Annotated in this window: 161 protein-coding genes and 1 riboswitch; of the genes, 84 read left to right on the top strand and 77 right to left on the bottom strand. The window is 70.6% G+C overall.

Annotated features, from left to right (window positions below; all coding sequences use genetic code 11):
• The coding region (locus ACFWBN_RS13755; RefSeq protein WP_385175609.1) for an RICIN domain-containing protein at window positions 1-320 on the bottom strand (320 nt) is incomplete at its 3' end.
• A 295-nt stretch (window positions 321-615) separates the two neighbouring features.
• On the opposite strand from ACFWBN_RS13755, the gene ACFWBN_RS13750 reads away from it, so the two are divergent.
• From ACFWBN_RS13750 to ACFWBN_RS13690, 13 genes are all read left to right on the top strand, one after another.
• Window positions 616-2,166 (top strand): sigma-70 family RNA polymerase sigma factor, encoded by a 1,551-nt coding sequence (locus ACFWBN_RS13750; protein WP_385175606.1) that lies wholly within the window; start codon window positions 616-618, stop codon window positions 2,164-2,166.
• A gap of 607 nt (window positions 2,167-2,773) precedes the next feature.
• Complete coding sequence (locus ACFWBN_RS13745) at window positions 2,774-5,146, top strand: non-reducing end alpha-L-arabinofuranosidase family hydrolase (RefSeq protein ID WP_385175603.1); 2,373 nt, start codon at window positions 2,774-2,776, stop codon at window positions 5,144-5,146.
• 274 nt (window positions 5,147-5,420) lie between these two features.
• Window positions 5,421-6,332 (top strand): MerR family transcriptional regulator, encoded by a 912-nt coding sequence (locus tag ACFWBN_RS13740; RefSeq protein WP_385175600.1) that lies wholly within the window; start codon window positions 5,421-5,423, stop codon window positions 6,330-6,332.
• A 119-nt stretch (window positions 6,333-6,451) separates the two neighbouring features.
• Window positions 6,452-7,027 carry a hypothetical protein gene (locus ACFWBN_RS13735; RefSeq protein ID WP_385175597.1) on the top strand — a complete coding sequence of 192 codons (576 nt, stop codon included), beginning with the start codon at window positions 6,452-6,454 and terminating at the stop codon, window positions 7,025-7,027.
• Window positions 7,028-7,247: 220 nt separating this feature from the next.
• A complete protein-coding gene (locus tag ACFWBN_RS13730) occupies window positions 7,248-7,913 on the top strand; it encodes a response regulator (RefSeq protein ID WP_385175594.1) in 666 nt (221 codons plus the stop codon).
• On the top strand, window positions 7,910-9,031 hold the full coding sequence (locus ACFWBN_RS13725; RefSeq protein WP_385175591.1) for a sensor histidine kinase: 1,122 nt from the start codon (window positions 7,910-7,912) through the stop codon (window positions 9,029-9,031). The genes ACFWBN_RS13730 and ACFWBN_RS13725 overlap by 4 nt, the downstream gene beginning before the upstream one ends.
• A 164-nt stretch (window positions 9,032-9,195) precedes the next feature.
• Window positions 9,196-10,434: a cation:proton antiporter gene (locus ACFWBN_RS13720; RefSeq protein WP_385175588.1), complete on the top strand. Its 1,239-nt coding sequence runs from the start codon at window positions 9,196-9,198 to the stop codon at window positions 10,432-10,434.
• 258 nt (window positions 10,435-10,692) lie between these two features.
• Complete coding sequence (locus ACFWBN_RS13715) at window positions 10,693-11,271, top strand: SigE family RNA polymerase sigma factor (protein ID WP_385175585.1); 579 nt, start codon at window positions 10,693-10,695, stop codon at window positions 11,269-11,271.
• Between the two features lie 279 nt (window positions 11,272-11,550).
• Entirely contained in the window at window positions 11,551-11,709 is a 159-nt protein-coding gene (locus ACFWBN_RS13710; protein ID WP_385175581.1) for a hypothetical protein, read from the top strand.
• A 241-nt stretch (window positions 11,710-11,950) separates the two neighbouring features.
• Window positions 11,951-12,526 carry a TerD family protein gene (locus ACFWBN_RS13705; protein WP_385175578.1) on the top strand — a complete coding sequence of 192 codons (576 nt, stop codon included), beginning with the start codon at window positions 11,951-11,953 and terminating at the stop codon, window positions 12,524-12,526.
• A gap of 129 nt (window positions 12,527-12,655) precedes the next feature.
• On the top strand, window positions 12,656-13,237 hold the full coding sequence (locus ACFWBN_RS13700) for a TerD family protein (RefSeq protein WP_385175575.1): 582 nt from the start codon (window positions 12,656-12,658) through the stop codon (window positions 13,235-13,237).
• Between the two features lie 202 nt (window positions 13,238-13,439).
• Window positions 13,440-14,672 carry a DUF418 domain-containing protein gene (locus ACFWBN_RS13695; RefSeq protein WP_385175572.1) on the top strand — a complete coding sequence of 411 codons (1,233 nt, stop codon included), beginning with the start codon at window positions 13,440-13,442 and terminating at the stop codon, window positions 14,670-14,672.
• A gap of 434 nt (window positions 14,673-15,106) precedes the next feature.
• Window positions 15,107-16,894, top strand: a complete 1,788-nt coding sequence (locus ACFWBN_RS13690; RefSeq protein ID WP_385175569.1) for an ABC transporter ATP-binding protein — start codon at window positions 15,107-15,109, stop codon at window positions 16,892-16,894.
• Between the two features lie 132 nt (window positions 16,895-17,026).
• Here ACFWBN_RS13690 and ACFWBN_RS13685 read toward each other — a convergent pair whose 3' ends face one another.
• The 9 genes from ACFWBN_RS13685 to ACFWBN_RS13645 form a co-directional block, all read right to left on the bottom strand.
• Entirely contained in the window at window positions 17,027-18,514 is a 1,488-nt protein-coding gene (locus tag ACFWBN_RS13685) for a non-reducing end alpha-L-arabinofuranosidase family hydrolase (protein WP_385175566.1), read from the bottom strand.
• Complete coding sequence (locus ACFWBN_RS13680) at window positions 18,514-19,209, bottom strand: cupin domain-containing protein (protein WP_385175628.1); 696 nt, start codon at window positions 19,207-19,209, stop codon at window positions 18,514-18,516. The genes ACFWBN_RS13685 and ACFWBN_RS13680 overlap by 1 nt, the downstream gene beginning before the upstream one ends.
• Window positions 19,206-20,066: a PmoA family protein gene (locus tag ACFWBN_RS13675; RefSeq protein WP_385175563.1), complete on the bottom strand. Its 861-nt coding sequence runs from the start codon at window positions 20,064-20,066 to the stop codon at window positions 19,206-19,208. Before ACFWBN_RS13675 ends, ACFWBN_RS13680 begins: the two co-directional genes overlap by 4 nt.
• Entirely contained in the window at window positions 20,063-21,109 is a 1,047-nt protein-coding gene (locus tag ACFWBN_RS13670) for a Gfo/Idh/MocA family protein (RefSeq protein ID WP_385175560.1), read from the bottom strand. Before ACFWBN_RS13670 ends, ACFWBN_RS13675 begins: the two co-directional genes overlap by 4 nt.
• Window positions 21,106-22,146 (bottom strand): endo-1,4-beta-xylanase, encoded by a 1,041-nt coding sequence (locus ACFWBN_RS13665; RefSeq protein ID WP_385175557.1) that lies wholly within the window; start codon window positions 22,144-22,146, stop codon window positions 21,106-21,108. Before ACFWBN_RS13665 ends, ACFWBN_RS13670 begins: the two co-directional genes overlap by 4 nt.
• A 30-nt stretch (window positions 22,147-22,176) precedes the next feature.
• On the bottom strand, window positions 22,177-23,496 hold the full coding sequence (locus tag ACFWBN_RS13660; protein ID WP_385175554.1) for a glycoside hydrolase: 1,320 nt from the start codon (window positions 23,494-23,496) through the stop codon (window positions 22,177-22,179).
• 90 nt (window positions 23,497-23,586) lie between these two features.
• Window positions 23,587-24,417 (bottom strand): carbohydrate ABC transporter permease, encoded by an 831-nt coding sequence (locus ACFWBN_RS13655; protein WP_385175551.1) that lies wholly within the window; start codon window positions 24,415-24,417, stop codon window positions 23,587-23,589.
• The gene (locus tag ACFWBN_RS13650; RefSeq protein ID WP_385175548.1) at window positions 24,414-25,403 is read right to left on the bottom strand and encodes a carbohydrate ABC transporter permease; all 990 of its coding nucleotides are present in this window, start codon (window positions 25,401-25,403) and stop codon (window positions 24,414-24,416) included. The genes ACFWBN_RS13655 and ACFWBN_RS13650 overlap by 4 nt, the downstream gene beginning before the upstream one ends.
• Window positions 25,396-26,688 (bottom strand): extracellular solute-binding protein, encoded by a 1,293-nt coding sequence (locus ACFWBN_RS13645; RefSeq protein WP_385175545.1) that lies wholly within the window; start codon window positions 26,686-26,688, stop codon window positions 25,396-25,398. The genes ACFWBN_RS13650 and ACFWBN_RS13645 overlap by 8 nt, the downstream gene beginning before the upstream one ends.
• A 230-nt stretch (window positions 26,689-26,918) precedes the next feature.
• Between ACFWBN_RS13645 and ACFWBN_RS13640 the strand changes: the two genes are divergently transcribed.
• From ACFWBN_RS13640 to ACFWBN_RS13595, 10 genes are all read left to right on the top strand, one after another.
• On the top strand, window positions 26,919-27,932 hold the full coding sequence (locus tag ACFWBN_RS13640) for a LacI family DNA-binding transcriptional regulator (RefSeq protein WP_385175541.1): 1,014 nt from the start codon (window positions 26,919-26,921) through the stop codon (window positions 27,930-27,932).
• A gap of 235 nt (window positions 27,933-28,167) precedes the next feature.
• A complete protein-coding gene (locus ACFWBN_RS13635) occupies window positions 28,168-30,387 on the top strand; it encodes a glycoside hydrolase family 3 N-terminal domain-containing protein (protein ID WP_385175538.1) in 2,220 nt (739 codons plus the stop codon).
• On the top strand, window positions 30,384-31,844 hold the full coding sequence (locus tag ACFWBN_RS13630; protein WP_385175535.1) for a glycoside hydrolase family 43 protein: 1,461 nt from the start codon (window positions 30,384-30,386) through the stop codon (window positions 31,842-31,844). Before ACFWBN_RS13635 ends, ACFWBN_RS13630 begins: the two co-directional genes overlap by 4 nt.
• Window positions 31,845-32,105: 261 nt before the next feature.
• Window positions 32,106-32,798 (top strand): glycoside hydrolase family 6 protein, encoded by a 693-nt coding sequence (locus tag ACFWBN_RS13625; protein WP_385175531.1) that lies wholly within the window; start codon window positions 32,106-32,108, stop codon window positions 32,796-32,798.
• 556 nt (window positions 32,799-33,354) lie between these two features.
• Window positions 33,355-34,797, top strand: a complete 1,443-nt coding sequence (locus ACFWBN_RS13620) for an endo-1,4-beta-xylanase (RefSeq protein ID WP_385175528.1) — start codon at window positions 33,355-33,357, stop codon at window positions 34,795-34,797.
• A 1,567-nt stretch (window positions 34,798-36,364) separates the two neighbouring features.
• On the top strand, window positions 36,365-37,201 hold the full coding sequence (locus ACFWBN_RS13615) for a class I SAM-dependent methyltransferase (RefSeq protein WP_385175525.1): 837 nt from the start codon (window positions 36,365-36,367) through the stop codon (window positions 37,199-37,201).
• Between the two features lie 300 nt (window positions 37,202-37,501).
• Window positions 37,502-38,755, top strand: a complete 1,254-nt coding sequence (locus ACFWBN_RS13610) for a molybdopterin-dependent oxidoreductase (protein ID WP_385175625.1) — start codon at window positions 37,502-37,504, stop codon at window positions 38,753-38,755.
• Window positions 38,752-39,267, top strand: a complete 516-nt coding sequence (locus ACFWBN_RS13605; protein ID WP_385175523.1) for a hypothetical protein — start codon at window positions 38,752-38,754, stop codon at window positions 39,265-39,267. Before ACFWBN_RS13610 ends, ACFWBN_RS13605 begins: the two co-directional genes overlap by 4 nt.
• A gap of 184 nt (window positions 39,268-39,451) precedes the next feature.
• Window positions 39,452-39,862, top strand: coding sequence for a nuclear transport factor 2 family protein (locus tag ACFWBN_RS13600; protein ID WP_385175520.1), 411 nt, complete (start codon window positions 39,452-39,454; stop codon window positions 39,860-39,862).
• Between the two features lie 125 nt (window positions 39,863-39,987).
• Complete coding sequence (locus tag ACFWBN_RS13595; protein WP_385175517.1) at window positions 39,988-41,052, top strand: NAD-dependent epimerase/dehydratase family protein; 1,065 nt, start codon at window positions 39,988-39,990, stop codon at window positions 41,050-41,052.
• Between the two features lie 41 nt (window positions 41,053-41,093).
• Here ACFWBN_RS13595 and ACFWBN_RS13590 read toward each other — a convergent pair whose 3' ends face one another.
• Window positions 41,094-42,203 carry a sensor histidine kinase gene (locus ACFWBN_RS13590; protein ID WP_385175514.1) on the bottom strand — a complete coding sequence of 370 codons (1,110 nt, stop codon included), beginning with the start codon at window positions 42,201-42,203 and terminating at the stop codon, window positions 41,094-41,096.
• On the bottom strand, window positions 42,196-42,990 hold the full coding sequence (locus ACFWBN_RS13585; protein WP_385175511.1) for a response regulator transcription factor: 795 nt from the start codon (window positions 42,988-42,990) through the stop codon (window positions 42,196-42,198). The genes ACFWBN_RS13590 and ACFWBN_RS13585 overlap by 8 nt, the downstream gene beginning before the upstream one ends.
• Window positions 42,991-43,113: 123 nt before the next feature.
• On the opposite strand from ACFWBN_RS13585, the gene ACFWBN_RS13580 reads away from it, so the two are divergent.
• Genes ACFWBN_RS13580 through ACFWBN_RS13570 form a run of 3 tightly spaced genes read left to right on the top strand, consistent with a single transcriptional unit; the run spans window position 43,114 to window position 45,103 of the window.
• Complete coding sequence (locus tag ACFWBN_RS13580) at window positions 43,114-43,830, top strand: glycosyltransferase family 2 protein (RefSeq protein ID WP_385175507.1); 717 nt, start codon at window positions 43,114-43,116, stop codon at window positions 43,828-43,830.
• Window positions 43,827-44,447, top strand: coding sequence for a DUF2064 domain-containing protein (locus ACFWBN_RS13575; protein ID WP_385175504.1), 621 nt, complete (start codon window positions 43,827-43,829; stop codon window positions 44,445-44,447). The genes ACFWBN_RS13580 and ACFWBN_RS13575 overlap by 4 nt, the downstream gene beginning before the upstream one ends.
• A complete protein-coding gene (locus ACFWBN_RS13570) occupies window positions 44,444-45,103 on the top strand; it encodes a class I SAM-dependent methyltransferase (protein WP_385175501.1) in 660 nt (219 codons plus the stop codon). Before ACFWBN_RS13575 ends, ACFWBN_RS13570 begins: the two co-directional genes overlap by 4 nt.
• 713 nt (window positions 45,104-45,816) lie before the next feature.
• On the opposite strand, the gene ACFWBN_RS13565 is transcribed toward ACFWBN_RS13570, so the two are convergent.
• Complete coding sequence (locus ACFWBN_RS13565) at window positions 45,817-46,230, bottom strand: hypothetical protein (protein ID WP_385175498.1); 414 nt, start codon at window positions 46,228-46,230, stop codon at window positions 45,817-45,819.
• A complete protein-coding gene (locus tag ACFWBN_RS13560) occupies window positions 46,230-47,372 on the bottom strand; it encodes a molybdopterin-dependent oxidoreductase (protein ID WP_385175495.1) in 1,143 nt (380 codons plus the stop codon). Before ACFWBN_RS13560 ends, ACFWBN_RS13565 begins: the two co-directional genes overlap by 1 nt.
• 114 nt (window positions 47,373-47,486) lie before the next feature.
• Here ACFWBN_RS13560 and ACFWBN_RS13555 point away from each other — a divergent pair, with 114 nt between their 5' ends.
• Window positions 47,487-48,926, top strand: a complete 1,440-nt coding sequence (locus ACFWBN_RS13555) for a glycosyltransferase 87 family protein (RefSeq protein ID WP_385175492.1) — start codon at window positions 47,487-47,489, stop codon at window positions 48,924-48,926.
• Window positions 48,927-49,002: 76 nt separating this feature from the next.
• Here the strand turns inward: ACFWBN_RS13555 and ACFWBN_RS13550 are convergent, their stop codons facing one another.
• Together ACFWBN_RS13550 and ACFWBN_RS13545 are read right to left on the bottom strand one after the other, a co-directional pair.
• Entirely contained in the window at window positions 49,003-49,956 is a 954-nt protein-coding gene (locus ACFWBN_RS13550) for a sigma-70 family RNA polymerase sigma factor (protein WP_385175489.1), read from the bottom strand.
• Window positions 49,957-49,975: 19 nt separating this feature from the next.
• A complete protein-coding gene (locus ACFWBN_RS13545; protein ID WP_385175486.1) occupies window positions 49,976-51,175 on the bottom strand; it encodes an NAD(P)/FAD-dependent oxidoreductase in 1,200 nt (399 codons plus the stop codon).
• A gap of 326 nt (window positions 51,176-51,501) precedes the next feature.
• On the opposite strand from ACFWBN_RS13545, the gene ACFWBN_RS13540 reads away from it, so the two are divergent.
• Window positions 51,502-51,675 (top strand): hypothetical protein, encoded by a 174-nt coding sequence (locus ACFWBN_RS13540; RefSeq protein WP_385175483.1) that lies wholly within the window; start codon window positions 51,502-51,504, stop codon window positions 51,673-51,675.
• A 622-nt stretch (window positions 51,676-52,297) separates the two neighbouring features.
• On the opposite strand, the gene ACFWBN_RS13535 is transcribed toward ACFWBN_RS13540, so the two are convergent.
• Window positions 52,298-53,437 carry a helix-turn-helix domain-containing protein gene (locus ACFWBN_RS13535; RefSeq protein WP_385175480.1) on the bottom strand — a complete coding sequence of 380 codons (1,140 nt, stop codon included), beginning with the start codon at window positions 53,435-53,437 and terminating at the stop codon, window positions 52,298-52,300.
• Window positions 53,438-53,523: 86 nt separating this feature from the next.
• Between ACFWBN_RS13535 and ACFWBN_RS13530 the strand changes: the two genes are divergently transcribed.
• The 3 genes from ACFWBN_RS13530 (at window position 53,524) to ACFWBN_RS13520 (ending at window position 57,110) form a co-directional block, all read left to right on the top strand.
• Complete coding sequence (locus ACFWBN_RS13530) at window positions 53,524-54,579, top strand: ferredoxin reductase (protein ID WP_385175477.1); 1,056 nt, start codon at window positions 53,524-53,526, stop codon at window positions 54,577-54,579.
• A 7-nt stretch (window positions 54,580-54,586) separates the two neighbouring features.
• Entirely contained in the window at window positions 54,587-55,705 is a 1,119-nt protein-coding gene (locus tag ACFWBN_RS13525; RefSeq protein WP_385175474.1) for a fatty acid desaturase family protein, read from the top strand.
• A 76-nt stretch (window positions 55,706-55,781) separates the two neighbouring features.
• Window positions 55,782-55,996: riboswitch (cobalamin riboswitch) on the bottom strand.
• A 169-nt stretch (window positions 55,997-56,165) separates the two neighbouring features.
• The gene (locus tag ACFWBN_RS13520; RefSeq protein ID WP_385175471.1) at window positions 56,166-57,110 is read left to right on the top strand and encodes a 5'-nucleotidase; all 945 of its coding nucleotides are present in this window, start codon (window positions 56,166-56,168) and stop codon (window positions 57,108-57,110) included.
• 837 nt (window positions 57,111-57,947) lie between these two features.
• Here ACFWBN_RS13520 and ACFWBN_RS13515 read toward each other — a convergent pair.
• Together ACFWBN_RS13515 and ACFWBN_RS13510 are read right to left on the bottom strand one after the other, a co-directional pair.
• Window positions 57,948-59,447, bottom strand: coding sequence for a DHA2 family efflux MFS transporter permease subunit (locus ACFWBN_RS13515; RefSeq protein ID WP_385175468.1), 1,500 nt, complete (start codon window positions 59,445-59,447; stop codon window positions 57,948-57,950).
• A gap of 839 nt (window positions 59,448-60,286) precedes the next feature.
• Entirely contained in the window at window positions 60,287-61,090 is an 804-nt protein-coding gene (locus tag ACFWBN_RS13510; RefSeq protein ID WP_385175466.1) for a DUF5685 family protein, read from the bottom strand.
• A 526-nt stretch (window positions 61,091-61,616) separates the two neighbouring features.
• Between ACFWBN_RS13510 and ACFWBN_RS13505 the strand changes: the two genes are divergently transcribed.
• From ACFWBN_RS13505 to ACFWBN_RS13460, 10 genes are all read left to right on the top strand, one after another.
• Window positions 61,617-62,033 (top strand): hypothetical protein, encoded by a 417-nt coding sequence (locus ACFWBN_RS13505; RefSeq protein ID WP_385175462.1) that lies wholly within the window; start codon window positions 61,617-61,619, stop codon window positions 62,031-62,033.
• 9 nt (window positions 62,034-62,042) lie between these two features.
• Window positions 62,043-64,082 carry a hypothetical protein gene (locus ACFWBN_RS13500; protein WP_385175459.1) on the top strand — a complete coding sequence of 680 codons (2,040 nt, stop codon included), beginning with the start codon at window positions 62,043-62,045 and terminating at the stop codon, window positions 64,080-64,082.
• 657 nt (window positions 64,083-64,739) lie between these two features.
• Complete coding sequence (ectA, locus tag ACFWBN_RS13495) at window positions 64,740-65,282, top strand: diaminobutyrate acetyltransferase (protein ID WP_385175456.1); 543 nt, start codon at window positions 64,740-64,742, stop codon at window positions 65,280-65,282.
• Between the two features lie 100 nt (window positions 65,283-65,382).
• Window positions 65,383-66,651: a diaminobutyrate--2-oxoglutarate transaminase gene (ectB, locus tag ACFWBN_RS13490; protein WP_385175453.1), complete on the top strand. Its 1,269-nt coding sequence runs from the start codon at window positions 65,383-65,385 to the stop codon at window positions 66,649-66,651.
• Window positions 66,652-66,686: 35 nt separating this feature from the next.
• Entirely contained in the window at window positions 66,687-67,094 is a 408-nt protein-coding gene (locus tag ACFWBN_RS13485; protein WP_385175451.1) for an ectoine synthase, read from the top strand.
• A gap of 38 nt (window positions 67,095-67,132) precedes the next feature.
• Complete coding sequence (gene thpD / locus ACFWBN_RS13480) at window positions 67,133-68,035, top strand: ectoine hydroxylase (RefSeq protein ID WP_385175448.1); 903 nt, start codon at window positions 67,133-67,135, stop codon at window positions 68,033-68,035.
• A gap of 205 nt (window positions 68,036-68,240) precedes the next feature.
• Window positions 68,241-69,491 carry a tetratricopeptide repeat protein gene (locus ACFWBN_RS13475; protein WP_385175445.1) on the top strand — a complete coding sequence of 417 codons (1,251 nt, stop codon included), beginning with the start codon at window positions 68,241-68,243 and terminating at the stop codon, window positions 69,489-69,491.
• Window positions 69,488-70,546 carry a tetratricopeptide repeat protein gene (locus ACFWBN_RS13470; RefSeq protein ID WP_385175442.1) on the top strand — a complete coding sequence of 353 codons (1,059 nt, stop codon included), beginning with the start codon at window positions 69,488-69,490 and terminating at the stop codon, window positions 70,544-70,546. Before ACFWBN_RS13475 ends, ACFWBN_RS13470 begins: the two co-directional genes overlap by 4 nt.
• Window positions 70,546-71,616 (top strand): tetratricopeptide repeat protein, encoded by a 1,071-nt coding sequence (locus tag ACFWBN_RS13465; RefSeq protein ID WP_385175439.1) that lies wholly within the window; start codon window positions 70,546-70,548, stop codon window positions 71,614-71,616. Before ACFWBN_RS13470 ends, ACFWBN_RS13465 begins: the two co-directional genes overlap by 1 nt.
• A gap of 142 nt (window positions 71,617-71,758) precedes the next feature.
• Entirely contained in the window at window positions 71,759-72,166 is a 408-nt protein-coding gene (locus tag ACFWBN_RS13460) for an FKBP-type peptidyl-prolyl cis-trans isomerase (RefSeq protein WP_385175436.1), read from the top strand.
• A gap of 34 nt (window positions 72,167-72,200) precedes the next feature.
• Here the strand turns inward: ACFWBN_RS13460 and ACFWBN_RS13455 are convergent, their stop codons facing one another.
• Together ACFWBN_RS13455 and ACFWBN_RS13450 are read right to left on the bottom strand one after the other, a co-directional pair.
• Window positions 72,201-73,457 carry an acyltransferase gene (locus ACFWBN_RS13455; RefSeq protein ID WP_385175433.1) on the bottom strand — a complete coding sequence of 419 codons (1,257 nt, stop codon included), beginning with the start codon at window positions 73,455-73,457 and terminating at the stop codon, window positions 72,201-72,203.
• Window positions 73,458-73,459: 2 nt separating this feature from the next.
• Window positions 73,460-75,547, bottom strand: a complete 2,088-nt coding sequence (locus ACFWBN_RS13450) for a bifunctional polysaccharide deacetylase/glycosyltransferase family 2 protein (protein WP_385175622.1) — start codon at window positions 75,545-75,547, stop codon at window positions 73,460-73,462.
• Between the two features lie 877 nt (window positions 75,548-76,424).
• Here ACFWBN_RS13450 and ACFWBN_RS13445 point away from each other — a divergent pair.
• On the top strand, window positions 76,425-77,369 hold the full coding sequence (locus tag ACFWBN_RS13445; RefSeq protein ID WP_385175431.1) for a glycoside hydrolase family 16 protein: 945 nt from the start codon (window positions 76,425-76,427) through the stop codon (window positions 77,367-77,369).
• Window positions 77,370-77,502: 133 nt separating this feature from the next.
• Here the strand turns inward: ACFWBN_RS13445 and ACFWBN_RS13440 are convergent, their stop codons facing one another.
• From ACFWBN_RS13440 to ACFWBN_RS13425, 4 genes are all read right to left on the bottom strand, one after another.
• Window positions 77,503-78,474 carry an aldo/keto reductase gene (locus ACFWBN_RS13440; RefSeq protein WP_385175427.1) on the bottom strand — a complete coding sequence of 324 codons (972 nt, stop codon included), beginning with the start codon at window positions 78,472-78,474 and terminating at the stop codon, window positions 77,503-77,505.
• A 53-nt stretch (window positions 78,475-78,527) separates the two neighbouring features.
• On the bottom strand, window positions 78,528-79,382 hold the full coding sequence (locus ACFWBN_RS13435; RefSeq protein WP_385175424.1) for an SDR family oxidoreductase: 855 nt from the start codon (window positions 79,380-79,382) through the stop codon (window positions 78,528-78,530).
• 57 nt (window positions 79,383-79,439) lie between these two features.
• Window positions 79,440-80,516 (bottom strand): ParB N-terminal domain-containing protein, encoded by a 1,077-nt coding sequence (locus ACFWBN_RS13430; protein WP_385175421.1) that lies wholly within the window; start codon window positions 80,514-80,516, stop codon window positions 79,440-79,442.
• Between the two features lie 319 nt (window positions 80,517-80,835).
• Window positions 80,836-81,201 (bottom strand): YybH family protein, encoded by a 366-nt coding sequence (locus tag ACFWBN_RS13425; RefSeq protein ID WP_385175418.1) that lies wholly within the window; start codon window positions 81,199-81,201, stop codon window positions 80,836-80,838.
• Window positions 81,202-81,304: 103 nt separating this feature from the next.
• On the opposite strand from ACFWBN_RS13425, the gene ACFWBN_RS13420 reads away from it, so the two are divergent.
• Window positions 81,305-82,228 carry a LysR family transcriptional regulator gene (locus ACFWBN_RS13420; RefSeq protein ID WP_385175415.1) on the top strand — a complete coding sequence of 308 codons (924 nt, stop codon included), beginning with the start codon at window positions 81,305-81,307 and terminating at the stop codon, window positions 82,226-82,228.
• A 71-nt stretch (window positions 82,229-82,299) separates the two neighbouring features.
• Here ACFWBN_RS13420 and ACFWBN_RS13415 read toward each other — a convergent pair whose 3' ends face one another.
• The 8 genes from ACFWBN_RS13415 to ACFWBN_RS13380 form a co-directional block, all read right to left on the bottom strand.
• Entirely contained in the window at window positions 82,300-83,835 is a 1,536-nt protein-coding gene (locus ACFWBN_RS13415) for an MFS transporter (RefSeq protein ID WP_385175412.1), read from the bottom strand.
• Between the two features lie 53 nt (window positions 83,836-83,888).
• Window positions 83,889-85,310, bottom strand: a complete 1,422-nt coding sequence (locus ACFWBN_RS13410) for an FAD-binding oxidoreductase (RefSeq protein ID WP_385175409.1) — start codon at window positions 85,308-85,310, stop codon at window positions 83,889-83,891.
• A gap of 178 nt (window positions 85,311-85,488) precedes the next feature.
• Window positions 85,489-86,073, bottom strand: coding sequence for a 4'-phosphopantetheinyl transferase superfamily protein (locus ACFWBN_RS13405; protein ID WP_385175406.1), 585 nt, complete (start codon window positions 86,071-86,073; stop codon window positions 85,489-85,491).
• Window positions 86,066-86,917 (bottom strand): alpha/beta fold hydrolase, encoded by an 852-nt coding sequence (locus ACFWBN_RS13400; RefSeq protein WP_385175403.1) that lies wholly within the window; start codon window positions 86,915-86,917, stop codon window positions 86,066-86,068. The genes ACFWBN_RS13405 and ACFWBN_RS13400 overlap by 8 nt, the downstream gene beginning before the upstream one ends.
• Window positions 86,918-86,937: 20 nt before the next feature.
• Window positions 86,938-87,777: a hypothetical protein gene (locus ACFWBN_RS13395; RefSeq protein ID WP_385175399.1), complete on the bottom strand. Its 840-nt coding sequence runs from the start codon at window positions 87,775-87,777 to the stop codon at window positions 86,938-86,940.
• Window positions 87,777-88,019, bottom strand: a complete 243-nt coding sequence (locus ACFWBN_RS13390) for an acyl carrier protein (protein ID WP_385175396.1) — start codon at window positions 88,017-88,019, stop codon at window positions 87,777-87,779. Before ACFWBN_RS13390 ends, ACFWBN_RS13395 begins: the two co-directional genes overlap by 1 nt.
• Window positions 88,016-88,894 (bottom strand): diiron oxygenase, encoded by an 879-nt coding sequence (locus tag ACFWBN_RS13385; protein WP_385175393.1) that lies wholly within the window; start codon window positions 88,892-88,894, stop codon window positions 88,016-88,018. Before ACFWBN_RS13385 ends, ACFWBN_RS13390 begins: the two co-directional genes overlap by 4 nt.
• 53 nt (window positions 88,895-88,947) lie before the next feature.
• On the bottom strand, window positions 88,948-89,646 hold the full coding sequence (locus ACFWBN_RS13380) for a class I SAM-dependent methyltransferase (protein ID WP_385175390.1): 699 nt from the start codon (window positions 89,644-89,646) through the stop codon (window positions 88,948-88,950).
• Between the two features lie 316 nt (window positions 89,647-89,962).
• Here ACFWBN_RS13380 and ACFWBN_RS13375 point away from each other — a divergent pair, with 316 nt between their 5' ends.
• The 12 genes from ACFWBN_RS13375 (at window position 89,963) to ACFWBN_RS13320 (ending at window position 101,332) form a co-directional block, all read left to right on the top strand.
• Window positions 89,963-91,174, top strand: a complete 1,212-nt coding sequence (locus ACFWBN_RS13375) for an acyl-CoA dehydrogenase family protein (protein WP_385175387.1) — start codon at window positions 89,963-89,965, stop codon at window positions 91,172-91,174.
• Between the two features lie 89 nt (window positions 91,175-91,263).
• On the top strand, window positions 91,264-91,725 hold the full coding sequence (locus tag ACFWBN_RS13370; RefSeq protein WP_385175384.1) for a PhzA/PhzB family protein: 462 nt from the start codon (window positions 91,264-91,266) through the stop codon (window positions 91,723-91,725).
• A gap of 65 nt (window positions 91,726-91,790) precedes the next feature.
• Complete coding sequence (locus ACFWBN_RS13365) at window positions 91,791-92,963, top strand: 3-deoxy-7-phosphoheptulonate synthase (RefSeq protein ID WP_385175381.1); 1,173 nt, start codon at window positions 91,791-91,793, stop codon at window positions 92,961-92,963.
• Window positions 92,964-93,006: 43 nt separating this feature from the next.
• On the top strand, window positions 93,007-93,630 hold the full coding sequence (locus tag ACFWBN_RS13360; protein WP_385175378.1) for an isochorismatase family protein: 624 nt from the start codon (window positions 93,007-93,009) through the stop codon (window positions 93,628-93,630).
• Window positions 93,627-95,522 carry an anthranilate synthase family protein gene (locus tag ACFWBN_RS13355; protein ID WP_385175374.1) on the top strand — a complete coding sequence of 632 codons (1,896 nt, stop codon included), beginning with the start codon at window positions 93,627-93,629 and terminating at the stop codon, window positions 95,520-95,522. Before ACFWBN_RS13360 ends, ACFWBN_RS13355 begins: the two co-directional genes overlap by 4 nt.
• Complete coding sequence (locus ACFWBN_RS13350; protein ID WP_385175371.1) at window positions 95,519-95,854, top strand: hypothetical protein; 336 nt, start codon at window positions 95,519-95,521, stop codon at window positions 95,852-95,854. The genes ACFWBN_RS13355 and ACFWBN_RS13350 overlap by 4 nt, the downstream gene beginning before the upstream one ends.
• Window positions 95,855-95,886: 32 nt before the next feature.
• Window positions 95,887-96,741: a PhzF family phenazine biosynthesis protein gene (locus tag ACFWBN_RS13345; RefSeq protein WP_385175368.1), complete on the top strand. Its 855-nt coding sequence runs from the start codon at window positions 95,887-95,889 to the stop codon at window positions 96,739-96,741.
• 10 nt (window positions 96,742-96,751) lie between these two features.
• Window positions 96,752-97,390: a phenazine biosynthesis FMN-dependent oxidase PhzG gene (phzG, locus tag ACFWBN_RS13340; protein WP_385175366.1), complete on the top strand. Its 639-nt coding sequence runs from the start codon at window positions 96,752-96,754 to the stop codon at window positions 97,388-97,390.
• 70 nt (window positions 97,391-97,460) lie between these two features.
• Window positions 97,461-97,883, top strand: coding sequence for a VOC family protein (locus ACFWBN_RS13335; protein WP_385175363.1), 423 nt, complete (start codon window positions 97,461-97,463; stop codon window positions 97,881-97,883).
• A gap of 49 nt (window positions 97,884-97,932) precedes the next feature.
• Window positions 97,933-99,033 (top strand): phenazine antibiotic biosynthesis protein, encoded by a 1,101-nt coding sequence (locus tag ACFWBN_RS13330; RefSeq protein WP_385175360.1) that lies wholly within the window; start codon window positions 97,933-97,935, stop codon window positions 99,031-99,033.
• The gene (locus tag ACFWBN_RS13325) at window positions 99,033-100,424 is read left to right on the top strand and encodes an aldehyde dehydrogenase family protein (protein ID WP_385175357.1); all 1,392 of its coding nucleotides are present in this window, start codon (window positions 99,033-99,035) and stop codon (window positions 100,422-100,424) included. Before ACFWBN_RS13330 ends, ACFWBN_RS13325 begins: the two co-directional genes overlap by 1 nt.
• Before the next feature lie 83 nt (window positions 100,425-100,507).
• Window positions 100,508-101,332 (top strand): class I SAM-dependent methyltransferase, encoded by an 825-nt coding sequence (locus ACFWBN_RS13320; RefSeq protein WP_385175354.1) that lies wholly within the window; start codon window positions 100,508-100,510, stop codon window positions 101,330-101,332.
• 92 nt (window positions 101,333-101,424) lie between these two features.
• Here the strand turns inward: ACFWBN_RS13320 and ACFWBN_RS13315 are convergent, their stop codons facing one another.
• Window positions 101,425-102,186: a maleylpyruvate isomerase family mycothiol-dependent enzyme gene (locus ACFWBN_RS13315; protein WP_385175351.1), complete on the bottom strand. Its 762-nt coding sequence runs from the start codon at window positions 102,184-102,186 to the stop codon at window positions 101,425-101,427.
• Window positions 102,187-102,861: 675 nt separating this feature from the next.
• Between ACFWBN_RS13315 and ACFWBN_RS13310 the strand changes: the two genes are divergently transcribed.
• A complete protein-coding gene (locus ACFWBN_RS13310) occupies window positions 102,862-103,080 on the top strand; it encodes an ANTAR domain-containing protein (RefSeq protein ID WP_385175348.1) in 219 nt (72 codons plus the stop codon).
• A 15-nt stretch (window positions 103,081-103,095) separates the two neighbouring features.
• Here the strand turns inward: ACFWBN_RS13310 and ACFWBN_RS13305 are convergent, their stop codons facing one another.
• Both ACFWBN_RS13305 and ACFWBN_RS13300 read right to left on the bottom strand, forming a co-directional pair.
• Window positions 103,096-104,706, bottom strand: coding sequence for an alpha/beta fold hydrolase (locus ACFWBN_RS13305; RefSeq protein ID WP_385175345.1), 1,611 nt, complete (start codon window positions 104,704-104,706; stop codon window positions 103,096-103,098).
• Window positions 104,707-105,074: 368 nt separating this feature from the next.
• Window positions 105,075-105,227 (bottom strand): hypothetical protein, encoded by a 153-nt coding sequence (locus ACFWBN_RS13300; RefSeq protein WP_385175342.1) that lies wholly within the window; start codon window positions 105,225-105,227, stop codon window positions 105,075-105,077.
• Between ACFWBN_RS13300 and ACFWBN_RS13295 the strand changes: the two genes are divergently transcribed.
• Window positions 105,226-106,140 carry a DUF4436 family protein gene (locus ACFWBN_RS13295; RefSeq protein ID WP_385175339.1) on the top strand — a complete coding sequence of 305 codons (915 nt, stop codon included), beginning with the start codon at window positions 105,226-105,228 and terminating at the stop codon, window positions 106,138-106,140. The two genes, ACFWBN_RS13300 and ACFWBN_RS13295, sit on opposite strands and share 2 nt — an antisense overlap.
• A gap of 135 nt (window positions 106,141-106,275) precedes the next feature.
• On the opposite strand, the gene ACFWBN_RS13290 is transcribed toward ACFWBN_RS13295, so the two are convergent.
• Entirely contained in the window at window positions 106,276-107,430 is a 1,155-nt protein-coding gene (locus tag ACFWBN_RS13290) for an agmatine/peptidylarginine deiminase (protein ID WP_385175336.1), read from the bottom strand.
• A gap of 157 nt (window positions 107,431-107,587) precedes the next feature.
• Here ACFWBN_RS13290 and ACFWBN_RS13285 point away from each other — a divergent pair, with 157 nt between their 5' ends.
• Entirely contained in the window at window positions 107,588-108,223 is a 636-nt protein-coding gene (locus ACFWBN_RS13285; RefSeq protein ID WP_385175333.1) for a TetR/AcrR family transcriptional regulator, read from the top strand.
• A 6-nt stretch (window positions 108,224-108,229) separates the two neighbouring features.
• On the opposite strand, the gene ACFWBN_RS13280 is transcribed toward ACFWBN_RS13285, so the two are convergent.
• The 11 genes from ACFWBN_RS13280 to ACFWBN_RS13230 form a co-directional block, all read right to left on the bottom strand.
• Window positions 108,230-109,036, bottom strand: a complete 807-nt coding sequence (locus ACFWBN_RS13280) for an ABC transporter ATP-binding protein (protein ID WP_385175331.1) — start codon at window positions 109,034-109,036, stop codon at window positions 108,230-108,232.
• Window positions 109,020-110,006, bottom strand: coding sequence for an ABC transporter ATP-binding protein (locus tag ACFWBN_RS13275; protein ID WP_385175328.1), 987 nt, complete (start codon window positions 110,004-110,006; stop codon window positions 109,020-109,022). The genes ACFWBN_RS13280 and ACFWBN_RS13275 overlap by 17 nt, the downstream gene beginning before the upstream one ends.
• Window positions 110,006-110,863, bottom strand: a complete 858-nt coding sequence (locus ACFWBN_RS13270) for an ABC transporter permease (protein WP_385175325.1) — start codon at window positions 110,861-110,863, stop codon at window positions 110,006-110,008. Before ACFWBN_RS13270 ends, ACFWBN_RS13275 begins: the two co-directional genes overlap by 1 nt.
• Window positions 110,860-111,819 carry an ABC transporter permease gene (locus tag ACFWBN_RS13265; RefSeq protein WP_385175322.1) on the bottom strand — a complete coding sequence of 320 codons (960 nt, stop codon included), beginning with the start codon at window positions 111,817-111,819 and terminating at the stop codon, window positions 110,860-110,862. Before ACFWBN_RS13265 ends, ACFWBN_RS13270 begins: the two co-directional genes overlap by 4 nt.
• Window positions 111,816-113,486 (bottom strand): ABC transporter substrate-binding protein, encoded by a 1,671-nt coding sequence (locus ACFWBN_RS13260; protein ID WP_385175319.1) that lies wholly within the window; start codon window positions 113,484-113,486, stop codon window positions 111,816-111,818. Before ACFWBN_RS13260 ends, ACFWBN_RS13265 begins: the two co-directional genes overlap by 4 nt.
• 92 nt (window positions 113,487-113,578) lie before the next feature.
• Window positions 113,579-114,619, bottom strand: a complete 1,041-nt coding sequence (locus ACFWBN_RS13255) for an agmatine/peptidylarginine deiminase (RefSeq protein ID WP_385175316.1) — start codon at window positions 114,617-114,619, stop codon at window positions 113,579-113,581.
• A 104-nt stretch (window positions 114,620-114,723) separates the two neighbouring features.
• Complete coding sequence (locus tag ACFWBN_RS13250; protein WP_385175313.1) at window positions 114,724-116,472, bottom strand: urease subunit alpha; 1,749 nt, start codon at window positions 116,470-116,472, stop codon at window positions 114,724-114,726.
• Window positions 116,469-117,173 (bottom strand): urease subunit gamma, encoded by a 705-nt coding sequence (gene ureA / locus ACFWBN_RS13245; RefSeq protein ID WP_385175311.1) that lies wholly within the window; start codon window positions 117,171-117,173, stop codon window positions 116,469-116,471. The genes ACFWBN_RS13250 and ureA overlap by 4 nt, the downstream gene beginning before the upstream one ends.
• 401 nt (window positions 117,174-117,574) lie before the next feature.
• The gene (locus ACFWBN_RS13240) at window positions 117,575-118,156 is read right to left on the bottom strand and encodes a TetR/AcrR family transcriptional regulator (RefSeq protein WP_385175308.1); all 582 of its coding nucleotides are present in this window, start codon (window positions 118,154-118,156) and stop codon (window positions 117,575-117,577) included.
• Window positions 118,157-118,281: 125 nt separating this feature from the next.
• Window positions 118,282-119,442 carry an agmatine deiminase family protein gene (locus ACFWBN_RS13235; RefSeq protein ID WP_385175305.1) on the bottom strand — a complete coding sequence of 387 codons (1,161 nt, stop codon included), beginning with the start codon at window positions 119,440-119,442 and terminating at the stop codon, window positions 118,282-118,284.
• 122 nt (window positions 119,443-119,564) lie between these two features.
• Window positions 119,565-121,208: a serine/threonine-protein kinase gene (locus tag ACFWBN_RS13230; protein WP_385175302.1), complete on the bottom strand. Its 1,644-nt coding sequence runs from the start codon at window positions 121,206-121,208 to the stop codon at window positions 119,565-119,567.
• A gap of 110 nt (window positions 121,209-121,318) precedes the next feature.
• Between ACFWBN_RS13230 and ACFWBN_RS13225 the strand changes: the two genes are divergently transcribed.
• A complete protein-coding gene (locus ACFWBN_RS13225) occupies window positions 121,319-121,921 on the top strand; it encodes a TetR/AcrR family transcriptional regulator (RefSeq protein ID WP_385175299.1) in 603 nt (200 codons plus the stop codon).
• 178 nt (window positions 121,922-122,099) lie between these two features.
• On the top strand, window positions 122,100-123,263 hold the full coding sequence (locus tag ACFWBN_RS13220) for an agmatine deiminase family protein (RefSeq protein ID WP_385175296.1): 1,164 nt from the start codon (window positions 122,100-122,102) through the stop codon (window positions 123,261-123,263).
• Window positions 123,264-123,317: 54 nt separating this feature from the next.
• Here ACFWBN_RS13220 and ACFWBN_RS13215 read toward each other — a convergent pair whose 3' ends face one another.
• A complete protein-coding gene (locus ACFWBN_RS13215; protein WP_385175293.1) occupies window positions 123,318-123,785 on the bottom strand; it encodes a hypothetical protein in 468 nt (155 codons plus the stop codon).
• A gap of 255 nt (window positions 123,786-124,040) precedes the next feature.
• On the opposite strand from ACFWBN_RS13215, the gene ACFWBN_RS13210 reads away from it, so the two are divergent.
• The 3 genes from ACFWBN_RS13210 to ACFWBN_RS13200 are packed head-to-tail and all read left to right on the top strand — an operon-like array spanning window position 124,041 to window position 128,043.
• Window positions 124,041-125,831: a phosphotransferase gene (locus ACFWBN_RS13210; RefSeq protein ID WP_385175290.1), complete on the top strand. Its 1,791-nt coding sequence runs from the start codon at window positions 124,041-124,043 to the stop codon at window positions 125,829-125,831.
• A gap of 35 nt (window positions 125,832-125,866) precedes the next feature.
• Window positions 125,867-127,060 (top strand): hypothetical protein, encoded by a 1,194-nt coding sequence (locus ACFWBN_RS13205; protein WP_385175287.1) that lies wholly within the window; start codon window positions 125,867-125,869, stop codon window positions 127,058-127,060.
• Entirely contained in the window at window positions 127,057-128,043 is a 987-nt protein-coding gene (locus ACFWBN_RS13200) for a hypothetical protein (protein WP_385175284.1), read from the top strand. The genes ACFWBN_RS13205 and ACFWBN_RS13200 overlap by 4 nt, the downstream gene beginning before the upstream one ends.
• Here the strand turns inward: ACFWBN_RS13200 and ACFWBN_RS13195 are convergent, their stop codons facing one another.
• From ACFWBN_RS13195 to ACFWBN_RS13180, 4 genes are all read right to left on the bottom strand, one after another.
• On the bottom strand, window positions 128,044-128,625 hold the full coding sequence (locus ACFWBN_RS13195) for a DM13 domain-containing protein (protein WP_385175281.1): 582 nt from the start codon (window positions 128,623-128,625) through the stop codon (window positions 128,044-128,046).
• A 310-nt stretch (window positions 128,626-128,935) separates the two neighbouring features.
• Window positions 128,936-129,367 carry a hypothetical protein gene (locus tag ACFWBN_RS13190; protein WP_385175279.1) on the bottom strand — a complete coding sequence of 144 codons (432 nt, stop codon included), beginning with the start codon at window positions 129,365-129,367 and terminating at the stop codon, window positions 128,936-128,938.
• Between the two features lie 51 nt (window positions 129,368-129,418).
• A complete protein-coding gene (locus ACFWBN_RS13185; protein WP_385175276.1) occupies window positions 129,419-133,435 on the bottom strand; it encodes a trypsin-like peptidase domain-containing protein in 4,017 nt (1,338 codons plus the stop codon).
• 69 nt (window positions 133,436-133,504) lie between these two features.
• A complete protein-coding gene (locus ACFWBN_RS13180) occupies window positions 133,505-133,840 on the bottom strand; it encodes a trypco2 family protein (RefSeq protein ID WP_385175273.1) in 336 nt (111 codons plus the stop codon).
• A gap of 209 nt (window positions 133,841-134,049) precedes the next feature.
• Between ACFWBN_RS13180 and ACFWBN_RS13175 the strand changes: the two genes are divergently transcribed.
• The 5 genes from ACFWBN_RS13175 (at window position 134,050) to ACFWBN_RS13155 (ending at window position 138,080) form a co-directional block, all read left to right on the top strand.
• Complete coding sequence (locus ACFWBN_RS13175) at window positions 134,050-134,469, top strand: nuclear transport factor 2 family protein (RefSeq protein ID WP_385175619.1); 420 nt, start codon at window positions 134,050-134,052, stop codon at window positions 134,467-134,469.
• A complete protein-coding gene (locus tag ACFWBN_RS13170) occupies window positions 134,466-135,314 on the top strand; it encodes an NmrA family NAD(P)-binding protein (RefSeq protein WP_385175270.1) in 849 nt (282 codons plus the stop codon). The genes ACFWBN_RS13175 and ACFWBN_RS13170 overlap by 4 nt, the downstream gene beginning before the upstream one ends.
• Before the next feature lie 133 nt (window positions 135,315-135,447).
• Entirely contained in the window at window positions 135,448-136,053 is a 606-nt protein-coding gene (locus ACFWBN_RS13165) for a TetR/AcrR family transcriptional regulator (RefSeq protein ID WP_385175267.1), read from the top strand.
• 183 nt (window positions 136,054-136,236) lie between these two features.
• The gene (locus ACFWBN_RS13160) at window positions 136,237-136,953 is read left to right on the top strand and encodes a response regulator transcription factor (RefSeq protein ID WP_385175264.1); all 717 of its coding nucleotides are present in this window, start codon (window positions 136,237-136,239) and stop codon (window positions 136,951-136,953) included.
• 5 nt (window positions 136,954-136,958) lie between these two features.
• Window positions 136,959-138,080, top strand: a complete 1,122-nt coding sequence (locus ACFWBN_RS13155; protein ID WP_385175616.1) for a sensor histidine kinase — start codon at window positions 136,959-136,961, stop codon at window positions 138,078-138,080.
• 40 nt (window positions 138,081-138,120) lie between these two features.
• On the opposite strand, the gene ACFWBN_RS13150 is transcribed toward ACFWBN_RS13155, so the two are convergent.
• The gene (locus tag ACFWBN_RS13150; protein WP_385175612.1) at window positions 138,121-138,567 is read right to left on the bottom strand and encodes a hypothetical protein; all 447 of its coding nucleotides are present in this window, start codon (window positions 138,565-138,567) and stop codon (window positions 138,121-138,123) included.
• 200 nt (window positions 138,568-138,767) lie between these two features.
• Between ACFWBN_RS13150 and ACFWBN_RS13145 the strand changes: the two genes are divergently transcribed.
• Window positions 138,768-139,259: a DUF1269 domain-containing protein gene (locus tag ACFWBN_RS13145; protein ID WP_385175261.1), complete on the top strand. Its 492-nt coding sequence runs from the start codon at window positions 138,768-138,770 to the stop codon at window positions 139,257-139,259.
• 123 nt (window positions 139,260-139,382) lie between these two features.
• On the opposite strand, the gene ACFWBN_RS13140 is transcribed toward ACFWBN_RS13145, so the two are convergent.
• On the bottom strand, window positions 139,383-141,683 hold the full coding sequence (locus ACFWBN_RS13140) for a DUF6777 domain-containing protein (protein ID WP_385175259.1): 2,301 nt from the start codon (window positions 141,681-141,683) through the stop codon (window positions 139,383-139,385).
• A 628-nt stretch (window positions 141,684-142,311) separates the two neighbouring features.
• Between ACFWBN_RS13140 and ACFWBN_RS13135 the strand changes: the two genes are divergently transcribed.
• The 5 genes from ACFWBN_RS13135 to ACFWBN_RS13115 all read left to right on the top strand — a co-directional run bounded on the left by ACFWBN_RS13135 (window position 142,312) and on the right by ACFWBN_RS13115 (window position 151,108).
• A complete protein-coding gene (locus tag ACFWBN_RS13135) occupies window positions 142,312-144,450 on the top strand; it encodes a DUF4139 domain-containing protein (RefSeq protein ID WP_385175257.1) in 2,139 nt (712 codons plus the stop codon).
• An 8-nt stretch (window positions 144,451-144,458) separates the two neighbouring features.
• Window positions 144,459-146,021: a mucoidy inhibitor MuiA family protein gene (locus tag ACFWBN_RS13130; protein WP_385175254.1), complete on the top strand. Its 1,563-nt coding sequence runs from the start codon at window positions 144,459-144,461 to the stop codon at window positions 146,019-146,021.
• An 89-nt stretch (window positions 146,022-146,110) separates the two neighbouring features.
• The gene (locus ACFWBN_RS13125) at window positions 146,111-147,190 is read left to right on the top strand and encodes an LLM class flavin-dependent oxidoreductase (protein WP_385175251.1); all 1,080 of its coding nucleotides are present in this window, start codon (window positions 146,111-146,113) and stop codon (window positions 147,188-147,190) included.
• A 255-nt stretch (window positions 147,191-147,445) separates the two neighbouring features.
• On the top strand, window positions 147,446-149,635 hold the full coding sequence (katG, locus tag ACFWBN_RS13120) for a catalase/peroxidase HPI (RefSeq protein ID WP_385175248.1): 2,190 nt from the start codon (window positions 147,446-147,448) through the stop codon (window positions 149,633-149,635).
• A 129-nt stretch (window positions 149,636-149,764) separates the two neighbouring features.
• Window positions 149,765-151,108, top strand: coding sequence for a flavin-containing monooxygenase (locus ACFWBN_RS13115; protein ID WP_385175245.1), 1,344 nt, complete (start codon window positions 149,765-149,767; stop codon window positions 151,106-151,108).
• Window positions 151,109-151,124: 16 nt separating this feature from the next.
• On the opposite strand, the gene ACFWBN_RS13110 is transcribed toward ACFWBN_RS13115, so the two are convergent.
• The 11 genes from ACFWBN_RS13110 to ACFWBN_RS13060 form a co-directional block, all read right to left on the bottom strand.
• Window positions 151,125-152,333, bottom strand: a complete 1,209-nt coding sequence (locus ACFWBN_RS13110; RefSeq protein WP_385175242.1) for a DMATS family aromatic prenyltransferase — start codon at window positions 152,331-152,333, stop codon at window positions 151,125-151,127.
• A gap of 220 nt (window positions 152,334-152,553) precedes the next feature.
• On the bottom strand, window positions 152,554-153,903 hold the full coding sequence (locus ACFWBN_RS13105; protein ID WP_385175239.1) for a cytochrome P450: 1,350 nt from the start codon (window positions 153,901-153,903) through the stop codon (window positions 152,554-152,556).
• 8 nt (window positions 153,904-153,911) lie between these two features.
• Entirely contained in the window at window positions 153,912-154,505 is a 594-nt protein-coding gene (locus tag ACFWBN_RS13100; RefSeq protein ID WP_385175236.1) for an ATP/GTP-binding protein, read from the bottom strand.
• Window positions 154,480-154,857: a DUF742 domain-containing protein gene (locus ACFWBN_RS13095; RefSeq protein ID WP_385175233.1), complete on the bottom strand. Its 378-nt coding sequence runs from the start codon at window positions 154,855-154,857 to the stop codon at window positions 154,480-154,482. The genes ACFWBN_RS13100 and ACFWBN_RS13095 overlap by 26 nt, the downstream gene beginning before the upstream one ends.
• Complete coding sequence (locus tag ACFWBN_RS13090; protein WP_385175230.1) at window positions 154,854-155,255, bottom strand: roadblock/LC7 domain-containing protein; 402 nt, start codon at window positions 155,253-155,255, stop codon at window positions 154,854-154,856. The genes ACFWBN_RS13095 and ACFWBN_RS13090 overlap by 4 nt, the downstream gene beginning before the upstream one ends.
• Window positions 155,252-156,466 carry an ATP-binding protein gene (locus ACFWBN_RS13085; protein ID WP_385175227.1) on the bottom strand — a complete coding sequence of 405 codons (1,215 nt, stop codon included), beginning with the start codon at window positions 156,464-156,466 and terminating at the stop codon, window positions 155,252-155,254. Before ACFWBN_RS13085 ends, ACFWBN_RS13090 begins: the two co-directional genes overlap by 4 nt.
• A 474-nt stretch (window positions 156,467-156,940) precedes the next feature.
• Window positions 156,941-157,453 (bottom strand): SRPBCC family protein, encoded by a 513-nt coding sequence (locus ACFWBN_RS13080; protein WP_385175224.1) that lies wholly within the window; start codon window positions 157,451-157,453, stop codon window positions 156,941-156,943.
• Window positions 157,454-157,532: 79 nt separating this feature from the next.
• Window positions 157,533-159,950, bottom strand: coding sequence for a SpoIIE family protein phosphatase (locus ACFWBN_RS13075; RefSeq protein ID WP_385175221.1), 2,418 nt, complete (start codon window positions 159,948-159,950; stop codon window positions 157,533-157,535).
• Window positions 159,951-159,994: 44 nt separating this feature from the next.
• Window positions 159,995-161,107, bottom strand: coding sequence for a YbdK family carboxylate-amine ligase (locus tag ACFWBN_RS13070; protein ID WP_385175218.1), 1,113 nt, complete (start codon window positions 161,105-161,107; stop codon window positions 159,995-159,997).
• 46 nt (window positions 161,108-161,153) lie between these two features.
• Window positions 161,154-161,669, bottom strand: a complete 516-nt coding sequence (locus ACFWBN_RS13065; RefSeq protein ID WP_385175214.1) for a hemerythrin domain-containing protein — start codon at window positions 161,667-161,669, stop codon at window positions 161,154-161,156.
• Window positions 161,670-161,794: 125 nt separating this feature from the next.
• Window positions 161,795-161,950 (bottom strand): DUF6131 family protein, encoded by a 156-nt coding sequence (locus ACFWBN_RS13060; protein WP_385175211.1) that lies wholly within the window; start codon window positions 161,948-161,950, stop codon window positions 161,795-161,797.
• A 288-nt stretch (window positions 161,951-162,238) separates the two neighbouring features.
• Here ACFWBN_RS13060 and ACFWBN_RS13055 point away from each other — a divergent pair, with 288 nt between their 5' ends.
• From ACFWBN_RS13055 to ACFWBN_RS13035, 5 genes are all read left to right on the top strand, one after another.
• Window positions 162,239-164,497 (top strand): MMPL family transporter, encoded by a 2,259-nt coding sequence (locus ACFWBN_RS13055; RefSeq protein WP_385175208.1) that lies wholly within the window; start codon window positions 162,239-162,241, stop codon window positions 164,495-164,497.
• A gap of 79 nt (window positions 164,498-164,576) precedes the next feature.
• Window positions 164,577-169,328, top strand: coding sequence for a type I polyketide synthase (locus tag ACFWBN_RS13050; protein ID WP_385175205.1), 4,752 nt, complete (start codon window positions 164,577-164,579; stop codon window positions 169,326-169,328).
• On the top strand, window positions 169,325-169,999 hold the full coding sequence (locus tag ACFWBN_RS13045; protein WP_385175202.1) for a 4'-phosphopantetheinyl transferase family protein: 675 nt from the start codon (window positions 169,325-169,327) through the stop codon (window positions 169,997-169,999). The genes ACFWBN_RS13050 and ACFWBN_RS13045 overlap by 4 nt, the downstream gene beginning before the upstream one ends.
• 128 nt (window positions 170,000-170,127) lie before the next feature.
• Window positions 170,128-171,768 (top strand): SpoIIE family protein phosphatase, encoded by a 1,641-nt coding sequence (locus ACFWBN_RS13040; protein ID WP_385175199.1) that lies wholly within the window; start codon window positions 170,128-170,130, stop codon window positions 171,766-171,768.
• Window positions 171,769-171,973: 205 nt separating this feature from the next.
• Complete coding sequence (locus tag ACFWBN_RS13035; RefSeq protein ID WP_385175196.1) at window positions 171,974-172,204, top strand: response regulator transcription factor; 231 nt, start codon at window positions 171,974-171,976, stop codon at window positions 172,202-172,204.
• Between the two features lie 74 nt (window positions 172,205-172,278).
• Here ACFWBN_RS13035 and ACFWBN_RS13030 read toward each other — a convergent pair whose 3' ends face one another.
• The 4 genes from ACFWBN_RS13030 to ACFWBN_RS13015 form a co-directional block, all read right to left on the bottom strand.
• Window positions 172,279-173,256, bottom strand: a complete 978-nt coding sequence (locus tag ACFWBN_RS13030) for a serine/threonine-protein kinase (RefSeq protein WP_385175192.1) — start codon at window positions 173,254-173,256, stop codon at window positions 172,279-172,281.
• Window positions 173,257-173,473: 217 nt separating this feature from the next.
• A complete protein-coding gene (locus tag ACFWBN_RS13025; protein WP_385175189.1) occupies window positions 173,474-174,073 on the bottom strand; it encodes a hypothetical protein in 600 nt (199 codons plus the stop codon).
• Window positions 174,074-174,189: 116 nt separating this feature from the next.
• The gene (locus ACFWBN_RS13020; protein WP_385175186.1) at window positions 174,190-174,666 is read right to left on the bottom strand and encodes a hypothetical protein; all 477 of its coding nucleotides are present in this window, start codon (window positions 174,664-174,666) and stop codon (window positions 174,190-174,192) included.
• 104 nt (window positions 174,667-174,770) lie between these two features.
• Window positions 174,771-175,358, bottom strand: coding sequence for a hypothetical protein (locus tag ACFWBN_RS13015; RefSeq protein ID WP_385175183.1), 588 nt, complete (start codon window positions 175,356-175,358; stop codon window positions 174,771-174,773).
• Between the two features lie 349 nt (window positions 175,359-175,707).
• Here ACFWBN_RS13015 and ACFWBN_RS13010 point away from each other — a divergent pair, with 349 nt between their 5' ends.
• The 4 genes from ACFWBN_RS13010 (at window position 175,708) to ACFWBN_RS12995 (ending at window position 178,954) form a co-directional block, all read left to right on the top strand.
• Entirely contained in the window at window positions 175,708-176,433 is a 726-nt protein-coding gene (locus ACFWBN_RS13010; protein ID WP_385175180.1) for a TetR-like C-terminal domain-containing protein, read from the top strand.
• A 43-nt stretch (window positions 176,434-176,476) separates the two neighbouring features.
• On the top strand, window positions 176,477-177,628 hold the full coding sequence (locus ACFWBN_RS13005; RefSeq protein ID WP_385175176.1) for an MAB_1171c family putative transporter: 1,152 nt from the start codon (window positions 176,477-176,479) through the stop codon (window positions 177,626-177,628).
• 298 nt (window positions 177,629-177,926) lie between these two features.
• Entirely contained in the window at window positions 177,927-178,379 is a 453-nt protein-coding gene (locus ACFWBN_RS13000) for a helix-turn-helix domain-containing protein (RefSeq protein ID WP_385175172.1), read from the top strand.
• Window positions 178,376-178,954 carry an ImmA/IrrE family metallo-endopeptidase gene (locus ACFWBN_RS12995; protein WP_385175169.1) on the top strand — a complete coding sequence of 193 codons (579 nt, stop codon included), beginning with the start codon at window positions 178,376-178,378 and terminating at the stop codon, window positions 178,952-178,954. Before ACFWBN_RS13000 ends, ACFWBN_RS12995 begins: the two co-directional genes overlap by 4 nt.
• A 10-nt stretch (window positions 178,955-178,964) precedes the next feature.
• Here ACFWBN_RS12995 and ACFWBN_RS12990 read toward each other — a convergent pair whose 3' ends face one another.
• Window positions 178,965-182,357: an aminotransferase class I/II-fold pyridoxal phosphate-dependent enzyme gene (locus tag ACFWBN_RS12990; RefSeq protein ID WP_385175164.1), complete on the bottom strand. Its 3,393-nt coding sequence runs from the start codon at window positions 182,355-182,357 to the stop codon at window positions 178,965-178,967.
• Window positions 182,354-183,295 (bottom strand): NAD-dependent epimerase/dehydratase family protein, encoded by a 942-nt coding sequence (locus ACFWBN_RS12985; protein ID WP_385175160.1) that lies wholly within the window; start codon window positions 183,293-183,295, stop codon window positions 182,354-182,356. The genes ACFWBN_RS12990 and ACFWBN_RS12985 overlap by 4 nt, the downstream gene beginning before the upstream one ends.
• A gap of 161 nt (window positions 183,296-183,456) precedes the next feature.
• Here ACFWBN_RS12985 and ACFWBN_RS12980 point away from each other — a divergent pair, with 161 nt between their 5' ends.
• Window positions 183,457-183,783 carry a hypothetical protein gene (locus tag ACFWBN_RS12980; protein WP_385175157.1) on the top strand — a complete coding sequence of 109 codons (327 nt, stop codon included), beginning with the start codon at window positions 183,457-183,459 and terminating at the stop codon, window positions 183,781-183,783.
• Between the two features lie 32 nt (window positions 183,784-183,815).
• On the opposite strand, the gene ACFWBN_RS12975 is transcribed toward ACFWBN_RS12980, so the two are convergent.
• The 5 genes from ACFWBN_RS12975 to ACFWBN_RS12955 are packed head-to-tail and all read right to left on the bottom strand — an operon-like array spanning window position 183,816 to window position 189,286.
• Entirely contained in the window at window positions 183,816-184,631 is an 816-nt protein-coding gene (locus ACFWBN_RS12975; protein ID WP_385175154.1) for an enoyl-CoA hydratase, read from the bottom strand.
• Window positions 184,628-185,560, bottom strand: a complete 933-nt coding sequence (mmsB, locus tag ACFWBN_RS12970) for a 3-hydroxyisobutyrate dehydrogenase (protein ID WP_385175151.1) — start codon at window positions 185,558-185,560, stop codon at window positions 184,628-184,630. Before mmsB ends, ACFWBN_RS12975 begins: the two co-directional genes overlap by 4 nt.
• The gene (locus tag ACFWBN_RS12965; protein ID WP_385175148.1) at window positions 185,557-186,636 is read right to left on the bottom strand and encodes an enoyl-CoA hydratase/isomerase family protein; all 1,080 of its coding nucleotides are present in this window, start codon (window positions 186,634-186,636) and stop codon (window positions 185,557-185,559) included. The genes mmsB and ACFWBN_RS12965 overlap by 4 nt, the downstream gene beginning before the upstream one ends.
• The gene (locus ACFWBN_RS12960; protein WP_385175145.1) at window positions 186,633-187,781 is read right to left on the bottom strand and encodes an acyl-CoA dehydrogenase family protein; all 1,149 of its coding nucleotides are present in this window, start codon (window positions 187,779-187,781) and stop codon (window positions 186,633-186,635) included. Before ACFWBN_RS12960 ends, ACFWBN_RS12965 begins: the two co-directional genes overlap by 4 nt.
• A 5-nt stretch (window positions 187,782-187,786) precedes the next feature.
• Entirely contained in the window at window positions 187,787-189,286 is a 1,500-nt protein-coding gene (locus ACFWBN_RS12955; protein ID WP_385175142.1) for a CoA-acylating methylmalonate-semialdehyde dehydrogenase, read from the bottom strand.
• Window positions 189,287-189,499 lie beyond the last annotated feature (213 nt).

Here is a 189,499-nt window from a genome sequence, read left to right as displayed (position 1 = left end):
CCGCTGTTGCGGTTCACCAACTCGTAGTATCCATCCCCGGTGGACCTCAGCCTCCACTGCTGGTTGGCGGTGTTCTGGTCGGTCCACTGCTGGATGCGGGTGCCGTCGGCGGTGGAGAAGGCGTTGACGTCCAGCGCCTTGCCGCTGCGTACGGAAACCAGCCGGTAGTAGGCATCGCCGTCGACCGTAGCGGCCTGCGAGTCCTCCTGCACGAACAGGAGATACGGCACGAGGACGGCGGGCGCACCGAGCAGCAGACCGGTCGCGGTCCAGCGACGGCGGTGACGCCCGCGGCGTCCGCCGTTCGTGGGGTTCTTCATGGGGGGGTGTTCTCCTTGCATGCCACCGGAGGAAAGGTGGATACGGCTGCCGGACGGCCGGATCCGACTCCTTGTGGTCACAGGCCCCGCAAAGGGTTGCCTTGAGCCGGGAAACTTTTACAGGTCACCTCGAGGTGCGGGTAGGCGTTGATCAGTGGCCGGGTTTGACGCCTGGTGCTGCGGCTCGAACACGGACGTCAACCCCGGCCCAGGGCACAGGCTTTGCCCGCATACCCTTGCCGACGTCAAGGTGTTGCGCCGTGCGCGGCGGATCGCTCCCCTGAGGGAGGCGGGAATGGGTCTCATGGATACGGATCACACGGGGCTGGTTGTCGCGGCGCAGGCCGGTGACGATCGGGCGCGCGAGGAACTGATCGCCGCGTACCTGCCGTTGCTCTACAACATCGTCCGGCGAGCGCTGAACGGCCAGGCCGACGTCGACGACGTCGTCCAGGAAACCCTGCTGCGCGTGGTGCGCGACCTGCCTGCCCTGCGTGCGCCGGAGAGCTTCCGGTCCTGGCTGGTGTCGATCACGCTCCGCCAGATCAATACCCACTGGCACCGACAACGCGCCTTCGCCGGCCGGACAACGGCCATCGACGAGGCACTCCGGATACCGGACGCCGGCGCCGAACTTGAGGACATGACGATCCTGCGTCTGCATGTGTCGGACGAGCGCCGTCAGGTCGTCGAAGCCGGCCGGTGGCTCGACCCGGACCATCGGGTGCTGCTGTCGCTGTGGTGGCAGGAATGCGCCGGATTGCTGAGCCGTGACGACATCGCCGCCGCGACGGGGCTCACTGTCGCCCACGTCGGAGTGCGCCTGCAACGCATGCGCGAGCAGCTGGACCTGAGCCGGACGATCGTCGCCGCGCTGGAGGCCCACCCGCGGTGTCCGCAGTTGGGTGAGACCGTCGTCGGCTGGGACGGTCTCCGTACATCGGTGTGGCGGAAGCGAATCGCACGGCACACCCGCGACTGCCAGGTCTGCATGGCGACGACGACCAAACGGGTCCCTGCTGAACTCCTGCTCCTCAGCCTCGCGCCTCTGGCCGTCCCGGCCGGACTCGTCGCCGCGCTGGCCGCCAAGGGCCTGCTGTCGGGTACGGCCGCGAGCGCCGCCGGGCTGGCCACGGCACCCGTCGCCGTCGGCACGGCGACGGGTGGAGGCAGTCTGCACAGCTCGCTGATCGCCAAACTCCATGCGGTGACCGCTCATCCGCTGGTGGGCCTCGCCACCGGCGCGGTGCTCATCGCCGGGACCGCCACCTACGCGACCTGGCCCGAACCGGCGCATCGGGCGCCCGCCGTCATCGCCGCTCCCACGGCCGGCAACCCCACACCGATCCCGTCGAGCACCACGACGTCGGCCGAACCGTCCCCGGTGAATCCGTCCGCCGACGCAGGCACTGTGCCGCTGGGCGCACAAACACTGGAGTCCGTGGACGAACCCGCCCTGTACCTGGCGTATGCCGGCGACTTCGCGACGCTCGGCCGGGTCTCCGCGTCCAGCAGCCCGCAGACACGGCAGCGGGTCACGTTCACCGTCCTCCGGGGGCTGGCCGACGCACGGTGCGTCACCTTCCGCGCCGCCGACGGCCGCTATCTGCGCCATCGTGAACTTCGGCTTCGGCTGAGCACCGACGACGGCAGCCAACTGTTCCGTGAAGACGCCACTTTCTGTCCCCGCGCCGGGTCGGTCGCCGGGTCGGTGACCCTGCACGCGCACAACTATCCCGGATCGGTCATCCGCCACCGCGACAGTGGCATCTGGCTCGACGGCTCTGACGGCACACGGGCCTTCGCCGACCAGGCTTCCTTCATCGTGCGCAGGGGCCTCGGCTGAGAACCGCTCCCTGAGCATTCTGGACCGAGTCGCGCAGTGACGGCCGGTGACCCTGCACCGCGACCTCGCACCACGCCGTTCTCAGCCCGGCAGTGAGCCGATTGCTGCGCCGGATCCCGCTTCGAGCCGCGTTCGTCGACGGCTTCCTCGCCGTGACCTGCCTGAAGTCTGATCGTCGCAACCCCCACCCGTGCCGCTCCTGGAACCGTCACTGGTGATCAGGGTGGCGCGCCCTTTCCACAAGGGCGACCAGACTGCGAGGCCTGGCATAACGCTTTTTTCCTGCGAGATGCATCACTGAGAAATCGTCGGGGCGGCGCGACTTTTTTGTTACGCGACCACGAATTCGAAGGCCTCCACTTTGTGGGGTGTCCTTCCCGCCGTTCACCACGCGTGCCGGCGTTACAGGTTCCCCCACTTCCCCTTCGATGTATCTCCTGAAGAGAGCGCCTCCCATGACCCGACACACCCACGAACACCGGGCGACCGGTACGCAGGAACGGCGCCACGTCCTGCACCGCACCCACCCCGCGGCGGACCATGCCGTACCGGCCGATGCGCACACGATCACAGCGCCGAGGGCGACCCGCGATCCCCGAGGAGAATCATGAAGGGCCTGCACCGGCTCGGCCGGCGCCGCCGGACACTGACGATAGGACTGTCGGCCGCGGCGCTGCTGGCCAGTGTCGTGACGCTTCTCCCCGAGTCTGCCGGAGCGGCGAGCCTGGGTACGCAGGCGACCCCCTCGGGCCGGTACTTCGGCACAGCTGTGGCCGCCGGCAGGCTCGGCGACCAGCGGTACGCCGCGATCTCGGACCGGGAGTTCAACATGATCACCCCGGAGAACGAGATGAAGTGGGACGCCATCGAACCGTCCCGCGGCACATTCACCTTCGGCCCCGCCGATCAGATCGTCAACCGTGCCGCGGCACACGGCCAGCGCCTGCGCGGCCACACCGCGGTCTGGCACTCGCAGCTCCCGTCCTGGGTCAGCTCCATCGGCGACGCGAACACGCTGCGCAGCGTGATGAACAACCACATCACCACCTTGATGACCCACTACAAAGGCAAGGTCTACGCCTGGGACGTGGTCAACGAGGCGTTCGCCGACGGCTCCACCCAGCACCGCAGCTCGGTGTTCCAGAACGTGCTGGGCAACGGCTTCATCGAGGAAGCGTTCCGCACCGCCCGGGCGGCCGACTCCTCGGCCAAGCTCTGCTACAACGACTACAACATCGAGAACTGGTCGGACCCCAAGACCCAGGGCGTCTACAGCATGGTCAAGGACTTCAAGTCCCGCGGCGTGCCGATCGACTGCGTCGGGTTCCAGAGCCACTTCGGCACCGGCGGCCCTCCGTCCAGCTTCCAGACCACCTTGTCCAACTTCGCCGCCCTGGGTGTTGACGTCCAGATCACCGAGCTGGACATCGCCCAGGCGTCGCCCACCCATTACGCCAACACGGTCAGGGCCTGCCTGTCCGTGGCCCGGTGCACCGGCATCACGGTATGGGGCATCCGTGACAGCGATTCCTGGCGCAGCGGCGAAAGCCCCCTGCTGTTCGACAACAACGGCAACCCCAAGGCCGCCCACACCGCCGTCGTGAACGCCCTCAAGGCCGCCTCCGCTACCACCGGCGGGACCAGTACCGGGGCGATCAAGGGCGTCGCGTCCGGTCGCTGTATCGACATCAACGGTTCCACCACCGTCAACGGAACCCAGGCGCAGCTGTGGGACTGCCACGGACGAACCAACCAGCGCTGGACCTACACCTCCGGCAAGCAGCTGATGATCTACGGCAACAAGTGCCTGGACGCCAGGGCCAAGGGCACCAGCAACGGCACCGCGGTGGTCATCGAGGACTGCAACGGCGGCGCCGGCCAGCAGTGGAACATCAACACCAACGGCACGATCGCCGGCGTCCAGTCCGGGCTGTGCCTCGACGCCGTCGGCGCGGCCACCGCCAACCGCACCAAGATCCAGCTGCACTCCTGCTGGTCCGGCGGCAACCAGAAGTGGACCGGCCTGTCCGGGACACCGGCCCCGACAACGCCTGCGCCGACGGGCGGCACGTGTGCTCTTCCGTCGACGTACCGGTGGACTTCGACGGGTGCGCTGGCGCAGCCGGCGAACGGGTGGGCCTCGCTGAAGGACTTCACCAACGTGACGTACAACGGCAAGCACCTGGTCTACGGGTCGAACTTCTCGGGATCTTCGTACGGCTCCATGATGTTCGGTCCCTTCACGAACTGGTCGGACATGGCGTCGGCCGGCCAGTCCGGCATGAGCCAGGCTGCGGTGGCGCCCACCCTGTTCTACTTCGCGCCCAAGAAGATCTGGGTGCTGGCGTACCAGTGGGGCGCATGGCCCTTCATCTACCGCACGTCGAGCGACCCCGCCAACCCCAACGGCTGGTCCGCGCCGCAGGCGCTGTTCACCGGAAGCATCCCCCGCACCGACTCCCCCACCGGCCCGATCGACCAGACCCTGATCGCTGACGACCAGAACATGTATCTGTTCTTCGCCGGTGACAACGGCAAGATCTACCGGGCGAGCATGCCGATCGGAGACTTCCCGGGCAACTTCGGCTCCTCGTACACGACGGTCATGAGCGACACGCCGGACAACCTGTTCGAGGCGCCGCAGGTCTACAAGGTCAAGGGCCAGAACCAGTACCTCATGATCGTTGAGGCGAGGGGCGCGAACGGGCGCTACTTCCGCTCGTTCACGGCCTCCAGCCTGAGCGGTGCGTGGACCCCGCAGGCCGCCGGCGAAAGCGACCCCTTCGCGGGCAAGGCCAACAGCGGTGCCACCTGGACCAACGACATCAGCCACGGTGACCTGGTCCGCGAGAACCCCGACCAGACCATGACCGTCGACCCCTGCAACCTGCAGTTCCTCTACCAGGGCAAGTCCCCCACCGCCGACGGCCCCTACGACCAACTGCCGTACCGGCCAGCTGTCCTCACCCTGCAGCGCTGACCTGCCCGATCCACGTGATCGTGATGCGGAGCGGCCTGCCTGCGCGGAGACGAGCGGTTTACGGCACGGGCAACTCCACCTGCTGACCGATCCTCACCGCCTCGAGGAACCCCAGCCGTGCGTCGGCTGGGGTTCCTCTCTTCTGTGCACTTTCATCGTGCGTACGGGCCGAAGCACCACGAAAGCGGCGGAAGCCCCTCGACGTCGAGATCCACCGGCTCGCGCGCCCGGGGCGCTTGAGTCTCCAGCGGCTGGAAGGTCCAGGATCTGGCCCATGGAAGACGAATGCCCCAACATGCTCACCATCGGCCGGCTCGCACACCGCACCGGCCTTCCGGTGCGCACCCTGCGCTTCTGGTCGGACCAGGGAGCGGTGCCGCCCGCGGCCCGCTCCGCGAGCGGCTACCGGCTGTACGACGCCGGGTCCGTGGCTCGCGTCGAGCTGGTACGCACCTTGCGGGAGCTGGGCCTCGGGCTCGACGACGTGTGCCGCGTCCTGAGCGGCCGCACCACGGTCGCCAAGGTCGCCGAGGCGCACGTGGCCGCGCTCGACGCGCAGATTCGCTCCCTCAAGGTGAGCCGGGCCGTCCTGTCCACCGTTTCGAAACGTGGTTCGACCGCTGAGGAGACAGCACTGATGAACCGGCTGGCACGGCTTTCCGCCGCCGAACGCAAACAGATCATCGACCAGTTCAAGGAGGAGGTGTTCGGCTGTCTCGACGTCGATCCGCGCCTGCGTGACCGCATGCGCGCCTTCAGCATCGAACTGCCCGATGACCCCACACCCGAGCAGGTCGACGCCTGGATCGAACTGGCCGAGCTGGTGCGCGACCCCGGCTTCCGCACCCGGATGCGCACCATGCTGGAGCTGAGCACCCCGGTCCCCGGGCGGAGTCGTGCCCCCGGGGCGTCAATCTGGTGGGCCAGGCAGGTCGTGCAGACCGTCGCGGAGGCCAGAGAACGCGGCATCGCCCCTGAGGGACCGGCAGCGGCCGAAGTGCTGTCCGAGCTGTTCGGCGACGCCGATCGGGCCGCCGTGCTGTTGTGCCTGGAGGCCGGGATCGAGGCAGGGGCGGAGCGGTACCGCAGGCTCGTCGCCCGCGTGCGCGGTCAGCATTCGTCTCCCGACGCGACCGAGGAGCTGGAGTGGCTGGCGCGAGCCCTGCGTGCCGTGGATCAAGCCTGACCGGCCGTACTGCCCCTGCCCCGCACGGGTTGAGGCGAAGTGACCACCGGTTCGATGCGCGCCGCCGCGTTCTCCTGCAAGGGCTACGCGTTCGACGCGCTGGACGGAGGTGCGTCCCGGTGAGATGGCTGACGCTGTACGTGCGCTCGCGTCAGGTACCCGCGTCACTCGCCGCGGTGGTGATCAGCACGGTGGTGGTGTGGGCACTTGCCCGGGACGGCAGCGGGGGGCCCGGTGATCCGCGGATACCCGCGCTCGTGATCGTCGCGGGGGCGACGGCGGCCTCGATCGGGCTCGGCGGGCAAGACGTCGCGCTGGACCGGACGGCCGCGATCCGCTGGGTACCGCGAAGAGCGGCACACGTACTGTTCTTCGGCGCGGTCGTCGGCACGGTGCTGCTGACCGTGCAGACCACGGGCGAGTCCATGGCCACTACCGCGTTCGTCGTCCGGGACAGCGCGGGCCTGATGGGACTGGTCGCCCTCGGCGCGGCGCTCTCGGGCGGCCAGTACGCCTGGACGCTGCCGTTCGCCTGGCTCGCGTTCTCGTTCTTCGCCCCGCCCCCGACGAGTGCGCCGATGCAGGTGGCGACCTGGATGCTGCTGCCACCCAGCACGGCAGCGGGCACCTGGACGGCCCTGGTTCTCACGGTCGCCGGCACCACGGCCTACGCCGTCGCGGGACCGAGACGGTAACCGGGCCGGGCCGTTGCGGTGACCATGTCTCACGTTCCCGCCCCAGGCCGGAAATTTGCCGGTCGGCGCCGTATCGGACACGTACCGACGCCTCCGCCGACCGGCGGGAACGGACCCCCCGACCGGCTGGAACCGGGCTCGCGACCTCGCCGGGGATGGCGAGGGACCTTAGGGTCGGTCGGGTACGACGGGGATCGATTGACGACGGGGTGCGACGCACGTGATTCGGGTAGTGGTGGTGGATGACGAGGCGCTGGTCCGATCCGGTTTCGGCCTCATCCTGGGCGCGGCGGACGACATCGAGGTCGTCGCCACGGCGTCGGGCGGGGATGCCCTCGACACCGTGCGGGAGCATGGTCCGGATGTCGTCCTCCTCGATATCCGGATGCCGGACGTGGACGGCCTCACGGTTCTGGCTCAGCTGCGCGCCCTGCCCGCTCCCCCTGTTGTGGCGATGCTCACCACCTTCGACACCGACGAGTACGTCCTCACGGCCCTCCACTCGGGCGCGGCCGGTTTCCTCCTCAAGGACACCGAACCGGATCAACTTCCCCAGCTGGTCAGGACGTTGGCCGCCGGTGGAGTGGTGATGTCCTCCAAGGCCTCCCGGAGCCTGCTGCGCACGCATCCTGCTGCCGGGCTTGCGGCCGTGGACGAGGAGGCGGCCCGCGTGGAGCGGCTGTCCGACCGGGAGCGGGACGTGCTCGTGCTGCTGGCGGAAGGTTTGTCCAACGCCGATATCGGAATCCGTCTTCACCTGGGCACCGGCACGGTCAAGGACCACGTCAGTGCCATCCTCACCAAACTGCGGGTGGCCGGCCGGGTCCAGGCGGCGCTGCTCGCCCAGCGGGCCGGGCTGCTGGATGCCGGTCGGGAAGGCCGGTGAGCGCCGCGGCTGAGGGGAAACGGCTGTGGAACCGGGTACCGCCACCTGCGCGGGATGCCGCTCTGGTCGCCCTCGCCGCGCTGGACGCATGGCTCAGTTTCTGGGACGGCACCCCGCTCGGCCTCGCACTCGCCGCGATCGCCTGCGGCGCCCTGGCCGTGCGCCGGCGGTTCCCGCTGGCCGCCTTCCTGCTCACCCTGCCGGCCACCCTGGTCCAGGACATCCTGGTCGCCCCGGTCGCCGCCCTGTACACCCTTGCCGAACGCTCGCGTGACCGTCGTCTGCTCGCCGTATGCGCCTTCTTGTCCGCGGCCGCCATGGCGGTGGCGATGCAGTCTGACCCAGAGAACAGCCGGGCATGGACGCTGATCTACTTGCTGTACAACCTGGCCACGGCCATCGCTCCGGTCCTGCTGGGCCAGCTGGTCCAGGCACGCAGGGACTTGGCACGGCGCCTGGTGGAGATCGAGGAGGCGCGGGAGCACGAACGCGAGCTGCACGCACAGGCCGTCCTGGCCCGGGAACGCGCCCAGCTGGCCCGCGAGATGCACGATGTCGTCTCCCACCAGGTCAGCCTGATCGCGATTCAGGCCGGAGCCATGCAAGTGGCGGCCAAGGACGCTGACAGCAGGGAAGCGGCACGCACCATCCGCTCCCTGAGCGTGGATACGCTCGACGAGCTGCGCACCATGGTCACGCTGCTGCGCGCCTCCGGCGGAGCCACGACGGAACTCACCCCGCAGCCCACCCTCGCCGACCTGCGCAGACTGGTGGCGTCCAGCGGCATCGAAGCGGAGCTCACGGGCGATCTCCCAGCCTCTGTGGGCACGCCCGCCCAGCGCGCTCTGTACCGCACGGTGCAGGAAGCACTGACCAACGTCCGCAAACACGCCCCCGGAGCCATGGCGACCGTCGAGCTGTGGCACGACGGCGACGCCGTCGGCGTGACGGTCACCAACAGCGCGCCGTCCCGCACCTCCCTGCCCCTGCCCGGCGCACACCTGGGCCTGCTGGGCCTCAAGGAGCGCGCCGACATCCTGCACGGCACCTTCGAGTCCGGCCCGACCAACGAGGGCGGCTACCGGGTGCGGATGCGCATCCCGTCCCGCGCGGACTGACCCGCGCAGCCCACCGCGCACGGGGAAGTCCGGTCCATCGGCAGTGGGTAATCCCGCCGGTCGGTGCACGTTCCGCGTGCGTGCGAGCGCCGACATGCACGGGCGGCCGGCTCCTTCTTCGCCCCATAACTCGTCACGTTCTGTGCCCCGAATCAGGAATCCAATTGCTCTTCACCGTGATCGTGATTACTGCTGCGGCCGCCGGGTGGTCGCTCGTGGCCGGATGGCTGGAGCTGCGGCACATCAGGGCCCCTCTGGTGCTGGTCCTCGCGGGGATCATCACCGGACTGTTCACCCAGAACGAGATCGCCGCCACCTTGAACTCCGAGGTCGCCCAGCACGTGGCCGAGGTCATCCTGGCGGTCCTGCTATTCGTCGATGCGACCGAGCTGCCGGGCGGGCGACTGTTCGGCAAGGATCCCGGCGCGGCCGCCCGGGCACTGCTGGTGGCGCTGCCCCTGAGTCTGGCCGCGATGGTCCTGCTGGGCTCGCTGCTGCTGCCCGCGCTGCCTGCGCTGCTCCTCCTGCTGATCGCGTGCGTCATCGTTCCGACCGACTTCGCCCCGGCCGAGACCCTGGTACGCGACACGCGCATCGCCGCACGGGTGCGCAACGTCCTCAACGTGGAGAGCGGTTACAACGACGGGATCGTGTCGCCCATCTTCCTGTTCGCTCTGATCCTGGCCGGTGCCACCGCACAGGCCCACACCCCCATGCAGGCACTGGGCACGGCCGTTCCGTCCGCGGCGAAGGCACTCATCGTCGGCATCATGCTGGGGCCACTGCTGGCGTGGTTGATGAACTCGGCCGACCGCATGCACCGGATGACCGAACAATCACGCCGGATCCTCGTGCTCCTCGCACCCCTGCTCGCCTACACCGTGACCGTGGCGGCCGGCGGCAACGGCTTCGTGGCCTCGTTCGTCTGCGGCATCGCCTTCCGTTACGTCCGACAGGCCCCGACCCGGCGAGGGGGTGCCCAGGCCCCCGACGCCTCGGACTTCCGGCTGATCGAGGACACCAACTCGATCATGCCCATGTGCATGTGGTTCTTCTTCGGAAACGCCGTGGTGCTCGCACTGGGCGAGGGCGTCCACTGGCCCACCGTCGCGCTCTGCGCCGCCGCACTCACCGTCGTCCGCATCGTTCCGATCCTGCTCGCCTTCCTCGGCTCGGACTTCACCTGGCGCGAACGGCTCATGGTGGGAGCCCTCGGACCACGCGGCACCACCTCGATCGTGTTCGGGCTGATCGCCTTCAACACCCTCCCCGACGGGCCCTACGCGGACACCGTCCTGTACGCGACGACACTCACCGTGCTCGGCAGCGTTCTGCTCCACGGCGTCGGCTCTACCACCATCGCCCGCCTTCTCACTCGGCCCCCCTGCTCCGTCGGCCCCTGAGACCACGACCCCGGAGCGGACCGCGTCATGAACCCGCGCCGGGGCTGAGACTGGGGGCCCGGCCCCTTTGACCTCCACATGGCGGGGCGCGCTCCGCCAGGTGGAGGATGGGCTCCGGACGCCCGGCGGATACCCCCACGACCTGCCCTTGAACGAGGTTTGCAAGGCAGGGCACGACCACGCCGCCCTGCCTCCGGCGGCCGCTCTCCCTCCACTTGTGCGGGCGCACGCCGGCCCCGGAACGAGGAGGACGCGGAAGTGTTCAGCGGCAACAAGGCTCTTCGCTTCGAGGAGTACGTACGGCTCAGGCAGGACGCGCTGCTGCGCACGGCCCGCCGCCTGGTTCCTGACCCCGTGGACGCCCAGGACCTGCTCCAGACCGCCCTCACGCAGACCTTCGTCCGATGGGACCAGATCGCCGACAAGAATCTCGCGGACGCCTACCTGCGCCGGGTGATGATCAATACCCGGACGGAGTGGTGGCGGGCCCGCAAGTTCGAGGAAGTGCTCACCGCACACGATCCCGACACCAGCGTCCAGGACGACACGGACCGGTACACCGACCGCGCCCTGCTCCTCGACGTCCTCGGCATACTGACCCCCCGGCAGCGCAGCATCGTCGTACTGCGCCACTGGGTAGAGCTGAGCACCGAGGAGACCGCGCAACTGCTCGGTCTTGCGACGGGCACGGTCAAGAGCACCCTGCACCGGGCGCTGATCCAGCTCCGGAAAGAGCTGGAGGAGCGCGAGCGGGACTTCCACGCCGGAGGCGGTGCCCGCCCGCCGGAGCGCGGAATCGCGTGGCCCCGCCACAAACCGCTGTCCGCTGCGGCATGACCTCCGCCACCCATCACACCGTGGCCGACCCCCGGTCCTTGGGCCCCGGCCTGCTGACGCGGGCCCGCCAGGTGACGGGTGGCGCACCCGCCGGTCGGCGGGGAGAACCGGACACCTGTGGGATACCGCCCACCCAGGGCGGCACGTGAGTCTGGAGTTCCGCAAGAGGAGAGATTCCCGGACGACCAGCCCCTACCAGGGCGGTCTGGACCGTCCGGCGGACGCCATCCCCGACACCTGGCCGGCGCGTCGGCCGAGCGCAGAAGCATGGAGCCCCCGATGTCGATCACCACCCGCACCCTGCTCGCCGGTGCTGCCGCCGCGGCCATCGCCGTCCTCGTCGCCGTCCTTGCGATGACGAGCGACAGCGCCCGGTCCTACATCCACGACTACGCCCGCATCCAGCTCCGCGTCGCGGTCGGTGTGCCCCTCCCCTGATCCCCTCCGTCCGGCCCCGGCGCCTTCGTCCTCGACCGCGAACATCCCCCGTCGCAAGGACCGCCGCGCCACCGACGGCGGCGAGTCGGACACCGCCGAGCGGACCCCTTCCGCGTCCGCCGCGTGAAGCCCCGGGCGCGGTGACGCACCTGGCGGCGCCCGCCCCCGCAGATGTGCCCACCGGCACCGGCCCGCACCGTCGGGCCGGGCCGGATCCCACCAAGAGCAAGGAGAGAGCCCCATGGGTGTTTCGCTGTCCAAAGGCGGCAACGTATCGCTGAGCAAGGAGGCCCCGGGCCTGACCGCGGTGCTGATCGGCCTCGGCTGGGACGTGCGCACCACGGCCGGCGCCGATTTCGACATCGACGCGAGCGCGTTGCTGTGCGACGAGAGCGGCAAAGTACCCTCCAACTCGCACTTCGTCTTCTACAACAACCTCAAGAGCCCGGACGGTTCGGTCGAGCACACCGGCGACAACCTCACCGGTGAGGGCGAGGGAGACGACGAGGTCGTCAAGGTGAACCTCACGGCCGTTCCGGCCGACGTGGTGAAGATCGTCTTCCCGGTCTCCATCCACGATGCCACCGCACGTTCGCAGAACTTCGGCCAGGTGCGGCAGGCATACATCCGGGTGGTGAACGAGAACGGCGGGGCCGAGCTCGCCCGATACGACCTGAGCGAAGACGCCGCCACCGAGACCGCCATGGTCTTCGGCGAGCTGTACCGCAACGGCGCGGAGTGGAAGTTCCGCGCCGTCGGCCAGGGCTACGCCTCCGGCCTGACCGGCATCGCCCAGGACTTCGGCGTCAGTCTCTGACACCGGAGCAACCCAGCCCCCGCCGCCCGCGCCGTTCACGCAGAATCCCCCCTCCGCGTGCGGGCGGCGGGCCCCACCGGGCCGCCGCACTCGCCCGGCCCCAGCCCCCCATCAATCCCGGGAGCCTTCATGTCCGTAAACCTCGCTAAAGGCCAGACGATCAGCCTGGCCAAGTCCGACGCGACCCCCCTCATCCGGGTACGCATGGGCCTGGGCTGGCAGGCAGCCCAGCGCAAGAGGTTCCTCGGAAAACTGATCGGGCCCAAGGAGATCGACCTCGACGCCTCCGCACTGCTGTACTCGGGCCGGGAGGTGCTGGAGGTCGTCTACTTCAATTACCTGGACAGCGCCTACGGTGCGGTGAGTCACTCAGGCGACAACCGCACCGGCGGCGACGGCCCGGGGGACGACGAAGCCATCACCGTCGACTTCACACGGGTCCCCCCGGAGGTCGATCAGATCGTCTTCACCGTGAACTCCTTCACCGGGGCGACCTTCGACGAGGTCGGACACGCCTACTGCCGTTTGGTGGACGACACCACGGGCGGCGAACTCGCCCGCTACACCCTGTCCGGCGGGGGCTCCCACACCGCCCAGATCATGGCCAAGGTCGTCCGCCTGCCCGAGGGCTGGCAGCTGGCAGCCATCGGCGAACCCGCCGCCGGGGAAACCTTCCAGGCGCTCCTGCCCGCCATCGACCGGTACCTGTGACCGTGCGATAGACGGGCTGGAGGGCTGAGGGCAGGCGGGGTGATGCGCACGCCTTGCGCATCACCCCGCCGACCGTCCGATCCTGCCGGACCGGTCGAGGCACGGCCCCGCCGGTCGGCGGGGTGGTCACCGCCGACCGGCGGTGCCGTTACCGAAGCCTGCCGGATGGCCCGACTCCTGGCATCACCGCGAGATTCTCCCTATGACACAGATACAGCCGCCCCAGGAGACGTCGCCTCCTGAGCCTCGAACCTCGCCCGAGCCCGCCGTGCCGGCCCCGGGCAGTCCCTCGCTGGAACGCCTCGTCGGGGTGGACCTGGCCCGCGCTTTGGCGGTGTTCGGCATGTACGTCGTCCACATCGGCCCCCCGCTGTCGGCCACGGACGGCGTCGCCAGCTGGGTCCGGTACCTGGCCGACGGTCACTCATCGGTCCTGTTCGCCACCCTCGCCGGGTTCTCGCTGATACTGATCGCCGGCCGTCGGGAGCCGAAAACCGGTCTGGCCGGCCGGCAGGCGAAAGCGCGGATCGCGATCCGCGCCGTGGTCCTGCTGGCGCTGGGCACCGCCCTGTCGATGGAGTACGGGGACGTGGTCATCCTCGCCTTCTACGGTGTGTACTTCCTCCTCGCCCTGCCCCTGGTGCGACTGTCCGCCAGGACGCTGGCGATGATCGCGGCCGGGCTCGCACTGGTCACCCCGCAGCTGGCGTTCGTCCTGAAGTCCCTGCTGAGCGAGTCCGTCCAGCAGAGCGTCAACGCCTACGACCCGCTCGAGAAGCTCAGCGACGTGGGAGTGCTCGATCTGCTGCTCACCGGCTTCTACCCGACGATCACGTGGATGCCGTTCGTGGTCGCCGGGATGGCGCTGGCCCGCCTCGACCTGTCCGCCACCACCGTCCAGCGGCGCCTGGCCGCGCTCGGTGCCGCCCTCACCGTGGCCGCGTACGGCATGTCTCTGCTGCTCGCGGGCAAGGACGCGCTGCGGAGCATGGCGGAGGGCGGCAAGTCGTCCGGCGGCTCCGAGGCGGCGTCCTCCGGCAGCGGATCCTTCGACGCCCAGGGGTCGGCCTCGGATCTGTTGTCCGCCGGGCCGCACAGCGGCACCACGTTCGACATCATCGGCAGCGTGGGCGTCGCGATCCTCGTGATCGTGGGCGCGACAGTGCTCATGGACCGTCTCCCGCTCCTGCACCGCCTGGCGAAACCGGTCATCGCCGTGGGCGCCATGTCCCTGACGGCGTACGTCGGCCACTTCATCGTGCAGTCCGTAGTGGGCATACCGACCGGCGAAAGCAGCCAGGTGTCCTGGGGGCCCGTGCTGACGTTCATCCTCGGGGCGATCGTGTTCGCCGCGCTCTGGTCCCGCTTCTTCCGCCGCGGACCGCTGGAGTATCTGCTCAACGCCGCCACCAAACCCGCCGAGTACATCCCATGAGGTCAGGGGTGGCGCCCCTCATGCCCCACCCCGGCCCGCGGCTCAACGCCCTTCCTCTCAAGTGGGCACACCCTGGGGGGTGTGCGCCAGCCACTTGGGGGATGGGTCCGGATGACTGCCGGGTACCCGTGGGCTTGCCCCTCGACGAGCCTGGACGCATGAACGACAAGCGAGTGGACCGGGATGGCCGCGCACCAGCCCCGGACGCCCCCGGCACGCCGCCCTGCAAGAGGTGCGCGACGGGCAGGTGCTTGTCGCACGGACACCTCAGGGGCGGCCGGGAAGCCGGCCTCCTCGCTTTGCTCGCTGTGGCCGGAATCCTGGCGGTCCTGCGGCCCCGATGACGCGCGGCACGACCTGGTGCTCCGATCCACGACCGCAGTGACCGGACGACCGGAAGCCCCGGACGACCAGACGACAAAAAGGGACCCACCATGACCGCGACCGACCCGTCGGCCGCCGACACCGCACGCCTGACCGCCCCGAAGACGTTCCAGGCGCTGTACGCCCACTTCCGACCGCACCGCAAGGCCGTCGCGCTCGCCGCCCTGCTCACCCTGATCGGGGCCGGGAGCGGGTTGCTGCAGCCCCTGGCCACGAAGGTCCTCGTCGACCGGCTGGGCTCCGGTGAGACGATCAGCAGGATCCTCCTGGCCCTCACCGCACTCGTACTACTGGGCGCGGTGGTCCAGGCGCTCGGCGCGTACGTGCTGGAGCGGACCGCGGAGTCGGTCGTGCTGGCCGCCCGCCGCACCCTTGTCGGTCGACTGCTGCGGCTGCGCCTCACGGAATTCGAGCGGAACCAGCCGGGCGACCTGATGTCCCGGGTCACCTCCGACACGACGCTCCTGCGTGCCGTCACTACCCAGGCGATCGTCAACGGTGCCACGGGTGCCGTGACCCTGGCCGCGGCCATCGTCATGATGGCCCTCCTGGACGCCGTACTGCTCGGCGTCACCCTGGCTGTGGGGGTGCTGATCGGCGGGGCCGTCGCCCTGGTGATGCCCAGGATCGCGCGGGCCACCGAGCGTGCGCAGGAGGCGGTCGGGGAGGTCTCCTCCGTCCTTGAGCGGATCTTCGGTGCGCTGCGGACGGTCAAGGCGTCAGGTGCCGAACAGCGCGAGAACGCGATCGCCGACGCGGCACTGCAGCGGTCGTGGCGGCACGGCGTGACGAGTGCGAAGTGGGAGGCGGTGGCGGAGGGGTCGGTCGGTCTGGCCATGCAGCTGTCGTTCCTCGCGGTGCTCGGGGTCGGCGGGGCACGCGTGGCCTACGGGGCGATCCCCGTGTCGACTCTGATCGCCTTCCTGCTCTACCTCTTCTGTGTCATCGAGCCGGTGGACAGGCTGGTCGAGGCGGCCTCCAAGTACCAGGAGGGATCAGCGGCCATCGCCCGCATCGCCGAAGTGGAACGGCTTGAAACGGAGCCCCTGGAACAGGAGCGCACCGAGTGGCCCGGGACATCGGCGGCGGTCGACGGCCCGGCGTCGGTCCGCTTCGAGGACGTGAGCTTCCGCTACCGCGATGACCTTCCGCCCGACCACCACCAGGTCGATTTCGAGGTGCGGAGCGGCGGGATGACGGCCTTCGTCGGCCCCTCGGGGGCGGGCAAGTCGACGATCTTCGCGCTGATCGAGCGGTTCTACGAGACAACCGGAGGCCGGGTTCTGATCGACGGCAAGGACGTCCGGGACTGGTCGCTGCCGGAGCTGCGGGGTGCCATCGGATACGTGGAGCAAGACACGCCGGTCCTGGCCGGGACGCTGCGGGAGAACCTGATCTTCGCAGCGCCCGACGCGACCGACCAGGACATCCACGACGTCCTGGTCCGGGCGAAGCTGGACATGCTGGTGAACCGCCTGCCGCAGGGACTGGAAACCCCGGTCGGACACCGCGGCACCAAGCTGTCGGGCGGCGAACGGCAGCGCATCGCGATCGCCCGAGCCCTGCTGCGCAAACCCCGGCTGCTGCTCCTGGACGAGGCGACCTCGCAGCTCGACGCCGTCAACGAACTGGCGGTACGCGACGTCATCACGCAGGCCGCCCGGACGACCACCGTCCTCGTCGTGGCACACCGCCTCTCAACGGTGACCCACGCCGACCGGATCGTGGTGATGGACGCAGGACGCGTACGCGCGGTGGGCACCCATACGGAACTGCTCGACCAGGACAGCCTGTACGCACGCCTGGCGGCCACCCAGTTCCTGGGGCCGGCACGGTGACTCAGCGCCGTACTGCCATCCCCGTCCGGGCGCACGGTGACGGGCCCTTGACCCCGTGCACCCGGGCGGGCTCGGCCTTCCGCCGAGCCCGCCACGCCGGCTCCACTCCGGAGCCGGACCCGTGTCACGTCGTTAGCGCTGCCGTGTCAGCAGACCTGGCCGGTAGGGCCATTGGCCGTAGTCGCCGCCGGAGTTGGGGTCGCGTCCCTGGTAGAGGAACTGCAGGTTGCAGGGATCGACGGTCAAGGTCTGATCGGCGCTGGTGCGGATCAGTTCGCCATGGCTGATGTCGTTGGTCCAGGTGGCACCACTGTTGGCCTTGCCGGCGAAGGGGTTGCTCTCGGTCGCGGCCTGGGGTGTCCATGAGCCGTCCAGACTGGTGGCCGTGAACGAGCGGAAGTAGCGGCCCTGCGAGCCGATCGCCTCGACGATCATGAGGTAGCGGTCCTGGCCCTGGAGCTTGTAGACCTGCGGGGCTTCGAACAGGTTGTTCGTCGTATCGCTCATGACCGTTGTGTACGCCGAGCCGAAACTGCCCGGGAAGTTCCCGATCGGCATGCTGGCCCGGTAGATCTTGCCGTTGTCACCGGCGAAGAACAGGTACATGTTCGTGCCGTCAGCGATGAGCGTCTGGTCGATGGGTCCTGTTCCGGAGCCGGTGATGCTTCCGGAGAAGAGCACCTGCTGTGCGGACCAGCCATTGGGGTTGGAGGGGTCGCTCGACGTCCGGTAGGAGAAGGCGCTTCCGCCTCCCCACTGGTAGGCGAGCACCCAGATGTTCTTCGGCGCGAAGTAGAAGAGCGTGGGCGCGACAACGGAGTTCGACATCGTGTTCTGGCTGGCCGAGGCCATCTCCGGCCAGTTGCTGAACAGGCCGAAGTTCATCGAACCCCAGCCCGCTCCCGTTCCCGCGGCGCCGTGCGTCGTCGCATAGACGAGATGCTTGCCGTTGAAGGGGACGACGGTGAAGTCCTTGAGCGAGGCCCACCCGGCCTTGGGCTGCGCCAGCGCGCCCGTCGATGTCCAGCGGTAGGTCGAGGGGAGACTGCATGAGCCGGGAGGGTTGCCGCCGCCGACCTTGACGAGCTGCCACTGCTGGTTGGTGCCGCCCCAGTCGTCGTACTGGACGATGTTCGCGTTGTCGGCGGTGGAGCCGCCTTGTACTTCCAGGGCCTTGTTGCTGTGGCGCGCGATGAACCTCACGTAGCCGTCCGAGCTGTCGGCCAGCCGCCACTGCTGGTTGCTCCCGTTCACGTCGGCCCACTGGACGATCGAGGTGCCGTTCGCGGTGGACCCGTTCTGGACGTCCAGCACCTTGCCGGAGTGGCGGGACTTGATGCGGTAGTAGCCGCCGCCGGAGTCGACGAACTGCCACTGCTGCTGGTTCTGATCGTTCCTGGTCCACTGGGTGATGCGGGCACCGTCGTTGGTCGCCAGGTTGTAGACGTCCAGGGCCTTGCCGCTGTTGCGGTTGACCAGCACGTACGAGGCGTTGGGGTCGACGGTCGTCGCGGCCCCGGCGGGCTGCACACTGAGGAAAGTGGCCAGGAGCAGCAATGGCGCGAGGACGGCGAGCAGGCGTCGTCTCAGGTGGACCGCGGACGGATGGCGAAACCACATCAGAAGAGCTCCTTTGGGGGGTCAGGGACGGGATAGGTGTGAAGGCGGCCGCACATGCCGAAGCTTTGGTGCTCCGGGCGCTCCAGTCGTGACACTTCGCCGTGGTCGAGGTGAGAGAGGTCTCCGGCCTTCAGCCGTTCCAGCTGACGGCTGGTCGTGAGGGCTGCGGCCAAGGGGCCGTCACGCCAGCGGATCCACCAGGCGTCCAGGAGCTCACTCTTCAGGCGGTGGGCCGCGATGTGGAACTCCTGCAGCCCGCCCTTGCGCAAGGCCAGGAAACCCTCGAGTGCCAGGTCACGGCGGCGGCGCGCTGCCGCGGAATGGTCGCCGGCCAGGGCGGCCGCCGTCTGGTAGGCGTGGGGATCGGCCAGCACAGGAGCAGGGAAGGTGAAGACGGCGTCGCCTGCCTCGGGGAGTCCGCTGTTCTGCATGAGCACCACGAGGCGCAGGCCGCCGTCGTTGACGAGGCGGTGGATCGTGCCGGGGGTGAACCAGACGACATCGCCGGGGTGCAGCGGGGTATCGGCGAAGCCGGAGGTGGTGAGAGTCTGGACGCTGCCCGCGCCGCCGATGACGACGTACGCCTCGGAGCAGACGAGGTGCATGTGGGGCGTGCCGCCGCACAGCCCGTCGGCGGCCTCCCAGTCGTACACGGTCAACCCGGAGATCCCCACGCCGCCGGGGAGCGGGGTCACCACGAGTGTTCCGCGGTATGGCGGGACAGGCGCCTGGAGGTCCATGCGCCGTTGGCCACGACGATCCGGTAGCGGCGCGACAGGGTGTCGCCCGGGGCCAGCGGCAGTTCCTTGTCGAACGCCAGAGACGGGTTGACGGCTGGGATGGGCACACTGCGGACGAACCAGTGGCAGGGGGCGTCCGGATCGTCCATGAACAGGAGCGTGGAGGAGCGGTCGACCTCGTCGTGCGTGCCGATGAAGGCCAGCCAGTCGCCCTGCTCGCCCATCGCGGGGCCGATCACGTCGCCGCCGGTGAAGTCGCGCGGGCCGCGCCAGAACAGGCCGGAGTATCCGGCGAGCTCTCTGCCCTGTGTGCTGGGGCTGCCGAACATCAAATCGGTGTCGAGGACGTTGGTCAACGCGGTGGTGACGTCCAGCGTCCAGGAGTCGGCCTCGACGTCGTGTGCGGTCAGCGTGCGGCGCTCGTCGATCCAGTGCTCCCCCGCCATCGTGTACCAAGCCAGGTTCTCGATGATCACGGCGTGGCCGTGGCCCGTTTCGGCGGACAGGGTGAGGCTGCGCATCGTGCCGAGGTTCGGCAGGTCCACGTAGCCCTGGCCGCGCAGGTAGGTGCCGCCGCCCCAGAAGTTCTGCCCCGACACCCACGACGCCGTGATCTGAACGCCCTTGTGCCAGCGGTGGTCGTGCGGCCGGTATCCGGTGACCACGTCGCCGGCGAGCGTGCGCACCGGATGCAGGTAGGGCTTCGGCGCCTCGAAGGGGGCCATCACCGGCCGGTGCACGTACCGGAAGAGGTCGACGTCGCGAGCCCGGACGATCAGCGAGTCCTCGTTCTCGAGGAGTTCGAACGTCATCGGAACACCCCCGGGTGCCCTCCGTTGAGCGCACCGTAGAACGGGTCGGCCGCGTCGATCTCTCCGCGCCGGACCGGCACGCCGGTGATCGCGGCCTTGTACAAGGCGGTGACCAGTTCCATGGTGGGCCTGCCGAGGTCGGGCCGGATCCCCGCCTCGTAGCCGTCCAGGAAGGCCGCGAGCTGGGCGGTGTGCGAGCTGGGCAGGTCGTCCGGCGGCTCCCACTTCACGCGGGACGACCTGGTAGTGAACGTCCAGTCCGCGTTGGAGTAGCCGTACAGATGCCGCAACTCGACCGTGGCATCGGTGAGATCGAAGCGCAGGTAGCTCTCCTCGCGTGGGGACAGGACACTGTTGACGACCGTCGCGATGGCTCCGTTGTCGAACCGGACCAGGGCCGCGGACACGTCCTCGGTCTGGACGTCGCGCTCGAGACGGCCGGCCATCGCGCGTACCTCGGCCCATTCACCGAGCACCGCGAGCATCAGGTCCATCTGGTGGATGCCGTGGCCCAGCGTCGGGCCACCGCCCTCGCTCTCCCAGGTGCCTCGCCAGGGCACGTCGTAGTACGCGTCGTCGCGGTACCACGCCGTGACGCACTGCGCGACCAGCGGACGGCCCAGTGTCCCGGCCGCGATCCGGTCGCGCAGATACCGGGCCCCCGATCCGTACCGGTGCTGGAACACCGCGCCCGCGACGCCGGGCCCCTCGGCGGCACGGATCCGGTCGAGCTCGGCCAGCGACAGCGCCACCGGCTTCTCACACCACACCCACGCCTGTGACTCCAGGCAGGCCACGGCCTGGTCGGCGTGCAGGAACGGAGGCGTGCACAGGTGCACGAGGTCCGGCCCCTGCTCCTCGAGCATCGTGTGCAGGTCGGTGTAGACCGCGGGGATGCCGTGTTCGGCCGCGAACGCCTCGGCGCGCGCGGCGTCCACATCGACGGCTGCCACGATCTGGGCACGGTGCGCCTGCGTCCGCAGCGCGGGAACGTGGCAGATGCCCGCGATCCCGCCCGTTCCGACGATCGCCGTTCTTATCATCCGCCCAGCACCTCCTTGATCGAGTGATAGGCGGGCTTCGGCAGCAGGTTCTCGTCGTAGGGCAGCGCTGCGCCCTCGCCGGGGAAGACGGAGGGGATCCACGAGTACTTGTCCGTGTAGTCCCAGATGGTGACGCCGACGCATTTCTTGACCGCCAGGCAGGCCTTGACGTAGTCGGCGTACCAGGTGGCCTGCGTGGCGAGCTTCTCCGGGGTCGCGGGGAGGGCCATCCGGATGTCGAGCTCGGTGATCGCGACGTCGACCCCGAGGTCGGCGAAGCGCTGCATGTTCTGCTGGATGTCGGCGGGGAAGCCGTACTGGAGCGCCAGATGGCCTTGGATGCCGAAGCCCTCCACCGGGACGCCGCCGGCCTTCAACTGCTTGATCAGGGTGTAGTAGGCGTCGCTCTTGGGGCCGATCCCGTCGACGTTGTAGTCGTTGAGGTACAGCTTGGCATGCCGGTCGGCCTCGTGGGCCCAGCGCAGGGCGTCGGCGATGTAGCCGGGGCCGAGCGTCTTGTAGAAGAGCGTCTCGCGGTAGGTGCCGTCTTCGTTGAAGGCCTCGTTGACGACGTCCCAGTGGATCACCTGGCCCTTGAAGTGCCGGACCACCGTCTGTATGTGGTTCTTGAGGATGGCGCGCAGCTCGTCGGCGGTCCAGGTGCCCTCGGTGAGCCAGACGGGGAGCTGGTTGTGCCATATGAGGGTGTGGCCGCGGACCTTCTGGTGGTGGGCCTTGGCGAACCCGACGACCTCGTCGGCGGCGGTGAAGTCGAAGACGCCGCGCTCGGGCTCGGTGGCGTACCACTTCATGGCGTTGCCGGGGGTGGTCTGGCCGAATTCGCTGCCGAGGAGCTTCAGATAGGCGGCGTCGGTGAACTCGGGGTTGTCGGTGGCGGAGCCGAAGTACTTGTGGTGCTTCTTGGCCAGTTCGCCGAGCGTCCTGGGACGGGGCTCGGCGGCTGCGGGCGCGGCGGCGAGACCGGCCGCCAGACAGACGGCAGCGGACAGAGCGGTGAGAATCCGGGACATTGACATGACGGACTACTCCTCCAGCGATGGGCGGTTTCAGTCGAGGACGATCGTGGTCAGCGCGCGTGGGGCGAGCGTCGCCTTGAGGGTCGTGCCGTGCGTGGAGACGATGTCGGCCGGGGTGATCGAGCGGGTCTCGTCGGTGACGTAGCCGTCGGGGCGGCGGTCGTGCCCGCCGCGGAGAGAGAACTCGGCGGAGCTTTCGGTGGTCGCGGTGTTGAGGATCTCGATCACGCGGCTGCCGTCGGTGTTGCGGAAGGCCGTGATCTGCAGTGCCGGGTCGGCGTTCGTGACCGGCACGCGGACGGCGCCGGGGCGGATGAACCGGCTGAAGGCGGCCAGCGCCCAGTACCGCTTGGACACCCGGTAGTCGTCACCGGGGTTGGCGAGCTGGATGAGCCCTCGGGTCGCGCCGAGGGACGCGCCGGTCCAGTAGACGTAGGCATTGGCGTTGCCGACGGTCAGGGTGTTCTGGATGTCGGCCGCGACGGTGAGACCGTCGTAGCCGCTGCCGTCGTCCCAGTTCTCGTTCCAGGTGGTACCGTCCGGCGACCATTCCGACATCCACACGCGCTTGTCGGTCGGCTGCGCCACCTCGGTCGGACCGCTGTAGCGGTGGCCGGTGATGGTCCGCACGGCCTTGCCGGCCGCGGGGTCCGCCTCGATGGCCTCGGTGTAGGCGACCTGCCGGTCCCAGCCCGCGGCGTCGCAGCAGACCACCCCGGACTTCAATCCGGACGCGCGGACGGTCGGTCCGAGCACCTTGAGGAAGTCGACGGCCTGCTGCGGGGTGAACCGCATCGAGGCGTAGGTGGCCGTCCAGTCGGGTTCGTTGGTGAACCCCAAGTCGGTGATCCCGATGCCTTCCTGCCCGTAGAACTTCGCGTACTGGACGAGGTAGTTCGCGTAGGCCTGACGCCATTCGGGCCGCAGCTCGCCGCCGTCGTTCTCGCTTCCGTTGGTCTTCATGAAGGCCGGGGCGCTCCAGGCGTCGGCGAAGAACCGTTTGACGCCGTAGTCCTTGGCCTCCTTGGCGAGCCAGACCTGGCCGCCGTCCCAGCCGTCCCAGACGTACTTCGGCGTGGCGTCCGGCCCGCCGGGATCGGCCGGCAGGATCGTTGGCATGTGGTCGTAGACCCTGTCGGTCGACGACCCGATGCCCAGGCGCAGGATCGAAAGGCCCGCTCCCTTGTCCTTACTGAGCAGTAGGTCGAGCACCTCGCGCTGCCTGGCCGGGCTGAGGCCGCGTGCGCCGTGCAGCAGGTCGGCCCGCTGGAAGGCCATCGAGAAGCCGAATCCGTCTATGGGCTGGAGCTCGGCGCGGAAGTCGATGCCGGGTCGCGCGGGGGCGGCCACGGCCTGCGTTGTTAGCGCTAACAATATTGCTGTCAATGCGGTCAGGCGTTTCACGACGTCTCCTCGGGGGTGGAGGTCACGCGGGACGGGTCAGCCCTTGGTGGCGCCTGCGGTGAGTCCGCCGATCAGCTGCCGCTCGGCGACGGCGTAGAAGGCGAGGGCGGGGACCATCGCGAGCACGATGTAGGCGAGGACGAGCGCGTAGTCGGTCGAGTACTGGCCCTGGAACTGCTGGACGCCGACCGGGATCGTCTGCCATTTGGGGTCATTGAACACCAGCAGTGGCAGGAAGAAGTTGTTCCAGCTCGCGACGATCGCGAGCACCGAGACCGTGCCGAGCGCCGGACGCGCCATCGGCAGCAGGATCTTCCAGAAGAAGCGGAACTTGCCGCAGCCGTCCATGATGGCCGCCTCCTCGACCTCTGCCGGGATGGTCCGGAAGAACCCGCGCAGAATGATGATCGTCATGGGGAGCCCGAAAGCCGCCTGCGGAAGGATCACTCCGAGCGGGTTGTCGAGCAGGTCGAAGTTGCGCAGCAGCAGGAACAGCGGCAGGACGGCCACCGCGAACGGGAACATCAGCCCGATCGTGAACAGCGTGTAGAACAGCTCCCTGCCCCGGAAGGCGTAGCGGGCCAGTACGAACGCCGCCATCGCCGCGACCGCCACCGTGCAGCATGCCGTGCCGATCGCGATGCCCGCACTGTTGGCGATCTGCCGCCAGAACATTCCGTCGCTGAGGATGCCGGTGTAATTGCCGGTCTTCCAGTGCTCCGGCAGCCCGAACGGGTTGGTCGTCAGCTCGCCGGTGCTCTTGAACCCGGAGATCACCGCGTAGATCAGCGGCACGACGACGAACGCGCCGATCAGCCAGACCACGGCGTGCAGCGACAGGCCGCGTACCGTTCTGCGGGCGTTCATCGGCCACCTCCCGAGGTGACGGCCCCGCTCAGGTCACGGCGCAGTACGTAACGCTGGTAGAAGAGGGAGAAGACCAGACTGATCATGAACAGCACCACGCTGATCGCACTGGCGTAGCCGACCTGGTAGCGCTTGAACCCGAACTGGAACATCGAGATCGCCATCGTCTCGGAGGAGTGGTTGGGCCCGCCCGCGGTCATGACCCAGACGAGGTCGAAGAGCTGGATGGCCCCGATGATCGATAGGAAGACGCTGATCCGGATCGTCGGGCCGAGCAGCGGCAGCGTCACGTGCCGGAAGCGCTGCCAGGCGCCGGCGCCATCGATGGAGGCGGCCTCGAGGACCTCGGCCGGGATGCTCTGCAGCCCGGCGAGGAAGAGCATCATGTGGAAGCCGAAGTACTTCCAGGTCATGACCACGAACAGGGTCGGTATGACCGTCGAGGGATCGGCGAGCCACTTGCCCTGCAGCCCCTCCAGGCCGAGCGCGCCGGCGAGATGGTCGGCCATGCCGTCACCGGGAAGGAAGACCATCGTGAAGAGAACCGCCGTGACCACCTCGGACAGGATGTACGGCGCGAAGAACAGCATCCGGTAGACGGCCCGGCCGCGCAGTCTCTGGTTGAGCAGGACCGCGGTGAACAGCGCGAACGGCAACTGCACCGTGATCGACAGGGCGATCAGGTACAGCCCGCGCTCCAGATCGCCGAGGAAGACCTGATCGTCGAACAGCTTGGCGTAGTTCCCGAAGCCGACGAAGTCGTCCATGGGGCCGACCCCGCCCCACTCGAAGAACCCGGTGTAGACGGCGACGGCGATCGGGGCGAGGACGAAGACGAGGAAGAGGACCAGAGCCGGGACGAGGAACCAGGCGACCGACGCCCAGCTTCCCAGACCGCGCAGGAGCGACCGTGCCGGGGCAGGCGGGCGCACCGGCCCGGCGTCCTGCGTCCGCTCCTTGGTCAGGGTGGACACGGAGCTAGGCACCCTTCGCAGCCTCGGTTATCGACTTGGTGACCTGCTCGGGCGTCTTCTGGCCCGCGATGAGGTCGGCGACGCTGTCGTTGACCTCCTGGCCTACCGCCGGCGGGTAGGCCTGGTCGAGGAAGAGCTGGAAGCCCGTCGCCTTGACCAGGCTGTCGGCCACCACCTTCCTGTTGGCGTCGGCGAGGTGGCTCTCCGCGCCCTTGACCACCGGCAGGTAGCCGTTGGAGGCCAGCAGCTTGGACTCGTTTTCCAGGACGAAGAACTTCAGGAAGTCCAGCGCCTCCTTCGGCGCGCCCTTGCGCAGCGCGAAACCGCCGCCACCGCCGAACACCTCGGTGACCTGGCCGACGCCGCCGTCGACCGTCGGGAAGGGGAAGAAGCCCAGGTCCGCTCCGAGGTCTGCGCCCGCGTCCTTCTGCACCGACGGTCCCCACTGCCCCATCAGCTCCATGGCGGCCTTGCCGTTGCCCATGGTCGCGGCCTGGCCGCCGGGGGTGGCGTAGCCGGCGCCGAGGAAGCCCGTCTGGAACGGCTGGAGGTCGACCAGCTCCTTGAGGTGGATGCCTGCCTGGACGAAGCCGGCGCCGGTGAAGTCCTTGGTGGTCGCAGCCTGCTGCAGCGCGGGGAGGCCTGCGACGCGCATCGCGAGGTAGGCCCAGTAGTAGTGGCCTGGCCATTTCTCCTTGCCCGCGAGGGCGATCGGGGTGACGCCCGCGGCCTTGAGCTTCTTGACGTCTTCGAGGAGCTCGGCCCAGGTGGCCGGCGGAGCGGTGATCCCGGCCTTGGCGAAGAGCTTCTTGTTGTACCAGAAGCCGACCATGCCGACGTCGTAGGGCACCCCGTAGGTCCGGCCCTCGAACTGATAGGCCTGCAGCGAGACCGGGGTGAGCTCGGACGACCAGCCGAACGCGTCGGTGAGGTCCTCGACCAGCCCCGCGTCGACCTGCTGCTGCAACACGCCGCCGCCCCAGGTCTGGAAGACGTCGGGGAGCTTGCCCGAAGAGGTGGTGGCGGTCAGCTTGGACTTGAACGCCTCGTTCTCCAACGAGGTCGTCTTGATCGTGATGTTCGGGTGGGCGGCCGTGAACGCCGAGGAGATCTGCGGGAAGAGGGACTTTCCCGGTTCCGTCGTGGCGATGTTCCACCACGCGAGGGTCACCTTGCCGCCGGCCGTCGGCCTCGAGCCGGAGTCCCCGCCGCCACAGGCCGCGGTCAGCGAGACGGACAGAGCGGTCAGGCCCGAGAGCGCCAGGAAGCTTCGTCGGCTCGGGGGTGTGCTGGCCATGGGACCTCCGGGGTGGGGAATGCGGTTCGATTTCGAAACTGTTTCGCAAAATCCTCGATTCGGTGCTGCCACAAACTAGGAACGCGCGGCCCACCGGTCAAGCCTTCTTACTGATTTCCCCTCGGCAGCAGCGCACTTGGAGCTTGACAACCTGGTCGCGCCGACCAGAAACTCTACGAAAGTTTGCGATACCTGTCGTCAGCCCAAGACGTCCGCGCAGAGGAGAGAAGTTGAGCGAGCAGCGTCCGACCCTGGCCCTCATCGCCGCGGAGGCAGGGGTCTCCCAGGCCACCGTGTCGAAAGTGGTCAACGGCCGCTCCGATGTCGCACCCTCGACACGCGAACGGATCGAGGGCCTGCTGCGCTCCCACAACTACCTCCACCCCGGTGGGCAGGCCAGGTCCCGCAGGTCAGGCCTGGTTGACCTGATCATCGGCGGTCTGGACAGCGCGTGGGCGGTGGAGATACTGCGCGGCGTCGAGGCCGAGTGCGCCCAGCGGAGCGTCGGCACCGTCGTTTCGCTCGTCCCGCCGGGCGAAGCCACGCCGTCGAGCTGGGCCGCACTGCCGGTCCTGCACCACAGCGACGGCGTCATCCTCGTCACCGCCTCGGTCACCCAAGCCCAGCGTGCCCAGGTCGAACAGGCCGGGGTGGCGCTGGTGGTCATCGACCCGATCGACCTGCCGGGCAACGGTGTGCCGAGCATCGGCGCGACCAACTGGGCGGGCGGCCTCGCCGCCACTGAGCACCTGCTGGAGCTGGGGCACCGTAGGATCGCCACGATCGGCGGGCGCAAGGAGATGCTCTGCAGCCAGGCCCGCATCGACGGGTACCGGGCCGCGCTGGAGCGGGCCGGGATCGAGATCGACCGCGACCTGATCCGGTTCGGCGACTTCCAGCACGAGGGCGGGTTCCAGCGCGCCCAGGAACTGCTCGCCCTCCCCGACCCGCCGACCGCCATCTTCGCCGGTAGCGACCAGCAGGCGATGGGCGTCTACGAAGCCGCCCGGCAGGGCGGGCTGAGCATCCCGCAGGACCTCAGCGTGGTCGGCTTCGACGACCTGCCGATGTGCGAATGGCTGTCACCGCCGCTGACGACGGTGCGCCAGCCGCTGGAGGAGATGGGCCGGCTCGCCGCCCGCACCCTTTTCCAGCTCCTGGACGGCCAGCCCCTGGTCAGCCCCCGGATGGAGCTCTCGACCGAGCTCAAGGTCCGGCTCTCCACCGCCCCGCCCCGTCTCTAGGTCGTGTCGTCAAAGTCCCTCCCCCAGCTACCGCTGGGAGGTGCCCCCTGGCCGGTGGGGCCTGGCACGCACGCTCGCCGCGTTGTCGTCGGTCAACGACGTCCCCCAGCTACCGCTGGAGGTGCCCCCACCGCGTCGATTCCCTCCTCCGCCTTGCGATCGCACGCACCAGGCCCCACCGGCCCCGCCCTTCGGGCGGCCGGCGCTACTTTGACGAAACTCCCTAGGAGAATCCTTGACCGAGCCCTGGCGTGACCCCCTCCTGCCCGCGTCCGTGCGAGTCGCCGATCTGCTGAAACGGATGACGCTGGAAGAGAAGGCGGGGCAACTCGCCGGCTTCTGGGCGCTGCCCTCGAATCCGGGGACACCGGTCACGCCCATGGAAGACGATTCCGGCGAGTCCGCGCCCGGCCTGGACGACATCGTCGCCCACGGGCTCGGCCAGCTCACTCGGGTGTACGGCACCGCGCCGATCACCGCGGAGGCCGGCATGGCCCGGCTCGCCTCGCTCCAACGGCAGGTGACCGGATCCGGCCGGTTCGGGATACCGGCGGTCGCTCACGAGGAGTGCCTGACCGGGTTCATGACGTTCGGGGCCACCGTCTTCCCGGGGCCTCTGGCCTGGGGAGCAACCTTCGATCCCGAGCTCGTGCGCCAGATGGCCGCCGCCATCGGCGCGGGGATGCGGCGGGTCGGCGTCCACCAAGGGCTGGCTCCGGTGCTCGACGTGGTCCGCGACTATCGGTGGGGCAGGACCGAGGAGTGCATAGGCGAGGATCCCTATCTCGTCGGAGCGATCGGCACCGCCTACGTGCAGGGCTTGGAAGGCGCCGGGATCGTGGCGACGCTCAAGCACTTCGCCGGGTACTCGGCCTCGCGCGGCGGCCGGAACATGGCCCCCGTCGCCTCCGGGCCGCGCGAGTTCGCCGACGTACTGGTCGAGCCATTTGCACGGGCACTGCGCGAGGGAGGCGCCCGGTCGGTGATGAACAGCTACACCGACGTGGACGGCGTCCCGGTGGCCGCCGACGAACGGCTGCTGACCGAGCTGCTCAGGGGTGAACTCGGTTTCCCCGGTGTGGTCGTCGCCGACTACTACGCCATCTCTTTCCTGGAGACCCGGCACGGCGTCAGCGGATCGCGCGGCGCGGCCGGCGCACTGGCGTTGACCGCCGGAATCGACGTCGAGCTACCCACGGCCCGCTGCTACGGCGAGCCGCTGACCGAACTCGTCCGGTCGGGAGACGTACCCGAGGAGCTCATCGACCGGGCCGCGGAACGGGTCCTGGTGCAGAAGGCCGAACTCGGCCTGCTCGACCCCGACTGGGAGCCCGTCAAGCCCGAGCCGGTCGACCTCGACCCGCCGGAGAATCGGGCACTGGCCAGGCTCCTGGCCGAACGGTCCACCGTGCTGCTCGCCAACGACGGCATCCTGCCGCTGGGCCCGTGCCGCGTGGCGATCAGCGGGCCGTACGCCGACGACCCCCAGTCCTTCCTCGGCTGCTACTCCTTCCCCAACCACGTCGCGCTGCCCGGCGACCTCGGGCTGGAGATCCCGACGCTCGGCGAGGCGCTCACCGCTGCCGGGTTCACGGTCACCGCGGACGATCCGGACGTGAACGTACTGGTGCTCGGGGACCGGGCCGGCATGTTCGGCCGGGGCACCTCCGGAGAGGGCTGCGACGCCGAGACCCTCGACCTGCCCGGCGACCAGGCCGCACTCGCCTCCACCGTTCTGGACTCCGGGGTGCCGACCGTCCTGGTCCTCGTCTCCGGACGGCCCTACGCGCTCGGCACGCTGGCCGAGCGCGCATCGGCCGTGGTGCAGGCCTTCTTCCCCGGCGAGGAGGGCGGGACGGCGCTGGCCCGGATCATGAGCGGGGCCGCGGAACCGTCCGGGCGGCTGCCCGTCTCAATCCCCCGCCAGGTCGGCGGCCAGCCCGGTACCTACCTGCACGCGAGGCTCGGCGGGCACACCGACTGGAGCTCGGTGGACCCGACCCCGCTGTTCCCCTTCGGACACGGGCTGAGCTGGACCAGCTTCACCTGCTCGGAGCTGTCGGTGGATCCCGTTGCCGCGACGGACGGGGCCGTCTCCGTTTCGGTCACCGTACGCAACGTCGGCGAGGTGGCCGGGACCGAGGTGGTCCAGCTGTACCTCTCGGACCCCGTGGCATCCGTCGTCCGGCCGCAGCGGTGGCTCGCCGGATTCGGCAGGGTCGAGCTGCAGCCGGGCGCGGCCGCCCGGATCAGCTTCTCCGTCCATGCCGACCGGACCTCGTTCACCGGGCTCGACCTGCGCAGAAGAGTGGAGCCCGGGGAGATCGGCGTGGCCGTCGGACGGTCCAGCGGCGATCTTCCGCTCCAGGGCTCCTTCACTCTGGAGGGCCCCGTACGTCACCCGGCGGCCGACCGGGTGTTGTCCGTGCCGGTCGAGATCGTCCCGGTTCCATGACCAGGTTCTTCGGTGATCCCGTGCTGCCCGGGTTCCGGCCCGACCCGTCCGTCTGCCGAGTGGGAGCGGACTACTACGTGGTGACGTCCAGCTTCGAATGGTTCCCGGGCCTTCCCGTGTTCCACAGCCGCGATCTCGTGAACTGGCGGCGCATCGGCTCCGCGCTCGACCGGGCGTCTCAGCTCGACCTCGACGGGTGCGAGCCCTCACGGGGTCTCTTCGCACCGACGATCCGGCACCATGAGGGGGTCTTCCATCTCGTCTGCACGCTGATGGACGGCCCCGGCCATTTCGTCGTCACGGCGACCGACCCGGCGGGGCCGTGGTCGCAGCCGCACTGGCTGGACGGCGAGGGCTTCGACCCGTCGCTGTTCTTCGACGACGGGCCGGACGACAGCGACGGCCGGGCCTGGTTCACCGCCGCCCGCGTGCTGGACGAGGCCGCCGGCCGCACCGAGATCTGGATGCGCGAATACCTTCCCCGCGAACGACGGCTTACGGGACCCGAGCACGTCCTGTGGTCGGGAAGCCACACGGGCGCCCGATGGCCGGAAGCCCCCCACCTCTACAAGATCGACGGCACCTACCTTCTGCTCACCGCCGAGGGCGGCACCGATGTGGACCACAGCGTGGTGGTCGCCCGCGCCGACCGCGTGACCGGCCCCTACAAGGGCGCCCCCGGCAACCCGTTGCTACCACCTGCCAAGGGCCCGGTCACCTGCACCGGACACGCCGACCTCGTCCAAACCCCGTACGGCGACTGGCGGGCCGTCCTCCTGGGCGTCCGCCCGGGCTCCGCCCTCGGCCGCGAGACCTTCCTCAGCCGGATCACCTGGGACGACGGCTGGCCGGTCTTCTCCCCTGTCGTCCACACCGACCTTCGCCGCCCCCTCCACGACGGCTTCGCCACCCTCTCCGCCGACTGGAGCACCCTGCGCACCCCACCCGCGCGGTTCTGGACCACCGGTGACGGGCTCCGCCTCCAGCTCCGCCCCGAACGCCTCGGCGAACGCACCACCCCGTCTCTCCTGGCCCGCCCCCAGGAACAGCCCGACTGCGACGTCTCCACCGAACTGCACTTCACCCCCGCCGCACCGGACGAACACGCAGGCCTCGCCGTAGTCCTCGACGACGACACCCATCTCCTTTTCCTCCGCACCACGGAAGGACTCAGCCTCCGCCACGGGCCCGAGGTCCTGGCCGGCATTCCCGTCCCCCCGGGCCCCATTCGCCTGGGGGTCCGCATCCGCGGCTTCAGCCACACCTTCGCCCACGCGGCACTCGACGGCGCCTGGCAGGACCTGGCCACCGTCGAAGCCACCTTCCTCACCCCGCTGTTCACCAGCATCCAGCTCGGCCTCTACGCCACCTCCAACGGCCGCCCCTCCACCAACCAAGCCCACTTCACGTGGTTCGACATCACGTACCCGAGCCGGCAGGAACCGCCTCGACACTAGCGTCGCCGATGCCCCCGTTCGGTCCCGGATCCCGGCCGCCCGGTGGACCCGCTCGCGCACCCGGTATCGGAACTCGGCGATCCAGCCCTTGTCGCGCCGACGCCGCCGAATGGCGTGGACACGGTCACACGCGAGAACGTCGGTGGGCATCGGCCGCCGCGTAGTGCCGCCCTCGCCGAAGGCCGGGTCCTGGAGCCGGGCCGCCCTCACACGGTCCGATGCCAGGGCCCGTGACCCGAACACCCCTACCGAAGGAACCCCGTGCGTATCCCCCTGCACCGATCAGTCCTGGCAGCGAGCGCACTCACGATGCTCCTCGTCCTCCAGGCCGGTGTCACCCGCACCCAGGGGTTCTCGCTGAACGTCTCCAACTATCTGGCCACCGATCTGTCCACCCACTACGGCACCTGGGTCTCCCAGTGCCTGTGGTTCGCCACCAAGGGCCCGGACTGGGCCAAGGGCCACCCCGACTTGTGCGCGAGCCAGTACGACTCCCCTTCAGCACCGAACGACGGGCAGCCGGGAAACTCCGTGCACGTGGACGAACCGTCCACCTGGCACTGGACCGACCGGTGGTTCCAGCAGAACATCGGTACCCCGCCCCCGCAGGAGCTCACCCACCTCGTCGTCGACACCAGCCGCAACGGCCGGGGCGCCTGGACCCCGCCCGCAGGCAAGTACAGCGGCGGCCCGCAAACCTGGTGCAACGCTCCCGGTCGCGGCATCGGCGACCGGCCGACCGCGAACACCCGCCTCCCGCTCGTCGACGCCTACCTGTGGATCAAGACCGTCGGCCAGTCCGACGGCCAGTGCAACCACAGCATCCCGGGCGGCTCCATCGACCCGGAGTACGGCATCGTCGATCCCGCGGCCGGCGTGTGGTGGCCGGAGCAGGCCAAGTCCCTCGTCCGGAACGCCAACCCAGCACTGGAGTTCAACACGGTCCTGCGCTGACGCCAAGGTGCAGCGGGCGAGCACCGAGGGCTTCGGCAAGCCGGCCTGGGGCGTCACGTGGTGTGAAGGTGAGGCTATCGCCTCGCCCGCAACGCGTACAGGGAGGCTCCGGTCGAAGGGGTGACCAAGTCGCCCTGTACGACCGGAGCCTCGATGTGTCGTCAGTCCGGCACCGCCCGTCGGATATCGGCGTCCGAGAGACGCGAACTGAACGACAGACTCGTTTATGGCGGGGTCTTTCTTTCAGCTACAGCCCAGCTTGAGCGATCCTCATCAAAATATTTTCGATGAGGATCGCTCAATGGAAAGGGGCTGCTGCGCTATCTCGAGGGGCGGATTCTCGAAATACTTTCGAAACTCTTGACATGTTTCGGCGCGGTTTCCAGACTGAGGCCCAAGGTGGTGTCGCCCGTCTGTGTCCGGGTGCCGGGTGCCGGCCTTGGATCTTTACGCCCTGATGGTGAGCGTCCTTTGTCAATGGACGCGGGCGTCGTTCACGCGGATTCACTCTGCCGCGCTCCAATCCTTCCGTGATTTCTGTCCTGGAGGCTCTTTCATGGGCTCAAACGCCATTCCCCCACGCACCGTCCGCCGGAAGATCGGCGGTCTTCGTACGGCCCTGGTCGTCGGCGTCCTCGGCTCGGCCGCCGTGCTGGTGGCTCCGCTGACCTCACACGCCGCCGAGAGCACGCTCGGTGGCGCGGCGGCGCAGAGCGGCCGTTACTTCGGCACCGCCATCGCCTCGGGCAGGCTGGGCGACTCGGCGTACACGACGATCGCCGGCCGCGAGTTCAACTCGGTGACGCCCGAGAACGAGATGAAGATCGACGCCACCGAACCCCAGCAGGGGCAGTTCAACTTCACCGCCGGTGACCGCGTCTACAACTGGGCGGTGCAGAACGGCAAGCAGGTACGCGGCCACACCCTGGCCTGGCACTCCCAGCAGCCCGGCTGGATGCAGAGACTCAGCGGCAGCGCGCTGCGCCAGGCGATGACCAACCACATCAACGGCGTGATGACCCACTACAAGGGCAAGATCGTCCAGTGGGACGTCGTGAACGAGGCCTTCGTCGACGGCACTTCGGGAGCCCGGCGCGACTCCAACCTGCAGCGCACCGGCAACGACTGGATCGAGGTCGCCTTCCGCGCCGCGCGCGCCGCCGACCCGGCCGCGAAGCTCTGCTACAACGACTACAACGTCGAGAACTGGACCTGGGCCAAAACCCAGGCCATGTACGCCATGGTCCGAGACTTCAAGCAGCGCGGCGTGCCGATCGACTGCGTCGGCTTCCAGTCCCACTTCAACAGCGACAGCCCCTACAACAGCAACTTCCGCACCACCCTGCAGAGCTTCGCCGCCCTCGGCGTCGACGTGGCCGTCACCGAACTCGATATCCAGGGCGCCTCGGCCACGACCTACGCCAACGTGACCAACGACTGCCTGGCCGTCCCACGCTGTCTCGGCATCACCGTCTGGGGTGTGCGCGACACCGACTCCTGGCGATCGGAGCAATCGCCGCTCCTGTTCGACGGCAACGGCAGCAAGAAGCCCGCCTACACCTCCGTGCTCAACGCACTCAACGCCGCCTCCCCTACCCCCACTCCGACCCCTTCGCCCGGCTCTGGACAGATCAAGGGCGCCGGGTCGGGCCGCTGCCTGGACGTGCCCGGTGCCAGCACCACCGACGGCACCCAGCTCAACCTGTGGGACTGCAACAACCGCACCAACCAGCAGTGGTCGTACACCGCCGGAGGCGAGCTCAGGGTCTACGGCAACAAGTGCCTGGACGCCGCCGGCACCGGCAACGGCACCAAAGTCCAGATCTATAGCTGCTGGGGTGGCGACAACCAGAAGTGGCGCCTCAACTCCGATGGATCCATCGTCGGAGTCCAGTCCGGCCTCTGCCTTGACGCCACCGCGAACGGGACGGCCAACGGCACCCTGATCCAGCTCTACTCCTGCTCGAACGGCAGCAACCAACGCTGGACCCGCACGTGACCTGCCGCAGCGAAGGGGTGAGCCGATGAAGACCTACGGTGCGGCGTGAACGTACATGTTCACAAAGATTGCGGGCAAGGTCGGTAATCGGACTCATGCCAGGCGGTGGCGCGATCGTCCGGTCCCCGGAATGTCGGTGGGGCGTGGCATCGTCACGCGTACGGGCTATCAGGAGTTTCCGGCGGGCCGTGGGGGCATCGCCTGTCTGTGGCGGCGGACTCTGTCGGTGCCCGCCGAGCACCGGATCGCCCCGGACGGCTGCGCCGACGGTCCAGCAGGAACCGTGCGTCAGCGGTCGCTCCGGCTGGTTCCGGACGGGACGGTCGTCGCCCCACTCCTCCGCCATGACGGCGAGCGCGGTGACGGCCCCCGCCGGCTCCAGCTCGTGCAGGCGGTCCCGGAACCCGGCGGCGGGCGGCGACTCGAAGGGGTACGCCGGCTCGGCGTAGCGGGCACCGTTGGTGCGGTCGGCGTCGATCCGCAGCCGGCCGCGCGGGTCCGGGACCTCGCGGTGCATCAGGGCGAGCACGTCCTCGGCCCAGTCCTCGTGCTGGCGCGGACCGGTGGCGAGGAAGACATACGGGTCCTCCAGCAGACGCAGGGCCGAGTTCCACGGGCTGCGGCAGCGCCGCAGCCCCATGCCGGGGCTGCGGCGCTGCGGGCGAACACGTCCGCCCGTGAGCGCGGGATACCGGCCAGCTCCCCGTACCCCCATCGCAGGAGTTCCGCGGCCGCACCGTCCCCAGCGGCCCCGCCCGGCTCCCGCGGCACCTCGGGGACAACGGTCCGGTTCCCCGCTGGGGTTGGCAATGACTTGCCGCCACTCGCAAGCGCCCCGTCGCACAGCCCAAACCCTGAGGCCCTCCATCGACGACCATCGCTTCGCCTGGCCACGGAACGATGACGCCCCCACTCCCCCGCTGACCAAGATCCGGGCCAGTAGCGGGCCAGCACCGGACCAACGAGGACAGGCACCTTCATTTTGCCTGGTCAGGAGCGGTGTGGCGTGTGTACCACCAGCACACGAAGAACGTTTTGGTCAGCTATTCCCCCAAGAAGCTGGGCTTCTTCTAGGGCGGTGAAGTCGGTTACCTGGAGGTGGTGTTGTCAACCTCCAGGCAACGCCCGTTGCGCCACTTCAGGTGAACGAACGGCAGCTTTGAGTGATCGTCATTGTGTGTCAGGCCTCGCTTCCGGACCAGTCACGGACCAAGGGCCGGCCTTGTCCCCCTGCGGCTGATCAGCGGTGGCGATCCGCACTGGAGCGAAAGCCGGCACACATGCGTTCGCGGCGTCCGTGGCCCTGACCTTCGCCGCACGTGTGATCCTGGGACGGAGCAGACGCGCCCTGGGCAGAAGGCCGATCAGCCTTGGAGCATGAGGCGGATGAGGCAGCGGCACCGGTCGGGTTGGGGATGGTCCGTGTAGGCGGTGCGGCCGTGAAGGACGCGGCGGTCGTCGGTGACGAGGCAGTCGCCTTGATCGGCTGCGGCACCGGCGAGACCACTCGCGACGTCGCGCGGCGGGCGAGCCCCGGCAGGGCCATGGGCGTGACCTCTCGGCTGCGATGCTGCGGGTCGCCCGGCAGCGAGCGGCAGACGAGGGGCTGGGCAACGTCGACTTCGTGCAAGCGGACGCACAAGTCCACCCCTTCCCCGCCGCAGCGTTCGACGTGGCCGTCAGCCGCACCGGGACGATGTTCTTCGCCGACCCGGTCGCGGCGTTCCGCAACATCGGCGGAGCGCTGCGCCCCGGCGGACGCCTCGCCCAACTGGTCTGGCAACCGCCGGCGGGCAACGAGTGGCTCCTCTCCTTCACCCGGGCCCTGGCCGCCGGACGCCCGTTGCCCACGCCCCCGCCCGACGCCCCCGGGCCGTTCGCGCTCTGCGAGCCGGAGCGGGTCCGGACCGTCCTCGGCGCCGCCGGCTTCACGGACATCCAGCTGGAACCCCACAGCGAGTCCATGTGGTTCGGCCAGGACGCGGCCGCCGCGGAGCGGTTCGTGCTCGGCCTGCACGGCTGGATGCTCGACGGGCTCGACGACGAAGGCCGACTGCGCGCTGTCGACAACCTGAGAACCACCCTCGCCGCCCACGACACCGACAGCGGCGTTCTCTACGCCTCGGCGACCTGGATCACCGCGCGACCCATCCGTGACAACCCGGCAGGTGGGGAACGGGAGGGAGAAGGGAACGACCATGAGCTTGTACGCCGTCACCCCCGAAGCCGGTCCGAGCTGGATCGACGGCCAAGGCGCCTTCGAGCAGCCTGCGGTGAACGAACACGCCGCGGAACGACTCGTCGTCGCACCGCCCACCGCTCGATAGGGCGGGCGTCGAAGTTCTTGCCGAGCACTCCGATGAACCATTGCACTACGCGGGCCGGCGCAAGCCTGGGCTTCTGAGTGGTGCGGTCTGTGCCGGCTGGCGTGTCACGGACCGGTCGCCTTTTCGGTGCGGCATGTTCTCCTCAGCGGCTGATGTCGGACGAGCCCGGTGTCGCGGGAAGGTGCGGAGGTTTCCCTGTGAACTCGAGCGACGGCGAGCGGGACCGGTCCGAGGGCAGGCCGCCGACACCGCAGCCCGCTGGTGAGCCCGAGGTGCACGCACAGACCGCGGCAGGAACCGACAAGCCCGCGCAACCCGGCGCCGACGAAGCCGGACCCACGCCGCTCGAGCGGCTGCGAGCCGTTCGGGCCGCTGCCATGGCCGCGGGGCCGCCCCCGGGGCCGACGCGTCCGGGATTCTGGCGCAGCCCGCTCAGGGGGCCGTGGCTGACCTCGGTGTTCGGCCTGATCCTGCTCGTCGGCGTCACGATCCTGTTCGTGACCGGCCTGTTGTCGTACGCGGCGTACAACCCGGATCTCGCGCCGGTCAACGACCAGACGCCCGACAAGGGGTGGCTGGGCTTCTCTCTCTTCTCGTGGCCGACTTCGCCGACCTGGCTCTACCGGCTCACCCAAGGCGTGCACGTCACGCTCGGGGTGGTGCTGGTGCCCGTCCTGCTGGCGAAGCTGTGGTCGGTGATCCCGAAACTGTTCGAGTGGCCCCCTGTGCGGTCACCGAGTCACGGCATCGAGCGGCTGTCGCTGCTCCTGCTGGTGGGCGGGGCCGGTTTCGAGTTCGTCACCGGCATCCTCAACGTGCAGCTGCACTACATCTTCCCCGGCTCCTTCTACACCCTGCACTTCTACGGCGCATGGGTGTTCATCGGCGCCTTCGTCGTCCACGTCACCTTCCGGCTGCCCAGAGCCCTCCGGGCGGTCGGGACCCGCGCCGGGGATCCGGCAGCCGGTACCGAGGAGGCGGCAGGACTGGTCTCGCCGCACCCGTCGGCGCCGACCATCTCCCGCCGCGGGGCGCTGGCCATGGTCGGCGCAGGCTCGCTCGCCCTGCTGTTGGTGACCGCCGGGCAGAGCATCGGAGGCTGGTTCCGCCGGACCGCGCTCCTCGCACCGCACGGCAGGGATCCCGGCTCCGGGCCGAACGGCTTCCAGATCAACAAAACCGCCGGCTCCGTCGGCATCCGGGCCAGCGACACCGGGCCCGCCTGGCGCCTCACCGTGCGCGGGGGTGGCCGACAGGTCGACCTGAGCTACGACCAGCTCCTGTCCATGACACAGCACGAGGCGGCGCTGCCCATCGCCTGCGTCGAAGGCTGGTCCACCCCCGACCAGCGATGGAGCGGGGTCCGCCTCACCGACCTGGCCGCACTCGTCGGACTCGGAACGAACACCCCGCAGGTCCTGGTGAAGTCGCTCCAGCGGGGCGGTTCCTTCTCCTCGGCCGCCCTGCGCGACAACCAGGTCCGTGACCCCCGGTCCCTGCTGGCCGTGCGCGTGAACGGGGCCGTGCTCTCCCCCGACCACGGCTACCCGGCCCGGATCATCGTCCCCGGCGCCCCCGGCGTCCACAACACCAAATGGGTCACCCGCCTCACCTTCGGAGAGCCCGCATGAGCGGCACGACCGCCTTCCGCAGCCGCTACGGCGCCTCTCCCCTCCACCTGCTCCTCGTACTCGCCTCCTTCGCCCTCGCCGTCTACGCGGGCCTGCGCCTCCTCAAGGGCGACACCCTTGGTGTGGCCGTGTGGTTCGTCGGCGCCGCACTCCTGCACGACCTGGTCCTGCTCCCGCTGTACTCGGTGACCGACCGGCTGATCCAGGCGGCCTTCGACCGCGGCGGAGCTTCGGCGCGTCCGGTACCGCGGGCGAGCATCAACTACGTCCGGGTACCGGCCTTCGCCGCCGGCGTCCTCCTCCTCGTCTGGTGGCCGCTGATCCTCCACCAGGTGGCCCACTACACCCCGGCCACCGCGCTCCCGGCGGACGGCTTCCTCACCCGCTGGCTGCTGATCACCGCCGCCCTCTTCGCCGCCTCCGCCGCCACACTGGTCGTCCGGACGTGGCGTGCGAGCCGAGCGGCACGGCGGGACGGGGCTCAGGACCGGGCTCGCAGGGCAACGAAGTGACGGCGCCCGGCGGCACTCCACGCGGTAGGCCGCCCGGATTCGTCCGCGTCGCCGGCAACAGCCTCTGATGGCCCGGCTGTCCGGGCAACAACATGTTCAGCAGCCTCGGCAATCTGGCCGTCGACAGCGCCGCGGCCTTGCCGTTCGCCAATTTCGCCACGGGGCACAGGAAGGACTCACGGCCATGAACGAGCCGACACCGGAATCGAACGGCCGCACCCGCCTCGCCTACATCCTTGGGGTGTCGCTCGCCCCGGAGGTCGAGCGGCAATGGCCCCAGATGGGCCAGGTCGTCCGCGGCAGCAAGCTCATCGGAGAGGTCGAGGGGAACTTCCCCGAGCTCACGCTCGAAGTGGGACGACGGCTGCGCCTCGACGACGACGTCATCGTTGTGGAATGGAGCTGCGACTACGGCGACGGCCGCCTCTACCGCAACGTCACCATCGCCGAGCTCCGCGACGGCCGGGCCGTACGGGTCACCGACTACTGGGGCGAACCCGCCTCCACTCCCCCGTGGCGCCGACCGCTCACCGCCCGCCTCGACATGCCGGGCGGCGGCATCTGGAAGGACCACGACCATCTCGGTCACCACTGACTTCCCGTGCGAAGCCCCCGGCCGTCACGCCCCCGTCGCCGTTCCCAGCGCTCCCGTATGACGGAAGTCTTACGTGCACGCGTGGGAGAACCTCCGAAGGGTCCGCACTGCGTAGCGTCCTGAGCATGCGCGTACTCGTCACCGGAGGGGCCGGGTTCATCGGCTCCCACATCGTCACCGCCCTCACGGCCCGCGGGCACGAGCCCGTCGTCCTCGACGCCCTGCTGCCTGCCGCCCACCCCGGCACCCCGCCCCTGCCCGACGCCGAGTTCCTCCGCGCCGACGTACGGGACGCCGTCGCGGTCCGGGCCGCGCTGCGCGGAGTGGACGCGGTCTGCCATCAGGCGGCCATGGTCGGCCTGGGCAAGGACTTCACCGACGCCCCCGACTACGTCGGCTGCAACGACCTCGGAACGGCGGTACTGCTGGCGGAAATGGCGGCCGCAGGGGTGCGGAAGCTCGTGCTCGCCGGGTCGATGGTGGTCTACGGGGAGGGCCGGTACACGTGCGAACGGCACGGAACGGTACGCCCCGGACCGCGCCGGACTGAGGACCTGACGGCGGGCCGGTTCGAGCCCCGCTGTCCCGACTGCGGGGCCGAGCTCGCGCCGGGGCTGGTCGGCGAGGACGCGCCGACGGATCCGCGGAACGTGTACGCGACGACGAAGCTGGCTCAGGAGCACCTGGCGGCGAGCTGGGCCCGGTGCGTGGAGGGTCGTGCGGTGTCGCTGCGATACCACAACGTGTACGGGCCGGGCATGCCGCGCGACACCCCGTACGCGGGTGTGGCCTCCTTCTTCCGCTCCGCGCTCGCCCGGGGCGAGGCGCCCCGGGTGTACGAGGACGGCGCGCAGCGAAGGGACTTCGTCCACGTCACGGACGTGGCCGCGGCCAACGCGGTGGCGCTCGAGGCGGTCGGTGCCCGGCGGGCGGGCGCGCTCTCCGTGTACAACACGGGCAGCGGGGAGCCCCACACGGTCGGCGAGATGGCTGCCGAGCTGGCTGCGGCGCACGGCGGGCCGACGCCGGTGGTGACGGGCGAGTTCCGGCTCGGCGACGTACGGCACATCACCGCCGACTCCGCCAGGCTGCGCACGGAGCTGGGCTGGCGTCCGACGGTCGGCTTCGCTGAGGGGATGGCCGGGTTCGCCCGGGCCGGCCAGCGCGAGTCTGCCGGTGTGACCGGCTGAGCCCGGGAACCGGCTGACGTCGTCGGCCGGTTCCGCACGGCCTACGCAAGTGCAGGGAGGGTCAGTTCGAAGCGGCAGCCGCCGGGCACGTTGTGGACGTCCGCACGCCCGGAGTGGGCCTCGACAATGCCCCGTACGATCGCCAGGCCCAGGCCCGCACCCGAGGGAGGAGTGCGGGCCTGACTGCCCCGCCAGCCGGTGTCGAAGACCCTGGGCAGGTCTTCCTCCGGGATGCCGCCGCAGGCGTCGGTGACGGACAGCACCACCACGTCCGCGCGGCGTTCCGCAGCGATCGCGACCGTACCGTCGGCCGGGGTGTGGCGGATGGCGTTGACCAGCAGGTTCGACAGCACCCGCGTCATCTCTTTGCCGTCGACCTCTACCGGCAGCGGGGCCACGCCTGCACCTGCCAGGCGCACTCCGTGCTCGCGCGCGAGCGCATCGGTCCCTGCCAGCGCATCGCCCACCAGGTCATAGAGGGAGATCCGGGTGGGGTTGAGGGAGAGGGCTCCAGCATGGATGCGGGACAGCTCGAACAGGTCGGTGACCATGGAGTTGAGGCGGTCCACCTCCGCGCGCATCTGGCGGTGGTAGCGGGCCGGGTCTGCGGCCATGCCGTCCTCCAGCGCCTCCGACATCGCCCGCAACCCGGCCAGCGGTGTCCGCAGGTCGTGCGAGATCCAGGCCACCAGCTCACGCCGCGAGGTCTCCAGGGCCCGCTCGCGTGCACGCGAGGCGGCAAGGCGCTCACTGGTGAGGGCCAGCTCGCGGCTCAGCGCCGCGAGCTCGGCGGGGGCCGGCACGGCGGGAGCCTTGAAATTGCCCTCCTCCCCGAAGTCACGAGCCGCAACGACGAGTTCCCGGCAGCGCCGGACGACCTGGCGGCCCAGCAGCAGCGCCGTGCCCAGCGATACCGCGGCGGCCATCGCGACGACCGTGGTCACCACGGCGAGGTCATGGGAGGACAGGAACATCGCCCACGCGACCGCGAGCGTCCCGGCGAGCATCGCGGACACGGCGACCGCCGCGACCACCGCCAGGGACACGGCGACGCTGCGCCGGCGCAGTATCCGCAACGCCACGGCTCCGAGGATCCCGGCGGCCGCCGCGCCGAGGAAGGCGTACAGGGCGATCAGCAGCAGGTCACGCACGGCCGTCCTCCGTACGGGCACCGGCCGCCGCAGGAGCGAGCGAGTGGGGGCCCACCTCGAAGCGGTATCCGGCGCCCCATACCGTCCGGATCAGCTGCGGGTCGGCCGGGTCCTTTTCGATCTTGCCCCGGAGCCTGCGGACGTGCACGGTCACCGTGGAAAGGTCTCCGAAGTCCCAGCCCCAGACCTCCCGCATCAACCGCTCCCGGTCGCAGACCTGCCCGGGGTGCCGCAGGAAGTAGGTGAGGAGGTCGAATTCCCTGAGGGTGAGGGCCAGTTCCGCTCCGTCCCGCGTCGCCCGCCGGGCAGCAGGGTCTACGGTCAGTCCGGCCGCCGCGAGCAGGGGCTCGCCGGCCGGGACGGCCGACGATGCCCTGCGCAGGACGGACCGGACGCGCAGGACCAGTTCGCGCGGGCTGAAGGGCTTGGTCACGTAGTCGTCCGCGCCGACTTCGAGGCCCAGGATCCGGTCGTCCTCGTCGCCGCGGGCGGTGAGCATGACCACGGCCACGGAACGCCTCCTGTCCCCCAGGGCCCGCAGCCGACGGCAGACCTCCAAGCCGTCCATGCCGGGCAGCATCAAGTCGAGGACAACAAGGTCGGGCCGGTGCCGGGCGGCGATCTCCAGCGCGGCCGGGCCGTCCGCGGCCCGGTGCACGGTGAACCCTGCCCGCTCCAGATAGCCGGCGACGACCTCCGAGACGGTCGGGTCGTCGTCCACCACCAGGACACGGCCCGTGGCGTCGTGGGAGGCCGGGCCACGGTCGGTTTCGTTACTGGATGCCATGCCTCCAGGGTGACACCGTGCGGTGCGGCGTGGGCCTGGGCCGGCCTCCGTTGGACGCGGTGTCCGCGTTTCGTAAGGTCTTCGGGCGCCGTTCTTCGCCCTGCGGTTCCTACGGTGTGGAGGGTGACTCCTTCTGCTTGTCGTCCGCCCCGCGCGGACCTCGTACTGCCGTGCCTCGACGAGGCGGAAGCCCTCCCCTGGGTCTTGGCGCGGGTGCCGGCCGGGTGGCGGGCCATCGTCGTCGACAACGGCTCCACCGACGGCTCGGCCGACATCGCCCGGTCCCTCGGCGCCACCGTCGTGCACGAGACCCGGCGCGGCTTCGGCGCCGCCTGCCACGCCGGGCTGCTCGCCGCACGCGCCGAGTTGGTCTGCTTCTGCGACTGCGACGCCTCCATGGACCCCGGCCTGCTCGCACCCATGGCCGAGCGGGTCGCGGCCGGCGAGGCGGATCTCCTGCTCGGCCGGCGCCGCCCGCAGGGACGCGGTGCCTGGCCCACGCACGCGCGTGCCGGAAACATCGCCCTGGCCCGCATGCTGCGCCGCCGCACCGGACTGCGGCTCCATGACCTCGGGCCCATGCGGGTCGCCCGCCGCGAGGCACTGCTCGGCCTGGACCTCAGCGACCGGCGCAGCGGCTATCCGCTCCAGATGGTCGTGCGGGCCGCCGACGCGGGCTGGAAGGTGACCGAGACGGACATCCCTTACCTCCCCCGATCCGGGAAGTCCAAGGTCACCGGGACCTGGCGGGGCACCTGGCACGCCGTACGGGACATGCGCAGGGTCCTGGCCGAGCCACCGAGCGCCCGCCCCTCCCCGACCGAAGGGATCTCCGCATGAGCACCCTCCTCGTCATCGCCAAGGCTCCCGTCGCCGGGCGGGTGAAGACCCGACTGACCACGCAGTTCACCCCGCAACAAGCCGCCGACCTGGCCCTCGCCTCACTCCAGGACACCCTCGCGACGGTCCTGGCAACCCCGGCCGAGCGGCGTGTCCTGGTCCTCGACGGACAGCCGGGCCCTTGGATCCCGGACGGCATCGAGGTAGTCCCGCAGGGTACGGGCGGCCTGGACGTCCGACTGGCGGCCGCCTTCGCCCTGGCCGAAGGGCCGGCCCTGCTGGTCGGCATGGACACCCCGCAGGTCACCCCCGGCCTGCTCGCGCGCGGACTCGACTTCACCGAGGCCGACGCATGGTTCGGGCCCGCCGAGGACGGAGGGTTCTGGGCCCTCGGCCTCGCCGACCCCGACCCGGCCCTGCTGCTCGGCGTCCCCATGTCCGTGGCCCACACCGGTGAGGTGCAGCGGCGGCGCCTGACCGATGCGGGTCTATCCGTACGGGACCTGCCCGAGCTGTGCGACGTGGACACGCCCGCCGACGCGGAACGGGTCGCGGCCGCGGCCCCGCGGACGCGCTTCGCCGCCCTGCACCACGGCCTGTGCGCGGTGACCCGATGACCGCCCAGCTGGCCGAGCCCGCCACCCGCACCTGGCAGGCGGACCCGTACGCGGACGCCCTCCGTACCGGGCAGGGGCCGCTGTTCCTCCGTCGGCGCGACGGCTGGCTGCTGCCGCTCGAAGTCGAGCGGTGGTGCGCCGAGCCCGACGCGGCCGACGCCACCGTCTTGGCCCGATGTACCGGGCCCGTCCTCGACATCGGCTGCGGACCGGGCCGTCTGGTCGCCGCCCTCGCCGGGCTCGGCCATACGGCGCTCGGTGTCGACGTCACCCCCGAGGCCGTGGCCCGTACCGAGCGGGCGGGCGGCAGCGCCCTGTGCCGGTCGGTGTTCGACCCGCTTCCCCGCGAAGGCGGCTGGGGCACGGTCCTCCTCATGGACGGCAACATCGGCATCGGCGGGGACCCCGCCGCCCTGCTGCGCCGGGCCGCCGAACTGACCGCCCCCGGCGGCTCCCTGCTGGTCGAGGTCGCCACCGCCGACGTCGACGAACGCGTCGAGGTGTACGTCGAGGACGGCGCTGGCGGCCGCGGAGCCTCCTTCTGGTGGTCCCGGCTCGGCACCCGCGCCCTGTGCGCGGAGGCGAAGGCCACGGGCTGGACCCCGTACGACACGTGGCAGACGGCGGGCCGGCACTTCGTGCACCTCACGCGCTGACGGTTGCCGAGCTGCGAACAGCCGGGTGGGATCCGCAACAGTGCGGATCCCACCCTGGGTGCCCAGGACGAAGGCGCCGCCGAAGAAGCTGAGCCGGACTCCGCTGGGTAGATCGCCATCCGGTCGAAGTCCCGCACCGGCTCGAATCCGCCCAGGAAGCCGAGCTGCCATACCCGGTGGCGCGACCGGACCAGGGCCGGCGAGTCGCGCAGGCCGTTGTTGCCGACGACGTCGAAGACCGCGTCGATACCGATCTCCCGCTCGGCGACCTGGGTGGCGAGGACGGTCGCGCCGTGGTCGACCGCCAGGTTGACGGCGACCTGGCCGAGCGAGGAGGTCGCTCCCCTCACCAGGACGGTCTCGCCCGGCCGTAGGTCGAGGTTGCCGAACAGGCCGCTCCACGCGGTCGCGTACACCTCGGGAACCGCGGCCAGAGCGGCCCAGTCCAGCGAGGAGCGCACGGCGACCACGTTTCGCCGTCGGCGGGCACCGGCTGAGCAGATCGCGCACCAGACTGTCGAAGTAACTGCGGATCTCCGCGACCGAGGCGCCCGGAGCCTCCAGCTCGCCCAGCTTCTCGGGGACTACCAGCCGCGAGTACCGCTCCAGCGACGTCAGGAACAGGGCGCACTTGCCGCCGGGGAAGGCGCTGTAGAGGCTGCCGGGCTTGGCTCCCGTCGCCTTCACCAGATCCTCGACGGACACCGCCCCGATCAGGCCCGACGGCTCTCCCGGCTCACCCGGCGCGCCACGGCACGCACACCGACGTACGCGAGGGTGAACAGCGCGATGGCGGCCAGGGCGAGCAGCCAGTTGCGCAGGTAGTCGAGCGGCAGGACGGTGGGGTTGGCCACGCCCCCCGGACGCAGGACCGGGGGAAGGGCGATCGCGGTCAGGGAGCCCGCGACGATCAAGGCTCCACGCAGTACCCCGTGCAGGCGCAGGCCCGCCACGGCGACGAGGGCGGCGATCGCCATCACGAGCGGTGCGACGAACCCGTCGTGCACCACCACCGCTCCCCCGAGCCACACGGCGATCCGCCACGGCTCGGGCTGCTGGAGGAGCAGCCACCCGCCCCAGGCCGCGCACACCAGCCCGAATCCGCCCATCACGTATCGGAAGTTCATCACGCGACCTCCAGTCGGCCGACCCACTTGGTCTGCAGGACACCGGGCCGGTTCGGGGCGATGATCCGCGCCGGGTAGCCGTGGTCCAGGGACAGCTCCTCGCCGTTCAGACGCAGTGCGAGCAGCGTGAGCGGGTCCTGCGCGTAGTGGCGCCCCATCTCCATCACCCGGTAGGCGCCCGCCGCTTCGAGGGAAACCACCCGGGCCCGTGCGTCTGGGCCGCTTCCCGCTCGCTCCAGGAGGTCCCGTACCCGTACCCCGGTCCAGTGGGCGGACTGGCTCCAGCCCTCGACGCAGGCGATGGGCAGGGTGACGTCGTGCTGCGGCATGGCGCGCAACTCGTCCAGCGTGAGGGTGTACGGGCGCGGCCCGTCCACGGTCAGATGCCAGTCTGCCAAGGAGGCCTCGGTGACACGCGCGGCGGCGGCCGTCCGGTTCACGGGGAGCCCTTGGGCCCCGTGCGCGGGGCTGCGCGGGCCGAACAGTTCCAGCCGGCCGAGCGCGGTGACGGACTGTCCGACCGTGGTGAGCGTGACCGCTCCGACCGCGGCCGTGACGCCGAGGAGGAGCTGGCGCCGGTCCGGCCCGTCGGCCTCGGGCAGTGCCAGGGTTCCGGGGGAACGGAGCGTGAAGTGGTCGCGGATCTTCGGCCATTGCACTGCGACGTGCAGCAGGAGCGATCCCAGCAGGAGCCAGGCGACCGCGTAGTGCACGGGAACGAAGTTGAAGGGCCAGGGGTACCACTGGAAGGTGTTCAGCAGCCCGGTGAACAGCTCGAACAGTCCGGCCGCGACCAGGACGGCCACCGAGATCCGCTCCAGCGCGTGGAGGACCGATCGCACCGGCGGCCACGCGAAGAGCCGCGGGTAGACCGCCCACAGCTTCGCCAGCAGCAGCGGGATCGCGGCGATCCCGGAGGCCACGTGCAGACCCTGGGTGAGCCGGTAACCCCAGTACGGGCGGCTCGGCAGCGAGTCGGCCAGCCATCCGGGCGGGTGCTGGAAGTAGTGGCTCAGCACACCGGTCGCGAAGCAGACGGCCATGGCCAGGCCGAGCCGGCGGCCGATGGCGGTCGCGGTACGGGCATCATGCAGGCGCGCCTTGAAGGTGACGGGCGGCCCGGAGGGCAGGGTGAAACGCATGCCCCCATCACACCCCCGACGAGGCCCAAGCAGGCTGCCGGAACACCTTACGAATCACGGACATCCGAGGCGGCACGGCCCACGGGAGAGCCGATCCCTGGAACGATTCCGCAGGTGAAAGCCCCTACCGCCCTCACTCCGCGCACCGCGCTGGTGACCACCGCCGTCGCCCTTGCCGCACTCACAACACTCCTCGCCCGCACCATCATGTACGGGGGCTACTTCAGCGACCCCGGCGGCCTGTTCTGCTGGTACGCGGCCTGCTGGGTGCTCTTCACCGTCGCGCTGCCGGCTCTGCGCCGGGTCCCGGCCCGCCACGTCGCGTGGCTGATCACCGCGGGGGCCGTCGCCGTCACGCTGACCGGGCTGATGGGGCCGCCGCGGACCAGCACCGACTCCTACCGCTACGCCTGGGACGGCCGAGTCCAGTCCGCCGGCATCTCTCCGTACGACCACACCCCACAGGACCCGGCACTCGCCCGGCTCCGCGACCCCTGGCTCTTTCCCACTGGCGCCGCCTGCACGGGCCCCGACCTCGCCCCGATCCCCCACACCGGCAGCACGCCCCACTGCACCCGCCTCAACAGGCCCGCCGTCCACACCATCTACCCGCCCGTCGCCGAGGCGTACTACCTCGCCGTCGACCGCCTCTCCCCCGCCGACTCCCGCCACAAGCCGCTCCAGATCGGCGCCGCCCTGATCTCCCTCGGCGTCACCGGCACGCTCCTCCTGGTCCTGCGACGGCGCGGCGACGGCCTCCGCAAGGCCGCGTACTGGGCCTGGTGCCCGGCCGTCCCCGTCGAGGCCGTCAACAACGCCCACGTCGACGTCCTGGGCGTGCTCCTCGCGGTCGCCGGCCTCGGACTCGTCGCCTCACGGGCACTGACCCGGCGGGCAGCGGGCGGAGTGCTGATCGGCGCCGCCATCGCCACGAAGCTGATGCCGGCCGTCGTCCTCCCGGGCGCCCTGTCCGGCGTCCGCCGCGTCCGCGACGCGGCCGCCGTACTACTGCCCGTCGCGGCCTTCGTCGTAGTCGTCTACCTTCCGTACGTCCTCCTCTCGCACGGCTCGGTCTTCGGCTACCTCGGCGGCTACGTCGAGGAGGAGGGCTACGACGACCCCTCGGCCGGATCCCGGTACTCGCTCCTGCGCCTGGTCCTGCCCGACACCTGGGCCTTCCCCGTACTGCTCGTCATCGTCGCGGCGGTGTCCCTGTACGTGATGTGGCGCGGGGACCCGCGACGCCCCTGGAGCGGCGCCCTCCTGGTCACCGGATGGTCCTTCGCCCTCCTCACCCCCGGATACTCCTGGTACGCGCTCCTCCTGATCGCACTCGTCGCCCTGGACGGGCGCTGGGAATGGCTCGGCATCCCCCTCGCAGGCGCCGCCGTCTACGTCCTCGCCCCGACGCTCCACTTCCAGCCGTCGCTGAGCAACATCGCGTACGGCGCAGCAGCGGCCCTCGTCCTCGTGATGACCTGGATCCGGCGGCGAGCCAGGGTGAGGGGGGCCGAGGCCCCGGCCACGGCGTCACGGCATCCGTACCCGGCTTGAACCCCCGACCGGCCGGGGAACCCGGGAACGGTTCAACGCAACGCGGGTGCCGCGCCTGGCCGCGGTCGGCGTCGGGTCACCACTCGGTGATGAGCGGCGCGTCCGGTTCGTGCTGCCGCCAGGCGTCGGTGAGGCGGACGAGGCGGGCAGGGGCGGCGATGCCGCGCACGGTTGCGATCTTGCCGCCTGCCATGTCGAAGGTCACCGCGCCGACGACCTTGCCGCCAGGCACGAAGAGGACGGCGGGGGCGCCGTTGACGAGCGCGAAGTGCACGGCGGAAACGCCGCCGGCAAGCCGCTGTTTGGCGGGTGTGGATGTGAACCCGGCCCGTGCGATGGCGGCGATGCGCTCCGGAGTGTCGTACCGCAGCAGCTTCTTGGTCAGGCCGGCGCCGTCGGAGATCGCGGTCGCATCGTCGGTGAGCATCGCCACCAGCCGTTCGACGCGGCCCGACGAGGCGGCGGCGAGGAACTCCTCGACAATCCTGCGGGCCGATGCCGGGTCGAGTTCACCGGCGCCGCGGCGCGCCGTGGTGATGTGGCGCCGGGCCCGGTGGAGGTGCTGCTGGCTCGCAGACTCGTTGATGTCGAGGATCTCGGCGATCTCGGCATGGCTGTAGGAGAACGCTTCACGCAGGATGTAGACGGCCCGCTCGAGGGGTGACAGGCGTTCCATGAGGGTCAGTACGGCCAGGGAGACCGTTTCGCGCTGCTCGTAGGTGTCAGCCGGACCGAGCATCGGGTCGCCGTCGAGGAGCGGTTCGGGCAGCCAGGCACCAGCGGTGCGTTCGCGGCGGGCCTGTGCCGAGCGGAGCCGGTCGAGGCACAGGTTGGTGGCGACCTTGGTGAGCCACGCTTCCGGCACCTTGATCAGCTGCCGGTCCGCGGCCTGCCAGTGCAGGAACGCATCCTGCACGGCGTCCTCGGCGTCGGCGGCGGAGCCCAGCAGCCGGTACGCCAGTGAGGCCAGCCGGTTGCGGCTGGCCTCGAACCGACTGGTGTCGAACCGGTCAATGGCGGTGCTGTCCACGCGGATTACCCTAGGCGGGCTACACGGCCACCTTTACCGCGGCCCCATCCTGCGCGGCGGCCAGGTGGCGCTTGCGCTTGGGCAGGCCGAAGGTCGGGTGCGAGGTGGTCCACAGCGACATCTTGAGGATGCCCGCCTTGATCCGCGCGGCCTTCCGGCCGCTCACGTACTTCGGCTTTGCCTGCGCCTCGCCGTCGACCATCTGCAGGATCCCGTCCCGCCGCCCGAGGCTGATGTGGTTGCCGTGATACTCCAGCTTGGTGTTTGAGATCTTGCGGCCGGTCAGGCGTCCCACGATCGCGGCCGTGACCTGCATGCCGGTGTAGCCGGCCGAAGCGCAGGACATCGGCAGCGGCCGGCCGTTGTCGCCGATGGCGTAGGCACTGTCGCCGACGGCGTAGACGTTCGGGTGCGAGAGCGACCGCATGGTGCGATCGACGACTATCCGACCGTCCTCGGTGACCTCCAGCCCGCCGGCGGCCGCGATGGGGTTGACCGCGAACCCGGCCGTCCACACCGTCGCGTCGGACGCCAGGGGGGTCCCGTCGGCGCACAGCACCCGAGTCGCTTCGACGGCTTCGACGCTGGTGTGCTCCAGGACGGTGATGCCCAGCCGGTCGCAGGCCTGGCGCAGATGGCTGCGGGCGCCGGCGGAGAGCGAGGCGCCCAGCTCGCCGCGGGCGACCAGCGCCACCGACAGGCCGGGCCGGGATTCGGCGATCTCGGTGGCGGTCTCGATGCCGGTCAGCCCGTCGCCGACGACCAGCACGCTCCCGCCGTCGCCCCGCCTGCTCAGGCCGTCCAGGCGCTCGCGCAGGCGCAGCGCCGCCGGACGACTGGTGACGTGGAAAGCGTGCTCGGCCACGCCGGGGACGCCGTGGTCCGCGACGTGACTGCCGAGCGCGTAGAGCAGCGTGTCGTAGGCGAGCTCGCCTCCGCCGTCGGCGTCAACCACGGCGACGACCTGGCGCTCAGGGTCGACGGCCGTGACACGGGCCAGGCGCAGCCGTATCCCCGTGCCCGCGAAGACGTCGACGAGCTTCGGGGCCTCGATCTCCTGGCCGGCCGCGAGCTGGTGCAGCCGCAGCCGCTGGACGAAGTCCGGCTCGGCGTTGACCACGGTGATCTCGGTGTCCGCCGGGGACAGCCGGCGGGCCAGGGTCCCGGCCGCGTAGGCCCCGGCATAGCCGGCGCCGAGGACGACGATGCGGTGCTTCATGTGATGCTCCTGTCGGTTCGCTTGCTCTCGGTGACTTGAGCGGAACGGCGCCCCGATTGCTGACAGGAACCTCGTGTGACGTGAGCCACAGAGCGCAAGGGTGTCATCCATCGCTGCGCGCCACGCCGAGGAGGCGCAGATGCAGGCCGAGCTGAACGAGTGACCCTCGGCGTCTCCCTCGGCATGCCTCCCTCCGGCGCCGGCGCCTCCAAGCCGCTTCTTCCGGATCAGCAAGCCCTCGGGCAGCCAGGGCTATTGCCCGGCAGATTGCCGGCGAACTTCGAGGGCCGTTCGAAGGCATGCCCGGCCTTCACTTCAAGAGCTTCATGCTCGACGAAGACGTCGTTCGGGCAAGGAACTTCTACGTGTGGGATGACGAGGAGAAAGGCCGCGCCTTCTTCACGGAGGAGATCGTCGACAAAGTGACGGGGATTTATGGCGTCCCGCCCAAAATCGAGTACCTCGATATCGTGGGGTTCGTCGACAACTCCGGCACCTGATTCTCAAGGAGGCTGTCGTACAAACCGGGCTGCCATTGCGCTTGCAGTTGGCGATCTGGTCGGCGGGTTGTGGGATCACAGCCCTGCATCCCGCGGGCTCGATCATCGGCACGCGGCACCGGGCGGACCGCTGCTGGGAGTGTTCCCAGACATCGCCCTCATCCCCCTGCCGGCCGTGATCCTCCTCGTCTCCGCCGTCAAGCTCGCCCGACACGACTGACACCGTTCAGACCGATTCGCCTTGACGAGCGTCGAGACTCCGAGAACCTCCCATCACGCCCCACCCCGCCGCCCCAGGAGCCCGCGAACCCAGATCCGGACCATTTCCGGACCAGCCCCCTCCAAGGAGCCGTACTTCCTGCCATTTGGGCTGGTCAGCATGCGGGCAGCTGCTGTACCAGCAGCAGACCAAGAACTTCCTGGTCTCGTACTCCCCCAAGAAGCTCGGCTTCTTCCAGGAGCCCGAACAACGGCACCTGACCTGGGCTTTCGCCCGTCAGGCGCCGTCGGCGCGACCCGCTCGACACGGGTGTCGATTCTTCCGGTTCCTCCCGGTTCCTCCCGCCCCTCTCCCACTCCAGACCGGCTGCTCCGAACCAGTCGCGGACGGGCGAAGTACGCGTCAGCTGACCCGAAGACCGACCGCCAGCGTCAGTTCGAGGACCCGGTGTGGCGATGCGAGATCCGGAAACAGCTCCCGCAGCTGCGACATCCGGTACCGGACGGTCTGGGGATGGACGAACAACGCCGCCGCCACCTCGTCCCGCCTGCCTTGGTGAAGCAGCCACGCCCGCAACGTCTCCTCCAGCCGCCGTGCGGTCGCGACAGGCAAGGTCCCGAGCGGTGCGAGGGCTCGGGCCCGCAGGTCTGCGAACGCGTCCACGTCGGCGCTCAGCACCAGCTCGGGCAGGTGGTCCTCGGTGTCGCGGATATCGGAGGAGAGGGAGCGCGCGCGTGCGGCTCGTGCGTACGAGGCGGATGCACGAGTCCATGGCCGGGCCGGGCCGACCACGGCGGTGCGGTCGGTCAGCTGCCGCAAGAGATGTGACCGGTCGGCATCGGGGACGAGCAGCACACCGAAGGCGTCCGGCAGATCGTCGAGGACGAGGGTGCTCGGGTCGAGCACGCGGTAGGCAGGCCGAGCCTGGGCGGCGGGCAGCAAGACGGCGGTCAGCGAAGCCGGAGGCTGCCACCCGGCCCGTTGAACAGAGGCCAGCAGCACGTCCGGGCTCGCGCCGGCGAGGAGGTCGCGGGCCAGGTGTTCCAGGTGGCGCTCGTGGTCCCGGCCCCGGGCGGCCAGTTCGTCGGCGTGGCCCGCGGCGCTCGCGGCGGAGAGCTCGTCGATGTAGGCGAAGGTCAGCTCGGCGAACTTGGCGACCTCGGCGGCGGGCAGACCTGCGGGTACGGCACCCGCTGCCAGGCATCGCCAGGCCACGCGGGCGCCGACGCGGTAGGCGCTGAGCAGGGCGTCCATCGAACGCCCGTCGCGCACCTCGCCGCGGCCCAGCTCGTAGGCCGCGTCACCGGCGTCGCCGCCTGTGGCGTTCCCGCTCGCGAGGTCCAGGTAGTGCCCCAGGGCGGTGCGGACGGCTCGGCGGATGGTGACGCCCATGCGGCCCGAAAGGGCGTTGGCGTAGGGAGGGACCTCGTCGATGATCGCCTGGACGACCTCGTCGGCGGTGGTCTTCAGCGCGGCCCGAACTGCGGTGACCGTTGCCTGGTCCAGGGCCAGCTCGGTGACCCTCCGGATTGGATGGCTCATGTTTTATTCCCTGCGAACAATTCAGCCGACCAAATTTACGTCTTTCGGTCAGGACTTTACGCCTTGAGGCGCATCAAGCTGGGGTCATGACGAGTGCAGCCCTCCGCAGTAGGGCGTGGAAACTGCTGGAGATGATCACGACGCCGCTGCTGCCGTCGGACTACCTCGACCTGGTCAGCCCGCTGCGTGCGGGCGCTGACCTGCGTGGGCGCATCGAGGCCGTGCACCCCGAGACGGGTGACGCCGCGACCATCGTGATCAGGCCGGGAAGGGGCTGGCGCGGTCACACGGCCGGTCAGTACGTGCGGATCGGGGTCGACGTCGACGGGAGGCGCCTGTGGCGCGCCTACTCCATCACCTCGCCGACGAACCGCCGGGACGGCCGCGTCACGATCACCGTGAAGGCGATCCCGGACGGCAAGGTCAGCAACCACCTGGTCCGCAGGGCGAAGCCGGGCACGCTGGTCCAGCTCGACCAGCCGACCGGTGACTTCGTACTGCCGAAGGCCAAGCCCGCCAAGGTGCTCTACCTGACGGCCGGCAGCGGCATCACGCCCGTGATGGGCATGCTGCGTGACATCGAGTTCGACGACGTCGTCATGATCCACTGCGCGCCGCAGCCGCAAGACGTGATCTTCCGCAGCGAACTGCACGACCTGGTCGCGGACGAGAAACTGCGGCTCACCGAGGTGCACACCGACACGGACGGCATGCTCGACATCGCCCGTCTCGACGAACTGGTGCCCGACTGGGCCGAGCGCGAGACCTGGGCCTGCGGGCCCGCGGGCCTGCTCGACGCCGCCGAAGGGTTCTGGCGCGAACACGGCGTCGAAGAGCGCCTGCACACCGAACGCTTCCGCCCCGGCATCGTCGTCGCCGGTGACGGCGGCGAGGTCACCTTCAGCGCCACCGGCAAGACCGTCGACGCGGACGGCGCCACGCCGTTGTTGGACATCGGCGAGGAGGCCGGCGTGCTCATGCCGTCCGGGTGCCGTATGGGCATCTGCTTCGGCTGCGTCACGCCGCTCAAGGCGGGCGCCGTCCGCGACCTGCGCACCGGCGAGATCACCGAGGCCGAGCCGGGCGTCCTCATCCAGACCTGCGTGTCCGCCGCGGCGGGCCCCTGCGACATCGAACGGTAGGAGCACCTTGACCGCCATCGACCCCACCGCCCACCTGACCGCGGAGCAGATCGAGGAGCTCGGCCGCGAGCTGGACGCGATCCGCGATGAGGTGATCGCCAGCCGAGGCGAGAAGGACGCCGCGTACATCCGCAAGGTCATCTCGGCGCAGCGCAAGCTCGAGCTGGTCAGCAGGGGTGTCCTGCTGTTCTCGATCTTCCCTCCCGCGTGGGTGATCGGCACCGCCGGCCTGTCCGTGGCGAAGATCATGGACAACATGGAGATCGGCCACAACATCCTGCACGGCCAGTGGGACTGGATGCGGGACCCGAAGATCCACTCCACCACCTGGGAGTGGGACCACGTCTCGCCGTCCGACCAGTGGAAGCACTCGCACAACGAGCTGCACCACACCTACACCAACGTGATCGGCAAGGACAACGACCTCGGCTACGGCATCATGCGCGTCGACGAGGACCAGAGGTGGCACCCGTTCCACCTCGGCCAGCCGCTGTGGAACTTCATCAACGCCTGCTTCTTCGAGTACGGCATCGCAGCGTACGACCTGGAGCTCGGCAAGAACCTGCACAAGCGCCGCCGCAAGAACCCGGAGTTCCGCGCGCGGGCCAAGGCCGTTGGCCGCAAGATCCGCAAGCAGGTGCTCAAGGACTACGTGATCCACCCGATGCTGTCGGGCCCGTCGTTCCTCCCCACGCTCGCCGCCACGTTCACCGCGAACCTGGTCCGCAACATCTGGACCCACTCGGTGATCATGTGCGGGCACTTCCCCGAGGGCGTGCATGTCTTCGAGCGCCGGTCGATCAAGGGCGAGACGCGCGGCCAGTGGTACCTGCGCCAGATGATGGGCTCGGCGAACATCACCGGCAGCCGGGCCATGCACTTCATGACCGGCAACCTGTCGCACCAGATCGAGCACCACCTGTTCCCGGACCTGCCGAGCAACCGGTACGCCGAGGTCGCGGTGAAGGTGCGCGCGCTGTTCGAGAAGTACGAGCTGGAGTACGTCACCGGGCCGCTGCCCAAGCAGGTGTTCTCCGCGTGGCGCAAGGTCTTCCGGCTCTCGCTGCCGAACAAGAAGCCCAAGGTCGATGCGCCGGACCGCGAGCAGGATCTCGTCGCTGCCTGATTCCCGGTATCGGTTCAGATCTTTGGGGCCGTGCCGGCGGCACCGCCGGATCACCGGGATTTCCGCACACGGAATCGTCCGCGTGCGGGCAACGGGCAGGTCTTCGGACTCGTGGGCACGCAGGCCACTGGGGCCAGCCCCTACTGACCATCGCTTCCCAGGACCTCACGGTCCCAGTACGCATGACGGCGGTCGTTCCCACTTCACCGCTGCGGGGCAGCCCCGGATTCCCGCCGGGTTCCCTCTTACGACACCTGGCGGACGGGGCGAACCAATTGCACGCGCCCGACTGGGCCGTGCGCCCGCTGGGCGACGACCACCGTCCATTGTTCGGACGAGCGAACGAGACGCGGCCGCCCGGAGCGCAGCTGGCTGCCGAGCAAGGGGCGCACATGTTTTCGGAATACTCGAACAGGCGATAACCGTCTCGATGTTGCACGTGTGCCAGCAGGGGGGCGAGATGAAGTACGACCTGTCCGACCGCGTCGTCATCGGGATCGCCTCCAGCGCCCTGTTCGACCTCGCCGACTGCGACGCGGTGTTCCGGCAGCAGGGTGAGGACGCGTACCGGAGGTACCAGGAGGCCCACGTGGACGACGTCCTGGACAAGGGGGTGGCCTTCCCCTTCGTCCGGCGCCTGCTGTCGCTGAACGACCTCGCGGAGCCCCTCGATCCGCTGGTCGAGGTCATCATCCTGTCGCGCAATGACCCGGACACCGGGCTCCGCGTCATGCGTTCCGTCGCGGCGCACGGTCTGCACATCAGTCGGGCCGTGTTCCAGCAAGGCCGGTCGTCACACCGCTTCATAACCGCTCTGAACATGTCCCTGTTCCTGTCGGCCAACGGTTCCGACGTTCGGGAAGCGGTGGCCGACGGCCTGCCGGCGGGGCATGTACTCGAGACCGAGCGAGTCGATGACGACACCGACCAGGAACTCCGCATCGCCTTCGACTTCGACGGCGTACTGGCGGGCGACTCCTCTGAGCGGATCTACCGAACCGCCGGCATCGACGGGTTCCGCGCGCACGAAGTCCTCAATGCGGCCACCCCTCACGACCCAGGTCCCTTGAAGGACTTCCTCGCGGGCATCAACCGCATCCAGCGCCGCGAAGAGGAAGAACGCCGCAAGAATCCCGCCTACCAGCCCCGCCTGCGGGTGTCCCTGGTCACCGCCCGGGACGCCCCCGCACACGAACGTGCCGTGCGTAGCCTCAAGCAGTGGGGACTGCGCGTCAACGACGCCTTCTTCCTCGGCGGCATCGACAAGGCCGCCGTGATGAGCGCCCTCGACCCGCACATCTTCTTCGACGACCAGGTCTCCCACCTGGCCGGCACGGCGCCGGCCACCCCAAGCGTTCACGTACCGTTCGGAGTCGTCAATGCACCCCTCCCTGGGCCTGAATGAGTGGCGGTGGCGTACTTGCGGCCATGCCTCGTGCATCGGCCAGCGCGCCTGCCAGCCCCCGGACGAGCGCAGCTGTCCCTGTCGCGATCGGAACTCGGACCATCGCATTGCACCGGGGGAACGCCCCTGATGGAAGCAGCGGCCCAGGGTGGCCGTACGGCGAGCCGATTGCACGTACCCCGCCGCCGATCGCTCCCGCGGCTTCCCGCTCCTGCCCGATCCCTACCACCCGGGCCGGAACGTCCAAGATCCGGACCATTTCCGGGCCAGCCGCTGCCAGAAAGCCTCGCCAACTATCGTTTCAGCAGGTCAGGGCGGTGCGGCTGCTGTACCACCAGGAGACGAAGAACATGCTGGTGTCGTATTCCCCGAAGAAGCTCAGCTTCTTCTGGATAGGCGAAGTCCGTTGTCGGAAGTGGGTGTTGCCTTCCCCGGACAACACCCACTCCAGCCACGCCAGGTAACCACAAGGCAACCCTGAGAGATACCTGCTGCGCTTCAGGCATCGTTTCCGGGGACCAGTCACGGACCAAGAGTCGACTGCAGCATCGCAGACAGGCCCTTGGCTCCAGGCTGGGGTTGGCCGGCGGCAGCAGGCGCCGCAGCACCGTCTCTGCCGCCGCACCCCGCCCCCCAGCGAGTACAGCTGCGCGTCGAGGCATTCCCCATGTGTGGGCCCGGTGTTGAGGGCCGAGTCGCTGCGGCGGAGTCGTCCACACATGCCCGCCGCCGGCGGACCCGGCGCTGCTGGTCGCCGGGTACGACCGGACGAGCCGTTGGCCGCAGTCGAACCGTGCCCCCTTCGTCGCGGCGAGCACCGGGCCGATCACCAGGGCGTCAGGTGGGTGTGTGGGCGGTTTTGTTCGTCGTGGTGCCGTCTTCGTCCTGGGCCTCCGACGCAGCAGGCTGTTGCGGAGCGGGCGGGGTGCGGATCAGCAACGCGACCAGCACGGCCAGGGCGCCGATCACGGCGCCGATGCCGAATCCCCACCGGATGCCCGTGGCGAGGGCGCCGGTGGTGTCGGCACCATCGGCTGCTGCCGTGGCGGCGTGTCCCGACATGACACTGATGACCAGGGCGGTGCCGGCGGCAGCCGCGACCTGTTGGAGCGAGCCCAGGATGGCGGAGCCGTGGGGGTAGAGGTGCGGCGGCAGTACGGACAGGCCGGAGGTGAAGACGGGGGTGAAGACGAACGCCATGCCCGCACTCAGGGCCACGTGAAGGGCGAGCACCAGCCACGGCGAGGTCTGTTCGTCCGTGAGGGCGAACAGCGCGAGGCAAAGCGCTGTGAGTACGGCTCCGGGTACGACCAGGCGTGGTGCGCCGAGTCGGTCGTAGAGCTTGCCGACCTGTGGTCCGAGCAGGCCCATGGTCAGGCCGCCGGGGATGAGGAGCAGCCCGGTCTGCAGTGAGGTCAGGCCGCACACCTCCTGCAGATAGATCGGCAGAAGGATGAACGCACCCATGAGGGCCATGAAGGACAGGCACATCAGGCCGAGCGCCACGGAGAAGTGGCGAAACGTCAGGGCGCGCAGGTCCAGCAGCGGTGCGGACGAGCGCTGCAGTGCCAGCTGTCGCCATACGAACAGGCCTACCAGCACGGCACCGACCAGGGCCGTGGCCGCCGGGGGCACCGGGGCCTGGGCCGCGTTCCCGGCACCGAGCCCGCTCAAGCCGTAGACCAGGGCGCCGAAGCCCGCTGCCGCAAGGGGGACGGACAACCAGTCGATCGGGCCGGCCTGCGGCTCGCCGATGTTGACCAGTTTGCGCCGACCGAATAGGGCCATGGCTCCGGCGATGGGAAGCACGGCCAAGAACAGCAGGCGCCATGACCCCAGCTGCAGCAGCACACCGGAGACGGCGGGGCCGAGGGCGGGTGCGACGGAGATGACGAGGGTGATGTTGCCCATGACACGGCCGCGGTCGTGCGGGGGTACGAGGGTCATCAGCGTCGTCATGAGCAGCGGCATCATGACGGCGGTGCCGCTGGCCTGGATGACGCGGGCGACCAGCAGTACGGGGAAGGTGGGAGCGGCCGCGGCCAGGGCCGTGCCGGCGAGGAACAGTGCCATGGCGAGGCCGAAGGCGGTTCGGGTCGTCACGCGCTGGAGGAACCACCCCGTCACCGGGATGACGACGGCCATAGTGAGCATGAAGGCCGTGGACAGCCACCCTGCGGCTGCCGCGGTGACTTCGAAATCGCGCATGAGCCGCGGGATCGCGTTGACCATGATCGTCTCGTTGAGGAGGACGACGAACGTGGACAGCACGAGAATCCGCAGCACGGCGGTGACGCGGGCGGGCGAGAGGGTGGGCGTTTCGTGTGGTGCGGGCATGGTGCCTTCCGTCAGGTGAGTGTCCTCCGCGCGTGGCGGTCACACTGAAAGACTGCGGCGCCGGGAAGAACTCATCGGTCTTCTCCGATCCTGTCGGTGCCGCCGCCCGAGCTCAAACCATTTTGCCGATCCGGAACGGCCAAGACATGGCTTCTGGAGGAGGTCGGCGCCGAGCTCCAGGAGGCTGCGCGCGCCGTCAACTGGGCGGCTACCAGTTCCCTGGCTCAGTCCTTGGTCGACGCCGGCTTGTCCATTCAGCCGTCCACCGCTGCGCTTCCAGACTGGTCACCACCAACCGCTGAAAGCTTCATCGGGGCCGAGTCGCACGGGTGTAGGCGGTACAGCCAGTGGCGTACGCCGTCGTCGACGCACAGCGTCGAGAGGTTCGGCACCCGGTTCCCCGCCGGGCGGGGAACCAGGCTCATCCATCGTCCAGTCGCAGCAGTCGCAGCAGCACTTGCACGGATTGCAGCAGCCACCGCAGCAGCCGTCACCCGAGCCACCGCCGGAACCACCAGAGCCACTGGACCCATGACCGCCGCCCGAACCGCCGGAGGAGCCACCCGAGTTACCGCCGCCCTGGCCGCCGGACCAGCCGTCACTCCCGGAACCGTCCCTGCCGGAACCATCCCGGCTCGAGCCGCCGTTGCGGTTGCCGTCGCCGAACCGCAAGGGCTCTCCGTCATCCTGGCCGGCGTCTTCGTTGCAGCGGCAGCATGTGGCGCACAACCTGCAATCGCCGCACAACCGGCCCCACTCGCGGCACCGCCGACACTGCCCCTCCGACGGCCGGCCCGACGCCATCACCCCGCCCTCCGGGGCCGCGCCCGCAAGCTCCCCTACGCCGCCGGCCGTGCCCGTGCCGGTCCCCGAGGGCGTTTCCGTCTCCGCACGGCGTCCCAGCCAGGGCAGCATGCGCAGGCCCCGCACCTGGCGGCGGTGCTGATGGTGACGATGCCGAGGGTCGAAGACTCGATCCACGGCACGCTCCAACTCGCCTCCCAGAAGCGCCCGTACCAGCCGCCCGTCGACGAACACGGCGTCGGACAGGGCGGTTCGGCGTTGCCCGGGCGGTCCGTGAGCACTGCGGTGTACGCGAAGGCGGCTGCAGTCGCCGTCTCCGCGGGCTCCGTGACCGTCAGCAGCGAGCTGCCGGGGCCGGTCGACCGCTCGACGTCCGGCTGGCGCTCGACCGCCCCGAGCAGCAGCGCGGTGTCGAAGCCGAGTCGTTCGCCGCCTGCGACGCCCGCACGGTCCCAGTTGTGGGCGATCCGGAGTGCCGCCAGCGCCACCGGGCGGCGCCCCACCAACCCGTCGCCATCGGCCACATGGTCACGCATCTTCGCTGCGGCCAGCACCAGCGACACCGTCGCCGCCAGCCGCGCGCCCTCACCCTGCGCCACGTCCGCCGACCGCATCCCGCGCAGCGGGCACGGACCGGCACCCCGCCGCCAGTCCCCGGTACGCTCCGACTGCGCTTCGGTCAGCACCGAGACGATCAGGCCGTCGTAGTTGGTGGCCACCCTCGCGAACTGCCCGTACTCGCTGCGCAAAGCCAGGCACAGCCCGCACAGATGCGCCATCCACTCGGTACGCAAGCCCTCGCCCAGGCGATGACGGCATGGCCTGATGATTCCGAACACCGAAGTTCTCCCCCGTAGGAACAGCTACCCGGACGCATCCGGTCGGACGGCTCACGGACGCAGGACTGCACATGAGGCACGACCCAGCGTGACGTCAACCGCATGTGACATCAACGCGCGGCCGACATCCTGGATGGTCCCTTCCGAGGGGTGTCCGCAGAGTCGAGTACGACAGCCACGGCGGCCAGGTGCCGCACTTGGTACACCAGGCCCATCCCGCCGTTGCCGTGCAGCCGCAGCACCTCGTACCGGCCGTCCACGACATCGCCGACCCGCCAGTGCGACGGTAACTCGGCTGTCCCGCCGGGAACTTTCATCCAGACCTCCGGGCTCGTGCAGGAGGTGCAGTGGATCACGTGGGGTCGCGTTCCACTTCGGAAACGGCCCCACTCCGTCATGGGCGCCGTGCTCGCCGGTACTGACCAGACTCCGCGAGACATCCGAGGTGTGTCGATCGGGGCGTTCGGAGGGCAACACGCGATTCGGGACCTACCGTTGATGTGCGCTGGAGACTTGGGAGTGTGCGATGGATCCTGAACTGGCAGCACTGGCATCGTCCGCCGCGACCGCACTGATCGCGGCGTGGACGACAGACGCATGGACGGGCGTGAAGGAGAGGGTCTCGCGGCTTCTGGGCCGCGGTGACGAGGTGCGTACAGCCACTGCCGACGCTGAACTCATCGTCCTTCGGGGTTCGTTGGTGAGAGCGGTGGAGTCTGGTGAGCCCGCGCGGGTTGCCGAGGCTGAGAGGCAGTGGCGTAGGCGCCTCACAGATCTCCTGCGCGACGAGCCGGCTGCCGCCGCTGAACTTCGATCCGTTCTCGATGAGCTCGAAGAGGTCGCCTCTGCTGAGAGGCCTCTCGCTGGGGATCACGTGGAGGTCCATGGCAACACGTTCCATGGCCCTGTCCAGGTGAAGGGAATCCAGCACAACCACGGGTGAAGGACGAAGATGACCGGCGAGGGTGACACCTTTGATGTTCATGCCAACCACTTTCGTGGGCCGTCCCAACTGAGTGGCACGCAGAACAACTATTTCACCTCCGAGGGGGCTGCCTCTCCCACAGCTGGCGACTGGATCCCCGTCACGCGTGCCGATCCACTGGCGTTGGGTGTGCACCATCCGCGGCGGATCGAGGGCCAGTCGGCGCTACCGCCCTACGTGATGAGGGACGTGGACACGACGGTCCGCCCCCGCATGTCCGGACTGCGCCAGAGCGGCGGCTTCATCGTGCTGACCGGCGATTCGACGGCCGGCAAGACACGATGTGCCTTCGAGTCGATGCAAAGCGAGCTTCCCGACTACCGTGTCTGGGCTCCCCCGCGCCACGCCGACCTCCGCGGCCTGACCAGGTCATCTGCCAGGGCGACGAGCGGCCTCGTGCTATGGCTGGACGATCTCGAAGACTACGTGCGCGAGGACGGCCTGGATCCGACACTGCTAGCCGACCTGATGCGGCAACGGGTGGTCGTGCTGGCCACCCTCAGGGATGAGTTCGTCGATCGGTTCCAGCGCCAAAGCCTCGCCCTGAGCCGAGCCGAGCAGAACCTGCGATTCGCGGATCACCTCGGAGCCCGCCTCTTGAACATGGGCGAACAGGTACCGCTCGAGCGGCTGTGGAGTGCTGCGGAACTGCGCCGCACCGCGGAGATGAACGATCCAGGACTGGACGATGCCCTCGCTCATCACGAGGCATACGGCATCCCGGAGTATCTGGCAGCGGGCCCTGCCCTGCTGCAGGAGATGCGCCGGGCAGGCAGAGCGGGAGGACAACCCCGAGGTTACGCGTTCGTCAAAGCCGCCATCGACCTCTGCAGGGCAGGCTTGGACGAGGTGCCGCTCGCGGCGCTGGAGGAACTGCACATCACCTATCTCGCCGCAGTGCCCGGCGCACGTCCGGAGAGCGCTGCCGATGCGATGGCCTGGGCGACGCGCATCCGCTACGGCGCGACCGCCATGCTCAACCCCACCGGTATAACGTCCGACTCGTGGAAGCCGTTCGACTACCTACTCGACGCCGCCTACCGTGAGGGCTCCGAGCCTCCCTTTCCTCGCGCTGCATGGGCCGTTGCGAGGAAGTACGCGCGAAGCGACGTCCACCTCTTCGTCATGGGGCTGCTTGCGGCTGTCTACGACGAATACGCCATCGCGGAAGACATCTGGCGCCCCCTCGCGGAAGCGGGGCACGCGGACTCCTGCTTCCGTCTCGCCATTCTGCGTGCGCACAACGGCCATCGGGCTGAAAGCGAACTCCTGTTGTCCCAAGCCGCCGATCTCGGACATGAAGACGCTCCCTACGGCCTGGGCCTACTGCTTCGAGACCAAGGACGCACGCAGGAGTGCGCCGTCCAGTGGCAGCGCGCCGCACAGCACGGCCACGCGGAGGCCGCCTACAGCCTCAGCGCACTCCTCCATGCGGAAGGACGCCTGGCAGAGGCGGAGTTGTGGCTGCGGCATGCCGCCGACCTCGAGCAGGGTGAGGCCCTCTACACCTTGGGCCTGCTTCTCGCCAAGCGGAAGCAATACAAGGAAGCCGAGTTCTGGGCCCGACGTGCCGCAGAAAGGCGTGTGGAGAAGGCCGACGAACTCCTGGAGGCCACGTTGCAGATCCAGGAGACTTTGAGGACCGTCGAGGAGCTTCGCGAGGAATCGCAGGCGGGGAACACCGACGCCGCCTTCGCGCTCGGCGAGCTGCTCCTGGGCCTTGACGAGCAGAAGGAGGCCGAGACCTGGTGGTATCGAGCTGCACGCGACGGGCATCCCGAGGCCGCGATGAGGGTCGGACTCACACTGGGCGTCCTCCGCGGGAAGTACGCAGAGGGAGAGCCCTGGCTTCGCCTGGCGGCAGCGGCAGGTAAGGCAGACGCCATGTATCAGTTGGGGCTGAACCTCGGGATGCAAAAACGGGTGCGTGAGGCTGACGACATGATGCGGCAGGCTGCCCGTGCCGGGCACCCAGGCGCTGCTGAATACGTGCAGCGGATCCAGTAGCCCCTCAAGCCACACTGCAGGGCGGCCCTCCACGGTAAGGCTGGACTACGGCAGCGATACGACGCGGGGCGCCGGGCGCCGGCATGGTCCGTTCGACGACGTGGTCGCTCTATTGGGAGTGAGCCGGGCCTCGGTGGTCAGCGCCGGGCCGAGGCCGGTCCGGTCAACTGATCCACATCCCGGACAACTGGTCGAAGAACCTCCTGGTCAGCTACTCCCCGAAAAGGCTCGGCTTCTTCTAAGAGCACGAAAGAAGGCGCCTGACCTGGGATGATCCGCGTCAGGCGCCCTCTGCGCGATCCGACCACGACGCGGCTCGGATTGCGTGCCTCATCCCCGCCCTCCCACTGGAACAGGGCAGTAGGTACTGCCCCCGCCTGCACGCCCCCTATAACCGCGCAGCCGTGAACGAAACCCCCGATCGACCGAGGGAGGCGTCACATTCAAGCGTCAAAAATGAGACAGGGCAAAGACGTTATCCGCTCGTTATAGAATCGAGTGGGCGGCGGAAATATACGGATTTTTCGCAAGGATGCAGGGTCAGAGTCAGCGCTTCACGACCCCCCAGAAGCTGTCTGCAACTATCACGGACCACACCGGCTTCGTAACCCCTTAGGTCCATGCAATTTGCTCCATCCCTGGGTAGCTTCGGTCCGCATGACTGCTCATGCAGAACTGGCCCATTACAGGAAGACCCTCCCGCCCACCTCGACGACGCACATCGACCGACCCCGCCCGGGTGACGGCCCCCTGCTGTGGCGCCTCGCCCGCGACTCCCGGACGCTGGACCTCAACTCGTCCTACAGCTACCTCCTCTGGTGCCGTGACTTCGCCGGCACATCCGCGGTGGCCCGCGACTCCTCCGGACGGGCCATCGGATTCGTCAGCGGATACCTGCGGCCCGACAGCCCCGAAACCCTGCTCGTCTGGCAGATCGCCGTCGACGAATCCGTCCGCGGCCAGGGAATCGCCGGAGCCCTGCTCGATGGCCTCTCCGCCCGCGTGGCGGCAGAACACGGAATGAGCGCCCTGGAGACCACCATCTCCCCCGGAAACCTCGCGTCGGAGCGAGTGTTCGCCTCGTATGCCGCACGGCACGGCGCCACGCTCACGCGCGAAGTGCTGTTCACCGCAGAAGAGTTCCCGGACAGCGGGCACGCCCCGGAGGTCCTGCACCGCATCGGTCCGCTCCACTTCTGATCGGCGGTTCTGCCCGGCGGCCCGCCGTCCGGGCCACCACGCCGAACACCCCGTACCGAACCCTCCGCACCAAACCCCCCGCGCGCACTGGAGAATTGCCTTGACCATGACCGAGCCGGTCCTGTCCGTCTTCGAGACCCTGGAATCCGAGGTACGCAGCTACTGCCGCGCCTGGCCCGTCGTCTTCGACCGCGCCACCGGAAGCCGACTGTACGACGAACACGGCCGCGGCTACCTGGACTTCTTCGCGGGCGCCGGGTCCCTGAACTACGGCCACAACAACGCCGTCCTCAAACGGGCCCTGCTCGACTACCTGGAGCGGGACGGCATCACGCACGGTCTCGACATGTCGACGACCGCCAAGAGGGCCTTCCTCGAAACCTTCCGGTCTCACGTCCTCGAACCCCGCGCACTGCCCTACAAGGTGATGTTCCCCGGGCCCACCGGGACCAACGCCGTCGAAGCGGCGCTCAAGCTGGCGCGGAAGGCCAAGGGCCGCGAGGCGGTCGTGTCCTTCACCAACGCCTTCCACGGCATGTCGCTCGGCTCGCTCGCCGTCACAGGCAACGCCTTCAAACGGGCCGGCGCCGGCATCCCGCTGGTACACGGCACCCCGATGCCCTTCGACAACTACCTCGGCGGCAGGACGCCCGACTTCCTCTGGTTCGAGCGCCTGCTGGAGGACCACGGCTCCGGCCTCAACCATCCGGCGGCCGTCATCGTCGAGACGATCCAGGGCGAGGGCGGGATCAACGTGGCCCGCGCGGAATGGCTGCGCGCCCTCGCCGACCTGTGCCGGCGCCGCGACATGCTGCTCATCGTCGACGACATCCAGATGGGCTGCGGCCGGACCGGCGAGTTCTTCTCCTTCGAGGAGGCAGGCATCACCCCGGACATCGTCACGCTGTCCAAGTCCATCAGCGGCTACGGACTCCCCATGTCCCTGTGCCTGTTCAAGCCCGAACTGGACCTGTGGGAGCCCGGCGAGCACAACGGCACCTTCCGCGGCAACAACCCGGCTTTCGTCACCGCGACCGCGGCGCTGGAGACGTACTGGGGCGACGGCGTTCTGCGCGAGCGGACCCTCGTCCAGGGCGGGCGCATCGAGAGCGCGTTGCGCGAGCTGTGTGCCGAACACGGCCGGCTGGGCGCGACGTACCGGGGCCGCGGACTGGTCTGGGGTGTCGAGTTCACCCAGAAGGAGCGGGCCGCAGAGGTGTGCCGCAGGGCCTTCGGGCTCGGTCTCCTCGTCGAGACCTCGGGCCCCGAGGGCGAGGTCGTGAAGCTGCTCCCGCCCCTCACCGTCACCGGCGACGAACTCGACGAGGGCCTCGACATCCTCGTCCGCTCCGTCCGCGAAACCGCCTGACCAGCACCCCGCCGCACACCACGAAGGGCACCACCATGATCGTCCGCTCGTTCCGGGACATCGAGGGAACCAACCGCCACGTCAGGGCGGCATCCGGCACCTGGGAGAGCAAGCGCATCGTCCTGGCCAAGGAACGCGTCGGCTTCTCCCTGCACGAGACCGTCCTGTACGCAGGCACCGAGACGTCCATGTGGTACGCGAACCACGTGGAGGCCGTGGTCTGCACGCAGGGGGAGGCCGAACTCACGGACGAGGAGACGGGCCGGACCTACACGATCACGCCGGGAACCATGTACCTCCTCGACGGCCACGAGCGGCACACCCTGCGCGTGAAGCACGAGTTCCGCTGCCTGTGCGTCTTCAACCCGCCCGTGACCGGCCGGGAGGACCACGACGAGAACGGCGTGTACCCGCTGCTCACCGAACCCGACCACCACAGCTGACGCACAGCAGCGCGCAGAGAGGAGAGGCAAGCACCACCATGACCCACGCATCCACCCGCACTGTGAACGACCTGTATCCGACCCGGGGCTCCGAGGAGGTGCTCACCGGCCGCACGGACCCCGTCGTCTGGTCCGAACCCGGCACGCCGGGCCCGATGTGGGCCCACGAGCTGGAGAGCTACGAGCGCGACGGCTTCCTGGCCGTCGACGAACTCATCACGCCCGACGAGGTGGACGTCTACCGGGCCGAGATGGACCGGCTGCTCCGTGACCCCTCGACGCTGGCCGACGACCGGTCCATCGTGGAGCCGGAGTCCCGGGAAGTACGCTCCGTCTTCGAAGTCCACCGGATCAGCGATGTGTTCGCGGCCCTGGCCGCAGATCCGCGCGTCGTGGGGCGCGCGCGACAGATCCTGGGTTCCGAGGTGTACGTCCACCAGTCCCGGATCAACGTCAAGCCCGGTTTCGGCGCCAGCGGCTTCTACTGGCACTCCGACTTCGAGACCTGGCACGCCGAGGACGGCCTGCCGCACATGCGCACGGTGTCGGTGTCCATCGCCCTGACGCCGAACCACACCACCAACGGCGGCCTGATGATCATGCCCGGCTCCCACCGGAGTTTCCTGGGCTGTGCGGGTGCGACGCCGAAGGACAACTACAAGAAGTCGCTCCAGATGCAGGATGCCGGCACGCCGTCGGACGAGGCACTGACCACATTCGCCTCGGCCTGCGGCATCAAGCTTTTCACCGGCAAGGCGGGCTCGGCCACCTGGTTCGACTGCAACGCGATGCACGGCTCTGGTGACAACATCACGCCCTACCCGCGCAGCAACGTGTTCCTCGTCTTCAACAGCGTCGAGAACCGCCCGGCGAAGCCCTTCGCCGCCCCGGTGCGCCGCCCCGGATACATCGCGTCGCAGGACTTCACCCCCGTCCGCTGACCCGCACGACCGACCCGTACGGGCCGGCCCGCCCAGGCACATGCCCTGCCGGGTCGGCCGGTCGCGTTCCGGATCGCGGCGAGGACGGCCGGGGTGGACGACAGCGTCGCCGCCTGCCGCCGCCGGACCAACGCGCTGCTCACGCCTGTCGATCTTGACCACACCCGGTGGAGGAGAGCCGCAGACCGCTTTCTAGGCTGACCCCATGTCCGACGAGTCACCTCTCATCCGTAGCCTGCGGGCCGCTGTCACCGCCGCTCCCGAAGACGTGCCCCTGCGGCTGCACTTCGCCGAACTGCTCCTCGCGGAGGGGAGGCACGACGAGGCCGTCGCACAAGCCGCGGTCGCGCTGCAGCACGCGCCGGGCGACGAAGCCGTACGGGGCCTGATGGTCCGCGCCATGCAACTGCCGACGGGCGGCACCCAGCCCCCCGCCTTCGACTGGTCTGCCGCCGAGCAGGAAGTCGCCGGCGTCGTCGGCCCCCGCTTCGCCGCCGACCCCGCCGACGCGGGCGACGCCACCGAGGCCCCCCTGACCGCGGACGGCAGCGGCGACCCGGCCGACGCGTCCGCCTGGGACATCGACGCCCCCGGCGACGTACGCCTCGCCGACGTCGGCGGCATGCAGCAGGTCAAGGACCGGCTCGAAGCCGCCTTCCTCGCCCCGATGCGCAACCCCGAACTCCGCAAGCTGTACGGCAAGTCGCTGCGCGGCGGCCTGCTCCTCTACGGCCCGCCCGGCTGCGGCAAGACGTTCATCGCGCGGGCCGTCGCCGGCGAACTCGGTGCCGGCTTCATGTCGGTCTCGCTCTCCGACATCCTCGACATGTACATCGGCACCTCGGAGAAGAACGTCCACGACATCTTCGAGGCCGCCCGCCGCCAGGCGCCCTGCGTGGTCTTCCTCGACGAGCTGGACGCGCTCGGCGCCAAGCGCTCGCGCATGCACCACAGCGGTCTGCGCAATGTCGTCAACCAGCTCCTCACCGAGCTCGACGGCATCAACGCCGCACAGAACGAGGGTGTCTTCGTGCTCGCCGCGACCAACGTCCCCTGGGACGTGGACCTCGCCCTGCGCCGCCCCGGCCGCCTGGACCGCACCCTGCTCGTGCTGCCGCCCGACGCCCCGGCCCGGGAGTCGATCCTCCGCTACCACCTGCGCGAGCGCCCCATCGAGTCCGTCGACCTCGGCAAGATCGTCAAGGTCACCGAGGACTTCTCGGGCGCCGATCTCGCCCATCTCTGCGAGAGCGCGGCCGAGTACGCGCTCCTGGACTCCGCCCGTTCCGGCACCGTCCGCATGATCGGCACCAGGGACCTGCTGAACGCGGCCAAGCAGATCAAGCCGTCCAGCGAATCCTGGTTCGCCTCGGCCCGCAACGTCGCCATGTTCGCCAACGACGGCGGCATCTACGACGACCTGGTCACCTACCTGAAGAAGAAGCGCAAGCTGTGACGACACACCCACAGGTCCAACGGGCCCGGATGCTCTACGAGATGATGCGCCCGGAGGAGGCGCGCGAAGCGGTCGGCCGCCGCCTCGCCGAGGACCCCGACGACCACCAGGCGTGGAGCCTGCTCGGCCAGTGCCAGCTGACCCTGGGCCGGTACTCCGAGGCCTTCGCCGCCGCGCTGGAGTCCCTGCGGCTCGAACCGGGCTTCCTCGACGCGCACTTCGTCCGCGGCTACGCCCTGCGCCACCTGGGCCGGCTCGAGGAGGCCGAGGCGGCGCAGCGCTTGGCGATCCGCATCGATCCGTATGCCTGGGGCCCCCGACGGCAGCTCGCCGAGCTGCTGTTGGAACTGGCCCCGGACCGCCCGGAGGAGGCGCTCGAGCACGCCGAGGTCGCGGTGCGGGAGGGACCGGAGGAGACCTACACGTGGGCGACCATGCACAAGGTCGCCACGTTCCACGAGCGGACGGAGCTGGCCGACGAGGCCATCCGGCAGATCCTCCGCGTCGACCCCACGCACACCCTCGCCGTCACCGTGTCCACCGAGCGCGAGGCCGCCAAGGCCGGCACCTCCGCCGCCCGGGCCGCCGAACTGTACGCGGGTGGGCTCGCGGCCGCACCGCACTCCGACGCGCTCCGCGAGGACCTCGACAGGGCCGTCTACCGGATGCTCCGCGGCACCCGATGGCTCGCCCTGCTCTGTCTGGTCATGGCCGCCGTCACCGTCGACGTCTTCCCCACCGGGGGCGAGGCGAAGGAGCTGCCCGCCCATCTCGGCACCCGGCTGTGGGCGCTGACCCTGATGGCCGTGGTGTGGGGCTTCGGCGCCTGGCGCCGCTACCGGCGGCTGCGGACCGGGGCACGGCTCACCGTGTTCGCGCTCGTGCGCCGCTCGTTCTGGCCCAGGGTCGTGATCGGCCAGGCCACCTGGGCCACCCTGTGCGCGCTGTTGCTCGTGGCCCTTCCGTGGAGCGAGCGCACCGTCCCTCAGATCCTGTTCTGGCTGGCACTCGTACCGAACCTGCTCAGCATCAGCCACGACCGGGACAAGGTCTGATGAGCCTGGCCCTGCAACAGGCCGACGCCCTCTTCGACCTGGGGCGCCACGAGCAGGCCGCCGCACTCGCCGCCCAGCACCTCGCCGGCGCCCCCGACGACGCCACCGCACTCGTGCTGCTCGCCCGCTGCCGGCACCGCCTCGGCGACGCACAGCAGGCGCTCACCACCGTCGAACACGCCCTGCGCGTCGCACCCGAGTCGGTGAGCGCCTGGCAGGTGCACGCCCACGTCCTGCTCTCCCTGAAGGAGTACAAGCAGGCCGAGGTCTCCGCCCGGCGCACCGTCGAACTCGCCCCGCAGCTCTGGGCGAGCCACTACACCCTCGGCCTCGTCCTCGACCGCGGCGGCCGCAGGAAGCGCAAGCGGGCCGCGGCCGAGTCGGCCCGCAGGGCCGTCGCCCTCGCCCCCGAGGAGAGCGACGCGCATTTCCTCGTCGGCCTGATCGCCCACCACACCCGCAACCACCGCGTCGCCCAGGAGGCCTACGAGACGGCGCTGCGCCTCAACCCGGAGCACAGCTCGGCCCACAACAACCTCTCGCTGCTCCACCTGCGCCGCCAATGGCTCCGTCCCGGCTCGTGGACCCGGGCCGCCGAGGGCTTCGTCCAGGCCGCCGCCCTCAACCTGGACGACCGCCACGCCCGCCACAACCTGGAGTACATGGCCTGGGGATCGCTCACGGGCTCCCGCTGGGTGGCCTTCGCCGGAACCGTCGCGGTGTCGTTGGGCACCGCCCACCTGCGTGCGGGTGCCGCCGGCACCGACGCCCTCCTCACCTATCTGGTGTGCGCGGCCGTGCTCGTCGGCGGCTGGGGAGGCTGGCTGCGGTGGCAGACCCGGAGGGTCCCGTCCCACCTGCGCCGTCCCCTCCTGCTGGTGTCGCGCAGGAGCCGGCCGGTCCTCGGGATGGCGTTCGCCATCGCACTGCTCGTCGTCCACTCGGCCCTGGCGCTGGTGCTGTGGCGCAGCGCCCTGTTCGCCGCGGCCGCGATTCCGCTGGGCTTCTCCGTGCTCGTCATGTCCGTGGCCAGCCATACCACCCTCCAGCAGCGCGCGCCGAAGCAGTAGGCACGCCAAGCGACCGCCCGTGGGGCCGCAGCCGGGCGGCGGGGGATCGGCGTTCTCGGTAGCGTGACCATCTGCCGCACGGGGTGTCCATGGGTCCGGCTGGTCCGTGCGGGGGCTTTCGACGGAGAGTGATGAGGCTGCAATGAGTGAACTGACGAAGCCCGAGGTCCACGTTCCGGAGGGTGACGCTCCTACCGAGCTGACCATCCGGGACCTGGTCGTCGGGGACGGCGCCGAGGTGAAGCCGGGCATGGTGGTCAGGGTCCACTATGTCGGGGTGACCTTCGAATCCGGGAAGGAGTTCGATGCCTCCTGGGACCGGGGCGAGCCGTACAAGTTCGCCCTGGGCAGTGGCAAGGTCATCAAGGGCTGGGACCGGGGGGTGAGGGGGATGAAGGTCGGCGGTCGGCGCGAGATCATCGTTCCCCCGCGTCTCGGCTACGGCAAACAGTCGCCCTCGCCGTTGATCCCGGCGGGCTCGACCCTGGTCTTCGTGGTGGACCTGCTCGACTCGTATTCCGGTACGGCCGGGTGGAGCAAAGCCCAGTGACCCCGGGTCGGCGAGGTGATCCGAAGGAAGCGCCCTAGTCGGCGGCCCGGCGCCTGCCCCGTTGGCGGCGCGGGTACGGGAAGAGCCGTGGCGAGCGCTTGGCGGCCAGGTCCTCGACCCAGCCGAAGGTCAGCACCAGCAGACCGAGCAGCGGGATCGCCACCAGCAGCGTGAACCATTGGCTGGCCAGCAGCCACTGGAAGTTCGCGTAGACGAAGGGGACGCTCCAGAGGGGGTCGATCAGCGGGATGGCGACCACCAGGGCGACCTGGTGCCAGAGGTAGACGCTGACGGCGCGTGCGTTGAGCAGGCCGACCAGACCGTTCCAGCGTTCCAGCGGCCTGGGCCACTGCTCCCAGGACGGGCTGACGTGGAGCAGGATGGCGACGAAGCCGAAGGACCACAGGGCCTGGGCGATCGGCCAGGACTCGATGTCGGTCGCCACGGTCGGATCGACCGGACGGGTCTGCAGGTACCAGAGGCCGACCACCATGATCAGCGGTGCGACGGAGGGCAGTACGTACTGCGGGATCTTCTTGAGCAGCCCCTCCTGGTGGGCCATGCCGAGGATCCAGCAGGAGCCGAACATGGTGAAGTCGTTGGCGGTCTCCCACACCCGGCCGTAGACGAACTCCTGGTCGACGAAGAACGCGTTCATGACGATCACCATCGCCAGGGGAGCGAACAGCGTCACCACGGGAAAGCGTCGAAGTGCCCGCAGCAACAGCGGCGAGAACAGGACGTACCAGAGGTAGGCCCGGAGGTACCAGAGCGGGACGATGATCTGCGCGGCCCAGGTGTGTTCCACCAGCTGGAAGCCGGACAGCTCCTCCGCGTACGGCGGGGTGCTCAGCGGCAGGATCCAGAAGGCCAGCTTGGCCCACCACCAGGTGGGGTGGCCCTCTGAGAGGGGGCCCCAGCCGGCGAGGATCTGGAGGGCGATCATGACGGCGCCGAACAGCCACATCGGCGGCAGCAGCCGGCGCAGTCGGCCGCGGATCACGCCGGGAGCGGGACGGCTGAGCGAGCGGGTCATCAGCGAGCCGGCCAGCGCGAACATCACGCCCATCGACGGGAAGACGAGGGGCAGCCAGAACCAGCCGAAGTTGTGGTAGAGCACCACGCGGCCCAGGGCCAGCGCGCGCAGCAGGTCGAGATAGCGGTCCCGGCCGCCCTTGCGCTGGGGCGATGCCTCCGGCTCGGGCTCCGGCTCCCGCTCCTGTCGCAGCACGGCGGGGACCCTCAACTGAATGGTGTCGTGGGTGCGCCCGAGGTCGATGGATGCACTCACGGTCAGGCCTCCACGGGTACGGCGACCTCGCCGGTGCGCCGGAGCTTCTGCCACCGCAGCCGGCCACCGGTCATCGCCGTGATCGCGGACTGCAGCAGGACGACGTACATCAGCTGCCGGTAGACCAGTTGCTGGATCGGCAGGCTGATCAGATGCCAGGGCTTCTCACGGTCGAGCCGGAAGGCGTACCAGGACAGCGCGGCCTGGAGCAGGATGAAGCCGCCCCAGCTGGTGAGGGTGATCGGGGCGTCCCCGAACAGCACGCCGTACAGCAGGAACAAGTCGACCAGCGGCGCCAGCAGCGGGGCGACTACGCCGAACAGCACGACGAGCGGCAGCCCGATCCGGCCGAAGCGCCCGGCCGGGCCGCGGGAGGTCACCGCGCCGCGGTGCTTCCACATCGCCTGCATGCTGCCGTAGCTCCAGCGGTACCGCTGGGACCAGAGCTGCTGGAGGCTGGCGGGAGCCTCGGTCCAGGCGCGGGCGCGCTCGGCGTAGACGATCCGCCAGCCGTCGCAGAGCACCGCGATGGTGATGTCGGTGTCCTCGGCGAGGGTGTCGTCGCTCATCCCGCCGACCCGCCGCAGGGCCTCCTTGCGGAAGGCGCCGACCGCGCCGGGGATGGTCGGGATGACGCCCAGCATGTCGTACATCCGGCGGTCCAGGTTGTGGCCGAGGACGTACTCGATGTGCTGCCAGGCGCCGATCAGGCTTTCGCGGTTGCCGACCTTGGCATTGCCCGCGACCGCGCCGATCGCCGGGTCGCCGAAGGGCTGGACCAGCTCGCGTACGGTGGACGGCTCGAAGACGGTGTCGCCGTCCATCATCACGATGACGTCGTGCGAGGCTGCCGCGATACCGGTGTTGAGGGCGCTGGACTTGCCGCCGTTGACCTGGCGGATCAGCCGGACGAACGGCAGGTCCATCTCCTCGACGATGTCCGCGGTGCCGTCCGTGGAGCCGTCGTCGATGACGATCACCTCGATCGGATGGTCGCCGGCCGCCAGGGAGTTGAGGGTGTTGGCTATGCACTCGCGCTCGTTGTAGGCCGGGACCAGTACGGTGACCGGCTCTGTGACCGGCGGTCCCCAGGCGTCCCGCCGCTTGGAGCGGCGGGCGTGAATCGGTGCGAGTACGAGCATCAGCCCGAACCGGCCGAAGTTGAGGAAGCCGACGAGGGCCAGCAGCGCGACCAGCACCGGCAGCGTGTGCACGGCGAACTGGGTGGCCCAGATGAATCCCTTGCCCGCCCACAGCTGGTAACCGTGCACCGGCACGGTGGCGCTGGAGGCGCCGAGTGCCTCGGAGACGGTGGTGAAGCGGTAGCCCTGGGCCTGCAGCCTGTCGATGATCTGTACGAGCGCGGTGATGGTCTGGGTACGGTCGCCACCCGCGTCGTGCAGCAGGATCAGCTCTCCCGCGCCGGGCCTGGACGGCATCGCCGCCTTGACGATCTCCTCGACCCCCGGACGCTTCCAGTCGTCGGTGTCGCGGTCGATGAACGCGGTGAGGTAGCCGCGCGCGCCCACGTACTTGATCACCGGGTAGTTCCAGTCGTCCAGCGCCGAGGCGTCGGAGGAGTACGGCGGGCGGAACAGCGCGCTGTGGACACCGGCGACGCCGGCCAGCGCCAGCTGCGTCTGCGCCAGCTCCCAGCTGATCCGCGCGTGGGACTGGTACACCAGATCGGGGTGGGTGAAGGTGTGCACGCCGAGTTCGTGGCCGCCCGCGACGATCTGCCGGATCAGCTCCGGGTTGCGCGTGGTCATCGCACCGGTCACGAAGAAGTCCGCACGGATGTTGCGGGCCGCGAGCACCTCCAGGATCTTCGGAGTCCACTCCGGCGAGGGACCGTCGTCGAAGCTCAGCACCACGGTGCGGTCCGGGATGTGATAGCTCACCGGGTGCTCGTTCTTGGTGCCCCGCGCGTCGATGATCGGGCCACCCTTGAGCAGGTTGGCCGGCACGGTCGTCTTGTCGACCGAGATCGCGATCCGGGAGTCGTGGAACGCCTCGTTGGTGGCGAGGCCGCGCAGGACGAGGAGCGCGAGCAGGCAGGCCAGCAGGGACAGCGGCATGAAGAAGCGCAGCGGCGGCGCGGCCAGTCGGCGCGGCCTGAGCAGGGACTGCCGGCGGCGCTGGTGGCGGGACAATGACGCTCCTGGAGATGGGTGGTGCGGACGATCAGGGGCGCTTGGTGGGTCGGCCCGAAGGCTTTGCCCCGCGCGGCGCGGTGGTCGTGGGCTTCGATGTGGGGGCCGCGGTCTTCGTGGTGGTGGCCGAGGTCTTCGCCCCGGGTGTCGCAGACCGCGTCGCCGTCCGAGGTGCGGACGACGAGGACAACGCGGACGAGGCGGACGACGGGCCGGGCGACAGCGACGGCACGGGTGAGGGCGACGGGGCGGGCGGCCGTGAGGGCTGCGCGGGTATGCCCATCGCCGGGGCGTCCGCCTGCACACCGATCAGGCTGCTGCCCATGGCGACCGCCAGGAGCGCGCCGACAACGGAGACCGGCCAGCCGAGGCCCCTCAGCAGACGACCGCGCAGGCCCGACTGGTCGACGAACACCGGTGCGAGGGCTTCAGGCTCCCCAAAACTTGACTCAGGCATGTCAGGCTCCGCCTGGTGCGCCGATCCGCGGTCGGTGGAAGTGGTAATTGGGCGCACCTTGCGAGGCCTTTCATTGCAGGGTACGTAGACCGCGGGATGGCAGGGCGAACGCTAGTGCACCGCCCTGAATCGAATTTGGCCTGATGTATCGATTTGGCGCGATCTGCTGAGGTGTTGTAATCGGATCGGAATGCAATTGGGCGTACCGACCAGTAGGCAAGACTGGATCCCGACCGCGCACGGGGTGGTAAAGCCGCACACTTCGTGTCGCTAGGATGCCCCCTCGTGTGATCAGTCATTTGATCCTCACGCAAAAGGGCGTGTCCAGGTACCGCCTAAACGCACCAAGGAGCCCCTGTGAGCCAGCCCCGCCGCACCTCTCGTCGCCGCGCGTGGACCGTGCTCACGCTGCCTGCCCTCCTGTGCGTACTCGCCGCGTGTTCCGGCGGCCCCGCACCCGGCGACGGTGCCGATGCCCCCGTCCCGATCGCCGCGCCGACCCCGTCCGGACCGCCGGGAACCCTGTTCGACAACTTCCACTACAGCGGCCCCGACGACCCCTCGCTCACCGCCAACGGCTGGGAGGTCCGCAACGGCGCGGGCAGCCCGGGGATCAAGGACACCTGGTCCAGCGCCGGCGCCGGCTTCCCCTCCGACACGACCGCCCAGGGCGGCCGGGTCCTGCAACTGCGGGCCTCCACCGACGGCACCAAGCAGGGCACCAGGCAGGTCGAGGTGCAGAGCACCGGCGCCGACGTCTTCACGGGGACCTACGCCGCTCGGATCCACCTCAGCGACAAGCCCACGAGCGGTCGCAACGGCGACCACGTCGTCCAGACCTTCTTCCCGATTTCCCCCTCGGACTCCTCGGCGAACTACAGCGAACTCGACCACGAGTACCTGCCCAACGGCGGCTGGGGTACGGCGGGTCCGCGGCTCGACACCGTCAGCTGGTACAAGGCCGATCCGCCGGACCGAGTCAGCCACACGTTCAAGCAGCGCCTTGAGGGTTGGCACATCATGATGATCACTGCCGTGAACGGAAAGGTCATCTACTCCCTGGACGGCAAAGAGCTGTTCACCAGCTCCGGCAAGTACGTACCGCGCGAGAAGATGGACATCCACTTCAGCAACTGGTTCATCGACCTTCCCTTCACCGGCGGTTCGCGCACATGGGACATGAAAGTCAACTGGGTCTACTACAAGGCCGGTGAGGCTGTTTCCCAGGCCGAGGTCCAGAAAACGGTGGACGGTTTCTACAGTGCCGGCACCAACCACATCAACACGGTGCCGAAGTCCTGACTCCGGTCCGGGGTTTGGCGGCCGCGCATCGTTTTTGCGATCGGCCGGCTGCCGCTCACCAAAAGACAAAAGCCCGGGTTCCGGGGCTCGTGCCGACGGCGCCACGGCACCCCGGTCTCCCAGGAGTTCCGGCTCACCAGGCGTACTCCTCCGGGGCCGGGCGGTAGCCCGGGAAGATCTCGTCCAGGCGGGTCAGCACCTTCGGCTCCAACGTCAGCTCCAGCGCGCGGACCGAGGTCCGCAGATGGTCGAGGGTGCGGGGGCCGACGACCGGGGCGGTGACCGCCGGCTGGGCGAGCAGCCAGGCGAGCGCGATGTCGCCGGGCTCGTGACCGATCTCCGCGGCCAGGTCCTCGTAGGCCTGGATCGCGTCGCGCTTGGCCGCGAGCGCCGCGGCGGCCCGGGCGACGGTCCGCCGGACGCCCTCGCGCTCCTTGCGCAGCACACCGCCGAGCAGCCCGCTGTGCAGGGGTGACCAGGGCATCAGGCCGATGCCGTACCTCTGCACGGCCGGGATGACCTCGAGTTCGAGCTTGCGCTCCAGGAGGTTGTAGAGCGATTGCTCACTGGCCAGGCCGAGGAAGTTCCGCGCCCTGGCTGTCTCCTGGGCCTGGGCCAGGTGCCAGCCCGCGAAGTTGCTGGAGCCGACGTAGACGATCTTGCCCTGGGCGACCAGGACCTCCATGGCCTGCCAGATCTCTTCCCACGGAGTGTCCCGGTCCACGTGGTGCATCTGGTACAGGTCTATGTGGTCGGTCTGCAGGCGCTTCAGGCTGGCGTCCACGGCGCGGCGGATGTGGAGGGCCGAGAGCCTCCCCTCGTTGGGCCCGTCACCCATGTCCATGTACAGCTTGGTCGCGATCACCGTCCTCTCCCGACGGCCGCCGCCCTGCGCCAGCCAGTTGCCGATGATGGTCTCGGTCAGTCCCCGTTGCGCCGGCCAGCCATAGATGTCGGCGGTGTCGAAGAGGTTGATCCCCAACTCCGAGGCGGTGTCCATGATGCGGTGGGCGTCGGCCTCCTCGGTGTGCACGCCGAAGTTCATGGTTCCGAGGCAGAGACGCGAAACGGTCAGGCCGGTACGGCCCAGGCGGGTGAACTCCATGGCCGCCACCCTGTGACATCCGCTCCGTCCTGTCCATGGACGGCCGGCACGCGTCAGGCGAAGTCCGCGGCGTGGTCGGCGGCCCACTCGTCGACGGAGCGGGCCCGCTTGCCGGTGAGCTCCTCCACGGTCGTCAGCACGGGCAGCGCGCAGGACGGGTCCGCCGCCGTCTCGGACCACTCCCGCAGCAGGTCCCCGACGATGCCGGGCCGCAGGAACCTCCCCGTGGACTCGCGCCACTGATCGGCGGTCAGCTCCTCGAAGCGGATCTCCCGCCCGATCGCGCCGCTGATCGCCGCGACCTGTTCCGTCTGCGAGACGGCCGCCGGCCCGGTCAGGGTGTAGCGCGCACCGTGATGGCCGTCCTCTGTCAGGGCCAGGGCTCCGACGGCCGCGATGTCGGCCTCGTGGATCAGCGGGCACGTGGCTGCCGGGTAGGGCGCCCGGACCACGCTCTCGGCGCGGACGGAGGGCGCCCACCACAGCATGTTCGTCTGGAACGGTGCGGGCCGCAGGATCGTCCATCGCGGCACGCCGCTGTTCTCCAGTGCGGCCTCGGCGGCCCGGTAGCGGGGGTAGACCCACGACCCGAGGTCACGGTCCGTGTGGCCCGCCGCCCAGGCTCCGGTGAAGAGGACGATCCGCTGGACACCGACCCGCTTCGCCAAGGCGACGAAGTCCGGGATGGCCTCCAGGACGGGGAAGAGGAAGGCGCTCTCGACCCCGTCCAGGGCCGCGGTCAGGCTCTCCGGAACGGTCAGGTCCCCTTCGACCACCGTGACCTCGGGCGGGAGCCCGGCCTTATCCGGTTGCCTGCTCAGGGCGCGTACGTCCTTTCCCGCCGCGAGCAGGTTGTCCACCACATGCCGGCCGATTTTTCCGGTCGCACCGGATAACAGGATTGTCATGCTCCGATCATAGAGCCGACACGTGCTCGAATTCCGGCCACTCGGATCGCGAGCGCATCAGACGGCCCGTTGCCCCTGTGACGACCGGCGCCATTCCGCTGCGGCAGTTCCGGCCACACCCTTCAAGTCGCCGACCGACCGGGCCCGTTCGTCCATCTGCTGCGCGGCGTTGCGCCAGCCCTCGGCAAGCTCGCGGGAAACAGCAGCGACAGTGGGCACCCAATGGGGCGGGATGTTCTCGACCAGCTGTCTCCACTGCTCCGTGGTGAGCGAATTGAAATCGAGCAACCGCAGCAGGAGACGCCCCTGGTCGGTGAACCTGACCGCCGGATCCCGCTTCAGGTTCACCAGAGCCTCACCCACCGAGGGGGAGCCGCCGGCCCTGTCGCGGATCGCAGTGGCGCCCCGCTGCCCATCGGGCTGCTCCTGCGGCTTCGGCGCGAGCGGGTTCTCGCTCCGCCGGACCGCGGCCCTGACGTCCCGGGCGGTCGCCAGGGACACACCCGCACCAGCGGCGATCTCCCGCAGGGTCGCGCCGGGGTGCTCGACGACGTAGTCGCGGGCGAGCCGGCGGGCCTCCGTGAGGTCCACCGCCCGGGAGCGCCCGTCCCGGCCCACGCGCGCGTTCAACTGAGGAATGGCCTCACCTGAACGCTTGCGGATCGCGCCCACGGTCTTGGGCGAGAGCCCTGCGGCGGCGGCGATCATCCGGTCCGACCACTGGGGGTGCGAGTGGATGATGCGTGTTGCCGCGGCATTTCGCTCGGCCCGGGTCAGCAGCAATCCGTGACGGGCATTTTGCTTTACGGCGAGGAGGAATGCCTCCTTCTCGCTGCCGTCGAAGAACTGGACATCGATCTCGTCCTGGCCTCTGAGCGCGGCCGCTCTCCATCTATGCGTTCCGTCGACGATACGCATTGTGGAACGGTGTACGATGACCGGAGGCAGCGAGACATTCGACTGTGCGAGGGTCTCTATGTGATCGGCGCTCTCGCCTTCCAATCGTGGCGAGTCACCGGCTTGAATTGATCGAATCGGAACGCGAACAACCGCAATTCTGCCGACTTGAGCATCCCACAGCTCAGCAGATACGCACTGCTCCTCAAAGTCGAGGGCTCCCCCGGTTTTACCCATTCCTAACAACCTCTCTTCGTGAGATAGGCGATAAATCGCCATGTGAAGTCAGGCGCGTTGAACGATCGAGGCCGATTTCGGCCGAGGTCACTGACGGTGCGCATCGCACACGCAGAGGTATCCGGCTGGGTCGACACCTAGCCGGACGGTTCCACCGGTGGTACGAGTCTGCGCGGCGCCCTCCTGTTCCGACTGCTGTCGTCGAGTCGTGGTGGAGAAGCCAACTGTCTTACCCAACAGGTTCGTTGACTCCTGCTCACAGATCAATAGAGCCGGTCACGGCCCCGAAGGGCCCTGACCGGCTCCCTCCGGCCCTCCGTCAGCGCGTGGGCGGGTTGAACTCCGGCTGGTCGAGCAGACGCAGCCACGTGCCGTCGGGCTGGCGGCGGACCACCTGCGCGCGGGCACCCGAGCCGTCCTTGGGAGGGGTGGAGGTCAGGGCGATGTCGCCACTGACCAAGGTCGGCAGCGGGGTCTCCTGCTCAAATTTCGGGGCGTGCGCCAGCACCTTTTCCCAAAGCTGGCGGATGGCCTCACGGCCTACCGTGACACTGCCCGGAGGGTAGGCCATGACGGCGGTTTCCTCGTAGAGCGCGGCGATGCCGGCCGCATCGCCCGCATTGGCACGCTCGACGAACAGACGGGTGAGGTCTTCCGGCTTCAATGCCTTCTCGTTCTCCGACACAGGGGTCCTTCCGTGCATGGCTGACTTTCGGCCCTGCCAGTCTCCAATGCCGCATCTTCACAAGTCCAATCAATCAAGCTGATCAGCGTTATAATCAACGACTATGGAACTCAGGCAGTTGAGGTACTTCATCGCCGTCGCAGAGGAATCCAACTTCACCCGGGCCGCGGAACGGCTGCGTATCAGCCAACCCGGGATCAGCGCGCAGATCCGTCAGCTGGAACACGACCTGGGTGCGACCTTGATCGACCGCTCCGGTCGCAGCGCGAGCCTGACCTCCGCCGGAGAGGCGATTCTCGGCCATGCCCGGGCGGCCCTCGCGGCCGCCGAGGCCGCGCGCCACGCGGTCGCCGAAGTGAACGGGCTGCTCCGGGGCCGGCTCACCGTGGGAATGGTCACCGCGTGCACGGTCACCCCGCTGTTCGACGCCCTCGCCTCTTTCCACCGGGCCCATCCCGGGGTCGAGATCACGCTGGTCGAACACAACTCCGACGAGCTCATCGAGCAGGTTCGCGGCGGTGTGGCGGACCTGGCCCTGATCGGGACCGCCGACGAGCCCCCGCAGGGGCTGGAAGCCATGCCGATCATCAGCGAACGGCTGGTCGCGGCCGTTCCCTTCGGCCATCCCCTCGCCGAACCCGCGCGGGTCACGCTCGACGACATCAGCGCCTACCCGATCGTCTGCCTGCCCGAAGGCACGGGGATCCGCGCCGTGTTCGACCAGGCCTGTGCGGCCAAGGGAATCCGGCCGAACCTGGCGCTGCAGGCCAGTGCGCCCAGTACGGTGGCCAACCTCGCGCTCCGCGGCCTCGGCGTCGCCGTGCTCTCCGAGTCCATGGCCGTCCATTACGAAGGCCTGCAGACGCTCGTCATCGACGATATCCAGACACTGGCGGTGCTCTCCCTGGTATACAACTCGGGCAAGAGCGCGGCGCTCCGGGAACTGCTGGCGCACTGCCGCCACTCCTTCCTCGCGGCGCCCGCCGACCGGCTGGTTTCGGCCACGGCCGATCTGGCCACCGGCTGAGCGGTCCCCGTACGGGCAACGCGGCCGGCCCCGACTCGGACGAGTCGGGGCCGGCCGTGCGGTACGACGGATCAGCTCTCGGCCGCCACCGGCTGTCCCGGGGCGTCCGCCGCCGGAGCGGGCTTGGGCTGCTGGTTGGCCACGAAGTCCTTGGCGCGGATCAGCAGCAGGGACAGCACGCCGCCGATCAGGGCCAGTCCGGCCGCGATGGCGAGCAGGGTGTTGATCCCGTCCACGAACCCGGACAGGGCCAGATCGTTGACCTGCGTGTGGAAGGCCTCGGGGGTGGAGGCGACCGCGGCTTCGATGTCGCCGCCCCGGACCTGAGCGGTGAGGTCCGCGCTGCGCCCCGCCAGCTCGGGGGTGCCCCGCAGCCCGTCGGCGAGCTTGTCGCCGATGATGGCGGCGAAGATGGAACCCAGCACCGCGACGCTCGCCGTGACACCGAGCTGGCGGAAGGTGCTGTTCGTACCCGCGGCCATGCCCGACCTGGACATGTCCACCACGCCCATCGCGGTGGAGGCCAGGGGCGGGTTGACCAGGCCGGCGCCGATGCCGCCGAGCACGAAGCCGGGGATGAAGTGGGTCCAGCCGGTGTCCGCGTCCACGCTGCCCATCAGCAGCAGCCCGACGCCGACCAGGATCAGGCCGCCACCGATCAGGAACCGCGCCGGGAGCCTGCTGCTCAGCCTGCCGGCGATGTTCGAGGCGACCAGCATCGCCACGGAGGCGGTGAGCAGCCGGAGCCCGGTCTCCAGCGAGGAGTACTGGAGCACTTCCTGGAAGTAGATGGCCAGGAACAGGAACATCGCGAAGAGCGAGCCGTTCATGGCGAACGCCGCGATGGCCCCGCCGAGGAAGGTGGGGATCCGGAAGAGTCCCAGGTCGAACATCGGCTGCTCGACCCTCGACTCGACGACGAGGAAGGCGATCAGCAGGACCGCGCCGGTGATCAGGAAGGTCAGCGCGGTCGAGTCGGACCAGCTGGACTCGCCGGCCTGGATGAGGCCGTAGACCAGGGTGGCCAGGCCGCCGGTGAGCAGGATGAAGCCCGGCCAGTCGAGCTTCCGGGCGAAGGGGGACTTCGCCTCGTCCACCCGCAGCATCACGATCGCGGCGACCGCGATGCCGATCGGCACGTTGATGAGGAAGATGCCCCGCCAGCTGATGCCGGCGGTGATCAGACCACCCGCGACCGGGCCGATCGCGGAGGCGAGGCCGGTGACCATGCCCCAGGTGCCGAAGGCGGTGCCGAGTTCCCTGCCCCGGAACGCGCCCGCCAGCAGGGCCAGGCCGGTCGCGAACATCACCGAACCGCCGACACCCTGCACGATGCGGGAGAGCACCAGCATGAAGGGCGACTGGGCCAGACCGCAGAGCAGCGAGCCGATGGTGAAGACGACGACACCGATGCCGTAGAGCCGCTTGCGGCCGAACCGGTCGGCGAGCGTTCCACTGGTCAGCAGCAGTGAGGCGAGTGCGAGCGAGTAACCGTCAATGACCCATTGCAGATCGGCGAAGCTGGCGTTCAGGTCCTCTTGGATGGGGGGCATGACGACGTACACGATCGTCGTGTCCAGCAGGAGCATGAAGGTGCCCCCGCACACCGCTAACAGTGTCCACCACTTCTTTTCCATGTGAATTCCTTCTGCCGGCCGAGCTAGCGGATGCTCTGGACGTTGATCGGGGGGATGTTGTGCGTCAGGCGAAACAGGTTCGCGGGGTCGTACACGGCCTTGATCTCCCTCAGGCGCAGGTAGTCCTTGGGGTCGTAGGCCATGCGCACCTGTTCGGCAGTGGCGTTCTCTCCGTACAGGAAGTTCAGGGAGCGGCCGGTCGTGACGGGCTCCAGGGCCTCGATCAGCCGGGCGTGCGCGGCCCGTGTGGCGTCGAGGTTGTCGGGTGCGACGCGGTTCAGTACGGCGAGCATGTACGCCGCGTCGCGGTTGCCGACCGCGTTGGCCACCGCCGGCGGCTGGGCCAGGGCGCCGCCGAGGTGGCGGATCTCCACGATGCAGGTGATCGGGGCCTGCGGGCCCGTCAGTTCGAGCACCGTCTTGACCAGGTCCTCGTCGAGGTCTCGGGTCATGGCATTGGTCCCGATGTACGGGGCCGGCTGCACCGGGTCGTTGTGGATCGAGCCGGACTCCGCGTACGGCAGTTCGCGCACGGAATCGGCGAGGGCCGGTCCGAGCGCCCGCAGCGGCGCGACCAGCCGCTCGCCGGTCTCGGCGTCACCCAGGTAGGCCACCCGTACGTGCACCACGTACCGTCCCCGCAGCGGCGGCGGGAGCACCGGGATGTCGGGGAGCGGGACGAGCGCGATGGACGAGGTCATCTCGTCCGGAACGGTCTCGGTCCAGCGCAGGTAGGCGTTCACCACGTGCTCGGCGAGGCTGCCGTCGAAGTAGAGGCCGCCGCCGTAGAGGCGTTCGACGGGTACGAGGTCCACTTCGAGGGCGGTGACCACGCCCAGGCTGCCGCGACCGCCGCGCAGGGCCCAGAAGAGGTCGGGGTCGCTCTCGCCGGTGACGTGGCGCAGCTGCCCGTCGGCGGTGACGACGTCGATGGCGCGGATGTGATCGGCGGCGTATCCGTGGCGGCGGGCCATCAGGCCCAGGCCGCCGCCGAGCATGTAGGAGACGGCGCCGACGCCGGGGGCGCTGCCGTTGAGCGGGGCCAGCCCGTGCGGGGTGGCCGCCTCGATCAGCTGCCGGGAGGTGACACCGGCGGCGAACCGGGCGGTGCGGGCCTCGGGGTCGATCCGAACGTCCGTCATCCGGTCGGTGGTGATCAGCAGTCCGCCGTCGGCGGCGAGGGCGGGGCTGTGGCCGGTGGCCTGGACCGCGACCGGCAGGTCGTGGGCGGCGGCGAACTCCACGGCCGCGCGCACCTCCTCGGCACGGGTCGCGCCGACGACCAGGGCCGGGCGGTGGACCCCGAAGGTCTGGTACCCGGTGCGTTCCTCGTCGTACGCCTCGTCACCGGGCAGCAGGACCGGACCGCTTACGCGTCCGGACAGTTCCCCGATCGCCGGTCCCGGGCCGGCGGTGGGGTCGGACACGTCATGCCCGGTGCTCATGTTCGTTCCTCTCGGTGGGCGCGCAGCGTGGGGCCCGGAATCGGAGGGGCGATGGCCCGCCCTCCGCCAGCGGGGGACTGGTGTCGGGAGGGCGGGCGTACGGTGTCGCACCTGAATGCTCGCCGAACCCGGTATCAGAAGTCCAAGACCTTGTTTTTGTGGATACCAGAACTGTTGGTTATGCCTGAGGGGTCGGCGGGTGCCGAACGGCGACCGCGAAGGCGAAGGCCCTCGTGCCGCCGTGCGTGACGAGGGCCCGGTCCGCTCCGGCCCGGGCCCACAGCAGGCCGTCGTCGGACCGGCTGAGGCGAACCCGCCAGAAGAGGCCGCCATGGGCCCGCGTGCAGTCGGAGAGCGCCTTGAATCCGGCCTCCTTCGCGGCGAACAGGCGGCGCAGCGTCTGCCGGCCGCGGTCCGGCCACAGCAGTGCCCGCTCGGTGTCGTTCAGGAGGTAGCGGTCCAGGCCCGGTCCGAGGTGGCCCGTCTCCAGGTCCACGCCGATGCCCGTGACCCCCCGGGCGACGACCGCGACGGCGAAGGACCGCGTATGCGTGATCGCACCGGCGAAGCCGTCGGGGAACACCGGGGCGCCGTCGGAGCGGCGGCCCACCGTCAGGACGGCGGAGCCGGCACGCCGGAGCGCCGCGCCGGCCGCGGTACGGCCGGCGCGGCGCTGCTCGGCCGGGCCGTGCGGAGGGTCGACCCGCGCGACCTCCAACAGGATCCCCGCGGGCCGGCCGTCGGTCGGGGCGGACTCAGGCATCCGCTCCGATGACCCGGGAGACGAAGGCCACGACCTCCTTCTGGAACCACTCGGGCTCCTCCAGGAACGCGAGGTGCCCGCCGCGGGGCACCGTGACCGTCTCCGAGTCCGGCAGCAGCCGGGCCAGTTCCTCCGCACCGTGGGACCCGAGCGAGAAGTCGTCGCCGCCCACGAACAGCAGGGTGGGCTGCGTGACCTTGCTGAGCAGCTCGGGCTCGAGCGGTGCCTTGACGGACACCGCCAGTCCGGCCCGGAGCGACTCCTGGGTGTGGATGCCGAGGAAGTTCTGCTTCCGGCCGATGAACCCGGTCGGCCCCGCGGTCTCCACCGCGTAGTCGCCCGAGACCAGCGGGTACAGCTGGTCGTAGAGCACTCCCAGTCCCCCGGTGTCCAGGGCCTTCAGCCAGGACTTGGTGATCCGGCGCAGGCGCTGGCCGCCATAGGGGCTCATGGCCGGACCGGCGAAGATCAGGCCGTGCACCCGCTCCGGGTACGCCACCGCGAAGTCGCGGCAGATCAGCGTGGAGAAGGAAGTGCCGAGCAGGAAGGCCTTCTCGATCCCGAGGGAGTCGAGCAGCGCCTTCAGGTCGGTCACGTGGTCTTCCCAGACGGGCTCGCCGACCTGCGGGGTCGACTCGCCCTGCCCGCGCAGGTCGTAGGAGAGCAGCCGCGCCCCTGAGGCCAGATTCGCGGTGTACGACCGCCAGGACTTCCGGTCCATGAAGAAGTTGTTGATCAGGACGATGTCGGGGCCGTCCCCGCGGCGCTCGTAGGCGATCTCTATGTCGTCGTTCACCCGGACCGTGCCGGTCTCGATGGGGTCGTGAACGGTCGTGTCTGTCATGGGTTCATCTCCGGCTGATGTCACTGCACTTCGAGAAGTGCCTCGGTGGCGGACCTCGCGCTCCCGAATCGGGCGGTCAGGATGTGCACCCAGCGCTCCAGTCCGAAGGCGAGGCAGCTGGTGTGCGCCGCCTGGCCGTCCGGGAGGCTGATCTCGCAGCGCTCCCCGAAGAAGTTGCGGTGGTAGTTCACCGAACCGATGGCCAGGCCGTCGACGATGAACTCCTCCTTGACCGGGAACAGCAGCTGCATCTTGGCCCGTGAGCCCTTGCTGTCGAAGAAGGGGTCGGTCGCGACCTCGGTCTTCATGTCCAGCCCGAGCTTCCCCGCCAGGCCCAGCACCAGTTCCTTGGCGCCGGACAGGTGCTCCTTCGCACCATCGCCCCCGCCCACGAAGACGATCTCCCGCATCGAGAAGCCGAGGAGGCGCCGCAGCCCCTCGTACCGGGTCTCGTTGCGGTAGCAGGTCGCCACCGTGGTGAACCGGTTGGCCTCGGACGGCAGGGTCTGGCCGCGCAGGTCGAAGTAGACCGAATAGCAGGCGGCGGACGGCAGGCCCAGCCGCGCCTCGTTCAGCACCTCGGCCGGAAGTGCGGTGAGCGGGCGGTCGGCGGACGCCCGGAATGCGGTGAGCCGTTCCGGGTCGGCGGTCGAGACGGCCAGGCCCAGGTGCGGGAAGTTCTCGTAGTAGTCGATGCCTTCGAGGTCTTCCGCCCGCAGCAGCACCGGGTAGCGGCGCTCATCGGCCTCCAGCCGCTCGGCCCACGAGAGGACCAGCGCGTCGAACGCCCGGATGAGCCGGAGTTCGTCCGCGCCGAGCACGCCCAGCCCGCTGTCCGTCCGCCCGGTGGTGGCCCCCATCAGTTCGCGGTGCGCGCGAGGAAGCGCGCATCGATCTTGCGGAGCGTCCGGAAGTCGTCCACGTCGATGTCCTCGGGGTCGATCGGCTCACCGCCGAGTTCCTCCAGCAGGTAGAGGAACTCGACGAACGCCAGCGAGTCGATCGCCCGGCGGTCGATCAGGTCGTCGTCGAGCCCCACCTCGCCCACCGCGGGGTTGCGCGTCGTGATGAATTCCAGCACCGCGGTGATCTTGTCGCTCATGCTTCTGCCCCCTGGACTCCGAGACCGGACCGCTCTAGGAACTTCTGAGTACGGTTGAGAATGCGGTTGTGGGCGAGCTTGCGGGCCGGGTGCTCGAGCAGCTGACGCCGCAGTTCGAGCGGGTTGTCCAGCCCCGCGTCGCGGTAGACCGCCGGGTTGTACAGACTGCGGATGCTGTAATCGAGGTACGCATCCAGGTACTTGGCGAGGACGGGGATGTCCTCGGGGTGGTTCTCCTTCACCTGCTCCAGCAGCTGCGTGAAGATGTACCGGCCGAACGCCACGTGCCGGCTTTCGTCCTGGTGGTGGACCCGGTTGATCTCCCTCGCGATGTGCGGCAGGTCCTGGTCCGTCGCCATCTTCGCGTTGAAGTAGTCGACGATCTCCTCGAATATGAGGATGCGGGCGAAGATGACCAGCTCACTGGCCGCCTCCCCGACTCCCTCGATCCGGTTGACGCCGACCGCCGGACCGGCCGGGTAGACCTTCTTGCCGTAGCGCAGGCAGAAGGCGCCGAAGAACCACATGTGCTCGTTCTCTTCACCGATGAAGTGGTGGAGGAACTCCGAGGCGTCCGCGTACGTCTTGGTGTGGATGCGCAGCACGACCTCGCTGAGCAGCTCCCGGATGCCGTGGATGTTGAGGCTGAAGAAGTTGACCGCCTCGAACCGGGTGAGCGCGAGCTGCTGCTCACGCGTCAGCGCGTCCCAGTATTCGGTACCGGCGAGCGTGACCAGGTCCTCGCTCATCCAGGGGCGGTCCTCTTCGAGCGTGTCGGGCCACTCGAAGATCGTGTACGGGTTGTAGTAGTCCGACTCCGCCATCGCCTCGAGCCGGTCGAGCTCAAGGTTCAGCGGCTTGATGGTCTTTGCCATCGGCAGAGCCTTCCTTCAGGAGTGTCACTCGGTGGAACCACGCGCCGGCCGCTCTAGGCCCGCTCGGCCTGGACCGTCCACACGGGGAGCTGGGTCCGGCCCTGGTCGTCGATCGCGACCTTCGACCCGACCTTGGCCAGGAACGTCTTCGTGGAGGCCGCCACACCCCAGTAGATGGTCCGGCGGAGGTCCGTCACGGCCCAGCCCCCTTCGGCCAGGACCTCCCGCACGGTCGCCTCGGACACCGAGAGCGGCGCGGGCATGCCCCCGGGGACGTCGGCGAAGCACAGCATGTTGAGCCAGGCGCCGGGCTTGGTGGCGCGGTGCAGCGCTGCGACGTAGCGCTGGCGGGACACCGCGTCCAGGGTATGGAACAGCGCGCTGTCGAGCACGGTGTCGAACCTGCCCTCGTACCCGGCCAGGCTGGTGGCATCGGCGACGGCGAACTCGATGCCCGTCCCCTTCGCGCGCTCGGCGGCCTGCTCGATCGCCGCCGAGGCCGCGTCGACGCCCGTCACCCGGTGACCGCGGCCGGCCAGGAAGACGGCGTTGTCACCGAGACCGCATCCGATGTCGAGCACCTCGCCCCGGATGCGTCCCAGGGACTCGAATTCGATCACACCCGGCTGGGCCTCGCCGATGTCCCACGGAACGCTGCTGATCTCCGCGTCCGCCAGCAGTTCCCCGCCCCGGTAGACGGCGTTGAAGTCCGCGGTGGCGAAATCATAAGGCTTGTCGACGCTGTTGCTCATACGAACCCTCCTCCAGTGACGCAATTGGTGCAACTAATTCACTGGCCCCATTCGCCGGGCACAGCCCACGCCGGGGTCACGTTAGCGGCGCACCGCACGCTTGGTCTCGTGCCGGTGCGGACGTTCAACTGAGGAATTCCTCAGTCGGACACCGCGGGCCGCGGGGCCGGCAGGAGGCCGATCCGACGCGGGTGGCTGTGGCCGACGGGAGGACGTACTCTGCCGACGGCCGGGAAAGTACGGGCCGGAAACCACTCCGGAGCATCTCTTTCATCGGGAGCCGTTGCCCCGATCAAGCCGGAAGGAATTAGGGGGAATGAACAGTTCTGTTCAAGAAACCGCTGTCCCCGACGACGTCCTGCGCGCCGACCTGGTGGCCCGGGCGACCGTGCTGCGGGACGACCTGCGCAGGGATTCCGCGGGGAGCGAGCAGACCCGCCGGCTCTCCGAGGACGTCATCGGCAAGATCACCGGGGCGGGCCTGACCAGGCTTCTCACACCGAAGCGGCTGGGCGGGTACCAAACGGGCGTTCGCACACTGCTGGACGTCACCACCGAGCTGGGCCGCGGCTGTTGTTCGGCCGCGTGGGTCACCGGAGTGCTCAATGCCGGGAACTACGTGGTCTCGCTCTTCTCCGACCAGGCCCAGGACGAGGTCTGGGGCAGCGATCCGGACGCCCGCACGGCGCAGGTCCTGGGGCGGCCGGCCTTCTCCGTGGAGGAGACCGAAGGCGGCGTCCGCGTCACCGGGGAGTGGGGCTACGCCTCGGGTTCCCTGCACGCAGAGTGGTTCGGCGGCCTCATCGCGATCGGCGGCGCATCGGGCAGGCCCGAGACGTACTTCGCGCTGATGCCGGCGGCCGACGTGACCATCAGGGACACCTGGCACTTCGCCGGAATGCGCGGGACCGGCAGCAATACCGTGGTGGCGGACGGGATTTTCATCCCCAGGCACCGGCTGCTGCCCTACGTACCCGTACTCAACGGTGAGACCGACGGCCTGGTCCCCGAGAGCCACGCCTACCGCAACAGCATGACCGGGGTGTTCACGATCGGACTGATCGGATCCCTGATCGGCGGCGCGGAGGCGGCACTGGAGTACGTACGGGAGAAGGTCCACACTCGTCCCGTGGCAGGCTCCACCTACGCCCAACAGGTGGACTCCCCCACCACCCAACTGGACCTGGCCGCGGCCGCGGTCAAGGTCGACACCGCCAAACTGCACGCGCAGCGCCTGGCCGACAGCATCGACGGCCACGCCCGCGCGGGCGAGAACCGCGACCTGCTGACCCGGGCCCGCGCCCGCATGGACTCCACGCACGTGGCGCAGCAGTGCCGGGAGGCGATCGACCTGCTGGTCACCGCCTACGGCTCCTCGGCCTTCAGCGAGTCGAACCCGCTCCAGCAGATCTGGCGCGACATCAACGTGGGCAGCCGGCACGCCGGCTTCGGCATGGGCATCCCCGAGCAGGTCTACGGTCGCGCGCTGGTCGGCAAGGACCCGCGCGACCTCAGTTCCCTGGTCTGACCGGCACCGCACCGCGCCGGGCACGGCCGGCTTCCCCTGGCAGATCCCCTGCAGATCCCTGCAGTTCCTCACGGAGGCGACACTTCGACATGTCCGATGACAACGAGGTACGCGAGCAGAACCGCGCCGTCGTGGCGCAATACATGAACACCCGCGGCCAGGACCGCCTGCGGCGCCACCTCCTCTTCACCGAGGACGGCATCGGCGGTCTGTGGACCACGGAGAGCGGCGAGCCCATCGTCATCACCGGCCGGGACCGGTTGGGCGACCATGCCGTCTGGTCGTTGAAGTGCTTCCCGGACTGGGTCTGGACGAATGTCGAAATATTCGACACCCAGGACCCGAACCAGTTCTGGGTGGAGTGCGACGGCGAAGGGAAGATACTCTTCCCCGGATACCCGGACGGGCATTACCGAAATCACTTCCTGCACTCGTTCCTGTTCGAGAACGGAAAGATAAAGAAGCAGCGTGAATTCATGAACCCGTGCCAGCAGTTTCGGGCTCTGGGCATCGACGTGCCGACGGTCCAGCGGGCCGGCATTCCCACCTGAGGTACCGAGGCCGGCGTCAGTCGACCGCCGAGCCCCATTCCACTCTTCATCTCGCGGGGGACATCGTGAGGCAGCTCGTCCCGAAACTCCACGAATTAAAAGCCTTCCAGCAGCCCGAGTGGGAGGACGCCGCGCAGGTGCGGCGCGTGCGGGAGGCCCTGTCGTCCCTCCCGCCCCTGGTCACGGCGGACGCCGTGGCGGAACTCCGCTCCCTGCTGGCCGAGGTGGCCGCCGGCAGGGCCCTGGTCCTGCAGGCCGGGGACTGCGCCGAGGATCCGGCGGAGTCCTCGCCGGCCGATGTCCGCAGGAAGTCCGCGCTGCTCGACAGACTGGCGGACATCCTGGGTGAGGCCACCGGGAAGCCGGCCCTCCGGGTCGGCCGGATCGGAGGACAGTTCGCCAAGCCCCGTTCGGAGCGCTTCGAGCAGGTCGGCGGACTCGCTCTGCCGGTCTTCCGCGGCCACATGGTCAACGCCCCCGAACCGGATCCGCAGCGGCGCCGCCCGGACCCGGAGCGGATGCTCACCTGCTACCGGGCGGCGGACGACATCGTCCGCGAACTGGACCGGCGCAACACCGCCCGGCCCCGCGCCGGGAAGGTGTGGACCAGCCACGAGGCGCTGCTGCTGGACTACGAGGTCCCGATGGTCCGCGAGGCCGGCGACGGCAGCCGCTGGCTCGGTTCGGCCCACTGGCCCTGGATCGGCGAGCGGACCCGGCAGACGGACGGTGCGCACGTCCGGCTGCTCGCCGACGTGGTCAACCCGGTCGGCTGCAAGATCGGCCCTGGTACGACCCCCGCCGAGGTGACCGCCCTGTGCGAGCAGCTCGACCCCGGACGCGACCCGGGCCGCCTGACCCTCATCAGCCGGATGGGGGCCCACGTCCTCGCCGACCGCCTCCCGCCGCTCGTCAGGGCGGTGCAGGCGGCGGGCCACCCGGTGATCTGGCTGTGCGACCCCATGCACGGCAACACGATCACCGCTCCCGACGGCAACAAGACCCGCCTCCTGCAGAGCATGCTCGTCGAACTCCGCAGCTTCCTCAGGGTGATGGCCGTGACCGGCGGCGTCGCCGGCGGACTGCACCTGGAGACCACGCCAGACGAAGTCACCGAATGCGTCGCCGACATCTCCGCACTCGGCTCCGTCGGCGATCGGCACACCACCTTCTGCGACCCCCGGCTCAACCCCGGCCAGGCCGTCGCCCTCGTCTCGGCCTGGTCCGACTCCCTCTGAACGCCTGCCGTCCACCGCGCTCCCGCATGGAAGGAACCGACCCATGGCCGGCATACCCGCCATCGCGCCCTATCCCCTGCCGACCAGGGGCAGCCTGCCCGAGAACACCGCCGACTGGACCTTGCGCCCGGAGCGCGCCGTGCTCGTCATCCACGACATGCAGCACTTCTTCCTGCGGCCGGTCCCCGAACCGCTGCGTTCCGAGGTGGTCCACAACGCGGCGCTGCTGCGCAAGCGGGCCGCAAGCCTCGGCGTACCGGTCGCCTACACCGCCCAGCCCGGCGGTATGACGGAGGAACAGCGCGGCCTGCTCCGGGACTTCTGGGGTCCCGGCATGCGCACCGCGCCCGACGACCGGGAGGTGGTGCCCGAACTCGCCCCCGACGAGCGGGACTGGACGCTGACCAAGTGGCGTTACAGCGCCTTCTTCCGCTCGGACCTGCTGGAGCGCATGCGGGCGGCGGGCCGCGACCAGCTGGTCATCTGCGGCGTCTACGCGCACGTCGGCGTTCTGGCCACCGCGGTCGACGCGTTCACCCACGACATCCAGGCCTTCCTGGTGGCCGACGCGGTCGCCGACTTCAGCGCGGACGAGCACCGACTCGCCGTCGACTACGTGGCCGGGCGGTGCGGGATGTCCGTCCTCAGCGAGGAGGTGTTCGTGTGACCGGGCAGGCCCCCGCCGCCGGACGTGACCTCCTCGACCGGGTCCTGGCCCTGGAGGAGCCGTCCTTCGCGCTGCTGTACCGGCCGGAGAGCGGCACCCCGGGCGTCGTGGACGTCCTGGTGGGCGACGTGACCCGGCCGGCCTCGCTGGCGCAGGTCCCGCTGCCCACGGGGCCCCGCGACGCCACGGGCGCCGTCCACGACGTCCTCGTCGTGGTCCCGTACCGGCAGCTGGCCGAGCGCGGGTTCGCCGCGCCCGACGACGGTGCTCCGCTGCTCGCCCTGTCGGTGTCCGAGCAGTCGCGCCTGCCGCTGCCGGAGCTCATGCACCGCATCCCCGACTCCCCGATCACCCTGTCGGGGCAGCACTTCGACGTCTCGGACGAGGAGTACGCCGAGACCGTCCGCCGGGTCGTCAGCGACGAGATCGGCACCGGCGAGGGCGCCAACTTCGTGATCAAGCGAACGCTGCTGGCCGACATCGGCGGATACACCCCGCACGCCGCGCTGTCGCTGTTCCGCCGGTTGATCGAGCGCGAGCAGAGCGCGTACTGGACGTTCGTCATCAGTGTCGGCGGTCGGACCTTCGTCGGCGCGACCCCCGAGCGGCACATCTCGGTGAACGACGGGACCGCGGTGATGAACCCCATCAGCGGCACCTACCGCTATCCCCCGGGCGGGCCGACGCTGCGCGGCATCACGGAGTTCCTGGAGGACCGCAAGGAGACCGACGAGCTCTACATGGTCCTCGACGAGGAGCTCAAGATGATGTCCCGGATCTGCGAGGCGGGTGGCCGCGTGCTCGGCCCCTACCTCAAGGAGATGGCGCAGCTCGCCCACACCGAGTACTTCATCGAAGGGCGGACCCGCCGCGACGTGCGGGAGATCCTGCACGAGACGCTGTTCGCCCCGACCGTCACCGGAAGTCCGCTGGAGAGCGCGGCGCGGGTCATCGACCGCTACGAGCCGCAGGGCCGGCGCTACTACAGCGGTATCGCCGCCCTGATCGGACGGGACGCTTCGGGCGAGCGCGCCCTCGACTCGGCCATCCTGATCCGGACGGCCGACATCGACGAGGCCGGCCGGGTGCGGATCGCCGTCGGCGCCACGCTCGTACGCCATTCGGACCCCGTCTCGGAGGCCGCGGAGACCCGGGCGAAGGCGGCGGTCCTGCTCAGTGCGCTGGAGGCGGGCGGGAAGCGGAGCTTCGGCGCGCACCCCGAGGTCCGGGCGGCCCTGCGGCGCCGCAATGCGGGGATCGCGGACTTCTGGCTGAAGGAGCGCGGCACGGACCGGTTGGCGGTGGCCGGGCTGACCGGGCTGAAGGTGCTGATCGTCGACGCGGAGGACACCTTCACCGCGATGATCGTCCAGCAGCTCGGGGCGATCGGCCTGGCCGCGGACGTACGCCGCTTCGACGAGCCCTACGCGTTCGACGGTGTCGACCTGGTGGTCATGGGGCCCGGTCCGGGGGATCCCCGGGCGGCCGGTGACCCGAAGATCGCGGCCATGAACGCGGCACTGGACACCCTGATCGCCGGCCGGGTCCCCTTCCTCGCGGTCTGCCTCAGCCACCAACTGCTCAGCATGCGCCTCGGATTGGACCTGATGCGGCTGCCGCAGCCCAACCAGGGCGTACAGCGGGAGATCAGCCTCTTCGGGACGCGCGAGCGGGTCGGCTTCTACAACACCTACGCGGCCGTCAGCGCGGAGGACAAGCGCGAGGTGCCGGGCATCGGGCTGGTGGAGGTGAGCCGGGACCGTGACAGCGGGGTGGTGGACGCGCTGCGGGGACCCCGCTTCGCCTCGATGCAGTTCCACGCCGAATCGGTGCTCACCGTCGACGGCCCGCGGCTGATCGCCGAGGCCGTCCTGGGGGTGCTGGGCCGGTGAGGGTCGACATCTCCTGGTGGGACCTGGACGGCTCGTCCCAGACCATCGACTCCCTGCGGGAGCACCTGCGGGACGGGGCCGTCGACGCCTGGGCCGAAGTCCCGGGTCTGCAGCTGAAGTTCTGGATCGCCGATCGCGAACGCAACCGCTGGGGCGCCGTCATGGTGTGGGCGACGGACCGGCCCGCGGGCGGGGAGCTGCCGCCCAACCGGGCGGCCGAGCTGATCGGCCGTCCGCCCGGCCACCGCATGCGCTTCGAGGCCGAGGCCGTGGCCGAGGGGGCACACGCACTCTCCGCCCTGCACGGCCTCGGCGCCGCACTCGCCGACTGAGGTAATCCACCGCATCACAGGGGGTAACGCTCATGCACGAATACATGGTTGTGGACGCCTTCGCCCGCAGACCGCTGGAGGGCAACCCGGTCGCCGTCGTCTTCGACGCCAGCGACCTGAGCGCGGAGCGGATGCAGCGCATCGCCCGCGAGATGAACCTGTCCGAGACCACCTTCGTACTGCCGCCCGAGCAGGGCGGTGACGCCCGGATCCGGATCTTCACTCCGGTGAACGAACTGCCCTTCGCCGGGCATCCGCTGCTGGGCACGGCCGTGGCGCTGAGCCAGACCATGAAGCAGGACCGGCTGCGGCTGGAGACGGCCATGGGCGTCATCCCCTTCGATGTCGAGGCCGTGGACGGCGACGCCGACGGCCCGGGAGGCGCGGCGTCCGTCCGCATGCGGCAGCCGATCCCCAGCTGGGAACCGTACGAGCACGCCGACGCGCTCCTGGCGGCGCTCGGTCCGGACTCCTCGACGGTGCCGGTGGAGGCGTACCGCAACGGGCCCCGCCACGTGTTCGTGGGGCTGGAGAGCGTGCCCGCGCTCTCCGCCCTGCACCCGGACCACCGTGCGCTGTCCGCGTTCCCCGACATGGCGGCCATCTGCTTCGCGGGGGAAGGCCTGAACTGGCGCCTGCGGATGTTCTCCCCGGCCTACGGCGTGGTGGAGGACGCGGCCACCGGCTCCGCGGCCGGCCCGCTCGGCATCCACCTCGCCCGGCACGGACTCGCCGATTACGGGCAGCCCCTGGAGATCCTCCAGGGAGTCGAAATGCGCCGCCCTTCGCTCATGCTCGCGACCGTCGACGGCGTCGGTGACGACGTGCGGACCGTCTGGGTGGGCGGACACGGCACCACCGTCGCGCGCGGCACCCTCTACGTCTAGGAAGACTCGTATGACCGCCAGCAAGTTCGAGAGCCTGACCGGGGAGACGGACCTCGACTTCCCCGAGTACGAAGACCCGCCGGCCGGGCCCATGGGCCTCTTCCAGAGCTGGTTGAAGGCCGCCGTCGAGCGCGGCGTCCGCGAGCCGCGGGCCCTGGCGCTCGCCACCGCGGACGCGCGGGGGCGGACCTCCAGCCGCATCGTCGCCATCACCGAAGTGGCCGGGCGCGGGCTGGTGTTCACCACCCACAGCAGCAGCAGGAAGGCGAGCGACCTGGCCACGAACCCCTGGGCGTCCGGCCTGCTCTACTGGCGCGAGACCGGGCAGCAGATCATTCTCTCCGGCCCCGTGGCACAGCTCGGCGACGACGAGTCCGACGCGATCTGGAACGCCCGTCCCGTCCCGCTGCACGCCATGTCGACCGCGTCCCGGCAGAGCGAGCCGCTGCCCGACCCGGCGGGGCTGCGGGCCGAGGCCGAGCGCCTCGGGGCGACCGGAACCGCGCTGGAGCGGCCGGCCCGGTTCGTCGGCTACGTACTGCGCCCGGCCGAGGTGGAGTTCTGGTGCGCACGCTCCGACAGGCTGCACCACCGGCTCCGCTACGACCGGGACGGAGCCGGATGGCGTACCTCCCGCCTCCAGCCCTGACCCTGCCCCGGGCCGTGGCCGGGTGCTCCCGTCCCCTTCCCCCTCCCTTCGATCACGTTCGGTGGACCAGATGACCGCAGCACCCGATCACGGCGAGCCCGAAGCCCCACCGGAGCGCGCCTTCCCGCTGATCTTCGCGGAGCGCGTACCCCTCACGGCCGGGTTCTACGAGAAGCTCGGCTTCACCCGGCACAGCCAGAGCCCGCCCACCGGAGAGCCGACGTACGTCGGACTGCGCCGCGGCGCCGCGGAGATCGCCGTGGTCGACACCTCCTGGCCCGCGGCCCGGCACGGCGGGGCGGCCGGCCAGGGACTGCGGTTCGAGATGTTCGTCCTCGTTGGCGATCTCGGCACCACGCTCGAAAAGCTCGGCGCCGACGGCGTACCCCTGCTGCGCGGACCCGTCGACATGCCCTGGGGCGAACGGATCGCCTACGTGGCCGATCCGGACGGCAACCCCGTCGCACTGGCCGCCTCCACGCACACCGCCTGAGCACGGCCGGCTGTCCGCCACTCCACCTCGCACTGGGACTTGGGAGATCATGACGCTCGACCTCACTCGGATTCTGGACCTGCCGTCAGACGTCCGGCCCGACCCGGACGAACTGGTCCGTGCCGCGATGGAGTGGCACTTCCACCCCGACACCGGCTCCCGCTTCTGGCTGGAGCGCGCCAAGACCCTCGGCTTTGACCCCCGGCGCGACGTCACGACCCATGCCGACCTCGCGCTCTTCCCGAACGTCGCCGCCGAACTGCGGGCCGTACCGGCCGAGGACCTGATCCCCCGCGGATACGGCAGGAACCCCGACGTGGTCGGCATCTTCGAAAGCGGCGGCACCACCGGCGCCCCCAAGCGGGTCGTCCTGCTGCGCGACTGGCTCGACCGCATGCTGGAGTGGAGCAACGCGCAGCTCGACGCCCACGGTTTCCGGCGCGGCGCGAACTGGCTGGGGACCGTCCCCTCCGGGCCGCACATCGTCGGCGAGTACTTCCGCCGCTCCGCCACCACGCACGGGGTCCACGGCTTCTCGGTCGACCTGGACCCGCGCTGGGTCAAGCGTGTCATCGCGGAGGGCCGGGCCGCCGAGGCCAACGCCTACGCCGAACACGTCGTGGACCAGGCCGCCGAGGTGCTGCGCTCGCAGCGGATCGGCGTCCTGACCATCACTCCCCCGCTGCTGGAGCGGCTGGCCCGGCGCGAGGAGCTGGTCGACCTGGTCAACAGCAAGGTGCACGCCATCCGCTGGGGCGGCACGCAGATGGACGCGGACTCCCGGTTCCTCTACAAGACCGAGGTCTTCCCCGACATCGTCCTGAGCGGCAACTACGGCAGCACGATGATCCTCGGCTTCGCCGGGGAGCGCCCCGGCCTCTCCGACACGGACCCGTGCGTCTTCGACCCGCTCGGTCCGTACGTGACCTTCTCGGTCGTCGACCCGCAGAGCCTCAAGCCCGTCGGCTACGGCGAACGCGGCCGGGTCCTGGTGCACCACCTCAGCAAATCGTTCCTGCTGCCGAACAACCTCGAACGCGACCTGGCCACCCGGGTGGAACCGCTCGACGGCGCCTTCGGGGACTCCGTCGCCGACATCGCGCCGGTCCTGCGGTTCGAGAACGAGCCTGTGATCGAAGGGGTCTACTGATGACGGGTGAGCATCCCGAGCCCGGCCTGATCGACCTCGACGCGCTGGGGGCCAAGGGGGCCTTCCGGGCCCGCAACCGCCAGGTCATCACCGATGTGTCGGGCAGCGCCGTGGCCGAACTGAGCCTCGTACCGGGCGTGTTCGTCGACCGTACGATGGCCGCGCTGCGCAAGGCGGCCGGCCGCCCGGTGGACGAGCGGATCGACGCCATCGCCCGCGCGGCCGAGATCTTCTCGGCCGGGACGGTGAACGGCCAGTCGGTCGGGGAGTACGAGCACACGGTCAGCCGGGTCAGCGGGCTCCCCGTCACGGTGGTCCGCACGGCGACCAGGTCGATCGCGGTCCGGCTGAAGATGGCCCACTACAGCGTCCGGCAGGCGCAGCCCCGGGGCGCCGCGGACGACTGGCGCGACCCGCTCACCCGTACGGGACACGCCGTGTGGACGCGGCGCGGGGACGTCTTCGCCGTCCACGCCGCCGGCAACCACCCGGGGACCCACAGCCTGTGGCCCGAGGCGCTCGCCCTCGGCTACCGCGTCGCCGTCCGCCCCTCGCGCCGCGAGCCGTTCACCCCGCACCGGCTGATCAGCGCCCTGCGGACGGCCGGGTTCGGCGACGACGAGGTGGCGCTGCTGCCCACCGACCACGAGCGCGCCGACGCCGTCCTGCGCGGCGCCGACCTCGGCATGGTCTACGGCGGCGCGGACGTGGTCCACAAGTACGCGAGCGACCCGACGGTGCTGCTCCAGGGGCCGGGACGCTCGAAGATCCTGCTGACCTCCGATGTCGACTGGCGCGAGCACCTCGACACCATCGTCGCCTCGGTCAGCCACCACGGCGGCACCGGCTGCGTGAACGCCACCACGGTCCTCGTCGAAGGCGACCCGGCACCGCTCTGCGCGGCTCTCGCCGAACGCCTGGCGGCACTGCCGAGTCTCCCGCCCGAGGACGAGAAGGCGGTGCTGCCGGTGCAGCCCGCCGCCGGCGCGCGGGCGATCGCGGCGTACCTCGGGCAGCGGGCGGAAGGCACCCGGCCGTGGCTCGGCAGCGCAGACGTCGTGGCCGACCTCGGCGACGGCAGTGCCGTGCTGCGTCCCGCCGTCCACCAGGCCGACCGGGCCGACGCCCCGCAGCTGGGGATCGAGCTGCCGTTCCCGTGCGTCTGGGTCGCCCCCTGGGCACCCGAGGACGGTCTGGCCCCGCTGCGGGACAGTCTCGTCCTCACCGTGATCACCCACCGGGACGAGCTCGTCGACCGGCTCCTCGCGGAGCCGGGCATCGGCAACCTCTACGTGGGCGACCAGCCGACGTACCAGATCGCGCCCGGCCTCCCGCACGACGGGTTCCTGGCCGAGTTCCTCATGCGCAGCAAGACGGTGATCAGGAGCTGATGCCGTCTCCGCGCACCACCCGGACCTCCTACCACCTTTGCGAAGGCGTCTTTCCGCCTGACCCCGAGAAGGGACATCCCACCATGCACGCAGTTTCTTACACGGCCCAGTGGATGGCAGCCGCCCGTGCGCTGGAATCGGAGCGTGAGGACGCGCTGTTCGTCGACCCGCTGGCGCGCGATCTGGCGGAGCCCAAGGGCTTTGAGCTGATCGACCGTTACGTGGGCGGCGGCCTGCTGCCGTTCATCTCCATCCGGACCCGCTTCCTGGACGACGCGATTCGCGACCTGCTCGCGGACGGCGGCATCCAGCAGGTCGTCCTGATCGCCGCCGGCATGGACACCCGTGCCTTCCGGCTCGACTGGCCCGAGGGCACCGAGGTCTTCGAGGTCGACCACGGCCCGCTCATCGCGGAGAAGCGCCGCCGCCTGGACGCTCTCGGCGCCCAGGCCGCCACCGACCGTCGCGAGGTGTCCGCCGACCTCACCCAGGAGTGGCTGCCCGACCTGGAGAAGGCCGGCTTCGACCCCACTCGCCCCACCCTGTGGATCGCCGAGGCCCTCACCTTCTTCCTGACCGAGGAGCAGGCCGCCGGTCTGCTGCGGCTCCTCGCCTCCGCCTCCGCGCCCGGCAGCCGGCTCGCCTTCGACATCCTCGGCAAGGCGCTGCTCCGCAGCCCCTTCTCCAAGCCGTTCCTCGACACCCTGGCCGCGGACGGCACGCCGTGGATCTTCGGCACCGACCAGCCGGAGGAGTTCCTCACCGCCAACGGCTGGAACGTCACGGACCTCAAGGAGCCGGGCGAGCCCGGCGCCGGTGAGGGTCGCTGGCCCTACCAGGTCCAGCCGCGCGACCGCCGCCACGCCAACCGCCTGTGGCTGATCCGCGCGGAGCTCGCCGCCGGGTAACGGCCGCCTTCCGCCTGGGGGGAGGACGCCGACAACAAGGCGTCCTCCGACCGCACGCCGTGGGCGCCGGCCCGCGTCACGGTGGTCTGAGCCTAGAAGGCCGAGTGGGCGAACCAGTGGGCGAGCAGGTCCGGGTCGCCGAGCCGGTGGAAGGCGTCGCTCCGGTGGTCCAGGCGGCCGTAGAGGAGCAGCAGGAGGTCGGCGGCCGCTCCCCGGACGGTGGCGTCCGCCGCGCGGGGCTCGGCGCGGTCGGCCACCAGGGCGAAGCCGTCGGAGCGCAGGCCGACCAGCCAGTCGCCGTCGCCGTCCGTGCAGCTGAAGCGAATGGTCCGGTCAGGTGCGCGGAGTTGGGCGGTGAGCGGCGCGAAGGAGGAAGCGAACGGCAGGTTGGTGAGGAACTCGTCGATGCCGTCGAGGGCCACTACGCGGTCGACGTGCGGTGAGAGCCCGAGTGCGAGTTGGGCGTCGGCCCGGTGGACGAGGGTTTCGAAGAGCATGCGCCGCACCCAGAAGCGGGCGTGCTGGTCGACTCCCCAGGCCCACATCGGTGCGTCCAGGTCGGTGGCGGCGAACACCTCGGCGGCCTCCGTTGCGCTCACGGCCAGCCACTTCGGCAGGCCGTCGGGGTGCTCCGGCAGGCGCAGGTCCACCTCACGGCTGGTCGGCGGTTGCTGGATGCGCCGGCGGAGCAGCTCGGTGAACCAACGCTGCACGCTGCCGACGTGCTGCGTGAGGTCCCCGAGAGTCCAGCCGGGGCAGGTCGGCACCGGGGTGGAGAGGTCGGCTGCCGTGACCGTGGCGATGAATCCGGCGGTCTCGGCTGCGACGGCAGCTCCGTGCTGGGCGGGGTTCATGTCTGTGCCCTTCCTCTGATGGTGCTGCCCCGGGCGGCGAGGATACTTGAGGATGTGGATGGTTCATGTCGTTAAGTAATGGCGAAGGTAATTCGCGAGCGCCGAGGATGTCAACTTCCGGTCCACCGTCCGCCGCGGCGGTGCGCCGTCCGCGCCACTCACCGCCGACGACCTGCGAAGGCTTCCGCGAATGCGCCGGCGGCCTGCGACACCCCGCTGCAGTCCGTCGCCGAAGGGCCACCACGTCCGGGCGAAGGTGAAGGATTTGCCCGGGAACTCCGGAGCACCGCAGAGCCCTACGCCGTCGACGTCAGTCGACGCCGGGCGGCGATCGTTGTCAACGGGGCATGGTTACCGAAGGGTTGTGGCGCGTCGGCCGGGACCGCCGGCGTGAAGGGACGGTACGAGTCGACGAAGCGCTATCCGCGGCGGCCCTTGGGCACGCCACGCTCCTCAGTGCGGCCCCAGCCCCTGGCAGCGATGACCTGTTGCGCTCCGGGAGGCACGTCATGTTCGTCCCGCCGTGATGCGAGGTACGCATGATGCATCGAACGATCACGATCCATGAAGCGCCGCGGAACTTGACGGATGCGGCTTCGTTGGCGGATGACGCCCTGATCGCCGAGGTCCTCCAGCTGCGTGCGGAGGTTGAGCAGGGCGCTGGAGAGCCGTGCGGTGATCGATCAGGCGCGGGGCATGGTGATGGCCCTGGCGCCGTGTTCCGGTGAGAAGGCCTGGGATCTGCTGGTGGACGTGTCGCAGCACCGCAACGTCAAACTCAGGGACGTGGCTGCGGCTCTGGTCGGCAGCACGGAGGGCGAGGCACTCCCCGACGCACTGCAACGCGCGCTGCGGCAGGCCTTCCGGCGCCTTCACACAGCCGATCGCCCGTGACGGTAACCACCCGGCTCAGGACCCGATCTCAAACTCAGGCGCCTCGAGGGTGTTCAGGCATGCGGTCTTCGGCGCGTCCGGGTTGTCGAAGAACGAGACGGCGATCTCCTGGGCGCACTTCGAGGTGGCGAACACGACGTGCGGCTCGTAGGGGATCGTGACGACCTTGGCCTTGCTCAGCGTCCGGGCGACGTACGGGCCGTTGTCCGCTCCGGTCTGGGCGTCGAACGCACCCGACAGGGCGAGGGTGGGGATGTCGCCGCGCGTGGCGTCACGGATCGAGGGCGCGGCCGGGGGGATGTTCCAGACGTCGCAGTCCGGACGGAGGAAGGTGAGCAGCGGAGCCTGGGCCTGCACCGAGCGCGGGAAGCCCGGGTACGCTTCCTGTCCGCCCTTGAGTGCCTGCTCCTGGGTCTCGTACGGCGTCCACGAACTGCAGAAGACGCCGTAGGAGAGGCCGTGCGACGTCACGCCGATGCCCTTGGGGTTGGTCCTCCAGCCCGCCCACTGCTGGGCGATCCGCTGGGGGTTGCCGTTCGCCAGCTCGTCGATGGAGCGGGGTACGGCCTCCGCCGTGTGGGTGGCCGAGGTCAGCCAGTTCACCAGCATTCCGCCGTCCAGCACGACCTTCACCGGCTTGTCGCTACCGGGGACCGTGACGGTGGTGGTGATCGGCTTGGCTTCGAGGTCGTTGACGAGCTTCTGGAAGGTGGCCGACAGGTTCGGATAGCGCTTGTTGCAGGCGGGCTGTTCCGCGCAGGCCTTGAACAGGCCGTCGGTGCCCTGTTTGAAGCTGCTCCAGGTCGAGGCCGACCCGCCCTTGGCCGGCGGCAGGATGCCGTCGAGGCCCACCGAGCGGAGCCCTTCGGGGTGCAGGCGCATGTAGACCAGCGCCAGGTTGGTGCCGTAGGAGATGCCGTACAGGTTCCACTGCTTGATGCCCAGCGCGGTGCGCAGGTCGTCGTAGTCGGCGGCGCTCTCGGTGTCGTTGTAGGCACTGAGGTCGATGCCGCTGCCGACCAGCTTGTCGCGGCAGGCCTTCGTCGCGTCGACGTGCAGGCGTTCGGTGGACGGAGCGTCGTAGACGAGGCCGACCACGCGTGAGTTGAACTCGTCGACGTTGGGACACAGGGCATCGGGAACGGCCGAGTACGTGCCGCGCTGGGACATGAAGATCACGTCACGGTCGCGGTTCAGGCCGCCGTCGACGGCCATTTTCGCCTCCCCGACCGCGTCGTCTCCGGGTCCGCCCGCAAGCCACACGATGGGGTCGGGTTTCGGTTCGGCGGACTTCGCGGACACGATCGCGACACCGAGTTTGATCGTTTTACCGCTGGGTTTGGCGCGGTTCTCGGGCACCGTGAGCGTTCCGCAGCGGGCCCCTTCGAGCGCCTCGATCGGTTCCGCTGTCTTTGGGCAGGGGCCCGGTTCGTAGCGGGCGTCGCCCACCGTCCGGGCGACCGTGCCGATCGGCGCTCCGGGACTGGGGCTGGGGCTGGGGCCGGAGTGCGCCTGGGCGGGTGCTGCCAGCAGGCCGGTGACGAGGAGGCCGGTCGCCATGCCTGCCGACGTGGCCTGGAGTCGTCGTACGGTGTGGTGACGACGGGGCGTCTGGTGGCGTGTCATCTGCCCTCCCGGCTACTTCGGGGTGATCGTGAACGGTTCGGGTTCGAGACCGGTCGAACGTGCCGGAGATGACGAGCGCAGGCACCGAGCTGACCGCGGCCACCCGCTGGACGGAGGCGCGGTCCGGAACGTTCCGGATCCCGCATGCTCAGTTCGTCGAGCGCCACCGGGCACGAACCGGGGGCCGAAGGATGCCAGGCAGACCAGGGCGGCCGCGGCAGTCACCGCGTGGATGCTGTGCTTTGGCATGTGATCTCGTCCCTCTGCCGACATCGGCGGCTGCCCCGCCGGGCCAGGCCCGCAGCGGTTTGGACGGAACGCTCGTTATCGACGCTACCGGGTGCAACGTGCGTGCGCACGCGGAGCGATCAGTGGCCCGTGGCCCGGGCCCGCCGGTCAGCGCCGACACGCCCGCCCGGATGCGGTGGATCGTCGGCCCGGTCGACGAGGATCGAACCGCGGCCGCTGCCGGCGTCGGGCCGGACGAGCCCGTTGCCCTCCCACCTCGTCGGAGTCACCATGGCCCCACGCTCGGACTCGACTCGCCCGCGCCGCCCCCGGGCGTCGATCCTGCCGGTCCTGCTTCCCATCGCGGTACTGATCCTGGTGGCGGTGTCCGTGGGGTCGTGGCTGCAGTTCACCGAGCGGCAGGCCATCGACACGGTCCACACGGTCGGATCCGGAGCCGCCGACCGGGTGGACGTGGAGGCCACCGTCCAACACGTCGACGCCGCGGCCAGGGAGCTGGTACTGCGGGTCCGGGTCACCCCGCGCGGGACCCTCGGCGAGGAGGAGGGGATCGCCCCGGTGGCCGATCTCAGCCTCCAGACCACCGCGGCGACCCTCGGCGACCTGGTGTTCGAGGCGCACGAGCGGATCGCGACCAGGGACGTGCAGGTCGCGCTCACGGATGGATCGATCAGCGACTACCCGTTCGACACCTACGAGACCGACATCGGGTTCTGGGCACAACTGGGCGGCAAGGAGGTGCCGGTGCGCATGCTGTTCTCCAACAACGACACGCTCTTCTCGGTCTCCGCGACGCCCGCGCCCTCCCGGCAGGAGGCCGTCGTGGGGCTGGGGTTGTCCCGATCGGGCAGCCTGCTCGTCTTCGCGGTCTTCATGATGCTCGTCATGTGGGCGCTGGCGGCATCCGTACTCCTCGGGACCTGGTACCTGACGACCCGCGGCGAGGGCCTGGTCTGGCCCGCGCTCGCCTGGATGGCCGCCACCCTGTTCGCCCTCGCGGCGTTCCGCAACACCGCCCCCGGCACACCCCCGATCGGCTGCGTGATCGACTGGTTCGCCTTCCTGTGGGCCGAAACCGTCATCGCCCTCTGTCTCATCGCCGTGGTCGTCACCGGCGTGCGCAGCGCTCTGCGAGCGGACGACACGGCACCGCCAGTGGAAGCGCCTCGTTGGCCCCGCCCTTGAACGCGGCGGGGCAACAAGTCGACGCTGACGATCCACCACGCGTCCTACGGGAAGTGACCTCGCCCCGGTGACGCGATGCGCGTGACGGCGACGTGCTGGAAAGCGTTCACGGACGCTTTCCAGCACGTTCGTTGTCTACGGCACGGGCTGCTGCTGGGTGACGCAGTGGATCCCGCCACCGCCGGTGCCGAGGCGGTCGATGTTGAGCTGTTCGACGACGCGGCCGGGGAAGAGCCGGGCCAGCGTGGCCTTGGCGGCGGTGTCCGCCCGTGTGTCACCGAACTGGCCGCTGATGACCGCCCCGTTGCACACGTAGTAGTTGGCGTAGGAGGCGAGGAAGTCCGGGTTGGTGGAGCGGATCTTGTAGTAGTCCGGGCCCTGGAGCTTCTCGACGGTCATGCGGGCGCCGCCCGCGGTCGTGGCTCCGGACAGGATCTGGAACTGCTGACGCGCGTCCTTCGCGTAGACGTCGTTGTCCGACGCCAGCGGCATCTGGACGAGGGCCTTCCCGGGGGCGAGGAAGCGGGAGGTCGCGTCGACGTGGTCGTCGGTGATGTCCTGACCGGTCACCCCGTCGAACCAGATGACCTTGGACGCGCCGTACGCGGCGCACAGCGCGGCCTCGATCTGCGCCTGCGACTTGTTGGGGTTGCGGTTCTTGTTCACGAGGCTGCTGCGGGTGGCCATCAGGGTGCCCGCGCCGTCCTGTTCGACCGCGCCGCCCTCGCCGACCAGACCGGCCGCGGTGAAGGGGACGCCCACGTAGGAGGCGATCCGGCCGGCGACGAGGGTGTCCTTGGCGTGGGCCTGCTTCTTGCCCCAGCCGTTGAAGTTCAGGCCGACCGCGTCCAGGCCGCCCGCGCCGTCGGTGCGGAAGACCGGGCCCGTGTCGCGCATCCAGCAGTCGTCCACGGGGATGGTGGTGACGACGGTGACGGTCGAGCCGCACATGGAGCGGGCCTTGGCGGCGCTGCCGGAGTTGGCGCAGATGTAGACCGGCTCGTACTTGGCGATGGTCCGGGCGATGAGGGCGATGTCCGACTGGACGCCGCCGAGCGTGCTGCCCCAGATCGAGGTGCTGTCCGGCCAGGCCATCCAGGTGCGGGTGTGGCGGACGTCCTCGATCGGCACCCGGAAGGTGCCCGCGCCCGCGAGGGCCGGGCGGGACGCCGCCCCGGCCCGGCCCTCGGCCACGGCGAGCGCGGCGGCCGCGGCGGTGAGCCCGGCGGCCGCCAGGAACCTGCGCCTGCCGATGCCCTCGGCGGGCGGGTGTGCTGCGTGATCGTTCATGGGGGTCTCCTCGGGGATTCCAACTCCCCCGCCTGGCTGCGGGGTTGACCGGAAAGCTAAAACTGGCCAAGCGCTCGGTCAATACTTTGGACGGGGTCATTCCGGAGGATCGGGGAAAGCCGCAGGTGGCGGCCCGCGGGCTGGTTAGAGTGACGCCATGGCAGCTTCCGCGAAGAACCCACCGGACCTGTCCGCTCCCGCTGCCCCCGCACGGCGGCCCCGGTCCTCGGCGAAGGGCGAGCAGACCCGGGCCCGGCTGATCGCCGCCGCACGCACGCTGCTGGCGGGCGGCATGAGCGAACGGTTCACCACCCGCAACGTGGCGGCACTGTGCGGTGTTTCGCACGGTATGTGCCACTACCACTTCCAGGACCGGACCGATCTCGTCCTGGCGGTCATCGCGGACATCCGCCCGGAGTGGATCCATCCGCTGGAGGAGGCGGTGGCCGGTCCCGGACCGTTCGCGGAGCGCGCCGAGCGGGTGGTCGAACTGCTCTCCCGGCCCGAGGGCGCGGAACTCTCCCACCTCCACTCGGCGTTGCACTGGCACGCCCTCAACGACGCGCGGGTCAGGGAGAGCCTGGAGGCGGAGTACCGGCGCTGGCGCGGCTGCTTCGTCGCGCTGTTCCGGGTGCTGGCCGACGAGCGGGGCGGGGACGTCGACCCCCGCCTGCTCGGCGAAGCCGTGGCCGCCGCCGTGGACGGGCTGGCCGCGATGGAGTCGCTGGGCGCGGAGGTCGACCCGGAGCCCGTGCTGCGCACGCTGATCCGTACGCTCGCCGCCGGCAGCTGATCCGGCCTAGAGCGCCCGCCGCGCCGCGGCGATCGCCTGCGGATCCCAGCCGGGACGGGGCACGGACTCCAGCAGCAGCCGGGTGTACGGATGCCGGGGCGCGGCGAGTACCTCCGTCGTGCTGCCCTGTTCGACGACGGCGCCGTGGCGCATCACGACGATCTCGTCGGTGACGCAGCGGACGACCCCGAGGTCGTGGGTGATGAAGAGGTACCCGATCCCGGTCTGCTCCCTGATGTCGGCCAGCAGGTTGAGGATCTGTGCCTGTACGGAGACGTCGAGCGCGGCGACCGCCTCGTCCAGGACGAGGACGGCCGGTTCGACGGCGAGGGCCCGGGCGATGGCGACGCGCTGGCGCTGGCCGCCCGAGAGCCGGCGCGGCAGGGCGTCGGCGGCCCGGCTGCCCAGGCCCACCTGGTCGAGGAGTTCGCGTACGCGCTTCGCGTGGTCGCGGCCGGGGAAGTGCAGGCGCAGGGTTTCGCGCAGGGCCGCCTCGACGCTCGTGCGCGGATCGAGGGAGAGGTACGGGTCCTGGAAGACCATCTGGATCTCGCGGGCGCGGGCCAGCCGGGCGGCCCGTCCGCGCGAGCGGCCCGTGCGGGACCTGCCGCGTACGAGCACTTCCCCCTCGTCGGCGTGTTCCAGCCCGACGACGATGCGGGCCGTGGTCGTCTTGCCGGAGCCGGACTCCCCCACGATGCCCAGCGATCCGCCCTCCGGGAGGGCGAAGGACACGTCGTCCACCGCGCGCACGGCTCCGAAGGAGCGGTGCAGCCCCCTGACCTCCAGTACGTGCTCAGGCTTCGAGGACATCGACGGCGCTCCCTTCGAGCCGGTCGCTGTGGTGGCAGGCGGCCCGGTGGTCCGGCCGGTCCGGGGCGGCAGAGGGCAGCGGGGCCCGCTGGTCGCAGACCTCCGTGGCGAGCGGGCAGCGGGCGGCGAAGGCGCAGCCGTGCAGTGGCTCCCGCAGGTCCGGGGGCTGGCCCTGGATCGCGGCGAGCCTGCCCCGGGGGCCCTCCATCCGCGGCGTGGAGGCGAGGAGGGCGGCCGTGTAGGGGTGGCGCGGGCGGGTGAAGAGCACCTCGGCCGGGCCGGTCTCCGCGATGCGTCCGGCGTACATGACGTAGACCCGGTCGCTGATGGCGGCGGCGAGGTCGAGGTCGTGGGTGACGAACAGCAGGCCGGTGCCGAACCGCTCGCGCAGCGCGGCGAGGAGGGCGATGACCTCGGCCTGGCTGCTGACGTCGAGGGCCGTGGTGGGTTCGTCGGCGAGCAGCAGCGCGGGATCCCCCATGAGGGCCGCCGCGATCACGACGCGCTGGAGCATGCCGCCGGAGACCTGGCCGGGGTACTTGCGCAGGACGGACCCGTCCAGGCCCACGGCCCGGAGGAGTTCGACCGACCGGGCGGTGGCGTCCGCCGCACTCATGGCGCCGGTGAGCGTGACGCTCTCGGTGAGGAAGTCGCCGATGCGGCGCAGTGGGTTGACCGCGGCGCGCGGGTCCTGGAAGACCATGGCGGCGGTGCCGGCGCGTACGCTACGCAGCCGGGCGGCGTCCATCGCGAGCACGTCCTGGCCGCCGACCCGTACCGTGCCTTCGACGACGGCGCCGGGTGGCAGCAGGCGCAGCGCGGCGCGTGAGGTGATGCTCTTGCCGGAGCCGGACTCGCCGACGAGGGCGACGGTCTCGCCGGCGGCGACGGTGAGGTCGACGCCGTCGAGGACGGGCCGGGCGGTACCGGGCAGGGTGACCCTCAGCCCTTGGATGTCGAGTGTGTTCATCAGCCTCTCCTGGCGACGCGGTCGGCCCACCGCTCGCCCACCACGTTGAAGGCGACCACCGTCAGCACGATGAAGACGCAGGGCAGGACCGCCGACAGCGGGTAGCCGTGCTGGATGGCGGTCTGGCCGTCGAAGACCATGCGGCCCCAGTCGGGGGTGAGGGCCGGGACGCCGAGTCCGAGGAACGACAGCCCGGCGAGGTCCATGAGGGCGTAGCCGAAGTTGATCGTGGACTGGGCGAGGACGACGGGGGCGATGTTGGGCAGGACGTGGCGCAGGCAGATCTGTACGGCCGAGTGGCCCTGGACCTGGTAGGCGCTCACGTAGGGGCGGGCCCGTTCGGCGAGGACCAGCGAGCGGGTGAGGCGGCTGACGTAGGGCAGGTAGGCGACGGCGAGGGCGATGACGGGGGCGAGCAGGCCCTCCCCGTAGACGGAGATGATCAGGATCGCCAGCAGCATGCCGGGGAAGGCGAAGACCAGTTCGGTGCTGCGGGACAGGACGGAGTCGAGCCAGCCGCCGCGCCAGGCCGCGGCCATGCCGATGGCGATGCCGGCGACGGTGGAGAAGACGACGACGCCCAGCGGCCCGAGCAGCGAGGTGCGCGCGCCGAGCAGCAGCCGGGAGAGGGTGTCGCGGCCGGCGGCGTCCACACCGAGCGGATGAGCGGCGGAGGGCGCGGCGAGGGCGTTGCCCAGGTCCACGGCGTTGGGATCGTGCGGTACCAGCCAGGGCGCGAGCAGCGCGGCGAGCACCACCAGGGCGACGAGCGCCAGACAGACGAGGTGGAGCGGGGAGCCGGCGACGCGGATCCGGGAGAGGCCGGGCCGGCGGGTGAGGACGGGGACGGCGGTCACGCGGCGGACCTCCTCGATCCGAGGGTGACCCGTGGGTCGACCAGGGGCAGCAACAGGTCCACGATCAGGTTCACGATCATGAAGAGGGCGACGATGATCAGGGAGATCGCCTGGACGGTCGGGAAGTCCTTGGTGGTGGTGGACAGTTCGAGGAGCTGGCCGATGCCGCCGATGCTGAAGGCGGTCTCCACGAGGATCGTGCACACCAGGAGGGTGGAGACGATCAGTCCGCCGGTGGTCAGGACCGTGCCGAGGGAGTTGCGGAACACGTGGCGGCGGATGACCTGGCGTTCGGGGACACCGCGGCTGCGGGCGACGGTGACGTGTTCGCTGTCGAGGGCTTCGAGCATGGCCGAGCGGGTGACCCGGGCGAGCATGCCGATCAGGTAGAGGGCGAGGGCGACCGCGGGGAGGGTGAGGTGCCAGAGCATGTCGCCGAGGCCGTCGCCGGCGCCGCTGCTGGGGAACCAGCCGAGCTGGACGGCGAAGAGCCCCTGGAGCAGGACGGCCGCGACGAAGGAGGGGGTGCCGACGGCGAAGGTCGTGGTGACGAGGACGGTGGAGTCGGTGGCTCCGCCGCGGACGGCCGCGATCCGGCCCAGCAGCAGACCGACGGCCACGACCACGACGAGGGCCATGGCGATCAGCAGCAGGGTGACGGGGAGCCGGTCCGCGAGGAGGCGCGAGACGTCGGTGCGGTAGGTGATGGAGCGGCCGAAGTCGCCCTGCGCCACCTCGCCGAGCCAGCGGAAGTACCGTACGAGGAAGGGGTCGTCCAGGTGGTACTGGGCGTTGATCGCGGCGAGGGCCTCCGGGGAGGCCGACCGGCCCGCGAGCAGGAAGCTGGCCGGGCTCCCCGGCGCCAGGTACATGGCGCCGAAGACCACGAACGAGGCGGCGAGGAGGGTGGCGGCCATCTCCGCGAGCCGTCGTACGGCGAATCGGACGAAGCTCACTCCGAGGCCCCCACGTCGGCGGCCCACGGGTGGTACATGTACGAGATCGTGGTGGGGGCGCCGGTGATCCGCTTGCCCAGGAACACCGCGGTCGGCCATTCGGCGACGGGGATCCACAGCAGCTGCTCGGAGGCGTGGTGCTGGAGCTTGGCCTCGATCGCCAGCCGCTCCTGGGCCGGGTAGAGGGCGGAGGCCTGGTCGACGAGTTCGTCGTAGTGGGGGTCGCTGTAGCCGGCGAAGTTCATGTACGCGCCGGTCTTGAAGTTCTGCAGCAGGTCGAGCGGGTCGGTGATCGAGTCGTAGTAGGTGAGCGGGAACATGTCGATGCCCTCGCGCGCCTGCGGATCGGTGAACAGCGCCGTGAAGGCGTTGGGGGCGATGGTCTTGAGCCGGATGTCCAGGCCGATCCGGCTGCCGGCGGCCTGCACGGCGGTGGCGAGGAGGGAGACGTCCTGGCCTATGGAACTGGTGGCCACGGTCAGGGTCTTGCCGGTGGCGCCGGCCTCCTCGACGAGCGCCTTGGCCTTGTCGATGTCCTGGCCGGAGGGCGGGAGACTGTCGAAGGCGGTCTTGAGGGACTGCTCGGGGGCGGCCGCCCAGGCGGCCCGGGTGGTGAGGGAGTTGGTGACGGTGCCCGCGCCGCCGAGTCCGGCCTTGACGAATCCGGTGCGGTCGAGCGCGAGGGACAGGGCGCGGCGGACGCGGATGTCGCCGAGCGGGCCCTGCATGTTGGTGATGTTGACGTTGACCGTGCTCAGGCCCTCGCCGAAGTAGAGGGTGCCGGTGCCGCTGCCGCGCAGGCGCGCGTAGCTCTCGGTGGGGATGAGGTAGCCGCCGTCGACCTCGCCGCTGAGCATGGCGTTGGTGCGGGCCGAGGGGTCGGTCAGGACGCGGAAGACGGCCTTCTTCGACTTGGCCTTGGTCCCCCAGTAGCCGTCGAAGCGGTCCAGTTCGATGGACTGGCCCTTGTTCCAGGTGCCGAGCTGGAAGGGGCCGGTGCAGGCGAGGCCGCCGGTGGTGCCGTAGTCCTTGCCCGCTGCCTCGACGCCCGCCTTGGAGGCGACCACGCCGGCGGCGGTGGCCATGTACTGCGGGAACTGGGAGTCGGGCTGCTTGAGCTTGACGGTGACCTGGAGCGGGCCGGTCTTGGTGACGGCGGTGACGTTCTGGAACACCTGGGCCCAGGCGGCGGCGTTGTCGGGGTCCATCTGCCGGCCGAGGCTGAAGACGACGTCGTCGGCGGTCATCTCCTTGCCGTCGTGGAAGCGGACGCCGGGGCGGAGGTCGTAGACCCAGGTGGTGGGGTCGGGGTTGGTCGCCTTCTGGGCGAGGCCGGGCTCGGTGGTGAGCGACGGCGTCCAGCGCATGAGGCTCTCGCACACGTTGGACAGGATGGTGTTCTGCGGGTAGTCGAAGGCCACCGTGTAGTCGAGGGTGGGCGGCTCGGCGTAGACGGCCCAGCTGAAGGAGTCGATCTCGCCGCGGGCCGGGGGCGTGGAGGCGGAGAGACTGACGTCGGTGACGCCGCCGGCGTTGTCCTTGGGCGGGCCGGAGCAGGCCGCGAGCAGGGCGAAGGAGGTCAGGACGGCGGTGGTGGCGAGGGTCGCGGTGCGGCGGCCGGTCCGGCGTTGGGGGCGTCTGCGCGCGTGGGGCGGGGAGGTGGTCATCGTCGCGCTCTCTTTTCCGTGAGGGGAGCGGGGGTGGAGGAGCGGGCGGACCGCCGGGGCGGGCGGTCCGCCGGGAACGGCCGGTTCTCGGGTCAGACGGTGCTGGCGGTGGCGGTCGTGGCCGCGGCGGGGCGCGCGACCGGGATCTGCTGGGTGATGCAGTGGACCCCGCCGCCGCCGAACGCGATGGCGAGGGCCCGCACGCCGACGACCTTGCGGCCGGGGTAGGCCGAGGCGATGACGGCGAGGGCGGCCTCGTCCTGGGGCACCCCGGCCACCGGGACGACGACGCCGCCGTTGGCGACGTAGTAGTTCAGGTACGACACCTCGATCTCGCCGTCGGCGAGGTCCGCGAAGGCCGTCTGCGGCACGTCGATGATCTCCAGCCGGCGGCCGCGGGCGTCGGTGGAGGCCTCCAGCACGGCGCGGTTGGCGCGCATCCGGGCGTAGTCGGGGTGGTCGGGGTCGTCGGGCAGGGAGACGACGACCGTGCCGGGGGCGGCGAAGGCGCAGACACCGTCGACGTGGCCGTCGGTCTCGGTGTCGAGGAGACCGCCGTACGGCAGCCAGATGACCTTGGTGACGCCGAGCCGGGACTTCAGCTCGGCCTCGATCTCGCCCCGGTTCATGCCGGGGTTGCGGTTGGGGTGCAGGAGGCACTGCTCGGTGGTGATCAGCGTGCCCTCGCCGTCGACGGTGATCGCGCCGCCTTCGAGGATCACGTCGGAGGCGATGCGGTCGACCCCGACGTGGTCCAGCAGCAGGGCGCTGACCCGGTCGTCGGAATCGAAGGGGTGGTGCTTCCCGCCCCAGGCGTTGAAGCGGAAGTCCACGCCGGCGCGGTTGCCGTCCCCGTCGAGGACGAAGAGCGGGGCGGAGTCACGGAACCAGGAGTCGTCGAGCGGCAGCTCGATGACGGTGACGCCGTCCCCGCAGCGGTCGCGGGCCTCCGCGCCGCAGCCGGGCGGGGCGACCATCGTCACGGGCTCGAAGGCGGCGATGGCGCGGGCGACGTTGGCGTACTCCTCCTTCGCTTCGGCCAGGACGCTCCCCCACAGGTCCTCGCGGGTGGGCCAGGCCATGAGGGTGCCTTCGTGCTCGGACCACTCGGCAGGCATACGGTATTCGGCCATCGGTGTCTCATTTCTTGTGTGGGCGGAGTCTTCCACCCGACTGAAAATTCAGTCAAGGCCTGAGGTGCGCGGATATCGGCTGGTGCGCACCGGGGAGGGGAGCCTCAGAGGAAGTAGAGGCGGTTCAGGGAGACCTGCTGCGCCGGTTCGGAGTGCAGGGGCTCTCCGTCGAGCGTGACCAGACCGGTCCGGGGGTTCACGTGGACGTCGCCGAGGCGGTCGTTGCCGACCATGTCCTTGGGGCCGATGCCCCGGGTCCCCTGCACGGCGACCCGGCGGCGCCGGGTGGCCATGGCGTCGTACGGGGCCCCGAAGGAGCCGGACTCGGCCGCGGCGCGGCTGACGAAGGCCACCGAGAGGTCGGCGGGGGCGGCGCCGTGGGCGCCGAAGAGCGGGCCCAGGACGAGGGGTTCGCAGGTGTCGGTGGCGGCGTTGGGGTCGCCGGTGACGCCGTAGGCGGGGAAGCCGGACTTGAGGACCAGCTGCGGCTTGGCGCCGAAGAACTGGGGGCGCCACAGGACGATGTCGGCGAGTTTGCCGACCTCGATGGAGCCGATCTCGTGGGCCAGGCCGTGGGCGATGGCGGGGTTGATGGTCAGCTTGGCCATGTAGCGCAGGACGCGGGCGTTGTCGTCGCCCTCGCCGTCCCCTTGCATCGCCCCCAGCTCGGCCTTCATCTTGCCGGCCATGGCGAAGGTCCGGCGGATGGTCTCGCCCGCCCGGCCCATGCCCTGGGCATCGGAGGAGGTGATCGCGATCGCGCCCAGGTCGTGCAGGACGTCCTCCGCTCCCATGGTCCCGGCGCGGATCCGGTCGCGGGCCATGGCCGCGTCGCCGGGCAGATCGGTCTTCAGGGCATGGACGGAGACGATCATGCCGTAGTGCTCGGCGACCGCGTCCCGGCCGAAGGGCAGGGTGGGGTTGGTGGAGGAGCCGATGACGTTCGGCACGCCCGCCATCTTCAGCACGTTGGGGACGTGTCCGCCACCGCAGCCCTCGATGTGGAAGGCGTGGATCGTCCGGCCGTCCAGGACGCGCAGGGTGTCCTCGACGGACAGGCACTCGTTCAGGCCGTCGCTGTGCAGGGCGACCTGTACGTCGTACTCCTCGGCCACCCGCAGGGCCGTGTCCAGCGCCCGGCTGTGGGCGCCCATGTCCTCGTGGACCTTGAACCCGCAGGCGCCGCCCTCGGCCAGCGCCTCCACCAGCGGGGCCCGGTCCGAGGAGGAACCCCGGGCCAGGAAGCCGATGTTGACCGGCCAGGCGTCGAAGGCGTTGAACCCGTGCCTGAGGGCCCAGGGCGAGTTCACTCCCACGCCCCAACTGGGCCCGATCTCCTGGCCGATGATCGTGGTCACGCCGCTCGCGAGGGAGGCCTCCATGATCCGCGGGGACAGCAGGTGGACGTGGGTGTCCACGGCGCCGGCGGTGGCGATCAGCCCCTCACCCGAGATCATGGTCGTGCCGGTGCCGACGACGACGTCGACGCCGTCGAGGGTGTCGGGGTTGCCGGCCCGGCCGATCGCGTGGATACGGCCCTCGCGGATGCCGACGGAGACCTTGCGGATGCCCAGGACCGCGTCGATGACCAGCACGTTGCTGATCACGACGTCGCAGGTCTCGCGGACCGCGGCGGCCTTCAGGTGCATGCCGTCGCGGGCCGTCTTGCCGAAGCCGGCGAGGAACTCGTCGCCGGGCTTCTGCGCGTCGTACTCGACCCGGACGGTGAGCCCGGAGTCGCCGAGCCGGACCCGGTCACCGGCGCGCGGGCCGTGCACCGTGGCGTATTCGTGCGGGTCGATGTGCCGGCTGCCGGGTGCGCAGTGGTCGGCGTGTCGGGTGGGTCTGCTCATGTCGCGGTTCCTTCTGGGGTGCCCGCACCGAGGTAGCCGCAGGCCGCGGCCCTGCGCAGGGCTACTTCCTTCGCGCCGGGGGCATCGAGGGGGCCGTCGACCAGGCCGGCGAAACCGATCGCGATCCGGTCGCCGCCGATGGGGACGAGGCCCACCTCCACGGTGGCGCCGGAGTCGAACCGGGTGGACGAACCGGCCGCGACGGCCAGGCGCATGCCGTAGGCGGCGGCGCGGTCGAAGTCCAGGCGCGGGTTGACCTCGAAGAAGTGGAAGTGCGAGGTCACGCTGACCGGGACCGCCGCGGTGTTGCTCACCGCGAGGGTCAGGACGGGGGCAGGTGCCTCGACGCTGTCCGAGGCGGGAAGTACGGCGCCCGGTGCGCCGTCGTCGCGGTCCGGCTCCCCGAAGGGCTCGCTGATCACCGCGAGCCGGGTTCCGTCCTCGAACACCGCCTCGACCATGACCTCGCTGACGATGTCGACGACGCCCGGCAGGACATCGTCCGGGCCGAGGACGCTTCGGCCTCGTGCGAGGGCTTCGGCGAGGCGGATCCCGTCGCGCGCCGCCTCGCACACCGTGTCGGCGATCACGGCGGTCGCCTCCGGAACGTTGAGCCGCAGGCCCCGAGCGTGTCGGGCCCGGGCCAGTTCCGCGGCGGTGAACAGCAGGAGCCGGTCGCGTTCGGTGGGGGTCAGGGCCATGACGCCGCCCACCGGGAGTGCGCCCCGGCGGTGGGGCGAAGGCCCCTGCCGGTCGAAATCATCATGATCATTCCTTCCTCCGGAAGGCGGGTACGGCGGGCCACTGAGGCCGGCGCTCCGCCGTCGGGGGGGGGTGCGTGGGCGCGGCGCACGGACCGCGAGGTGGGGGCCTTGGGTGCGCGGCGAGGAAGACGAGGAACGAGAGCGGGCGCCGGGTGCGGCCCCTGGGCGGGGCCGGGGTTCGTGGGCGGGCCCGAGCGGGGCCTACAGGGCCGCGGTCCGGCTTGCGTCCTCACTCTGGCATTGACTGAAAATTCAGTCAATAGATGGGGCGGCGAAAGATGCCGTCCCCTGGGAGGACAGGGTCGTGCGGGGTCGATCAGTGTCCGGAAACGCCCGGGTCAGTACTGCCGGAGTCCGGCCAGTTCGGCGTCGATCGCGCCGCGCATCAGCTCCCGCGCGTGACCGATCCCGGTGCCACCGCTGAGCCAGCGCATGCTGAGCCCTTCCAGCAGGGCGGTGAGCCGTTCGGCCGCGGCGGCGAGCGACGAGGCCGGCGCCATCGGCTGGACCTGGCCCAGCAGCGCGGCGACCTCCTGGACCCACACCAGGGTGGCCCTGGCGAGATCCTCGCGCAGCACCTCGTCGAAGACGGCGCTCGCCCGCAGTTCACCCCAGGCCGAGCTGTTCTCCCGCACCTCCGCGGTGTCCTGGAGTTCGAGCAGGAGCGTTTCCTCCAGCTCTTCCCGAGGGGTGAGCGGCGGGTCGTCCGGGTCGCGGTCCGTGGTGTACCGCTCGGCGCGGTCGTTGATGAATTCGAGGGTCTGGCGCAGGACCCCCGTACGGTCCTTGAAGTGGTAGTAGATCAAGGCGGTGGAGACGCCGGCCTCGGCCGCGAGTTCTTCCACGCGCAGCCCGCGGACCCCGCGCCGGGCGATCACCCGGGCGGCCGCTTCGAGGATCTGAGTGCTGCGAGACGCCATGACCCGCACCTTACCGGGGCGTTCCGGGGCGGGCGTACGCGGCCCGTCACCGGGCGTGCGGGCCGCTGCGAGGGTCGCCCGTCCGGCCATGGGAGGTTCCACCGGCCTACGGGGCAGGGCGGACATCAGACGACCGGCGGGGCGGCCGGGTGCGACTGGGTGGCGCAGTGGATGCCGCCGCCCCCGCCGGCGATGTTGTCGATGCCGATCTGGACCACCCGCAGGCCGGGGTGGGCGGCCTGCAGGATGGCGTAGGCCACACCGTCGGCATGGCCGTCGCCGAACCGGGGCGCGATGACCGCGCCGTTCGCGGTGTAGTAGTTGGTGTAGCTGGACAGGAACTCCGCTCCCCCGCCGCGGATGCGGCGGCGGTCGGGGCCGGGGAGTTCCGTGATGGCGAGGCGGCGGCCGCGGGCGTCGGTGGCGCTTTCCAGGGCCCGCTTGGTCACCTCGTAGACGGCGATCCACTTCTGGTCCGCGCCGGCTCCGGGCTTGTCCAGGATGACCCGCCCGGGGGCGGTGAAACGGGCCAGGCAGTCGATGTGGCAGTCGGTGATGTCCTGGCCCGCCAGGCCGGGCACCCAGATGACCTTGTCGATGCCGAGCGCCGCCTTCACGGCCTGTTCGACCTGATCCTGGCTCATGCCCGGGTTGCGGTTGGCGTTCACCAGCGAGCTGACCGTGGCCAGCAGGGTTCCCTCGCCGTCGGTCTCCAGCGAGCCGCCCTCGCCGACGAATCCCGCCCGGATCCGGGGCACCTGGTACTCGTCGAGGAGGATGCCGGCCGCCGCCGCGTCGTTGGCGAACGGCTGGGCGTACGGCGTGCCCGTCTTGCCCCAGCCGTTGAAGTGGGTGTCCACGCCCGCGACGGCTCCCGGGCCCACGACGAAGGTGGGGCCGAAGTCGCGGATCCACAGGTCGTCGTTGGGGATCTCGATGACGTCGATGGCGTGGTGGGCGCCGCGCCCGCAGCGGTAGCGGGCGTCTGCGGCCTGACCGGGGCGCGCCAGCATCACGACCGGCTCGAAGCGCGATATCTCGTACGCGACGTCGGCGATGTCGCCGCGGACCGCGTCGAGCTTGCCGCCCCAGACGGAGGAGAGGGCGGGCCAGGCCATGTAGGTACGGAGGTGGCGGTCGGTCTCCACGGGCATGCGCAGGGTCGGGGCAGCGGCGTCGCGGGTGGCGGCCGCCTGCGCGGTGGCCGGGAGGGCCGGACCGAGGGCCGTGAGCGGCAGGGCCGCCGCTCCGAACCGGAGCAGCCGACGGCGGGTGGTGCTGGGCATGTCCACGGGTCTCCCTGAGGGGTGAACGGGCGGGATGACTCGGCATCCTTGCGCTAACTGAAAATTCAGTCAAGCCGCGAGCGACACCGAGCGTTCTGCACCATGGGCCCGCGTGAGGGGCTTCAGCTCCGGCGGTACTGGTCCACGGCGATCGTGACCGGCCCGTCGGCCGCCGCCTCGACCAGTCGCACGATCGCGATCTCGCTCCGGTCCGGACTGCGCACGCAGAACGGCCGCTCCTTCGCGAGCACGCCGAAGGGCAGGGCGGCGGCCGGTCGCGTTTCCATGCCGTGCACGCAATCGGCCGCGGTCAGCTCCCCGGCGTCGGCGTCGGCGACGAAGGCGTCCGATTCCTCGGACGGCACGAACGCCTGGCCCTCGCGCGCCAGGTACCAGGTGGCCGTCTCCGCGGCCACCACCTTCCCCGCCTTCAGATCGAACTCGTAGCCGGAGTCGGGGGCGGTGAGCTCGGCCTTCGAGTAGCCGGGCAGGAAGGCGGGGGCCGTGGGCGGCGTCGATCGGACGGCGGGGCCCGCGTCGGGACCCGCCCCCTCCTGATCCGGATCGTCGAGGTAGTACACGGCTCCGGCGCAGGCCAGCAGGGTGGCGGCGGCCGCCAGGGCCACCGCCGGCAGGCGCCCCCGCGCCGCGCGTCCGGACGCACGGCGGCGGGCCCCCCGGGCAGGGGCCTCCGCCGCCGCGGGGGCGGGCATGGCAACCGGCGCCGGTGGGGCGACCTGCGTCGGGACGGGCATGGGCGCCGGGACGTCGTGCGCCGCCGGGGCCGAATCCGGGTAGGCGGCCGGGGCCGTCGGGGCCCAGGAGTCGACCCCGGCAGGCGTGGGGGCGGGCGGGGCAGCCGGGACTCCGACCTCGTCCCGGACCGGGCGGGGCAGCCAGCCGTCGGTGAACTCCGGCCGGGGGCCCACCATCGGGTGCGCGTGCACGAACGCGATCAGGTCGACGGTCGCAGGGCGGTCCCCGGGGCGTTTGGCCAGACACCACGAGATGAGTCCGTGCAGGTCATGCGGCACGCGGCTGAGGTCGGGATGTTCGTGGACGACCCGGTACAGGGCAGTGGACTCCGGCCCGTTCCCGAAGGGCGTCGCACCGCTCGCCACGTAGGCGGCCAGCGTCCCGAGCGCGAAGACGTCGGTGGCCGGTGTCACCTGGAGACCCAGGGCCTGTTCGGGCGCCATGAAGGCCGCGGTGCCGATCCGCAGGCCCGTACCGGTGAGCGCGGCGGCGTCGGCGGCGCGCGCGATGCCGAAGTCGATCACCCGGGGGCCGTCCCCCGCGACCAGTACGTTGGCCGGCTTGAGGTCCCTGTGGACGACGCCCACCCGGTGGATGGCCTGGAGCGCCTCGGCGATGCCCGCGACGAGCAGCAGGACGGTGCGCACCGGCAGCGGTCCGTGCCGGCGCACCACCTCATGGAGCGAGGGGCCGGGCACGTACGCGGTGGCGAGCCAAGGCGTACGGTCGTCGACCCCGGAGTCGACCACCTGGGCCGTGAACAGGCCGTGGATCCGGCGGGCGCTGGCCACCTCCTGGGCGAAACGCTCGCGGAACTCGGGATCCGCGGCGAATTCCCTGCGGACGGCCTTCAGGGCGACGGGGCGGCCACCGGGCGTGTACGCCAGGTAGACCACTCCCATGCCGCCGGCGCCGAGACGGGCGTGGAGGCGGTAGCCGCCGATCTCGTGGGGGTCGTCGGCGGACAGCGCCGTGGTGGTGGGCTGTACGCCGGGGAGCTGCTCGGACATGCGATTGCTCTTTCAACGATGCGGCAAAGACCTGGGCGCATCGTGCCGCTAACTAAACTTTCAGTCAATGTGTGACAATGCGAGACGCACACGGCTGGAGGGATCACGCAGTGACCGACCGCAGACGGGCCATCCTTGAGGGAGCCGCACGCGTCATCGCACGTCAGGGCGTCCGAGGGCTGCGGGTGGCGGACCTGGCGGCCGAGGCCGGCGTGTCCACCGCCCTGGTCTACTACCACTTCGAGGACCGGCCCGGCATCCTGCGGCACGCCCTGGCCTTCATCGGGGACCGGGCGGACCGCTACACCGCGACGCTGGAGGGCGGGCCCTCGGCCCGCTCCTACGATCCGCGCCGGCTCCTGGAGCAGACCCTACTGATGGAGTTCCAGGACCTGCCCGAGGTGCGCGAGAACAGCACGGCGTGGGGAGAGCTGCGAGCCCACGCGGTCTTCGATCCCGAGCTGCGGGACGAATTGGCCGCGGCGGGTGCCGCCTGGGTGGCGGAGGTCGCGGCCCCCCTCGCGGAGCTCTGCCCCGCCGCGCCGCACGCCACCGTCACCGCCGCCGCGGAGCGGCTGACCGCCCTGCTGGAAGGACTCAGCGTCCGCTGGCTCAGCGGACTGCTCCCCCTGGAGCACGCCCGCGGCCTGATGCGCGAGGCGATCGGAGTGGAATTGGGCCGACTCGGTTCCCATCCGAAGCGGTTTGACTGAATTTCCAGTCAGTGCCAGAGTGGCGACACCTGGCCGTATCGCCTTCCGCGCATACCGGCCGTTCGCGGTGCGAGCGCGCACCCTTGTCCGTAGGGACCGGTTCGTCGTCCTTCGACACACCCCCGCGCCCGCCCTGGCCGGATGCACCCCTTCCGCCAGTCCACGATCGGAGTTCCCCGTGTCCTTCCTCGTCCCCGCCCGTCGGACCGTCCTTCGCACCCTCGCCGGAATCGGCGCGGCCGTCCTGGGCTCCGCCGCCTGCGGCCCTTCCGGGGCCGGAGCGCAGGCCGGCGCGACCGAGGGGCCCACTCACCCCGCCTCCGCGGGCGGCAAGCGCCGGCTGGGCGCCGAGTGGGAGAGCCACACCCGTACCTTCATGTCCTGGCCGGCACTGTCCTCGGTCTGGGAGAGGGACCTCCCCTACGTACGCGAGGACATCGCGCGGATCGCGCGGGCCATCGGCGAGTACGAGGCGGTCGTCATGATGGCCCGGCCCGATCAGGCGGACGCGGCGCAGCGGGCGTGCGGCTCTCAGGTCGAGGTCATCCCGCTGGCCGTCGACGACCTGTGGGCCCGCGACACCGTCCCCGTCTTCGTCGAGGAGGGCGGCAAGGTCGTCGGGGTCGACTTCAACTTCAACGGCTGGGGCAGCAAGCAGGAGCACAAGAACGACGGGGCGGTCGGCCGCAGCCTGCTCCAGAAGTACGGGATCCCCCGGGTCCAGGCCCCCCTCGTCGCGGAGGGCGGATCCTTCGAGCCCGACGGCGAGGGCACCCTGCTGATCACCGAGAGCTCGATCGTCAACGACAACCGCAACCGGGGCAAGAACAGGGACACGATCGAGGCCGAGCTCAAGCAGACCCTGGGCGTCGAGAAGGTGGTGTGGCTGGCCGGTGTGCGCGGCGAGGACATCACGGACGCCCACGTGGACAGCCTGGTGCGCTTCGCCGCACCCGGTGTGGTCCTGCTGGACCGCGCGCACCCCAGCACCCCGCCGGACTCCTGGTCCCGCTCCGCCGACCAGGCGAAGTCCGTCCTGTCGAAGGCGACGGACGCCCGCGGCCGGCGTTTCGAGGTCATCGACCTGCCACAGCCCGACCTGAACAGGATCACGGGCGACGGCGACGACTTCGTATCGACCTACGCCAACTTCTACATCGCCAACGACGCCGTCTTCATGCCCAAGTTCGGGGACCGCAAGGCCGACGACCAAGCCCGCGGCATCCTCCAGGAACACTTCCCCAAGCGGGACATCGTGCCCGTCGCGATCGACACGATCGCCTCGGGGGGCGGCGGCATCCACTGCTCGACGCACGACCAGCCCGGCAAGCCCGCCGCCTGACCCCACGTCGCAGCCGAGCCCTCCGCGGCCCTCCGCAGCCCTCCGGATGAGCGACTACCGAAGACCGTCGGCGGCCATGCCCATGAGCCGGGCGAGTTCCTCCCGGACGAGTGAGCCGCGGCGCTGCAGATCCTCGCCGTCCTCCGCGTGGTGGAGATCGGATGTGATGTCCAGCAACCGGTTCGCCAGGCTGATCAAACCCGGGTCATCAGCCAGCAGTTGCAGCCGGAACATGGCATGCCAGGCGACTGTCCGACAGAGATGCGCCTCGGATCTCGCCTCTCGCACATCGGGCTCAGGAGAATGGGCGCGGAGCTGTTCCCAGCGAACGAACTCCGCCCTCCGGTAGCTCATGATCGCCTTGGCGAAATCGCCGTACGCCACCATGCGGTCCTGCCGGAGCCGCTCGGAGCGGGCGAAAACCTCCGCGCGATGCGCCACACGGCTCTGGAGCAGATGATGTGCCACTGCGCCGGCCAGGGTTCCGAAGATCGCTAAACCGGCGGCGGCGAGAGTCTCCATTCGTTCAGTTTTACAGGCTGACAGCCCACCCGTGGGCGGGAGTTGCCTACCGACTCAACGATCTTTTCGCCCTGCTGACACACCCGTCGTCCATGGGTAGGCTGACCGACGGAGCCCGTCGCATGTCAATTGGCTTCGCCGATGTCACAGGGGGGTCTGTTGCGCATCATCGGGCGGCACTCACAGGTGTCCACGGGCGACGTCAGAAGACTCGTCAGGAGCGCTTTTGAGGCTACTCGTACAGGTGATGCCACTGTGACGGGTGATCACCTGGTGCGCCTGCTGCCGGGCGGATACTCGGGGTCCCTTGTGGCGTTGATCTGGACGGACCATCTCGAACCCATAGTCCTCAAGGCCGGACCCGTTCAGGAAATCGAAGCGGAGCACGGTCACCGGCAGAACTACACCGGGGGCGACCCCTGGCTGACGGCGCACGGGCTCGATGGCGTTCACGGCCCCATCGAGGTGGAGGTCGACGATCGGCCGGTGTTGTGGGCGGCGATCGCATACCGCTACATCGGCGGTAAATCGTTTGAGGAGCTCGACAACTTCAGCGACGTCGAGCGGCTCGTCCAGGCATATTTATGGAACGCGAACCGCGATGAATCACCTTCGGAACCGACCGTCCGAGAGTGCTTCCGGACCATCGCGGCAACATTGGCGGACGGTCCGTCCGACGCCTCCACCGTCAGCGCGGCTCCCCTGATCAAGTACCTTCCACCCGTCCAATGGGAGACGGGGATCCTGGCGGCCCTCAACACGGCCCGCTCGTTCTGCCCCGACCTGCCGGAACTCATCGGATTCCACGAGTGGTGGGAAGAGAGCATCGCCTCCGTCAGGATCGCGCCGGTGCACGACGACCGCCTCCTGCACGGTGATGTCCGGTTCGCCAACATTCTGGTCGACTCGGTGCATTCCGATGTGCACTTCATCGACTTCGGCAGCGGCCGCCGAGGGCACGTCTTCGAGGATTTCGCCCGGTTTGAAATCGATCTCCTGTTCCGTGCGACCCCACGAGTCGACGGCGGTGACGGCGCCCTGGACCGGTCCGCCCTGCTTGAGTCGGTGGAGTTCCTCCTGCGGGACGAGTTGAATCTCGGTAAGAGGGCGGAGAAGGGCAACCGCCTGATGAGGTGTCTCGACATCTGGCATCAGGTGATGTTTCAGGCCTTCCCCCAGATGACACGACCCGGCGCGCTCGTCATGTACAGGTGGTTCCTGCTTCGGGAATGCCTCAAGAGAACCCGGTGGACGAGCGGTGCGATGGCCGGGGACGAGGAGCCGGACGCGGCATCGCTCATTTACACGATCTGCGCCCTCCGGCAGAGCCTCTCCGGGAAGAAGCCGGCCGGAACATGGATCTCGACCGCTCCGCAGGTACTGGCCTCCACGCTCCACTGCCGGGCGGCATTCGTCCCCACCCGCGGCTCGGAACGCCTCGTCAACCAGAAACGGAACGAGGCCAAGAAGGCAGCACTGCGCGAATCTGCGGCCAAGATTTCCACGGTCCGCCTGCTTGCCGAAACCGGTCAGTCGTACCTCTCCGCACGAGGCGCCTTCAACAGCGAGATCCGTGACGTACTTGCCACCGGAGCCGGCGTGATGGTCGCCATCTGCAATCCCCACGCTCCTGAATACTACGGCCTTTCGAAGGCCTACGAGGCGACCGGTGACATCGAGCAGCCGTTGAGTGCGATCCTGCTCCGAAAATCGGAGGAGAGCATACGCGGCTACCGTGCGCTGCGCGAGGAATTCGGCTCCCTGATCGAAGTCAGACTGTGCCGCTTCGGGGTGGGGGCCACCATCCTCCTCACCGACCAGGCGGCCTTCTTCGAACCGTACTTTCGCACGCGGCGGACGAAACGGGAAACTCTGCTGTTCGATTCCTTCGAGCTTCAATTCGATTCGTCGGGTCTCCACAGTGCGACCCTCCTTCAGGAGACCTTCGATTTCCACTGGAGGAACTCGGATCACATAGACGATGTCGCGGCCCGCCCTGCGGGATACGAGGCCCTGCGTTCGGCGTTCCTCAACCTGTGGAGGTGACCGGTCCCGTGGGGGAACCACAGCAAACACCACCGTTGATCGCCGAACACGACACGTGGATCAGCATGGACCCCGTGGTCGGCTGTCCGGCCGACTGCGGCTACTGCTACCTCGGCACCCTGGGCCTTCGCGCGACCAAGCCCCGGATGAGGGTGACTCCGCAGCGCATGGCCCAGGAGCTCCACGGCTACTTGAACGGGCGCCGCGCCACGCTCATCGACCCCCTGGACGACCCCACACCGCTGTGCTTCGGAAACTACACCGACATGGCGATGACCAAAGACAACGCAGCGATGATCGTCGCCACCATCGAGGAGTTGTCCCAACTCATCCCGCCGAGGCCGACCGTACTCATCACCAAAGCCGCGGTGAGTGAAAGCCTGGTTGCCGAACTCGACGCGCTGGAATGGCCCATCGTGTGGTTCTTCAGCCAGTCGTTCGCCAGGGACCAGGGGATCGAACTGGAGCGGGGACGGATCGCCGACTTCGAAACCACTCTCAGGAACGCCCGCCTGGTCAGCGCCTCTCGCCGGCAGTCCGCCGTCCACTTCTGGCGTCCGTTCGTCCGTGAACTCTCCCACCCCCTGGCCGACTATCACACGGTGGTCCACCGCCTTCGCGACGCCGGCGTGCGGGCTTCCGTCGTCGCGGGGATGAGGCTGGGGCCCGGCGTTCCTTCGGACGACCCGCGCGTGCTCGCCCACCTGCCGTCATGCGCCGAGGCGAAACCGGACCAGCGGGAAGTGTTCGATCGGGCAGGATGGAAGGAACTGCTCGCGGCGGCCAAAGCAGCCGGGTACCCGGTCTACCGACACAGCTCGTGTGCCCTGGCTCTTGTCCGCTCCGCGCGCGAGCAACTGGGTACCTGGCGCACGGATGTATTCACCGACCGCTGCATCCCCTGTTCGTGCCCCGCGCCGCAACGGGCCAGGTGCGGGAAGCGTCGCATGGCCGAGGCGGATGACACCGACGCTGCCGACGACTTCTGCGGACGCTTGGCCGCGTTCCTCGACGTGAGCCGCGACGCCGTCTCCTTCGACGCGAAGACGGGATGCATCGAGATCTTCGCGGATGTATCGGATCTCGAATACAACACGATCCTTCATGCGGCGTCCGGCAGGTACCTTCCCGTCCTGAAATCGGTCGGCTTCGAGAGGGCCTGGCAGAGCGCATGGTCCATCAAGGCCCGACAGCTGCTCGAGGACCAGCCCACGGGCGGTCCCGAGTGACGTCCAAGCGCGTTCCACCGATCACCTCCGCGACACACGAAGACACGTATCGCCGGGTCGCACGCCTCCGTTACGTCACGGGTTTCGCCACCACTTATGGCGAGGAGGCCGATCCCCGGGTGCCGGTTTTCGCACGGATCTGGCACGTCCAGAGAGTGGCCTCCGTAGCCAAGAAGCTCTGCTCCATGATGAGCGGCTTGGACCGCGCACGGCTCGGCAAGTTGACCTGGTGGCACGATCTGAACAGGTGGCCCTTCGCGCACAATGCGGAGAAGGGGAACTTTGACCAGGCCGAGAACGTCCGAGAGTACTTCTCGTCCTTCGTGGATTGCACGGAACGGGACCTGACGGACCTGCAGGGCATCCACACGAAGGATTCCACCGCTCTGACGGACGAGGCACGGGTCGTTCTGGTGGCGGATCTGCTCACCGGAATCATCGAGGATCCCCTGATGGCCGTGGCCGGCCTCAATGTGAACCCCCGGTTCATCCCCTCCGAAGTCGAGGAGACGCTCGGCTTCTCCCTCCACGAAGATCCGTGGCGGCGCCCATGTGTCGACCTGGCGACAGAGTTCCACGGTGCCGATCACCCTTCGCCCGCACGCTTCCAGCAGCGGTTCACAGCGCTCTTCGACGGACTCGTGAAGGAAGTTCTGCTCCTTCACCGGTGCGCGGACCCGGACGACAGCCTTTCCGTATTCGCCGACATCGCTCAGACCGTCCGGGAGACGTTCATCCGCCCTGTCATTTTCCCCCTGAACAACGAAAAGATCTGCCATGCGTCGTGGCTGCGCCAAGAAGTCCTTCCTTGGTACTTCGAGCACGTGGCCGACGCGCGTCAGCGACTGCTGCAGATCGATGAGCGCGGCTTCGTGGCAGAGGTCGTCGGCATCCCGGGTTCGCCTTACGCATCGCACCAGTTCCATCCCGACGTGGGATACGTGTCCCGCGAGGAACCCGAGATGGCCTTCATCCGGGGTTGATCACGCCTTCGCGAGGGCTGCGGCTCCGAACGAGACGTCGAAGCGGTCGCACCAGATGCTCACGCTGGTGTACTGGGAAAGGTCGATGCCGGAAGGCAGCTCGTAGTTCTGATCGCCCTTGTTTCCCTTGAGCTTGCCCAGGGTGACGTACTTGCCGTCGTCGAATACCCGCCAGCCCGCCACGCCCTCCTTGACCGGCGCGTCGCTCAACAGCACCCGCAGATCGGGCCCGTTGCTGGTGTCGAGGTTCTCCAGGCGCAGTGTGTGGGAGCCGTCGGGCAGCCGGACGATCTTCACCGACCCGGTCGTCGCGTGCTCGTGGCTGATCAGCTCGCCCGAGGCGACCGTCCGCGGACCGGCCGCGGCCGACGGAGCGGAGCCCGCTCCCGGCCGGGCCGAGCCCGTCGCGGCGGGCAGTGCCTCGCGCACCGTCTCGTTCTGCCACAGCTTCCACGGCTGGAACCAGTACAGCCCCGCGCCGAGCACCACCGCGACCGCGATCACCGCTCCGACCAGCAACCGGCCCCGCCGCCTCGTGTTGCGCACTGTCGTACCTCTCCCTCGTGGACTCGTCCCACGCATTCAACGCGGTGGAGGCAGGCGGCACCACATCCCCACCGGTGACGAAACCCTTACGTCCGCGCCCGGGAACCGGCCGCGTACCTGCGGGTTCCGTAACGTCCGAGCGGGGTGAAGGACTGGCGACCGTCGCGAGGGTGACGGCGCCGACCGCGGCCGCGCCCAGCAGGCGGCCCGTCGCGGTCGCCGTACGGGCATCGTGGAGCCGGCCGGAAAACCTCGGAAGAGGGACACGCAGTCTCATGCGCCCATGACACCCGCAACCGAGCCCGCACGGGGGCCTGAGCGCCCTTGTGAAACGCTGACGCCTGCCCTACGCGGTGGGGGACTTGGGCCGGGACCCCGGTGTGCGGCTGGGGACGATCAGGGGCATGGGGCGGGTGCGCGGGCCGGGCGCCAGCCACCGGAGCAGACCCGTCACCAGGCCCGCCAGGTCACGTGTGCCGACGACGCGGAGCGTGACCGCGTCGCTGTGGCCGGAGGCGGCGCCTCCTGTTCCCACCACGGTCAGGCGGTAGAGACCGGGCGGGGTCCGGCGCGACGTACCGATCGACATCGGCGCCTTGCCCTGCGCGTCCATCGCGCCGATGCGGACGCTGACCAGCGGATGGGTCGAGAGCACCGAAACGTGCACCCCGGCGGGGTCCGTGCCCGTGATGCGTATCGTCGCCGCGGCGGTCGAACCTGCCGTCACCGTCAGCGCGCGGGGCTGGGCTACGAGTTCGAACGCGTCTTTCCCGGTCATGGCTGACCGCCCTTCTTCCGTAGCGGAGTGCAAGGGTGGCAATGCGTCAGTTCATTCCATTCTGGCGCGAATCTGGCGGTTGAGCTGCAGTTCCTCGTCGTAATATCCCTGCGGTACATGGGGCACCAACTGCTCGTACACCTGTATCGCTTCCTGTGCCGCACTGCGCGCCTCGTCGCGTCGGCCGTTCGCCTCGTACGCGCCGGCGAGCTGTGTCAGGTTCACCGCGAGGGGCGCCAGATGGAGAGCCGGTTCGGCGGCGGCCAGGAGCCATCGGGCCTCCGCCGCGGCCTCCAGGGCGGCGATCCCTTCCGCCGCGCTGCCGAGCACCAGCAGACCGATCCCGCGGTTGGCCTCGGCCGTCGCCCACAGCGGCAGGAACGTGAGGGGCTCGGCGGCCGCCAGTTCATCGAGGAGGTCGGCCGCCTCGGTCGTGGCCTGCAAAGCCTCCGGATAGCGGTCGAGCGCGGCGTACTGCGCGCATTGGGTGATGAGTGTGTTGGCCAGGCCCGCGAGCGCCAGGCCGGCGGACTCCCCCGCGGCCGACTGCCCGTCCACGAGCCGCCGGTAGCGCACCACTGCCTCGGTGGCGGCGGCCAGAGCCTCCCCGTGCTGAGCCAGCTGCGAAAGCACCACCGCCCACATGGTCAGCGCGGCGGCCAGCGGCCACGCTGCATCGTCCGGGTGGGTCCGCTCGTGCCTGCGGAGCAGTGCGAGGCCCTTGCGGACCCACCGGGCTCCTTCGGGTGCCCGGCCCGACAGCTGTAGGGCGTGGCCGAGGCCGACCAGGCTCTGGGCCAGGGCCATGCCGTACTGGGTCGGCGCCTCACGGGCCAGCGGCCGCCAGAGGCCGACCGCCTCCTCCAGGGCGGCCCGGGCCGGGTCCGCCACCCCCGCAGCGTTCAGGCGCGTGCCCTGGGTGTGCAGACAGGCGGCCAGCTCGGCCGCGTACCGCTCCGGGTGCGTCCGGTATGCCTCCCGGAGGAGGCCCACGGCCTCCTCCAGTGTCGTGAACGCCTCCTGGTGGTGGCCGGACTGGCCCAGTTGCGAGGCCTGGCCGGTCAACTGGGCGGCGAGCACGGGAGCGTACGCGGCAGGGCGGGCGGCCATCAGGTGCCGGGCATGGGCCACCGCCTCCTCCCTGACGGTGGCGGCCTCGTCCCACGCCATTGCGGCGTGCAGGATGTCGGCGAGCTGCGAGAGCGCGGTGACCAGTCCGTGCCGGTAGGCGTCGGGTTCCTGCTCGGCTGCTGCCCGGTGCAGTGCCACAGCCTCCCCGGCCACCTGCCGCGCGGTGTTCCGGCTGCCGAATCGGGACAGCAGGGAGGCCTGGGCGCTCAGCCCGACCGCCAGGGCGTACACGCTGTCCGCCTCGTCCGGCCGCATCCTGTCGCGCAGCAACCGGTTGCTCTCCGCCATGTCGGCCAATGCCTGTTCACGCTGCCCGGCGGCGGCCCGGATCACCGCAAGCCGGCCGAGAGCGAGCGCGAGCCGGCGCGGACCGTCGTGAACGTGATCGGCCAGTTCCTCGTTCAGCCGCCGCAGCAGCCATACGGCCGGCTCGGCCAGGGGAAGGGCTTCCTGGTCCCGGCCGGTCAGCTCTGCGCGTACGGCGTGATCCAGCATGGTGTCGGCGACCTCCGCCAACAGGTCGATGCTCTGCCGCCAGTCAGCGTCCGGCCCGGTGTTGTCCACGCTGGTCACCGCTTTGAAGGCCGCCCAGGCGAACCGCAGGGCCTCCAAACCCACCTCTGCCGCCTCGACGGACTGCCCTGCGCTATCGAGCCGGTGGCTCAGTACGCCCAGCGCCCGCAGATATCCGAGGACGTCGGTCGGCATGCGGACCACCGTGCTGCCGGGTGAGCCGGCATCGGCATCGGACAGCACCGAAGGACCGATGAATCCCGTTCGGGTTCCGGTCCTCGCCCCGGCCGGCACGGGAATGACGGGGGCGCTGCGCTGGTACTCCAGCACGACCAGATGCGCGACGTGGGCCGACCAGGGGGCCAGTACCTCGCTGGGTCCCGGTATCTGCAGGGACAGGGAGAGGAGGGCCCCGAGGTCGCGGCCGGGGCGATCGGCGATCTCCCACAGGGCGGCCAGGAGGGGACCGGGCCGCTCGGTCCGGGTGGCGGTACGCATCGCCGGTACGGTGAGGACGTCCTCGTGGCGTGAACAGAGGGCGGTCAGACCGGCGTCGAGCGCGCCGCGGAACACCGGGTGTGCGGCGGCCCTGGCGTACACCGTGACGAGCTGGGCGGCCTGCCGGTCGGTGCAGAGCACCATGAGCCGGTCCGCGAGCTCCGGGTTCGCCGCGAGCCTGCGTCCGACGAAGCGCTCGGCGAGCCGGTCCGGTTGCAGGCTGCCCCAGGGCTGTCCGGCGAATTCGGGCGGGTACAGGCCGGCCAGCCAGCCGTGGGCGCGATCGGCACTGCCGAGCGCCGGGATCCGGCCCAACAGGGTGTCCGCTTCGGAGCGGTCATGGGCCCCGAGCAGGAACGCGGCGGTCAGGCTGTCGGTCAGGGCCGGGGGCAGCGCGGCTTCGGCGCGGCCCAGGAGCCCCGCGGCGACCGCGGACCCTTTCCAGTACCGGGTTTCGTGGCGGAGCAGGCGGTCCTCCACACCGTCCGCTTGCTGCCGGGCTGGTCCCGGGTCGGGGCCTGGCGGGTCGGCGGTGTCCAGGAGATCGGCGAGTGCGGTCATGTGCAGGGTGAGGGCCGAGCCGTCGCCGAGGCGGCCCGCGGCGGGGTCCGGGAGTCCGGCGGAGATCACCGCCCAGTCGTGCTCCTGCTGCCCGGGCACGCGGGGCAGGGCGCCCGCCAGTGCGCCGACGGCTTCCCGGTAGGCAGCCCGTCGGCCCTCCTCGCTGTCTTCCAGGACGGGGAGCAGGGCGGTGCGCGCCCCTTCGAGGAGGGTCTCGGCCGTCTGGCTGGAGGCCGCGAGCTCCTCCCACCACGATTCCGCGGTCCGGGCCAACAGCAGGAGTTTGAACGGCTTGTCGGTGACCCGGGCGGCCGCCGCGTCCAGGAGCGCGGCGAGCTGTTCGATGCGGGTCTCGGCGTAGTCCACGACGAGGAGCAGGGGGCGCGCCGAGTCCTTGAGCGCTTCCAGGTCCGCCTCCCGCGCACGCACCCCGGGCCACAGGACGACGTGGCCCCGTGCGCCCAGCAGGGATCCGAGGTGGTGGGCCAGGCGGGTCTTGCCCTGGCCTCCCGGGCCGTGGACCAGGGTCGCGCCGAATCCCGGCTGCCGGGCCCAGGCGGTCAGCTGGTCCAGCAGTTCCGTCCGGCCCCGGAACGGCACCACGGCGTTCCGGGCGAGCAGCAGAGCGGCAGGTGAGGCGGAGGGTCGGCCTCCGGCGGCGGCGAGGGCGCCGGTGTCGGCGAGCCTCTGCCATTCGACCGGCAGCAGCCGTTCGGCCCACCCCCGTGCGTGGCCCGGGGGCGGACCCGTGTGCGCGTCCAGCGCGGCGCGGAAGTCCCCGTTGTGCATGAGGACGTAGGCCGGGACGGCCTCCAGCTGCCGACGGCGGTGTTTCGCCGGGTGCTGGGCGATCACGCCGACGAGCAGATCGCCGCTGAACAGTGCGGCTCCCGACAGGCCGCCCCAGGGCGAGCCGGCCGCGTCGGGGACTGCGTCCAGCGGATCGTCCAGGTTCATCACGTACCGGTTGCCGACCATCCGGTCGCCGGGATTGATGCGCCCGGTCGGCTGCGCGGTCTCGGCGTACTCCGCTTGCTGGAAGGCGTCGGGCAGGCCCCAGGCGCGACAGGGAGCGCTCTGACTGTCCGTCACCAGGTGTCCCCAGCGGACCGGCCGGCCCGCGGCCGGCACCCAGGTGGCGGAGGTCACCTGGACGAGGGCCGCGTCGTCCCGTCCGCCAGGGGTGCCGCGCCACACCACTCGTCCGCGGAAACTCCCGGAGCGGCCCGGTAGGAAGAGGTTCGCCTCGTCGCCCGCCGGGCCCACCACATGGGCCGAGGTGAGGACGAGGTCCGGCCCGACCAGATATCCGGAACCAGGACTTCCGCCCGTGCGGCGTACGCCGACGATCCGTTCCCTGTCCATCCACTCCCCCTTGCGGCGCGGACCCCGTCAGCCGGGCCCGATGCTGGTTGAAGGCGGTGCGGTCCCCGGTCAGGCGCAGGGTTCGATGTACCCGGCGGTCGCTCCCGGCCCTTCGGCCCGCCCGGCCGAACCGGCGATGAGCAGGTCCCCTCCGCCGGCCGCCTGCGGGGTCACGGTGAACTTCACCCGCTGGGTGGTGGCCCTGGCCGCGCCGCCCCCGGCCTCCGCGCTCACCACCCACGCCTTGAAGCCGGCCCGAGCGGTGGCGTCCACCCGCATCTCCAGGGCGAACTCCATCTCGATCGGGCCCACTTTGAACTCGACGCCACTGCCCGCGCCACGCGCGGCCGCCTCCATCAGCTCCGCCCTGATCACCTCGACCGCATCGGCGAGTTCGACGTCCATCAGTCCCCCAACAGTCGGATTTCCGGCAAACGACACGGACGTCATTCCCCCCGTGCGCACGCTCCACGCCCTCCGCCCCAGGGCTTTGCCGAGAAGCGCGCAGACCGATGCTTGCGAAGCGGACCGGCGGTCCGTACGCTCTCACCTATACGGACTATCGGTCCGCTTTTCTTCCGTGCCCGAGCAGAACGGAAGCCTCGATCGTGACCATGTCCATGACCGCCTCGGAGTTGTACCGCCACGGTCTGCAGCTGCTGCTGGAGAAGGACATCCCCGCCTGGGTGGAGCTGTGGCACGAAGACGGCGTCCTCGAGTTCCCCTTCGCACCCGAAGGGTGGCCCCCGCGCCTCGACGGCAAGGCCGCGGTCGGCGACTACATGCGCCACTACCCCGACCACGTCGACGTCCACGACTTCCCCGACGTGAAGATCCACCAGACCACCGTCGCCGAGACGATCGTGGTGGAGATGCGCGGGGTCGGCCGCCTGGTGGAGACCGGCACCCCCTACGACATGACGTACATCGCCGTGGTCACGGCCAAGGACGGTCGCATCACCTCCTACCGCGACTACTGGAACCCGCTCGCCGTGTCCCGGCCCGGCGCCGACTTCGCAGGAGCGAACCGATGAAAACCCCCGCCGCCACCCTGGTCATCGGGGCCACCGGCACCACCGGCCGCCGGGTCACCGCCGGGCTGATCGCCGAGGGCCACCGCGTCAGGGCCGCCGGCCGGAACGCCACCCCGGTGGCAGGCGCCGAGGCCGTCCGCTTCGACTGGAACGATCCCGCGACCTGGGACGAGGCCCTCGACGGCGTCGACCGCGCCTACCTCGTCCCGCCCATCGGCTCGTCGGACCCGGCCGCGGTCATGCTGCCCTTCCTCCGCCGGGCCCGCGCGGCGGGCGTGCGCCGCGCGGTGCTGCTCAGCTCGTCGGCGATCCCCGCGGGCGGTCCGGCGGTGGGCCAGGTCCACCAGGCCCTGCCCGGCCTGTTCGAACAGTGGGCGGTGCTGCGGCCCTCCTGGTTCATGCAGAACTTCGCCGACGCCGCCCCCCACGCCCGCAGCATCCGCGACGAGGGCGCCATCATGTCGGCCTCGGGAGAGGGCCGCGTCGGGTTCATCGACGCCGAGGACATCGCCGCCGTCGCCGTACGCGCCCTGACGGACGACCAGGCCCCCAACACCGACCTGATCCTGACCGGGCCGCAGACGCTGAGCTACGCCGAGGTCGCCGCGACCATCGCCGAGGTCACCGGGCGGCCCGTGGTGCACCGGCAGCTGACCTTCGAGCAGCTGCGGGACCGCTGGGCGGCCGAGATACCGCTGGAGTTCGCCACCATGCTGGCCTGGATGGACCGCGCCATCGCGGAAGGGGCCGAGGACCGCACCTCGGACACCGTCCAGCGCCTCACCGGCCGCCCACCGGGCACGTTCCGCGCCTTCGCCGAACGGGAAGTGCCGCGCGGCAGGTGATGTGCGGTGACGATCCACCGTTGCGGCGCGGGACCGTGCACGAGCTCGAACTCGCCGCGCGCCGCCACCCGGGCGCCCTCCGTCCGGCGGCAGCGCGTATCTTCGACTGGCCCGACGCCCAAGAGGAGGACCTGTGACCCAGCGCCCGGAGCGTGCGGACGCCCTGCGCAACCGAGAGGCCGTGCTGGCTGCCGCCGACGCCCTCTTCGCCGCCAGCAGCAGCCCCCACGGCGTGTCGATGGACGACATCGCCGCGGCCGCGGGCGTGGGCAAGGGCACCCTGTTCCGCCGCTTCGGCGACCGCGCCGGCCTGATCGGCGCCGTGATCGCCTCCCGCCTCGAACCCCTGCGGCAGGCCGTGCAGGAGGCGCAGGACGCGGCCGGGTCCTCCCCGCGGCAGCGGGTGCTGGACCTCCTCGACGCCTCACTGCGTTTCAAGATCGAGAACCGGCGCCTGATGTCGGCCGCCGAGGACGCCGGCCTCAGCAGCCCCTACCAGGCCGAGCACTACGGCTGGTGGCACGAAACCCTCCGTACGGCACTGGGCCAGGTGCCCGGCGTCCACGACGCGGACTTCACCGCCCACGCCCTGCTGGCCGCCATCCGCGCCGACCTCGTGGCGCACCTGATCGACGACCGGAAGATGACGCCCGAGGGCCTGCGGTCCTCCCTCGCGGCCCACATCGACAACGTCCTCGGCGGCGCCTCCGGTCCGCGCGGCACGCGCAAGGAGGCGTGAGCGACCGCTCCCCGGCGGGCGGCCCGGCCACCACCCGAACATCGGCACGGTCCCGTAGGCATCCACGGCTTACGGAAGGCGTACGGATGGCTTGCGCAGGACGGCCGGGGCACCGCCCGTTTCCGAGCCGGACGATCCCGGACCGTCCGTGACGCGGCCTGAGCGGCGTGCGAGGCTGACCGCATGCACCCCGAACCACCACGCCGGATCCTCGTCGTCGACGACGACCCGACGGTCACCGAAGTCGTCACCGGCTATCTGAAGAACGCCGGCTTCGTCGTCGACACCGCCGCCGACGGACACGAGGCCCTGGCGTGCGCCGCGAGCGGTCGGCCCGACCTCGTCGTCCTGGACCTGATGCTTCCCGGACTGGACGGCATCGACGTGTGCCGCGGCCTGCGCGAGGCCTCACCGGCGCCCGCCGTCATCATGCTCACGGCGCGGGGAGACGAGGAGGACCGTGTGCTCGGCCTGGAGGTCGGCGCCGACGACTACGTCACCAAGCCCTTCAGTCCGCGCGAACTCGTCCTGAGGGTGGCGGCCGTACTGCGCCGCCGTGCGGCCGTCGCGGGCGAGCCCGGAACCGGAACCCTCCTGAGGGCCGCTGACCTCGTGGTCGACCCGGCCGCCCGCCGAGCCGTCCAGGGCGGCAAGGAACTCGCCCTCACCCTGCGGGAGTTCGACCTCCTCGTCTACCTGATGCGCAATCCGGGACGGGCCGTCAGCCGGGAGCAGCTCCTGCAAGAGGTATGGGACTGGGAGTTCGGCGACCTGTCCACCGTGACCGTCCACGCGCGACGGCTTCGGACCAAGATCGAGGAGGACCCGGCCAACCCCAGACTGATCCAGACCGTCTGGGGTGTGGGTTACCGCTTCGACTCCTCCACGGAGGAGGGATGACCTCGATGCGGGAGGAGGACCTGGTCCTCATCGCCCTGTACGCCCTGGGCGGCGCGGCGGTGGCCGGTGCGCTCGGGGCCGCGGTCCTGCGTGCGGTACGACACCGGTCGACGGCGGTCTCGCTGGCGGTCGTCGCGGCCGTCTCCGTGACGACGATGCTCGCCGGGACGCTCACCGTCGCCTGGGCGATGTTCCTGTCGCAGCACGACTTGGCCGTGGTCACGACGGTCGTCGCCGTGGCCGCTGTCGTCTCCTTCGCGCTGGCCCTCGTACTGGGTCGATGGGTGTACGTCCACAGCCAGGCCCTGGCCCTCGCGGCGCGTTCCTTCGGTGACGGCGGCTCGTTCGCCGCGCCGGACGAGGCCGGGACCGCGGAGCTGGCCCTCCTCAGCAGGGAACTGGCCGTCACCAGCGCCAAGTTGAACGAGTCGCGGGAACGCGAGCGGGCGTTGGAGTCCTCCCGGCGGGAACTCGTCGCATGGATCTCGCACGACCTGCGGACTCCGCTGGCGGGTGTACGGGCGATGGCGGAGGCCCTGGAGGACGGGGTGGCCACCGACCCCGAGCGGTATTTCCGCCAGATCCGGACGGAGGCGGATCGGCTCAACACCATGGTCGGCGATCTCTTCGAGCTCTCCCGCATCCATGCGGGGGCCCTGTCGCTGACGCCGACCCGGATCTCGACGTACGACCTGGTCGGCGACGCGTTGGCCGGCGTCGAGGCGCTCGCCCGGCAGCGCGGCGTCCGGCTCGTGGGAGAGCGGGTCGCGTCGCTGCCGATCGAGGTCGACGGCAAGGAGATGACGCGCGTCCTGTGCAACCTGCTCAGCAACGCACTCCACCGGACGCCGGCCGACGGCACGGTCGCGATCGCCGCGGAGCCCGGTGAGGGCGACCGGGTAGTGCTCTCGGTGACCGACGGCTGCGGCGGCATCCGGGAGCAGGACCTGCCCCGGGTCTTCGACACCGGCTGGCGCGGCAGCGAGGCGCGCATGCCCCCGGGCAGCGCGGGTCTCGGCCTGGCGATCGTCCGGGGCATCGTCGAGGCGCACGCGGGCCGAGCCAGCGTGCGCAACGTGCCCGACGGCTGCTGCTTCGAGGTGACCCTGCCCAGGGCCAGTGCCTAGTGCTGTGGCCGGGAAGGTACCTGAGCCCCCGAGGCCTGGGTCAGGTGGTCCGGCCGGCGTCCGCTTCTCGGTGCATGCCCGCGCACAGGGCCCAGACGATGAAGATGTTGATGGCGATCAGCACCGTGGCCCACAGGGGGTAGTACGGCACCCACAGGAAGTTGGCGATCGCGCCCAGACCGGCAACGGCGACGCCGAAGAAACGCGCCCACAGCGCGCCGCTGATGACGGAGCAGCCCGCGAAGATGAGGAGGATGCCCAGAATGAGGTGCACCCAACCCCAGCCCGCCAGGCTGAACTCGAACACGTAGTGGCGCGTCGCGAGGAACAGGTCGTCCTTGGCGATGGCCGCGATCCCTTCGAAGAGCGCCATCGCTCCACCGAAGATCATCAAGGCTGCCGCCAGAACGGTGGTACCGGACGTGGGCGCGTGCCAGGGACTCGGGGGTGCGTTGCTTGAGAGGGGTCTGCTGGCGTCACTGGCCATTTCGATCTCCATGGGTTGCAGAGCCGGACTGGCGTGCCGAGACCGGCGGGATCCCCCGTTTCAGCGTGGCACGGCAGCTTTGCATCGGCATTCCGGCCTACGACGCTCAGGACGGCAGGAGTGCCGTGGGTCGCGGGATGCCGAAGGGCTTACGAAGGATTACCGTGCGTTGAGGTCCAGTCCCCAACCGGGAGGCGCCCATGTCGGAGCTGATCGTGATCGGGTACGACCATCCCGAGACGGCCCGGCAGGCCTACGCCACGGTGCAGGAGCTGCACCGTGACCACGTCATCAGCGTGAGCGGGCTGGCGGTGGTGTCGGTGGACGCGGAGGGCGAGACGCACGTGGACACGCCGAGCCGGCTCATCGGCCCGTCCGCTGCGGCGGGCGCGGTGTGGGGCATGGTCTTCGGCGTGCTGTTCCTCCTGCCGGGCGTCGGACTCGTGGCCGGCGCGGCGGTGGGCGGACTGCTCGGGAAGCTCGGCAAATCCGGGGTCGACGACTCCTTCCGCCGGCAGGTCCAGGATCTCCTCAAGCCGGGGTCGGCGGCCGTGGCGATCATGGGCCTGATGGTCTCGGAGGACAGGTTCACCGATGCCATGCGGAGGCATGGTGGCACGGTCCTGCAGACCTCGCTCGGCGCGGCGGAGGAGAACGAGCTGGCGGAGCAGCTGGCGGGCTCCCCGCCGTAGGCATGCAAGGCGTGCAAGGCTTGCCAGCAGGCACGGCAGAAGGCGCCTGACCTGGGCTTTTGCCCGAGTCAGGCGCCTTCGGCGATCCTCCCGCACTGCACGGCCCGGGCACCCGGGCGGAGATCATCCGGACTGCTCCTCCTTGCCCGCCTCGTTGTCGGGGTTCCGGCCTGGGTCGCGGTGCGGAGCGTTGCCGGCGGCCTGGCCCGACTTGGTGTCGGGGACCTCGCCGGGAGCCCTGCCGGCACCTGGGTCCGACGCCTTGCCAGAGTCCCGGCCCGACTCGCCAGCCGGCTTGCTGCCGGGGTTCTGGCCCGACCCGTCACCCGGCTTGCTGCCGGGGTTCTGGCCCGACCCGTCACCCGGCTTGCTGCCGGGGTTCTGGCCCGGCTTACTACCCGGCTCCTTGACGGGGTCTGGGTCCGACGCGTTGCCGGGGACCTGGCCCGGCTCGTGGCCCTGCTTGCTACCGGAGCCCTTCACCGGGTCCTGGTCCGACGCCTTGCCAGAGTCCCGGCCCGACTCGCCAGCCGGCTTGCTGCCGGGGTTCTGCCCCGACCCGTCACCCGGCTTGCTGCCGGGGTTCTGGCCCGGCTTGGTACCCGGCTCCTTGACGGGGGCTGGGTCCGACGCCTTGCCGGGGACCTGGCCCGGCTCGTGGCCCTGCTTGCTACCGGAGCCCTTCACCGGGTCCTGGTCCGACGCCTTGCCGGGGTCCTTCCCCGAGCCTTGATCCGGCGTCTTGCCGGGGTCGTTGTCCGGATCCTGACCTGATGCGTTGCCGGGCTTGACGCCCGGCCCCTGCACGGGGTCTCGGTCCGGGGCCTTGTCGGGGACCTTCCCCGGGTCCTGGCCCGGCTTGTTGCCGGGATTCGGGGCCGGGTCCTGGCCCGGCTTGCCGCCCGGTTCCTTCGAGGGGTCCTGGTCCGAGGCCTTACCGGGGTCCTTCCCCGGGCCTTGGTCCGGCACCTTGCCCGGGTCCTGGCCCGGCTTGCCGCCCGGCTCCTTCGCGGGGTCCTGGTCCGACGCCTTAGCGGGGCCCTTCCCCGGGCCTTCGTCGAGCGTCTTGCCCGGCTCCTGGCCCAGCTTGTTGCCGGGATTCGGGGCCGGGTCCTGGCCTGACGCATGGCCCGGCTTGCCACCCGGCTCCTTCGCAGGGTCCTCGTCCGATACCTTGCCCGGGCCCTTCCCCGGACCTGGGTCCAGCGCCTTGCCCGGGTCCTGGCCCAGCTTGCTGCCGGGGCTCTGGACCGGATCCTGGCCCGGCTTGCCGCCCGGTTCCTTCGCGGGGTCCGGGTCCGACGCCTTACCGGGGCCTCCGTCGAGCGTCTTGCCCGGCTCCTGGCCCACCTTGGTGCCGGGATTCGGGGCCGGGTCCTGGCCTGACTCCTGGCCCGGCTTGCCACCCGGCTCCTTCGCAGGGTCCTGGTCCGACACCTTGCCCGGGCCCTTCCCCGGACCTGGGTCCAGCGCCTTGCCCGGGTCCTGGCCCAGCTTGCTGCCGGGGCTCTGGACCGGGTTCTGGGCCGGGTTGTTGCCCGGGGCGATTCCGGGGGCGGGGCCGGGGGCCTGGGCTGGGGGTTGTGCCTCGGGGCCGTCCCTGTCGGGCTGCCCGACCTGGTTCCGGGCGGTCGGCTGCTGCGCCGCCGGCTGAGGGAGCGAGGGCAGGGTCGGGTAGCGGGAGTCGGAGGTCTGGCCCTTCGGCGGCGGGATCTCCTGGTCGTAACTGCCCCGCACGTCGCCGCTCTGGCGGCCGTACCAGCCCTTGCGGTCCTGGTCGAAGATCGTGACCGTCTTCACCGGCTTCTCGGCGGGCCTGACCGCGACGCGATCGGAGGATTGGAACGCCGTCCACGCCTTGCCGCTGTACGTCTGCCTGCCCTGGACCGCGACGGGCGGGGCCAGGGGGTTGCCGCACGCGCAGCGGACGCGGGGTACGCCGCGGTCGTCGACCAGGACGGACGTGCCGGCCTGCAGGATCGCCTGGTAGTCGGTGGGCGCGCCGCTCCGGTACCCGTGGTTGGTGACCCGGGTGTCCCAGCCCAGCCGAACGGGCGTCAGGGCCCGCAGGTAGGCGGCGATGTCGGGCTGCCCGATGCGCAAGGGGGCGGCGAAGGCCTGCCCCTTGTCCCGGTGCTGCGCGAGGAACCCGATCTGCTTCTCGACATCGCAGCTCGCGACGTTCCGCGTGCCCCCGTACAGCCCCGGGTACCCGCCGTTGACCTCAAGGGTGCGCGTACCGTTCGCACCGTCCTTCGGCTTGCCCGCGACGACCGGCACGACTCCGGCGTCCTTGGACGCCGTGGCCGACGAGGGGGTGAACGGATCGGGGCCGACCGCCGAGGCGGACGCGAGGAAGACCTCTCCGCCGGCCGCCCTGTCCCCGCCCATGACGGTGACGGCGAGGGCCACCGCAGTCGCCATGACCACCACGGTGCTCACACTCAGCACGGTTCTGCGCGACCGCCACCGCCGGGCCGACCCTCCGCGGCGACGACCCGGCTCACCCGGCCCGCCACTGACGGGCGGCTGACCGGGAGGCGGGGGCGGGGGCGGGGGCGGCGGCGCTGGTGGCGGCAGTGACCCCGTCGTCGAGGACGGAGGCCCTGTCGGTGCAGGGTGGCCATTGGTCGACCGGCCGGACAGCGGACCGGCCGGGGGGCCGGTGGGGCGCTCGGACGCGGGAGGCAGGGAGCTCACGACACTCTCCCCCCGACGTAGGGCAAGGGCATCGGGAAATTCATGGTCATTCGCATGTCCGGCTCCTTATCGCAACGATGGCCTCCACGTCACGGGGGCGGAATCGATGGACGTCCGCTCCCGCGAGGAAAGGTGAAGGGGCGGCCGGACGGGGCCGTCCCTTCACGAGTAGACGCGGGTGGGCCCACCCGCTCTGCGTGGGCCCACGTATTGAGTAAGCCCTTGACCTCGGCACACGTCATGTTCCGGATGTTCGGGACTTGACAGGTGAAAACGGCACCGCCGGCACGTTCGGCCTCCGACCGCTCGGGCGTAGGCTTCGCTCAGCATGGACGCGGCGGGGGCGGAGCACATGACGGCAGAGACGGCACAGGCGTGGGGGGCGACCCTCGATTCGGTCGTGGTGTACGCGCAGGGGGCGGTCTGCCGCCGCCTGGCCCGGGGCAGTGTGCCGCCCGACGGGCGGGTGCGGGTGACGGGACTGCCCCGCTCGCTGGATCCGGGCTCGCTGCGGGCCCGTGTCCTGGGCGCCCCCGGGGTGCGCGTCACCGAGGCCCGGGTGGAGGTCGAGGCCGCGCCGCTCGGTACGGGCACGCCCGACGCGTTGCGGCGCGAGGTCGAGCGGCTGAGCGACGCGTACGCGGCGGCGCAGGGGCGCCGGGACCGGCAGCTGAGCGTGATCGAGGAGGTCAGAGCCCTCCACCCGGTCCCCCCGCCCCGCAAGCGCGATGACCCGCACCGCCGCACCCCGGTCGACGCGTGGCTGGAGCTCGCCGACTTCGTCGACGAGCGGCTGACGGGACTGCACGCCCGCCTCGTCGAGCTGGAGGAGGCGCTGCGCACCGCCGAGCACGAACTCACCGTCGCCGCCGACCGGCTCGCCCGCGCCTCCACCGACGCACCGTCAGCGCACGTGGAGACCACGGTCTGCGCCCTCCTGACCCTCGACGGCGCGGACGGCACCGACGGCACGGATGGCGCCGAGGTGGAGCTGGAGCTGGAGTACGGGGTGCCCGGCGCCGTCTGGGTGCCGACCTATCGGCTCACTCACCGTCAGGGCGACGGCAGCGGCCGTCTGGTGCTGCGCGCCTCGGTCGCCCAGCGGACCGGCGAGGACTGGACCGGTGTGCGCATCGCCCTGGCCACCGCCGATCTCCGGCGCCGCACCGACCTGCCGCGGCTCCGCTCGATCCGGATCGGACGCCGTCAGCCCGCCCCCGCGCCTTCCGGCTGGCGCGAGCCTCCGGCAGGGCTCGCAGACCTGTTCGCCGGGTACGCGGCGGCCGGTCCCCGACCCGCCGCGGCCGGCCGACCGGCCGCTGTCGGAGCCCGCTCCGCTCCCGTGGCTGCCGCGGGCGACCGCGCCTCCGGTCCCGTTCCGCCACCGCCGCCTCCCCCGCTACCGGCACCGCAGGGCTACGGCGGACCGCCGCCCTCGGTCCCGGTGCCCGGCGGCCCTCCCCCCGAAGCCTTCGGCGCCATGGCACCCGCCCCGGAGCGGCGGGTCCGGTCGCGTCCGGCCGGCCGTCCCGGCGCCGGCGGCGGGTTCGCGGCGGCCCCCGCCGCCATGGCCCCGGCAGCACCCGCGGCTCCCGCGGCCCCTGCGGCGCCCGGCCAAGCTGCCCCGCCGCCCCCTCCGGCCCCCGTGGCCGGCCCGCCCCAGCCGAGCGGCGCCGAGCTCGACTACGCCGCCCTCGTCCTGAGCGGCCCCGACGAGCCGGGCGCCCGCCGCGGCCGGCTGTTCCCCGGCTCCCCCTTCGACCCGGTGGCGGACGAATACCGCCGCCGCGCCGAGGCAGTGGCCGACCTGCCGCTGCCCGGACGGGCCGTGCGGCCCCGCGAGTCGGCGGGTTCCTTCGACCACCGCTTCGATGCCGCCGCCCGCGCCGACATCCCCTCGGACGGTACCTGGCACACCGTCACCATCGCCGAGGTCCCGGTCGGCCTGCGCACCGAGTACCTCTGCGTACCGTCCGTGGAGGACGCCGTGTACGCGACGCTGGTGCTCTCCAACGCCACCGACCAGGCACTGCTGGCCGGCCCCGTGGAGGTCGTCGTCGACGACGAGTTCCTGCTGACCGCCGCGCTGCCCACGCTCGCGCCCGGCGGTGTCCGCCGGGTGGGGCTCGGGCCTGCCGAAGGCATCCGGGTCACCCGCCGTACGAACCTGCACGAGTCGACCTCGGGCCTGCGGGGCAACACCACCGTGCTCGACCACCGCGTCCACGTGGAGCTGGCCAACCGGCTCGCGCGGCCCGTCACCGTCGAAGTCCGCGAGCGGGTGCCGGTCACCTCCGAACCGGACGTCCGGATCGAGGAACGGGCCGACTGGACGGCGCCCGAGGAGGGCACCGGGCCCGAGCACCACGCCCCGGGCACCCGCGTCTGGCGGCTGGACCTGCCCGCAGGCGCCACCGCCGCCCTCGACGGCGGCTACGAGATCCGCATCCCGACCGGCAAGGCCCTGGTCGGCGGCAACCGCAGGAGCTGACACCCGCCATGTCCACGGCCCCGAAGCCGATCGCCCTTCCCGTCACCGCCGTCACGTGCCTGGAGGACCGCGCCCATGTCGAGCGCGCCGTCGTACTGGACCTGGAAGCCGGGGTCCAGCGGCTGCGTCTCGGGCCGGTCAGCGCGCTGGCCGTCGACCGGACCCTCCATGCCGAGCTGACCGCCGAGTCCCCCGCGACCGTGCTCGACGTGCGGATCGTACGCAGCTGGACTCCGCGCGGGCCGCGGCCGTCCGCCGACGACGACTCCGCCCTGCGCCAGCGCCTACACGCCCTCGAAGAGGAGCGAGTGGGTCTGGGGCAGCGGCGCGACCGGCTGCACGCCCGCCTCGGTCTGCTCGGCCGCCTCGCCGCCGATCTGCTGCGGGACATCGGCGAGGGCGCGGGCTCCGGGGAGGCCGAACGGCCCCGCTGGGCCCGCGAACTGGACCGGCTGGACGCCGAGCGCGACACGTACGGCGAGGAACTCCGCACCGTCGAGGCCCGGTTGGCCGCCCTCGCCAGCGAACTCGGTGCAGTCCAGCGGGCCATGGACCTCTCCGAGGAAGAGCCCGCCGAGCTGGTCGGCCATGTCGAGCTGACCGTGGAGGCCGCGGCCGCCGGGCCGGCCGAGCTGCGCCTGAGCCACCTCACGCCCTGTGCGCTGTGGCGGCCCGCCTACCGGGCCGTACTCGAAGGGGACGCCCTGACGCTGGAGACCGACGCGATGGTCTGGCAGCGCACCGGTGAGGACTGGTCGGACGTACGGCTGACCCTGTCGACGGCCCGCTCGGCGCTGGCCGGTGATCCGCCGCGGCTGGGCGAGGACCGGCTGACGCTCAAGGACCGCTCCGCGGCGGAGCGCCGCACGGTCGACGTCGAGCTGCGCGAGGAGGAGATCGGGGCCCTCGGACCGGCCCCCGTGCTCGGCCTGCCGGGGGTGGACGACGGTGGGGAGGCGCGCGTGCTGAGCTCCCCCGCGCCGGTCTCCGTGCCTGGTGACGGCCGGGCCCACCGGGTGCCGCTCTCCGTCTTCACCACGGCCGCGAGCAGCGAGTACGCCTGCTCACCCGAGCTCTCGCCGCTGGTCACCCAGGTGGTGCGGTTCGACAACGTGTCCGGCCACGCGCTGCTCGCCGGGCCGGTGGACCTGGTGCGCGGCAGCGGGTTCAGCGGTCGCGGCACGCTGGACTTCACCGCCCCCGGCGCCCCCGTCGAGCTCGCCTTCGGCAGCTGCGACGACCACGGGGTGGTCCGGCAGGCGGAGGAGTCCCGCGATGCGGCCGGAATCATGCAGCGCACCGTGGTCACCCGCACGGTCCGGCTGCACCTGTCCCGGTTCTCCGCCCCCGGGGAGCACGGCGATCGGGTGGTCGTCCTCAGGGAGCGGATCCCGGTCTCCGAGGTCTCGGCGGTGGAGGTGCGCCTGCGCAAGGACGCCTGCTCCCCGATGCCCGGGGAGGTCGACGCCGAAGGCATCGCCCGCTGGGACATCGCCCTCCCGCCCGGCGGCCGCCGTACGGTCACCCTGGTCTACGAGCTGTCGGCGAGCTCCAAAGTCGCCGGGCTCTGAGCCCAGGGCTGTTGCCCGATCGCCGTGTACCTGCGCCGGGACCTGCCATGCTGAGCGGGTTCGATTCGATCCTCACCTCGGAGGTTCTGATGCGTGCAGGCGTCGTTGTCGCCGCGCAGCCCGGTGTGGAGGACCTCGCCCTGCGGGCCGAGGAGTTGGGCTTGCACAGCTTCTGGGTCAACGACACCCCCATGGTCCACGGCGACCCCTTCGTCGCCTTGAGCCTGTGTGCGAAGGCCACCAGCCGCATCAGGCTCGGCATCGGAGTGACCTCGCCGGCGCTGCGCTCGGCCCCGGCCGCCGCGAGCGGGCTCGCCAGCCTCAACGCCCTGGCACCGGGCCGGATCATCTGCGGAGTCGGCACCGGAAACACCGCCCGGCGCACCCTGGGCATGCGGCCGACCACGGCGGCCGGCCTGGAGGACTTCACCGCAGCGCTGCAGGACCTGTGCGCCGGACGTTCGACCGAGTACCGGGAAGGTGACCGGGTCCGCGACATCCGGTTCCTGCACGCCGGGGCGCACGTGAACACCGCCGACCCGATCGAGTTCGTCGTGGCCGCGCTGCTCGGACCGAAGGCCGCCGCCGTCGCCGGCCGCCGCGGCACCGGCCTCATCTCCTTCGGCCTGCTGGACCCCACCGCCTGGCACGCGCTGCAGGACACCCGCCGCGACGCCGCCCAGGGCACACCCAGCGCCCCCGACTCCCACACGGACTCCCGCACGGACTCCTACGTGGTCACCTCGCTCCACCTGCTCGACGAGGACGAGGACCCCCGCGGCGACGCGGCCCGGGACGCGACGGGCCACCTCGTCCTGTCGCTGCTGGCCTTCGCCGCCGACACGGCCGCCGACACGGCCGCCTTGGCCGGGCAGCTCGGCCCCGAGGAACGCGAGGCGGTGCGGCGGCTCCTCGACCGGCGCGGCACCACCGCCACCGCGCCGGACCGGCACACCAAGCTCTACCCCAACTACCTCGGACGCATCGCACCGCAGGACCGGGACCTGGTCCTGCCCTCGCTGATGAACACCCTGGCCCTGGTCGGCACCCGCGACGACCTCCTCGCCCGCATCACCACCCTGGAACAGGCCGGCGTCGACGAACTCCTCATCCAGCCGGTGGTCGATCCGCCCACCGAGATGGCGCTGCTCGCGAAACTCCTCACCTGAGCCGGGCGGGACAACCCGCCCGGCCGGAAAACAATTCCGCTTCCGATTCTCATATCAGCGCGATGATCGCGATGATCGGAATGCGTTTCGGACTTCTCCTGCTTGTTACGCGGGGCTGCCCTGCGTGTTCTCGTAGCGGTGTGCTCTGCGGTGCGCGACCATACGGACGCTGATACGCGCTCGATTATCGGCGTCGTTCGCGTCGAGAGCAGACGGCCAGCAGAGGGAAACACCGAGACAGGAAGAAGGACGGACGTGTCCGGCAGCGAAAGCGAGAACCCAGCAATCCCCTCCCCGGCCCCCGCGCCCCCGCGCCCCCGGACGAACCGGGACTGGTGGCCGAATCAGCTGGACCTTCAGGTTCTCCACCAGCACTCGCCCCTGTCCGATCCGATGGGTGAGGACTTCGACTACGCGAAAGAGTTCGCGACCCTGGACGTCGACGCGCTCAAGCGGGACGTCTTCGAGGTCATGACCGACTCGCAGGACTGGTGGCCCGCCGACTACGGCCACTACGGCCCGCTCTTCATCCGGATGAGCTGGCACGCCGCAGGCACCTACCGCATCGAGGACGGCCGGGGCGGTGGCGGCTCCGGCGCCCAGCGTTTCGCCCCCCTCAACAGCTGGCCGGACAATGCGAGCCTCGACAAGGCGCGCCGTTTGCTCTGGCCGGTCAAGCAGAAGTACGGCCGGAAGATCTCATGGGCCGATCTCCTGGTTTTCGCCGGCAACTGCGCCATGGAATCGATGGGGTTCAAGACCTTCGGGTTCGGCTTCGGGCGACCGGACATCTGGGAGCCCGAGGAGATCTTCTGGGGAACCGAGGACACCTGGCTCGGAGACGAACGCTACAGCGGCGACCGGGAACTCTCCGGTCCTTTCGGTGCCGTGCAGATGGGACTGATCTACGTCAATCCGGAAGGGCCCGACGGCAATCCGGACCCGCTCGCCGCCGCCAGGGACATTCGCGAGACCTTCGCGCGCATGGCGATGAACGACGAGGAGACGGTCGCGCTCATCGTCGGCGGCCACACCTTCGGGAAGTGCCACGGCGCGGTCGATCCCGAGTACATCGGTCCGGAACCCGAAGCCTGCCCCATCGAGCAGCAGGCCATCGGCTGGAAGAACGCGTACGGCAGCGGCAAGGGCGTCGACACGCTCACCAGTGGGCTGGAGGGCGCATGGACCTCCGAGCCGACGAAGTGGGACAACGGGTACCTGGACAACCTGTTCCGGTACGACTGGGAGCTGACGACGAGCCCCGCGGGCGCGAACCAGTGGACCCCCAAGGACTCCTCGGCCCAGGGCACCGTGCCCGACGCCCACGATCCGTCGAAGCGGCACGCTCCCATGATGCTGACGACGGACCTCTCGCTGAAGCTGGATCCGGTCTACGCACCGATCTCCAAGAGCTTCCACGAGAACCCGGACAAGCTCGCGGAGGCCTTCGCCAAGGCCTGGTACAAGCTGCTGCACCGCGACATGGGCCCCCTCACGCGCTACCTCGGCCCGTGGATCGCCGAGCCGCAGCTGTGGCAGGACCCGGTACCGAAGGTCGACCACGAGCTGGTCTCGGACGCGGACATCGCCGACCTCAAGCGCAGGATCCTCGCCTCGGGACTGTCCATCTCCCAACTGGTGACGACGGCTTGGGCGGCGGCGGCGAGCTTCCGCGGCACCGACAAGCGCGGCGGGGCCAACGGGGCGCGGATCCGGCTCGCGCCGCAGAAGGGCTGGGAGATCAATGACCTGCCCGAGGTGGCCGAGGTGTTGCAGGCCCTCGAACAGGTCCGGCAGGACTTCAACGGCTCACAGGCCGGCGGGACGAAGGTTTCGCTCGCCGACCTGATCGTCCTGGGCGGGTGCGCGGCCGTCGAGCAGGCCGCGCGGAGCGCCGGGCACGAGATCACGGTCCCGTTCGCGCCGGGTCGCACGGACGCCTCGCAGGAGCAGACGGACGTGGAGGCGTTCGCCGTACTCGAACCGCGGGCGGACGGGTTCCGCAACTACCTCCGGGCGGGCGAGAAGTTGCCGCCGGAGACCCTCCTGCTGGACCGCGCGAGCCTGTTGACGCTGACCGCACCCGAGATGACGGTGCTGACCGGCGGAATGCGGGCCCTGAACACCGGCTTCAAGCGGTCCCCGCACGGCGTCTTCACCCACCGGCCGGAGACGTTGACCAACGACTTCTTCGTCAACCTGCTGGACATGGGTACGGAGTGGAAGGCGTCGACCTCGGACGAGAACGTGTTCGAGGGTCGGGATCACGCCACGGGCGAGGTCAAGTGGACCGCCACCGCGGTCGACCTCGTCTTCGGTTCGCACTCCCAACTCCGGGCCCTCTCCGAGGTCTACGCGTCCAAGGACGCGGGAGAGAAGTTCGTGCGCGATTTCGTGGCGGCGTGGGACAAGGTGATGAACCTCGACCGGTTCGACCTCGTCTGAGCCCGATGTCCCGGTCGGCCGCCCTCCGGCCGACCGGGACCTCTCCGGATCCGGCCACGGGCCTACTCCACCGCCAACGGTGATCGCTATCGTGAGCCCTCCGTGTTGATGCCTTTTGGAGGGGGATCCTTGAACGGGTCACGCGCCGGCAACGTTTCCACTGCTGCGACCGTGTGCGTCATCGGTGCGGGCCTGTCCGGGCTGGCGACGGCGCACGCCCTCTCGGCCAGGGGCATCGACTTCGTCTGCCTGGAGAAGGCGCCGGACGTCGGCGGGATCTGGCGTCAGCCGGGGGCCGGCGAGCGCGGCCCGGCCTATCTGTCGCTGCACCTGAACAGCGCCAAACAGCTCACCGGATACGCCGACTTCCCCATGCCGTCCGAGCTGCCCCTCTACCCCGGGCACAGCGACGTCGCCGCCTATCTGCAGTCGTTCGCCGAGTGGGCCGGACTGCTGCCCCGTATCGAACTGCGCACGGAAGTGCTCTCCGTACGACAGGACAGCGGCAGCGACGGCGGCTGGAAGGTCATCAGCCGGGACACGCGAGGAGAGGTGACGGAGCGGCACTTCGAGCAGGTGATCGTCGCTTCGGGCCACAACACGGAGGCGGCGCTGCCGCATACGCTGCCGCCCGGCTCCGACTCCTTCGCCGGAACGATTCTCCACTCGATGGACTACCGCGACGGCAGCGAGTACGCCGGGCAGCGCGTCGTCGTCGTGGGGATGGGGGCATCGGGGGTGGACATCGCCGCGGACCTCTCCCGGCACGCCGCGCAGACCGTGCTCTCCGTCCGTCGGGGGCTGCACATCGTGCCCAAGCAGCTCTTCGGCATGTCCGTGGACCTGATCGCCGATGCGCCGTGGTTCAACAGCATGTCCTTCCCCGAGCGGCGGCGCTTCGTCGAGCAGGCGCTGCTCGTGGCGCGGGGCCGGCTGCACGACTACGGCCTGCCCGAGCCCGACCACGCGATCTTCTCCTCGGCCGTGACCATCTCGGACGAGATCCTCAGCCGGATACGGCACGGCGCGGTGCTGCCGCGGCCCGGGATCGACTCCCTGGACGGCAGCCGCGTGACCTTCGCCGACGGAACCTCGGTGGAGGCGGACGCGATCGTCTACTGCACCGGGTTCCGCATGGCCTTCCCCTTCCTTCCCGACGGGTTCCCGGCAGGTCCGCAGCAGCAGGCGGTGGAGCTGTACAAGCGGGTCGTCGCACCCGACCGGCCCGGGCTGTACTTCGTCGGCCTGATCCGCCCCGTGGGCTCGATCACGCGCCTCGTGGAAGCCCAGGCCGGGTGGGTGGCGCGGATCGTCGACGGCGACATCACCCTGCCGTCCGCGGATGCCATGCGCGAGGAGATCGGCGCCTACCTGGACGGGATCCGGCAGCGCTACGGGCGGACCCAGGGCGCTTCCATCCAGGTGGACGTCGGCACCTACCTGCGGGAGCTGCGGGAGTTGCAGGACGCCTGAGGTCCCGCCTTCCCGATCAGCCGGAACCCGCGACGCGGCGCGCTGCGCGCCGCTGGGACGGCACGGCGGGCAGGGTCGGGAGGGCCGTCGGCGGCTTGACCTCGTACGCCTCCGAGGAGATGTAGGCGGTCACCCGCGGCGGCCGGCCCTGCTGGTGGGCGAGCCCCAGGTACGCGATGAGCCCCACACCGTCCTGCAGCCGCCGCGGGGTGACGGCGGACAGGGAGCGGAGGAGCGGGGCGGGGTCCACGCCGTACCGGTCGAGTACGGCCACCGCCCGGTCGAGGGCCTCGCCGTCGTGCGGGGCGTAGTCGCGGACCGGGATGTAGAGCGTGAAGCCGCTCGGCCGGCCGGTCGCCGTCTCGGTGAAGGCGTGGCAGGACTGGACGGGCCGGCGGCCGAGCCGCGGGTCCTGTCCGTCCTCCGCCTCTAAGCCGTCGGCGTCGGTGTCGGTGTCGTGCCCGGCCGCCATGGCGAAGAACCTCTTGACCTCCGGCTGTCCGGGGCCTCCGGTTCCGCCGCCGACACGGGACAGACCCGCTGCCTCGGCGGCCGACAGGTCGTGGTGCGCGAGGTAGACCTTGACCCGGGGTTCCTCCCAGTCGCCCAGGTCCAAGGCGAAGAACAGGTGGCGGTCGCCCTCGGGCAGCGCCTCGAACGCCTGCTTGTGGCCGAGCCGGCGCAGCGCTTCGCGCACCGTGTCGGCGGAACGTTCCTGCCCGGACGCCGCGGGGTTCAGGTACACCTTGACCCTGGGGACCCCGCCGGGGACCAGTTCGAGGGCGCACCAGAGCGCCAGCGGGCCCTCGGGGTCCGGCGGGAAGAACAGGTCCTCCAGCTCGTCCAGCCGGGCGGTGCTGAAGCCCCAGCGCCGCGCCATCTCGCGGACGATCCGCAGTCCGGTGCGCCCGTTCTCTTCCAGGCTGTCCGCGCCGCAGCCCGGCTCCAGCAGCACGCGGAGGGTCGGGTCCGCGTCCGGTACGAAGGCGAGCGAGAACTCCACCGGGGTGTGGTCGTCGGAGAGGAACGAGCGGTCGGGGGGCGGCAGTGCGAGCGACCGCTCGGCGACGGGACCGAGCGCCGCGAGCACCGTCCGTGCGTAGGCCGCGGAGTCGGCTCCGTTCAACCCCGCGGCCTCGCATAGCCGCAGCACCTGTCTCGCCGTATGACCGCCCAGTGTTTCGACGCCGGTCGCCTTCGGGACACCGGGTCGGATGGCGGTCACCGGCCCTCCCGCCACGGGCCTGGGCGCCCAAGAAGATACCCGCCTGACGGGGCGGGTATCGAGGGGGTCCAGCTCGGTGGGCTGTTGCACGAAAGCGGCGTCGGCGGATATGTGGTCCACGAACACCTCCATTTCCTCGTAAGCGGAATAACGCGTTGCTCACTACCCCCGAGGATGATCTTTCATGCGATGGCGGGGCAGCCGACCCGTGTTGCGTGGGTCACCTTGTGAGCCAGTTGAGGAACTGGCTCCATTTTCCGGCGCGTTCGCGCTTGGAGTCCGCCTGCGCCTGGTCGGGGGACGCGGGCGTCTCCGGGCGTGCCTGCGGGACGCCACGGTGTGCGGTACCGACCGGCGTGAACCGGGCGGGCAGCGTGGCGAGGCCCCGGTTGAAGGGGCCGGGGCGCCAGACGAGGCTGTCCTCGGGCACCGCGAGTTCGACATCGGGAAGCCGGTTGAGCAGGTTCTCGATGGCGGTCACGGTGATCTGCCGGGCCGGCTCCTTGGACGGGCAGGCGTGCGGTCCCGCACTCCACGCCAGGTGGGCCCGGTTGCTGCCGGACTGGCGTGCGGCGCTCAGCGCCGGCCCGGTGTTGGCCGCCGCGAAACTGACCAGCACCAGGTCGCCCGCCTGCAGCTTCTCCCCCGCGAACTCCATGTCGGACGCCGGATAGTGCGGCGCGAGGTTCTGCATGGGCGGGTTTTCCCACAGCGTGTCGTCGATGGCCTCGTCGATCAGGCCGCCCTTGTGGGCGTACTCGTCGTGGGTGAGCAGCCGGTGCAGGGTGTTGCCGATGAGATTGCGCAGCGGTTCGTTGCCCGCGATCAGCAGGAGGGCCAGCTGGTGGACCATCTCCTCGTCGGTCAGCCGCGCCTGATGCTGCATCAGCCACGAGGTGACGTCGTCGCCCGGTGTGGCCCGCTTGAGCGCCACCAGTTCGCCGACGGCCCCGAACAGCACCTCGACCGCCTTGTCGGCGTTGACGCCGTCGAACATGCCGGTGATGCCGAACACCACGCGGTCGCCGATGTCGGCGGGGCAGCCGAAGAGTTCGTTGAACACGAACAGCGGCAGCTGCTTGGCGTAGTCGCCGAGCAGGTCGGCGGAGCCGCGGGAGCCGAACTGGGAGATGAGGTACTCGGAGACCTGCTCGGTGCTCCGGCTCAGCCGGCGCGAGTCGACGCGGGCCATGCTGTCCGTCACGGCCTGGCGCAGCCGCAGGTGTTCGGCGCCGTCGCTGAACATGCAGTTGGGCCGGTAGGCCAGTACGGGCACGACCGGGTTGTCCGGGCTGATCCGGCCTTCGGCGAGGTCCCGCCAGCGGCGGGCGTCCTTGCGGAAGGAGCCGGAGTCCTGCAGCAGTTGGAGCGCCATCCCGTAGTCGGTGACGAGGGTGGCCTCCACCCCCGGGGCGAGCTCCACGGGCGCGGTCGGGCCGAAGTGGCGCAGGTACGAGTAGTACGCCTGCGGATCGGCGGCGAACTCCGGCCCGTGCAGGGGCACCCGGGCACCGGCATGGTGGGCCGGGCACCCGGGCGGGGGCACGGGGGCCGTGGGTTGGGTGTCCATGTCTGCTCCTAGCGAGCGCGGTCCAGCAAGTGCCGGACGAGTGTGATCAATGCGTCGGCGGACGACTTCTCGTCCCGCGCGTCGCAGGTGACGACCGGGGTGTCGTCGAGCAGGTCCAGCGCCTCGCGCAGCGCCCGTACCTCGCGGTCCGGTGTGCCGTCGAAGCGGTTGATGGCGATCGCGTAGTCGAGGCCGTACTGCTCGATCAGGTCGATCACGGCGAAGGAGTCGGCCAGCCGCTCGGGGTCGACCAGCACCAGCGCGCCGAGCGCGCCGCGCGCCATGTCCTCCCACATCTGGACGAAGCGCTGCTGTCCGGGCGTGCCGAACAGGTACAGCACGACCCGGTCGCTGACGGTCAGTCGGCCGAAGTCCATGGCCACCGTGGTGGTGGTCTTGCCCCGGACTCCCCCGAGGTCGTCGAACGTCTCGCCGGCGCGCGTCATCGTCTCTTCGGTGGACAGCGGAGGGATCTCCGAGATCGCACCGATGAAGGTGGTCTTGCCCACCGCGAAGTGACCGACGACGAGGATCTTCACCGCGGTCTTCGTCGCCCCGCCGCGTACGTACGCCTGCTCATCCAAACTTGGTGCGGAGTGCATTCAGCACCTCCTCAAGGATGTGTGTGTCCGCCAGCGGGGCACGCTGTACGGGAGGCCGGGTGATGAGGTAGCCACCCTCGGTGAGGGCGGAGAGGAGGATCTTCACGACGCCCATGGGCAGCCGTGTGTGCCCCGCGATCTCGGCGACGGAGAGGTAGCCGACGCTGCACAGGTCCAGCAGGCTCTGCTCCTCGGGAGAGAGCCTGGTCGGACGCTGCTGGTGGTCGGCCGCCGCGGTCACCAGGGTGATCAGCGACAGCTGCTCCTCGGCGGGCAGCCCGCGCCCCTTGGTGATGACGTAGGGGCGGACTAAATCCGCCGCCTCGGGCACCGGATCTCCGAAGCCCGTCATGACCGGACGCCGAGGTTCTCACGCGGCGGCGTCATCAGGACCTTGCCCAGCTGGTTCACGAGCTGCTGCATCCGGAAGGTGATGTCCTGCATGTCGACGTCCGGTGAGGCCGAGACGCCCAGGTACGCACCCTCCCCCGCGGAGATCAGGAAGACCCAGCCACCGTCGAACTCGACCAGCGTCTGCCGCCACTGCTGGTGGCCTCCCTCGACGAAGAACCCGAGGGAGCGGCTGAGCGACTGCACGCCGCTCATCGCGGCGGCGACGGTGTCCGCGTTGTCCCGGTCGAAGTCCTTCGTCCGCGCCATCAGCAGGCCGTCGGCGGAGATGAGGACCGCGTGCAGCGCCCCGGGAATCTCCAAGGCGCTGTCAAGCATCCATGACAGATCGTCGTTCACGAGACCTCATGCCCTTCACTGCTCGCATCACGTGCATCACGTGTGCTGCTCGACTGATCCGCCGCGTCCGAGCGCGTGGCCCGTCCGAACTGCGTGCCTCGCTGGAAGGCCCCCATGATCGCCGCGGCTTCCTCGCCGGAGCGGGTCGGCGTGGGCACGGGCGGCGTGTTGCCGGGCACGATGGCCATCGGCCGCTTGCGCCGGCGCCTCGGCAGACCGTCGACGGTCGCGGCGGCGGTCACCGCGGCCTCGGGGCCGTACGGGTCCATCGCGGAGGTCGCGAAGACCGCGGGCGCCACGGGAGCGGCGGAGGCCACGGGGGCGGCCGGCGCCGGCGCCTTCCTCTCCGGCATGCCGGTGAGCAGCGCGTGCGGCAGGAGGAGTACCGCGCGGACACCTCCGTACGGCGAGTCGGAGTCCACGGACGCTTCGAAGCCGAAGCGCTCGCAGAGCACGCCGGTCACGGCGAAGCCGAACTGCGGCGGGCTGCCGAGTCCGGAAACGCCGGAGACCCGCTCGCTCGACAGGAGCTTCCCGGCCCTGGCCCGCTCCTCTTCGTTCATGCCGACACCGGCATCGTCGACGACGATGCAGATGCCCTTGGGCACGGTACGAATGTTGATCTCGACCACGGTGTCCGGGCTGGAATAGCTGGTGGCGTTGTCGAGGAGTTCGGCGAGGGCGAGCGCCACCGGTTCGACCGCTCGGCTGGTGATGCCGAAGTCGACCTGCGAAAGGATCTCCACCCGCCGGAAATGACGGATCCTGCCCTGCGCACTGCGGACCACGTCGTAGACCGACGCGACCTCGCGCTGCCGGCCCAGCCAGCCGTCGCACAGCACGGCGATGGACTGTGCGCGCCGCCCGAACTGCGAATTCGTGTGGTCGATCTCCAGGAGGTCCTGGAGAATGACCGACTCCCCGTACTTGGTCTGGAGTCCGGAGATGATCAACTGCTGTTCGGCGGCGAGGCCCTGGAGCGTACGCATCGCGGACTTGAGGACCGATTTCGTCGCGTCCTGAGCCTGTTCCTTCTCTGCCTCTACAGACTTCGCGTAGCTATTCTCCAGCTCGGAGTAATGGCTCCTGAGTCCTTGGATCTCCCGCTGTAAAGTCCGCGACGCCTTGCGTTGGCGGACAATGACGGCGACTGCGCCGACGACGGCGACAAGGAGGACCCAGAGCACTGGGTTCTGTATGTAGTACGTCATAAGACTCTCTTCAGGCGACTGACGACCAGCTGCCGCATTCCGTCAAATGCGGGCGGACCGGCGGACCGTCCGTACCGGGGTAACCGCCCGGATGTCCCCCATGGCCGGAGATGTCGTCTTGCGCCCATCCGCCACTGCTAAGCGCGATGATCGTATCACCGGCACGAACACTTGACTGATCGTCAAAATATGCATTTCTGGTCCAAATTGCTCCAACTCGACCCCGCTACAGCGCGGGGACGAACGCCCTCTTCCGGCCACGAGGCGGTCGGAGGAGCCGAGTTGGGCCGTTTGTCGAACAAGCCCTGCGGCGGGGGGAGTTCTCGGACATCTGCCAGGTTTCTGCTGAACCGGCGTGGCCTCGGCGTGAGTTCGGACGGCCGGGCGCGCACCGGCGCACGTGAGGAAATGCGCCGCATTCACGCGCGCCCCCAACCGGCATTGCGCATGGTGAGACGGGCCGACGGTCCGGGCTCATGCGGTGTCGGACGCCGGCTCCAGGACCTTCTTCAGGTTGCGCAGGGTTGTGCGGATATTCATCCGCTGGAAATCCGCGAAGGTGTGGCCCCTCGTTGCGATCCGGTCGAAGGCGTGCGCCGCGAAGTCCGGCCACGAGCGCCGGTCGTCGGTCCACGTCTCGGTCACCCGGGTGCCCTCCGGGACCGGCTCGAACCGGTACTCCCAGGTGGCGATGGAGCCGGGCACCCGCGGACGCCGGATCCCGATGGCGTGCACCCGGAACCGGAACAGCCGGTCCTGCTCGACCGCGGTCACCGTGCACCGCGTGGTCCAGCGGAAGGCCCCGCGCTTGTTGCGGCCGTCGAACACCGTCCCGACGCGGGTCTCGGCGGCGCCCCCGTGGACGGTGGCTCCGAGGTTCTCCGGGCTCCACTCGCCCATCCGGGCGGGATCGGAGACGTGCCGGTAGACATCGGCGGGACGGGCGTGGACGACGATGCTGTCGGACACGGTGAACGTACGCGGCATGGCGCTCCCCTCTAGGCCGCCGACGCTACCGTTCCGGTACGCCCCTTGACTACCTCCCGGTAACTTCACGCCGGGAAGATCAGGGCTCGTCCGGAACGTGGATGTCCAGGACGCAGATGTCGTCCCGGTTCCTGGGCCGCAAGGCGGCCAGCGTACGGGCGAGCATTTCGTTGCGGCCCTCGCGCAGGAGCCGCAGGGCCGTGTCGGCGAGCCCGGCGAGCCCCCGTTCGATGTCCTCGTCCGGCTCCTCCACGAGGCCGTCGGTGTAGAGCAGCAGGTGGTCTCCGGGCAGCAGGTCGAGCGTGGCCTGCCCGTAGACGGAATCGAAGTCCGCGCCGAGGAGGTTGCCCTCGGGCTGGGGCAGGAAGCGTGCCTCGCCGCCGCGGATCAGCAGGGGCGGCAGGTGCCCGGCCCGCACCCAGGTCAGGCGGTGGTCCCAGGGCTGGTAGCGGCCCATGGCCATGGTGGCGGTGGCGCCGTCGGGATCCGAAGCGGTGTGGAGCAGCAGGGTGTTGAGCCTGCCGAGCACGTCGGGGAGGGCCGAGCCGGTGACGGTCATGCCCTTGGTGGTGAACCGGAGCTGGGCCATGGTGCCCACGGCCGCCAGACCGTGGCCGGCGACGTCTCCGACGACGAACAGTGCGCTCTTGTCCGGCAGTTCGATCGCGGAGTACCAATCTCCTCCGACGTTCAGTCCGCTGTCGGCGGGAATGTAGGCGACGTCGACGCGCAGGCCCGCGAGTTCCAGCGACTGTTCGGGGATCGGGAGCAGGGTGTCCTGGAGCCGGGCGCCGAGCGCGCGTTCGGCCTTCAGCATGCCGCGCTGGACGAGGTTGGCGCGCTCGCTCTCGAACAGGGCGAGTTCGGCGTCCCGCTGCGCGCTGAGGTCCTGGAAGAAGCCGTGGACCTCCACGGGCGTGCCGTCCGCGTCCCGCTGCGCCTCCGCGACGAACCGCAGGTGCCGCACGCCGTGCGCGGTGTTGATGCGGAAGGGCTGGTCGACGGCCTCGCCGTCGCTCAGCAGCCGCCGGACGGCCGCGCCCAGCTTCGGCAGGTCGTCCGCCACCAGGTGCCGGGGCAGTTCCTCCAGCCGTATGGGCCCCAGGGCGGGGTCGCGGTCGAAGACGGCGTAGACCTGGTCGGACCAGGCGATGGTGTCCGTGGCCAGGTTCCAGCCCGCCCAGCCGAGGTTCCCCAGCCGCTGCATGTCGGTCAGCCTGCGCGACTCGCGTTCGCTGGTGTCGTGGCGGATCCAGGACACCACCAGGCGCTCGCCCAGCCTGGACGCCCGGACCGAGTACACCGACAGCTGCTGGACTCCGGCGGTCACCTCCTCGTAGGTGAAGGGCTCGCCCTCGTAGACCGTTCCCGTGGCCAGCGTGTCCAGGTACCCCTCCCACAGGGCGGTGCCGGCCACCGTGGGATAGGTCTCCAGGATCCGCCGGCCGATCAGCTCCTTGCCGCGTCGCCCGGCCACGTCGACCGACTGCGGGGTCGCCGCGTCGATCCGGTAGTCCTCCACTTCCCCCTCGTCGGCGCGCAGCGGGGTGAGCAGGACCGCCGGCCCGGACAGGGCGTCGAAGACCGTCTGGATGGCGTCGACGTCCTCGTGGAGCGGGTCCAGCCCGTGGGGGCCCCGGTCTTCCCGGAGCGGTCCTCCGCACAGCCGGACGGCCCGCCGGAGCAGGGTCCGGGTCCGGGTGTCGAAGGGACCGGGCAGGGTGCGGAAGAGCCCCACGACCGCCGTCATCGGCCGATGGCCGGGTACGGGCAGCCACGCGCGCGAGGGCCACCGCTCGGGTGGATCCCCGATCAGCAGGTACCGCTCGGCGTCCTGCTCCGGATCCTCCAGCCACACCGGCGCCTGGTCCTCGATGGCCTCCAGCGCGGCGACGCCGCTGAGCGGGGGGATGTGGCTCCACTGCTCGGCCAGCGCCTCGCCCACACCGGCGCGCCCGACCAGCTTCAGGCTTCCGGCAGCCCCCAGCTTGTAGATCATCACCGCGTCCACGGACAGCGCGTCGTTCAGCACCGTCCGGAGGAGTTCCGCGACGTCCTCCGCGTTCCGCGTGTCGGCCAGCCCCTGGGCCAGCCGGGCCAGCAGCGGCCGGTGCCCGGTCTGCCATCCGTCACCGGGGACGTAGCGGCCGGTACTGAGGGCCGACAGGTCCGGCTCCGGCGGCGCGGCGGGCGCGGCGGGCGCGGTCGCCGCGGCCCGCGGCGCCACGCGGGTCCGGCCCACGGCGATCCAGCACTCCTCCAGCAGGGTCCGCCGATACCGCGCGGCACGCTCCACCAGCAGCTCGTACGCGGCGTCCGCCGATGTGCCCGCCTGGGCCATCACGACGCCCTTGGCCCGCTCCACGACGGCCGTCGTGGAGGCAGCGCCCTCCAGGTCCGCGACCTCGGCACGCAGCCGGGCCACGACCCTGGCCAGCGCCAGCACCTCGCGTGCCGCGCCGTCACCCGCATCCGGAAGAACGGGGTCGACCTTCATATGTTGAGCATGCCACTCACGCAATGCGGGGGCCCCTGCTTCCGTCAAGCGGCCTGTACGGCCATCCCGGCCGTGGCCACGTTCAGGCTGTCGACCACGGCGGCCAGGCTGCCCGTGGCCGCGTGGACCTCCCGCTGCCGTCGCGCCCCGGTGCCCCGCCTGCGCAGCCCGTCCCACAGGGCCACCGCGGCGCCCAGGTCGCCGGCCGCCGCCAGCCCCGGGGCCGCCCGTTCCAGCAGCCGTTCGACGAGGAGGGCCGCCTCCTCCACCCGGCCGCTCGACGGGTCCAGACCCGGACCGTCGATGCCGTACGCCGCGGCCAGCCGGTGGGCGCTGCGCAACACGTGCTCCGCCGGCTCGGGCGGCGGCAGATGCGCGTCGACCGCGGCCAGGAGGGTGCCGGCGAGGCCCCGTACGAGGAGGGCCGTCAGGACGACGGTGTCGAGGTCGGCGTTGGCGTCCGCGATCCGGATCTCCAGCGTCGGCACGTGCTCCGAGGGGCGGGCGTGCCAGTACACCATCCGGCGGTCGAGCAGCACCCCGGAGCTGACCAGGCCGTCGACGTGGGCGAGGTACTGCGCCTCGTCGAGCACGGGAGGCGGACCCACCGTCGGCCAGCACGAGTGGGCGACCGAGCGCCAGCTGGCCAGGCCGGTGTCGCGGCCGCACACGAAGGGCGAGTTCACGGTGATCGACTGGAGCACCGGCAGCCACGGCCGCATGTGGTTCCCCAGCGCCAGGGCCCTCCCCCGGTCGAGGGTGCCGACGTGCACGTGGCAGCCGCAGACGAGGCGGTACGGGCTCACGAGCGCGGCGTACCGGCTCGCCATCCGGCGGTAGCGGTCGCTGTCGGTCACCGTCAGCGGCTCCGCCGGGAGCATCACCGGAGTGCCGGAGGCCACCGGTACGCAGTCGGCCCCGCGGGCGGCCGCCGCCACCGCGCACCTCAGCCGCACCAGCTGGTCGCGCAGGTCCTCGCGGTCCGCGGTGGGCCGGGTACAGATCTCCACCTGGGCGTTGTAGAACTCGGCCTGGACCTGGTCGCCCAGCCGGCCCACCAGCGCACGGATCACCTCGGGTGCCCGGTTCACCGGGGTCCTGCCGAGGCGGTCGACGAGCTGGTACTCCTCTTCCACGCCCATGGTCAGTACGTCCATCGAGCCCTCCTCGCAGGTGCCCGGACAGCGATGCGGTCGTGCCCGCTCATTTCGCGCCCCGGGGGGCGCCCACGAGGCTGCGCACGTTCTCGATGCTCCCGCAGTCCGAGGCGAGCTGCCTCTCGCGCTCCTTCAGGAAGGCGCCGCCCAGCTCGGCCCTGCGCTCGTCGGGGACGTTCTCCCTGGCGCCGTTGAGGATGGTCCGCTCTTCCTCGTCCAGATGGTGTGACACCGCCTTGACCAGGGCCTCCAGCCGCGTGTCCCACTCGTCGGAGCCGACGTCGTCCACCTCGAGCAGCGCCAGCAGGGCCTTGTTGCCCTCGGCGTGCTCTTCCTCGCCGTGCTCCACCTCTTCGTTGTCGACGTCCTTGAAGCGCTTGAGCGCGCCGTAGACCTCGGCCTCCTCCGCCTCGCCGTGCGCGATGAGCAGCGCCGAGAACTTCTCCAGCGCCGCCGCGCGGTCGGCCTCGACGCTCCGCATCCGGCGGAACAGCTCTTCCATGGTGCGGTGGTCCTTGAGGATCGCCGCGACGACGTCCTGGTCCTCTCGCGCGCCTGTCATGCCATTCGCCTCCTCGATCGGGGGGTCGCCCACCCCCTGGCGCGTGCTCGCCGCCCGGCGGTTGAAACCCCGGAATCGGACCCGCCGCGTTGCACCGGCGGGTCCGACTCGATGCTGCGGCTCGGTCACCAGTAGTGGTTTCGGCCTCCGACCGCGTGCCCCACCGCGCCGAGCACCCACAGCACGACGCCCACCAAGAGGAGGATCAGGCCGATCGTCCACAGGATCGATATCCCGAAGACGAAGCCGAGGATCAGCAGAATCACGCCGAGGACAATCATGAGTGCCTCCTTGTCCTGCACCAAGCTCGGACCTCCTGCGTGTACCACTTCTGAGCCGGTTCACTCCTCTCCGGCAAGCTCCCGGACCCGCACGTCCGACTCCGAGGCCGTATCACCCCTGGTCAGGGCCCACAGGCCGGTTCATCGGCCGCTGTCAAGTAACGAACAGCAGGGGCTACGGACCCGGCCCTCCTCCGGGCACGGTGGAAATCCACCGCCCTGCGCAAGAGCAGGAGCGACCCACCGTCCGGAGCAGAGGCATCCATGTCCCGTCGTGCAGGGGTCTTCGTGACCCGTCGTCCCCGACTCGTACTGCTCGCCGCGCTGGTGTTCCTCGTGCTGTCCGCCGTGTTCGGTGCGGAAGCGACCGGCCGGCTCAAGACGCAGGGGTACGACGACCCGCGATCCGAGTCCAGCCGTGCCGCCCACATCGCCGCCGAGCGGCTGGGGGCGTCCCCCAACCTGGTCGTCGTCGCGGAGGCCCGCAGCGGTTCCGTCGACGACCCGGCGGCCCGCAGCGCGGGCGAGAGCCTGACCAGGTTCCTCGGCGGCCGGCCGCAGGTGAGCGCCGTGACCTCGTACTGGACCGGCAAGCCGGCGGAGCTGCGCAGCCGGGACGGCCACGCGGCCATGCTGGTCGCGCACGTGGACGGCGAAGGCGAACAGCTCGCGTCCCGGGTCAAGCGGCTGAGCAAGGAGCTCACCGGCCCGGCGGCCTCCACGCCGGCCCTGACCGTGCACGTCGGAGGAACGGCGCTCGTCGACGCCCAGCTCCAGGACCTCTCCGAGTCCGACCTGAAGCGGGCCGAGTCCGTGGTCCTGCCGGGCACCCTGATCCTGCTCGTCCTCGTCTTCGGCAGCGTGGTGGCCGCCGCGCTGCCCCTGCTGATCGGGGTCCTGGCCATCGCCGGGACGATGCTGGTCCTGAGCGCTCTCGGCGCCGTCACCGACGTCTCCGTGTTCGCGCTGAACCTCACCACGGCGCTCGGCCTGGGGCTGGGCATCGACTACGGGCTGCTGATCGTCTCGCGGTTCCGCGAGGAGCTCGCCAACGGCTACCGGCCGCGCAACGCCGCCATACGGACCGTGCGCACCGCGGGCCACACGATCGCGTTCAGTGCCGCGACGGTCTCCGCCGCGCTCGCGACGCTGCTGGTGTTCCCGCCGTACTTCCTGCGCTCCTTCGCCTACGCGGGCATCGCCGTGGTGGCGATCGCGGCGGTGAGCGCCGTGACCGTGCTGCCGGCCCTGCTCGCGCTGCTCGGCAAGCGCGTCGACGCCTGGCCCGTGCCGTGGCGCCGCCGGGTCCGGCAGGACTCCCGGTCGCGCTTCTGGGAGGGGCTGGCGCGGATCGTCGTACGCCGCCCGCTGATCGCGGCGCTGCCGGTGATCGGCTTGCTGGTGGTGCTCGCCGCGCCGTTCGCGCACGCCGGTTTCGCAACCCCCGACGACCGGGCGCTGCCGGTGAGCGCGTCCAGCCGGCAGACCGGGGACCTGGTGCGCGGCGCGTTCGACATGAAGGGCGCCAGTGCGCTCACGGTCGTCATCACCGGTACGGCCTCCGCGCCGGCGCAGGAGGACTACGCCCGCCGGCTGTCCACGCTCCCGCAGGTCGCCCAGGTCGTCGGGCCCGAGGGCAGCTTCCGGCACGGCGAGGAGACGGGGACCCCCGGCTCCGCCGGTTCCATGGCCAAGCCCCTCGGCGACCGCCCGGGCCTGCTGTCCGTGGTCCCGCTGGTCGACCCCCAGGCGCGCGCCGCCCAGCAGCTCGTGCACGACGTCCGCGCGACGCCCGCCCCGGCGGGCACCGAGGTCCTCGTCGGCGGGCCGAGCGCGGTACTGGTCGACGCCAAGGCCACGGTGGGCGACCGGCTTCCGCTGGCGCTCTCCGTGATCACCCTCACCACGTTCCTCCTGCTGTTCGGCTTCACCCGGAGCCTGCTCCTGCCGCTGAAGGCCATCGCGCTGAACGCCCTGAGCCTCGCGGCCGTCCTGGGCGCCATGGTCTGGATCTTCCAGACGGGCCATCTGCAGCACCTGCTCGGTTTCACGCCCGGACCGCTCAGCACGACCATGCCGGTGCTGCTGTTCTGCATCGTCTTCGGACTCTCGGTGGACTACGAGGTGTTCGTCCTCGCGCGCATCAAGGAGGCGCACGAGGAGGGGCAGGACAACGCCGCCTCGATCGTCTCGGGCATCGCCCACACCGGCGGCATCGTCACGACCGCCGGAGCCCTGCTCGCCTTCACCCTCCTGAGCTTCGGCACCTCCCAGGTCTCCCTCCTGCAGTTCTTCGGGATCGGCGCCGGCCTCGGCGTCCTCCTCGACGCCACGCTCGTACGGGGCGTCCTCGTACCGGCGCTCATGCGCCTGGCGGGCGACCTGAACTGGTGGGCGCCGCGGCTGCTGAGGCGCAAGGTGTCGCGCACGGCGCCGAGCCCGCCCCCGGTCACGGCCGGAAGGCACCCACCGGGCCGGTGCCCGCCGGGCCGCATCCCCGTCCGCACCACCGTCCGTACCCACTCCCACACCCACGCGCGCCGCTGACCCCCACGGCGCACACCCCATCCCCCATCCCCGCCCCGGTCGCCTTCAGCCCAGGGCGCTACCGCAAGGAAGAACCCTCATGACCGACATCGCCATCACCGGACTCGGCTGCCGCTTCCCCGGCGCCCCCGACATCCGCGCCTACTGGAAGCTCCTGATGAGCGGCGAACGACAGTTCTCCGCCGTCCCGGCGGAACGCTGGAACCACGAGATCTTCCACGAGCCCGGCGACCCGAAGGCCCGCAACGCCGCCTACACCGACCAGGTCGCCTTCCTGGACGACGTGGACCGCTTCGACGCCCTGCACTACGGGGTGCCGCCGGCCCGCGCCCGGGCCATGGACCCGCAGCACCGGCTGATGCTCGACGTCGCCCGCGAGGCCCTCGACGACGCGGGGCTCGGCCGCCGCGACTTCGACCGGGAGAACACCGGGGTCTTCTTCGGAATATCGGTGTCCGACTACAAGGACCTCATGGCGACGCCCCTGCGGGCCATCACCCTGGCCGAGGAGTTGCAGGCGGCGGACGGCAGCGGCGGCCTCGACGCCGCCAGGGAGCAGGCGGAACAGCTCGGCGTCATCCACGCCTTCACCCTGCCGGGAAGCCTCCTCAACATGGCGGCCGGCACGGTCAGCCGGCAGTTCGACCTCGGCGGCCCCAGCTTGGCCGTCGACGCCGCCTGCTCCAGCTCGCTGGTCGCCCTCGACCAGGCGATCGCCCAGCTGCGCCAAGGCAACTGCCGGATCGCCGTCGTCGGCGGCGTGTACCTCAACCTCACCCCCGACAGCCTGGTCGGCTTCTCCAAGGTCCGCGCGCTCTCCCGCGCCGGGGTGTGCCGCCCGTTCGACGAGGAGGCCGACGGCTTCGTCCTCGGCGAGGGCGCAGGCGCCGTGATCGTCCGGCCGCTGGCCGACGCGCTGGCCGACGGCGACCGCGTCTACGCGGTGATCAAGGGCATCGGCTCGGCCAACGACGGCGCGTCTCCCGCCCCGATGGCCCCCACCCCCGAGGGCCAGCTGCGCGCCATGCGCCGGGCCTACGACGACGCGGAGGTCGCCCCCTCCTCCGTGGGCTTCCTCGAGGCCCACGGCACCGGGACCGCCGCCGGCGACCGTTCCGAGGTGGAGGCGCTGCGCCGGCTGCGCACCGAGTACCCCGACGACGACCCCGCTCTGTGCTACCTCTCCTCGGGCAAGGCCCTCATCGGGCACTCCCTGTCCGCGGCGGGCATCGCGGGGCTGATCAAGACGGCGCTGGTCGTCCACCACCGCACGATCGTGCCGCAGCCGCAGACCACCCCCCATCCGGACCTGGGCATCTCCGCCGCGGGCCTGCGCTTCGCCGACACCGCGCGCCCCTGGCCGAGCCCGGGCGCCCCGCGGCGTGCCGCCGTCAGCTCGTTCGGTTTCGGCGGCACCAACGTGCACGTGGTCCTGGAGGAGGCGCCCGCGGTGCCCCTCTGCCACCTCGCGGCACGCGCCGGAGGCAGCGTCGGCACCGACGGAACGGAAGGCACCGAAGCCACCGGACCGCAGCTCGTCCTGCTCTCGGCCGGCAACCCCGAGCTGCTGGACCGGCACATCGGCGACGTACTCGACGCGGTGGAGAGCGCGCCCGGCGTGCCGATCGCGGCCCTGGCCCACACCCTGGGCTCGCGGGAGCCGCTGACGACCCGCCTCGCGATCGTCGCCTCCGACACGGAGGAGTTCACCCGGCGGCTGCGCCAGGCCCGGCAGCAGCTCGAAGACGGCGCCAGGGGCGACCTCGGCGACGGCGCCTTCGCCGCCGACGCTCCCCTGCCGCCCGCGCAGCGCCGCATCGCCTTCGTCTTCCCCGGTCAGGGCAGCCAGCGGCCGGGCATGATGCAGGACCTCCACGAGAGGTTCGCCGGCTTCCGGGCGACCGTCGGCCTGCTGAGCGCCGTGGCCCGCCGGGACACCGGCTTCGACCTCACCGATCTGCTGTACGGCGAGGCCGCGGCCGCCCGCGGCGAAGCCGAAGCCGAGGAGCTCAGGCAGCGGATCGCCGCCACCGATGTGTGCCAGCCCCTGCTCGGCACCGTCCAGATCGCCGCCACGCGCCTCCTCGCCGGCTGCGGCATCACGCCCGACCTCGCCCTCGGCCACAGCGTCGGAGAGTTCGCCGCGGCCGCGGCGGCCGGAGCGCTCACCGACGAGGACACCGTCCGGCTGCTGGTCCACCGGGGCGCCACCCTCCGGCAGGCCGAAACCGGCCTCCGGGGCGGGATGCTCGCCGTACAGACCGACAAGGACACCTGCCGCCGGCTCATGGACGGCATCGACGACGTGTGGCTCGCCTGCTTCAACCAGCCGCGGCAGGTCGTGGTCAGCGGCACGCCGGGCGGGATCGCCGCCATGCGGCAGGTCTGCGCCGAGGCCGGGATCGTCACGGTGACGCTGGAGGTGTCCAACTCCTTCCACTCGCCGCGGCTGGCCTCCGCCGAGGAGCCCGTACGCGCGGACCTCGCCGACCGCACCATCAGCACCCCCGTCCTGCCGTTCGTCTCGTCCGTGAACGCGGAGGTCTGCACCGACCCCGAGCGGCTGCGCCACCTGTGGGCCCGGCACGCGTCCACGCCGGTCCACTTCGGCGATGCCGTCCGCACCGCCTACGACGAGGGGGCCCGGGTCTTCCTCCAGGTGACCGGCGGCAACTCGCTCCTCACCTCGGTCCGCCGCAACCTCGTCGGCCACGGCGACGTGCACGTCATCCCCGTCGGAGGGACGGCGCCGGACGGCGGGCGCAGCTTCGTGCTGGCCCTCGCCCGGCTCGCGGTCATGGGCGCCCCGGTCGACCCGCGGGCCCTGGTCCCCGAGGCGGGCCGGCGTCTGCTGGACCTGCCGGTGGCACGGCTCGACACGCAGTCGTACTGGACCACCGACAAGCGCCCCGCGAAGACGGACACCCCTGCTCCTGCCCCTTCCCCCCTCCCGCACCGGCCCGCACCCCTCCAGGAGACCTCGATGAACACCGCCGCACAGGCCGAAGCGTCCATGCCGACGGCCGCAACAACCGCAGCACCTGCGCCCGCCTCCCCGGCCGTCCCCCCTGCTGCCGAGACTCCCGCAGTCCCCGCAGTCCCCGCAGTCCCCGCAGTCCCCGCAGTCCCCGTAGCCCCCGTAGTCCCCGTAGTCCCCGAGGCCCCCGCCGACTCGCCCGTTTCCCTCGCACCGGCCGACGAGGAGCCGGCGCCGACCGGGAGCATCGACGAGGTCACCGAGGCCGTGCTCGCGCACGTGGCCCGGATCAGCGCGTTCCCTGTGGATCATCTGCGCCATGACCAGCTGCTGATCGACGACCTCGGGTTCGATTCGCTGATGCTGACCGACCTGTTCGTCTCCCTCAAGCGGCAGTGGCCGCAGTGGAGGTTCGACGAGAAGGCCGCCGAGCGGCCGACCGTCGAGCGCATCGCCGCGCTGATCGCGAGGGGCCCCGCGGGCGCCGCACCGGCGGCCGTCCCCGTAGAGCGCGCCGAGCACGGTGACGAAACCCCGCCGTCGCCGCCCGCCCACCTGACCGTGGTCCCCGCGCCCGCCGACCCGCACACGGACCCGTCCGAGCCGGCCGCCGCCACGACCAGCCCGCTGCCCGAGGAGCACACGCGCATCGACCGCTTCCCGGAGATCACCGCCCACCACGAGCGGATCGACATGCTCTCCCGGACGGAGCTGCCCAATCCGTACTTCCTCGTCCACGAAGGCGGCATGACGGACAGGACCGTCGTCGCCGGCCGGGAACTCCTCTCGTTCTCCAGCTACAACTACCTGGGCATGGCGACGCACCCCCAGGTGAAGGCGGCAGCCACGGAGGCGATCGAGCGCTACGGGACGTCGGTGTCCGCCAGCCGGCTGCTGTCCGGCAGCCGTCCGCTCCACCTGGAACTCGAAGCGGAACTCGCCGACCGGCTCGGCTGCGAGGCCGCGGTCACCCTGGCCAACGGGCACGCCACCAACGTCACCGTGATCGGGCACCTGGTCGGACCCGAGGACCTCGTCATCCACGACTCCCTGTCCCACGACAGCATCCTGCAGGGCTGCAAGCTCTCCGGCGCGACCCGGCGACCCTTCCCCCACAACGACGCGGCCGCCCTCGACGCCATCCTCACGCAGGTCCGCCACCAGTACCGGCGGGTGCTCGTCGTCATCGAGGGCGTGTACAGCATGGACGGCGACATCGCCGACCTGCCCGCCCTCGTCGAGGTCAAGCGCCGGCACGGCGCGCTGCTGATGATCGACGAGGCGCACAGCATCGGAACGATCGGCGCGACGGGGCGCGGCATCGGCGAGTACCACGGCATCGAGAGCTCGGCCGTCGACCTGTGGTCGGGCACGCTGTCCAAGGCACTGGCGAGCTGCGGCGGCTACGTCGCCGGGACCCGCTCGGTGGTGGAGTACCTGCGCTACACCGTTCCGGGCTTCGTCTACAGCGCCGGCATGACCCCGGCCGACACCGCCGCGTCCCTGACCGCCCTGCGGCTGCTGCGCGCCGAGCCGCAGCGGGTGGCACGTCTCGCGGAGAACGCCGCGCTGTTCGTCCGCCTGGCGCGGGAGGCGGGCATCGACATCGGGGACAGTCACGACACGCCGATCGTCCCCTGCATCATCGGGGACTCGCTGAGGACCCTGCAGCTCGCGGAGGCCCTCTTCCAGCAGGGCATCAGCGTCAACCCCATCCTCCACCCGGCCGTACCGGAGGAAATGGCCCGGCTGCGCTTCTTCATCACCTGTGACCACACGCCGGACCAGATACGTCACGCCGTGACCGCGCTGGAGCTCGGACTGCGGCACCTGGACCCGGTGCGCGCCGCGTGACCAGCGCCGCCGTGGACACCGCCTTCCGGTCGATCGCGCCGGGCCGCATCCACCGATGGGGCGGAGCCGCCCTCATCGTGGCCCGGCGCTCCGGCCTCCACCGGGCGCCGGTCCTCTCACCGGCCGAACAGCGTGTGGTCCGCGCACTGCCGGCCTGGCGGCAGGCCGAGTGGGCGGCCGGCCGGCTGCTCGCCAAGCAGCTGGTCGGGGAAGCCGTCGGCGCTCCGGCGCCGGATGTGGAGATCCTCCCGCGGGAGGACGGCAGTCCTTGCGTCGTCGTCGGCGGCAGCCCGGTGCCCGCCCTGAACGTCTCCATCAGCCACACCGCCCACCACGTCGCCGCGGCCCTCGCGCCGGAGCCGGTCGGAGTGGACCTCTGCGAGGCCGTCTCGGCCGCCGCCGTACGCCGGGTCGCCGACCACGTCCTTTCGCCCGGGGAGCTCTCCCTCGTCGGTACGGACCGGCCCGAGGTCCTGGCCGGCGCCTGGGCGCTGAAGGAAGCCGCGGTCAAGGCCGACCGGAGCGGCATCTTCGGCGCCGCCGCGCGCCGCATCGTGATCCTGGGCCTGCGGCCGCCCGTACTCGGCGGGCGGCGCCGCGCGATGGTGTGGCGGGCGGGAGACGCGGTGCTCGCCCTCGTCCTCGCGCACCCGGCCGCGCCGCCGTCCTGACGGCACTGCGTTGGCGCACTGCATTGGTGCTCCTTGCCCCGCCGGATCATGCTTGTCAGTGGAGCCCCTGGCCGTGCAGGTTCCCGTGGGACAGCGGGCAAGAACTAGCGAGGGCGAGATGAGCGGCGATGGAGCGACTTCCCACCTCTCCTGACGAGCGGCCGGAGGAGACGGGCGGCTCTGCCGTGGCGGGCGGGCCCGGCACGGCCTGGGACGAATCGCTCAGGGAATGGGCGTTCGCCCAGTCCCCCTGCTTCCTGGCGGTCTTCGATGCGGACCTGCGGCTGGTGCGGGCGAACGCCGGCATGGAGCGCACGCTGTCCCGCACCGAGGCCGAGATGCGCGGGCGGCGCCTGTCGGACATCGCACCGGATCCCGTGAGCGACGAGACCGAGCGGAAGATGCGCGCGGTCCTTGAGACCGGTGAGCCGCAGTACGTGGACGACTTCGTCCACCCCACGGGTACGAGCGCGGAACACGGCCGGACGACCTCGCTGACGCCCCTGCGGGACGAGGACGGCCGCGTGCGCGCCGTGTGCCTGGCCGCGCACGACAGGACCGCGGCCGAGGGCGGCCCGCCTCAGATGCTCGTGCCGGAGGCCGCCGCCGCCCCGGCCCCCTCCCAGGCCGGCGCCAGGGAGCACACCACCACGATGACGCTGCAGCGCAGCCTGCTCCCGCATTCGCTGCCCCCGCAGGCGGCGCTCGTCGAGGTCGCCTCCCGCTACCTGCCCTCCGGTACCGAGGCCGGTGTGGGCGGCGACTGGTTCGACGTGATCCCCCTGTCGGGCGCACGGGTGGCCCTGGTCGTGGGCGATGTCGTCGGCCACGGCATCCGCGCCGCCGCCACCATGGGCCGCCTGCGCACCGCCGTACGCACCCTGGCCGATGTGGACCTGCCGCCCGACGAGCTGCTCACCCACCTCGACGACCTGATCATCCACCTGTACGCCGACGACGCCGACCTGGACGGCTCCGGGGAAGCCGCCGGGGGCATCGGCACCACCTGCCTGTACGTGGTCTACGACCCGGTCACCCGCCACTGCACGGTCGCCCGGGCCGGCCACCCCCCGCCCGCCGTGGTCTCCCCGGAAGGCTCCGTCTACCTCCTCGACGTCCCGGCAGGCCCGCCGCTGGGCCTGGGGGGCCTGCCCTTCGAGACCGTCGACGTCGAACTTCCCGAGGGCAGCATGCTGGCCCTCTACACCGACGGCCTGCTCCAGACCCGCGACCGCGACGTCGACGAGGCCCTGGACAGCATGTTCGCGGCCCTCGCCCGTCCGGCCTCCACGCTGGAGACGGTCTGCGACCGCGTACTGACGGCCATGCTGACCCACCGCCCCGATGACGACGTCGCCCTGCTCGTCGCCCGGACCCGGGCCCTCCATTCCGACAAGGTCGTCGTGCTGGACCTGTCCTCCGATCCCTCCGTCGTCGCCCACGCCCGTCGGCACGCCACCGACCAGCTGACGGCCTGGGGGCTGGAGGAGGCCTCCTTCGTCACCGAGCTCCTGGTCAGCGAACTGGTCACCAACGCCATCCGCTACGGCCAACCGCCCATCCAGCTGCGGCTGATCCACGAGGACACCACCCTGATCTGCGAGGTCTCCGACGCGAGCAATACCGCCCCGCACATGCGGCGGGCCCGGATCTTCGACGAGGGAGGGCGGGGCCTGCTGCTGGTCGCCCAGCTCGCGCAGCGCTGGGGCACCCGGCACGCCCCCATCGGCAAGACCATCTGGGCCGAGCAGTCGCTCATCGGGTTCTGAGGGCGTCGAGCACTGCGGACCGAGCACTGCGGATCATGCGTGCGGGAGTTCCCTGTGACGCGGCTGTGACAGTCGACGGACACCTCCATGAACTCGCGCGGCCAAGGTTTGAGGTAAGGACAAAAACCGACATTCCGGTAGATGTCCCCCCTGCTTCCGAGGAAGTGAGCAGAGATGACCTAACCGATCCGTCGGAGGAAATCCCATGAGCCTCACCCTCACCGCGCCCCTCGCCGAAGCCCCTTCGACCGCACTGGCCCCGCGTGAGCAGGAGGCCCTGCGCCACATCGCCTCGGGCTGCACCTACCTGCAGACGGCCCGCCTCATGGGCCTCTCCAAGCACACGGTCGACGCCTACCTCCGCCGCATCCGGGCCAAGCTGGGCATCAACACCACCGCGGAGATGACCCGACTGGCCATCGCCCTGGGGATGTGACCCCGCCCGGATCGTGTCGTACGAGCAGCTCTGGCCGCCCTTCGGGGCGGCCAGAGCTGCTTTTTTTGCGATCCCTAGAAGACCGCCCGGGCCCAGGCCGGCGGCTCCGGCGGCGGCGCGGGGGTCCTCGACGTCCCGGAAGGCCGCGGATCCGTGCGGGCGGGCGACTCGACTCCCAGGCCGGCTCCGCTCCCGGTGGCGGCGCGCAGGGCCGCCACGAACTCCAGGCAGGACTCGTAACGGTCCTCGGGGACCTTCGCCAGGGCCTTCGCCATGACGGCGTCGGCCGCGGGCGCGAGACCCGCGTCCCTCTCCGTGAGGAGGGGAGCCGGGTCGTACTGGTGCGCCCACAGCAGCGCCATGTCCTCTTCGCGCTGGAAGGGCGGGCCGCCGGTGAGGCACTCGTAGACGACGCAGGCGAGGCTGTAGAGGTCGCACCTGCCGTCCACCGGCCTGCCGGAGATCTGTTCCGGGGCCATGTAGTCGAGCGTGCCGACGATCTCGCCCGCGGTCGTGATCCCGCTGAGGGAGAGGGACTTCTTCGTGAGTCCGAAGTCCGTGAGGTAGACGTGTTCGGGGTGGTCGCTGTCGGTGCCCGCCGAGACCAGGATGTTGCCGGGCTTGACGTCCCGGTGCACCAGATCGTGGTCATGGGCCGCGTCGAGTGCGGAGGCCACCTGGGCGGCGATGCGCAGGGCGGTCGTGGGGGGCAGCGGGCCGTCCCGGTCCAGCAGGGCCCTCAGGTCCAGGCCGGAGACGTAGCGCATGGCGATGTACAGGACGCCGTCGGTCTCCCCGGCCTCGTAGATCGGCACGATGTGCGGGTGGTCGATCTTCGCGGCCACCCGTGATTCATGGGTGAAGCGGCGTCGGAAGGTGTCGTCGCGGGCGCGTTCCGGGGCGATCAGCTTGAGCGCGACCGTACGGTCCAGGCGCAGGTCCTTCGCGCTGTAGACGACGGCCATGCCGCCGCGGCCGATCAGGCGCTCGATCCGGTAGCTCGCGATCTGCTGGCCGATCAGGCCGGAGGGCCGGCCCGTGTACTGGCTCATCGATGCCGTGCCCATCAGGCGCCTGCCGCATCCGGCCGACCCGGCAACGGCTCTGCGCCGCTGCGGTGCCCTTGGGCTTGAGCGAAGGTGCCGATCATGTCGACCCCGTCCTTGATAGTCGGACGACATGGCTCAGTGGAAAGTCTATCCAGTGATCCATACGAATGCCCGCTCGGACGAGCGGGCATATGACCTCGGGGTGTCCCGCCGGGCACGGTCAGCCGGTGCCGCCGTTGCCGCCGCGGCCGCCCTGGCCGCTGGTCTGGCAGCCGAGGCCGATGCAGAGGCCGCCGTCGCCGCCGGAGCCGCCGTCGCCACCGTCGCCGCCGGGCGCCGCGGCGGCCCCGCCGTTGCCACCGTTGCCGCCGTTGACGCTGCCGGCACACTGCCCGACGCAGACCCCGCCCTTGCCGCCGTTCGTGCCGTTGCCGCCCAAGGAGCCGTCGGTGCCGTTGCCGCCGTTGGCGCTGCCGTTGCACTGCCCGACACAGACCCCACCCTTGGATCCGCTGGTGCCGTTGACCGTTCCGTCGCAGCTGCCCGCGCACACCTTGTCGCCGACACGGACGCTGCCGTTGCCCACCTGGACGTTGCCGGTGGCCGATTTGAGCTTGCCGAGCACCTTGCCGGCCTTGAACCGGCCCGCGCCGGGCCCGCTGTCACCGCCGCCGAAGGCGACGCCGTGCTGCTGGACTGCGAGGACCTGGGCCGCCGGGGCTGCGGGAGCCGCCGTGGCCGCGGACGCCATGGCACCGGAACCGATCAGAGTCGTCGAGATGGCAATACCGAGACGAAACTTCCAAGAGTTCACACGCATGATATTTCCCTTGCCGAGAATTGATTCCGTGGATGATTCCGGTACCCAAAAGACGCGGGCCCCCGACCCATAAGGGCCGGGGAGCCCTTCCGCCCCCGCTTCCTCTCCCTGGTTCGTTACCGGGAGAAGGGGGACTCGTCTCCCATCAGGGCGAACCAGTCGCCGTCCTCGTACTGCTGCTTCCAGGTGTCGATCTGGTCCTCCGAGATGTCGTACTTCTCGGTGATCTTGTCCTTCATCTCGTCCGAGTCGTCGGCCGCCAGGATCAGCACGATGTGCACCTTGTCGACTACGGACAGCTCCGACTCCTTCTTGTCGGGCAGGTCGTCGAACCGGAGGCATCCGGAGCGGCCGGGCTTACCGGGCTCGCCCGGCTTACCGGGCTTGCCACCCTTGCCACCCTCTCCGCCCTTGCCGCCTTCTCCGCCCCTGCCGAGCTTGAAGCAGGGTTCCGGGTGGTCGGCTACGGTCGAGGAGCTGGTGCTGGTCGGGGTGTGGGACTGCGATGCCTGCGCGGCACACGCCGTACCGGTGACGAGGGCCAGGGAGGCCGCTGCCAGGATGAGCGGACGCTGCCAGGAAATCGTGAACATGGGGGTTTCTCCGTTGCCGTGGTCAAGCGGGGTGGGGGTGGATCGAGGGGGGTTGGGGGGTGGAGGCCACGAAGGCCTCCACCCCGTCGGACCGGGTCCGGTGATTAGAAGGGGAGCTTGAAGGGGAGCTTGATCCCGAGGCCGAGGCCTCCGGCGCCACCGTTGCCACCGTTGCCGGCGACCTTGCCGTTGCCGCCGTCACCAGCCGCACCGCCGTCACCGCCGTTGTTGAGGCTGGCACCACCGGCAGCGCCGTTGCCGCCGTTGCCGCCCTTGTCACGGCCGTCACCGCCGCCACCGCCGCCACCGCCGGCGCCGCCCTGCTCGAAGACGCCGATGCCGCCGACCCCGCCGTCGCCGCCGTTGCCGCCCTCCCGGCCCTCGCCGCCGCCGCCACCGCCGCCACCGCCGCCACCGGTCTTGACACCGAAGCCGCCGGCGCCGCCGACGCCGCCGTCGCCGCCCTTCCCGAAGACACTGGCCCCGCCGCCGCCACCCTGGCCGCCGCCGCCGCCGACCTCACCGCTGCCGCCCTTGCCTCCGGCGCCACCCTTGCCTCCGTCGGTCGGCAGGAGCGTGGTCACCTGTCCGGGCATCGGAGCCGCCGTGGCCACCGTGGCCGGAAGGGCGATCCCTCCACCGATCACAGCGATGGAAGCGGCCAGCGTCGCGAAACGAATCTTGCGGTTCATGATGTTCTCCTAAATATCCTGATGATCAATTGAGGTGCCCCGGGGATTCGGGACGTTGCGGCGATATAGGGGAGAGGGGAAATCCTCCGGGAGGAGGTCTTCCGTCTCTGTCCTTTGCCTCGTTCCGTTTCCGGTGAGGCCTTCCCGCTCCATAAGTAAGCCCCGCCGGGCACCCCCCGGTCATGTTGCGGAAAGTCGGGACTTGACACGCCCCTAAACGTCGGATAAAAGGCCCCTGCATGGTCGCCTTCGGGCCGCCGGGCCCCCTGTGGCCGGATCGGATCGCATGGGCGGCCCGCTCGTGAGACCGCACTCACGGCCGCCGGGTGTCGGCCGGTACGGTGCCGCCATGGATTCCGCTAAGAGTTCGACCGCCGACAGCCCCACGCCGTCGGCGGTGATCAAGGACATCGCCCGTCAGCAGCTGGAGAACCTGGGTGGCGCAGGACTGTCCCTGGAGGCCGTGGCCCGCGACAGCGGGCTCGCCCTCCCCGATGTGGCAGCCGTCTTCCCGCACCGGGACGACCTGCTGACCGCACTCGTCATAGACGCCTACAACGCCTCCGGCGCCGCCATGGAGCAGGCCGACGGGGCCGCCGGGGAGGCCGGTGCGTCAGCGGGTGCGCGGCTCCTCGCGGTGACGCGCGCGCTGCGGCAGTGGTCCTTCGACCACCCCGCCGAGTTCACGCTGATCTACGGATCGCCCGTGCCCGGCTACCACGCCCCCCAGGACACGGTTCCGGCCGCGTCGCGCACGCCCGGGGTCCTCGCCGGCATCGTGCGGTCGGCGCTCGAGGGCGGCGCGCTCACCCCGCCCCGGCGTGCGGTGCCCGGCCCGCCGCTGCTCCTGCCGGCGGCCGTGGAGGCCTTCGGCGGTGTGCCCGAGGCTCCGTTCTCGGACATCATCGAACGCGGCATCGTCCTGTGGAGCAATCTGATCGGCCTCCTGGTGTTCCAGGTCTTCAGCCGTACCCACGACAGCGTCAGGGACGAGGCGGCGTTCTTCGACTACGCCATCGCCGTGGCGGCCGAGAGCATCGGGCTCGAGGTCCCCTCGGACCGGAACACCGAATGAACCGTCCGCCGCGCATGTGCGGCACGTGCAGAAACCCGGGGACGTGAACACCACCAGAACCCTCTGCTTCGTCATAGCGGCGCTCTCGTCGTACGCGGCGCTCATATACCGCCTGTCCCAGGCCCGGCGCAGCTGGCGGGACAGTGCCTACCGCACGCTGATCGCCACGCTGCTGCTCCAGTGCCTCACCTTCACGATGGGTGCCGTCGCGATGGGGGGCAACAGCTTCCTGGGCGTCGGCAACCTCGCGATCCTCCTCATGCACCTGTCGGCGGTGGCCTTCTGCGTCAGCGCGCAGATCATCCTGCTGCGGTGGGCGGCCGCGGAGGAGGAGACGGTGCGCAAGGCGCGCTACTGGCTGGTCACCGGCATCGTCCTCGACGTGCTGTTGACGGCCCTCTTCTTCCTCGCCGACGGCACCGGCCGTCCCACCTCGGACTTCGACGGCAGCAGCGAGCCGCTGCTGCTCACGTACCTCCTGGTCTTCATCGTGTCCCAGGCGGTTCCGTGCGTCTCCATCTACCGCCAGTGCGGCCCGTACGCCCGGATGACCGGCAACGCCTCGCTGCGGCAGGCCCTGCGGCTGCTGTCGGTCACCGCGGTGGTCCTCTTCCTCTACTGCCTGGCCAGGACGGTCAACATCCTCACCGCGGCGGGCGGTGTCGACATCGGCGCCTGGAAGGTCGCCGCTTCCGTCTTCAGCGCGGCGGGCATCGTCATGCTCTCGCTCAGCCTGACCATGTCCTCCTGGGGCCCCTCGGCCACCCGGCTCCTGGACTGGTCCCGCTCCTACCGGTCCTACCGGGCGCTCTACCCGCTCTGGCGGGACCTGTACGAGTCCTCCCCGGACATCGCCCTGGAGCCGCCCGGCGCCTCGGTCTCCGACCTCGACTACCGCCTGCACCGGAGGGTCGTCGAAATACGGGACGGGTGGCGGGATTTGCGCCCGTACATCGACCGCACCACCCACGGCGCCGGCGCCTCGGACGGCGAGGCGAGCGAGGAGTCGCGGCAGGCCTTCACCGAAGCGGCGCAGATCAAGCAGGCTCTGCTCGCCAAACGGAACGGCACCGTCCCTCAGGACAGCAAGGACGAGGGCGAGTTCGACGATCGCGACACGGACAACTTCACGGCAGAAGTGGCCTGGCTCACCAAAGTCGCGGCCGCCTACAGTAAACTCGGCACTGCGAGTTGAGAGTTCCCGCCCGGTTTGCATCCCCCGTCAAACCGGGCGGGACATCCCCCGTTCCCCCGTTTTCCTTGCGGGCCGGACGGGTGGCTCCCGCCCGTGACTGGCCCGGCCTCTCCCCCGAGGGCCGGGCCAGTCCGATTTCTGCAGCCAACTTGGCAACCCCCGTCGGCCAAGTTAACTGGCAGCTATCGGCGAGACCCAACGTTGGCGGAGTCCAGGCCAATTGTCAACTGACCGCTAATCTGTGAAACTGGCGTATAGCCAAGGGCTATACCGAGGAGGTGACGGGAGGAAGATCACCATGACCGAGACCGATACCGAGGGCGACGACCGGCCCCTTCTCGCGGCGCGCCTCGACGACCTGTTCAAGACGGTTCGCCCCAAGGGCAAGCACTGGACCAACGCCGAGGTGGCGGATGAGCTGAAGCGGGCCAACCCCGAACTCAAGGTCGGGGGTGTGTACCTGTCGCAGTTGCGGACGGGGAAGCGCTCCAACCCCTCGCCCGACCTCCTGGCCGCCCTCGCGCGCTTCTTCGGCGTATCCGTCGCCTACTTCTTCGACGACCAGGTCGCCGAGTCGGTGCTCAGCCAGCTCGCCGCCATCGAGGCGCTGCGCCAGTCCGGGGTCCGCGCCGTGGCCATGCGGGCGGCCGGCATGAAGAAGGAGAACCTCCAGGCCATCACGGCCATCATGGACCAGTACCGGCAGATGCAGGGCCTGCCGCCGGTCACCGACTCCTCCGAGCCCGAATGAAGGGCGCCAGGAAGGAGCGCTCGGCCGATCAGGACCGCCGCAGCCGGCTCAAGAAGCTGCGGAAGGCCGGAGCCCAGCGGATCGCCGAACTCGACCTCCCCCAGGCGGCCGACGTGGCCGAACTGTGCCGCCACCTCGGCGAGGTGCGCGACCGCCCGATCATCCTGGTCCCGATGCAGATGCCCTCGTCGCATCCGTGCGGCATGTGGGTCGCCGCCCGCGACGAGGACCTGATCTTCTACGACGCCAACACCACCAGCGCGCATCAGGAGCACATCATCTTGCACGAGCTGGGCCACATCATCTGCTGCCATCGCGGGGCCGGCGGGCTGGACGAGGCGGCCGCCCGCCTCCTCTTCCCCGACCTCGACCCCGACCTCGTGCGCGACATGCTCCTGCGCGCGACCTACGACGACGTCCAGGAGCAGGAGGCGGAGATCATCGCCTATCTGCTCTCGCAGCGGGTGGGCAGCGCCGAGCAACGGCAGGGCGCGGCCCCGCCCGCGGAGCCGGCAGAGGGCGCCGATCCCGGGAAGAGCGCCATGCTCAGCCGGATCGAACGCACCCTGATCTGAGATGGGTGGCTCACGGCGCGGCGGCCGCCACCTCCTCGGCCAGGATCGAGACGGCGCGCCGGATGTCGTCCTCCCGGTGTTCGCTGGTGAGGAAGAACCGCAGCCTCGACAGCCCCTCCTCCACGGCGGGGTGGAAGATCGGATCGGCGATGACGCCCCGGTCGAAGAGCCGGCCGGAGACGCGCAGGGTCTTCGCCGAGTCGCCGAGGATGCACGGCACGATCGGGGTGCCGGAGCTGGAGCCCGTCGCCAGCCCGGCGGCGGCCGCCAGGCCGAGGAAGAGCTCGGAGTTGCGCCTCAGCGCGCGCACCCGGTGCGGTTCCGCGACGATCAGCTCCGTGGCGGCCAGCGCCGCGGCCGCGTTGGGCGGGCTCAGACCGACGCTGTAGACGAAGCCGGGGAGCGTGTGGCGCAGCCAGCGCACCATCCGGGCCGAGCCGCCGAGGTAACCGCCGCAGGCCGCGAAGGCCTTGGAGAGGGTCCCCATCCACAGGTCCACGTCGGACCGGTCGACCCCGAAGAACTCACCGACCCCTCGGCCGTGTGCGCCGACGGTGCCGATGCTGTGCGCTTCGTCGACCATCAGCAGGGCGCCGTAACGCTTCTTCAGCTCGATCACGGAGGGCAGGTCGACGAGGTCGCCGTCCATGCTGTAAGCGCCCTCGACGACGATCAGCACCCGCCGGAACCGGGAGCGGTTGAGCCCCAGCATGTACTCCAGCTGACCGATGTCGTTGTGCGCGAACGGGCGCCGCGCCGCCCCGGACAGGGCGCATCCCTGGAGGATGCTGTCGTGCGCGAGCGCGTCGTGCACGACGAGGTCGCCCGCGCCGACGAGGTGCCCTATGGCGGTGACGTTCGTGGCATGGCCGCTGACCAGCGTCAGGCAGTCCCCGACACCCAGGAAGTCGGCCAGCGCCCGCTCCAGACGGACCGTCAACTCCCGTTCGCCCGAGAGCACGCGGCTCGCGGAGACCGAGGTGCCGTACCGGTCCACTGCCCGGTGCACCGCCTCGTCGACCGCCGGATGCCCGGAGAGGCCCAGGTAGTTGTAGCTTCCGAAGGACAGGTACGTACGCCCGTCGATCACTGTCGTGTCGCGGATGTTGCCCTCGTGGACGCGGAAGTACGGGAACTCCACCCCGCTGCCGACGATCGAGCCCAAACGCTCCTCGAATTCGGCCACTTCCGGGAACTCGTCGACGCTCGCCGTCCCGGCCTCCCACTCGGCAGGCGGCTGCGGGAGGGGTCTTTCGGTGGCGGGGGCTCGCGTCTGCGCATGGTCCGGATCGACGAGCTCGATCAGCCGGCCGACGGTGAGTTCACGCGCGAACAGCTCTTCGGTCCGGAAGCCCGGCACCCGTTTGCCGATGGCGACTTCCAGCTCCTGCAGCATCAGGGAGTCGAAGCCGAGATCGGCCACCAGCGTCATCCGCTCCCCGACGTCGGAGAGCGGGAAGACACCGGTCCGCGAGACCGCTTCGAGCACGACGGCCGCGGCGGACTCGCCATCGAACCGGGCCGCATCGGGTGCGGGTGCCGCAGTCCGCACCGCTTCGGGCGGTTCCACCGGTCCGGCCGGGTCCGACACCTCGCGCTTCGACTCGTCCACGACCCAGTGACGGCGTGGGGCGAGCGGACTCGGCGGCAGGGTGCACGGGGGTATGCGCTCCCCCACCGGGCGGAGCCCCGGACCGGTGTCGGCGCGCTCCGCCGGCCGGGTCCGCCCCGGCTCCGGATCCCCGGTACCGCTCGCCGCCACGGCCGCGGCGGCCTCGGTCAGCCGGGCCGCGGCGTCGGCGGTGTCCTGCGCCACCAGGGTGAGGCGTTCGGGGAGCGGGGCCCGGCGGGCCAGGGTGTCCGCCACCCCGGCCAGCGGGGGCTGGTCCTCGGTGATGGTCTGCGCCAGCTCCCGGGCGTAGCGGGCCAGCCCGTCCCGGTCGCGGGCACTGAGGACCAGGAGGTGCGGTCCCGCGGCCGGTGCCTGCGGGGCGGCCGGTGCCGCGGGGCACTCCTCCACCACCATGTGGACACCGGTGCCGCCGAAGCCGAAGGCGCTGACCCCCGCCCGGCGCGGCCGACCGGTCTCCGGCCAACGGGTCGGCGTCGTCGGCACGGTGAGGCGCGCGGCATCGAGCGCGGACCGATCGGCCAGGTCGAACTCCGGCTGCGGGGGTATCACTCCCCGCTGCACGGCCAGGGCCGACTTGACGAGCCCGGCTATGCCCGCGGAGTTCAGCGAGTGTCCGACGACCGCCTTCACCGCGCCGAGGAAGGCGGGTGCGGAGTCCTCGCCGCGCAGTTCGCGCAGGACGCCGAGCTCGACGGGGTCGCCGACCGTGGTCCCGGTGCCGTGCGCCTCCAGATAGCCCACGCCGTCCGGGGGCAGGCCGGCGTCCCGGTAGGCCCGGCGCAGCGCCCGGAGCTGACCGGCCGCCTGGGGGTGCATACCGCCCTGGACGGTGCCGTCATTGGCCGTTCCCACGCCCCGGATCACCGCGTAGACCCGGTCGCCGGCAGCCAGCGCGTCGGCGAGGGGCCGCAACACCAGTACTCCGCCGCCCTCGCCCAGGACGAAGCCGTCGGCCCCCGTGCCGAACGGCAGGCACCTGCCGCTGCGCGAGAGGGCGCCGATCCGGCACAGCCCCACGAGCAGGTCGGGAGCGAGTATCAGCTGGGCGCCGCCCGCGAGGGCGATGCGGGACCGGCCCGCGCGCAGGGCGTACACGGCGTTGGCCACGGCCATGAGTCCACCGGAGCAGGCGGCGTCCAGCGCGTAGCTCTCGCCGTGCAGGTCGAAGACCGAGCTGATCGTGTTCGGCCCCATGTTGAGCAGGAGTCCGGCCACGGACGTGCCGTGCAGCGGGTCGACCGCGCGGACCGCATCCGGCCAGCCGGGGTCGGTCGCCCGCGCCCCGAACTCGCCGCCGGTCAGCTGGCGCATGCGTATCTGCATGGTGCTGAGCTCGCGGTAGCCGCTCTCGGTGAGCGCCGTGATCACCGAGGTCTCCTCGCGGTCGAAGCCGTCGGCTTCCCATCCCGCGTCCTGGATGGCCTCGCGGGCGAGGTCGATCAGCAGCCGGTGCTGCGGGTCCATCGCCCTGGCCCGGCGCGGCGGGATGCCGTAGTGCGCCGCGTCGAAGAGGTCCACGTCCGGCAGCAGCGCCATGGTGTCCGTATAGGCCGACGACGCGTCGCGGAAGTTGTCGCTGAGGAAGGTGGCGGCGCGCCACCGCGAGTCCGGGATACGGGAGAACTGGGCCTGCGGGGCCGTCAGGAGCCTCCAGTACTGGTTCACGTCGCGCGCTCCCGGGAACCGGCACGCCATCCCCACGATGGCTATGTCGTCGGGCCGCGCCGCCTTTGAGTCCGCTGTGGGATCCACCCCTGTCACCGTTCTCACCCGGCGGTGGCCACTCGCTCGCGCCACCAGTCCACGGTCTGCTTGACCTGCTCGTCGAGGGGGGTGGCGCGGACCGCGAACGCGGCCTCGTAGGCGCTCGAATCGACGACGAAGGGACGGTCGAACTGGTAGCGGATCTCCTTCAGTTCGCGAAGGAGCGGGGAGAAGAGCGAGGCCACGGCCAGGACGGGCGACGGCAGCCCGCGCACCGCGACCGGCCCCGTGCCCGCCTGGGCGGCGAGGCGGTCGACCATCTCGCGGACGGACAGCGCGGGCTCCGTCGGGACGTGCCAGGCACGCCCCCAGGCCCGCTCCTCGCCCGCGACCTCGACCAGCGCCCTCGCCACGTCGGGGAGGTAGGTCCAGCTGTGCGGGGCGTCCGGGTCCCCCAGCGTGGAGACCGGCTTGCCGCGCAGCAGCGGGGGCATGACCCGGCCGGCCAGGTGGCCGCCGTCGGTCACGCCGGGTCCGAAGAAGTCCGAGGCCCGCACCTCGACCGCCTTGATGCGGCCCTGCTCGTGCAGGGTCCGCGCCTGCTCCCACGCCGCGGCGCGGATCCGCCCCTTGGTGCCGGTCGCCGCGAGGGGCAGCTCCTCGGTCATGGGACCGGCCACCGGGCCGTAGCCGTAGAGGTTCCCCAGCATCACCAGTACGGCTCCGGTGGACTCGGCCGCGGCACAGAGCGACGCGGCGAGCGGCGGCCATTCGTCGGCCCAGCGGTGGTAGGGCGGCGCGGCGCAGCTGTGGATCGCGGCCGCGCCCTGCGCGGCTTCGGTCAGCCGCGCGCGGTCCGTGGCGTCCAACGCGAGGTGTTCGATTCCGGGTTCCGGGCTTCTCCCCGACTTGGTGACCACCCTTACGGAATGGCCCTGTTCGGCCAGCAGACGGGCGGTTGCGGCACCAGCGGGTCCAAAACCCAAAACGATATGAAGGCTCACACGCGCACACTAGCGCGAGCGGGGACGCCGCAGACGTTGATGATCGGCCTTGTTTGGCATGCTCACCGGCCACGCGGACGGGGCATATGGACTGGGATGTTCCGGCGCATTGGCGGGCACACCCTTCCGTAGGGGCACGAGCGGAGGGGGGCGGATTCCGGATGGAGAAGGACACGGGAGGGCCGGGGCGGCCAGGACGGCCGGGGCAGTCGCGACCGCACGGGGGCGCGGCGTTCCTGCAGGCCCTCGTCGGGTACGTCGGCTTCATCGGAGCGATCTTCGCGGCCCTCGCCGTGGGGGCGTGGAGCGGGTCCTGGCTGCTGGCGGTGGGCGCCTTCCTCGGGGTGTTCCTGGTGGCGAACCTCATCGTGGCCGGGCTGGAGCGGTTGACGGGCACCTCGCTCGGCGCCGGCGACCCGCACGGCCACGGCGGACACGGGGGCAGCACGGGCGGGTACGGCTGTGGAGGGGGCGGGGGCGGCGGCTGACCCCGGGGGGCCTGCCGCCGCTCCCGGTGGGCTCAGCGGTGGGTGAATTCAGGGGGACGCTTGTCTACGAATGCCGCCATGCCCTCCTTCTGGTCCGCGGTGGCGAAGACCGCGTGGAAGAGGCGGCGTTCGAAGCGGACGCCCTCGGCGAGGGTGGTCTCGAAGGCGCGGTCGACCGCCTCCTTGGCCATCATGGCGACGGGCGCGGACATCCCCGCCACGGTCTCGGCGACGGCGAGGGCCTCGGCGAGCAGCTCGCCGGCGGGGACGATCCGGGAGACCAGGCCCGCCCGCTCGGCCTCGGTCGCGTCCATGGTGCGGCCGGTCAGGCACAGCTCCATCGCCTTGGCCTTGCCTACGGCGCGGGTCAGGCGCTGGGAGCCGCCGATGCCCGGGATGACGCCGAGTTTGATCTCGGGCTGGCCGAAGACCGCGGTATCGGCGGCGAGGAGGATGTCGCAGAGCATGGCCAGCTCGCAGCCCCCGCCGAGGGCGTAGCCGCAGACGGCGGCGACGGTGGGGGTGCGGAGGTTTCCGAGGCGGTCCCAGGCGGTGAACCAGTCGCTGAGGTACATGTCCATGTAGCTCTGGGGCCGCATCTCCTTGATGTCGGCGCCGGCCGCGAACGCCTTCTCGGAGCCGGTGAGGACGATGCAGCCGATGGCCGGATCGCGGTCCAGCGCTTCGGTGGCGGCGACGACCTCGTTCATGACCTGGAGGTTCAGGGCGTTGAGGGCCTTGGGGCGGTTGAGGGTGAGGAGTGCGACGCGGCCCTTGCGTTCGACCAGGATCGTCTCGTACGCGTGGTCCGGCGCGGCGGTGTCGGTGTCGGTGTCGGTGTCGGTCATGCCGTGGTTCCGTTCTGGTCGGTGGAGGATCCGGTGGGGCCGGAGCGTTCCCTGATCGCCCGCACGATCGCGGAGAAGTCCTGGCCCGCGCCCGCGCCGTCGGCGAAGGCGGCGTACATCTCGGCCGCGCGCAGGCCGAGGCCGGCGTCGATGCCCCCGGCGCGCAGGGCGTTGGCGGCGAGGCCGAGGTCCTTGGCCATGAGGGGCGCGGCGAAGCCCGGCCGGTAGTCGCGGTTCGCGGGGCTGGTGGGGACGGGTCCGGGCACGGGGCAGTTGACGGTGAGGGCCCAGCACTGTCCGGAGGCGGTGGAGGCCACGTCGAAGAGGGCCTGGTGGGAGAGGCCCAGGCTCTCGCCGAGCACGAAGGCCTCGCCCACGGCGATCATCGAGATGCCCAGGATCATGTTGTTGCAGATCTTCGCCGCCTGGCCGGCGCCGGCGGCCCCGCAGTGCACGACCCGCTTGCCCATCGCGGCCAGGAGGGGTTCTGCCTCGGTGAATTCGGCGGCGCCGCCGCCCGCCATGAAGGTCAGGGTGCCGGCTTCGGCGCCCATGACGCCGCCCGACACGGGGGCGTCGAGGGCCCGGTGGCCGGCGGCGGTCGCGGCCTCGTGGGCGGTACGGGCGTCCGCGACGTCGATGGTCGAGCAGTCGATGAACAGGGTGCCGGGCGCGGCCGCGGTCAGCAGGCCCTCGTCCCGGTAGAGGGAGAGGACGTGCCGTCCGGCCGGGAGCATGGTGATCACCACGTCGGCTCCGGTGGCGGCCCCGACCGCCGAGCCGGCCGCCTCGATGCCGGCCCGGACCGCTGCCGCGAGGGCCTCGGGGACCAGGTCGTAGCCGATCACGCGGTGTCCGGCCTTGACGAGGTTGGCGGCCATGGGGCCGCCCATGTGGCCGAGTCCGATGAATCCGATGACGCTGGTCACCACGCGACCTCCTGGGTCGAGTCGGGTGCGGCGAGGTGCAGTTCGCGGTCGCCGAGCGGGGCGAAGTACCGGTCCACGTCGTGCGCGGTGACCTCGGCGAGGGTGGCGGGCGACCAGTGGGGGGTGCGGTCCTTGTCGATCACCTGGGCGCGGATGCCTTCGACGAGGTCGAGTGAGGCAAGGGCCGCGCAGGAGATCCGGTACTCCTGTTCCAGTACGCGCTCCAGCGGTCCGAGGCCGCGGGCCCGGCGCAGGGCCGCCAGGGTGACCTTGAGCGCGGTCGGGGATTTGCCGGCCAGGACGGTGGCGGCTTCCTTGGCCTCCGCGGTGTCCTCGGCCAGGAGGCGGTCGACGGTCTCCTCGACGGTCTCCGCGCCGTAGCAGCGGTCGATCCACGCGCGCCGGGCCGCCAGTTGGCCCGGCGGCGGCTGGGCGACGAAGCGCTGGAGGGTGTCGTGTACGGAGTCCCGTGCCAGGTCGTCGAGCAGGCGGGGCAGCGATCCCGCGGGGACGAAGTGGTCGGCGAGCCCGCGCAGCAGGGCGTCCGCCGCTCCGACGATGGCCCCGGTGAGGGCCAGGTGGGTGCCGAGCTCGCCCGGCGCCAGGCCCAGCAGGTAGGTGCCGCCCACATCGGGGACGAAGCCGATGCCGGTCTCGGGCATGGCGATCCCGGAGCGTTCGGTGACGATCCGGACGGTGCCGTGCGCGGAGATGCCGACGCCGCCGCCCATCACGATGCCGTCCATGAGGGCCACGTAGGGCTTGGGATAGCGGGCGATGCGGGCGTTGAGCCGGTACTCCTCCCGCCAGAAGTCGGTGGAGGCGGTCCCGCCGGACCGGGCGTCCTCGTGGATGGACCGGATGTCGCCGCCGGCGCACAGGCCGCGCTCGCCCGCTCCGTCGATGACCACGTGGGCGATCGAGGGGTCGTGCTCCCAGGCGGTCAGGGCCTCGTCGATGCGGCGGACCATGGCGTGGTCCAGGGCGTTGAGGGCCTTGGGGCGGTTGAGGGTGAGGTGGCCGGCGTGTCCGCGGGTGCGGACCAGGACGGTCTCGTCGTGTTCGGCGGCCGTCATCGGGCGGCCTCGGTCAGTTCGCGTGCCACGATGACCCGCATGATCTCGTTGCTTCCTTCCAGGATCTGGTGCACGCGCAGATCGCGGACGATCTTCTCGATGCCGTATTCGCTGAGATAGCCGTAGCCGCCGTGGAGTTGGAGGGCGCGGTCGGCCACGGAGTAGCCGGTGTCGGTGGCGAACCGCTTGGCCATCGCGCACAGGCCGGGAGCCGATGCCAGCCCCCGGTCGAGGGCTTCGGCGGCCTGCCGGACCAGGGCCCGGGCGGCCGCCAGCTCGGTGGCCATGTCGGCCAGCCGGAACTGGAGCGCCGGTGAGTCCAGGAGCCTGGCGCCGAAGGCCTCGCGGTCGGCCAGGTAGGCCAGGCTGCGGTCCAGGGCGCCCTGCGCGCCGCCGAGCGAGCAGGCGGCGATCCCGAGTCGGCCGCCGTTGAGGCCGTTCATGGCGATCCGGAAGCCTTCGCCCTCGGCGCCGAGGAGCCGCTCCGCGGGCACGCGGACCCCGTCGAGGATCACCTGCCGGGTGGGCTGGGCGTTCCAGCCCATCTTGCGTTCGTTCGGGCCGAAGGACAGGCCGGGGTCGTCCCGTTCGACGACGAAGGCGGAGATGCCCGCCGGTCCGTTGCCGCCGGTCCGGGCCATGACGACGTACACGTCGGAGGCGCCGGCACCGGAGATGAACTGCTTGACCCCGGTCAGCACGTAGTGGTCGCCGTCCCGTACGGCCCGTGTGCGCAGGGCGCCGGCGTCGGATCCGGCGCCGGGCTCGGTGAGGCAGTAGCTGCCCAGTAACTGCGCCGTGCACAGTCCGGGGAGCCATCGGGCGCGCTGGGCCGCGTCGCCGTAGCGGTCGATCATCCAGGCGACCATGTTGTGGATGGAGAGGTACCCGGCGATGGAGGGGCAGCCGGTGGCGAGGGCTTCGAAGACGAGCACGCCGTCGGCGCGGGTGAGTCCCGAGCCGCCGGACTCCTCCCGTACGTAGACCCCGCCGAGCCCGAACTCCGCGGCGCGGCGCAGGACGTCGACGGGGAAGTGCTTGTCCTGGTCCCAGGCGATCGCGTGCGGTGCGAGCTGCTCCTGGGCGAAGTCGAGGGTGACCTCGGTGAGGGCGAGCTGGTCCTGGCTGAGCATGGTGGTGGTCATGGCGGTCATCCCATGGTCGGGATGGTGAAGCTCGCGCCCTCCTTGACCCCGGAGGGCCAGCGCGAGGTGACGGTCTTGGTGCGGGTGTAGAAGCGGACGGCGTCCGGGCCGTGCTGGTTCAGGTCGCCGAAGCCGGAGCGCTTCCAGCCGCCGAAGGTGTGGTAGGCGACGGGGACCGGGATGGGGACGTTGACGCCGACCATGCCGGTGTTGACCCGGCGGGTGAACTCCCGGGCGGTGTCCCCGTCGCGGGTGAAGATCGCGACGCCGTTCCCGTACGGGTGCTCGCTCGGCAGGCGCAGCGCCTCGTCGAAGTCGGCGGCGCGTACGACGGACAGGACGGGGCCGAAGATCTCCTCGCGGTAGATCCGCATGGCGGGGGCGACCCGGTCGAAGAGGGAGGCTCCGGCGAAGAAGCCGTTCTCGTGGCCGGGCAGGGTGAATCCGCGTCCGTCGACGACGAGTTCGGCGCCTTCGTTGACCCCGATGTCGACGTAGCGGCGGACCCGGTCGAGGGCGTCCCGGCTGACCAGGGGGCCAAAGTCGGCCTCGGGGTCGTCGGAGCGGCCGATGCGCAGGGTCGCGATGCGCTCCTTCAGGGCGGCGACCAGGCGGTCCGCCGTCTCCTCGCCGACGGGGACCGCGACCGAGATGGCCATGCAGCGCTCGCCGGCCGAGCCGTAGCCGGCGCCGATCAGCGCGTCGACGGCCTGGTCCAGGGCGGCGTCGGGCATCACGATCATGTGGTTCTTGGCCCCGCCGAAGCACTGGGCGCGCTTGCCGTGCGCGGCGGCGGTGGCGTAGATGTGCGCGGCGATCGGGGTGGAGCCGACGAAGCCGAGCGCCTGCACGCGGGGGTCTGCCAGGAGGGTGTCGACGGCTTCCTTGCCGCCGTTGACGACGTTGAGGACGCCCGGCGGCAGCCCGGCCTCCAGGAAGAGTTCGGCGAGGCGCAGGGGTACGGAGGGGTCGCGCTCGGAGGGCTTGAGGATGAAGGCGTTGCCGCAGGCCAGGGCGGGGGCGGCCTGCCACAGCGGGATCATGGCGGGGAAGTTGAAGGGGGTGATGCCGGCGACGACCCCGAGCGGGCTGCGCAGGGAGTGCACGTCGATGCCGGTTCCGGCGTTGTCGGTGAACTCCCCCTTGAGCAGATGGGGGATTCCGGCGGCGAACTCCACGACCTCCAGGCCGCGTTGCAGGTCGCCGTGGGCGTCGGCGACGGTCTTGCCGTGCTCGGCGGACAACAGCCGGGCCAGGCCGTCGCGTTCGCCTTCGACGAGCTGGAGGAAGCGCAGCATGACGCGGGCGCGCCGCTGCGGGTTCCACTCGCCCCACTCCCGCTGCGCCGCGACCGCGTCGGCGATCGCGTGCTCGGTGTCGGCGCGGCCGGCGAGCGGTACCCGGGCCTGGACGGCGCCGGTGTTGGGGTCGTACACGTCGCCGAAGAGGCCCGACGTGCCGGTGGTGTGCTTTCCGCCGATGAAGTGGGTGAGTTCACGGATCATGGAAGCCTGCTCTCGTCAGGTGAGATCCGAGGAGGGCGCGGGCAGGCGCGCGGCGGCGCACCGGTCGGGTGCGCGCAGCGTGGCGAGCCGCGGGACGCGAAGGCCGTGGATCGGGGGAGGGCTAGGCAGTGTCTGATGGCTCTTTGATGAGATCGCGGAGCCAGATCACGATGGCTGCTGTGGCCAGGGTGCCGTTGAAGATGTAGTCGCGTT

The sequence above is a fragment of the Streptomyces sp. NPDC059989 genome (genome assembly GCF_042736975.1).
Classification (GTDB): Bacteria; Actinomycetota; Actinomycetes; order Streptomycetales; family Streptomycetaceae; genus Streptomyces.
This window is presented reverse-complemented; position numbering and strand designations above follow the sequence as displayed.

Bases quoted from the DNA above. Each gene is read 5' to 3' on its own strand.
- ACFWBN_RS13620 (WP_385175528.1), top strand. From the start codon at position 33,355: ATGGGCTCAAACGCCATTCCCCCACGCACCGTCCGCCGGAAGATCGGC.
- ACFWBN_RS13290 (WP_385175336.1), bottom strand. From the start codon at position 107,430: ATGAACGATCACGCAGCACACCCGCCCGCCGAGGGCATCGGCAGGCGC.
- ACFWBN_RS13160 (WP_385175264.1), top strand. From the start codon at position 136,237: ATGCACCCCGAACCACCACGCCGGATCCTCGTCGTCGACGACGACCCG.
- ACFWBN_RS13385 (WP_385175393.1), bottom strand. From the start codon at position 88,894: ATGGCAAAGACCATCAAGCCGCTGAACCTTGAGCTCGACCGGCTCGAG.
- ACFWBN_RS13535 (WP_385175480.1), bottom strand. From the start codon at position 53,437: ATGAGCCATCCAATCCGGAGGGTCACCGAGCTGGCCCTGGACCAGGCA.
- ACFWBN_RS12965 (WP_385175148.1), bottom strand. From the start codon at position 186,636: ATGACGGCCGCCGAACACGACGAGACCGTCCTGGTCCGCACCCGCGGA.
- ACFWBN_RS13000 (WP_385175172.1), top strand. From the start codon at position 177,927: ATGACCGAGACCGATACCGAGGGCGACGACCGGCCCCTTCTCGCGGCG.
- ACFWBN_RS13685 (WP_385175566.1), bottom strand. From the start codon at position 18,514: ATGTGGTTTCGCCATCCGTCCGCGGTCCACCTGAGACGACGCCTGCTC.
- ACFWBN_RS13615 (WP_385175525.1), top strand. From the start codon at position 36,365: ATGCTGCGGGTCGCCCGGCAGCGAGCGGCAGACGAGGGGCTGGGCAAC.
- ACFWBN_RS13305 (WP_385175345.1), bottom strand. From the start codon at position 104,706: ATGACACGCCACCAGACGCCCCGTCGTCACCACACCGTACGACGACTC.
- ACFWBN_RS13040 (WP_385175199.1), top strand. From the start codon at position 170,128: ATGGAGCGACTTCCCACCTCTCCTGACGAGCGGCCGGAGGAGACGGGC.
- ACFWBN_RS13655 (WP_385175551.1), bottom strand. From the start codon at position 24,417: ATGAACGCCCGCAGAACGGTACGCGGCCTGTCGCTGCACGCCGTGGTC.
- ectA (WP_385175456.1), top strand. From the start codon at position 64,740: ATGACTGCTCATGCAGAACTGGCCCATTACAGGAAGACCCTCCCGCCC.
- ACFWBN_RS13705 (WP_385175578.1), top strand. From the start codon at position 11,951: ATGGGTGTTTCGCTGTCCAAAGGCGGCAACGTATCGCTGAGCAAGGAG.
- ACFWBN_RS13155 (WP_385175616.1), top strand. From the start codon at position 136,959: ATGCGGGAGGAGGACCTGGTCCTCATCGCCCTGTACGCCCTGGGCGGC.
- ACFWBN_RS13020 (WP_385175186.1), bottom strand. From the start codon at position 174,666: ATGTTCACGATTTCCTGGCAGCGTCCGCTCATCCTGGCAGCGGCCTCC.
- ACFWBN_RS13745 (WP_385175603.1), top strand. From the start codon at position 2,774: ATGAAGGGCCTGCACCGGCTCGGCCGGCGCCGCCGGACACTGACGATA.
- ACFWBN_RS13330 (WP_385175360.1), top strand. From the start codon at position 97,933: ATGACGCTCGACCTCACTCGGATTCTGGACCTGCCGTCAGACGTCCGG.
- ACFWBN_RS13515 (WP_385175468.1), bottom strand. From the start codon at position 59,447: ATGCCCGCACCACACGAAACGCCCACCCTCTCGCCCGCCCGCGTCACC.
- ACFWBN_RS13530 (WP_385175477.1), top strand. From the start codon at position 53,524: ATGACGAGTGCAGCCCTCCGCAGTAGGGCGTGGAAACTGCTGGAGATG.
- thpD (WP_385175448.1), top strand. From the start codon at position 67,133: ATGACCCACGCATCCACCCGCACTGTGAACGACCTGTATCCGACCCGG.
- ACFWBN_RS13700 (WP_385175575.1), top strand. From the start codon at position 12,656: ATGTCCGTAAACCTCGCTAAAGGCCAGACGATCAGCCTGGCCAAGTCC.
- ACFWBN_RS13595 (WP_385175517.1), top strand. From the start codon at position 39,988: ATGCGCGTACTCGTCACCGGAGGGGCCGGGTTCATCGGCTCCCACATC.
- ACFWBN_RS13100 (WP_385175236.1), bottom strand. From the start codon at position 154,505: ATGCACTCCGCACCAAGTTTGGATGAGCAGGCGTACGTACGCGGCGGG.
- ACFWBN_RS13695 (WP_385175572.1), top strand. From the start codon at position 13,440: ATGACACAGATACAGCCGCCCCAGGAGACGTCGCCTCCTGAGCCTCGA.
- ACFWBN_RS13320 (WP_385175354.1), top strand. From the start codon at position 100,508: ATGCACGCAGTTTCTTACACGGCCCAGTGGATGGCAGCCGCCCGTGCG.
- ACFWBN_RS13150 (WP_385175612.1), bottom strand. From the start codon at position 138,567: ATGGCCAGTGACGCCAGCAGACCCCTCTCAAGCAACGCACCCCCGAGT.
- ACFWBN_RS13230 (WP_385175302.1), bottom strand. From the start codon at position 121,208: ATGTCCGAGCAGCTCCCCGGCGTACAGCCCACCACCACGGCGCTGTCC.
- ACFWBN_RS13540 (WP_385175483.1), top strand. From the start codon at position 51,502: ATGCTCGACGAAGACGTCGTTCGGGCAAGGAACTTCTACGTGTGGGAT.
- ACFWBN_RS13740 (WP_385175600.1), top strand. From the start codon at position 5,421: ATGGAAGACGAATGCCCCAACATGCTCACCATCGGCCGGCTCGCACAC.
- ACFWBN_RS13430 (WP_385175421.1), bottom strand. From the start codon at position 80,516: ATGGGTAAAACCGGGGGAGCCCTCGACTTTGAGGAGCAGTGCGTATCT.
- ACFWBN_RS13180 (WP_385175273.1), bottom strand. From the start codon at position 133,840: ATGGACGTCGAACTCGCCGATGCGGTCGAGGTGATCAGGGCGGAGCTG.
- ACFWBN_RS13420 (WP_385175415.1), top strand. From the start codon at position 81,305: ATGGAACTCAGGCAGTTGAGGTACTTCATCGCCGTCGCAGAGGAATCC.
- ACFWBN_RS13610 (WP_385175625.1), top strand. From the start codon at position 37,502: ATGGCCGCGGGGCCGCCCCCGGGGCCGACGCGTCCGGGATTCTGGCGC.
- ACFWBN_RS13395 (WP_385175399.1), bottom strand. From the start codon at position 87,777: ATGGGGGCCACCACCGGGCGGACGGACAGCGGGCTGGGCGTGCTCGGC.
- ACFWBN_RS13035 (WP_385175196.1), top strand. From the start codon at position 171,974: ATGAGCCTCACCCTCACCGCGCCCCTCGCCGAAGCCCCTTCGACCGCA.
- ACFWBN_RS13710 (WP_385175581.1), top strand. From the start codon at position 11,551: ATGTCGATCACCACCCGCACCCTGCTCGCCGGTGCTGCCGCCGCGGCC.
- ACFWBN_RS12975 (WP_385175154.1), bottom strand. From the start codon at position 184,631: ATGACCGACACCGACACCGACACCGACACCGCCGCGCCGGACCACGCG.
- ACFWBN_RS13370 (WP_385175384.1), top strand. From the start codon at position 91,264: ATGTCCGATGACAACGAGGTACGCGAGCAGAACCGCGCCGTCGTGGCG.
- ACFWBN_RS13060 (WP_385175211.1), bottom strand. From the start codon at position 161,950: ATGATTGTCCTCGGCGTGATTCTGCTGATCCTCGGCTTCGTCTTCGGG.
- ACFWBN_RS13140 (WP_385175259.1), bottom strand. From the start codon at position 141,683: ATGGCGACTGCGGTGGCCCTCGCCGTCACCGTCATGGGCGGGGACAGG.
- ACFWBN_RS13670 (WP_385175560.1), bottom strand. From the start codon at position 21,109: ATGATAAGAACGGCGATCGTCGGAACGGGCGGGATCGCGGGCATCTGC.
- ACFWBN_RS13690 (WP_385175569.1), top strand. From the start codon at position 15,107: ATGACCGCGACCGACCCGTCGGCCGCCGACACCGCACGCCTGACCGCC.
- ACFWBN_RS13015 (WP_385175183.1), bottom strand. From the start codon at position 175,358: ATGAACCGCAAGATTCGTTTCGCGACGCTGGCCGCTTCCATCGCTGTG.
- ACFWBN_RS13410 (WP_385175409.1), bottom strand. From the start codon at position 85,310: ATGAGCACCGGGCATGACGTGTCCGACCCCACCGCCGGCCCGGGACCG.
- ACFWBN_RS13175 (WP_385175619.1), top strand. From the start codon at position 134,050: ATGTCCATGACCGCCTCGGAGTTGTACCGCCACGGTCTGCAGCTGCTG.
- ACFWBN_RS13565 (WP_385175498.1), bottom strand. From the start codon at position 46,230: ATGAACTTCCGATACGTGATGGGCGGATTCGGGCTGGTGTGCGCGGCC.
- ACFWBN_RS13360 (WP_385175378.1), top strand. From the start codon at position 93,007: ATGGCCGGCATACCCGCCATCGCGCCCTATCCCCTGCCGACCAGGGGC.
- ACFWBN_RS13400 (WP_385175403.1), bottom strand. From the start codon at position 86,917: ATGACAGACACGACCGTTCACGACCCCATCGAGACCGGCACGGTCCGG.
- ACFWBN_RS13325 (WP_385175357.1), top strand. From the start codon at position 99,033: ATGACGGGTGAGCATCCCGAGCCCGGCCTGATCGACCTCGACGCGCTG.
- ACFWBN_RS13345 (WP_385175368.1), top strand. From the start codon at position 95,887: ATGCACGAATACATGGTTGTGGACGCCTTCGCCCGCAGACCGCTGGAG.
- ACFWBN_RS13010 (WP_385175180.1), top strand. From the start codon at position 175,708: ATGGATTCCGCTAAGAGTTCGACCGCCGACAGCCCCACGCCGTCGGCG.
- ACFWBN_RS13275 (WP_385175328.1), bottom strand. From the start codon at position 110,006: ATGAACACACTCGACATCCAAGGGCTGAGGGTCACCCTGCCCGGTACC.
- ACFWBN_RS13170 (WP_385175270.1), top strand. From the start codon at position 134,466: ATGAAAACCCCCGCCGCCACCCTGGTCATCGGGGCCACCGGCACCACC.
- ACFWBN_RS13235 (WP_385175305.1), bottom strand. From the start codon at position 119,442: ATGCCCAGCACCACCCGCCGTCGGCTGCTCCGGTTCGGAGCGGCGGCC.
- ACFWBN_RS13280 (WP_385175331.1), bottom strand. From the start codon at position 109,036: ATGTCCTCGAAGCCTGAGCACGTACTGGAGGTCAGGGGGCTGCACCGC.
- ACFWBN_RS13075 (WP_385175221.1), bottom strand. From the start codon at position 159,950: ATGAAGGTCGACCCCGTTCTTCCGGATGCGGGTGACGGCGCGGCACGC.
- ACFWBN_RS13665 (WP_385175557.1), bottom strand. From the start codon at position 22,146: ATGTCAATGTCCCGGATTCTCACCGCTCTGTCCGCTGCCGTCTGTCTG.
- ACFWBN_RS13405 (WP_385175406.1), bottom strand. From the start codon at position 86,073: ATGCCTGAGTCCGCCCCGACCGACGGCCGGCCCGCGGGGATCCTGTTG.
- ACFWBN_RS13520 (WP_385175471.1), top strand. From the start codon at position 56,166: ATGAAGTACGACCTGTCCGACCGCGTCGTCATCGGGATCGCCTCCAGC.
- ureA (WP_385175311.1), bottom strand. From the start codon at position 117,173: ATGGCCCTGACCCCCACCGAACGCGACCGGCTCCTGCTGTTCACCGCC.
- ACFWBN_RS13025 (WP_385175189.1), bottom strand. From the start codon at position 174,073: ATGCGTGTGAACTCTTGGAAGTTTCGTCTCGGTATTGCCATCTCGACG.
- ACFWBN_RS13485 (WP_385175451.1), top strand. From the start codon at position 66,687: ATGATCGTCCGCTCGTTCCGGGACATCGAGGGAACCAACCGCCACGTC.
- ACFWBN_RS13570 (WP_385175501.1), top strand. From the start codon at position 44,444: ATGACCGCCCAGCTGGCCGAGCCCGCCACCCGCACCTGGCAGGCGGAC.
- ACFWBN_RS13255 (WP_385175316.1), bottom strand. From the start codon at position 114,619: ATGGCCGAATACCGTATGCCTGCCGAGTGGTCCGAGCACGAAGGCACC.
- ACFWBN_RS13435 (WP_385175424.1), bottom strand. From the start codon at position 79,382: ATGACAATCCTGTTATCCGGTGCGACCGGAAAAATCGGCCGGCATGTG.
- ACFWBN_RS13125 (WP_385175251.1), top strand. From the start codon at position 146,111: ATGCGTGCAGGCGTCGTTGTCGCCGCGCAGCCCGGTGTGGAGGACCTC.
- ACFWBN_RS13335 (WP_385175363.1), top strand. From the start codon at position 97,461: ATGACCGCAGCACCCGATCACGGCGAGCCCGAAGCCCCACCGGAGCGC.
- ACFWBN_RS12955 (WP_385175142.1), bottom strand. From the start codon at position 189,286: ATGATCCGTGAACTCACCCACTTCATCGGCGGAAAGCACACCACCGGC.
- ACFWBN_RS13065 (WP_385175214.1), bottom strand. From the start codon at position 161,669: ATGACAGGCGCGCGAGAGGACCAGGACGTCGTCGCGGCGATCCTCAAG.
- ACFWBN_RS13145 (WP_385175261.1), top strand. From the start codon at position 138,768: ATGTCGGAGCTGATCGTGATCGGGTACGACCATCCCGAGACGGCCCGG.
- ACFWBN_RS13560 (WP_385175495.1), bottom strand. From the start codon at position 47,372: ATGCGTTTCACCCTGCCCTCCGGGCCGCCCGTCACCTTCAAGGCGCGC.
- ACFWBN_RS13605 (WP_385175523.1), top strand. From the start codon at position 38,752: ATGAGCGGCACGACCGCCTTCCGCAGCCGCTACGGCGCCTCTCCCCTC.
- ACFWBN_RS13505 (WP_385175462.1), top strand. From the start codon at position 61,617: ATGGATCCTGAACTGGCAGCACTGGCATCGTCCGCCGCGACCGCACTG.
- ACFWBN_RS13545 (WP_385175486.1), bottom strand. From the start codon at position 51,175: ATGAAGCACCGCATCGTCGTCCTCGGCGCCGGCTATGCCGGGGCCTAC.
- ACFWBN_RS13585 (WP_385175511.1), bottom strand. From the start codon at position 42,990: ATGGCATCCAGTAACGAAACCGACCGTGGCCCGGCCTCCCACGACGCC.
- ACFWBN_RS13575 (WP_385175504.1), top strand. From the start codon at position 43,827: ATGAGCACCCTCCTCGTCATCGCCAAGGCTCCCGTCGCCGGGCGGGTG.
- ACFWBN_RS13215 (WP_385175293.1), bottom strand. From the start codon at position 123,785: ATGGAGACTCTCGCCGCCGCCGGTTTAGCGATCTTCGGAACCCTGGCC.
- ACFWBN_RS13500 (WP_385175459.1), top strand. From the start codon at position 62,043: ATGACCGGCGAGGGTGACACCTTTGATGTTCATGCCAACCACTTTCGT.
- ACFWBN_RS13375 (WP_385175387.1), top strand. From the start codon at position 89,963: ATGAACAGTTCTGTTCAAGAAACCGCTGTCCCCGACGACGTCCTGCGC.
- ACFWBN_RS13070 (WP_385175218.1), bottom strand. From the start codon at position 161,107: ATGGACGTACTGACCATGGGCGTGGAAGAGGAGTACCAGCTCGTCGAC.
- ACFWBN_RS13185 (WP_385175276.1), bottom strand. From the start codon at position 133,435: ATGGACAGGGAACGGATCGTCGGCGTACGCCGCACGGGCGGAAGTCCT.
- ACFWBN_RS13195 (WP_385175281.1), bottom strand. From the start codon at position 128,625: ATGCGTGGGACGAGTCCACGAGGGAGAGGTACGACAGTGCGCAACACG.
- ACFWBN_RS13300 (WP_385175342.1), bottom strand. From the start codon at position 105,227: ATGGTGACTCCGACGAGGTGGGAGGGCAACGGGCTCGTCCGGCCCGAC.
- ACFWBN_RS13250 (WP_385175313.1), bottom strand. From the start codon at position 116,472: ATGAGCAGACCCACCCGACACGCCGACCACTGCGCACCCGGCAGCCGG.
- ACFWBN_RS13600 (WP_385175520.1), top strand. From the start codon at position 39,452: ATGAACGAGCCGACACCGGAATCGAACGGCCGCACCCGCCTCGCCTAC.
- ACFWBN_RS13630 (WP_385175535.1), top strand. From the start codon at position 30,384: ATGACCAGGTTCTTCGGTGATCCCGTGCTGCCCGGGTTCCGGCCCGAC.
- ACFWBN_RS13105 (WP_385175239.1), bottom strand. From the start codon at position 153,903: ATGGACACCCAACCCACGGCCCCCGTGCCCCCGCCCGGGTGCCCGGCC.
- ACFWBN_RS13240 (WP_385175308.1), bottom strand. From the start codon at position 118,156: ATGGCGTCTCGCAGCACTCAGATCCTCGAAGCGGCCGCCCGGGTGATC.
- ACFWBN_RS12995 (WP_385175169.1), top strand. From the start codon at position 178,376: ATGAAGGGCGCCAGGAAGGAGCGCTCGGCCGATCAGGACCGCCGCAGC.
- ACFWBN_RS13675 (WP_385175563.1), bottom strand. From the start codon at position 20,066: ATGACGTTCGAACTCCTCGAGAACGAGGACTCGCTGATCGTCCGGGCT.
- ACFWBN_RS13260 (WP_385175319.1), bottom strand. From the start codon at position 113,486: ATGACCACCTCCCCGCCCCACGCGCGCAGACGCCCCCAACGCCGGACC.
- ACFWBN_RS12980 (WP_385175157.1), top strand. From the start codon at position 183,457: ATGGAGAAGGACACGGGAGGGCCGGGGCGGCCAGGACGGCCGGGGCAG.
- ACFWBN_RS13645 (WP_385175545.1), bottom strand. From the start codon at position 26,688: ATGGCCAGCACACCCCCGAGCCGACGAAGCTTCCTGGCGCTCTCGGGC.
- ACFWBN_RS13130 (WP_385175254.1), top strand. From the start codon at position 144,459: ATGTCCACGGCCCCGAAGCCGATCGCCCTTCCCGTCACCGCCGTCACG.
- ACFWBN_RS13460 (WP_385175436.1), top strand. From the start codon at position 71,759: ATGAGTGAACTGACGAAGCCCGAGGTCCACGTTCCGGAGGGTGACGCT.
- ACFWBN_RS13295 (WP_385175339.1), top strand. From the start codon at position 105,226: ATGGCCCCACGCTCGGACTCGACTCGCCCGCGCCGCCCCCGGGCGTCG.
- ACFWBN_RS13030 (WP_385175192.1), bottom strand. From the start codon at position 173,256: ATGAGCCAGTACACGGGCCGGCCCTCCGGCCTGATCGGCCAGCAGATC.
- ACFWBN_RS13095 (WP_385175233.1), bottom strand. From the start codon at position 154,857: ATGACGGGCTTCGGAGATCCGGTGCCCGAGGCGGCGGATTTAGTCCGC.
- ACFWBN_RS13440 (WP_385175427.1), bottom strand. From the start codon at position 78,474: ATGGAGTTCACCCGCCTGGGCCGTACCGGCCTGACCGTTTCGCGTCTC.
- ACFWBN_RS13285 (WP_385175333.1), top strand. From the start codon at position 107,588: ATGGCAGCTTCCGCGAAGAACCCACCGGACCTGTCCGCTCCCGCTGCC.
- ACFWBN_RS13390 (WP_385175396.1), bottom strand. From the start codon at position 88,019: ATGAGCGACAAGATCACCGCGGTGCTGGAATTCATCACGACGCGCAAC.
- ACFWBN_RS13085 (WP_385175227.1), bottom strand. From the start codon at position 156,466: ATGACGTACTACATACAGAACCCAGTGCTCTGGGTCCTCCTTGTCGCC.
- ACFWBN_RS13465 (WP_385175439.1), top strand. From the start codon at position 70,546: ATGAGCCTGGCCCTGCAACAGGCCGACGCCCTCTTCGACCTGGGGCGC.
- ACFWBN_RS13190 (WP_385175279.1), bottom strand. From the start codon at position 129,367: ATGACCGGGAAAGACGCGTTCGAACTCGTAGCCCAGCCCCGCGCGCTG.
- ACFWBN_RS13080 (WP_385175224.1), bottom strand. From the start codon at position 157,453: ATGCCGCGTACGTTCACCGTGTCCGACAGCATCGTCGTCCACGCCCGT.
- ACFWBN_RS13380 (WP_385175390.1), bottom strand. From the start codon at position 89,646: ATGAGCAACAGCGTCGACAAGCCTTATGATTTCGCCACCGCGGACTTC.
- ACFWBN_RS13050 (WP_385175205.1), top strand. From the start codon at position 164,577: ATGACCGACATCGCCATCACCGGACTCGGCTGCCGCTTCCCCGGCGCC.
- ACFWBN_RS13315 (WP_385175351.1), bottom strand. From the start codon at position 102,186: ATGAACCCCGCCCAGCACGGAGCTGCCGTCGCAGCCGAGACCGCCGGA.
- phzG (WP_385175366.1), top strand. From the start codon at position 96,752: ATGACCGCCAGCAAGTTCGAGAGCCTGACCGGGGAGACGGACCTCGAC.
- ACFWBN_RS13750 (WP_385175606.1), top strand. From the start codon at position 616: ATGGGTCTCATGGATACGGATCACACGGGGCTGGTTGTCGCGGCGCAG.
- ACFWBN_RS12960 (WP_385175145.1), bottom strand. From the start codon at position 187,781: ATGACCACCACCATGCTCAGCCAGGACCAGCTCGCCCTCACCGAGGTC.
- ACFWBN_RS13475 (WP_385175445.1), top strand. From the start codon at position 68,241: ATGTCCGACGAGTCACCTCTCATCCGTAGCCTGCGGGCCGCTGTCACC.
- ACFWBN_RS13135 (WP_385175257.1), top strand. From the start codon at position 142,312: ATGACGGCAGAGACGGCACAGGCGTGGGGGGCGACCCTCGATTCGGTC.